The sequence below is a fragment of the Panacagrimonas sp. genome (assembly GCF_965216805.1).
Classification (GTDB): Bacteria; Pseudomonadota; Gammaproteobacteria; order Nevskiales; family Nevskiaceae; genus Panacagrimonas.
In genome coordinates, this window is sequence record NZ_CBDCGN010000002.1 from 513,875 (window position 1) to 737,195 (window position 223,321).

General features: G+C 65.4%; 214 protein-coding genes, 6 tRNA genes and 3 pseudogenes (2 of these 223 cut by a window edge). 122 read left to right on the top strand and 101 right to left on the bottom strand.

All coding sequences use genetic code 11. The features are described from left to right. The 3 genes from glnK to ACOOHP_RS02470 form a co-directional block, all read left to right on the top strand. A protein-coding gene (gene glnK / locus ACOOHP_RS02460) for a P-II family nitrogen regulator (RefSeq protein ID WP_420464879.1) crosses the window boundary here: on the top strand, nt 1-260 show its 3' portion. 79 nt of this gene lie to the left of the window's left edge; the window shows 260 of its 339 coding nt (coding positions 80-339); its start codon lies off the left edge, out of view; its stop codon occupies nt 258-260. A gap of 209 nt (nt 261-469) precedes the next feature. Then, nucleotides 470-1,687: an ammonium transporter gene (locus tag ACOOHP_RS02465; RefSeq protein ID WP_420466935.1), complete on the top strand. Its 1,218-nt coding sequence runs from the start codon at nt 470-472 to the stop codon at nt 1,685-1,687. 238 nt (nt 1,688-1,925) lie between these two features. After that, entirely contained in the window at nt 1,926-3,227 is a 1,302-nt protein-coding gene (locus ACOOHP_RS02470; protein ID WP_420466936.1) for an ammonium transporter, read from the top strand. 177 nt (nt 3,228-3,404) lie between these two features. Here ACOOHP_RS02470 and ACOOHP_RS02475 read toward each other — a convergent pair whose 3' ends face one another. The 3 genes from ACOOHP_RS02475 to dapF form a co-directional block, all read right to left on the bottom strand. Beyond that, nucleotides 3,405-3,590 (bottom strand): hypothetical protein, encoded by a 186-nt coding sequence (locus ACOOHP_RS02475; protein ID WP_420464880.1) that lies wholly within the window; start codon nt 3,588-3,590, stop codon nt 3,405-3,407. Nucleotides 3,591-3,759: 169 nt separating this feature from the next. Next, nucleotides 3,760-4,473 carry a DUF484 family protein gene (locus tag ACOOHP_RS02480; RefSeq protein ID WP_420464881.1) on the bottom strand — a complete coding sequence of 238 codons (714 nt, stop codon included), beginning with the start codon at nt 4,471-4,473 and terminating at the stop codon, nt 3,760-3,762. Nucleotides 4,474-4,498: 25 nt separating this feature from the next. Beyond that, nucleotides 4,499-5,329: a diaminopimelate epimerase gene (dapF, locus tag ACOOHP_RS02485; protein ID WP_420464882.1), complete on the bottom strand. Its 831-nt coding sequence runs from the start codon at nt 5,327-5,329 to the stop codon at nt 4,499-4,501. Between the two features lie 76 nt (nt 5,330-5,405). Here dapF and ACOOHP_RS02490 point away from each other — a divergent pair, with 76 nt between their 5' ends. After that, nucleotides 5,406-5,879: a GFA family protein gene (locus ACOOHP_RS02490; RefSeq protein WP_420464883.1), complete on the top strand. Its 474-nt coding sequence runs from the start codon at nt 5,406-5,408 to the stop codon at nt 5,877-5,879. Nucleotides 5,880-5,881: 2 nt separating this feature from the next. Then, nucleotides 5,882-6,589, top strand: a complete 708-nt coding sequence (locus ACOOHP_RS02495) for a hypothetical protein (RefSeq protein WP_420464884.1) — start codon at nt 5,882-5,884, stop codon at nt 6,587-6,589. A 94-nt stretch (nt 6,590-6,683) separates the two neighbouring features. On the opposite strand, the gene ACOOHP_RS02500 is transcribed toward ACOOHP_RS02495, so the two are convergent. After that, entirely contained in the window at nt 6,684-7,280 is a 597-nt protein-coding gene (locus tag ACOOHP_RS02500) for a glutathione S-transferase family protein (protein WP_420464885.1), read from the bottom strand. 76 nt (nt 7,281-7,356) lie between these two features. Between ACOOHP_RS02500 and ACOOHP_RS02505 the strand changes: the two genes are divergently transcribed. Both ACOOHP_RS02505 and ACOOHP_RS02510 read left to right on the top strand, forming a co-directional pair. After that, nucleotides 7,357-8,097 carry a sulfite exporter TauE/SafE family protein gene (locus tag ACOOHP_RS02505; RefSeq protein ID WP_420464886.1) on the top strand — a complete coding sequence of 247 codons (741 nt, stop codon included), beginning with the start codon at nt 7,357-7,359 and terminating at the stop codon, nt 8,095-8,097. Continuing rightward, nucleotides 8,088-8,510 carry a PaaI family thioesterase gene (locus ACOOHP_RS02510; protein WP_420464887.1) on the top strand — a complete coding sequence of 141 codons (423 nt, stop codon included), beginning with the start codon at nt 8,088-8,090 and terminating at the stop codon, nt 8,508-8,510. Before ACOOHP_RS02505 ends, ACOOHP_RS02510 begins: the two co-directional genes overlap by 10 nt. 12 nt (nt 8,511-8,522) lie before the next feature. On the opposite strand, the gene ACOOHP_RS02515 is transcribed toward ACOOHP_RS02510, so the two are convergent. From ACOOHP_RS02515 to ACOOHP_RS02525, 3 genes are all read right to left on the bottom strand, one after another. Further along, nucleotides 8,523-9,389: an alpha/beta hydrolase fold domain-containing protein gene (locus ACOOHP_RS02515; protein WP_420464888.1), complete on the bottom strand. Its 867-nt coding sequence runs from the start codon at nt 9,387-9,389 to the stop codon at nt 8,523-8,525. Between the two features lie 268 nt (nt 9,390-9,657). Then, complete coding sequence (locus tag ACOOHP_RS02520; protein WP_420464889.1) at nt 9,658-10,428, bottom strand: glutathione S-transferase family protein; 771 nt, start codon at nt 10,426-10,428, stop codon at nt 9,658-9,660. A gap of 239 nt (nt 10,429-10,667) precedes the next feature. Continuing rightward, entirely contained in the window at nt 10,668-11,699 is a 1,032-nt protein-coding gene (locus ACOOHP_RS02525; RefSeq protein WP_420464890.1) for an AraC family transcriptional regulator ligand-binding domain-containing protein, read from the bottom strand. A gap of 122 nt (nt 11,700-11,821) precedes the next feature. On the opposite strand from ACOOHP_RS02525, the gene ACOOHP_RS02530 reads away from it, so the two are divergent. From ACOOHP_RS02530 to ACOOHP_RS02560, 7 genes are all read left to right on the top strand, one after another. Beyond that, nucleotides 11,822-13,006, top strand: a complete 1,185-nt coding sequence (locus ACOOHP_RS02530; RefSeq protein WP_420464891.1) for a lipid-transfer protein — start codon at nt 11,822-11,824, stop codon at nt 13,004-13,006. 152 nt (nt 13,007-13,158) lie between these two features. After that, nucleotides 13,159-13,599, top strand: coding sequence for a MaoC family dehydratase N-terminal domain-containing protein (locus ACOOHP_RS02535; protein ID WP_420464892.1), 441 nt, complete (start codon nt 13,159-13,161; stop codon nt 13,597-13,599). Between the two features lie 14 nt (nt 13,600-13,613). Beyond that, complete coding sequence (locus tag ACOOHP_RS02540) at nt 13,614-14,027, top strand: MaoC/PaaZ C-terminal domain-containing protein (RefSeq protein WP_420464893.1); 414 nt, start codon at nt 13,614-13,616, stop codon at nt 14,025-14,027. A 36-nt stretch (nt 14,028-14,063) separates the two neighbouring features. Then, on the top strand, nt 14,064-14,891 hold the full coding sequence (locus tag ACOOHP_RS02545) for an SDR family NAD(P)-dependent oxidoreductase (protein WP_420464894.1): 828 nt from the start codon (nt 14,064-14,066) through the stop codon (nt 14,889-14,891). 216 nt (nt 14,892-15,107) lie between these two features. After that, on the top strand, nt 15,108-16,667 hold the full coding sequence (locus tag ACOOHP_RS02550; RefSeq protein ID WP_420464895.1) for an acyl-CoA synthetase: 1,560 nt from the start codon (nt 15,108-15,110) through the stop codon (nt 16,665-16,667). 167 nt (nt 16,668-16,834) lie between these two features. Further along, nucleotides 16,835-17,767 carry a metallophosphoesterase gene (locus ACOOHP_RS02555; RefSeq protein WP_420464896.1) on the top strand — a complete coding sequence of 311 codons (933 nt, stop codon included), beginning with the start codon at nt 16,835-16,837 and terminating at the stop codon, nt 17,765-17,767. A gap of 203 nt (nt 17,768-17,970) precedes the next feature. After that, on the top strand, nt 17,971-18,864 hold the full coding sequence (locus ACOOHP_RS02560; protein ID WP_420464897.1) for an alpha/beta hydrolase: 894 nt from the start codon (nt 17,971-17,973) through the stop codon (nt 18,862-18,864). 45 nt (nt 18,865-18,909) lie between these two features. Here ACOOHP_RS02560 and ACOOHP_RS02565 read toward each other — a convergent pair whose 3' ends face one another. From ACOOHP_RS02565 to hemE, 3 genes are all read right to left on the bottom strand, one after another. Then, nucleotides 18,910-20,220, bottom strand: a complete 1,311-nt coding sequence (locus ACOOHP_RS02565) for an MFS transporter (RefSeq protein WP_420464898.1) — start codon at nt 20,218-20,220, stop codon at nt 18,910-18,912. 66 nt (nt 20,221-20,286) lie between these two features. Further along, nucleotides 20,287-21,228 carry an acetyltransferase gene (locus ACOOHP_RS02570; RefSeq protein ID WP_420464899.1) on the bottom strand — a complete coding sequence of 314 codons (942 nt, stop codon included), beginning with the start codon at nt 21,226-21,228 and terminating at the stop codon, nt 20,287-20,289. A 21-nt stretch (nt 21,229-21,249) separates the two neighbouring features. Then, on the bottom strand, nt 21,250-22,308 hold the full coding sequence (gene hemE, locus ACOOHP_RS02575; protein ID WP_420464900.1) for a uroporphyrinogen decarboxylase: 1,059 nt from the start codon (nt 22,306-22,308) through the stop codon (nt 21,250-21,252). Nucleotides 22,309-22,512: 204 nt separating this feature from the next. Between hemE and ACOOHP_RS02580 the strand changes: the two genes are divergently transcribed. Beyond that, nucleotides 22,513-24,687, top strand: coding sequence for a TonB-dependent receptor family protein (locus tag ACOOHP_RS02580; protein ID WP_420464901.1), 2,175 nt, complete (start codon nt 22,513-22,515; stop codon nt 24,685-24,687). A 123-nt stretch (nt 24,688-24,810) separates the two neighbouring features. Here ACOOHP_RS02580 and fghA read toward each other — a convergent pair whose 3' ends face one another. After that, complete coding sequence (fghA, locus tag ACOOHP_RS02585; protein ID WP_420464902.1) at nt 24,811-25,653, bottom strand: S-formylglutathione hydrolase; 843 nt, start codon at nt 25,651-25,653, stop codon at nt 24,811-24,813. 187 nt (nt 25,654-25,840) lie between these two features. Between fghA and ACOOHP_RS02590 the strand changes: the two genes are divergently transcribed. Then, nucleotides 25,841-26,302 (top strand): DUF3293 domain-containing protein, encoded by a 462-nt coding sequence (locus ACOOHP_RS02590; RefSeq protein ID WP_420464903.1) that lies wholly within the window; start codon nt 25,841-25,843, stop codon nt 26,300-26,302. Nucleotides 26,303-26,328: 26 nt separating this feature from the next. Here the strand turns inward: ACOOHP_RS02590 and ACOOHP_RS02595 are convergent, their stop codons facing one another. Both ACOOHP_RS02595 and ACOOHP_RS02600 read right to left on the bottom strand, forming a co-directional pair. After that, nucleotides 26,329-27,498 carry an acyl-CoA dehydrogenase family protein gene (locus tag ACOOHP_RS02595; RefSeq protein ID WP_420464904.1) on the bottom strand — a complete coding sequence of 390 codons (1,170 nt, stop codon included), beginning with the start codon at nt 27,496-27,498 and terminating at the stop codon, nt 26,329-26,331. A gap of 101 nt (nt 27,499-27,599) precedes the next feature. Next, complete coding sequence (locus tag ACOOHP_RS02600; protein WP_420464905.1) at nt 27,600-28,319, bottom strand: glutaminyl-peptide cyclotransferase; 720 nt, start codon at nt 28,317-28,319, stop codon at nt 27,600-27,602. Here ACOOHP_RS02600 and ACOOHP_RS02605 point away from each other — a divergent pair. The 5 genes from ACOOHP_RS02605 to ahpF all read left to right on the top strand — a co-directional run bounded on the left by ACOOHP_RS02605 (nt 28,285) and on the right by ahpF (nt 32,700). Then, nucleotides 28,285-28,974 (top strand): hypothetical protein, encoded by a 690-nt coding sequence (locus tag ACOOHP_RS02605; RefSeq protein WP_420464906.1) that lies wholly within the window; start codon nt 28,285-28,287, stop codon nt 28,972-28,974. The genes ACOOHP_RS02600 and ACOOHP_RS02605 overlap by 35 nt on opposite strands. Nucleotides 28,975-29,138: 164 nt before the next feature. Then, complete coding sequence (locus tag ACOOHP_RS02610) at nt 29,139-30,005, top strand: YicC/YloC family endoribonuclease (RefSeq protein WP_420464907.1); 867 nt, start codon at nt 29,139-29,141, stop codon at nt 30,003-30,005. Between the two features lie 67 nt (nt 30,006-30,072). Beyond that, nucleotides 30,073-30,234, top strand: a complete 162-nt coding sequence (locus ACOOHP_RS02615; protein ID WP_420464908.1) for a hypothetical protein — start codon at nt 30,073-30,075, stop codon at nt 30,232-30,234. A 143-nt stretch (nt 30,235-30,377) separates the two neighbouring features. Beyond that, complete coding sequence (gene ahpC, locus ACOOHP_RS02620) at nt 30,378-30,941, top strand: alkyl hydroperoxide reductase subunit C (protein WP_420464909.1); 564 nt, start codon at nt 30,378-30,380, stop codon at nt 30,939-30,941. 175 nt (nt 30,942-31,116) lie between these two features. Next, the gene (ahpF, locus tag ACOOHP_RS02625) at nt 31,117-32,700 is read left to right on the top strand and encodes an alkyl hydroperoxide reductase subunit F (protein ID WP_420466937.1); all 1,584 of its coding nucleotides are present in this window, start codon (nt 31,117-31,119) and stop codon (nt 32,698-32,700) included. A 325-nt stretch (nt 32,701-33,025) separates the two neighbouring features. On the opposite strand, the gene ACOOHP_RS02630 is transcribed toward ahpF, so the two are convergent. After that, nucleotides 33,026-33,964, bottom strand: a complete 939-nt coding sequence (locus tag ACOOHP_RS02630; RefSeq protein ID WP_420464910.1) for a LysR family transcriptional regulator — start codon at nt 33,962-33,964, stop codon at nt 33,026-33,028. Between the two features lie 18 nt (nt 33,965-33,982). Between ACOOHP_RS02630 and ACOOHP_RS02635 the strand changes: the two genes are divergently transcribed. Both ACOOHP_RS02635 and ACOOHP_RS02640 read left to right on the top strand, forming a co-directional pair. After that, a complete protein-coding gene (locus ACOOHP_RS02635; protein WP_420464911.1) occupies nt 33,983-34,321 on the top strand; it encodes a c-type cytochrome in 339 nt (112 codons plus the stop codon). A gap of 144 nt (nt 34,322-34,465) precedes the next feature. Further along, entirely contained in the window at nt 34,466-34,711 is a 246-nt protein-coding gene (locus ACOOHP_RS02640) for a DUF2798 domain-containing protein (protein WP_420466938.1), read from the top strand. Between the two features lie 142 nt (nt 34,712-34,853). Here ACOOHP_RS02640 and ACOOHP_RS02645 read toward each other — a convergent pair whose 3' ends face one another. After that, nucleotides 34,854-36,230: an OmpP1/FadL family transporter gene (locus ACOOHP_RS02645; protein WP_420464912.1), complete on the bottom strand. Its 1,377-nt coding sequence runs from the start codon at nt 36,228-36,230 to the stop codon at nt 34,854-34,856. A gap of 47 nt (nt 36,231-36,277) precedes the next feature. Beyond that, the gene (locus ACOOHP_RS02650) at nt 36,278-37,111 is read right to left on the bottom strand and encodes an SDR family NAD(P)-dependent oxidoreductase (protein ID WP_420464913.1); all 834 of its coding nucleotides are present in this window, start codon (nt 37,109-37,111) and stop codon (nt 36,278-36,280) included. 206 nt (nt 37,112-37,317) lie between these two features. Between ACOOHP_RS02650 and ACOOHP_RS02655 the strand changes: the two genes are divergently transcribed. After that, the gene (locus tag ACOOHP_RS02655) at nt 37,318-38,211 is read left to right on the top strand and encodes a LysR family transcriptional regulator (RefSeq protein ID WP_420464914.1); all 894 of its coding nucleotides are present in this window, start codon (nt 37,318-37,320) and stop codon (nt 38,209-38,211) included. 455 nt (nt 38,212-38,666) lie between these two features. On the opposite strand, the gene ACOOHP_RS02660 is transcribed toward ACOOHP_RS02655, so the two are convergent. Further along, on the bottom strand, nt 38,667-39,173 hold the full coding sequence (locus ACOOHP_RS02660) for a cytochrome C (protein ID WP_420464915.1): 507 nt from the start codon (nt 39,171-39,173) through the stop codon (nt 38,667-38,669). A gap of 120 nt (nt 39,174-39,293) precedes the next feature. Between ACOOHP_RS02660 and ACOOHP_RS02665 the strand changes: the two genes are divergently transcribed. The 15 genes from ACOOHP_RS02665 (at nt 39,294) to ACOOHP_RS02735 (ending at nt 52,714) form a co-directional block, all read left to right on the top strand. Further along, nucleotides 39,294-40,223, top strand: coding sequence for a LysR family transcriptional regulator (locus ACOOHP_RS02665; protein WP_420464916.1), 930 nt, complete (start codon nt 39,294-39,296; stop codon nt 40,221-40,223). Further along, entirely contained in the window at nt 40,220-41,122 is a 903-nt protein-coding gene (locus tag ACOOHP_RS02670; RefSeq protein ID WP_420464917.1) for a LysR family transcriptional regulator, read from the top strand. Before ACOOHP_RS02665 ends, ACOOHP_RS02670 begins: the two co-directional genes overlap by 4 nt. A gap of 30 nt (nt 41,123-41,152) precedes the next feature. Continuing rightward, the gene (gmk, locus tag ACOOHP_RS02675) at nt 41,153-41,785 is read left to right on the top strand and encodes a guanylate kinase (protein ID WP_420464918.1); all 633 of its coding nucleotides are present in this window, start codon (nt 41,153-41,155) and stop codon (nt 41,783-41,785) included. Between the two features lie 56 nt (nt 41,786-41,841). Further along, on the top strand, nt 41,842-42,105 hold the full coding sequence (rpoZ, locus tag ACOOHP_RS02680) for a DNA-directed RNA polymerase subunit omega (protein ID WP_420464919.1): 264 nt from the start codon (nt 41,842-41,844) through the stop codon (nt 42,103-42,105). Between the two features lie 122 nt (nt 42,106-42,227). After that, the gene (tkt, locus tag ACOOHP_RS02685; protein ID WP_420464920.1) at nt 42,228-44,222 is read left to right on the top strand and encodes a transketolase; all 1,995 of its coding nucleotides are present in this window, start codon (nt 42,228-42,230) and stop codon (nt 44,220-44,222) included. Nucleotides 44,223-44,345: 123 nt separating this feature from the next. Further along, nucleotides 44,346-45,350, top strand: coding sequence for a type I glyceraldehyde-3-phosphate dehydrogenase (gene gap / locus ACOOHP_RS02690; RefSeq protein WP_420464921.1), 1,005 nt, complete (start codon nt 44,346-44,348; stop codon nt 45,348-45,350). Between the two features lie 138 nt (nt 45,351-45,488). Then, nucleotides 45,489-46,073: a Uma2 family endonuclease gene (locus ACOOHP_RS02695; RefSeq protein WP_420464922.1), complete on the top strand. Its 585-nt coding sequence runs from the start codon at nt 45,489-45,491 to the stop codon at nt 46,071-46,073. 94 nt (nt 46,074-46,167) lie between these two features. Continuing rightward, nucleotides 46,168-47,352, top strand: coding sequence for a phosphoglycerate kinase (locus ACOOHP_RS02700; RefSeq protein WP_420464923.1), 1,185 nt, complete (start codon nt 46,168-46,170; stop codon nt 47,350-47,352). 95 nt (nt 47,353-47,447) lie between these two features. Beyond that, entirely contained in the window at nt 47,448-48,089 is a 642-nt protein-coding gene (locus tag ACOOHP_RS02705; RefSeq protein ID WP_420464924.1) for an NADPH-dependent F420 reductase, read from the top strand. A gap of 13 nt (nt 48,090-48,102) precedes the next feature. After that, the gene (locus ACOOHP_RS02710) at nt 48,103-49,131 is read left to right on the top strand and encodes an esterase/lipase family protein (protein ID WP_420464925.1); all 1,029 of its coding nucleotides are present in this window, start codon (nt 48,103-48,105) and stop codon (nt 49,129-49,131) included. A 106-nt stretch (nt 49,132-49,237) separates the two neighbouring features. Further along, nucleotides 49,238-49,828 carry a LemA family protein gene (locus ACOOHP_RS02715; protein WP_420464926.1) on the top strand — a complete coding sequence of 197 codons (591 nt, stop codon included), beginning with the start codon at nt 49,238-49,240 and terminating at the stop codon, nt 49,826-49,828. Then, the gene (locus tag ACOOHP_RS02720; RefSeq protein WP_420464927.1) at nt 49,825-50,679 is read left to right on the top strand and encodes a TPM domain-containing protein; all 855 of its coding nucleotides are present in this window, start codon (nt 49,825-49,827) and stop codon (nt 50,677-50,679) included. Before ACOOHP_RS02715 ends, ACOOHP_RS02720 begins: the two co-directional genes overlap by 4 nt. Then, nucleotides 50,676-51,179 carry a TPM domain-containing protein gene (locus ACOOHP_RS02725; RefSeq protein ID WP_420464928.1) on the top strand — a complete coding sequence of 168 codons (504 nt, stop codon included), beginning with the start codon at nt 50,676-50,678 and terminating at the stop codon, nt 51,177-51,179. Before ACOOHP_RS02720 ends, ACOOHP_RS02725 begins: the two co-directional genes overlap by 4 nt. Before the next feature lie 237 nt (nt 51,180-51,416). Next, on the top strand, nt 51,417-52,160 hold the full coding sequence (locus ACOOHP_RS02730) for a queuosine precursor transporter (RefSeq protein ID WP_420464929.1): 744 nt from the start codon (nt 51,417-51,419) through the stop codon (nt 52,158-52,160). Beyond that, on the top strand, nt 52,157-52,714 hold the full coding sequence (locus tag ACOOHP_RS02735) for an NADPH-dependent FMN reductase (protein WP_420464930.1): 558 nt from the start codon (nt 52,157-52,159) through the stop codon (nt 52,712-52,714). Before ACOOHP_RS02730 ends, ACOOHP_RS02735 begins: the two co-directional genes overlap by 4 nt. Before the next feature lie 215 nt (nt 52,715-52,929). On the opposite strand, the gene ACOOHP_RS02740 is transcribed toward ACOOHP_RS02735, so the two are convergent. From ACOOHP_RS02740 to ACOOHP_RS02760, 5 genes are all read right to left on the bottom strand, one after another. Further along, nucleotides 52,930-53,496: a DUF3228 family protein gene (locus ACOOHP_RS02740; RefSeq protein ID WP_420464931.1), complete on the bottom strand. Its 567-nt coding sequence runs from the start codon at nt 53,494-53,496 to the stop codon at nt 52,930-52,932. Between the two features lie 301 nt (nt 53,497-53,797). Then, complete coding sequence (locus tag ACOOHP_RS02745) at nt 53,798-55,147, bottom strand: type VI secretion system contractile sheath domain-containing protein (protein WP_420464932.1); 1,350 nt, start codon at nt 55,145-55,147, stop codon at nt 53,798-53,800. Between the two features lie 269 nt (nt 55,148-55,416). Then, nucleotides 55,417-55,683, bottom strand: coding sequence for a DUF2442 domain-containing protein (locus ACOOHP_RS02750; protein ID WP_420464933.1), 267 nt, complete (start codon nt 55,681-55,683; stop codon nt 55,417-55,419). Then, nucleotides 55,676-55,903: a DUF4160 domain-containing protein gene (locus tag ACOOHP_RS02755; protein WP_420464934.1), complete on the bottom strand. Its 228-nt coding sequence runs from the start codon at nt 55,901-55,903 to the stop codon at nt 55,676-55,678. Before ACOOHP_RS02755 ends, ACOOHP_RS02750 begins: the two co-directional genes overlap by 8 nt. A gap of 256 nt (nt 55,904-56,159) precedes the next feature. Beyond that, the gene (locus ACOOHP_RS02760; protein WP_420464935.1) at nt 56,160-57,275 is read right to left on the bottom strand and encodes an IS110 family transposase; all 1,116 of its coding nucleotides are present in this window, start codon (nt 57,273-57,275) and stop codon (nt 56,160-56,162) included. 601 nt (nt 57,276-57,876) lie between these two features. On the opposite strand from ACOOHP_RS02760, the pseudogene ACOOHP_RS02765 reads away from it, so the two are divergent. Then, nucleotides 57,877-58,098: pseudogene (locus ACOOHP_RS02765) on the top strand (adhesin); the annotation flags it as partial. A gap of 87 nt (nt 58,099-58,185) precedes the next feature. After that, nucleotides 58,186-60,597: a YadA family autotransporter adhesin gene (locus tag ACOOHP_RS02770; protein ID WP_420466939.1), complete on the top strand. Its 2,412-nt coding sequence runs from the start codon at nt 58,186-58,188 to the stop codon at nt 60,595-60,597. Nucleotides 60,598-60,701: 104 nt separating this feature from the next. Here the strand turns inward: ACOOHP_RS02770 and ACOOHP_RS02775 are convergent, their stop codons facing one another. From ACOOHP_RS02775 to ACOOHP_RS02785, 3 genes are all read right to left on the bottom strand, one after another. Next, on the bottom strand, nt 60,702-61,421 hold the full coding sequence (locus ACOOHP_RS02775; protein WP_420464936.1) for a LuxR C-terminal-related transcriptional regulator: 720 nt from the start codon (nt 61,419-61,421) through the stop codon (nt 60,702-60,704). Between the two features lie 487 nt (nt 61,422-61,908). After that, the gene (locus tag ACOOHP_RS02780; protein ID WP_420464937.1) at nt 61,909-64,866 is read right to left on the bottom strand and encodes a response regulator; all 2,958 of its coding nucleotides are present in this window, start codon (nt 64,864-64,866) and stop codon (nt 61,909-61,911) included. Next, nucleotides 64,856-65,527 (bottom strand): hypothetical protein, encoded by a 672-nt coding sequence (locus ACOOHP_RS02785; protein WP_420464938.1) that lies wholly within the window; start codon nt 65,525-65,527, stop codon nt 64,856-64,858. The genes ACOOHP_RS02780 and ACOOHP_RS02785 overlap by 11 nt, the downstream gene beginning before the upstream one ends. A gap of 377 nt (nt 65,528-65,904) precedes the next feature. Between ACOOHP_RS02785 and ACOOHP_RS02790 the strand changes: the two genes are divergently transcribed. Next, entirely contained in the window at nt 65,905-66,456 is a 552-nt protein-coding gene (locus ACOOHP_RS02790) for a hypothetical protein (RefSeq protein ID WP_420464939.1), read from the top strand. Between the two features lie 148 nt (nt 66,457-66,604). Here the strand turns inward: ACOOHP_RS02790 and ACOOHP_RS02795 are convergent, their stop codons facing one another. The 3 genes from ACOOHP_RS02795 to ACOOHP_RS02805 are packed head-to-tail and all read right to left on the bottom strand — an operon-like array spanning nt 66,605 to nt 67,885. Further along, entirely contained in the window at nt 66,605-66,964 is a 360-nt protein-coding gene (locus tag ACOOHP_RS02795; RefSeq protein ID WP_420464940.1) for a DUF1428 domain-containing protein, read from the bottom strand. A gap of 46 nt (nt 66,965-67,010) precedes the next feature. Next, the gene (locus tag ACOOHP_RS02800) at nt 67,011-67,445 is read right to left on the bottom strand and encodes a VOC family protein (RefSeq protein ID WP_420464941.1); all 435 of its coding nucleotides are present in this window, start codon (nt 67,443-67,445) and stop codon (nt 67,011-67,013) included. A gap of 14 nt (nt 67,446-67,459) precedes the next feature. After that, nucleotides 67,460-67,885 carry a YciI family protein gene (locus tag ACOOHP_RS02805; RefSeq protein WP_420464942.1) on the bottom strand — a complete coding sequence of 142 codons (426 nt, stop codon included), beginning with the start codon at nt 67,883-67,885 and terminating at the stop codon, nt 67,460-67,462. 238 nt (nt 67,886-68,123) lie between these two features. On the opposite strand from ACOOHP_RS02805, the gene ACOOHP_RS02810 reads away from it, so the two are divergent. Beyond that, nucleotides 68,124-70,097 (top strand): B12-binding domain-containing radical SAM protein, encoded by a 1,974-nt coding sequence (locus ACOOHP_RS02810; protein ID WP_420464943.1) that lies wholly within the window; start codon nt 68,124-68,126, stop codon nt 70,095-70,097. Between the two features lie 111 nt (nt 70,098-70,208). Next, entirely contained in the window at nt 70,209-71,447 is a 1,239-nt protein-coding gene (locus ACOOHP_RS02815; protein WP_420464944.1) for an aminotransferase class V-fold PLP-dependent enzyme, read from the top strand. Between the two features lie 47 nt (nt 71,448-71,494). Here the strand turns inward: ACOOHP_RS02815 and ACOOHP_RS02820 are convergent, their stop codons facing one another. Both ACOOHP_RS02820 and ACOOHP_RS02825 read right to left on the bottom strand, forming a co-directional pair. After that, a complete protein-coding gene (locus ACOOHP_RS02820; RefSeq protein ID WP_420464945.1) occupies nt 71,495-72,361 on the bottom strand; it encodes a hypothetical protein in 867 nt (288 codons plus the stop codon). After that, the gene (locus ACOOHP_RS02825; protein ID WP_420464946.1) at nt 72,361-73,392 is read right to left on the bottom strand and encodes an AraC family transcriptional regulator ligand-binding domain-containing protein; all 1,032 of its coding nucleotides are present in this window, start codon (nt 73,390-73,392) and stop codon (nt 72,361-72,363) included. The genes ACOOHP_RS02820 and ACOOHP_RS02825 overlap by 1 nt, the downstream gene beginning before the upstream one ends. A 164-nt stretch (nt 73,393-73,556) precedes the next feature. On the opposite strand from ACOOHP_RS02825, the gene ACOOHP_RS02830 reads away from it, so the two are divergent. Beyond that, nucleotides 73,557-75,167, top strand: coding sequence for a flavin-containing monooxygenase (locus tag ACOOHP_RS02830; RefSeq protein ID WP_420464947.1), 1,611 nt, complete (start codon nt 73,557-73,559; stop codon nt 75,165-75,167). 178 nt (nt 75,168-75,345) lie between these two features. Then, entirely contained in the window at nt 75,346-75,696 is a 351-nt protein-coding gene (locus ACOOHP_RS02835) for a DUF2200 domain-containing protein (RefSeq protein WP_420464948.1), read from the top strand. 140 nt (nt 75,697-75,836) lie between these two features. On the opposite strand, the gene ACOOHP_RS02840 is transcribed toward ACOOHP_RS02835, so the two are convergent. Continuing rightward, nucleotides 75,837-76,670 (bottom strand): putative RNA methyltransferase, encoded by an 834-nt coding sequence (locus tag ACOOHP_RS02840; RefSeq protein WP_420464949.1) that lies wholly within the window; start codon nt 76,668-76,670, stop codon nt 75,837-75,839. Nucleotides 76,671-76,749: 79 nt separating this feature from the next. Between ACOOHP_RS02840 and ACOOHP_RS02845 the strand changes: the two genes are divergently transcribed. Continuing rightward, a complete protein-coding gene (locus ACOOHP_RS02845; protein WP_420464950.1) occupies nt 76,750-77,526 on the top strand; it encodes a hypothetical protein in 777 nt (258 codons plus the stop codon). On the opposite strand, the gene ACOOHP_RS02850 is transcribed toward ACOOHP_RS02845, so the two are convergent. The 10 genes and pseudogenes from ACOOHP_RS02850 to ACOOHP_RS02895 form a co-directional block, all read right to left on the bottom strand. Next, on the bottom strand, nt 77,502-78,407 hold the full coding sequence (locus ACOOHP_RS02850) for a DMT family transporter (protein WP_420464951.1): 906 nt from the start codon (nt 78,405-78,407) through the stop codon (nt 77,502-77,504). The two genes, ACOOHP_RS02845 and ACOOHP_RS02850, sit on opposite strands and share 25 nt — an antisense overlap. Then, nucleotides 78,377-78,694: a hypothetical protein gene (locus ACOOHP_RS02855; protein WP_420464952.1), complete on the bottom strand. Its 318-nt coding sequence runs from the start codon at nt 78,692-78,694 to the stop codon at nt 78,377-78,379. The genes ACOOHP_RS02850 and ACOOHP_RS02855 overlap by 31 nt, the downstream gene beginning before the upstream one ends. A gap of 97 nt (nt 78,695-78,791) precedes the next feature. Beyond that, nucleotides 78,792-79,349 carry a hypothetical protein gene (locus ACOOHP_RS02860; protein ID WP_420464953.1) on the bottom strand — a complete coding sequence of 186 codons (558 nt, stop codon included), beginning with the start codon at nt 79,347-79,349 and terminating at the stop codon, nt 78,792-78,794. A 56-nt stretch (nt 79,350-79,405) separates the two neighbouring features. After that, nucleotides 79,406-79,873 (bottom strand): hypothetical protein, encoded by a 468-nt coding sequence (locus tag ACOOHP_RS02865; RefSeq protein ID WP_420464954.1) that lies wholly within the window; start codon nt 79,871-79,873, stop codon nt 79,406-79,408. Between the two features lie 37 nt (nt 79,874-79,910). Beyond that, nucleotides 79,911-80,612: an orotidine-5'-phosphate decarboxylase gene (gene pyrF, locus ACOOHP_RS02870; protein WP_420464955.1), complete on the bottom strand. Its 702-nt coding sequence runs from the start codon at nt 80,610-80,612 to the stop codon at nt 79,911-79,913. Nucleotides 80,613-80,614: 2 nt separating this feature from the next. After that, nucleotides 80,615-80,860, bottom strand: a pseudogene (locus ACOOHP_RS02875) (CcdB family protein); the annotation flags it as partial. Nucleotides 80,861-80,885: 25 nt separating this feature from the next. Next, nucleotides 80,886-81,167: a type II toxin-antitoxin system CcdA family antitoxin gene (locus tag ACOOHP_RS02880; RefSeq protein WP_420464956.1), complete on the bottom strand. Its 282-nt coding sequence runs from the start codon at nt 81,165-81,167 to the stop codon at nt 80,886-80,888. Between the two features lie 52 nt (nt 81,168-81,219). Then, nucleotides 81,220-85,080 carry an ATP-dependent RNA helicase HrpA gene (gene hrpA, locus ACOOHP_RS02885; protein WP_420464957.1) on the bottom strand — a complete coding sequence of 1,287 codons (3,861 nt, stop codon included), beginning with the start codon at nt 85,078-85,080 and terminating at the stop codon, nt 81,220-81,222. Nucleotides 85,081-85,174: 94 nt separating this feature from the next. After that, complete coding sequence (locus ACOOHP_RS02890) at nt 85,175-85,822, bottom strand: YceH family protein (protein ID WP_420464958.1); 648 nt, start codon at nt 85,820-85,822, stop codon at nt 85,175-85,177. Nucleotides 85,823-85,912: 90 nt separating this feature from the next. Then, nucleotides 85,913-87,103 carry an outer membrane protein assembly factor BamD gene (locus tag ACOOHP_RS02895; protein ID WP_420464959.1) on the bottom strand — a complete coding sequence of 397 codons (1,191 nt, stop codon included), beginning with the start codon at nt 87,101-87,103 and terminating at the stop codon, nt 85,913-85,915. Between the two features lie 47 nt (nt 87,104-87,150). On the opposite strand from ACOOHP_RS02895, the gene rluD reads away from it, so the two are divergent. Beyond that, complete coding sequence (rluD, locus tag ACOOHP_RS02900; protein ID WP_420464960.1) at nt 87,151-88,191, top strand: 23S rRNA pseudouridine(1911/1915/1917) synthase RluD; 1,041 nt, start codon at nt 87,151-87,153, stop codon at nt 88,189-88,191. Nucleotides 88,192-88,375: 184 nt separating this feature from the next. Here the strand turns inward: rluD and ACOOHP_RS02905 are convergent, their stop codons facing one another. From ACOOHP_RS02905 to ACOOHP_RS02930, 6 genes are all read right to left on the bottom strand, one after another. After that, a complete protein-coding gene (locus ACOOHP_RS02905) occupies nt 88,376-89,233 on the bottom strand; it encodes an alpha/beta hydrolase (protein ID WP_420464961.1) in 858 nt (285 codons plus the stop codon). After that, on the bottom strand, nt 89,230-90,096 hold the full coding sequence (gene ubiA, locus ACOOHP_RS02910) for a 4-hydroxybenzoate octaprenyltransferase (protein ID WP_420464962.1): 867 nt from the start codon (nt 90,094-90,096) through the stop codon (nt 89,230-89,232). The genes ACOOHP_RS02905 and ubiA overlap by 4 nt, the downstream gene beginning before the upstream one ends. 165 nt (nt 90,097-90,261) lie before the next feature. Further along, nucleotides 90,262-92,370, bottom strand: a complete 2,109-nt coding sequence (recG, locus tag ACOOHP_RS02915; RefSeq protein WP_420464963.1) for an ATP-dependent DNA helicase RecG — start codon at nt 92,368-92,370, stop codon at nt 90,262-90,264. A gap of 83 nt (nt 92,371-92,453) precedes the next feature. Continuing rightward, the gene (locus tag ACOOHP_RS02920) at nt 92,454-94,118 is read right to left on the bottom strand and encodes a hypothetical protein (RefSeq protein WP_420464964.1); all 1,665 of its coding nucleotides are present in this window, start codon (nt 94,116-94,118) and stop codon (nt 92,454-92,456) included. Between the two features lie 82 nt (nt 94,119-94,200). Next, the gene (locus ACOOHP_RS02925; RefSeq protein WP_420464965.1) at nt 94,201-94,584 is read right to left on the bottom strand and encodes a RidA family protein; all 384 of its coding nucleotides are present in this window, start codon (nt 94,582-94,584) and stop codon (nt 94,201-94,203) included. Continuing rightward, nucleotides 94,581-95,345: a TerC family protein gene (locus ACOOHP_RS02930; RefSeq protein ID WP_420464966.1), complete on the bottom strand. Its 765-nt coding sequence runs from the start codon at nt 95,343-95,345 to the stop codon at nt 94,581-94,583. The genes ACOOHP_RS02925 and ACOOHP_RS02930 overlap by 4 nt, the downstream gene beginning before the upstream one ends. A gap of 167 nt (nt 95,346-95,512) precedes the next feature. Here ACOOHP_RS02930 and ACOOHP_RS02935 point away from each other — a divergent pair, with 167 nt between their 5' ends. Beyond that, the gene (locus ACOOHP_RS02935; RefSeq protein WP_420464967.1) at nt 95,513-96,634 is read left to right on the top strand and encodes a glycosyltransferase family protein; all 1,122 of its coding nucleotides are present in this window, start codon (nt 95,513-95,515) and stop codon (nt 96,632-96,634) included. Nucleotides 96,635-96,695: 61 nt separating this feature from the next. Here ACOOHP_RS02935 and ACOOHP_RS02940 read toward each other — a convergent pair whose 3' ends face one another. Next, complete coding sequence (locus ACOOHP_RS02940) at nt 96,696-97,379, bottom strand: type 1 glutamine amidotransferase (RefSeq protein WP_420464968.1); 684 nt, start codon at nt 97,377-97,379, stop codon at nt 96,696-96,698. 153 nt (nt 97,380-97,532) lie between these two features. Between ACOOHP_RS02940 and ACOOHP_RS02945 the strand changes: the two genes are divergently transcribed. Beyond that, nucleotides 97,533-98,189 carry a lysoplasmalogenase gene (locus ACOOHP_RS02945; RefSeq protein WP_420464969.1) on the top strand — a complete coding sequence of 219 codons (657 nt, stop codon included), beginning with the start codon at nt 97,533-97,535 and terminating at the stop codon, nt 98,187-98,189. 202 nt (nt 98,190-98,391) lie between these two features. Here the strand turns inward: ACOOHP_RS02945 and ACOOHP_RS02950 are convergent, their stop codons facing one another. From ACOOHP_RS02950 to ACOOHP_RS02960, 3 genes are read right to left on the bottom strand one after another with little or no spacing between them, the layout of a single operon-like run. Further along, on the bottom strand, nt 98,392-98,895 hold the full coding sequence (locus tag ACOOHP_RS02950; protein ID WP_420464970.1) for a hypothetical protein: 504 nt from the start codon (nt 98,893-98,895) through the stop codon (nt 98,392-98,394). Continuing rightward, nucleotides 98,885-99,787 (bottom strand): PhzF family phenazine biosynthesis protein, encoded by a 903-nt coding sequence (locus ACOOHP_RS02955; protein ID WP_420464971.1) that lies wholly within the window; start codon nt 99,785-99,787, stop codon nt 98,885-98,887. The genes ACOOHP_RS02950 and ACOOHP_RS02955 overlap by 11 nt, the downstream gene beginning before the upstream one ends. Before the next feature lie 7 nt (nt 99,788-99,794). Then, complete coding sequence (locus ACOOHP_RS02960) at nt 99,795-100,142, bottom strand: hypothetical protein (protein ID WP_420464972.1); 348 nt, start codon at nt 100,140-100,142, stop codon at nt 99,795-99,797. A 97-nt stretch (nt 100,143-100,239) separates the two neighbouring features. On the opposite strand from ACOOHP_RS02960, the gene mnmG reads away from it, so the two are divergent. Next, nucleotides 100,240-102,129 (top strand): tRNA uridine-5-carboxymethylaminomethyl(34) synthesis enzyme MnmG, encoded by a 1,890-nt coding sequence (gene mnmG / locus ACOOHP_RS02965; RefSeq protein WP_420464973.1) that lies wholly within the window; start codon nt 100,240-100,242, stop codon nt 102,127-102,129. A gap of 56 nt (nt 102,130-102,185) precedes the next feature. Here the strand turns inward: mnmG and ACOOHP_RS02970 are convergent, their stop codons facing one another. From ACOOHP_RS02970 to ACOOHP_RS02980, 3 genes are all read right to left on the bottom strand, one after another. After that, entirely contained in the window at nt 102,186-102,941 is a 756-nt protein-coding gene (locus ACOOHP_RS02970) for a M48 family metallopeptidase (RefSeq protein ID WP_420464974.1), read from the bottom strand. Nucleotides 102,942-103,073: 132 nt separating this feature from the next. Continuing rightward, nucleotides 103,074-103,946, bottom strand: coding sequence for a WYL domain-containing protein (locus ACOOHP_RS02975; protein WP_420464975.1), 873 nt, complete (start codon nt 103,944-103,946; stop codon nt 103,074-103,076). A 212-nt stretch (nt 103,947-104,158) separates the two neighbouring features. Continuing rightward, nucleotides 104,159-104,959: a ParB/RepB/Spo0J family partition protein gene (locus ACOOHP_RS02980; RefSeq protein ID WP_420464976.1), complete on the bottom strand. Its 801-nt coding sequence runs from the start codon at nt 104,957-104,959 to the stop codon at nt 104,159-104,161. Between the two features lie 92 nt (nt 104,960-105,051). Here ACOOHP_RS02980 and folE point away from each other — a divergent pair, with 92 nt between their 5' ends. From folE to ACOOHP_RS02995, 3 genes are all read left to right on the top strand, one after another. Beyond that, complete coding sequence (folE, locus tag ACOOHP_RS02985; protein ID WP_420464977.1) at nt 105,052-105,600, top strand: GTP cyclohydrolase I FolE; 549 nt, start codon at nt 105,052-105,054, stop codon at nt 105,598-105,600. A gap of 134 nt (nt 105,601-105,734) precedes the next feature. Next, nucleotides 105,735-106,697, top strand: coding sequence for an acyl-ACP desaturase (locus tag ACOOHP_RS02990; protein ID WP_420464978.1), 963 nt, complete (start codon nt 105,735-105,737; stop codon nt 106,695-106,697). A 71-nt stretch (nt 106,698-106,768) separates the two neighbouring features. After that, entirely contained in the window at nt 106,769-107,605 is an 837-nt protein-coding gene (locus tag ACOOHP_RS02995) for an SDR family NAD(P)-dependent oxidoreductase (protein WP_420464979.1), read from the top strand. A 492-nt stretch (nt 107,606-108,097) separates the two neighbouring features. Here ACOOHP_RS02995 and ACOOHP_RS03000 read toward each other — a convergent pair whose 3' ends face one another. Together ACOOHP_RS03000 and ACOOHP_RS03005 are read right to left on the bottom strand one after the other, a co-directional pair. Then, nucleotides 108,098-108,562 (bottom strand): helix-turn-helix domain-containing protein, encoded by a 465-nt coding sequence (locus tag ACOOHP_RS03000; protein WP_420464980.1) that lies wholly within the window; start codon nt 108,560-108,562, stop codon nt 108,098-108,100. Nucleotides 108,563-108,577: 15 nt separating this feature from the next. Beyond that, nucleotides 108,578-108,928: a hypothetical protein gene (locus ACOOHP_RS03005; protein WP_420464981.1), complete on the bottom strand. Its 351-nt coding sequence runs from the start codon at nt 108,926-108,928 to the stop codon at nt 108,578-108,580. On the opposite strand from ACOOHP_RS03005, the pseudogene ACOOHP_RS03010 reads away from it, so the two are divergent. From ACOOHP_RS03010 to ACOOHP_RS03030, 5 genes and pseudogenes are all read left to right on the top strand, one after another. Further along, a pseudogene (locus tag ACOOHP_RS03010) lies at nt 108,909-109,064 on the top strand (helix-turn-helix domain-containing protein); the annotation flags it as partial. The gene ACOOHP_RS03005 and the pseudogene ACOOHP_RS03010 sit on opposite strands and share 20 nt — an antisense overlap. A gap of 297 nt (nt 109,065-109,361) precedes the next feature. Further along, on the top strand, nt 109,362-109,547 hold the full coding sequence (locus ACOOHP_RS03015) for a hypothetical protein (RefSeq protein ID WP_420466991.1): 186 nt from the start codon (nt 109,362-109,364) through the stop codon (nt 109,545-109,547). Then, a complete protein-coding gene (locus ACOOHP_RS03020; RefSeq protein WP_420464982.1) occupies nt 109,544-110,914 on the top strand; it encodes a conjugal transfer protein TraH in 1,371 nt (456 codons plus the stop codon). Before ACOOHP_RS03015 ends, ACOOHP_RS03020 begins: the two co-directional genes overlap by 4 nt. 9 nt (nt 110,915-110,923) lie before the next feature. Then, nucleotides 110,924-111,175, top strand: a complete 252-nt coding sequence (locus tag ACOOHP_RS03025) for a hypothetical protein (protein WP_420464983.1) — start codon at nt 110,924-110,926, stop codon at nt 111,173-111,175. Further along, entirely contained in the window at nt 111,172-114,432 is a 3,261-nt protein-coding gene (locus tag ACOOHP_RS03030; protein ID WP_420464984.1) for a conjugal transfer protein TraG N-terminal domain-containing protein, read from the top strand. The genes ACOOHP_RS03025 and ACOOHP_RS03030 overlap by 4 nt, the downstream gene beginning before the upstream one ends. Nucleotides 114,433-114,467: 35 nt before the next feature. On the opposite strand, the gene ACOOHP_RS03035 is transcribed toward ACOOHP_RS03030, so the two are convergent. Beyond that, complete coding sequence (locus ACOOHP_RS03035) at nt 114,468-114,803, bottom strand: hypothetical protein (RefSeq protein WP_420464985.1); 336 nt, start codon at nt 114,801-114,803, stop codon at nt 114,468-114,470. A 253-nt stretch (nt 114,804-115,056) separates the two neighbouring features. Here ACOOHP_RS03035 and ACOOHP_RS03040 point away from each other — a divergent pair, with 253 nt between their 5' ends. The 6 genes from ACOOHP_RS03040 to ACOOHP_RS03065 all read left to right on the top strand — a co-directional run bounded on the left by ACOOHP_RS03040 (nt 115,057) and on the right by ACOOHP_RS03065 (nt 118,870). Further along, nucleotides 115,057-115,752 (top strand): response regulator transcription factor, encoded by a 696-nt coding sequence (locus tag ACOOHP_RS03040; protein ID WP_420464986.1) that lies wholly within the window; start codon nt 115,057-115,059, stop codon nt 115,750-115,752. Between the two features lie 575 nt (nt 115,753-116,327). Continuing rightward, nucleotides 116,328-116,570, top strand: a complete 243-nt coding sequence (locus tag ACOOHP_RS03045; RefSeq protein WP_420464987.1) for a hypothetical protein — start codon at nt 116,328-116,330, stop codon at nt 116,568-116,570. Further along, nucleotides 116,570-117,028: a DUF7673 family protein gene (locus ACOOHP_RS03050; protein ID WP_420464988.1), complete on the top strand. Its 459-nt coding sequence runs from the start codon at nt 116,570-116,572 to the stop codon at nt 117,026-117,028. Before ACOOHP_RS03045 ends, ACOOHP_RS03050 begins: the two co-directional genes overlap by 1 nt. A 332-nt stretch (nt 117,029-117,360) precedes the next feature. Then, nucleotides 117,361-117,747, top strand: coding sequence for a helix-turn-helix domain-containing protein (locus tag ACOOHP_RS03055; RefSeq protein ID WP_420464989.1), 387 nt, complete (start codon nt 117,361-117,363; stop codon nt 117,745-117,747). Beyond that, nucleotides 117,744-118,277 carry an ImmA/IrrE family metallo-endopeptidase gene (locus tag ACOOHP_RS03060; RefSeq protein ID WP_420464990.1) on the top strand — a complete coding sequence of 178 codons (534 nt, stop codon included), beginning with the start codon at nt 117,744-117,746 and terminating at the stop codon, nt 118,275-118,277. Before ACOOHP_RS03055 ends, ACOOHP_RS03060 begins: the two co-directional genes overlap by 4 nt. Before the next feature lie 362 nt (nt 118,278-118,639). Continuing rightward, the gene (locus ACOOHP_RS03065) at nt 118,640-118,870 is read left to right on the top strand and encodes a DUF2188 domain-containing protein (RefSeq protein ID WP_420464991.1); all 231 of its coding nucleotides are present in this window, start codon (nt 118,640-118,642) and stop codon (nt 118,868-118,870) included. 279 nt (nt 118,871-119,149) lie between these two features. Here the strand turns inward: ACOOHP_RS03065 and ACOOHP_RS03070 are convergent, their stop codons facing one another. Both ACOOHP_RS03070 and ACOOHP_RS03075 read right to left on the bottom strand, forming a co-directional pair. After that, nucleotides 119,150-119,461: an XRE family transcriptional regulator gene (locus tag ACOOHP_RS03070; RefSeq protein WP_420464992.1), complete on the bottom strand. Its 312-nt coding sequence runs from the start codon at nt 119,459-119,461 to the stop codon at nt 119,150-119,152. Nucleotides 119,462-119,565: 104 nt separating this feature from the next. Continuing rightward, entirely contained in the window at nt 119,566-120,579 is a 1,014-nt protein-coding gene (locus ACOOHP_RS03075) for a DNA-methyltransferase (RefSeq protein ID WP_420466940.1), read from the bottom strand. 337 nt (nt 120,580-120,916) lie between these two features. On the opposite strand from ACOOHP_RS03075, the gene ACOOHP_RS03080 reads away from it, so the two are divergent. Continuing rightward, nucleotides 120,917-121,582 carry a hypothetical protein gene (locus tag ACOOHP_RS03080; RefSeq protein ID WP_420464993.1) on the top strand — a complete coding sequence of 222 codons (666 nt, stop codon included), beginning with the start codon at nt 120,917-120,919 and terminating at the stop codon, nt 121,580-121,582. Nucleotides 121,583-122,119: 537 nt separating this feature from the next. Here the strand turns inward: ACOOHP_RS03080 and ACOOHP_RS03085 are convergent. Together ACOOHP_RS03085 and ACOOHP_RS03090 are read right to left on the bottom strand one after the other, a co-directional pair. Further along, entirely contained in the window at nt 122,120-123,217 is a 1,098-nt protein-coding gene (locus ACOOHP_RS03085) for a tyrosine-type recombinase/integrase (protein ID WP_420464994.1), read from the bottom strand. A 69-nt stretch (nt 123,218-123,286) separates the two neighbouring features. Continuing rightward, a tRNA-Ile gene (locus ACOOHP_RS03090) sits at nt 123,287-123,363 on the bottom strand. Nucleotides 123,364-123,745: 382 nt separating this feature from the next. Here ACOOHP_RS03090 and ACOOHP_RS03095 point away from each other — a divergent pair. Beyond that, nucleotides 123,746-125,929 (top strand): DUF1302 domain-containing protein, encoded by a 2,184-nt coding sequence (locus tag ACOOHP_RS03095; protein WP_420464995.1) that lies wholly within the window; start codon nt 123,746-123,748, stop codon nt 125,927-125,929. 166 nt (nt 125,930-126,095) lie between these two features. Here ACOOHP_RS03095 and ACOOHP_RS03100 read toward each other — a convergent pair whose 3' ends face one another. Beyond that, on the bottom strand, nt 126,096-127,313 hold the full coding sequence (locus tag ACOOHP_RS03100) for an oxygenase MpaB family protein (protein ID WP_420464996.1): 1,218 nt from the start codon (nt 127,311-127,313) through the stop codon (nt 126,096-126,098). A 78-nt stretch (nt 127,314-127,391) separates the two neighbouring features. Between ACOOHP_RS03100 and ACOOHP_RS03105 the strand changes: the two genes are divergently transcribed. After that, the gene (locus ACOOHP_RS03105; protein WP_420464997.1) at nt 127,392-128,039 is read left to right on the top strand and encodes a TetR/AcrR family transcriptional regulator; all 648 of its coding nucleotides are present in this window, start codon (nt 127,392-127,394) and stop codon (nt 128,037-128,039) included. A gap of 6 nt (nt 128,040-128,045) precedes the next feature. On the opposite strand, the gene ACOOHP_RS03110 is transcribed toward ACOOHP_RS03105, so the two are convergent. Then, nucleotides 128,046-129,065, bottom strand: a complete 1,020-nt coding sequence (locus ACOOHP_RS03110; protein ID WP_420464998.1) for an AraC family transcriptional regulator — start codon at nt 129,063-129,065, stop codon at nt 128,046-128,048. A gap of 167 nt (nt 129,066-129,232) precedes the next feature. On the opposite strand from ACOOHP_RS03110, the gene ACOOHP_RS03115 reads away from it, so the two are divergent. Genes ACOOHP_RS03115 through ACOOHP_RS03125 form a run of 3 tightly spaced genes read left to right on the top strand, consistent with a single transcriptional unit; the run spans nt 129,233 to nt 134,672 of the window. Beyond that, nucleotides 129,233-131,062: a DUF1329 domain-containing protein gene (locus ACOOHP_RS03115; RefSeq protein WP_420464999.1), complete on the top strand. Its 1,830-nt coding sequence runs from the start codon at nt 129,233-129,235 to the stop codon at nt 131,060-131,062. Further along, on the top strand, nt 131,059-132,138 hold the full coding sequence (locus ACOOHP_RS03120; RefSeq protein WP_420465000.1) for a WD40/YVTN/BNR-like repeat-containing protein: 1,080 nt from the start codon (nt 131,059-131,061) through the stop codon (nt 132,136-132,138). The genes ACOOHP_RS03115 and ACOOHP_RS03120 overlap by 4 nt, the downstream gene beginning before the upstream one ends. Beyond that, nucleotides 132,135-134,672 (top strand): efflux RND transporter permease subunit, encoded by a 2,538-nt coding sequence (locus ACOOHP_RS03125; RefSeq protein WP_420465001.1) that lies wholly within the window; start codon nt 132,135-132,137, stop codon nt 134,670-134,672. The genes ACOOHP_RS03120 and ACOOHP_RS03125 overlap by 4 nt, the downstream gene beginning before the upstream one ends. Nucleotides 134,673-134,696: 24 nt before the next feature. Here the strand turns inward: ACOOHP_RS03125 and ACOOHP_RS03130 are convergent, their stop codons facing one another. Then, nucleotides 134,697-135,569: an AraC family transcriptional regulator gene (locus ACOOHP_RS03130; RefSeq protein ID WP_420465002.1), complete on the bottom strand. Its 873-nt coding sequence runs from the start codon at nt 135,567-135,569 to the stop codon at nt 134,697-134,699. An 82-nt stretch (nt 135,570-135,651) separates the two neighbouring features. Here ACOOHP_RS03130 and ACOOHP_RS03135 point away from each other — a divergent pair, with 82 nt between their 5' ends. From ACOOHP_RS03135 to ACOOHP_RS03150, 4 genes are all read left to right on the top strand, one after another. Beyond that, complete coding sequence (locus ACOOHP_RS03135) at nt 135,652-136,290, top strand: DoxX family protein (protein ID WP_420465003.1); 639 nt, start codon at nt 135,652-135,654, stop codon at nt 136,288-136,290. Nucleotides 136,291-136,374: 84 nt separating this feature from the next. Then, nucleotides 136,375-136,647, top strand: a complete 273-nt coding sequence (locus ACOOHP_RS03140) for a hypothetical protein (RefSeq protein WP_420465004.1) — start codon at nt 136,375-136,377, stop codon at nt 136,645-136,647. Nucleotides 136,648-136,961: 314 nt separating this feature from the next. Next, nucleotides 136,962-137,846, top strand: a complete 885-nt coding sequence (locus ACOOHP_RS03145) for a DUF692 domain-containing protein (RefSeq protein ID WP_420465005.1) — start codon at nt 136,962-136,964, stop codon at nt 137,844-137,846. Beyond that, on the top strand, nt 137,821-138,597 hold the full coding sequence (locus ACOOHP_RS03150) for a DNA-binding domain-containing protein (RefSeq protein ID WP_420465006.1): 777 nt from the start codon (nt 137,821-137,823) through the stop codon (nt 138,595-138,597). Before ACOOHP_RS03145 ends, ACOOHP_RS03150 begins: the two co-directional genes overlap by 26 nt. A 10-nt stretch (nt 138,598-138,607) precedes the next feature. Here the strand turns inward: ACOOHP_RS03150 and ACOOHP_RS03155 are convergent, their stop codons facing one another. From ACOOHP_RS03155 to ACOOHP_RS03170, 4 genes are all read right to left on the bottom strand, one after another. Further along, complete coding sequence (locus tag ACOOHP_RS03155; protein ID WP_420465007.1) at nt 138,608-138,751, bottom strand: DUF2474 family protein; 144 nt, start codon at nt 138,749-138,751, stop codon at nt 138,608-138,610. After that, nucleotides 138,741-139,742, bottom strand: a complete 1,002-nt coding sequence (gene cydB / locus ACOOHP_RS03160) for a cytochrome d ubiquinol oxidase subunit II (protein WP_420465008.1) — start codon at nt 139,740-139,742, stop codon at nt 138,741-138,743. The genes ACOOHP_RS03155 and cydB overlap by 11 nt, the downstream gene beginning before the upstream one ends. A 1-nt stretch (nt 139,743) precedes the next feature. After that, nucleotides 139,744-141,132 carry a cytochrome ubiquinol oxidase subunit I gene (locus tag ACOOHP_RS03165; protein WP_420465009.1) on the bottom strand — a complete coding sequence of 463 codons (1,389 nt, stop codon included), beginning with the start codon at nt 141,130-141,132 and terminating at the stop codon, nt 139,744-139,746. Between the two features lie 150 nt (nt 141,133-141,282). Continuing rightward, nucleotides 141,283-144,021 (bottom strand): ATP-binding protein, encoded by a 2,739-nt coding sequence (locus tag ACOOHP_RS03170; RefSeq protein ID WP_420465010.1) that lies wholly within the window; start codon nt 144,019-144,021, stop codon nt 141,283-141,285. Nucleotides 144,022-144,081: 60 nt separating this feature from the next. On the opposite strand from ACOOHP_RS03170, the gene ACOOHP_RS03175 reads away from it, so the two are divergent. The 3 genes from ACOOHP_RS03175 (at nt 144,082) to ACOOHP_RS03185 (ending at nt 147,770) form a co-directional block, all read left to right on the top strand. After that, nucleotides 144,082-144,870 carry a DODA-type extradiol aromatic ring-opening family dioxygenase gene (locus ACOOHP_RS03175; protein WP_420465011.1) on the top strand — a complete coding sequence of 263 codons (789 nt, stop codon included), beginning with the start codon at nt 144,082-144,084 and terminating at the stop codon, nt 144,868-144,870. 38 nt (nt 144,871-144,908) lie between these two features. Continuing rightward, nucleotides 144,909-146,498 (top strand): peptide chain release factor 3, encoded by a 1,590-nt coding sequence (locus ACOOHP_RS03180; RefSeq protein WP_420465012.1) that lies wholly within the window; start codon nt 144,909-144,911, stop codon nt 146,496-146,498. A 132-nt stretch (nt 146,499-146,630) separates the two neighbouring features. Then, nucleotides 146,631-147,770, top strand: a complete 1,140-nt coding sequence (locus ACOOHP_RS03185; RefSeq protein ID WP_420465013.1) for an OmpA family protein — start codon at nt 146,631-146,633, stop codon at nt 147,768-147,770. A gap of 104 nt (nt 147,771-147,874) precedes the next feature. Here the strand turns inward: ACOOHP_RS03185 and ACOOHP_RS03190 are convergent, their stop codons facing one another. From ACOOHP_RS03190 to ACOOHP_RS03220, 7 genes are all read right to left on the bottom strand, one after another. Continuing rightward, complete coding sequence (locus tag ACOOHP_RS03190; RefSeq protein WP_420465014.1) at nt 147,875-148,891, bottom strand: agmatine deiminase family protein; 1,017 nt, start codon at nt 148,889-148,891, stop codon at nt 147,875-147,877. 72 nt (nt 148,892-148,963) lie between these two features. Then, nucleotides 148,964-149,341: a hypothetical protein gene (locus ACOOHP_RS03195; RefSeq protein ID WP_420465015.1), complete on the bottom strand. Its 378-nt coding sequence runs from the start codon at nt 149,339-149,341 to the stop codon at nt 148,964-148,966. A gap of 61 nt (nt 149,342-149,402) precedes the next feature. Then, the gene (locus tag ACOOHP_RS03200) at nt 149,403-150,554 is read right to left on the bottom strand and encodes a dihydrolipoamide acetyltransferase family protein (protein ID WP_420465016.1); all 1,152 of its coding nucleotides are present in this window, start codon (nt 150,552-150,554) and stop codon (nt 149,403-149,405) included. A gap of 110 nt (nt 150,555-150,664) precedes the next feature. Then, nucleotides 150,665-150,829, bottom strand: coding sequence for a DUF1328 domain-containing protein (locus tag ACOOHP_RS03205; RefSeq protein ID WP_420465017.1), 165 nt, complete (start codon nt 150,827-150,829; stop codon nt 150,665-150,667). Nucleotides 150,830-151,000: 171 nt separating this feature from the next. Then, complete coding sequence (locus ACOOHP_RS03210; protein ID WP_420465018.1) at nt 151,001-151,990, bottom strand: alpha-ketoacid dehydrogenase subunit beta; 990 nt, start codon at nt 151,988-151,990, stop codon at nt 151,001-151,003. 4 nt (nt 151,991-151,994) lie between these two features. Then, nucleotides 151,995-153,104: a pyruvate dehydrogenase (acetyl-transferring) E1 component subunit alpha gene (pdhA, locus tag ACOOHP_RS03215; RefSeq protein ID WP_420465019.1), complete on the bottom strand. Its 1,110-nt coding sequence runs from the start codon at nt 153,102-153,104 to the stop codon at nt 151,995-151,997. A gap of 85 nt (nt 153,105-153,189) precedes the next feature. Next, nucleotides 153,190-154,350 (bottom strand): hypothetical protein, encoded by a 1,161-nt coding sequence (locus ACOOHP_RS03220; RefSeq protein WP_420465020.1) that lies wholly within the window; start codon nt 154,348-154,350, stop codon nt 153,190-153,192. 153 nt (nt 154,351-154,503) lie between these two features. On the opposite strand from ACOOHP_RS03220, the gene ACOOHP_RS03225 reads away from it, so the two are divergent. From ACOOHP_RS03225 to ACOOHP_RS03235, 3 genes are all read left to right on the top strand, one after another. Further along, entirely contained in the window at nt 154,504-155,751 is a 1,248-nt protein-coding gene (locus ACOOHP_RS03225) for a lipoprotein-releasing ABC transporter permease subunit (protein ID WP_420465021.1), read from the top strand. Next, entirely contained in the window at nt 155,744-156,505 is a 762-nt protein-coding gene (gene lolD, locus ACOOHP_RS03230; protein WP_420465022.1) for a lipoprotein-releasing ABC transporter ATP-binding protein LolD, read from the top strand. The genes ACOOHP_RS03225 and lolD overlap by 8 nt, the downstream gene beginning before the upstream one ends. Nucleotides 156,506-156,624: 119 nt before the next feature. After that, entirely contained in the window at nt 156,625-158,928 is a 2,304-nt protein-coding gene (locus ACOOHP_RS03235; protein WP_420465023.1) for a DNA internalization-related competence protein ComEC/Rec2, read from the top strand. Nucleotides 158,929-158,936: 8 nt separating this feature from the next. Here the strand turns inward: ACOOHP_RS03235 and ACOOHP_RS03240 are convergent, their stop codons facing one another. Next, entirely contained in the window at nt 158,937-159,308 is a 372-nt protein-coding gene (locus tag ACOOHP_RS03240; RefSeq protein ID WP_420465024.1) for a hypothetical protein, read from the bottom strand. A gap of 447 nt (nt 159,309-159,755) precedes the next feature. Here ACOOHP_RS03240 and ACOOHP_RS03245 point away from each other — a divergent pair, with 447 nt between their 5' ends. The 11 genes from ACOOHP_RS03245 (at nt 159,756) to ACOOHP_RS03295 (ending at nt 172,832) form a co-directional block, all read left to right on the top strand. After that, nucleotides 159,756-161,048, top strand: a complete 1,293-nt coding sequence (locus tag ACOOHP_RS03245) for a tyrosine-type recombinase/integrase (RefSeq protein WP_420465025.1) — start codon at nt 159,756-159,758, stop codon at nt 161,046-161,048. Nucleotides 161,049-161,314: 266 nt separating this feature from the next. Next, the gene (locus tag ACOOHP_RS03250) at nt 161,315-161,995 is read left to right on the top strand and encodes a hypothetical protein (protein ID WP_420465026.1); all 681 of its coding nucleotides are present in this window, start codon (nt 161,315-161,317) and stop codon (nt 161,993-161,995) included. Between the two features lie 175 nt (nt 161,996-162,170). After that, nucleotides 162,171-162,398 (top strand): helix-turn-helix transcriptional regulator, encoded by a 228-nt coding sequence (locus ACOOHP_RS03255; RefSeq protein WP_420465027.1) that lies wholly within the window; start codon nt 162,171-162,173, stop codon nt 162,396-162,398. Nucleotides 162,399-162,433: 35 nt separating this feature from the next. Then, nucleotides 162,434-162,733, top strand: a complete 300-nt coding sequence (locus ACOOHP_RS03260; protein WP_420465028.1) for a hypothetical protein — start codon at nt 162,434-162,436, stop codon at nt 162,731-162,733. Next, the gene (locus ACOOHP_RS03265) at nt 162,730-164,997 is read left to right on the top strand and encodes a phage/plasmid primase, P4 family (RefSeq protein WP_420465029.1); all 2,268 of its coding nucleotides are present in this window, start codon (nt 162,730-162,732) and stop codon (nt 164,995-164,997) included. Before ACOOHP_RS03260 ends, ACOOHP_RS03265 begins: the two co-directional genes overlap by 4 nt. A 90-nt stretch (nt 164,998-165,087) precedes the next feature. Continuing rightward, nucleotides 165,088-166,646 (top strand): IS3 family transposase gene (locus tag ACOOHP_RS03270; protein WP_420465030.1). Its coding sequence is split into 2 segments (ribosomal slippage): nt 165,088-165,526 and nt 165,526-166,646, totalling 1,560 coding nucleotides; the frame shifts between segments, so codons are not numbered across the junction. 229 nt (nt 166,647-166,875) lie between these two features. Then, nucleotides 166,876-167,505, top strand: a complete 630-nt coding sequence (locus ACOOHP_RS03275) for a hypothetical protein (RefSeq protein ID WP_420465031.1) — start codon at nt 166,876-166,878, stop codon at nt 167,503-167,505. A 166-nt stretch (nt 167,506-167,671) separates the two neighbouring features. Then, the gene (locus ACOOHP_RS03280) at nt 167,672-168,160 is read left to right on the top strand and encodes a DUF1441 family protein (RefSeq protein WP_420465032.1); all 489 of its coding nucleotides are present in this window, start codon (nt 167,672-167,674) and stop codon (nt 168,158-168,160) included. 187 nt (nt 168,161-168,347) lie between these two features. After that, on the top strand, nt 168,348-169,139 hold the full coding sequence (locus ACOOHP_RS03285; protein WP_420465033.1) for a hypothetical protein: 792 nt from the start codon (nt 168,348-168,350) through the stop codon (nt 169,137-169,139). A gap of 63 nt (nt 169,140-169,202) precedes the next feature. Beyond that, nucleotides 169,203-170,165: an IS5 family transposase gene (locus ACOOHP_RS03290; RefSeq protein ID WP_420464632.1), complete on the top strand. Its 963-nt coding sequence runs from the start codon at nt 169,203-169,205 to the stop codon at nt 170,163-170,165. Nucleotides 170,166-170,405: 240 nt separating this feature from the next. Next, the gene (locus ACOOHP_RS03295; RefSeq protein WP_420465034.1) at nt 170,406-172,832 is read left to right on the top strand and encodes a tape measure protein; all 2,427 of its coding nucleotides are present in this window, start codon (nt 170,406-170,408) and stop codon (nt 172,830-172,832) included. A 224-nt stretch (nt 172,833-173,056) separates the two neighbouring features. Here ACOOHP_RS03295 and ACOOHP_RS03300 read toward each other — a convergent pair whose 3' ends face one another. The 7 genes from ACOOHP_RS03300 to hemP form a co-directional block, all read right to left on the bottom strand. Continuing rightward, nucleotides 173,057-173,377, bottom strand: coding sequence for a hypothetical protein (locus ACOOHP_RS03300; protein WP_420465035.1), 321 nt, complete (start codon nt 173,375-173,377; stop codon nt 173,057-173,059). A 79-nt stretch (nt 173,378-173,456) separates the two neighbouring features. Then, nucleotides 173,457-173,681 carry a hypothetical protein gene (locus ACOOHP_RS03305; RefSeq protein ID WP_420465036.1) on the bottom strand — a complete coding sequence of 75 codons (225 nt, stop codon included), beginning with the start codon at nt 173,679-173,681 and terminating at the stop codon, nt 173,457-173,459. A gap of 364 nt (nt 173,682-174,045) precedes the next feature. Next, nucleotides 174,046-174,121, bottom strand: a tRNA-Glu gene (locus ACOOHP_RS03310). Between the two features lie 75 nt (nt 174,122-174,196). After that, nucleotides 174,197-174,272: transfer RNA gene (locus ACOOHP_RS03315), tRNA-Ala, on the bottom strand. 84 nt (nt 174,273-174,356) lie between these two features. Then, complete coding sequence (locus tag ACOOHP_RS03320; RefSeq protein WP_420465037.1) at nt 174,357-175,160, bottom strand: heme ABC transporter ATP-binding protein; 804 nt, start codon at nt 175,158-175,160, stop codon at nt 174,357-174,359. Next, entirely contained in the window at nt 175,160-176,203 is a 1,044-nt protein-coding gene (locus tag ACOOHP_RS03325; protein ID WP_420465038.1) for a FecCD family ABC transporter permease, read from the bottom strand. The genes ACOOHP_RS03320 and ACOOHP_RS03325 overlap by 1 nt, the downstream gene beginning before the upstream one ends. A gap of 62 nt (nt 176,204-176,265) precedes the next feature. After that, on the bottom strand, nt 176,266-176,442 hold the full coding sequence (gene hemP / locus ACOOHP_RS03330) for a hemin uptake protein HemP (protein WP_420465039.1): 177 nt from the start codon (nt 176,440-176,442) through the stop codon (nt 176,266-176,268). 170 nt (nt 176,443-176,612) lie between these two features. On the opposite strand from hemP, the gene ACOOHP_RS03335 reads away from it, so the two are divergent. The 10 genes from ACOOHP_RS03335 to ACOOHP_RS03380 all read left to right on the top strand — a co-directional run bounded on the left by ACOOHP_RS03335 (nt 176,613) and on the right by ACOOHP_RS03380 (nt 186,764). After that, a tRNA-Leu gene (locus ACOOHP_RS03335) sits at nt 176,613-176,697 on the top strand. Between the two features lie 109 nt (nt 176,698-176,806). Beyond that, nucleotides 176,807-178,132 carry a trigger factor gene (gene tig / locus ACOOHP_RS03340; protein WP_420465040.1) on the top strand — a complete coding sequence of 442 codons (1,326 nt, stop codon included), beginning with the start codon at nt 176,807-176,809 and terminating at the stop codon, nt 178,130-178,132. Nucleotides 178,133-178,178: 46 nt separating this feature from the next. After that, a complete protein-coding gene (clpP, locus tag ACOOHP_RS03345; RefSeq protein ID WP_420465041.1) occupies nt 178,179-178,805 on the top strand; it encodes an ATP-dependent Clp endopeptidase proteolytic subunit ClpP in 627 nt (208 codons plus the stop codon). A gap of 88 nt (nt 178,806-178,893) precedes the next feature. Beyond that, entirely contained in the window at nt 178,894-180,168 is a 1,275-nt protein-coding gene (clpX, locus tag ACOOHP_RS03350; RefSeq protein ID WP_420465042.1) for an ATP-dependent Clp protease ATP-binding subunit ClpX, read from the top strand. 154 nt (nt 180,169-180,322) lie between these two features. Next, nucleotides 180,323-182,692, top strand: coding sequence for an endopeptidase La (gene lon / locus ACOOHP_RS03355; RefSeq protein WP_420466941.1), 2,370 nt, complete (start codon nt 180,323-180,325; stop codon nt 182,690-182,692). A 174-nt stretch (nt 182,693-182,866) separates the two neighbouring features. Beyond that, the gene (locus tag ACOOHP_RS03360) at nt 182,867-183,217 is read left to right on the top strand and encodes an HU family DNA-binding protein (RefSeq protein WP_420465043.1); all 351 of its coding nucleotides are present in this window, start codon (nt 182,867-182,869) and stop codon (nt 183,215-183,217) included. Nucleotides 183,218-183,260: 43 nt separating this feature from the next. After that, nucleotides 183,261-183,336, top strand: a tRNA-Val gene (locus tag ACOOHP_RS03365). Between the two features lie 9 nt (nt 183,337-183,345). Then, a tRNA-Asp gene (locus ACOOHP_RS03370) sits at nt 183,346-183,422 on the top strand. Between the two features lie 71 nt (nt 183,423-183,493). Beyond that, the gene (locus tag ACOOHP_RS03375; RefSeq protein ID WP_420465044.1) at nt 183,494-185,416 is read left to right on the top strand and encodes a SurA N-terminal domain-containing protein; all 1,923 of its coding nucleotides are present in this window, start codon (nt 183,494-183,496) and stop codon (nt 185,414-185,416) included. Between the two features lie 4 nt (nt 185,417-185,420). Then, a complete protein-coding gene (locus ACOOHP_RS03380) occupies nt 185,421-186,764 on the top strand; it encodes a dicarboxylate/amino acid:cation symporter (RefSeq protein WP_420465045.1) in 1,344 nt (447 codons plus the stop codon). Between the two features lie 4 nt (nt 186,765-186,768). Here ACOOHP_RS03380 and ACOOHP_RS03385 read toward each other — a convergent pair whose 3' ends face one another. From ACOOHP_RS03385 to gloB, 11 genes are all read right to left on the bottom strand, one after another. After that, the gene (locus ACOOHP_RS03385; RefSeq protein ID WP_420465046.1) at nt 186,769-187,557 is read right to left on the bottom strand and encodes an enoyl-ACP reductase FabI; all 789 of its coding nucleotides are present in this window, start codon (nt 187,555-187,557) and stop codon (nt 186,769-186,771) included. 117 nt (nt 187,558-187,674) lie between these two features. After that, a complete protein-coding gene (locus ACOOHP_RS03390; RefSeq protein WP_420465047.1) occupies nt 187,675-188,673 on the bottom strand; it encodes a TonB family protein in 999 nt (332 codons plus the stop codon). Further along, on the bottom strand, nt 188,670-189,179 hold the full coding sequence (locus tag ACOOHP_RS03395) for an ExbD/TolR family protein (RefSeq protein WP_420465048.1): 510 nt from the start codon (nt 189,177-189,179) through the stop codon (nt 188,670-188,672). Before ACOOHP_RS03395 ends, ACOOHP_RS03390 begins: the two co-directional genes overlap by 4 nt. Further along, nucleotides 189,176-189,718, bottom strand: a complete 543-nt coding sequence (locus ACOOHP_RS03400; protein WP_420465049.1) for an ExbD/TolR family protein — start codon at nt 189,716-189,718, stop codon at nt 189,176-189,178. Before ACOOHP_RS03400 ends, ACOOHP_RS03395 begins: the two co-directional genes overlap by 4 nt. A 63-nt stretch (nt 189,719-189,781) precedes the next feature. Continuing rightward, the gene (locus ACOOHP_RS03405; RefSeq protein ID WP_420465050.1) at nt 189,782-190,426 is read right to left on the bottom strand and encodes a MotA/TolQ/ExbB proton channel family protein; all 645 of its coding nucleotides are present in this window, start codon (nt 190,424-190,426) and stop codon (nt 189,782-189,784) included. A 57-nt stretch (nt 190,427-190,483) separates the two neighbouring features. Then, nucleotides 190,484-190,861 (bottom strand): hypothetical protein, encoded by a 378-nt coding sequence (locus ACOOHP_RS03410; protein ID WP_420465051.1) that lies wholly within the window; start codon nt 190,859-190,861, stop codon nt 190,484-190,486. Beyond that, nucleotides 190,858-191,523 carry a tetratricopeptide repeat protein gene (locus ACOOHP_RS03415; RefSeq protein WP_420465052.1) on the bottom strand — a complete coding sequence of 222 codons (666 nt, stop codon included), beginning with the start codon at nt 191,521-191,523 and terminating at the stop codon, nt 190,858-190,860. The genes ACOOHP_RS03410 and ACOOHP_RS03415 overlap by 4 nt, the downstream gene beginning before the upstream one ends. After that, nucleotides 191,507-194,341 carry a tetratricopeptide repeat protein gene (locus ACOOHP_RS03420; protein WP_420465053.1) on the bottom strand — a complete coding sequence of 945 codons (2,835 nt, stop codon included), beginning with the start codon at nt 194,339-194,341 and terminating at the stop codon, nt 191,507-191,509. Before ACOOHP_RS03420 ends, ACOOHP_RS03415 begins: the two co-directional genes overlap by 17 nt. After that, nucleotides 194,341-196,326, bottom strand: coding sequence for a tetratricopeptide repeat protein (locus ACOOHP_RS03425; RefSeq protein WP_420465054.1), 1,986 nt, complete (start codon nt 196,324-196,326; stop codon nt 194,341-194,343). Before ACOOHP_RS03425 ends, ACOOHP_RS03420 begins: the two co-directional genes overlap by 1 nt. Next, nucleotides 196,326-196,868 (bottom strand): hypothetical protein, encoded by a 543-nt coding sequence (locus ACOOHP_RS03430; protein WP_420465055.1) that lies wholly within the window; start codon nt 196,866-196,868, stop codon nt 196,326-196,328. The genes ACOOHP_RS03425 and ACOOHP_RS03430 overlap by 1 nt, the downstream gene beginning before the upstream one ends. A 202-nt stretch (nt 196,869-197,070) precedes the next feature. After that, a complete protein-coding gene (gloB, locus tag ACOOHP_RS03435) occupies nt 197,071-197,877 on the bottom strand; it encodes a hydroxyacylglutathione hydrolase (RefSeq protein WP_420465056.1) in 807 nt (268 codons plus the stop codon). 134 nt (nt 197,878-198,011) lie between these two features. Between gloB and ACOOHP_RS03440 the strand changes: the two genes are divergently transcribed. The 3 genes from ACOOHP_RS03440 (at nt 198,012) to dnaQ (ending at nt 200,067) form a co-directional block, all read left to right on the top strand. Beyond that, a complete protein-coding gene (locus tag ACOOHP_RS03440) occupies nt 198,012-198,809 on the top strand; it encodes a class I SAM-dependent methyltransferase (RefSeq protein WP_420465057.1) in 798 nt (265 codons plus the stop codon). Then, a complete protein-coding gene (gene rnhA / locus ACOOHP_RS03445) occupies nt 198,806-199,249 on the top strand; it encodes a ribonuclease HI (RefSeq protein ID WP_420465058.1) in 444 nt (147 codons plus the stop codon). Before ACOOHP_RS03440 ends, rnhA begins: the two co-directional genes overlap by 4 nt. A 92-nt stretch (nt 199,250-199,341) precedes the next feature. After that, nucleotides 199,342-200,067: a DNA polymerase III subunit epsilon gene (gene dnaQ, locus ACOOHP_RS03450; RefSeq protein ID WP_420465059.1), complete on the top strand. Its 726-nt coding sequence runs from the start codon at nt 199,342-199,344 to the stop codon at nt 200,065-200,067. A 32-nt stretch (nt 200,068-200,099) separates the two neighbouring features. Here dnaQ and ACOOHP_RS03455 read toward each other — a convergent pair whose 3' ends face one another. Together ACOOHP_RS03455 and ACOOHP_RS03460 are read right to left on the bottom strand one after the other, a co-directional pair. Next, nucleotides 200,100-201,044 carry a methyltransferase domain-containing protein gene (locus tag ACOOHP_RS03455; protein ID WP_420465060.1) on the bottom strand — a complete coding sequence of 315 codons (945 nt, stop codon included), beginning with the start codon at nt 201,042-201,044 and terminating at the stop codon, nt 200,100-200,102. Nucleotides 201,045-201,119: 75 nt separating this feature from the next. Further along, a complete protein-coding gene (locus ACOOHP_RS03460; RefSeq protein WP_420465061.1) occupies nt 201,120-201,854 on the bottom strand; it encodes a phasin family protein in 735 nt (244 codons plus the stop codon). A gap of 236 nt (nt 201,855-202,090) precedes the next feature. On the opposite strand from ACOOHP_RS03460, the gene fadB reads away from it, so the two are divergent. From fadB to ACOOHP_RS03475, 3 genes are all read left to right on the top strand, one after another. Then, nucleotides 202,091-204,244, top strand: coding sequence for a fatty acid oxidation complex subunit alpha FadB (fadB, locus tag ACOOHP_RS03465; protein ID WP_420465062.1), 2,154 nt, complete (start codon nt 202,091-202,093; stop codon nt 204,242-204,244). A 102-nt stretch (nt 204,245-204,346) separates the two neighbouring features. Beyond that, complete coding sequence (gene fadA / locus ACOOHP_RS03470; protein WP_420465063.1) at nt 204,347-205,507, top strand: acetyl-CoA C-acyltransferase FadA; 1,161 nt, start codon at nt 204,347-204,349, stop codon at nt 205,505-205,507. Between the two features lie 155 nt (nt 205,508-205,662). Continuing rightward, entirely contained in the window at nt 205,663-206,901 is a 1,239-nt protein-coding gene (locus ACOOHP_RS03475) for an acetylornithine/succinyldiaminopimelate transaminase (RefSeq protein WP_420465064.1), read from the top strand. 45 nt (nt 206,902-206,946) lie between these two features. On the opposite strand, the gene ACOOHP_RS03480 is transcribed toward ACOOHP_RS03475, so the two are convergent. Both ACOOHP_RS03480 and ACOOHP_RS03485 read right to left on the bottom strand, forming a co-directional pair. Next, the gene (locus ACOOHP_RS03480; protein WP_420465065.1) at nt 206,947-208,665 is read right to left on the bottom strand and encodes a potassium/proton antiporter; all 1,719 of its coding nucleotides are present in this window, start codon (nt 208,663-208,665) and stop codon (nt 206,947-206,949) included. 12 nt (nt 208,666-208,677) lie between these two features. Further along, the gene (locus tag ACOOHP_RS03485; protein WP_420465066.1) at nt 208,678-209,478 is read right to left on the bottom strand and encodes an inositol monophosphatase family protein; all 801 of its coding nucleotides are present in this window, start codon (nt 209,476-209,478) and stop codon (nt 208,678-208,680) included. A 108-nt stretch (nt 209,479-209,586) separates the two neighbouring features. Between ACOOHP_RS03485 and ACOOHP_RS03490 the strand changes: the two genes are divergently transcribed. From ACOOHP_RS03490 to ACOOHP_RS03555, 14 genes are all read left to right on the top strand, one after another. Further along, nucleotides 209,587-210,363: an RNA methyltransferase gene (locus ACOOHP_RS03490; RefSeq protein WP_420465067.1), complete on the top strand. Its 777-nt coding sequence runs from the start codon at nt 209,587-209,589 to the stop codon at nt 210,361-210,363. Next, on the top strand, nt 210,360-210,722 hold the full coding sequence (locus ACOOHP_RS03495; RefSeq protein WP_420465068.1) for a hypothetical protein: 363 nt from the start codon (nt 210,360-210,362) through the stop codon (nt 210,720-210,722). The genes ACOOHP_RS03490 and ACOOHP_RS03495 overlap by 4 nt, the downstream gene beginning before the upstream one ends. Beyond that, nucleotides 210,715-211,239, top strand: coding sequence for a hypothetical protein (locus ACOOHP_RS03500; RefSeq protein WP_420465069.1), 525 nt, complete (start codon nt 210,715-210,717; stop codon nt 211,237-211,239). The genes ACOOHP_RS03495 and ACOOHP_RS03500 overlap by 8 nt, the downstream gene beginning before the upstream one ends. A 31-nt stretch (nt 211,240-211,270) precedes the next feature. Further along, nucleotides 211,271-212,071 carry a serine O-acetyltransferase gene (cysE, locus tag ACOOHP_RS03505; RefSeq protein WP_420465070.1) on the top strand — a complete coding sequence of 267 codons (801 nt, stop codon included), beginning with the start codon at nt 211,271-211,273 and terminating at the stop codon, nt 212,069-212,071. Nucleotides 212,072-212,115: 44 nt separating this feature from the next. After that, on the top strand, nt 212,116-213,264 hold the full coding sequence (locus ACOOHP_RS03510; protein ID WP_420465071.1) for a cysteine desulfurase family protein: 1,149 nt from the start codon (nt 212,116-212,118) through the stop codon (nt 213,262-213,264). Beyond that, nucleotides 213,261-213,719 (top strand): alternative ribosome rescue aminoacyl-tRNA hydrolase ArfB, encoded by a 459-nt coding sequence (gene arfB / locus ACOOHP_RS03515; RefSeq protein ID WP_420465072.1) that lies wholly within the window; start codon nt 213,261-213,263, stop codon nt 213,717-213,719. Before ACOOHP_RS03510 ends, arfB begins: the two co-directional genes overlap by 4 nt. 62 nt (nt 213,720-213,781) lie before the next feature. Then, on the top strand, nt 213,782-214,288 hold the full coding sequence (locus ACOOHP_RS03520) for a DUF1993 domain-containing protein (RefSeq protein ID WP_420465073.1): 507 nt from the start codon (nt 213,782-213,784) through the stop codon (nt 214,286-214,288). Between the two features lie 29 nt (nt 214,289-214,317). After that, nucleotides 214,318-215,130, top strand: coding sequence for a dienelactone hydrolase family protein (locus ACOOHP_RS03525; protein ID WP_420465074.1), 813 nt, complete (start codon nt 214,318-214,320; stop codon nt 215,128-215,130). Then, entirely contained in the window at nt 215,127-216,107 is a 981-nt protein-coding gene (locus tag ACOOHP_RS03530; protein ID WP_420465075.1) for a restriction endonuclease, read from the top strand. The genes ACOOHP_RS03525 and ACOOHP_RS03530 overlap by 4 nt, the downstream gene beginning before the upstream one ends. 28 nt (nt 216,108-216,135) lie before the next feature. Then, entirely contained in the window at nt 216,136-217,131 is a 996-nt protein-coding gene (locus ACOOHP_RS03535; protein ID WP_420465076.1) for an LLM class flavin-dependent oxidoreductase, read from the top strand. Between the two features lie 255 nt (nt 217,132-217,386). Continuing rightward, entirely contained in the window at nt 217,387-218,277 is an 891-nt protein-coding gene (locus tag ACOOHP_RS03540) for a DUF3014 domain-containing protein (RefSeq protein ID WP_420465077.1), read from the top strand. A 115-nt stretch (nt 218,278-218,392) separates the two neighbouring features. Further along, entirely contained in the window at nt 218,393-219,715 is a 1,323-nt protein-coding gene (locus ACOOHP_RS03545) for a sigma 54-interacting transcriptional regulator (protein ID WP_420465078.1), read from the top strand. Between the two features lie 135 nt (nt 219,716-219,850). Beyond that, entirely contained in the window at nt 219,851-220,285 is a 435-nt protein-coding gene (locus tag ACOOHP_RS03550; RefSeq protein WP_420465079.1) for a VOC family protein, read from the top strand. Then, nucleotides 220,285-220,641, top strand: a complete 357-nt coding sequence (locus ACOOHP_RS03555; RefSeq protein ID WP_420465080.1) for a DUF1428 domain-containing protein — start codon at nt 220,285-220,287, stop codon at nt 220,639-220,641. The genes ACOOHP_RS03550 and ACOOHP_RS03555 overlap by 1 nt, the downstream gene beginning before the upstream one ends. Before the next feature lie 6 nt (nt 220,642-220,647). Here ACOOHP_RS03555 and ACOOHP_RS03560 read toward each other — a convergent pair whose 3' ends face one another. From ACOOHP_RS03560 to accB, 3 genes are all read right to left on the bottom strand, one after another. Beyond that, nucleotides 220,648-221,658, bottom strand: coding sequence for a class 1 fructose-bisphosphatase (locus ACOOHP_RS03560; RefSeq protein ID WP_420465081.1), 1,011 nt, complete (start codon nt 221,656-221,658; stop codon nt 220,648-220,650). 69 nt (nt 221,659-221,727) lie between these two features. Beyond that, nucleotides 221,728-223,086 (bottom strand): acetyl-CoA carboxylase biotin carboxylase subunit, encoded by a 1,359-nt coding sequence (gene accC / locus ACOOHP_RS03565; protein WP_420465082.1) that lies wholly within the window; start codon nt 223,084-223,086, stop codon nt 221,728-221,730. 16 nt (nt 223,087-223,102) lie between these two features. Continuing rightward, on the bottom strand, nt 223,103-223,321 hold the end of the coding sequence (gene accB / locus ACOOHP_RS03570) for an acetyl-CoA carboxylase biotin carboxyl carrier protein (protein ID WP_420465083.1). 264 nt of this gene lie beyond the right edge of the window; 219 of the gene's 483 nt are visible here — the last part of the coding sequence; its start codon lies off the right edge, out of view — the gene reads right to left on this strand; its stop codon occupies nt 223,103-223,105.

Sequence of the window (223,321 nt, forward strand, 5' to 3'; positions counted from 1 at the left end):
GCATTACGGTGACTGAAGTCAAAGGCTTCGGTCGCCAGAAAGGCCACACCGAGCTTTATCGGGGCGCCGAATACGTGGTGGATTTTCTGCCCAAAGTGAAGATCGAGGTGGCCCTCGACGACGACAAGGTCGACGCCGCCATCGACGCGATCAGCAAGGCAGCGCACACGGGAAAGATCGGAGACGGGAAGATTTTCGTTTTCAGTCTCGATCAGGCCGTTCGCATTCGCACCGGCGAGACCGGCAAAGACGCCCTCTAACGGAGCCATTCCCAATGATGCGTAACTTTCTGGCTGTAATGATGATGACCCTGGTCTGCGCGTTTGCGCCGGCCTGGGCCCAGGATGAAGCACCCGCAGAAGCAACGGTGGAGGCTGTGGAAGAGGTCGCCACGGAAGCTGCGGAAGTGGTGGAGGAAGCGGTGGTAGAAGTTGCTGCAGCGATCACCACCACCGAGTTGGCGTACGCGATGGATACGTTCTACTTCCTTATTGCCGGCGCATTCGTCATGTGGATGGCGGCGGGATTCGCGATGCTTGAGGCAGGCTTGGTCCGGTCCAAGAGCACGGTCGAAATCCTGACCAAAAACATCGCGCTGTTCGCGATTGCCTGCGTGATGTATCTCGTGATCGGTTACAACTTTATGTATACCGAAGCGGGCATGTATTTCCCGGGCATCGATTTCATCCTTTCGATGGATGACAACACTGCCGAAGCGGTGCTGGCAGGTGGGGAAGAGCCGCCTTACTACTCTTCGCTGTCTGACTTTTTCTTCCAGGTGGTGTTTGTAGCCACAGCGATGTCCATCGTTTCGGGTGCAGTGGCAGAGCGCATGAAGCTGTGGTCTTTCCTGGCCTTCGCTGTTGTGATGACTGCGGTGATCTACCCGATCCAGGGTATGTGGAGCTGGGGCGGCGGTTTCCTCGGTGAAACCTTCGGGTACTCCGACTATGCGGGTTCGGGCATCGTCCACATGTGCGGTGCTGCAGCGGCTCTTGCCTTGGTCATTCTGATTGGACCTCGCAAAGGCAAGTACGGGGCAGACGGCCGGATCAACCCGATTCCGGGCGCCAACCTGCCCCTGGCGACGCTGGGCACGTTCATCCTCTGGATGGGCTGGTTCGGCTTCAACGGCGGCTCTGAGCTCAAGCTGGCGGCAGTGGACTCGGCCAACAACGTGGCGCGTGTCTTCGTCAACACCAACATGGCAGCCGCCGGTGGCGTGATCGCAGCGTTGCTGATGGCCAAGATCCGGTTCGGCAAGGCTGACCTGACCATGGCGCTCAACGGCGCGCTGGCGGGCTTGGTATCGATCACTGCGGATCCGCTGTCGCCTTCGTCCTTGCTGGCCACGGGTATCGGTGCGGTCGGTGGCCTGATCGTGTTCATGTCCATTCTGATGCTCGACAAGCTCAAGCTCGATGATCCGGTCGGTGCCATCTCGGTGCACGGTACCGCCGGCATCTGGGGCGTGCTGGCGGTGCTGCTGGCCAACAGCGAGGCGACGTTCATGGGTCAGGCCACGGGCATCGTGGTGATCTTCGCCTGGACCTTCGCCACCACCATGATCGTGGGTTTGATCATTAAGGCGGTGATGGGTCTGCGCATCTCCGAGGAAGAGGAGCACGAAGGAGCGGACCTCGCCGAGTGCGGTATGGAAGCGTATCCAGAGTTCAAGCAGTCGTAAGTGAGTACCAAAGGCGGCGCCGGTGTTCGGCGCCGCTTTTTTGAGAGTTGATCCGGCCGCGCCCGGAGCGTCACACCGAATGAAATTCCAAGGAGCTGGGAAGATGATTCGCAAATGGGGGATCGCCTTGATGCTGGCAAGCGCGCTGGGAGTCGGCGCCACCGCATCCTGGGCACAGGATGAAATACCGGCGACACCAGCCGAGGTGATAGAAGGCGCAGCACCGGCCGAAGAATCGATGGCTGAACCCGTCGCACTGGCCGCTGAAGAAGAAGTCGAGGCCGCCCCCACGCTGGATACCGGCGACACCGCGTGGATGATTGTGGCGACGGTGCTGGTTCTGTTCATGACCATTCCCGGCTTGTCACTTTTCTATGCCGGCATGGTGCGATCCAAGAACGTGTTGTCGGTGATGATGCAGTGCTTCGCCATCTGCTCGCTGATGTCGGTGGTTTGGATGGTGTACGGCTACAGCATGTCGTTCGACACCACGGGGATGGAGTCCGGCGTGCTCAACGTCGCCAGTTTCGTCGGTGGCTTTGATCGCTTGTTTTTGTCGGGGCTGACCCTCGACGGCCTGGTTGGCACGATTCCCGAATCGGTCTTCATCACCTTCCAGATGACCTTCGCCATCATCACGCCGGCGCTGATCGTGGGCGCGTTTGCCGAGCGCATGAAGTTCTCTTCCATGCTCCTGTTCATGCTGCTCTGGGGCACGTTCTGCTACTTCCCGATGGTGCACATGGTGTGGAGTGGCGACGGCGCCCTGATGTGGGACTGGGGTGTGCTCGATTTTGCCGGCGGCACGGTGGTGCATATCAACGCCGGTATCGCGGGGCTGGTTGCTGCGCTGGTGCTGGGCAAGCGTCGTGGCTACGGCACCACGGCCATGCCTCCGAACAACCTCGGCTACACCATGATCGGTGCCAGCATGCTGTGGGTCGGCTGGTTTGGATTCAACGCCGGATCAGCGGTGTCGGCCGGCGCTGCGGCCGGCATGGCCATGCTCGTGACCCAGATTGCCACCGCGGGTGCGGCCCTGACCTGGATGTTCGCCGAATGGGTGCTGCACCGTAAGCCCTCCGTCCTAGGTGTTGCGTCCGGCGCCGTTGGTGGTCTGGTAGCCATCACGCCCGCTTCGGGAACGGTGGGTCCGAGTGGCGCGTTGATCATCGGTATCGCGGCTGGCCTGATCTGCTTCCTGGCCTCCACCCGACTCAAGAAAGCGCTGGGCTATGACGATTCGCTGGACGTGTTCGGTGTCCATGCGGTGGGCGGTATCGTCGGCGCCCTCCTGACGGGGGTGTTTGCTTTTCCCTCGATGGGTGGCGTTTGGACCCCGGGCGAGGGCGCCACTATTGGTGGTCAGGTCTGGATCCAGTTCAAGAGTGTGATCTTTACCGTGGTCTACACCGGAATTTTGAGCTTCATCCTGCTCAAGATCGTTGCGGTGGTCACCGGCGGGCTGCGCGTAACCGAAGAAGCCGAGAACGAGGGACTCGATCTCAATCAACACAACGAACGCGGTTACATCCTTTAAGTACAAGGTGGGTGCCGACGTTCGGCGCTCGCCTTTTCATGCCTCCCAGGGGTGTTGTGTTGGGGCGGATCCAAGGATCCGCCCATTTTTTTGCCGGTCGCGGGGGCTTGCTTCACCGAACCCGGGCACAAAAAAAGACCCCGTCCAGCGGGGTCTTTTTTATGCAGCGCCGGACGTTTACTCGGCGGCGGGTGCTTCGGCTTCCGGTGCCGCTTCTTCCATTGCAGGCGCCGCTTCTTCCGCTGCGGGCTCTTCCATCGCAGGGGCGGTGGGTTCGACGGGCGGAGCGGGTTCGTCCTTCTTGCCGCAGGCAGCGAGGAAGACCACGGAGGACAGGCCCAGGGCCAGAATCAGGTTACGCATGTGAGCAACTCCCATAATGACTTTCGAGATGTATCGCGCGAATCGGTCCAAACTCGCGGACCGCGCGCATTTATTCAGTTTTTTGCGCACTGCACAAGAGCGGTCGACGGTCCGACCGAATGGCGCTCAAGCCAGTGCGGAGGCAGCATAGAAACGCCCTGAGCAGGGCTCAGGTCAGCTTGGCCCGCGCCGCCGCAGCCACCAGTTCGGCGATCATTTCCAGGAACATCCGCCCCTGCCGCGGTTGGAAACGCTGCGGGTCGCGTGAGCCTAGCACCAGCATACCGAGCGTCTTTTCCTTTTCCAGCGGGACCACCGCGGCCGACTGCGGCAGCTCGACCGCTTTGGGAAACAGCAGCCGTGCCTGCGCCTCGGCCAGCGGCCCGCACTCGATCAGCTTGGTGCGGAAAAAGTTATCGAAGCTGCGGGCGATGGCCCCTTCCGGGTCCAATCGTGCCAGGCCCTCGATATCGCTGCGCTTGAGCACCCCCGACATCAGACCCACGAACACTTCGTCGATGCCGAAATCCTCGCGCATGCGGGTCTGCAGTCCGAGGATGGCGCTGGCCAGGGTCGGTGCGCGGATCAGGGTGCGGGCCAGCCGATGCACGCTGGTGGCACGCTTTTCGTTGTCCCGCGCAGCGTCCAGCAGGTTGCTGAGCCGATCTTCGAGGCGCTGACTGCGACCGCGCAGGATGTCTACCTGGCGTTCGATCAGCGATACCGCCGAGCCCGCGGCATGCGCCAGTTCCAGGGACTCCAGCAACTCCGGATAACGGCTCAGAAAGTCCGGATGCTCGCGCAGATAGCTCGCTACCTGTTCGTCGGTCAGCGCCGATGACACGGCCGGATTCTGCGCCGGTGCTTCCACGGATCGGCTCATGCGGCCCCGGCTCCTGCGATGCGATTCAACATGCCAACTCCCCCTTGAAGACGGTCAATGCCGGGCCGGTCAGCCGCAGCGGCTGCGCCTGTCCGGCCCATTCGATGCAAAGGCTGCCGCCACGCACGTTCACCTGCACGCGCTCGTCCACACGATCCCACAGCCGTGCCACGGCCACCGCCGCACAAGCGCCGCTGCCGCAAGCCAGGGTTTCGCCGGACCCGCGCTCGAACACGCGCAGGCGCACCTGCGTGCGCGACACGATCTGCACAAAGCCGACGTTGACCCGCTGCGGGAAATCCGCATGAACCTCCAGTCGCGGGCCTAACGTTTCCACCGGCGCGAGATCGATATCGGCAACTTCCATCACCAGATGTGGGTTGCCCATGCCGACCGCACCGAAGCTCAGGGTTTGGCCATCCACTGCGCGCTGATAACGCAAGGCGCGCGCGGGCTCCAGAAACGGAATCTGGTCGGGTTCGAAACGCGGCACGCCCATGTTCACCGTGACCTGGCCATCGTCGCGTAGCAGAAGCTCCAGCGCCGCCGTGCGTGTGCGCACGCGCAACGCCGACTTGTCCGACAGCCCCTGCTCGACCACGAAGCGGGCCAGGCAACGCGCGCCGTTGCCGCACTGACCCACTTCGGAGCCGTCGGCATTGAAGATGCGGTAGTCGAAATCCACGTCCGGCGATGACGGCGCTTCCACCACCAGAACCTGATCGCAGCCCACGCCGAAACGGCGGTCGGTGAGCCGCTGCAACAGCGCTGGCGTCGGCTCGAAGCGCGCGCGCGTGGCATCGATCACGACGAAGTCGTTGCCGGTACCGTGCATCTTGGTAAAGCGCAGGGTCATGGTGCGAAAACGCCCGCTGGGCGGGCATGAGGACTGTTATATTGTATTGACTTTCAGGTCAGCCGGCAGCGCCCCGATGTCGTCGAACCTTGACTCCGCCGCTTTCGCCGACGCCGCCCTTGCCACCCATCGCGGCGGCTGTCACTGCGGCGACGTGCGTTTCGAGTTTCGCGCGCCGCGCCGCGTGATGCTGCAGCGCTGCAACTGTTCGATCTGCAGCATGACCGGTTATCTGCACCTGATCGTACCCGCCGCGCATTTCAGGCTGTTGACCGATCCCGCAGGCCTGGCCAGCTACCGTTTCAACACCGGCGTGGCCGATCACCGCTACTGCCGCCGCTGTGGCATCAAGAGTTTCTACGTGCCGCGCTCCAACCCCGACGGGTTCTCCATTCACTTCGGCTGCGTGGACGCGAGCAGCTTCGAAGACGTGCAGATCGAAGATTTCGACGGCCGCAACTGGGAGCAGCACGCCGGTGCGCTCGCACACCTGTCGCAAACCGCGACCGCACCCGCGGCGCGACCGGGCCCGGATAACGAGCGCCGCTGAACTTGGCCACCTGCTTCTGCACGCTGGCCATTCACCCGCCCTACCGCCAGCGCGCACGTCTGTTGTGCGCAGATACCGGCTCGATACCCTGGGTTGTATTGACCGACGAGCCCGCCGACTTCGATGAACTGCCGCAGGTGCAGGCGGTCCGTCACGTGCCGACCGGACCCATGGCCATCGACTATCTGGCCCGGATGCCGGATATCCGCGGCCGCAAGGGCTCGGCCGCCTACCACGACAAGCGCCATGTACTGGCGTACAGCCTTGAGCGCTTTGACACCGCCATCTTCTTCGACGCCGATACCCGGCTGCGGGAACTGCCGGCGTTGCCGACGTTTCCGCCCGGGCTGTCGGTGCTGCCGGTGATACGGCACAGCGTGGACCAGCATCTTTCCAAGTGGGGTGCATGGCGGCGGCCAGCGTTCGAGGATCTGGCCCGAGAGTTGGCCGGGGACCCGGCGGTGCTGGCGCGTGCGCCCTGGTGCCTGGAGTCCGCCATGGCGATCACGCGGGATACCCGGCAGGCCCAGTTCTTCGATTACTGGGGCCGCGCGGCGGATTACCTGCAGTCGCGCGAAATGTATTCGGGCGAGGGCGGCGTCATCGGCCTGGCCGCGTATCTCGCGGGCTGGTCGGTCGACTACCGCGCATGGGCACCGCTCGCGAGCTGCATCAGCCACGAAGGTCGTGGCCCCAAGGGCGCGTCGTAGGCGGTCGCCAGGCAGGCGTTGGTTTCGCCTGCGCTACCTTGCGTGCCGCGGCGGCAACTCTCGAGCCGTCCACCGCTCTTCGGCGTTCCCAGGCTCACTGCATCGGAACCAGTCCCGGCTGCGACCACACCCGCTGCAGCCATGCGCGTACCAACGGGTAGTTGCCAAGGTCGTAGCCGCCCTGATGCGCGACCTGGGTGTAAGCGCACAGTGCGATGTCCGCCACCGTGTACCCGCATTCGCAGATGAACGGGCTGCGCGCCAACTGCGCCTCCATCACCCCGAGCGCGGCGTAACCGCGCGGCATGGCCTCATTGATGCGCTCGCGCCGCAGTTCGGCCTCGCCGAGCAGGTGCACCCAGAAGCGCACGGTGGCGATGTAGGGCTCGTGCGAATACTGCTCGAAGAACAGCCACTCCATCACCTTGGCGCGGGCGTAACGATCCTGCGGCAGCAGCGGCGTGCCTTCGGACAGGTACACCAGCATGGCGTTGGATTCAGCCAGAAATTGCCCGGATTCGAGTTCTAGCAAGGGCACGCGGCCGTTGGGATTGCGTACCAGGAATTCCGGCGTGCGGCTCTGGCCCTGCAGGATGTTCACCTCGACCCACTGGTAGGGCAGCGCCAGTTGATCCATCAGGGTGGCCACCTTCCAGCAGTTGCCGGAACCGGTCATGCCGTAGAGCTTCATCGCGGGCCTCGCAGAAAAGGATCTCTCGCTGCCAGCTTCGCCGCATCGCGAACCCGCGGCAACGGATAATGCGCCGGTGGACCCCCTCGTTCCGATCCTGACGCTGTTCGCCTTTCTGACCGCGGCGCTGTCGGCGTTCACCGGTCTGGGCGGCGGCACCGTCCTGATCGCGGCGTTCTTCGCGCTGGGCATGACGCCGGTGGAGGCGGTGCCGCTGTTTGCCGCGGTGCAGTTCGTCTCCAACGCCTCGCGCACGGTGGCCTACGTACGCCATGTGGAATGGCGCGGCGCCGGCTGGTTCGCGCTGATGGCGGTGGCGGCCACCGTGCTGGTGGCGCCGTATGCGGCGGGCGTCGACGTGGACGTGGTGCGCCTGATCCTGGCCGGCCTGATCCTGGTCTCGCTGCTGCCGACCCGGCATAACCTCGCGCCGCTGCCACCACGGGCATCGTTCATCGTGGCCGGACTGCTCAACGGTGGCCTGGGCATGTTCGTGGGCGCTACCGGTCCCTTCACCGGGCGCCTGTTTCTACGGCCGGAATGGACCAAGGAAACCACCATCGCCACCCTGGCCTTCACCCAGGTGCTGGGCCACGGGCTGCGGGTGCTGGCCTACGGCGCGATCGGCTACAGCGCGTTCGCGCGGCCCGAGCTGCTGTTGCCGCTGTGCGTGGCGGCGATCCTTGGCACCTGGGCAGGCAAGCATCTCAATCGGCGCATCAGCGGCGAGCAGTTCACCGGCCTGTTCAAGGCGGTCCTGCTGATACTGTCGGTCAAACTCGTTTACGACTCCTTGAGGGGATTTGGATGGATCTGAAGCTGGTGCTGAGCGCATCCGAAGTGGTGCAACTGATCACGGCCGGATTCAAGTCCGATACGCCGTTCTTTCATGTCGACGAACTGCAGCCCGGCTTCGCACGCGTGCACATGCCGTTTCGCAAGTGGATGCTGCGACCCGGCGGTGTCATTTCGGGGCCCGCGCTGTTCACCACCGCAGACCTGGCGATGTATGCGCTGGTGCTGTCGCATCTGGGGCCGCGGATGATGGCAGTCACCTCCAACCTCAATCTCAACTTTCTCAACAAAGGTCTGGCCGCGGACGTGCATGCCGAGGCCAGCCTGCTCAAGCTCGGTCGCAAGCTGGCGGTGATGGAGGTCAGGCTGTGCTGCGGCGACGATCCCACCCTGGTGGCACAGGCCACCGGCAGTTACAGCCTGCCTTCGGCCTAAGGCCTCGGGCACTCAGCGCAGGTAGCGGTCCAGAAAATCCAGCGCCGCCTGCACCGCCTTGCCGTCGGCGAAGAAGCCGCTGATGTGGCCGTGGCCGTGAATCACGAACAGTTCGTTGGGCACTCCGGCCGCGCTCAACGCCACGCGGTAGTTCTCGGCTTGTTCGAACGGCACGTAATCGTCGAGCGTGGCGTGGTACTGGAACACCGGCGGATGCCCGGGCCGGACGTAGGTGATGGGCGATGCGGCACGAAAGGTGTCGAAGATCTCGTCGCGTTCGCCGCCGAGGAAATTCGGCACCAGATAGCCACCTTCGTAAGCGGCCAGATCGCTCGGATTGCCGCCGGCCACCAGCGCTTTCATCTGCGTGTTGGCAGCCCCCAGCTCGGGGTCGTCCGCCACCGCCGCGGTCAGCGAGATCAGATGCGCGCCGGCGGAGTAACCGAAACCGCCGATGCGATCCGGATCGATGCCGTAGGCCGCAGCCTGTTCGCGCATCCAGCGGGCCGCCTGCTGCACGTCCTGCAACTGCGCAGGAAAGATGTGCTCCGGCACCAGCCGGTAGGTGCTGTTCACCACCAGATAGCCGCGCGTCGCGATGCGCTCGGCCAGGCCCTCCACCTGATCGCGATCACCGCGTTTCCAGGCGCCGCCATGCACCAGCAGCACCGAGGGATGCGGGCCCTTGGCTTCCGGCGTGTAGATGTCCGCCAGCAGCTCCTGCGGCCAGCCTGGCGGGCTCACCACTACGTCGCGAACCACGCTGTAGCCACCGACCACCGGCGCCGGCGGCGGTGAGGCCGGCTTGCCGATATGGGTGGTGCCGCAGGCGCTCAGCAGCAGCGCGATCAATGCCAGGACAAGAGCTGAAAGTTTCATGCCGACGCGGCCTCAAGATCAGTTGGACCTTACGCACCCCAGGCTTGGGCAGACGCAATGCCGGTGTCGGAGTGCGGACGCTGGGCGCAGCGGCCGCACTGCTACCGCTCCTGGCGCCGGTCAGGAAAGGTCTGCAATAGGGTCCGTGATCAGCGCCAACAAACAAACACCGCGAGTAGGGCGGCCCGTGGCCGCCGATTCATGCTCGGAATGCCTGACCAACAGGAACGGTTCTATCGCACCGGGACCTTGCATGGAAACCCGGGCGTTACGCCACAGCTCTGACAATCTCCGCGCTCCGCCCGCGATGCTGCCGATAGATGCCGGCCGCCCATTGCGCCGCAGGGTGCTCGATCAGCGCCGCGCGGTACGCTTGCAGATAGGACGGCAGCTCCACCTGCAGCGGGTATTGAAGTTCCGGCGGCTGCAGCGCCGGGGCCAGCAGCGCAGCCGCGGTCAGGTCCGCCACGCTGAAGGCCTCGCCAACCAGATATGCACGGCCATGACGTTGCTGCTCGATGCGGTCCAGCGCGGCTGCCACGATGGCGCGGTCCTTCTCCAGATTCGCCGCACTGATTTTGTGGCGCAGCCGGTAGAACGCCGGAAACACCCTCAGCAGGGGACGCAAACTGCGGTAGGCCTGCTCCGGCATGCCGGTGGTCAACACGCGCAGTGCAATGTCCGGATCATCGCGGAACAGCGGCGTGACAACGGCCGCACGCAGCGCCGGCCCCAGGGTTTCATCCAGATCCTCCTCCAGCGCCAGCGCGCGTTCACGCACGGAGGCATCCTGCGGATACAGCGGCGGATCCGGATAGCGCGTCTCCAGCCGGTCGATGATGCGCGTGGAGTCGGCTATCGCCGCGCCGTCCAGCCACAGGATCGGCAAATGACCCTGCCCGGTGGCCCGCCACGCACGGATCAAATAGTTTGGCCCCAGCACGCGACGGCGATGGGCGATGCCCTTGTAGTCCAGCGCCCAGCGCACCTTTTCGTTGAAGTGCGACAGCGGGATGTGCCAGAGCAGTGGGGTGTTCATGGTGGGCTCTAGTCGCGTTGACTGTTCTCTCAGCCAGCTTGGCCCGGATGAAATCCGGGATTTTTTCGATCTAAAGAATGAATCTTGAAGGATGGACTGCCCCGGATTTCATCCGGGCTACGACGACTGACCGGTCGAGCAGAGTGCACTCCCGCCGGCGACGCTTTGCGGGCAACGCCAGCCGCTGGATGGGGGCATATGCTGTTCCGCGGCGTGCAGCTCTGCCGCGCGCCTCCGGCTCAGTCTTGCGCCCGGCTTCGCCGCAACCGCCCCGGTGGATGCCCGGTCCAGCGCTTGAAGGCGCGCTGGAAGCTTGCCTCGTCGGCAAAGCCCAGTTCCTGTGCCAGCGCCAGGGTGGGCGTGGCGCTGGTCTGCAACCGGTAGATCGCCCAGTCACGACGCAGGTGGTCGCGAAGGGTCTGGAACGAGGTCTGGTCCTTGGCCAGATGACGCTGCAGTGAGCTGGGCGAGCAATGCAGTGCGTCTGCGGTCTGCTTCAGGTCCTGCCACTGGCCGTGGCGGGTGTGTTCGAGTTGCAGGTGCGCACGCACGCGGTCGGCGTAGCGGGTGGCGATGACCGGCACCACCATGTCGAGCACGGCTTTCTCCAGATAATCGGCCAGCGTGCTGGCGTCGCGGCGCACCGGACCCTGCATGCGAGCGGACTGGAACCAGATGGCGGAGTGCGCGGCGCCGAACACCAGCTCGGTCGGAAAGATGTTGAGGTAGAAGTCGCCATGCGCAGGCCGCGGGAACGCCAGCTCCACGCGCTCGGCGCGCAGCCTGCCGGTGTCCAGCCAGCTCATCAGGCGCCACATCAACCGCAGCAGCAGGCCATGCACGAACGGCCGCTCGGCGACCGCGGCGGTGACGAAGCGCAGGATCACGCGCACATGACGGCCATCGTCCTCCAGCACCGGCGTCAGATCGTCCTGCAGCAGGCTCAAGGTGCGCAGGTACTGATCGAGGGCTTCGACCAGGGTGGCGCCGCCGTGCAGTGCCGCCGAGGCCAGCAGCGCGTAGCTGCCCCGGCGCAGCTTGCGCGTGAACAGGCCCATCGTTTCGTCGTTGAGCGCCGCCATCGCGCGAAGCAGCAGCCGGGCGTACTGCGTGGCGCTGACGTAGTGGTCGCGATCCAGTGGCAGCAGCGGATCGATGCCGGCAGCTTCCAGCAGCGGCGCGGTGTCGATTCCCTGGTGGCGCACGCCGGCCAGCGCTTCGAATGCGAAGACGGCCGGAATGGCGACAGGGGCGTCTGCAGGCACGGACACGGATCGGGCTGATGGATAGTGCAAGTTGAATGCGGTCTGCCGCCATGGTGCACGCCGGGCGCGGCGCGGAACATCGCAGGGTCCCCGGGCAGTCTGCCCCATACCCTGAAGGTGGAACCAAGATGACTCAGAACGTGATGGTGGCCGGTGTCGGCCTGGTGCCGTTTTCCAAGCCTGGCGCCAGCGAACCCTATCCGAAGATGTCCGCGCAGGCGGTGCGCGCGGCGCTCGCCGATGCCGGCATCGAGTACGCGCACGTCGAGCAGGCCTATGTGGGCTATGTGTACGGCGATTCCACCGCCGGCCAGCGTGCGTTGTACGAGGTGGGCATGACCGGCATCCCGGTGGTCAACGTCAACAACAACTGCTCCACCGGCTCCACCGCGCTGTACCTGGCCAACCACGCGGTGGCCAGTGGCCAGGCCGAGTGCGTGCTGGCGCTGGGCTTCGAGCAGATGAATCGCGGTGCCATCGCCAGCCAGTTCGGTGACCGGCCGAGCCCGTTCGACCGCTTCGACGAGGCCACGCAGGCGCTGGTCGGCCACAGCGAGGTACCGCTGGCACTGCGCTACTTCGGCGGCGCCGGCCAGGCGCACATGCAGCAGTACGGCACGCGGCTCGAGACCTTCGCGAAGATTCGCGCCAAGGCCAGCCGCCACGCCGCGCGCAATCCGGTAGCGCTGTTCCGCGACGTGGTCACCGCCGAGGATGTGATGAACTCGCCGGCCGTGTGGCCCGGGGTGATGACGCGCCTGATGGCCTGCCCGCCCACCTGCGGCGCCGGTGCCGCGATTCTGTGCACGGAAGCCTTCGCCCAGCGTCACGGCATCGTCGCTGGAGTACGCATCCGCGCCCAGGCCATGACCACCGACACCGCAACCACGTTCGAGGCGCGCGACATGCGCGAGGTCGTGGGCTATTCGATGGCCAAGCGCGCGGCGCAGAAGGTCTACGAGGCGGCCGGCATCGGGCCGCAGGACATCGACGTGGTCGAGCTGCACGACTGCTTCGCGCAGAACGAGCTGATCAGCTACGAATCGCTGGGCCTGTGCCCCGAGGGCGGTGCCGAAAAGTTCGTGGAAGACGGCGACAACACCTACGGGGGCCGCTACGTGGTCAATCCCTCCGGCGGCCTGCTATCCAAGGGACACCCGCTGGGCGCCACCGGCCTTGCGCAGTGCAGCGAGCTGGTACAGCAACTGCGCGGGCAGGCCGGGCCGCGCCAGGTGGAAGGCGCGCGGCTGGCGCTGCAGCACAACCTGGGATTGGGCGGCGCCTGCGTCGTTACGCTGTACGAGGCGGTCTGAACCCGAACCGCGAAGTCCGGTAGCCCGGGTGTAACCCGGGGTTTCCGCCACACGTCGAGACCTCACCCCGGGGTGCACCCGGGCCACCCACTGCTGTCCGACGCGGCTTGAATCTAGACCGACTCATAAACTTGACGAGGAGCGCGAACAACATGATTGACCGCAGCTGGATCGGGCGCGAACTGGCGCCGGTGGACCTCACGCTGGAACGTGGCCGTCTGCGCTTCTTCGCGCGGGCCATCGGCGAGACCGATCCGGTCTACACCGACGTGCAGGCCGCGCAGCGCGCGGGCTATGCGGACCTGCCGGCGCCGCCGACGTTTCTGTTCGGTGCCGAGCTGGACGGCGGCACTTTGGACCGTCTGCTGGCCGACTTGGGCGTGCCCATCGCCAAGATCCTCCACGGCGAGCAGGGGTTCACCTATCACCGCCCCGCCTGTGCTGGCGAGACCATCACGGTGCAGTCGCGCATCGCCGACATCTTCGACAAGAAAAGCGGCGCTCTGGAATTCGTGGTGAAGACCAGCGAGGCACGCAATGCCGCCGGCGAGCTGGTGGCCGAGCTGCGCAGCGTCATCGTCGTGCGCCACTGACACGAAAGGACAACATGAACCCGAAGACTTCCGTCAACGTCGGCGACGCGCTGCCCGAGCTGCAGCTGCCCGCCATTGATCGCGCGACGCTGGCGCTGTTCGCCGGCGCCTCCGGCGATCACAACCCGATTCACATCGACCTCGACTTTGCGCGGCGTGCCGGCATGGCCGACGTGTTCGCCCACGGCATGCTCGGCATGGCCTGGCTCGGCCGGCTGCTGACCGGCTGGCGGCCGCAGGCACAACTGCGCCGATTCGATGTCCGCTTCGGCGCCATCACGCACCTGGGCAACGCGCCGGTGCTGAGCGGCAAGGTGCTGGAAGTGCTGGAGCAGGACGGTGAGACGTGCGCCCGCGTGCAGGTGGAGATGCGCAACCAGTTCGGACTATCCAAGATTCAGGGCGAAGCCCTGGTCGCGCTGGGCTGATCCGGACACCAACCAAAACCGACAAGGAGAACACAGATGGGCAAGCTGGACGGCAAGGTCGCAATCGTGACCGGATCGGGGCGCGGCATCGGGCAGGCGGTGGCGCTGAAACTGGTGGAGGAAGGCGCCAGCGTGGTGATCAACGATCTCGACGCCGGCCCGGCCGAGGAGACCGTTGCACGCATCACCGCTGCCGGCGGCAAGGCGGTGGCCTGCATCGGCAGCGTGACCGCGCCGGACTTTGCGGAGCGCTTCGTCGGGACCGCGGTGGAGCAGCTTGGCGGGCTGCATATCATCGTCAACAACGCCGGCTACACCTGGGACAACGTGCTGCAGAAGATGAGCGACGAGCAGTGGTACGGCATGGTCGACGTGCACATGACCGCACCCTTCCGCATCCTGCGCGCAGCCAGCGAATACATCCGCATCGCCTCGAAGAAGGAGGCCGAGAGCGGCCTGTCCGTGCACCGCAAGGTCGTCAATATCTCCTCGATCGCGGGTGTCGGCGGCAATGCGGGGCAGATCAACTACGCCGCCGCCAAGGCCGGCATCATCGGCCTGACGCGGGCGCTGGCCAAGGAGTGGGGGCGTTACAAGGTGAACGTCAACTGCGTGGCTTTCGGCCTGATCAACACGCGCCTGACCAATGCGCCCGCGGACGGGTCCTCGTCGGTGGAGATCGAAGGGCGCAAGATCAAGACCGGCGTGAACCCGGATCTGCTCAAGGCGATGGAAGCGCAGATTCCGCTCGGTCGCGGCGGTACGCCCGAGGAGGCTGCAGGCGCGGTGGCAATGCTCTGCTATCCGGAATCCAATTACGTGTCGGGCGAACTGCTGGTCTGCGGAGGCGGCTTCCGGATCTGAACGCTGGGGTTGCACCGCTGCGCCCGCGAGCTGCGTAGTCCTGTCGGCGGCGCTGCAGATGAGTAGTCCGGGTGCAACCCGGGGCCCCCGGTCCGCTGATGACCATCGGCCCCGGGTTGCACCCGGGCTATGGGAGCAGGGGGTGCTGCCCGACTTCCCACGCGCGCCGTCCCGACCAAGAATCGGGGCTATGAACTGACGAGGAGAGCCCCAGCGATGTACCTGACCCAGTCCCTGCACCGCGCCACGCGGGTACACCCGAACAAGCTCGCCACGGTTTTCGGCGCGCGCCGACACGACTACGCCACCGTCACCGACCGCGTGGCACGCCTGGCCGGTGCCCTGCGCGGGCTCGGGGTGGCGACCGGCGATCGTGTCGGCATCCTGTCGCTCAATTCCGATCGCTACTTCGAGTACTACTACGCCACCTGGTGGGCCGGTGCGGTTGTGAACCCCTGCAACACACGCTGGAGCGTGGCGGAGATCGCGTACTCACTGCAGGACTGCGATACGCGCGTGTTGCTGGTCGACGATGCGTTCCTGCCCAAGCTGCCCGAGCTGCGGGCGCAGGCGAGCTGCCTGAAGCTGCTGATCCACTGCGGCGACGAGCCGACCCCCGATGGCCTGCTGCGCTACGGCGATCTGGTTGCAAGCACCGCGCCGGCTGAAGAGCAATTGCGCTCCGGAGAAGATCTGGCGGGCATCTTTTACACCGGCGGCACCACCGGCTTTCCCAAGGGCGTCATGCTGCCTCACCGCGCGCTCTATGCGAACGCGCTTGCGCTGGGCTGTGCGTACCGCGGCGACATGAGCCAGCTCGTCGGCCTGCATGCCGCGCCGATGTTCCACCTCGCCGATGGCATGTACCTGCAGGCGCTGGCGTTCGCGGGTGCCACGCACGTGGTGTTGCCGGCATTCGCCCCCGACGCGGTGGCAGCAGCCATCGCTGGCGAGAAGATCAGCGCCGCGCTGCTGGTTCCAACCATGATCCAGATGCTCGTGGATTCGCCCGCCGCGCAGGAGCACGACCTCTCCAGCCTGCAACTTCTAATGTACGGCGGCTCACCCATCGCTGAGGCAGTGATCGACCGTGCGCTGACGCTGATGCCGAAGCTCAACATGTTGCAGGCCTACGGCATGACCGAGATGGCGCCGGTCGTCACGATCCTGACTGCCGCGTATCACGCCGGTGCCGGGCGCGCACAAGGCAAAGTGCGCTCTGCCGGCAAGCCCTGTTCGATCTGCGACGCGAAGATCGTCGACGAGGACGGCGTCGAGGTGCCGCGCGGAACGGTCGGCGAGATCGCGGTACGTGGGCCGGGCATGATGCTCGGTTACTGGAACAAGCCGGCCGAGACCGACAAGGCGATCCGCGACGGCTGGTATTTCACTGGCGACGGCGCCTACATGGACGCCGACGGCTTCATCTTCATCGCCGACCGTCTCAAGGACATGATCGTCACCGGCGGCGAGAACGTGTACTCGGTGGAAGTAGAGAACGCCATCGCGCAGCACCCGGCGGTGCTGCAGTGCGCGGTCATCGCCATCCCGGACGATCGCTGGGGCGAACTGGTGCACGCTTGCGTGGTGGTGCGGCCGGGCGCAAGCGTGACGCTCGAAGAACTGCAGGCGCACTGCAAGGCGCGCATCGCCAACTACAAGGTGCCGCGTTCGATACAGACGGTCGAGGCGCTGCCGATATCGGGCGCCGGCAAAATCCTCAAGAACAAGCTGCGCGAGCCTTACTGGTCGGGGCGTGAACGCCGGGTCGGGTAGCGCCCGTGTGGTCGCCGCCCGGCCGGGGCTTGGTCGGGACGGCCGCTGATCGCACTCCCTTGCGGGGGAGGTCGCGCGCACCTGGCAGTGTGCTGCCGGGCACAAAAACTGTGCGGGGACCGGCCACCACGCTGCTTGCGGGCGGTGCGATCCGTTACGCTGCAGACATGTCCTCGCCCGACGACGACCTTGACCGGACCATCGTGGTGCCCGCCGCGCCGCGGATGTTCGTGCGTTTCGGACCCAACCAGCTTGGGCGGGATTACGTGGTCGGCGATGTACACGGACAGTTCGAGCTGCTGGATCGCCTGTTACGCGCGGTCGCGTTCGACCAGGACTTCGACCGCCTGTTTTCGCTGGGCGACCTGATTGATCGCGGTCCGGACAGCGAGCGGCTGCTGCGGCTGTTTCACACCGAGCCTGCGCTGTATTGCATCCGCGGCAATCATGAGGCGCTGCTGCTGGCCTCGCGCTCCAACCCGGTCTATCGCCGCGTGTGGGAGCGCAACGGCGGCGACTGGGCCGACGACCTGCCCGAAGCGCAGCTTGCACAACTGGCCTGGATCATCGAGCAGATGCCCCTGGCGATGGAGCTGGAACTGGGCGATGGCCGCTGCGTCGGCCTGGTCCATGCCGAAGTGCCACCCGGCACGGACTGGGACACGGTCCGTCGCGTGCAGGCGGGCCCGGCCGACCAGATCGACGATCAGGATTCCACGCTGGAGTCCAGCCTGTTGTGGGGCCGTCGGCGCGTCAACGCGCTGATGCTGATGGCGCAGAACCCGGAGGCCGACGAGATCGACGACGACACGCGTACACGCGCAATTCGCGCGGTGACGCCGGTCGAGGGCATCGACCTGGTGATGGTGGGTCACACCATCATCCCCGCGCACCGGCCGGCGCGCGCGGGCAACGTGATGTTCCTGGATACCGGCGCGTACAAGGTCGACGGCCGCCTCACGCTTGCCGAGCCCGCCGCCAACCGCTACTGGCAGTGCGACCGCGAAGGCCACCTGCGCACCGAGCCCGACGGCATGCCGCTGCCCAACGCGGTGCCGCTGCGCGAAGCTTATCTGCGTGCGCCGGGCGTGATGGCGTAAGGCGCTCAGGCGCGTTGGTGGGGCGATCTCGCTCTGCATCGCACGGCCGTTTCGCCCGAAGAAGGGTGGGTGCAGACGGTCTCGGCGCCTTTCACCCCGCGGGCTTGCACCTATAGCTGCGAATCACAGAACGCGCTTAGCTGCCAACCCAGCTTCCGCGCCGGTGCCAGCGCCCGGTGCTGCACTCAATCAGGAGAAGTCCGATGCGTCGCAATGTCGAATTCAACGCCGATGGCGTCACCTTGCGTGGCTGGTTCTACGTGCCGGACCACCAGAGCGGCAAGTTCCCGACCGTCGTCATGGCCCACGGTTTCACCGCGCTCAAGGAGATGACGCTGGACCAGTATGCCGAGGTCTTCTGCAAGGGTGGCATGGCGGTGCTGGTCTACGACAACCGCTGCCTGGGAGAGAGCGATGGCACGCGGCGACACGACATCGATCCGGTCGCGCAGCGTCGCGACTATCGCTGCGCGATCACGTTCGCGCTGCAGCAGCCGGAGGCCGACCCCGAACGGATCGGCATCTGGGGAACCAGTTACACCGGCGGTGCGGTGCTTGGCGTGGCGGCGCTCGACAAGCGCGTGAAAGCGGTGGTCAGCCAGGTTCCGTTCGTGCACGGGCCGAAGAACATCCAGCAGTTCCTGCGGCTCGCCGAAATTCCCGACTTCATGAAGATGATCGACGACGACCGCGCACGTCGGATGAAGGGCGAGCCTTCGCAGTATTTGCCGGTGACCAGCGATAAGGAGGGTGAGCCCTGCGCATTTCCCGGCACGCGTACGCACGCCTATTTCCACAAGTACGTCAATGCAATTCCCGGCCTGAAATGGGAGAACAAGGTCACCATCCGTTCGCTTGAATACCTGCTCGACTACGACGTCACCGGATACATGGAGCTGATCGCGCCGACACCGCTGCTGATGATCGTGTCGAACAACGATTCGTCGACGCCGACCGATCTGGCGCTGGAGATGTTCCAGCGCGCCCGTGAACCCAAGGAGCTCTACGTCATCAAGGCCGACCACTACGCCTCGTATCTGGAAGGCTTCGACGGAACCAGCGCCGCAGCGCGCGATTTTCTGCTGAAGCACCTCTGATCCCGTCCGCGGCTGCGCGCCCGGCGGCGAGCAGCGCCAGCGTGGCTAATCCGCCAAGGCTTTCCCCCGCGTCTCCACCACCAGCGGCATCAGCAGCAGACCCGCCAGTGGAATGAAGCCGACGTAGAACAGCACGGCCATTGCGGTCGAGAAGGCATTGAGGCCCTGACTGGCGATATAGCCCACCAGGAAGGGGCCACCCGAGGCGAAGATGCGGCCGAAGTTGTAGCAGAAGCCACTGCCGGTGCCGCGCAGGCGGGTGGGGAACAACTCCGGCAGGTAGTAGGTGAAGCTGCCGAACACGCCAAACACGGTCAGGCCGATGAAGAAATACATCGCCAGCCTGAGTTGCGGGCTCAGATCCAGGCCATAGGTGGCGAAGATCGCCGCAGCCGAGCCGAGGAAATAGATCGCGAACATGGGCCGGCGACCGAGCAGCTTGGACGCGGGTATGGTCAGCAGGGTGCCGATCAGTCCACCAAGGTTGAAGTAGTTGGTGGCGGTGGCTTTCCAGCTTTCAATGAGCGCGAAGGTGGCGCTGCGGTCCAGGCCCAGCGCCAGTGCCTCGGTCTGCGCCAGGCCGGTGGAGATCAGCGGAATGAAGGCGTTGTTGCTCCACCACATCAGCAGGCACACGATGGACATCAGCAGGCCTGACAGTGTGGCAAAACGATAGGCCGGCCCGAACAGTTCCGACAGCTTCGGTGGCGTGGTGGTGGCGGCGACCTTCTGCCAGCGTTCCGGCTCCTTGATGAAGATGCGCACCAGAAACGCCACAAACGCGGGTAGCAGGCCAAACAGGAACACGTAGCGCCAGGAGACTTCGGGGTTGTCCGGAAACCATTTCCCTGCCACTTGCAGATTCACGAACGTGGCGAGGAACAAACCCATGGGCGCCGCGGTGTAGAGCAGGGCGCCGGCCTCCACGCGCTTATCCTCGGGGACGACTTCGGCGACCATCGCCGCACCGGCCGCCCACTCTCCGCCGATGCCCAGCGCGGTGATGATGCGGAACACCAGCAGCATCTCGATGCTGGTGGCAAAGGCGCAGGCAAAGGTGCCCAGCGAATACATCAGCATCGTGAGCATCAGCGTGCGCTTGCGCCCGATGCGATCGCACACCCAGCCGAAGGCAACGCCGCCCACCGCCCAGCCGATCAGCAGCACCGCGGTGAGTAGTCCGGTCCAGTAGATGGTCTGCTGCTTGGCTTCCGGCGAGCCGATCTCCAGGCCGAGCAGGGTGGGCACGGCATTGGGTGCCACGTAGTTGAACAGCAGGCTGTCGAATACATCGAAGCCCCAACCCAGCCAGGCGGCGAACAGCACGGTCCACTGATACCGATTCAGCCCCAGCATCGACGCTTGCTCCCCAATTCCTGTGTGCGATCGGCCCCGCCGTTCCCGGGTGGCGAAGCCCGACGATCATCCGGTCAGCCGCGGGCTTGCCTGCGATTGTTCGCTACCGCTGAGCATGCGGTCCAGCCGCAGGTCCTTGCGCGACCAGATGCTGTTGGCCCAGTGCTGGAAGCGTGCGCGGAATTCCTCGTCGCGGTCGTAATTGCCGTGCAACAGGTCGGCCGGGATGGGAAGACTGTCGACGTGGATCGTCATGCCGCTCTGTTCTCCGCACAGCCAACTCCATAGCAACGGCTTTCTGGAAACCTGCTGATACGCCAGGGTCACGTCGATGACGCCGCCGAATTGTTCGCCCATGGCGTTGAGCATGAAGCTCAGGCCGGCCGACTTGGGCCGCAGCAGATGCCGGTAGGGCGAACGTCGCGCCTGGCGTTTGGCTTCCGAAAAGCGCGTGCCTTCCAGAAAGTTGACCGCGGTGATCGGTCGGTTGCGGTAGTGCTCGCAGAAGCGTCGTGTGGTGGCCAGGTCCTCGTCGCGCAAGGCTGGGTTGGCGTCGATGGCTTCGCGCGAATGGCGTTTCATGAACGGCATGTCCAGCGCCCAGCAGATGACGCCGATCAGTGGAATCCAGATCAGTTCCTGTTTGAGGAAAAAGCGCAGGAAGGGCGTGCGCCCATGAAACAGGTCGAACAGGATCAGGATGTCGGCCCAGGACTGGTGGTTGCACACCAGCACGTAACTTTTGTGCGGGTCGAGTCGCGCGTGATAGTCCAGGTGCCAGGCCGGTGCGTGCATCACCCGGAACACCAACTGGTTGGAAGCCACCCACTGGCTGGCGATGCCGGCCAGCACTTGGGCGAACGGGCCTTGCAGGATCGGAAACGGTAGCAACAGCTTGAGCAACATCACCGGCAGGAAGAACAGCAGAGACCAGAACAACAGCACTGCAAGCATGACCAGAAAGGTCAGCACACCCACCAGCCATGCGGGGAGCAGAACCGAGATCATCGGGGTGCCTCTTCGAATCTCTTACCGGTGATAGGGGGGTGACAATTCGATCACGGCCTCGATCATGGCTGCCGCATGTTCCGGCGGCGTCTGCGGCACGATGCCATGGCCGAGGTTGAAGATATGTCCGGGGCCGTGTCCGTAGTCTGCCAATACTCGCGCCGTCTCTTCGCGGATGCGGTCCGGGTGTGCGAACAGGGTGATCGGGTCCAGGTTGCCCTGCAGCGCCACCCGGTCGCCGACCCGACGGCGGGCATCGGCCAGCGACGTGGTCCAGTCCAGGCCCAGTGCAGCGCAGCCGGTGGCCGCCATCTTTTCCAGATGCTGGCCGCCGTTCTTGGTGAACAGGATCACCGGCACCCCGGGCGCCAGTTCGGCCAGGCGCTCGACGATGTGGGCCATCGGCGCCAGCGAAAACCGCGCGTAGGCCGGGGGCGACAGCACGCCGCCCCAGGTGTCGAACACCATCAGGGCGTCGGCCCCCGCGGCATGCTGCGCGGCCAGGTACTGCACCACAGTGTCGGCAAGGTGTCGTGCCAGCTGATCGAAAGCCTCGGGCTCTTCCAGCGCCATCCGTTTGACCCGGGCAAAATCATGGCCGCCGCAGCCCTCGATCATGTAGGTCGCCAGGGTCCAGGGGCTGCCGGAAAAACCGATCAGCGGCAGGCGGTCGCCCAGCGCGGCGCGAATGGTGCGCACCGCGTCCATCACGTAACGCAGCTCGCCTTCCGGGTCGGGCGAGGACAGCTTGCGGATGGCGTCGACCGTGCGCAGGGGCTTGTCGAAGATCGGTCCTTCGCCTTCCACGAAGCGCAGGCCCAGGCCCATCGCGTCCGGAATGGTGAGGATGTCGGAGAACAGGATCGCGGTATCCAGCGGGTAGCGGTCCAGCGGCTGCAGGGTGACCTCGCAGCACAGCTCCGGGTTGCGGCACAGGGACATGAAGTCGCCGGCCTTGGCGCGGCTGGCGCGGTACTCCGGCAGGTAGCGCCCGGCCTGGCGCATCATCCAGATCGGGGTGCGGTCCACGCTCTGGCGAAGCAGCGCGCGCAGGAACCGGTCGTTGCGCAGTGTTTTCATGATTTTCCGTATGGACGGCAAGGTCGGCAGCCGTCAGTTTAGCGCCCGGGTGCATGAGTTTCGGACCGTGTCCACGTGCGGGCGCATGTTCGGCGGCATCCAATACACGGCATCGAGAAAAACGACGGCGAACCCGTCGACGGCGTGGCCAGTCCGTCGCGGCGACCGCAACCCCCTTCCGGGCACAGACCCGACGGAGCACACATGGACAAGAGTTGGCAAAGCGCCCGCCCGGGCGTCGCAGGCGGTGCGTTCGGGCTGGGCTTGGCCCTGGCTGCGGTGGTGCCGGTCGCGCTGTCCCAGACGGACGCGGCAGAGCTGGATGTCCAGGTCGCGCCGACCACCGAAACGGTGACGGTCACCGCCACGCGGGTGTCCGAGTCGGCCTTCGAGATTCCGGCGTCCATCGATGTCATCGGCGGCGAAGCCTTCAACGACGGCACCCTGGGGGTGAACCTGTCGGAAGGCCTGGGCGCGGTGCCCGGCATGCTGGCACGCGACCGGCAGAACTATGCGCAGGACACGCAGATTTCCATCCGCGGCTTCGGGTCGCGCGCCACCTTCGGCATCCGCGGCGTGCGCCTCTATCTGGACGGCATTCCCGCCACCCAGCCGGACGGGTCCGGGCAGGTGTCCCACTTCAACCTGGCCACTGCCGATCGCGTGGAGATTCTGCGCGGGCCGTTCTCCACCCTGTACGGGAATTCCTCCGGCGGCGTCATCCAGATGTTCACCGCCGACGGCACCGATTTACCGCGCGTCAGCGGCGGCCTGGCCGCCGGCAGTTTCGGCACGCTGCGCGCCAACATCGGCACCCGCGGCAAGCTCGGCATCGCCGACTACAACCTCGACTACACCCATTTCGAGACCGACGGCTTTCGCGATCACAGCGAGGCCGAGCGCGAGTCTTTCAACAGCAAGGTGAACTTTGCCGTCGGTGGCAGCGGGCGCCTGTCGCTGGTGCTCAACTACTTCGACTCGCCGGACGTGCTGGACCCGCAGGGCCTGACCCGCGAGCAGTTCGAGCAGGATCCCAGTTCGGTGGCGCCGCAACCGGTGCAGTTCAACACGCGCAAGAGCGTCGAGCAGAGCCAGGTCGGCGCGGTGTACTCGCACGATCTGGGCGCCGGCCACGAGCTGCGGGTGGCCGCCTACGGCGGCAATCGCCGGGTGGAACAGTTTCTGTCGGTGCCGCCGGGCGCGCAGGCCAGCCCGTTCTCGCAGGGCGGCGTGATCGATCTGGACAGCGACTACGTCGGCACCGATGCGCGCTGGAGCTGGCGCGACACGGTCCGCGGCCGCCCGTTCACCGTGGTAGCCGGACTGACCTACGACGATCTGTCGCAGGACCGGCTGGCCTACGAGAACTTCATCGGCGACACCCTGGGCGTACGCGGTGCCCTGCGTCGCGACGAAGTCAACGACATCGACAATTTCGACCAGTACCTGCAGGTCAGCCTCGATCCGCATCCGCGCTGGAACACCATGGTCGGCGTGCGCCGCAGCAAGGTGAAATTCGACTCTGCCGACCGCTACATCGTGGGCCCCAACGGCGACGACAGCGGCAAGGCGGATTTCTCGGAGACCACGCCGGTGGCCGGGGCGCTGTTCCGCCTCAGTCCGCAGGTGCATCTGTACGGCGCTTACGGTCGCGGCTTCGAGACCCCCACGTTCGTCGAGCTGGCCTACCGGCCCGATGGTTCGCCCGGCCTGAATTTCGACCTCGATGCTGCGGTGACCGACAACACCGAACTGGGCGCCAAGTTCCGCATAGGGCCGAATACCCGCTCGCAGATCGCGGTGTTCCATGCCGACACCGAGGACGAACTGGTGGTGGCCACCAACAGCGGCGGCCGCTCCACCTTCCAGAACGCCGGCAAGACGCGGCGCCAGGGCGTCGAGCTGCTGACCCGGACTGTGGTGGTGCCGAACCTGTCGGCGCAGGTCGCAATGACCTGGCTGGAGGCCGAGGTGCGCGAAGGCTATCTGGCCTGCACCGGCACGCCGTGTACCGAGCCGGCGACGCCGGTGGAGAAGGGCAACCGTCTGCCGGGCATTCCCGAGTGGCATCTGTTTGCCGCGCTCAACTGGGGCGCCGCTGTCGGTTGGCAGGCGGGCGTGGAAGCCCGCTATTTGGACGCGGTGCCGGTCAACGACGTCAACGCCGAGTCGGCGCCGTCCTACCACCTGGTGACGCTCGACGGCGGATACGTCTTTCGCCCGTCGTGGGGACGGCTGCACGGGTTTGTGCGGGTCGAAAACCTGTTCGACGAGGAGTACGTCGGTTCGGTCATCGTCAATGACGGCAACGGCCGCTTCTACGAGCCCGGCCCCGAGCGCAACGTGCTGGTCGGTGTGCGCATGGACTGGGATTACTGAACGTCATCCATCGCGGGTCCGGCACCGCGATGGGGGGCGCGACCGACCCAAGGGCTGCGGCGGGCGCGGCCCCGCCTCACACCACCTGCATCGCGCCCACGGCCCCAGGCGGGGCGACCCGATTCAACCCAGCAACTGGCGCGCGTGATGCTGCAGGTGATCGGCCATGAAACTCTGGATGAACCAGTAGGAGTGGTCGTAGCCGGGCTGGCGGCGCAGCGTCAGTTGCTGTCCCGAAGCCTGCGCCGCGGCCTCCAGCGCCTGCGGGCGTAACTGGTTTTCCAGGAACTGGTCGGCCAGGCCCTGGTCGACCAGCAGTTCGCGCGGGTAGGGGCGGGCGCGCAGCAGCAGGCTGGCATCGTAGGCCTCCCAGGTTTTGCGGTCGGGGCCCAGATAATTGCCGAAGGCCTTTTCGCCCCAGGGCACCGCCACCGGATTGGCGATCGGCGCGAACGCCGAAGCCGAATGCCATCGCTGCGGGTCGCGCAGCGCCAGGGTCAGCGCGCCGTGACCGCCCATGGAGTGGCCGAAGATGCCGCGGCGATCGCTGCGCGCCGGAAAATTCGCCTCGATCAGCGCCGGCAGTTCCAGATTCACGTAGCTGCCCATGCGGTAGTGCTTCGCCCAGGGCTCGGCGACGGCATCCAGATAGAAGCCGGCGGCCACGCCGAAATCCCAGGCGTCGGAATCGCCGGGCAGGTTGAGATCGCGCGGGCTGGTGTCGCAGGCCACCAGCATCAGGCCCAGCTCGGCGGCCAGGCGTTGCGCGCCGGCCTTGATGACGAAAGTCTCCTCGGTGCAGGTCAGCCCGGCCAGGTAGTACAGCGCCGGGACCTTGCCCGTGCGCGCCTGCGGCGGTTGGTACACCGCGAAGCGCATCGGCGTGCCGGTCTGCTGCGAGGCATGCGTGTAGAACCCCTGGGTGCCGCCGAAGCAGGCGTGTTCGCTGCGCTTCTCCACATTCATCGGGTCGTGCTCCTCTGGGTGATGGGCGTGGCGGCGGACGCTACCCTCAGCCGCCGGTCGCGACAAGGCGATGCAGACTTCGCGCCGGACGTGGCACCCTGCAAACGTCGTCGGAACCCGCGGCCGCTGTGTCGGTGGCGTCACAGCCGGCGCCACGATGTGGGTCACCACAAAGGACCGATCGCAGATGGAAACCGAACCGTCACCGCCCTTGCCGCGAGCCGCGCCAACCAGCGTGCTGGACCCGCAGTTGATCCTCACCTACCGCACCGCACGCTATCGCGTGTTCGACCCGCCGGCCGGCTTCGCGCTCGGCGTGGATGCCTTCAGCAGCCGACTGGCGGCGCTGGTGAGCGCACTGCCGGTGCGCGCGGCGGCCCTGATTACCGCGTGCAACCCCGGCGGCGAGTTGCGGACGGTGGCCGAGAACCGGGTGGCGATGATGCAGTTGCGCGGCGAGCTGCGCGGACGCTGCGCCCGCCTGCTCGACGCCGAAAACAGCGGTGCGGGCGGCGACTGGGTCGAGCCCAGCGTGCTGGTGCTGGGCATCGCACGCATCGCCGCACTGGAACTGGGGCGTCGCTGGGGTCAGAACGCCATTCTGTATGCGGGCGCCGACGCGGTGCCGCGTCTGGAACTGCTGCGCTGATCCGGTTGCGCTGAACGGCGCGCCGCTCAGGCGGCGGCGGGCTTGCGCTTGGACGGCAAGGTGCCGGTGAGCTTGCAGATGATGCCGAGCATGATCTCGTCGGCGCCGCCGCCGATGGAGACCAGGCGCGTATCGCGGTAGGCACGCGCGACGTTGTTGTCCCACATGAAACCCTGACCGCCCCAGAACTGCAGGCAGGCGTCGGTGACCTCGCGCGCCACGCGGCCGATCTTGAGCTTGGCCATGGACGCCAGCAGGGTGGCGTCCTGACCAGCCACGTAGTCCTCGGTGGCCTGATACACCAGCGCCTTGAGCGCGGTGACCTCGGTGCGCAACTCCGCCAGCCGGAAATGCACGTACTGGTTGTCCAGCACGTTCTGCCCGAAAGCCTGGCGCTGGCGGGTGTATTCGGTGGTCTCGTCGATCAGATTGAACAGGCCGTCGATGCCGCTGGCGGCGCCGAACAGGCGCTCTTCCTGGAATTGCATCATCTGGTAGACGAAACCCATGCCTTCCTGGCCGATCAGATTGCGCTGCGGCACGCGCACCTCGTCGAGGAAGATCATCGCGGTGTCCGACGAGCGCATGCCCAGCTTGTCCAGCTTGGTCTTGCGGTCGATGCCCTTGGCGTCCAGCGGCACCACGATCAGGCTCTTGTTCTGATGCACCCTGCCTTCCGAGGTGTTCGCCAGCAGGCAGGCCCAGTCCGACTGGGTGCCATTGGTGATCCACATCTTGGAGCCGGTGATGACGTAGTCGCCGCCGTCCTTGCGCGCGGTGGTCTTGATGCTGGCCACGTCAGAGCCGGCGCCGGCTTCGGACACCGCGATCGAACAGCACTGCTCGCCGGCGATCACCGGGGCCAGATACTCGCGCTGCAGTTCGATCGATCCGAAACGCGCCAGCGCTGGCGTGGCCATGTCGGTCACCACGCCGATGCCCATCGGCACCCCGCCGCAAAGGCAGTTGCCCAGCGCCTGGGCGAGCATCAACTGGTAGCTGTAGTCCAGACCCTGGCCGCCGACCGCTTCCGGCTTGTTGATGCCCAGCAGGCCCAGTGTCGCCATCTTCTTCAACACCTCGTGGGCCGGCCAGATACCGTCCTTCTCCCACTGGGCGACATGCGGGTTGAGCTCGTCCGTCACGAATTTCCTGACCGTGCGATACAGCTCTTTGTGTTCGTGGGAAAGAATCATTTCCGCGATGCTCCTGTGCGTATAACCTAGATATTTTGGGTTTCCAGGCAGAGTTTATACGGAACGTTCAAGCGCGTTTAAAGACATTTCGGAACGTACGATTACTTATCCCCGTGAGCCTGCACGCAGCCGCCCAGCTCCACTTCGAACAGGCGCGGCCAGCGCTTGCCGGTGATCAGTACACGGCCGCTGCGCTCGTCGAAGGCCACGCCGTTTAGATCGGTTTCCGGCGGCACCACTTGCGGCCAGCGCAGCTCGCGCCGCAGCGGCGCAAAGTCGTAGCGACCGCGCACCGCGCCCGACTGCGGATCGATGGCGATCACCTCGTCGAGGTGCCAGACATTGGCCAGAATCTCGCCGCGTACGAATTCGAGCTCGTTCAGCCGAGGCACTGCGCGACCGCCGTCGCGGACCTCGATCTGCCGCAGCCGCTGCAGGCTGTCGTGATGCAGCAGTTGCAGACGGTGGCTGCCGTCGCTCATCACCAGGGTCGGCGTGGGCTTGTCCGCGGTCGGCGGCAGGGTGGTCAGGCCCCAGCCTTCGCCCGCGTACTTCACCGTCCCCAGCGGGTTCAGGTCCAGGTCGTAAACCCAGGCGCGTTGTTCGCGCCAGGTCAGTTGCAGCAGCCGATCGCCAACGCGGGTCAGGCCTTCGCCGAAATCGCTGCGCGGTAATCGGTACCGGCGCAGCCGCGTGCCGCTGGCACGATCCACCTCCTGCACCGCCGAACTGCCGTACAGGCCGGTGCTCTCGTAGAGCCGGCCGTCGGTGACCAACAGGCCCTGGGTGAAGTGCGAAGGATCGTGCGGATGCTGTGCCACCACGCGCCAGCTTCGCTCGCACGCAGCGGGCTGTGACGAGGCCGCCGGCAGCGTCGTCGCAAGCGCCGGCGACAGTGCAAAAAAAAGCCACGCACACAGCCATGCAACACGATTGACTTTTGGCCGCAACAGCCTAGAGTCGCGGGCACGCGAAGAAGAAAAAATTTCTTCGCTATTTTTTTTCTGGGGTTGGTCTGACATTCGAGTGGAGGATAGGGAAATGGCGGTGAAGTCCAAAGCAGCGAAGAAGGGAGCGGCCAAGTCCAAGGCCGCAGCCAAACCGGCCAAGAAGGCCGTGAAGAAAGCGGCCAAGAAGGCCACGACAAAGGCGGCAAAGGTGAGCGGCAAGGCCAAGACGGCGGCCAAGTCGGTCGCCAAGAAGGTGTCGGCCAAGAAAGCATCGGCCAAGAAGACGATCAAGAAAGTCGTCTCCAAGGCAGCAGGCCAGAAGGCGGCAGCCAAGAAGTCGGTGGGCAAGGCCAAGGCAGCAGTGAAGAAGTCGGTCGACAAGGCCAAGACCAAGGTCGAATCGCTGGTGAAGAGAGCCAAGAAGGCCGCACGCAAGGTTGCTCCGGCGCTGGTGGCGGCAGTGGAAGCGCCTGCGGCGACCAACGACACGCCACCGGCACCCGAAGCGGCGCCGGCGCAGGCCTGAGCACGCTGGCGACATCGCCGCCCCCGCCACGACATCGTGGCGGCTAGCGGGTCACAATGGGCACGGGGCGGATTTCCGCCCCGTGTTTTTTTGTGTCCGGGGCGGGCGCCCCCCCGGTCGCCTAAGACCCGAAACCGTCCACCCACGTCAATGCAACCATCGCCATGATCCGAAGCATGACGGGCTATGCCCGTGTCGAAACCCACGGCGCCTACGGCCGGCTGAGCTGGGAATTGCGCGCGGTCAATCACCGCTATCTGGACTTCGGGTTTCGCATGCCGGAGGACTTTCGCGCGCTGGAAGGCGAGCTGCGCCAGTACGCCGCGGCGCACGTGTCGCGCGGCAAGCTCGAGGCCTCGCTGCGTCTGGTCGCCGATGCCTCGGCACAGAGCGCGATCGAGCCGGACCTGGATCGGGTGCGGATGCTGCGCGAGGTGCTCGACAAGGTGGCGCAGCAGTGGGGCACGCTGGGCGATGCCGATCCGCTGCGCCTGCTGGCATTTCCCGGTGTGCTGCGCGAGGCGGCTGCCGATCCCGCGCCGATGCTCGAAGCCGCGCGACAGTCGTTCAAACGGCTGTTGAGCGAATTCAACGACAGCCGCGGCAGCGAGGGCGAACGGCTGACCGGATTCCTGACCGAGCGCTGCGACACGGTCGAGCGGCTGGTGGCCGCGGTGCGAGCCCGCTACGCCGAGATACCGGCGCTGGGGATGGAGCGCCTGCGCCTGCGTGCACGCGAGCTGGGGGTCGAACTCGACCCCGGCCGCCTGGAGCAGGAAATGGTGGTGGCGCTGCAGCGGCTGGACGTGGAAGAGGAGATGTCGCGCCTGCTGTCGCACCTGATCGAGGTGCGGTCCGCCCTGGGCCGTGACGAGGCGGTGGGACGCCGGCTGGATTTTCTGATGCAGGAGCTCAACCGCGAGGCCAACACCCTGTCGTCGAAATCGCAGGATGCCGAGATGACGCGTCTGGCGGTGGACATGAAGGTGCTGATCGAGCAGATGCGCGAGCAGGTGCAGAACATCGAATAAGGGACGCGCATCGCGCGAAGGGGGGCTTGCTCCGCTCGCGCAGGAGGGCCATCGTTAGGGTATGCCGGTGGCTCGTTGCCAGGTCTGCGGTCTTTCCATCAGCGCCCGTTGCGTGCGCTGCCCGCGCTGCCTGTCCCGCAGTCCCACGGTACGGCGGGTGTCCGTGGCCGGGGCCTTGGTGGTGTTGCTGATCTCGCTCTACTTCCTGCTGCTTTACAAGTTCGCCTGAGCGCCTGCCGCAGGCGTAGGGTCGGAGTCTTGTCGATTGCATATATCAATCGAACATATTCTGTTAATCAATTTCAAATATGTTGAACGCGTCCGTAGGATAGAGGGTGTTCCCTTACCCCATCCATCCAAACGGAGCTTCTGATGTCGTTGATCAACACGGTTGTCCAACCTTTCAAAGCCACTGCTTTCCAGCAGGGCGAGTTCATCCAGGTCACCGAGGCCAGCCTCAAGGGCAAATGGTCGGTGCTCGTCTTCATGCCGGCGGCATTCACCTTCAACTGCCCCACCGAGGTCGAGGACGCGGCGGATCACTACGCCGAATTCCAGAAGCTCGGCGCCGAGGTCTACATCGTCACCACCGACACGCATTTTTCGCACAAGGTGTGGCATGCCACGTCGCCGGCCGTGGGCAAGGCCAGGTTTCCGCTGGTTGGTGACCCCACCCACGCCCTGACCCGCGCCTTTGGCGTACACATCGACGAGGAAGGTCTGGCCTTGCGCGGCACCTTCGTGATCAACCCGGAAGGCGTCATCAAGACCATGGAAGTGCATGACAACGCCATCGCCCGCGACATGAAGGAAACCCTGCGCAAGCTCAAGGCCGCCCAGTTCATCGCCGCCAATCCCGGCCAGGTCTGCCCCGCCAAGTGGCAGGAAGGCGCCAAGACCCTGAAGCCGTCGCTGGATTTGGTCGGGAAGATCTGACCCCGAGCCACCCGTCGAGGGCGCCGGGGTCGGCTTCATCGACCCCGGGATCGACCGCAAGGCGGTCGGGTCATTTCCTCGCCCGAGCGTAGCCGTTACGAACACCTCCCACCCGGCAGCCTACCGCCGGGCCGGGAGACTCTTGCCCCAAAATTCGAAACTCAGGATGCATACCATGTTGGACGCCGATCTCAAGGAACAACTCAAGGCCTATCTCGAACGGGTGACGCGGCCGATCGAGATCACCGCTTACCCGGACGATTCCGCCGCCTCGCCTGAAATGCTGGGCCTGCTGACAGACCTCACCGCCCTGAGCCCGCGGATCACCGTCACCGAGCGGCACGATGGCGAGCAGCGCCGGCCTTCGTTCGCGCTGAATTCGCCGGGGCAGGACATCTCGCTGTGCTTCGCCGGCATTCCGCTGGGTCACGAGTTCACCTCGCTGGTACTGGCACTGCTGCAGGTGGGCGGTCATCCGTCCAGGCTCGCGGCCGAGGTCATCGAGCAGATCAGGAATCTCGATGGCGACTACACGTTCGAAACGTATTTCTCGCTGTCATGCCACAACTGCCCGGACGTGGTGCAGGCGCTGAATCTGATGGCGGTGCTCAACCCGCGCGTCAAGCATGTGGCGATCGACGGCGCCCTGTTCCAGGATGAGGTCGAGCAGCGCCAGGTGGGTTCGGTGCCGATGGTGTTTCTCAACGGTCAGAGCTTCGGCGCCGGTCGCATGAGTGCCGAAGAGATTCTGGCCAAGCTCGACACCGGCGCGGCCATGCGCGAGGCGGAGAAGCTCAAGACCAAGCGCCCCTTCGACGTGCTGATTGTCGGCGGCGGGCCGGCCGGCGCAGCCGCGGCAATCTATTCGGCGCGCAAGGGCATCCGCACCGGTGTCGCTGCAGAGCGCTTCGGCGGTCAGGTGCTGGACACCCTGGGCATCGAGAATTTCATATCGGTGAAGGAGACTGAGGGGCCTAAGATGGTCGCGGCGCTGGAACAGCACGTGCGCCACTACGACGTCGACATCATGAACCTGCAGCGCGCCGAGAAGCTGATCCCGGCGGGCGCCGATGGTCTGATCGAAGTGCAGCTCGCCAGCGGCGCCTCGCTCAAGTCCAGGACCGTGATCCTGTCCACCGGCGCGCGCTGGCGCCAGATGAACGTGCCCGGCGAGAATGAATACCGGAACCGCGGCGTGGCCTACTGCCCGCATTGCGACGGCCCGCTGTTCAAGGGCAAGCGCGTGGCGGTGATCGGCGGCGGCAATTCGGGCGTCGAAGCGGCGATCGATCTGGCCGGCATCGTCAGCCACGTCACCCTGATCGAGTTCGATGCCCAGCTGCGCGCCGACGCGGTGCTGCAGAGCAAGCTTTACAGCCTGCCCAACGTGCGCGTGATCGTGTCGGCGCAGAGCACCGAGGTCACCGGCGACGGCCACAAGGTCAATGGCCTGAGCTACCGGGATCGCGGCACCGGCGAGCTGCATCACCTGGAGCTGGAAGGCGTCTTCGTGCAGATCGGCCTGCTGCCAAACAGCGACTGGCTCAGGGGCACGCTGGAGCTGTCGGCGCGCGGCGAGATCATCGTCGACGAGCGCGGGCAGACCTCGCTGCCCGGCGTGTTTGCCGCCGGCGACGTCACCACGGTGCCGTACAAGCAGATCGTCATTGCGATGGGCGACGGCTCCAAGGCGGCGCTCGGCGCCTTCGATCATCTGATCCGCGACTCGGCGCCGATGGAGAACGCGAAAGCGGCCTGAGGCCGGCAGCGCGCAGCAACTGCACCGCCACGGTCGCGGTCAGTCTGTGGCGTGCTGAGCCGGCCTTGCCGGCATTATCTTTTCCTTCTGACGGCTAAACCCCAAAAGTGGGATTTCATACAGCTATACGACCGGGAAGTTCGGGCTCAGAGGTATGGCTCGGTCACTGGCGAAAGCCTACGCGAGCAACGGCATTCATGTGGCGCACATCCGCCTCGAATGTGTCGCGACTTATTAATGCGGACCAAGGATCGCTTTCAATCGCCGCGGTGCTGATCAGCAGAACACGAGAAACGCCGTGGGTCCGAAGTTGATGTCTACCGATTCAAGCGACGACGCGGGCAGGCTTTCGCACGCGTGGACTGGCAGCCTGGTCCTTTAACGCGACGCCCAGGATGCGGTCGCGCTCGTCGAGCAAGCGCTCTCCAAAGAACTTAAGGAAAGCACGAACTCGTGCGCTACGGCGAAGATCAGGGTGCGCGAGTACCCAAAGATGCATGTTGGTGGGCGCATAGGAACCCGGGACGCGCTCGAGCCGCATGTCCGAGTCGCCGATAAAGCAGGGCAGTACGCCGACCCCGACCCCTTCAGCTACCGCTGCACGCATAGCCTCCACGCTGTCGAAGCGGAGCTTCACCCTGGACGTCGACGCGCGGCGCAATTGCGATTTCACCTCGGGGAGACGCGCGAAGCCGCACTCCAGCGACAGCCAAGGGAGAGCATCCAAAGGGCTGTCTGTTCCCCAACGTTCTAATACCTTGGTCGTGGCGTACGCGGCCATCCCAAGTCGAGCAACCTTCCGACCTACCAGATGCTCGGGTGCGCGCGGCGAGTCGCGGATCACGACGTCCACATCCCGCCGAGCGAGATCGACAATTTCGTCGGTGACCCCGACCTCAAGCGAGATGCCGGGATACTGGGCAGTGAATGCTGCGAGGTGGCGCGGAAGGAGATGAAAGGCCACACCGCCGCCGGTGCTCAGACGCAGAGGTCCTTCCAACCGCTCATCTGCGCCGCGTACCCGGCGCGCCGCTTCCTTCGCCTCCGCGTCCATCCTTTCGGCTGCTGCGGCGAGTGCCTGGCCTGCCGAAGTCAGTCGATAGCGGTCGCGCAAGCGATCGAAGAGCTTTACGCCCAAGGACTGCTCAAGTCCTTCGAGACGCCGATAGACGCTCGAAATATTCACGTCCAGGTTGCGAGCGGCCGCGGCGAGACTTCCACCTTGGGTGATCGCCAATACAAATCGAAGATCGTTCCAATCCATGAAAGGAGGCTGCCCAAGGTGGGCGATCCCGTCGTGCCCAGGCCCATCGTGCCCCACGACTTCAAGAGCGACCCGACACTCGCCAACAAGGGGCGCGACCTCTACGTGGGCAGGTGCGTGTGGTGCCATGGCTCCGGGGCCGTATCTGGAGGCTACGCACCCGATCTCCGCGCCTCTCCAATTCCACTGTCATTCGATGCCTTCAAGGCGGTGGTTGTCGGCGGTGCCAAGGTTCAGCCATACGGAATGCCGAAGTTCTCAGACCTTCAAGCCGAGGATCTCAAGGCTCTTCAGCATTTTATTCGTCAGCAGGCGGCAGTCGGGACGAAAGCGGCCGCGAAGGCAGCGACGGAATAAGTTGGTGTCGAACCGCTGGGAGCACCACGCAGAAATGAATAGCCCATCGGTCGAAGGCGGTCCGCCTTTTGGTTATGAGGAGACGTGCCATTTCGGCCCGTCGTCGCTCAGGCAGCCAATGTGCCAATCGTGCGCGCGGCCGGAATGACTGACGGCCCGCGCGGCCGGGTACCTGCTCGATGGGGGCCTCATCTTTTCGGGACTATTCAATCCGGACTGACGACTCTGATCGCGACCGGGATTGCATCCATCCCCGCATGGGGCCACGGGACTTTCTTTCGCGCATGGATCTCGGCATGGTTGCTGGCTTGGTGCGCCATGCTGCCAATCGTGCTGCTCGCGGCCCCATTGATCAGAAGAGCTGTCGACCGACTGACGAGCGCGACCTAATCCCCTGAGAAGATGGTTCTTTGCCGCGCGATAGAGGTTCCCTCTGACCGCGCGCCCGGATACGCCTCATCAGTTCATCGGCAATGGGGCTGAATCCAGATTGCCATCTTGGGACATCCGGATTCACGTCGACATACGGCACTCACCACCGACGGCTCCACGCCAGATAGATCGTATCCACACGGGGCTCGACCTTTTCGGTCGCGCCGGGGAAGACGGCCGAGTCACCCGAGTACTCTCCTCGACGGTAGGCACCGTAAGCGAAATGAATCTCGTCAGTTCCGGATGGCCGAAACGAGAATCCTGCAGTGAGATTCAAAGCGGGTGTCGGTGCCAAAACGGCGAAGCTCGCAGTGTTGATTGTGCTGTCGGCTTGAGGGACTCGGCCATAGGCGAATCCGGCCCGGACGTCCAAATTGGGTGTGGCGGCCCACGTCAGTCCGACGCGATAATTGGTCTGGTGAGTCCAATGAAAACCACTGCCGTCCCGGCTGCCCAGCGGCTTCTCCTCAGGGGCCTCGAGTGTGTTGAGCACGCCGTTTGCGAGCGCTGGAATGTGCCCGAAGAAAATCCGCTGGATATCGAGCGCGAGAGTCATCTCTTGTTTCGTGACGGCGACTCCCACACTAAAGTTGTCGGGTATGTCGAAGGAGCCACCGGCCAGGAGCCCGCGATACTCCTTGAAATCCTGCATATGGACTCGCGTTGCGTACGTTGCCCCGACATTCATCCAAGGCCAAATCGTGCCGAGCCATCCGAATCGCACGCCGGCTCCGGTCGCTCCCTCGACACCCTTGTTCGTTACGCGATCCGGCTCACGAGAAAGCGCTTCAAAAGCTTGCAGGCCGTAGACGCGAAACTGCTGGTAGGCCAACAGAGGAGCTATCCCGAAGGTGTGTCTCTCTATCGGCCGATAGGACAATGTTGGGGCGACGATGATCTGGAGAAGATCGAATCCCAATTCGCCGCAGCCCCCGAAATAGTTGCCCGGTTTATTGCCGCAGCGAGACGGATTGTTGTTTGAACCCGGGATACCAGTGGTCTCGTGATACTCGGTATTGAGGCCACCGTTGCCGTAGAACGTGATGCCCCACGCCCAAATATCGTTGAGATGATGAGCATAGGCACCATCCGGGATCAGAAAAACATCGTTGCGGCTCTTGGTTTTGAAGTCGAACGCGGTACCAGACCCGGTCCTCGTCATCCGCCGTGACGGCAAGAAGGTGAGCATTCCGAGATCCAGACGCGTCCCGGCGGCCGCCAGCTTGCCGGGGTTGGATGAGCCCGCGAATGCATCGAATCCCGTGGCCGTAGATGCTCCCGCCGATTGATGGGCGTACGGACCATAGCCGAGGACAAAGTATCCGCCCGCCGCGTGAGCGCCGCTCGTCAGCGCTCCTCCGAGCAGGAATGCCACGGCGCAGCGGCGAAGGCGGCGAGTAAGTGTCCGTTTCATTTCACGCTCGATCTCATGCTTTTGAAAGGGGCCAGGGAGACCGCCGATGTCACCGGAAATCATTCCTCGAACGGCTCGGGGACCTCACCGGACCCGGTGAGGTCCCGCTATCACATCGGACGGAGCGCGCCCGATGCCGAAGGTCGAAGCGCCTTTTTCAGCAGAGCGCCCCAAAGTCCGACCGAGGCGCGACGAGACAGGATGCGTCGTCCCACCAGGTTTCCCATGAATCGGTTCAAGCGACCGACAACGTGGTGAGGTTCGTTTCGCATCAGCGCTTTTAACGCTTCATCAGCCACCGCACCCACTGCCATGGGCTTGATAGGCAGGGACATGAGATCTGCGTCTGGATTCTGAACAACCAACGGGGTTGCAGTCGGACCAGGGGAGACGACGGTGACGTAGACACCTGCATCTTTGAGTTCCGCGTTGACCGCTTCCCCTAGCGCGATTACCGCAGCTTTGGCTGCCGAGTACGTCGCCCCGTAAGGAATTCCATGCAGGCCCATCGTCGACCCAAACAGCATGATTGCGCCGCGATTCGACCTGCCCTGAAAGCGGCGCGCGAAGTGATGGAGCAGCACGACACTCGCCGTCGCATTCAACTGAAGAACGGCGACATGATTTGCGAGCGGCCGATCGGTAAACGCGTCGAGATCTCCGCCACCGGCACAAGCGATGACGACCCCGATATCGAGGGTATCGGTAAGCGACGTCAGTTCCGAAAGGAAGTCGGCCTGCGTAACGTCCAGCGCTCGCGTGCGTACCTCGACCGCGTGCTGCGCGCGGAGCGCAGTCGCGCATCGCTCAAGTTCCGCCGCACGCCGCGCGACCAGCACCAGGTTGAACCCCCTAGCCGCCAAGCGTTCTGCTACCGCTTCGCCGATTCCGGAAGTGCCTCCGGTGATGAGTGCCCACTCTCCGAAGCGTCTCAGGTCAGTCATTGCTTGATCTCATTTCAGGTGTCCACTCGACTTGTCCTTGCTCGCCTCCCCTGCGATGCCTAGATGCCACGAGATGTCGCTCTGCGAGGAGGTATTGCATTACCCAGTTGCTTCCCTGCACTGTGAATGCAGAAAGCAGCCTTGCACAGTCTCGATTGATGCAAGCACAGGCATGCATTTCTGCAATTAACGTCAGGAGACCGAATGTGGACTGGAACGACCTTCGCTTTCTTTTGGCAGTAAACCGCGCGTCGGGGCTAAAGGGGGCGGCACGCGCGCTGGGGACCAATCCATCGACGGTCTATCGCCGACTGGAGGCGCTGGAAGGTCAGCTCGGCGTGCAACTGTTCGAACGCCGTCGCGGCGGATACCGCCCGACCACCATTGGAGCTCTTATCGCTGAACGCGCGCAACGAATCGAGGGTGAAACGCTGGCGATCGAGCGGCAGGTTATAGGCGCGGATCGCCGTCTCGAAGGACAGATCCGGGTCTCCACCAACGAAGCATTCGGCTCATACCTGCTGCCGCCGTTGCTGGCGGAGTTCCGCAAGCTCCATCCTCGATTGCATATCACCCTTTCGGTCAATAATCAGAACGTCGACTTGACCAGGCGCGACGCCGATATCGTCGTCCGCGCGTCCGATACGAAGCCGGTCGATCTCGTCGGCAAGCCCGTGGGGTCTGTCGGGTATGCAAGCTACGCGGCTCGGTCTTACCTTGATCGAGTGGGCCGTGGGCGCCCTTTAGGAGACTATGAATGGTTGGTGCATGACCTATCGAAGGCCCGCCCCGTACTCGCGGACTGGATGGGAAAACACGTTCCCGAGTCGCGCAATATCTTCGCTTGCGATTCACTGACAGCACTGATCGAGGCAGCTTCGCAGGAAATGGGCTGCTGCATACTCCCATGCTTCACCGCCGCTCGGTTCCCCGTTCTGGAGCAATTGCCGGGAACCTATCTGCTCACGGACATCGCCGCTTGGGTGCTCACTCATTCCGACATGCGGAAGAGCGCGCGTGTACGCGCTTTCATACAATTCTTCAGTGCTCGACTCGCTGCCGACTCGGATCGCTTGTCAGGACGCGCTTGGCACACTTGATAAATTGCTCGGCGCAATGGTCTGCCGTTAGCAGCTTGCTGAAATAGCTCTTTGGGCATCACCGCGAGACGCCGAAGCTGTCTTCATTGCCTGTGTGGAGCGACTGAACGCCGCCTTGAAATCGTTCAAAGACCTACCAAGCAATGTCGCGCGGTTCGGTAAGCACTCCACGGGAGGTCGAATAGTTTTTTTCAGCACGCTTTTGGCTCGCGGGCTGATCAAATCCGTCATACGACGGAAAAGCAGCTGTCTCTATTTGTCGCTGATTTCACAGATAAACACGGATCAAGACGTAAACCTGCTGTGAAAGTTAGCTTCCTCGACCGAGTGCCGTGATCGGCGCTGGCAAGTCGCCGGGTTTCAATCTGTGTCATCCGTGAAATCCGTGGCAAATGCTTTCTCCTGGCTAAAGCAAGTTCAGCGCCTTCCGCTGTGCGGCCGAGCGATCACCCCGCTCAATCCGGCGAGCGGTGCGTGAACTGGATCGTCGGTCCGATCCAGGTGTCGCCCGGCGCCAGCGCGGGCGGGGCCGGCTCGCCCTTGGGGCCCAGCCACTGGACGAAGGTGAGAATCGACAACAGATCGTGGTCGCTCATCGCGGCCAGGTTGAACCAGGGCATCGGCGGCGCGGTGCGCAGGCTGCGGGCGTAGTCCAGCCACTGTTCGTCGTTGAAGCGCAGCAGGGTCAGGCGCAGGTTGCTGGCGAACGTGGTGCCCCAGGGTCCTTCCCAAGCGGTGGTGTCGCCGGTCAGCCATGCGTCGTGCGGCACCTGTCCTGCCGACTGGCTGTAGCCGGGTGTGTGGCAGTCGTGGCAGCCGCTCACCCGGGTCAGGTACTCGCCGCGCGCCAACCGTTCCGGGTCGGGCGGCACGCTGCCGGCAATGACCGGCTCGACGGCCACCGCCGACATGGCCGGGGTCAGGCTCAACAGTGCGACGGCAGTGGATCGGCGCAAGTTCATGGCGGGGCTCCTGCAGCGGGTGAGTGGGCGTGGATGCACTGTAGGAATTCGCTCGCTGCAGATCAGCGCAGGCGTCGGAATAAGATTGCTTCCATTCCGGCAACCGGTGACAGGCAGGACATGGACGATCCGACGCACATGGTCACCTTCGCCCGCGTGGTCGAGGCCAAGGGTTTTGCCGAAGGCGCGCGGCGCCTGGGGTTGAGCACCTCGGTGGCAAGCAAGCACGTGGCCAAGCTGGAGCAGAGCCTGGGCGCGCGCCTGCTCAATCGCAGCACCCGCAAGCTGTCGCTGACCGAAGCCGGCCAGGCGTTCTACGCACACTGTGTCCGCCTGGTGGAAGAACTGGAGGCGGCCGAGCAGTCCATCGCCAATCTAGGTGTGGATCCGCAGGGTCTGCTCCGGGTCAGTGCGCCACCGTCGATCACTGCGCTGCACATTGCTCCGGCACTGACGGAATTCCGCCGACGCTATCCGCGACTCGATCTGGAGTTCGATCTCAGTGGTCGGGTGGTGGATTTTTCCGAAGAAGGCTACGACCTGGCCCTGCGCATCGGCATGTCGCCCGGCGCCGGACTCAACGGTCGCCCGCTGGCGCCGCTCAAGATCGGCGTGGTGGCGGCGCCAACCTATCTGCAGCAGCGGGGTACGCCGCAGCAGCCGGAGGAGCTGTCCTCGCACGAGTGCCTGCTGCTGTCGCTGGAGGCCGATCCCACGCGCTGGACGCTGGAAAGCATGGCGCGCCGGGTGGCGGTCGATGTGCAGGGAGCGCTGCGCTGCAATGTGATGGAGCCCTTGCACCAGATGGCCCTGCATGGCCTGGGAGTGGCGCGCCTGCCCAGCTTCATGACCGGCCAGGACGTGCGCGAAGGGCGACTGGTGCACCTGCTGCGCGGGTGGCGCCAGGCGCACGACGCGCGCCTGTGGGCGGTGTGGCCGGCGCGCCGCGATACGCTGCCCAAGGTGCGGCTGTTCGTGGATTTCCTGGCCGCACAGTTCGGCGAAGAGCCTTACTGGGATCGCGCCCAGCGTGAAGGTCCGCGCTCGTGAAACACCTGGCGCAGATGCTGACGTTTGCGCGGGTGGTGGACGCCGGCAGTTTCGCCGGTGCCGCCCGCGAGCTCGGGGTGAACACTTCGGTCACCAGCAAGCACGTCTCTGCGCTGGAACAGCATCTGGGCATGCGCCTGCTGGTTCGCGGATCGCGCCGGCTGCAATTGACTGCCGCCGGCCGTACTTACGCGGAGCATTGCCGGCGCATCGCCGTGGAGATCGCGCAGGCGCGCGACACGGTGACGCAGATGCAGTCGGCCCCGCGTGGGCGTCTGCGTGTGAGCGGACCGCCAGGGATGATGGCGGAGCTGGTGGTGCCGTGGCTGGCGGAGTTCCGCCGCCGCTATCCGGCGGTGGAGCTGGACCTGTCCGCCGACGAACGCATGATCGATCTCGCCGACGAGGGCTACGACCTGGCGCTGCGGGTGACCGATCAACTGCCCGCGCAGGCGGTGGCGCGCAAGCTGGCCGATATGCGCCTGGCGGTGTGCGCGTCGCCGGACTACGTGGAGCGCCACGGTGCGCCGGTCGAGCCGATGGACTTGCTGGCGCACGACTGCCTGCAGTTCACGCCGCCGGGCCTGATGTCCGGTGCCGTCTTCGAAAAGGACGGCGTGCGGGTGGACGTGCCGGTCCACGGCATCATCCGATTCAATCACGTCGAGCCCCTGCATCTGCTGGCCCGCGCCGGGCTCGGCGTGGCTTTGCTGCCGCGCCACCTCCTGCAGCGGGATCTGGTGGAAGGTCGTCTGGTGCGACTCCTGCCCGACTGGCGTCCCGTGGTAGATGCCGCGCTTTACGCGGTGTACCTGCCCAATCGTTACGGACTGCCCAAGCTACGCGTGTTCGTCGATTTTCTGCTGGAGAAGTTCGAGCCGGCGCGGCGGCCTCGCTAAACTGCGGCCTCTCTCGACGCCACCCCTCGCATGACCGACCCACGCGGCCGCCTGTTCATCGTCTCGGCTCCCTCCGGCGGCGGCAAGACCAGCCTGACCCGGGCACTGTTGCCGCGGCTGGCGCAGCGCCGGCATGCGGCGGCGATCTCGGTGTCGTACACCACCCGTGCGCCGCGCGCCGGTGAAACCGACGGCGAGCATTACCACTTCGTCGACGAAGCGCGCTTTGTGCAGATGATCCAGGCCGGCGAGTTCCTGGAGCACGCCCAGGTCTTCGGCCGTCGCTACGGCACCGGTCGGCGGCGTACCGTCGAGCTGCTCGAGCAGGGCGTGGATCTGATTCTGGACATCGACTGGCAGGGCGCGCAGCAGGTGCGTCAGGCCATGCCGGAGGCGCGTTCGGTGTTCATCCTGCCGCCGTCGCTGCAGGAGCTGGAACGGCGCCTGAGCGGACGTGGCCAGGACGATGCCGCCACCGTCGCGGCGCGCATGGCACTGGCGCGGGCGGAGATGTCGCACTACGCCGAATACGAGGCGCTGATCGTCAACCAGGACTTTGCCGGCGCGCTGGAGGACCTGTGCGCCCTGTTCCTGGCGCCACGGCTGGCATTGGCCGCGCAGCAGGCCCGTCACGCTGCCCTGATCCGGGCCTTGCTGGATTAGAAGGGGGGATTTCCGCTACACTTCGCGCCCTTTTTTGTGAGCAATGAGCGCACAACATGGCTCGTGTCACTGTTGAAGATTGCCTGGACAAGATTCCCAACCAGTTCGAGTTGACCCTGGTCGCCGCCAAGCGCGCCCGCCAACTGGCTCGCGGCGCCGACGCCAAGCTGCCCTGGGGCAACCACAAGTCCACCGTCCTGAGCCTGCGCGAAATCGCCGACGGCTTCGTGGGCAAGGAAGTGCTGGAAGAGCAGGACCTGCCGGCCATCCAGCAGCCCAAGGTCGACCTTGAGCCGCTCGATCCCAGTTACGACCTGTAAGTAAAAGCGTTTCCGGGCCCGCACTGGCGGGCCTCTGCGTTTGCTGCGACCGCCGCTGCTCGGCCGCGAGCGGGGGCACTTCGAGCGATACCGCTCACCCTTCGCCTTGTCCGGACCCGACGATGACCACCCGCCTTGATCTTGCCAACGCCATCCGCGCGCTTGCCATGGATGCGGTGCAAAAGGCGAACTCCGGGCACCCGGGCATGCCGATGGGCATGGCTGACATCGCCGAAGTGCTGTGGAACGACTTCCTCCAGCACGATCCGAAAGACCCGCACTGGTTCAACCGCGACCGCTTCGTGGTCAGTAATGGCCACGGCTCGATGCTGCTGTACGCGCTGCTGCACCTGACCGGCTACGACCTGCCGATCGAAGAGCTGAAGAATTTTCGGCAGCTGCACTCGAAGACGCCGGGTCACCCCGAGAACGGCCTGACGCCGGGCGTGGAAACCACCACCGGCCCGCTCGGCCAGGGTTTCGCGAACGCGGTCGGCATGGCCATCGCCGAGGAACTGCTCGCCGCGCGCTTCAACCGCGACGGGTTCCCGCTGATCGATCACCGCACCTACGTGTTCGTCGGCGACGGCTGCCTGATGGAGGGCATCTCGCACGAAGCTGCCTCGCTGGCCGGCGTGATGGGCCTGGGCAAGCTCGTGGTGCTGTACGACGACAACAACATCTCCATCGACGGTGAGGTCCACGACTGGTTCGCCGACGACACGCCGATGCGCTTCGAGGCCTACGGCTGGCAGGTGGTGCGCAATGTCAACGGCCACGATCCCAACGAGGTCCAGATCGCGCTGGAGACCGCCCGGGCGTCTGCCGACAAGCCCACCCTGATCTGTTGCAAGACCGTCATCGGCTTTGGGGCGCCCAACAAGCAGGGCAAGGAATCCAGCCACGGCTCGCCGTTGGGCGAGGCCGAGATCGCGCTGGCCCGCGAGCAGCTCAAGTGGCCGCACGCGCCGTTCGAGATTCCGGCCGAGATCCGCGCCGGTTGGGATGCGACCTCCAAGGGCTCCGAGCGCAGCACGGCGTGGAAGCAGATGCTCGATCGCTATGCCGCGGAGTTCGCCGCCGAGGGTGCAGAGCTGAAGCGTCGCATCGCGGGCGAGCTGCCGGCGGACTGGGAGCAGATTGCATCCGCGGCCGTCGCCAAGCTTGCAGCCGCGGACAAGCCGCTGGCGACGCGCAAATGCTCGCAGATGGCGCTCGAAGCCATCGCGCCGCAGCTGCCCGAACTGATTGGTGGCTCGGCTGACCTCACCGAATCCAACCTCACGCTTTGGAAGGGTGCGACCGCCTCGCGTGCGGGCAATCCCACTGGCAATCACTTCAGCTGGGGCGTGCGCGAGTTCGGCATGGCCGCGGCCATGAACGGCATGGCGCTGCACGGCGGCATCATTCCCTACGGCGGCACCTTCCTGGTGTTCTCCGACTACGCGCGCAACGCGGTGCGCATGTCGGCGCTGATGAAGATCGGTTCGATCTTCGTGTTCACCCACGACTCCATCGGCCTGGGCGAAGACGGCCCGACGCACCAAGCGGTCGAGCACGTGTCGAGCCTGCGGCTGATTCCGAACATGGAAACCTGGCGGCCGGCGGATGCGTTCGAGACCGCGGTCGCGTGGCGTGCGGCCATCGAGCGGCGCAACGGCCCGAGCGTGCTCGCGCTGTCGCGCCAGAACCTGCCGCCGCAGGCGCACGGTGCGGATCACGAGGCCGGTGCGCTGCGTGGCGGCTATGTCCTGCTGGAGCCCTTGAGCCCGCCGGACGCGCTGATCATCGCGACCGGGTCCGAGGTGAGCCTCGCGGTGGACGCTGCGAAAAAAATGCATGCAGAAGGCCGCGCGGTGCGGGTGGTCTCCATGCCCTGCGCCGAGCGCTTCCTCAAGCAGGACGCCGCGTATCGCGACGCCGTGCTGCCCAAGTCGATCCGTGCGCGTGTCTCAGTCGAGGCCGGCATCACGCATTACTGGCGCGCCTTTGTCGGCGATGAGGGCATCGCGATGGGTGTGGATACCTTCGGCGAGTCTGCGCCCGCGCCGGCGGTGTTCAAGCACTTCGGTCTGACGGTGGACAACGTGGTTGCCGCGGTACAAGGACTTCTGTAGCCCGGTTTCGCTATAGCGAAGCCGGGACGCTTCCCGGGCGACGATCCCGGCTCCGCCCGCGGCGGAACCGGGCTACACATTTCGCGGCGCGGTGTGCGTGCCGCATTTGACGAGGACAGTGAAATGGCAGTGAAGGTTGGCATCAATGGTTTCGGTCGCATCGGTCGCAACGTGCTGCGCGCCGCCGTGCAGAACTTCGGCAAGGACATCGAGATCGTCGGCATCAACGATCTGCTGGAGCCGGACTACCTCGCCTACATGCTGCAGTACGACTCGGTGCACGGCCGCTTCAAGGGCGAGATCGCAGTCAAGGACGGCGCGCTGTTCGTCAACGGATCGAGGATTCGTCTCACGCAGGAGCGCGATCCCGCGAACCTGAAGTGGGCCGAAATCGGCGCCGAGGTGGTTATCGAATCCACCGGCCTGTTCCTCGACAAGGTCACCGCGCAGAAGCATCTCGATGCGGGCGCCAAGAAGGTCGTGTTGTCGGCACCGAGCAAGGACGACACCCCCATGTTCGTCTACGGCGTGAACCACAAGACCTACGCCGGCCAGGCCATCGTGTCGAATGCGTCGTGCACCACCAACTGCCTCGCGCCGCTGGCCAAGGTCATCCACGACAAGTGGGGCATCAAGCGCGGCCTGATGACCACCGTGCACGCGGCAACCGCGACGCAGAAGACCGTGGACGGCCCGAGCAACAAGGACTGGCGCGGCGGTCGCGGCATCCTCGAGAACATCATCCCGTCGAGCACCGGCGCTGCGAAGGCCGTTGGCGTCGTGATTCCCGAGCTCAACAAGAAGCTCACCGGCATGAGCTTCCGCGTGCCGACCTCCGACGTGTCGGTGGTGGACCTGACCTGCGAACTCGAAAAGCCCGCGACCTATGCCGAGATCTGCGCCGAGATGAAGGCGCAGTCCGAGGGCGCGCTCAAGGGCGTGCTCGGCTACACCGAGGACAAGGTCGTCGCCACGGATTTTGTCGGCGAGACGCGCACCTCGGTGTTCGACGCCGAGGCCGGCATCGCGCTCGACTCCACGTTCGTGAAGTTGGTGAGCTGGTACGACAACGAGTGGGGCTACTCGAACAAGTGCCTGGAGATGGTTCGCGTGGTGGCGGAAAAATAAGGCTCGCGCGCTGCAACAGAAACCCCGCCGATGGCGGGGTTTCTGCGTTATGGGGGTATGCAAAGCCCTGCGCCTTGCCGACAATCATCGAGCGTCCGGGATAGGAAGATCGTCGCCCGGAAATCGGAGGAATCCCCCATGTCCATTCCAGCCACCAAGACGGACCGCCACTACACCTACGCGGACTATCTGAAATTTCCCGAGGATGAATGCTGGGAGATCATCGATGGCGTGGCGTACAGCATGTCGCCCGCGCCGTCGTCGAACCATCAGGACATAAGCGGCGAGTTGCTCGCTCAGGTCCACACCCAACTGCGCGGTAAGCCCTGCAAGGTCTTCGCCGCACCCTTCGATGTACGCTTCGAGGATTCCGACAAGACCGACAAGGTGGTGCAGCCCGATCTGCTGGTGGTCTGCGACCGCAGCAAGATCACGCCGCGCGGCCTGATCGGGGCGCCGGACTGGATCGTGGAAATCCTGTCGGCGATCACCGCAGGCAAGGACCAGATTTTGAAGCGTGCCCTCTACGAGAAGCGCGGCGTGCGCGAGTACTGGCTGGTGCATCCGATTGATCGCGTCGTGACGATCCATCGCTTGGGTGCTGAGGGGCGTTACGGAGTGGCGGACGCGGCCTTGCTGCAAGGTCGGCTGCCGGTGTCCGCCGTGCCCGGTGTGGAGATCGACTGGGACCTGTGGCAGCCGCTGGAACAGGACGCGCTCTGACTCTCCGCCGCGAGCGCGCGGCCGTTTTGACCTTGGTTTTTCAGGCGCGTCCCGTCGAAAATGTGACTTCAGCTCCGAACCGCCGTGCCCTGCCATGAACTTTCTCCGCCTTGCCGATCTCGATCTGACCAACAAGCGCGTCTTCATCCGCGCCGATCTCAACGTGCCGCAGGATGACGCGGGTCGCGTGACCGACGACACACGCATCCGTGCGTCGATTCCCGGCATCCAGCTCGCGCTTCAGCGCGGCGCAGCGGTGATGGTGACCTCGCATCTCGGCCGTCCGACCGAGGGCGAGCTGAAACCTGCGGACTCGCTTGCGCCGATCGCGCTGCGCATGAGCGAGCTGCTCGGGCAGAAGGTCGAGCTGATCCAGAACTGGGTCGACGGCGGCTTCAGCGTGAAGCCCGGCCAGGTCGTGCTGCTCGAGAACTGCCGCTGCAACAAGGGCGAGAAGAAGAACAGCGAAGAACTCGCCACGAAGATGGCCAAGCTCTGCGACGTGTATGCGAACGATGCCTTCGGCACCGCGCACCGCGCCGAGGCGACGACGCACGCGCTTGCGCTGAAGGCCACGGTGGCTTGCGCGGGCCCGCTGGTCGCCGCCGAACTCGAAGCGCTCGGCAAGGCGCTGCACGCGCCGGCGCGGCCGCTGGTCGCCATCGTCGGCGGCAGCAAGGTTTCGACCAAGCTGACGATTCTCGATTCACTCGCCGACAAGGTCGACCAGCTCGTGGTCGGCGGTGGCATCGCAAACACCTTCCTGCTCGCCATGGGCCTGCCCATCGGCAAGTCACTGGCCGAACCGGACCTGGTCAACGAGGCCAAGCGCATCATCGACAAGATGGCCAAGCGTGGTGCCTCGGTGCCGATTCCAACCGACGTGGTCACCGCCAAGGAATTCAGCGCAACTGCGGTCGCAACGGTGAAAGCCGCGAAGGATGTGGCGCCGGATGACCTGATTCTCGACGTGGGTCCCGAGACCGCGGCGTTGTTGGCAGCGGCGATGGAGCAGGCCGGCACCATCGTCTGGAACGGTCCGCTCGGTGTGTTCGAGTTCGAATCCTTCGCCAACGGCACCAAGCTGCTGGCCGAGGCGATCGCGAAGTCCAAGGCCATGTCGATCGCTGGCGGCGGCGACACCGTGGCCGCGATCACCAAGTTCGGCATCGAGAAAGACGTGGGCTACATCTCCACGGCCGGCGGTGCGTTCCTGGAATTCCTGGAGGGCAAGCAACTGCCGGCCGTCGCCGCGCTGGAAGCCCGCGCGGGCGCCTGACCGGGCGCCTGATCCCGGCAGAATTTGCGCTAAGGTGAAGGCGGGCGCGAGCCCGCCTTTTTTCTGGGGGACGTGTTGATGAGCCAGCACACATCATGAGGATCGGCATCCTCGGTAGCGGCGACGTCGGCAAGACGCTGGCCGCGGGGTTTCTGCAAGCCGGTCACGAGGTCCTGATCGGCACGCGCGAGACCGCCAAGCTGCGCGACTGGCTCAAGGCGCATCCGCGCAGCAGCGCCGGCAGCTTTACCGACGCCGCCAAGTTCGGCGATGTCATCGTGCTGGCGGTGCGCGGCTCGGTGGCCAACCGGGCGTTGCGGCTGGCCGGCACTAGCCACCTGCTGGGCAAGATCGTCATCGACGCCAGCAATCCCGTTGCCGATCAGCCGCCGGTCAATGGCGTGCTGCGTTTCTTCACTTCGCTGGACGATTCCTTGATGGAGCGTCTGCAGAAGGAGTTTTCCGTTGCGCGCTTCGTCAAGGCCTTCAACAGCGTGGGTCATGCGCAGATGGTGAAGCCGCAGTTCGCGGGCGGGCCGCCCAGCATGTTCATCTGCGGCAACGACGCCGAGGCCAAGCGCACCGTGGGCGAGCTATTGGCCGAACTTGGCTGGGAGGCGGCCGACATGGGCATGATGGAGGCCGCGCGCGCCATCGAGCCGCTGTGCATGCTGTGGTGTATCCCGGCGTTGCGCGACGCCAGCACCGGGCACGCCTTCAAACTGCTGCGTAACTGAGTCGGAGAGACCGATGAAAAACCTGCCCCTCGGCAGCCTGGTTGCGCTGAGCCTGATGCTCGCTGCCTGCGGCGGCTCCGACCCGGTCGACCCGCCACTGAGCGTCGAAATCGCCAAGCTCGACGCCGCGCTCAAATGCACGCCGTTCGAACACCCGGAGCGCAACCCGGTGCTGCTGGTCCACGGCACCATCACCACCGGCTTCGAGCAATGGGAGCTCACCTACATCCCGCTGCTGGTGGCGCGCGGCTTCGATGTCTGCGCGGTGACCTATCCGGACCGCGGTAGCATCGATCAGCAGATCTCGGCGGAATACGTGGCCCACGCCCTGCGCTCCATCGCGGCGCAGACCGGGCGCCAGGTGGACATGATCGGCCACAGTCAGGGCGCGTCGATGCCGCGCTGGGCGCTCAAGTTCTGGCCCACCGCGCGCGAGGTGGTGGACGACTTCGTGCTGCTGGCTGGCCCCAATCACGGCACCAGCGTGTCGCTGCCGTTTGCCATCGCGGCCGAGGCGCTGGACGTGCTCGGCCTGGCCGAGTTTCCGGTCGGCCTGCTGCCGGAGGCCTTCTACCAGTTCGCGCCGGGCTCGCAGTTCACCGCCGCAGTCAACCGCGGTGACGAAACCCCCGGCGACATCGACTACACCAGCCTCTACACCGTGTTCGACGAGCTGGTGCAGCCGGTGTTTCCGGTGCCGACCGCGGCGCTGGATTTCGGCCAGGACAATCCGCGGGTCACCAACCTGCTGCTGCAGGACTTGTGTCCGGGTCGCTTCGTCGATCACTTCACCATCGGCCTGACCGATCGCCTCACCTTCGAGCTGGCGCTGGATGCCATCGACAACCCCGGCCCGGCCAATATCGAGCGCGCCGGCGGTGCGGCGGAGCTGTGCGGCCTGCTGCCCATCATTCCCGACCAGATCATCGCCCCGCAGGCCGCGCTGAATCTGATCAGCGTGCTGCGTCAGGAGCTGGAGAACGGCCTGCCCGCACCCAACCTGGCCAATGCCGAGCCACCGCTGCGGGATTACGCGCGGTAGCGGGCGGCAGGATTAGCCTGTAGGTCGGCATTCATGCCGACATCCGACCTTGGCATGTCGGGTTGAAACCCGACCTACAATGCGCTGCCGATGCCGGAGCCCTGTAATGCGATCCCTGCGCCTGTTGCTGCTGCCGCTTCTACTACCACTGCTGTCTGCCTGCGGCTACAACGCCATTCAGCAGCAGGACGAGGGCGTCAAGTCCGCCTGGGCCGAGGTGCTCAACCAGTACCAGCGTCGCGCCGACCTGGTGCCCAACCTGGTGTCCACGGTCAAGGGGTTTGCCGAGCAGGAAAAGGACGTGCTGCTGGGCGTGACCGAGGCGCGCTCGCGCGTGGGTGGCATCAACGCCACGCCGGAGATGGTCAACGACCCGGCCGCGATGGAACGCTTTTCGCAGGCGCAGGGCGAACTCACTTCCGCGTTGTCGCGTCTGCTGGTGGTGGTGGAAAACTATCCCCAGCTCAAGTCCGACGCCTTGTTCCGCGATCTTCAGGCGCAGCTCGAAGGCACCGAGAATCGCATCAGCGTGGCGCGCAACCGCTATATCGAAGCGGTGCAGGTCTACAACATCACCGTGCGCTCGTTTCCTACTAACCTGACTGCCATGATCTTCGGGCATGAGGTGAAACCCAGCTTCACGGTGGAAGACGAAGACGCCATCGCCAAGCCGCCTCAGGTGGATTTCGGCGGGTGATCCACGCTGCGTTCAGGCGCTGGGCGGCGCTGACGGGAGTTTTCCTGTTCGCGCTGGCGACCGGACCGACGTGGGCGCAGGTTCCGGTCCCCGAGCTGAATTCGCGGGTGACCGATCAGACCGACACGCTGAGCATCACCCAGCGCGGCGCACTGGAATCCAGGCTCGCCGCGTTCGAGCGCGAACACGGCAGCCAGGTCGCGCTGCTGCTGGTGCCGACCACGCAGCCCGAATCCATCGAGCAGTATTCGATCCGCGTGGTCGACGCCTGGAAGCTCGGTCGCGCCGAGCAGGACGACGGCGTGCTGCTGCTGATTGCCAAGAACGATCGTGCGCTGCGCATCGAGGTGGGGCGCGGGCTGGAAGGGGTGATTCCGGACGCGGTCGCCAATCGGGTGATCGACGAGATCATCGTGCCGCGCTTTCGGGAGGATGATTTCGTCGGCGGCATCGAGGCTGGCGTCGAGCAGATCCTGGACCTGATCCGCGGCGAGTCGCTGCCGCCGCCGCAGGCCACCAGCGCCGGCAGCGGCACTGACGGGCTGGGTCAGGCCTTCCCGCTGGTCTTTGGGCTCATCATCTTCCTCGGCCAGTTCCTGCGTCGCAGCCTGGGGGCACTGCCGGGCGCGGCCTTGGTGGGCGGCGGCGCATTCGTCCTGGGCTGGTGGCTCACCGGCTTTCTGGTCGCCGCGATCTTTCTGGCCATTCTCGGTTTCGTGTTGACCCTGGTCGGCATGAACACTGGCGGTGGTTACGGCTATGGCGGTGGCCGCGGCGGGTTCGGCGGTGGTGGTGGATTCGGCGGCGGTGGCGGCAGCTTTGGCGGCGGGGGCGCATCGGGACGATGGTGAACCGGGTTCAACGTTGGTGGCGACACCTGACCACCGGCACGCTGGCGCGTCGCGCGGCGTTTCCGGCGCATGTGCTCAATGCCGTCGAACAGGCGATCCGCGACTGCGAGTCGCGTCATGCCGGCGAGATCCGCTTCGCGGTGGACGCGGCCCTGTCGCTGTCCGACCTCTGGCATGGCGTGACGCCGCGCGAGGCTGCGCAAGAAGCCTTCGCAAGACTGGGCGTGTGGGACACCGCCCACAACAACGGCGTGCTGATCTACGTGCTGCTGGCCGATCGCGATGTGGAGATCGTGGCAGATCGCGCGGTCGGCAGCGGACGGGTGGCGCAGACCGAATGGGAAGCCTGCTGCCGGGTGATGGAAAAGCACTTCGCGCAAGGACGTTTCCGCGACGGCGCGATCGCCGGTATCCAGGCGGTGGCGGAAGTCCTGGCGCGACATCCGCCGGGCGCCGCAGACGCCGGCAACGAATTGCCGGATGCACCCGCGCTGATCTGATCCTGCAGAAAGCGGTGGAACGCAAAGGACGCAAAGAAGAGCAGGCGAGGCGCAAAGCAAGTCATCGCGGACTGTGCATACCCATTCTGGTGAATGACGCTGTTCGGAAAAATCCCTGGCGTCCTCTCCGTTCCCTTTGCACCTTTGCGCTAAAACGTTTTCTAGATTGATTGACAACCCCCGGGCCGCTCCCTGGTGCGCGGCATACTGCCAATATCCCATTTCGGCGCCACTGGCATGAAGAGCTATCGCTACTACGACTTCCTGGTCGCCGGCCTGGTGGCGGTGTTGCTGTGCTCCAATCTGATCGGACCGGGCAAGGTCTGCACCCTGCATCTGCCGTGGATCGGCGAACTCAACTTCGGTGCCGGCAACCTGTTCTTTCCCATCGGCTACATCTTTGCCGACGTGCTCACCGAGGTGTACGGCTACGCCCGTGCGCGGCGCGCGATCTGGGCCGGCTTCGGCGCCATGATCTTCGCCAGCTTCATGTCGTTCGTGGTGGTGAGCATGCCGCCGGCCACCAACGAGCCCTGGAACAAAACTTTGCAGCCGGCGCTGGAAGTGGTGTTCGGCAACACCTGGCGCATTGTCGCCGCCAGCATCCTGGCCTACTGGGTGGGCGACTTCATCAACTCCTACGTGATGGCGCGGATGAAGGTGTGGACCCAAGGCCGGCACCTGTGGACGCGCACCATCGGCTCCACCGCGGTCGGCCAGGCGGCGGACTCGATGATCTTCTACCCGCTGGCGTTCTACGGTATCTGGAGCAACAACGCGCTGGTGGCGGTGATCGTGTTCAACTTCGCGTTCAAGGTGATGGTGGAGGTGTTGTTCACGCCGGTGACCTACGCGGTGGTGGGCTGGCTCAAGCGCGCCGAGAACGTCGACACCTTTGATACCGACACCCGCTTCAATCCCTTTTCGCTGCGTGACGAGGGGCACAATCGTCGACAGCGCCAACCGGAGAACCAACCGTGACCAAACTTCTGGGCATCTCGGGCAGCCTGCGCAAGGCCTCGTACAACACCGCACTGCTGCGCGCCGCGCAGGGGCTGGTGCCGCCCGATGTGGAACTGGAGCTCGTCACCCTGCACGGCATTCCGCTCTACGACGGCGATCTGGAACAGGCCGAAGGCATCCCCGAGGCGGTCACCGCACTCAAGCAGAAAGTGCTGGCCTGCCACGGGCTGCTGATCGCCACGCCGGAGTACAACAACGGCATGCCCGGCGTGCTCAAGAACGCGCTGGACTGGTTGTCGCGGCCGCCGAAGGAGTCGGCATCGGTGTTCGGCGACCGTGCGGTGGCGCTGCTCGGTGCCACGCCGGGCGGCATGGGCACGGTCTCGGCCCAAGCGGCGTGGCTGCCGGTGCTCAAGGCGCTGGGCGTGCGTACCTGGAGCGGAGGGCGATTGCTCGCGTCGCGTGCCGGTCAGTTGTTCGACGATCAGGGCGCGCTCTCCGACGAGACGATGCGCAAGCAGTTGCAGGTGTTCGTGGCAGGGTTTGCCGCTTTCGCGGTAAGACCCGCGTAGCCCGCGTACAACCCGGGAGCTATTGCCACACGTCGAGACCTGAGACGCGAAGCGGTGTGATGTGCGGCCAGCGGAGCACTGGATTCCGGGTTCGCCTGCGGCGCCCCGGAATGACGGGTTCACGCAATGTGAAACCCCGTACCGTCATTCCGGGGCGCCGCAGGCGAACCCGGAATCCAGTTCAGACTCATCCATGGGGCGGTCCGTGTCGGTCCTCATCCGCGCCAGTTGGCATGCCGGTCCCAGTACTCGACGCTGCGCTGATAGGCGGCACGATCCAGCCTCACGCCGGAGCCACCCTCGTCCACGCCCAGCGCATTGCGCATCATCGTGATCGGGGCCATCGGGATTTCCTCCGGCTCGGCGGTGGCCAGGCAGCCGACCACGCCCCAGTCGCCCTTGATCTTGTCGTTCTCGCGCCGCAGTTGCTCGCGGGTGTAGAGAATCGCGATCAGGTACTCGGCCACCGGCGCCTCCAGCCCTTCGAACCAGCGGTTGAGCACCGGCAGTTCCTTCGGCGTGCGTGTCTCGTAGCCGCTGCGCAACAGGTGACGGTTGTCATCGGTGACAGGAATCGTCAGGCAGCGTGTCGGCGTCCAGTTGCGATGCACGTGCAGCACGCAGAAGTCCGCATAACCGGGCAGGACCTGCAGCGGCGCGTGTTCGTTGAGATGGCGCGCGAAGCCTTCCGGCGTTTCCCCCTGGATGGTGTTGCGCCGGCTGGCCTTGGGAAACAGCCGGCCGCGGGCGAAGTCGGTGAGGACGATGCGGGGTGTGCTCATGGGTGATGGATCAAGAATCTGCGTAGCCCGGTTTGCCAGCGGTAAGCCGGGGTTCTGGACGTAAACCTGGAAGCAGCGGTTTAACGCAAAGGCGCAAAGCGAACAGAAAGGACGCCAGGATGTTTTGGGGCACCAACTTTCGCCGGATGGATGGATGAACGCCGTCCACGGTGTTTTTCTTGGCGCCTTGCTCGCTGTTCTTTGCGTCCTTTGCGTTAAACCGCTGCTTGCAGGTGGATGCATTCCCCGGCTTCGCTGCGCGAAACCGGGCTACGGGATTGGCCTCAATCCCCGACTTCCCTCAGGCCGGCAGCCCGGCCAGCGGCACCGCGGGCTCGGCCAGCGACTGCACGCGCATCAGCATGGCGACGTTGCGATGGCGATGGCTCAGCAGCGGCATCAGGCCGCGGCCGAGCAGCTTTTCGGCCTGCGCATCGGTGAGAAAGACTTCGGCGCAGGGCAGCAATTCGGGTTCGCCGTCGCGGTCCGGGCGGGTGAAGGAGGGCAGGTCGTCGACCTCGCGTTCGTCGCCAGGTGAGAACGACCAGCCCTCGTTGAGGGTATAGCTGCGGCCCAGCAGCAGCGGCAGCACCAGCGAGCCCGGCGCCCACAAATAGTGTTCGTGGGTGCCGGTGTCGGCCAGCTCCTCGAACGCGAAGCGCTCGATCTTCTCGCTGCGCGCACCGTAGGGCAGGCGCAGTAGCAGGCGCGGCGACACCAGGCCCAGCCAGCGCGCGGCGGGGGACTGGCGCAGCGCGGTCCACGCGGGCGAAGGGGCAGCGTCGGCGTCCGGCCGCGCCGCACTGCCGATGAAGGCCGCGCCGAGTTGCGAGCCCAGCGCGCCCAGCGCGGTCAGCAGTGTGGTGTCGTCGTCGGTGTCAGCGAAGCCGTACAGGCCGGCCAGCAGCGAGAATCCTGCCTCGCCGCTGTGACGTCGCGCGGCGGCCGACAGTGCGGTGCAACTGGCACTGTCCTGCAGCGGCCGTTCTGCTGCCAGCAGGTCTTCTGCCAGTTCCTCACGCGTGACATCGAACAGCCACAGCTGCAGGTTCTCCTCCAGCTCCAGGCGCGACACCAGCCACTGCACGCCACGCCAGTTCGCCTCCATGGCCTGGAACGCCGGCGCGTGCAGCAACTGGCGCATCTGCTCGGCGATGGCCGCGTCCACCGCACGCAGGTAGGCCTGCGTCTGCGCGCTGGTATCCGGCACGATGTGCGGCGCCACCACGCGCTCGATCAAGCCCTCCAGGCCCGACTTCGGCGTGCTGCTGCCCGTCGTCGCGGACGCCGGCTTGCCGCCGAGCAATGCCGCCAGCGGTGAATCCTCCCCCTGCGGTGCCGGGCGCGCGCGCGCCTCGCGCAGGGCGCCGAACAGCTCCAGCCGGTCGTACAGCGCATCGGGATGAAAGTCGTCCAGCGTGGCAAAGGTCACCGGCCCGGCGGGCGTCTGTACCCGCGGCGCCAGCTTGGCCAGCACGCGCTCGAGACTGTCGATATCCACCCGCAGCGGCGGGCGCTGCGCCAGCGGCGTGCGCTCGGCCGCGGTCTGCCCGGAGAAATCGCCCAGCAGCAGCAGGCGCATCGGCGCGTCGGGTTCGCGCGGCGTCGCATCGCCGGAACCGAAGTTGAACTGGAAGCTGGCGGCGGGCATGGCAGGGCACTCCGTGGGCGGCGGGCACCCATTATGGCGGGCTGGGTTGTCGGCTGATCAAGCGCTGCGGTGGTGGAATGGGGCGTTCGACCCGGCCCGGTAGAAACCGCCAAACCGAGTAGTCGTTCTGTCGGCATCGCGAAGTTGCTACTCGACGGGAAACTATGGCGGCGGCTGGTTCCGCTTCTGCAGGATGACGATCCCGAATCAAGCCAGGTTGCACCGTTGAATCTGGAGCAATCGAGCGATGCTGCAATCCGCGAAGCGCGCTATGCCACCTGGGCGGCCTGCAGCGTCCCCGCTTCAAGCAGCCGACGATGAACGGATGCGGCGCTCAGTTCCAAGCCATTGGGCCAACACAAGGCGCCGAGTTCAAGAAAGAAACGGCTGCGGAACGTTTCGTCCGCCAGTGGCAAGGTCAGCTCGGCGCCTCGTGCGATCAGGGATGCGAGATCGAATTCGCCGACCGTACCGTCCGAAAACAGCAGGCCGATCCGTGTGCCGCCCGCCGGGTTGGCTTGAACGACCTTAATCATTGTCCGCTCCCGGAATTCGCTTCAATGGCAATAGTTCCTGCGCAAGCCGCCAGTCTTCCTGCAACTCATCCTGATAATCAAGGCACCACTCCCAGACGAGCTTCGCCGCACGCCGCGGCAGCGAACCTCGCATGATCTCGCCGGTGCCAATGGAACCCAGCGCTTCGTGGCCTTGGTACTCCACGTGGAAATGCGGCGGCGCATGATCGTCGTGATACATGCGGATGTAGATACCGAAAAGTATGAAATGACGGGCATGCGGCGAGTATAGGTCCGGGTGCTCTGCAGCAACGTAACCTGGCTGAAGCCCCCGGACGGCCCGCGCCATACTCCGGGATCGCACCCGCGCCACGAGTTCGAGACGGCAATCCGGCGACCGACTCCGAACAAAGTGCTGGTCCTGCCCAGGCATACCGCCACCCCCCGATCCATCGGATTCTTGGGTCGGCGCAGCAACATAGATACCGTGTTTCCCGTCAAGCGGTTTTGGCGAGGATATTGGGGTTGAAGGGTTGATTGGATTTGAGGACGCCGAAGGCGATGTGGAGGAGTTTTCGCATTGCGGCGGCGAGGATGAGTTTTGGTGGTTTGCCGCTGTGACGTAGGCGTTCGGCAAAGGCTTTGAGCAGGGGGTTGTATCGGATTGCGCTCATGGCGGGGAAGTAGAGCAGCTTGCGCAGATCGGCATGGCCGATCTTCGACAGCCGGGTCTTGCTCCGCACGGAGCTACCGGACTCATGGCGTTTTGGCGTCAGTCCGGCGAAGGCGGCCAACTGGCGAGCACGGTCGAAGGTTTCGATACGGCTGATGAAGCTCAGCAGGGTGTGGCTGACCACCGTGCCGATGCCTGGGATGGTTTCCAGCAGCTGCTGTTTCTGCGGTAGGTCGGGGTCCTGGTCGATGTGATCCTCGATGCGCTGGCGCAGTGCGGCGATTTCCTGATCCAGATAGGCCAAGTGACGCTGGATGGAGTCCTGTACGCCCGCATCGGCCACCATCAGGCGGTTGTGCTCCTGCTGGCGGGTCTGCTGGAGTGCGGCAAGGCGCCGCACCAGGGCACGCAGCAGACGCACCGCCGGGGGTGGCGGGCGCCAGGCCGGTGGACTCATCGCCACGCCAAACCGCGCCAACACCGCTGCATCGACCGTGTCGGTCTTGTTGCGGGTCAGCAGGCTCTTGGCAAAGTCCTTGACCTGCGCGGGGTTGAGCACGCTGACGATATGGCCTGCATCGAACAGCCATTCCGACAGCGCCTCGCCATAAGGGCCGGTGGCCTCCAGACAGGCCTGCACCTGCGCCACGCCCAAGTCCTGCAACCACTGCCGTAGCTGCTCGAACCCGGCTGGCTGGTTGTCGAAGGTCTTGAACTTGAGCTTGCCCTCCCGCCAGAGCGCCACATCAAACTTGGCCTTGGCGACATCAATTCCCAGCACGTGCATCAAACCGCTTCCTTGAGACAAAGATTTCGAGGCTTCGGCAAGACGACGGGCGATCCAGCTTGTGAGTGCGGGCTTCAATGCCCCAGATACCGTTCGATCTGTTCGTCGCAAAAACTTAAGGCGGAAGGAGGCTGATCTACGCAACAGGTTCAATGACCACAGCCCGGGTACAGCCTGCCCTCCCGCCCGCCAAAGTCTCCTTCAGCCGTCAGATTGCTCCGACTCGTCCAACATACAAGCCCGGGTGCAACCCGGGTTTTGCCTTCGCCGGCACGTAAAACCCCGGGTTTCACCCGGGCTAGGGGGCTGCTCCTTCCGCCTGCGGCAGAGAGGTTCCCGCGAAGCGCGGCCGGCGGGCTCCGCCGTTCGCACTAGTCCCAAAGGACTAGCACTACTGACCGATGTTGACGCGCGCGGAATTCGGGCGAAATCCATACCGCTCGGGCCTCTGGAATCGGCGTCTGTTTTTCAAGCGGTGCCCTTTCCAATTCCGGCGGTGTCCCGCGATTCGCGAGGCCGTCGGACAGCGATTCCAGTGACGAGCAACCGGCGTGCAGCGCCCAAGGGCGACGGGCCGGTACCGGTTCCCGGCGGCCCAGGGTGCTGCACCGGCGGGATTCGAAATCCCTCGTTCAACACTGGAGAGTCAAACATGTCTGCCAAGAACACACACTGCAAAGTCCCGTCCCAGACCACCGCCGCGCGGTGCTCTGTCTCCCCCTTCCGGCGCAACCTGATTTCGGCCGCGTTGCTGATGGCGCTGGCCCCGCCGGCCTGGTCGGTGAACTGTGAGCTGTCTGACGGTACCGAGGGTGGAAGTACCTCGACCGGGACGCCTTCCCTGGCCTGCGGCAATTCGAACACCGCAAGCGGCAACGGCTCCACCGCGGTGGGGACGGACAACCAAGCCATCGGTGTCAACTCGACCGCGGTCGGTTTCGAATCCATCGCACAGGGGGGTGGCTCGCTCGCCATCGGGGCGGGAGCTCAAGCAATCGGGGGGCTCAGCACGGCGGTCGGCACGAATGCCGTATCGACGAGTCAGGGCGGGAGCAGCTTTGGCGTGAACAGCCTGGCCTCCGGTACCAACGCGACCGCGCTCGGTGTCAACACGGATGCGCTGGCAGGGGGCTCGGTCGCAATCGGCAACAGTGCCCAGGTCGAAGCCGCGGCGTCCTCATCGGTGGCCCTGGGCGCCGGTTCGGTGGCGACCGAGGTCAACACGGTTTCCGTGGGTAACTCGGGCACCCAGCGCCGCATCGTGAACCTGGCTGCGGGCACGGTCGGCACCGATGCGGTAAATGTCAATCAACTCACTGCGGTGGAGACGCTCGCGCAGCAGGGTGTGGATGATGCCGCCGCTGCACAGGCCAGCGCGGACGCTGCACAGACCACCGCTAACCAGGGTGTGGCTGACGCTGCCGCTGCACAGGCCAGCGCGGACGCTGCACAGACCACCGCCAACCAGGGTGTGGCTGACGCTGCAGCGGCACAGACCAGTGCCGACAACGCACAGACGACCGCTGACCAGGGTGTGGCTGACGCTGCTGCGGCACAGGCCAGCGCGGACGCTGCACAGACCACCGCCAACCAGGGTGTGGCTGACGCTGCAGCGGCACAGACCAGTGCCGACAACGCACAGACGACCGCTGACCAGGGTGTGGCTGACGCCGCTGCTGCGCAGACCAGTGCCGACAACGCACAGACCACCGCTGACCAGGGCGTGGCCGACGCGGCTGCGGCACAGGGCACCGCCAACACGGCGCTTTCCGATGCCGCCGCTGCCCAGGCGGATGTCGACGCGCTCGAAACTCGGGTGACGACGGCCGAAGGTGACATAAATGCGCTGGATACGCGGGTCACGACCAACGAGACCGACATCGCGACCAATGCCGATGGTATCGCCCAGAACGCCACCGACATCGACGGCCTCGATACCCGTCTGACCACCGCCGAAGGCGAGATCGACACCCTGCAAACCGACGTGGGTGCGCTGCAAACCGAGGTCGATAACCAGGGTGCCGGCCTTGCGGCCGCGTTGGGCGGCGGTGCGGCGGTCGACCCGGTGGACGGCACCGTCACCGCCCCCGACTACGCCGTGCAGGCTGGCAACTTCGACAATGTCGGTGATGCACTGGGTGCGCTGGACACCGGGGTGAACAACGCCCAGGCCAGCGCCGACAATGCGCAGGCCAGCGCCGATGCCGCGCAGGGCACGGCCAACACCGCCCTGGCCGCTGCCGGTGCGGCGCAGACCACCGCCAACACCGCCCTGTCGCGTGCCAACTCCAACAGCAGCCGCATCACGGTGCTGGACGAACGCGTCACCACCAACGAAGGCGACATCGTGGTGCTCGACAACCGGCTGGACGACGCCGAAGACGTCATCCAGGCGCTTGACGGCCGCGTGGGTCTGAACAGCCTCAACATCGCCCAGAACGCCGGGGACATCTCCGACCTCGACGGTCGCGTCACCAGCAACGCCGCCGGGATCGCGCAGAACAGTGCCGGACTCGACACGCTGGGGGGCCGCGTCAGCGTCAGCGAGGGCGCCATCGAGACCAACCAGGGCAACATCTCGATGAACTCGCTGCGCATCGACCAGAACCTGTCGTCGATCAACGACCTCGAAGGCCGCGTCGCCACCAACGAAGACGGCATCGACCAGCTCGACACCCGCGTTGGCAACGCGCAAACCGTCGCCGACATGGCAATGAGCACGGCCCAGTCGAATGCCGCCTTCTGCGGCCGCGGCAGCGCCAGCGGAACCGTGGAATGTGGCGACAACGCGCAGTCCGGAGATGAGGCCGTCAACAGCCTGGCGATCGGCACCGACGCCCGGGCCCAGGCCGCGGGCGGCATCGCGGTGGGCTTCGGCGCCAACGCGGTGCAGGCCAACTCGGTGGCCATCGGCAGCGGGGCGATTGCGCAGTCCTCGGTGGCGGTGGGCACCGGCGCGCAGGCGCTGGGCACCAACACCACCGCGGTCGGTGACAACGCGCAGGCCGGTGGCGAGTTTGCGGTGGCGGTCGGCAACGAGGCCAATGCCAGTGCCGCCAACAGCGTCGCGCTGGGCAATGGCTCGGTGGCCGATCAGGCCAACACCGTCTCCGTCGGCGCGGTCGGCAACGAACGTCGCGTCACCAACGTGGCGGCGGGTATGGAAGCTACCGATGCGGTCAACCTCGGTCAGCTCGATGCGTTTCGAGGCGACGTGGGCTTCGCGCTGGATCGCCAGGACGGGCGTATCGATCGCATCTCGGCGATGGCGGTGGCGATGGCGACGATGACCGGCAGCGCGGCCGGCAGCCAGCAGAAGAACCGCCTGGCTATGGGTGTCGGCAACCACGGCGGCGCCAATGCACTGTCGGTGGGTTACCAGCACGCCCTGCGCGAGAACGTCACCGTCACCTTCGGCGGCTCGTTCAGCGGCAGCGAAAGCGCGGCCGGCGGCGGTATCAGCATCGGTTGGTGAGTGGGGCCAGGCCGGGGGCGGTGGATACCGTCCCCGGCCTTTGCGCGTCTGCCCGCAGGTGCTGGTCCGCATTCTTCGACCTCGTGGCAGACCGGGGTCGCTTTTTATTGCGTAGTGGCAGATTGGCCTGGATTACGCGCATCGTCCGGCACGATCTGCGGCCCCGCCAGCAGCCGCTGCGCCAGCACCGCGGCCTGGGTGCGGGTGTGCAGATCCAGCTTGCGCAGCAGGGTGCTGATGTGGGTCTTGACGGTGGATTCGCTGATGCCCAGGTCCCAGGCGATCTGCTTGTTGAGCTGGCCGTCGCGAATCTGCAGCAGGATGCGCAGTTCCTGCCGGGTCAGACGTTCCAGCTTGCCTTCCAGGGTCAGGGTCTGCGGGGCGTGTCGTGAAGCGGGTGAGGCCACGGTGACGGGTTCTGATTCCGGTTGTGGCCACCAGCACCCCCCCGCCAACAGAAGCCCGATCACTTCCAGGGTGGTTTCCAGCGGCGTGGCCTTGGGAATGAAGGCCACCGCGCCCAGGGCCTCGGCCGAGCGCACCCAGTGACGTTCGCCGGCCGCCGACACCAGCGCCACCGGCACCTGCGGGAACTGCTCGCGCAGAAACTGCAGGGCGGATAAGCCTTCGACGTCCGGCATCATCAGGTCCAGCAGTACCAGGGCGGCGTCGGGATGCGCCGTGATCGCCTCGCGCAGACCCGCAAAGGATTCCACCGCCACGACCTGCGCATCCGGCGCGGCGCGCTGTACGCCCAGGCGCAGGGCAACTCCGAACAGCGGGTGGTCGTCGGCAACGATGACGGTGGGTGCGGCCTTGGACATGGACGATGAGGGATCGGCGGTGCGCGGAGTCTAGTGCAGGGCTGCGCTCCGGATGGAGCTTGGCTTGCGCCGCGCAAACGGACTTTGTGCCTGGCGCAGAGGCCCTCACCCCGGCCCTCTCCCGCTTGCGGGAGAGGGGGGTCTGGTTCCTTCGCCCGCGAGCGGGAGAGCAGCCGTCGTTCCTTCTCCCGCAGGCGGGAGAAGGTGCCCCGAAGGGGCGGATGAGGGGCTTGGCGGCGCGCGCGCACGTTGCCTTGGGTGCGGTCGTCGACGCACTCGCGGTATCCGGCGGCCGAGGTTGGCGCGGCGCTGGCAGACCCTCACCCCGGCCCTCTCCCGCTTGCGGGAGAGGGGGTCTGGTTCCTTCGCCCGCGAGCCGGAGGGCAGCCGTCATTCCTTCTCCCGCAGGCGGGAGAAGGTGCCCCGAAGGGGCGGATGAGGGGCTGGGACCCGCGCGGACCCGTTCAGGATCCAACGAGCGGCAGCGTCAGATTTTCCGGTCCGCGGCGAGCGCCTCGATCAGCGCGCGGTAACGCTTCGCGACCCCAGCGCAGTCCGCGGCCGGCGGCATCGGCGTCAGAGCGGCCAGACGTTCGATCTCCTGCGCCAGTGTCGCAGCGCCCACGAGACCCGCGTTGGCGGCGAGCTGGCGCAGGCGCTTGCGGCGGGCGTCATCGTCGCCCTGGACCAGCTCTTCGCAGGCCGCTTCGGCGTCTTCGATCATCGCGTCGAGCACCGCGTTTGCGCCGTCGTCGCCAAGTTGTTCGCACAGTGCAGCAAGATCGGGCACGTCACCGGGCACATCACCGGCGGCGACCACCTTGGCGTCGACCTGCGCGAGCTCGTCGAGAATCTCCTCCAGTTCCCGGCGCCGCAGCGGCTTGGCCAGATGGCGGTCCATGCCGGCGTCCAGGCAGGCCTGGCGTTCGCGGTCGAGCACGCTGGCGCTCATGGCGTAGATGCGCGGCTGACGCGGCAGCGGTAGCGCGCGGATGCGACGCGTGGCTTCCAGGCCGTCCATCACCGGCATCTGCATGTCCATCAGCAGCAGGTCGTACTCGCTGGCATTGACCGCATCCAGCGCCACCTGGCCGTTTTCCGCGAGGTCGGCGCCATAACCCAGCGACTCGATCATGCGCAGACCGACCTGCTGGTTGAGCGGGTTGTCTTCCACCAGCAGGATGCGCAGTGCGCGCTTGGGTGCGCGCGGTTGGCGTGCATCGGTCGCCACCACGGCGGTGCCGACCCCCAGCAGTTGCAGCAGTGCCTCCCCCAGCGCGGCGCGTCGCAAGGGCTTGAGGCGCACCAGCCTGAAATCAGACAGGTCGCGACCGGCCTGGCGCGCGCTGCTGAGCAGCAGCAGGGGCAGGTCCACGGCAGCGACATGCCGGCGGATACGCGCGGCCAGGGTCACGCCGTCCAGCTCCGGCATCTGGTCGTCGAGAATGGCGAGGTCGTAGCGCTCGCCCTGCTCGATCCAGGCCAGGGCCTGCAGCGGCGAGGCGGTGTCGCGCACCTGCAGACCCCAGTCCTGGGTGGCGGCGCGCAGGATGCGGCGGTTGGTGTCGTTGTCGTCCACGATCAGCAGCCGGCGCCCGGCGAGCGCCGACAGGTCGGTTGGTGCAACGACCGTCCAGGCCGGATCGGTGGCGGCCACGAACGTGAACGAGAACACCGAGCCGCGACCCGGGTGGCTTTCCACCGCCACTTCGCCGCCGAGCAGCTCGGCCAGGCGCTTGGTGATGGCCAGCCCCAGACCGCTGCCGCCGTAACGGCGCGTGGTGGAGGCGTCGACCTGGCTGAAGCTCTTGAACAGCCGGTCCAGCCGTTCGGGCGGAATGCCGATGCCGGTGTCGCGTACCGCGATGCGGAAGCGATGCCGGCCGGGCTCGAGTTCGCGAGCGGAGACTTCCACTGCCACGTCGCCCGACTCGGTGAACTTGATCGCGTTGGACAGGTAATTCACCAGCATCTGGCGCACCCGCGCCGCATCGCTGCACGCGGTCTCCGGCGTGCCCGGCGCAAAGTCGCAGGACAGTTCCAGCCCCTTCTGCGCGGCGCGATGCGAGACCAGCTCCAGCGCCTCTTCCACGGTGCGGCGCAGATCGAACACCTGCGGGTCCAGCTCCAGCAGACCGGCCTCGACCTTGCTGAAGTCGAGGATGTCGTTGATCACGCCCAGCAGGTGATCGCCGCTCTGGGAGATGGTGCTCAGGCTCTCGCGTTGATCGGTGTCGAGCCGGGTGTCGCCGAGCAACTCGGCGGTGCCGAGAATGGCGTTGAGCGGCGTGCGGATCTCGTGGCTCATGTTGGCCAGGAAGTTGCTCTTGGCCAGATTCGCGGAATCGGCAGCGGCGCGCGCCTCGCGCAGCGAGTTCGCCTGTTCGGCCAGCAGCCGCGCCTGCGACTGCCAGCGGCTGCCGGCGCGACCGATGACGTACAGCAGCAGCGCCGCCATCAGGCCGCCGAAGGTGACCAGCCAGGGCACGATCCGCTCGGTCGGGGTGGCGAATCCCGGTCGGCTGCGCAGATGCGCGGTCCACGCGCGTCCGGGCATCCGCAGTGGCTGCACGGCTTCGTAGTCCGAGCGCCGTGCGGACGGCAGCGGCAGCGGCTCGCCGTCCGCGGTCACGCCGGCCGTCGAATACAGCAGCGTATCGGCCTCGGCCGTCGGGCCGTCATGGATTTCGAAGACGAGCGGATCATCGGCATCGCCGAGCAGTCCGCGCATGAATTGCTCGGCGTGGAAGACCGCGGTGAGCCAGCCTAGGTGGCGGGCGTCGCGATAGACCGGCACGTAGGCGATGAAACCGACCTGCGTGCCGCTGGGACGCAGGATGCGCAGGCGCGGACTGAGCACGGCATGATCGGTGGCCACCGCGGCTTCCATCGACAGCCTGCGCCCCAGGTCCCGCATCATGTCGATGCCCAGTGCGCGTTCGTTGTCCGCGTTCAGCGGCTCGGTGTAGTACACCGGCACGTGCACGGTCGGGTCGCTTGGAACGATCGGTGGCGGCGGCGCGCGCAGGGTGAATTCGGTCAGGACTTTCGGGTTGGTGAAGCGGGCAGGCGATTCGCTGCGCACCGTCGCAATGAAGTCCGCGAGTTCGTGCGGTGCGACCTTCGGCGCGAAGGTCATCGCCCGGATGCCAGGGTAGTTGTCGGCCAGCCGCAATTGCTCGACGTAGATCCGCCAGTCGTCGCGGCTGACGAAGCTGGATGCTTCGAACATGCCGCGCCCACCGCGCAGGATCTGCACGTAGGCGCTCATGCGCTGCTGGATGGCGGACGTCAGTCGCCGCACCTCGTAGTCGAAGCGGGATTGCTGATGGGCCTGGATCAGGCGGTGGGTCTGCCAGCCGGCGGCGAGGCTGACCAGCACGATCAGCGCGACCGCGATATGCGACCACGCTGACGTGCCGCCGACCCGCGGTTCAGGATTCAAGCTGCCGCTCCAGATAGCGGACCAGGGCCTCGAAGCGGCCGAGCACGCGCAGCAGCCGCGACAACGTCTGCGCGGCGTCCGCATCGGTATCCGACGCGGCGAGTTGTTCAGCCCTGGCGCCGTGCAGGGCCAGGTTGCCCGCTCCGAGCTGCAGCGCCGCGCCGCGCAGTCGGTGGGCGATCCCGCGCAGCTGTGTCCGGTCCGCCGGGTTTTGCGCCAGAACTTCGCGTTGGGCCCGCAGGTCGCGTTGCAGCGCGGCCAGCATTTCGCGCGCGCCAGCCGGGCCGAACAGGCGCAGCAGTTCGGCCCAGGTTTCGGCGTGATGATCGAGCGCATCCAGCGCGGCTTGAAGGGCGTCGCGCTGCAGGGGTTTGCGCAGTGCAAGTGGCAGCTCCGCTGCCGCGCTGTCCTGCAACTCGATCCAGATCGGCGGCGCCGCGGCAGGGTCTTCGGTAGCGTTGCGCGGCGCTGTCAGTGCCGATACATCCAGACTTGGCAGCCGCAGGTTGATCAGCAGCACGTCCAGGTCGCCACCGGCCAGCGCGTGGTGCAGCGCGGCGGCGTCGCGTGCGATCCGCGCTCCGGGAAGGCCGAGGCGCTGCAGCAGGGCGCCGGCCAGCGCAGCGGACACCGCATCGTCGTCGGCAATCAGGATGTTCACTCGGGTCGCTGGCGCTGCTGCGGCAGGGCGCACCGCAAGGGGTCGGTCGTTACGGCCGACAAGCTGCAGCCGTTGGGCCCATGGCTTGGGAGCGCAATCCTTCTCCCGGTCGTCCCCATGCTCTTGCAGCCTGCTTGCCGCTGTCGGATGTATTGATCCGAGCTTAGCATTCGGCCTGCGATTCGCGGTTCGGCAAGGGAGCTGCGCGACGATGGGAGATCGCCGCAAGGGGTGAGTGCCCGCTGCGACGATGGCGCTGGTCGCCTTGAGCTGCGGCACGGCGTCGGCGACGGACACTCTTTTGATGAATTACGGCGATTGCCTCCCAGCTTCTGCGAAACTGCCGTCAGTTTCACCGAACGCGAGGAGCCCGACCCATGCTGGAGCGCCTGATGACGCCGCTGCGCCGCCTGGCCGGCATCCGCGTGGTGGCCGATCTCGGCGAGGTCCACCAGGGCAAGCTCGGCCAGGTCGATTGCGAGGTCCGGCTGTGGCTGGAGCAGTGGCGTGGCCGTTACTTCGTCGCCATCCAGGTGGCGCATCGGCGCGGCAGCAATTTCAGTCGCACGCGCGTGCTCAAGTGGCCTTACAGCAAGGGTCAGCCGCAGGACCTGCAGGCGGTGATCGACGATCTGCAGGTGGTGGAGCGCGCCGCGCAGGGCCAGGGTCTGAAGGAGGGGCGCGGCTGGGTCGGCCGCGCGGTGGACCGCGTGTTTCGCCGCGACTACCTCGGCGAGTACCGCTTCGCCTCGCCGCTGGCGGGCAGGCCAGCGTCGCGGGTCGAGGCGACGGTAGAGAATGCCTCGCGCCAGACCTGGGTCAGTCTGGTCGAACGCCGTGGCCGCAAGGGCAGCATCATGGTGCAGTTTCCGCACGCGGCGGTGCGGGCTTTGCGCGAGGCGCTGGAGACTTACGCGACGCGGGGTTGAGCCCGAGCGCCAGCTGCCGCGGCCAGACCAGTAGCCCGGGTGCGACCCGGGGGTTCCACGTGCCGGCGCAGGCAAGCCCCGGGTTGCACTCGGGCTACCAAGGCGGATGGTCGATCCGCGCGCTCTGTGCTTCGAGCGGTTGCAAGGTTCAAACGTCCACGGCCACCTTGAAGCCGCCGAAGATCAGCCGCTGCCCGTCGAAGGGCATGGACTCGGGACTCATCATCTCCTTCATGCGCGGGTCGGCCATGACCTTGGCATTGACCTCGTCGCGATGCTCGCGCGAGGTGTAGACGATCCAGGCGAACACCACGGTCTCGTCGTCCTTGAGTTGCACGCTCTGGGGGAACGAGGTGTGCACGCCGGGTTTGACGTCATCGGCGACGCACTCGCGATACTCCAGCGCGCCGTGTTCGCGCCATATCGCGCCGCAGGTGCGCGACATCTGGTAGTAGGCCTCCAGCTTGGCCTTGGGAACCGGCACCACAAATCCGTCGACGTAGTTCATGACTGCTCCTTGCAAAGTAGGGTAAGCAATCCAATGTGCATCGATCTCAAGGCATCACGTTGATCATCCAGGCGACGCCGAAGCGGTCCACCACCATGCCGAAGCAGGGCGACCAGAAAGTCTTGCCCAGCGGCATGCGCACCTGACCACCCTCGGAGAGCGCGGCGAAGCGCGTCGCCGCCTCGGCTTCGTCGCTGAGCGCGATGGACAGCGAAAAGCCGTGAAAGCCGGTGTGAGGCTGGCCCCCGCAGGCTTCCGCACACACACCGCCGTCGTCGACCATGATCATGGTTTCGCCGACATGAAAACTTGCGTGCATGACCTTGTCGTCGCTGCCCGGCGGCAGCATCCCGGGCGGCATCGGTTCGGGGCTGTCCTTGAAGCGCAGCAGCATGTCCAGCTTGGCGCCGAGGGCCTGGGTGTAGAACTCGATGGCCTCTTCGCAGCGGCCGTTGAAGCTCAGATAGGCTTGTACGAGCATGGGCTGTTACTCCTTCAGTTTTGACGGTTGATCTGTGCCCGCAGGCGCGCTTCCTGCTCGCGCAGCTCGGGGGTGAATTCGGCGCCGAAATCCTCCTCCTCGAACACCTGGCGGATCTCGATCTCGCTGTCGCCCGGCATCGGATTGGGGCAGCGCTTGACCCACTCGATGGCCTCGTCCAGCGAGCGCAGCTGCCACAGCCAGAAGCCCGCGATCAGCTCCTTGGTCTCGGCGAACGGCCCGTCCATCACGGTGCGCTGCTTGCCGGAAAAACGTACGCGCACGCCCTTCGAACTGGGATGCAGTCCTTCGCCCGCCAGCATCACACCGGCCTTGACCAGTTCCTCGTTGTAGCGGCCCATGGCGGCGAGCAGTTGCTCGTCGGGCATGTGTCCGGCCTCGGAATCGGCAGTGGCTTTCACAATCACCATGAATCGCATCGTCGTCTCTCCACTATTCGGATCGGGGAGCCTGCAGATAGTGCCGGCTCTTGATGACACGACGAACGATGTGCGCCCGAATCGACCGCGATTCGGCTGCTTTTTGAGCGGGGCGCGTAAATGATTATCAGGAAAAGGATTTATGTTTTGATCAGAGTCCCAATTGGAGCCGCCTGCGCCGATCCGAATGGCAACCGATGGCATAAAGTAGTGCGCTCGAACCGGGGTGCGCGTGCGTATGGCAGCTGAACCAGGAGCAGGGAAAGGCGAGTCGGTGCGCGTGCTGTCGCTCACCCCGCCGATGACGCAGCTCAACACGCCGTATCCGTCCACGGCCTACCTCACCGGCTTTCTGCGCTCGCGCGGAGTGAACGCCGTGCAGGAGGACATGGCGCTCGCGCTGGTGCTGGAACTGTTTTCGGCGACGGGCTTGCGCTGTGTCATCGAGCGCATCGCGGCAGTGCCGGAACCAGAGCGCTCGTCGCGCGTGCGGAGTTTCCTCGCGCAGGCGGATCGCTACCTGTCCAGCATTACTCCCACCATCGCCTTCCTGCAGGGGCGCGACGCCACCCTGGCCCATCGCATCTGCGGCCGTCAGTTCTTGCCGGAAGGTTCGCGTTTTGAGTCGCTGGCCGTTTACGTGGACGAGGACGGCGGCGATGCCCTGGCCTGGGCCTTTGGCGCGCTGGGCCTTCAGGACCGCGCGCGCCACCTGGCGACGCTGTATCTCAACGACATCGCCGACGTGCTGCGCGAAGCGGTGGATGCGCGTTTCGAGTTTGTGCGCTATGCCGAATCCCTGGCACAGAGCCAGCCGAGTTTCGATCCGCTGGCCGCGGCGCTCGCCGCCGAGCCGAATCTGGTCGACCAGACGCTGCAACGGCTCGCGCAGGACGCGATCGGCCGCCACGCGCCGGACGTGGTGCTGATCTCGGTGCCGTTTCCGGGTGCGGTCTATGCGGCATTTCGCATCGCCCAGCGCATCAAGGCCGACGCTCCGCACATCATCACCGTACTCGGCGGCGGCTACGTCAACACCGAGTTGCGCGAACTGGCCGAGCCGCGCGTGTTCGACTACTTCGATTACGTCACGCTCGATTCCGGCGAACGTCCGCTGCTGTCGCTGCTGGAGCATCTGCGCGGCGAGCGCACGCAGGACCGGCTGGTGCGAACTTACTTGCGCGATGCCGAGTCGCCCGCGGTGCGCTACATCGACAGCGGCGAGCGCGACATCCCCTTCAACGAGGTCGGCACCCCGACCTGGGATGGCCTGCCGCTGGATCGTTATCTATCCCTGCTGGACATGCTCAATCCCATGCACCGCCTGTGGTCGGACGGGCGCTGGAACAAGCTCACCGCCGCGCATGGTTGTTACTGGAAGCAATGCAGCTTCTGCGACGTGAGCCTGGATTACATCTCGCGCTACGACGCCGCCAGCGCCACCACTTTGGTGGATCGCATCGAGCAGATTGTGCGCGAGACCGGCCAGACCGGGTTTCATTTCGTTGATGAAGCCGCACCGCCCAAGGTGCTCAAGGCGATGGCGCAGGAGCTGATCCGCCGCGGCGTGTCGATTTCCTGGTGGGGCAATATCCGCTTCGAAAAATCCTTCTCGCCTGCGCTGTGCGAGTTGCTGGCGCAGAGCGGATGCATCGCCATTTCCGGCGGTCTTGAAGTGGCGTCGGATCGTCTGCTCAAGCTGATGAAGAAGGGCGTGTCGGTGGAGCAGGTGGCCAGAGTCACGCGCGCCTTCAGCGATGCCGGTGTGCTGGTCCATGCCTATCTGATGTACGGCTTTCCGACCCAGACCGTGCAGGATACGGTGGACGCGCTGGAATACGTGCGCCAGCTGTTCGAGCAGGGCTGCCTGCAATCCGGATATTTCCACCGCTTCAGCTGCACCGTGCATTCGCCGGTCGGAAAAAACCCACAGGATTACGGGGTCGAGTTGCTTGCATCGGCGCCGGGCACGTTCGCCAACAACGACATCGGCTTCATCGACCCCTGCGGGGTGGATCACGACGCGCTTGGCGCTGCCTTGAGCAAGGCGATCTACAACTACATGCACGGCATCGGCCTGGAACGGGACGTGCGCAGTTGGTTCGACCTGCGGGTGCCGCGGAGCAAGGTGGCCAAGAACTTCATCGCCCGCGCGCTGCTGGCCGCAGGCGAGCCGGGCAGGGCGAGCCCCAGCAAGCCGGCAAGGGCCTGAGCGAGAACGAACCCAGCGGGTGTTCCTGATCCGCGCCATCACGTTGGCACACTTGCCTGCGTTGCGCGGGCCTGAAACGCTGGCGGTGCCGGCCCCTCCATCGACCCACTCATGACGACGACGGCTCTCGACCTCGATTTCGTGCGCGCGCAGTTCCCTGCCTTTGGCGAGCCCAGCTTGCGCGACCAGGCGTTCTTCGAGAATGCCGGCGGCTCCTATGCGTGCCGACAGGTGATCGCGCGCCTGGGCGAGTACTACACGCGCCTCAAGCTGCAGCCCTACTACGCCTACGCCGCCTCCAGCGAGGCCGGGCGGTGGATGGACGCGGCGCATGCGCGCCTGGCCGCCTATCTGGGCGTGGCCGCAGATGCGATCCACTTCGGTCCGTCGACCTCGCAGAACACCTATGTGCTGGCGCAGGCCTTGCGCCCAAGCCTGCGTCCGGGCGACGAGATTGTCGTCACCAATCAGGATCACGAGGCCAATGTCGGCGTCTGGCGCCGACTCGCCAGCGACCGTGGCGCGGTGCTGCGTGTATGGCAGGTGGATCCGGAAAGCGGCGTGCTGGACCCTGCCGATCTCGACCGGCTGTTGTCGACGCGGACGCGCCTGCTGGCGTTTTCACATTGCTCCAACATCGTCGCCCATCTCAACCCGGTGGCGGCGATCACCGCCCGCGCGCGCGCGGTCGGGGCGATCAGCGTGGTCGACGGTGTCAACTACGCGCCGCACGGCTTTCCCGACGTCGACCGTCTGGGCGCCGATATCTACCTGTTCTCGCTGTACAAGACTTTCGGTCCGCACCAGGGCCTGATGGTGCTGCGGCCCGAGCTGCTGGACCTGCTGGGCAATCAGGGCCACGAGTTCAACGCGGCCTATCCGCGCAAGCGCCTGGTGCCGGCCGGCCCGGACCACGCACAGATCGCCGCCGCGGCCGGCATTGCCGATTATTTCGATGCACTGGACGCGCATCACCATGCCGACCGCTCCGACACCGCCAGGCGCCCGCAGCGGATCCGCGAACTGCTGCACACAGCGGAACGGCCGCTGCTCGCACGCCTGCTCGGATATCTGGCGGCGCATCCGCGGGTGCGCCTGCTGGGTCCCGCCGATGCGGCGCATCGCGCGGCGACGGTGGCGCTGGTGCCCTTGCTGCGCCCGCCGGCGGAGGTGGCGGTGCGCCTGGCTGCGGCGGGTATCATGGCCGCTGCCGGCAATTTCTATGCGGTGCGACTGCTGCAGGCCCTGGGCGTGGATGTCGCGCGCGGCGTGCTGCGGCTGTCCTTCGTCCACTACAACACGGCGGCGGAGGTGGAGCGCCTGATCGAAGCGCTGGACGCGGCGCTATAACTGCTCTGCACGTCCGCTGCGGGTCGAGTCAGCCGGCGTGACCTGGCTCAGGACGTCGGCGGATCGCGAAAGCGCATCGTCTGCACGCCGTGATCCTCGCCCAGCTTCAGCACCACGTCGGCACGCTCCGCCATCACCTCCAGGGCGTGTGCCGTGAGCCGTTCGTAATGCTGGATAAAGCGCTCGATCCGACTTTGCGATAGCAGACCGCTGGCCGCAGGCTGCGCGCCGAGCGCGGTGTCCTGCTCCTGCTGCCAGCGCCAGCGCCGTACGCAGGCCAAGTCGGGAACGCGCAGGAACACCAGGGCATCGAGCAGCGCGAACCAAGCCGCGTAGGACGAGCCAAGCTGCTCGTTCACCGCGCGGCGCCAGCGGCCGTCGGCATCCTCGCGGGCCTCCAGCTCATTGACTGGTGTCTGCAGCAAGGCCTGCGGCTGCGCCGGCAGGCCGACGCACCAGCCTTCCAGCAGGATCAGATCGACCGGTCCTTCGACCCGCTGCCAATCGGCGGCGGGCATGCGCTCGTCGTCGGCTTTCGAGAAGCGGGGCAGCGCCAGAGTCTTGCCGACGGTCAGGGCGCGCAACTGTGTCAGCGTACGCGTTCCCAACGCGGGGTCGTGGGTGCCGGGCACGCCGCGCGTCGCGAACAGCGGGTGGACTTGGGCCGCAAGGGCGTGGCGCGCTGCGCGCGGCAGATAGAAATCGTCCAGCGACAAGGCCACCGCCCTGAGGCCATGGACGGCGGAGAGTTCGCCCTGCAGGAAGCGCGCGGCGGTGCTCTTGCCGGAGCCCTGGGCGCCGTTGATGCCAAAGATCGGGCAGCGCTGCGCACCGCGGCGCTGCGCCATCCAGGCGGCCAGGTCGCGGTAGAAGCTTTGCGTGCGCGGGGCGAGCGGACCGCTGTCGGTCGGCATTACAAGCGTGTCCCGACGGCGTTGCGCATGGTGCCACGGCGCGACTCGCGCAGGCTCCGGCCGTTCCAGCGCCGGAACGAGCGGCTGAACGAGGTGGGGTCGGCGTAGCCCAGAATCTCGGCGATGTCGGCGGCACTGAGTTCGGAATGGCGCAGGTACTTGGCCGCCAGGTCGGCGCGTACCGCATCGCGAATGTGGACGAAGCTGGTGCCCTGCCGCTGCAAGCGGACCTGCAGGGTGCGCGGCGCCAGGTCCAGCGCGCGGCTGACCTCGCCGACGGTGCAGGGCGCATACGGCATCAGCGAGCGCACCACCGACTCGACGCTGCGCGCCAGGTCCTTCTCCAGCCGGTCCTCCTCCAAGCGCACCACCCGGCTGGCCAGGGCCCGCGCCGCCGAGCCGCGTGCCCGCAGCGGCGCTTCGAGCGTCTCGGCGTCGAGCATCAACGCATTGCGATCCTGGTTGAAGCGCAGATCGGCGCCGAAGCTGGCGTGGTAGGGCGCCAGCGCCTCGGTCGGGCGCGCGTGACGAAACAGCACTGCGGCCGGCATCCAGTCGCGGTGCAGGTGGCTGCGAATCTCGCCGGCCAGCACACTCAGGGAGAATCCGGCCATCTGTATTTCGCTGTCATGCTGGCCAGCGGTGGTGGTCCAGCTCAGCAGTGCACCGCCCTTGATCCGCTCCACGCCGACCAGTGCCGCATCGCTGTAAAGATCGAAGTTGTCGGCCAGTTCCTCGCACATCCGACCCACCGTGCGGGCATTGCGCAGCAAAATCCACAGCGGCCCGATCAGGGCAGCCAGGCGCGCGCCTCGCGCCATCGCCAGGCCCCAGGTCGGCATCCGGCAAGCGGCGGCCGCGGCCTCGAAGAAGCGCAGCACCGCAACCGCGTGTACCAGCAGATCCGGGTCATGCAGCGCTGCTGCGGGCAGGCCGCAAGCGCGCGCGATCTGCGCCGGGCGGGCACCGTGGGCGCGGATCAGGTCCGCGGCGCCGTCGAGGATTGCACTGCGTATCAGCGGACCCGCCATCGCGTTGATCTCCTGGACTTACTGCGCATGATGCCAAGTCTGCTGCGCAGAATGCCAAGTCTACAAGCGCCGGCAGGCGCATCCTCGAATCCCGAAGGCAGCGGTCGGGCGAGGTGCCGGCCGCGGGCACGACACAACCGAAGAATCGAATGAGGAGATCTGCGATGACTGCTTTGCCAAACGAGCCGCTGGACGCCGTGATCATCGGCGCCGGCTTCACCGGCCTGTACCAATTGTGGGCGCTGCGCCGGCTGGGCCTGCGCGTACGCGTGCTCGATGCCGCTTCCGGCGTCGGCGGCACCTGGTACTGGAACTGCTATCCGGGGGCGCGAACCGACTCGCCTTCCAACATCTACCAGTACTGGTTCTCCGACGAACTGCTGGAGGAGTGGGACTGGAAGGAGCGCTACCCCGGACAGGCCGAATCCGAGCGCTACTTCAACCACGTGGCCGACCGTTTCGACCTGCGGCGCGACATCAGCTTCAACACCCGCGTCGACGCCGCTACCTGGGACGATGCCACCCAGCGCTGGAACCTTGCGACCGACACCGGCGAGACCGTGAACGCGCAGTTCGTGATCACCGCCCTGGGGCCGCTGAGCGCGCCGGTGGTGCCGCCGTTCGAAGGCCATGAAAAATTCCGTGGCCGGCTCGTGCACACCGCACGCTGGCCGCGCGAAGGGGTGGATCTCAAGGGCAAGCGGGTCGGCGTGATCGGTACCGGCGCCACCGGCATCCAGGTGATTCAGACCATCGCGGCCGAGGTGGCCCATCTGAGCGTGTTCCAGCGCACCGCCAACTACGCGGTGCCGATGACCAACACGCGTTATACCGATGCCGATCGCGCCGCCATCCGCGCGCGCTATCCGCACACGCGTGAAGCGATCTGGACCACCTTCGTCGGATTCGACGAGCAAGGCGAGACGCGCCCCTATTTCAGCCTGCCGCCGGAAGAACGACGCGCCACCCTGGAACGGCTGTGGGCAGACGGCTCCTTGCGGATCTGGGTGGCGGGTTTCATGGAGATTTTCTTCGACCCGGCCGCCAGCGAGGAAATCTCCGACTTCGTGCGCGAGAAGATCCGCGCGCGGATCCATGATCCGAAGATCGCCGAAAAGCTGGTGCCTCGCGACCACGGCTTCGGCACCCGTCGCGTGCCGCTGGAGAACGGCTATTTCGATGTCTACAACCGCGACAACGTCGATCTGATCGATCTGCGCGAAACGCCGATCGAATGTCTGACGGCCGACGGCATTCGCACCTCGGTGGGCGAAGTTTCGCTCGACGTGATCGTTCTTGCCACCGGCTTCGATGCCGGCACTGGTGCACTGACCGCAATCGACATCCGCGGGCGCGGCGGCCGCTCCTTGCGCGACGAGTGGAAGCGGGAGGTCCGCACCACCATGGGCCTGCAGATTCATGGTTATCCGAACCTGTTCACCACCAGCGCTCCGTACGCGCCCGCGGCGGCATTCTGCAACGCGCCCACCTGCCTGCAGCACCAGGTGCAGTGGATCACCGAATGTATCGGCTATCTGCGTGCCAACGGCCGCAAATGCATCGAGCCGTCGGCGCAGGCCGAGCAGAGCTGGCTGACTCACCACGATGAACTCGCCGACCAGACGCTGGTGGCCAAGACCAAGTCCTGGTACACCGGTGCCAACATCGAGGGCAAGCACAACCGGCTGCTCAGCTACATCGGCGGTGTGCCGGCCTACCGGGAAGCCTGCGAGAAAGTGAAGCAACAGCACTACGAAGGTTTTGAACTGGCCTGATCATCGGACACCCGCCGGCTTGCTGGCGGGTGTCGGCCTCGCCGCAGACCACTTGAACGCATACTGCACGACAGTGCAGCGGGCCTGGCTCGCACACTCACGCTTCGTCAGGGCCAGTCGCGAACGTTGATTCGGTCACAACCCCCTTGCCAGGACTCGATCGGATGGAGACAAGGCTATGGATCCAGAGCGGATCTATCGGATGAAATTTTCGAGCGTCTATCCGATGTATGTTCAGAAGGCCGAGCGCAAGGATCGCACGAAGGAAGAGGTCGATCGCGTCATCTGCTGGTTGACCGGCTACAGCCCGAAGGAACTGCAACGGCAGATCGAACGCGAAACCGACATGGAGACCTTCTTTTCCCAGGCGTCCTCGTTCAATCCGAATGCCTCGCTGATCAAGGGCGTGGTGTGCGGGGTGCGGGTGGAAAACGTCGAGGACCCGCTCATGCGAAAGATCCGCTACCTGGACAAGCTCGTCGACGAGTTGGCAAAGGGAAAGGCGCTGGACAAGATCCTGCGGCAATAGCCGGTGGCGGCCGGTAGCGAGGGGCGTCGACCCGTGCAGGTCCCGACGTTCCCTCCTTCGGTCGATCCGTATCCCGACACCGACGATTGCGGACACCGGTCGTATTTCGGCATCCGGGGCGGTCAGCGTCGAACCCCCGGTCATGCCTTGCGCTCGAACTCCAGGATGACGAACGCGGCGGCGGTCTGCAGCGCGGTCCGGCCTGCCATCGCCTCGCGTCGCTCGGGCCGCGCCTTCCAGGCGTACGGGGTCATGCACAGAAGATTGGACACGTCGGCGTGGTTCAGGAGCAGATCGAAATTCAGTGTCTGTGTGCTCTGCAGGGCGAAGCCGGTACCGAGCGTCTCCACGAACTTGTCGGGCTCGTGTGGCTGCACGGTTTCGAACAGACCCTCGCGCAGCTGCTGCAGATGATCGGCCGCGGGGGTGACCACCAGCAGCAGGCCGCCCGGTTTGAGCACCCGCTGCATCTCGCGCAGGTGGAGCTGGGTGAACAGGCAGGTGATGGCGTCCAGCGAGGCGTCGGCGAACGGCAGTTGTGCGCCGCTGGCGATCAGCCAGGTCGCGACTTCTCGATGGCGCTTGGCAGCGAGCTGGATGGCAGGCTTGGCGATGTCCAGGCCGATGACTTCGGGCGCGGCTCCGGTAGCCGTGGCGCCCGTCGCCGCGCCCATGGCCGCCGTGTAATAGCCCTCGCCGCAGCCGATGTCGAGCACGCTCTGCGGCGCGTGCGCGCGCAGCTGTTCGACCACCGCACGGCGCAACGGCGCGTAGTGGCCGGCATCGAGAAACGCGCGGCGCGCCTGCAGGGAATCGCTGCGATCGCCGGGGTCCAGGCTGTGCTTGTACTGCACCAGCAACAGGTTGACGTAACCGGCGCGCGCCACGTCGAAGCTGTGCCGTTGTGCGCACTGCCAGGTGCGCGGCGCGCGCTGCAGGGGTTGTGTGCAGGCCGGACAAAGGATGTCGATCATGCGTAAGGGTAGCCGCAGCTCCGGCAGCGAACCGAATCGCTGAAGACGGGGTCCCTCCAGCGTGAAGCCCTCTTTCCGCATGTCGATGCTGCGCACATTGCTGCTGGCTGGCAGTGTGTTGGCCCTGCCGTGGACGGCCTCGGCGCAGGCCGACCTGGAGGTGCGGGTGCGCGACGAGCTGGGTCTGTCGACCGCGCAGCGGGAGGCGCTACTGCAGCGCTTGCGGCCGTGGTCGCGACGGGTCTACGCCTACCTTGGCGACCCGCGTCCGCAACCGGTCAACCTGATCCTCACGCAGCGCATCCGTATCGGCTATTACGCCTCGCCCAATCTCTATCTGCCGCCGGCGGATGACGGCGAGATGCTCGAAACCTGGATCCACGAGCTGGCGCATCACGTCACCGGCCACCAGTCCAATTTCTTGTTCAAGGAAGGCATCGCCACCCACGTGCTGGAGGCATTGTTGGTCGAGACCGGCAGGGTGCCGCAGGGTTTTCCGCAGTACGGTCAGTCCAACGACGCCTGGGTCGCCCTGTTCGACCGCAGCGGCACCCTGCCGACGCTCGACGATCTGATGCCCCTGCAACGCTACGACGGACGCACGCCGCAATCGGATTTCCGTTCCTGGCAGGTGTATGTGATCGGCGCCTCGTTCGTGGGCTGGCTGATCCGCAACCAGGGGCTGCAGACCTTCCACGACGTGTTCGGGGCGGAGTCGCTGGGTCCGCGCGGCGCCGATTGGGAGCGTCGCTGGCGGGCCGACATCCGCGCCGCGAATCACCCGCCGTTCGACCCCATGCGGCACCTGCCGGACCGCACGCGCTATCGGCGCTACGCCGCCAGGCTGGGTTTCTGAGACGCCGGGCGCGAGGCGCTGCGACACAGCAAGATGCCCGCCAGGATCACCGCACCGCCGACGAGTTGCGCCAGGCCGAAACCCTCGGCCAGCAACCACCACGCGAACAGCGCAGCCGCCAATGGCTGCAGCAGCAGACCCACCGCCGACAGCGCAGCCGGCAGCGATGCCATGGACTGTGCGATCAGGCCTTGCCCGCCGACGTGGGACAGCAATGCCAGTCCGGCCAGCACCCACCAACCCTGGGCGGACGCCGGCCAGATGCGCTCGCCGAGCAGCCATGCCGTCGGCAGCAGCACGGCGGCCACCGTGGCGCTGCTCCAGGTCATCACGCGCAGGGCGCCGACGTCGCGGCGCAGGCGGGTGACGGCAAGGATGTAGGCGGCGTAGAACAGCGCTGCGGCGATCGCCAGGCTGTCGCCTACCAGGCCCTGCACATCCAGTTGTGCGCTACGGCCCACCAGCACCACGGTGCCGGCCAGTGCCAGCGCCATACCCAGCGCGAAGCGTCGGCTCACCGCTTCGCGCCACAGCAGCCAGGCTGCCGGCGCCACGAACAATGGCGCCAGATTGGCCAGCAGGGTGGCGTTGGCCACCGAAGTGCGCTGGATCGCGTAATGCCACAGAGCCAGATCGGCGGCGAAGAACAGGCCCGCCAGAATCAGCCAGGCGTAGGGCAGGCGTGTCGCGGGAGCATCCGCCACGGGGGTGAACGAGGCATCGCTCCAGCGCAGCGCCAGCGCGAATATCGGCCAGGCCAGGAAGCAGCGCCAGAACGCCGCCGCCGCCGGACCTACATCGGCCAGCCGCACAAAGATCGGCGCCAGGCCGATCAGCATGGCACCCAGGCTCAGGGCAATGAAGGCGCGATGGGCAGGCACGTGGTGGTCACTCGGGTGTGGAGCTTTCTTGCCGCGGTGGTTTCGAAAACCAGGTGCAACAGGTTGATCAACCAGTTCGAGGAAGTTGAAAGAGTCTGGCAGGAACAGGTCTGCAGGGCACTTCCAAGCGACGCTTTTTCAGGTGGCATGGGATCTATCCACCAGGCGATCCGATCAAGCTCGTTTTTGCTGAAGGCGTACGGATCGGCGCCCTCGGGCAGGTACTGACGGAGCAAGCTGTTGGTGTTGTCGTTGACCGCGCTGCCCGGCGCAATGCGGATCCGCAAAATTGAGCTTGATGCCGACGATGGCAGCGCCGCCAGCTTGTCGCAGGTTGGGGCGTCACGCCGCCAGCGGTCGACTTTGCCGCCGACGGGAAGCTGATCAGCGCCCGAGGCGCCACAGCCGGTAGTGGCGCCAGGCCTGCTTCATCAGCGCGTCGCGGCGTTGCGCGTGCGGCAGTTCGGGGTGGTCGTAGCGATAGTGTGCGACCAGCGTCGACGCCTCGCCGGCGCCGTCGTCCGGGCCGTCGATGCCCGGGATCATGAGCACGTAGGTGTGTTCGCCGTCCTCGAAGATGTAGGCGGCCTCGCCGGGATATTGCAGCTTCTCGTCGTGCGGCTCGCCGCCGGTCGCGAAGCCGGCGTTGAAATCGAGCTGCTCGGCCGGCAGGGCCTTGGCGTCGAACATCTCCTTGACCATGAACTTGAAGGCGACGCTGATCATGTACCCGCCGCGTTCCAAGCCGGTGAAGGCGCATTGGCTGTGCAGCGTCGGGATGTGCTCGTTGGAGGCCACCGGCTTGACCGGCTGGCCGAGAAGTTCGATGGCGAGCGTCTCGGTCAGCAGCGAGCAGGCATTGGTGACCTCGTCGAGGCGCCGATCCTCGGCCTGCAGCGGCGCCGCGAAAAACAGCGCCGCGGCCGCCAGCAGGGCGGTCATGCCGCTGCGGCGGATCACGCTGTCCGCGCAGGCGATGCCTCTGTCCAGGCGGCGCATCAGCGCTTCGCCGTGATTGCGGCCTCGAAGTCGACCGTCTTGCCGCCGTCACACGCGAGGGCGCCTGACAGCTCGGCGCGGAAGCTCTCGCGATCGCCGTCGATGATCCGGGCCGTCGACTCGTCGCTGCTGCGGCATTTCGTGCCGTCCGCGAGGGTCAGCTTGACCGTTGCCGTGGGCGAACTGCCCGAGGTGACAATGGTGGCGCTCAGCTGCTCGGTGGCCTTGGACTTCCGGTCCGGCGAGATTGCCCCGCCGGCAAGCACGACGTTACCCGGAATCATCGTCTGCACATTCAGGATCGAGCCCTGCACGGAGCCTTCGAAGCCGCCGGTGTAGTCGACTTTCCACTTCGGCGTGCGCGTGCCCGACGGCTCCGCACCCCCGCCGGGCGCTGTCGCTGCAGACGGCTGGCCGTCGCAGGCGCTGATCAGGCCAAGCACCAGCATTGCAATCAAGGTTCTCATGTCAGTCTCCTTGTGTGTTCGTGCCAAAGATCATGCTTCATGACTGGGCCGCGGCGATCTCGGCCTGAAGGCTCAGCGCCATCGCGCGCGGGTCGGCGGCGTCACGAATCGGGCGGCCCACCACCAGGTAATCCGCACCGGCCTTGATCGCCTCGGCCGGTGACATCACGCGCTTCTGGTCGGCCTCCACGCGGTTCTCCACCGGCCGGATGCCCGGGGTGACGCAGATCAGTTCCCGCGGCGCCTCGCGGCGCAGGCGCGCCACCTCGAGGCCGGACGACACCACGCCGTCGCAGCCCGCGGCCAGCGCGCGGCGCGCGCGTGACAGCACCAGTTCGGCGATGTCGCACTGAAAACCCAGATCGTCGAGATCGCCCTGATCCAGGCTGGTGAGCGCCGTCACCGCCAGGACCTTGAGACGGCCCGACTTCGCGCCGGCCGCCGCCTGCATGATCGACTGGTTGCCGTGCACGGTGCAGAAGTCAGCGCCGCGCGCCGCCAGGTTGCCGACCGCGCGCGCGACAGTTTCCGGGATGTCAAAGAACTTGAGGTCCACGAACACCTGCTTGTCCTGTGCCTTGAGCCAGGCCAGCAGTTCGAAGAAGCCGGGCGCCATGCACAGCTCCATGCCGATCTTGTAGAAGCCGACCGCATCGCCGATGCGGGTGACCAGCGCGCGCGCGGCCTCCGCGTCGGGAACATCGAGGGCGGCGATCAGGCGGTCGTGCGGGCGGGGCATGGTCAGAATCCGGTCAGCAGAAAGTCGATGACATGGAGGGTGAGGCTGGCCAGTGCCGACAGGCCTGCCGTCGACATGACGACTTTCAGATCGAGCACGGCGAACCTAGAGTGCAGGGACTCGATTTTCGCATCGAAGCGTTCGGCTTTCACCAACGGGATCACCCTGCGTATTTCCAGATCCAGGGAATCCGTCTGCACGTCGAGCGGGAACGGTACGCTCGGCTTGCCGGGACGGGGGTTGCAATAGACCTGGTAACGGGCCGCGGTGACCTCAGAAAGAGATCAGGTCCTTGTTCCAGGGGCCGTCACGGCGCACCCGCGCGTTGTAGGTCTTGATCGCCGGCTGCTTGGCTTGTAGCCAGCATCGTGCCTGTTGCTCGCGGATCGCCTCGGCGATCTTGGCGTCGGCCAGCCGCGACAGGTTCAGGCCCATTGCGCGAGCCTGCGCCACAGCACTCGCCTGCAGGGTGAGGTCGGTGCGCGTGCGGCCAGCAGGTGTCTTGGCCGCCGCGGCACGGCGTTGAGAGGCTGCAGTGTGGACAGTTCGTGCCATCGTGATGCTCAGTAATGATGTGTAGGCACCATGCGCATCGGATGCCGGGGCGTCAATCGCGCAGAGCGTCCTGTACCTTGGCGGCGCTTGGCGACCCCAGCGCGCGCAGCTCCTGCGCGAACAGCGCCACGCGCCATTCCTCGATCACCCAGCGCGCCGCATGCCAGGGGCCGGGCAGGCGTTCGATCCAGGGCTGCAATTGAGCGCTCAGTTCCAGGTCGCGCTGCGGCTTGTTGGGCAGGCGATCCAGACGCACGCCCATCGCCTTCAGATAGGTGCCGATGCGCGGCCATTGCGCGGCCGGGATGGCGGCGACGAAGTCCGGCATCAGCAGGGACTCAAGTTGGGTTTGCAGGTCGGCCTGCGCCTGCGGCCAGGCCTCACCGAGGGTGCGCAGGCGCTTGCGCAATTCGGCGGCGGCGATCAGCCACTCGCAAGCCTCGTCGAGCAGCTTGACGACGATGCGCCCGAACTCGCCACGGTGCTGCTGCGCGGTCTGGAACGCGTCCTGGCTGCGGATGGCATCCAGTGCCCAGGCCTGTCCGGCGGCACGCTCGGCAATGGCGCGCGCCAGGGTCTCGGGCGTGATCGATGAACCGATCAGCGCCAGGCCCAGGCGGGTGCGCGCGCTGCGCACCAGGTCCTTGACGCGATCATTGAGACGCTTGAGCAGCAGCTCGCGCACGCCCAGCTGATGCGCCTGTGCAGCCGCGTCGGCGGACTCGACCAGACCGAGGAACAGTCGCCCCTCGGCGGCCTGCAGCGCCGGCCAGGCACGCGCGCCGCTGGCCAGCACCACGTACTCGGGCAGATCGCCGAAATCCCAGTCCAGCACCGGGTCGCGCATCCAGCGCCGGATGGCATCGTCGCGCTGCGCTGCCGCGGCCAGCGCCTGGCGCACGCTGCCGGCCTGGGACACCAGCAGGTCCTCAAGGCTCTGCGCCTGCGCCACTGCGCGTCCGCGCGCATCTTCCAGCACCAGGCGTGGACGCAGATGGGCTTCGAGCTTGTCGGGCGCGAAGTCGTCGGGCTCGAGCTTCACGCCGGTCATGACCTGGAAGTGCGCGCAGATCGCCGTCAGCAGCGCGCCCTTTGTTGGCGACATGCGGTTGGCGAGCGCGGTGGCGTACTCGGCCACCGGCGTGCACTGGCGCCGCAGGTGATGCGGCAGCGAGCGGATCAGGCCCTCGATGCGTGCCGGCAGCAGGCCCGGCACTAGCCAGTCGAAGCGTTCCGCCGGCAGGCCGTAGAGATGCTCGATGGGGATGTGGAAGCTCACGCCGTCCTGCTCGGCGCCGGGTTCGTGCGCATAACTCAGGCGCAGACGCTGGCCGCCGATGTCCAGGTGATCGGGAAACAGGCTGTGCACGTCGCTGTCAGCGCCCGGACGCAGCAGTTCGGGCTCGCCCATGCGCAGCGCTTCGTTGCGCCGCTTTCCCGGCACCGCCAGCCAACGCTTGAGCGCGGCCACGGTGCACAGGCCCGGTGGGATGCGCTGGTCGTACCAGGCCAGTAGCTGGTCTTCGTCGGCGAGCAGGTCGGGCCGGCGCAGGCGCGCTTCCTTGTCGCGCACCGACTCGGCGAGTTCGAGGTTGTGCTTGAGAAAAGCCGGCTTGTGCGGGATATCGCCGCGCACCAGTCCGTCCAGCAGGAAGATCCGACGGGCACCTTCGGCGTCGATGCTGCCGTAGTGACGCTGCTGCGTCATCAGCGGCATGCCGAAGATATGGAAGTGCTCGGTGCAGCTCACTTCACCCCGTTCGGCGCTCCACTCGGGCTGCAGCGCAGTGCGTTTGACCAGATGCGGCGCCACCGTGAGTAGCCATTCGGGTTCGATGGCGGCGCAGGTGCGCGCGAACACCTGGCTGGTATGCACGATAGCGGCGCACATCAACCATTGCGGCGATTTCCTGGCGATCTTCGAACCCGGGAAAATCTTGAAGCGCCGCCCGCGCGGGCCTTGATACTCAGGCCTTTCCGGTAGTTTGAGACCGATGTGATCCACCAGCCCGGCGAGCAGCGCCTGGTGCAGCGGCGTGTACAGTTTTTCGATGGCCTCGGGGGTGGCTGCAAATGCGCCCTTGCGGTCCTCGCGCTCGCCGAGCAGGTCGACGATCTGGCGATACACCAGTTCCCATTCCTCCATGCGCAGGTAGGACACGTAGTGGGATTTGCACAGCTTGCGCAACTGGCGGTTGGAGGCGCCCTCTCCCCACTGCTGCCAACGGTTCCACAACTGCAGCAGGGTGAGGAAGTCCGAGCGCGGGTGGCGCCACTCGGCATGCTTCTGGCGCGCCTGTTCCTGCGCGTCGGGCGGCACTTCGTGAGGGTCCTGCACCGACAACGCCGCCGCCAGCACCCAGGTTTCGCGCGCACAGCCGCTACCCCGCCCGGCCAGGGCGATGCGCGCGACGCGCGGGTCCAGCGGCAGGCGCGACAGCTCGCGGCCCAGCGGCGCGAGCGCGCGTTCCTCATCGAGCGCGCCCAGGGTCTGCAGCAGCCGATAGCCTTCCGAGATCTGGCGTGAGTCCGGTGCTTCGATCCAGGGGAATTCCTCCACATCGCCCAGGCCGAGCATCGCCATCTGCAGAATCACGCCGGCGAGGTTGGCGCGCAGCACCTCGGGGTCGGTGAAGGCTGGCCGCGCGGAGAACTGGTCTTCCGCGTACAGCCGCACGCAGGTGCCGGGGCCGATACGCCCGCAGCGTCCGGCACGCTGGTTGGCCGCAGCCTGGCTGACCGCTTCAATGTGCAGTTGCTGAATGCCCAGGCGGGTGGACCAGCGGCTCATGCGCGCGGTGCCGGTGTCCACCACATAACGAATGCCGGGCACCGTGATCGAGGTCTCGGCCACGTTGGTGGTCAGCACGATGCGCGGCGGGCCGCCACTGGAAAACACCTTGTCCTGCTGTGCGACCGGCAGTCGCGAATACAGCGGCAACACCTGCGCACGTGGAAAGCGGCCACTGAGCATGCGGGAGAGTTCGTTGATCTCGCGCTCGCCGGGCAGGAACACCAGGACGTCGCCGAGCTTGCCACCGGACCAGAGATGTTCGATCGCCTCGGCCACCGCGTCCTCGGTGTCGATCTCTTCGGCGTCGGCGCGGTACTGCACCGTCACCGGGTAGGTGCGGCCTTCCACGGTGATGATGGGCGCGCCGTTGAAATGCCGGGACAGGCGCTCCGGATCGAGCGTGGCGGAGGTCACGATGATCTTCAGATCCGGCCGTCGTGGTGCCAGGCGCTTGAGCCAGCCCAGCAAGAAATCGATGTTGAGACTGCGCTCGTGGGCCTCGTCGATGATGATCGTGTCATAGGCCAACAACTCGCGGTCGCGCTGCAGCTCGGCCAGCAGGATGCCGTCGGTCATCAGCTTGATGAGGCTGGTTTCCGACACGCGGCGATCAAATCGCGTCTCGAAACCGACCAGTCCACCCACCGGGCTGTTCAGCTCGCTGGCGATGCGTGCCGCGACGCTGCGCGCCGCCAACCGGCGCGGCTGGGTGTGGCCGATCAGGCCGCGCGTGCCGCGACCCAGCTCCAGGCACAGCTTGGGCAACTGGGTGGTCTTGCCCGACCCGGTTTCGCCACACACGATCAGCACCTGATGGTCGCGCAGGGCTTCCAGCAAGGTTTCGCGGGCCTGCGCAACCGGCAGTTCCTCGGGGTAGGCGATGTGAGCGGGCCGTGCCGCGTCGCGCGCGCGCTTACGCTGCAGACCGGCGGCCAGATCGCGCAGGAAACGCTCGGCATCAAAACGCTTGGCGTCGGCACGCCGCAGTTGCTGCGACAGTCGGGTGGCGTCGCGCAGGCTCAGGGTGGTCTCGGCATGCGCCAGGCGCTGGCGCAGGTCGCTGAGGTTGATGTGGCTGGGAGACGTTTCGGCTGAGGCGGTGCCGGGCGATTGGCGCACCCTCGTCCGGCCGCCTGCAGTCTTTCGCTTATCCGTGTTCATCCGCGTCCAGAACTGTCGGCACCGCCCGCGCCTGCGACCGATGGATGCGGCTTCAACCCGCTGCAGGCGGTGCCGGCTCGACGCCGAGCTGGCGTTCGAGTTCGGCCAGGCGCTGTTCCAGATAGGCTACTCGCTGCGTCAGCGAGGGCACGCCCGCTTCCGGCGCCGGTGCCGCTTCAAAGGCGCCGGTCTGCAGGCCTTCGGCTGCGTCCGGGCAGATTAACTGCGTGTAGCGCTGCGCAGACTGGCCGGGCTGGCGCGCCAGCCCGGCAACCAGGGGCTGCGCGCGGTCGGCCAGGTCTTCCAGCGCGGCGTGGACGCCCGCGGTGTCGGCCGGGCCGTTGATGGGCGCGGCGCTGGCACGCAGTTCGGCCAAGGTCAGCGGGCCGCGCAGCATCAGGGTGACCAGCACCGCCATCGGCGCATCCTTGAGCAGCAGTTCGTGCTGAAAGCGATGGCGCCACTTCGGCACACGGCTGATCTGGTCCTCGCGCTTGGCCAGACGCAGCTCCTCAAGCTGGTTGAGGGTGGCGCCGACCTCGCCCTCGCTGAGGTTCATGATCGGCTGGCGCGAGGATTTCTGATTGCAGGCGGTGACCACCGCGTTGACGCTGAGCGGGTAGTACTGCGGCGTGGTGATGGATTTTTCCACCAGGCAGGCGATGACTCTGGCCTGGACTGCCGTCAGGGTTGGGTTCATGGGGATCGCGGCGGGGGATGCGGCAGGGACACCGTTCGCAACGGCAGGACGGCAGCAGCTGGCGGCGGACCGGCCGCGGCGTGGCGGCGATCAGGGCTGCGCGGCCGGGGTCTCGGCATCGTCGTCTGCGGCCGCTTCGTCGTCGTCTTCATAGGGCTCGTAGAACACTTCGAGCTGTTTGCCGGGCTCGGACGCCTGCGCGGTCGGATCGGGGTTGACGGGTTCGATCGCACTGTCGGCGGTCGCCGGGTCTGCGCTGGCCGGGTCCGCGTCGCTACGCTCCTCGGCCGGTGCGGGCAGCACCATCTCCAGCCCGTCCGACTCGCTGCTGTCGAACGGCGAGAACAGCCCGGCCAGCTTGGCCAGAAAGCCGGTATCCGAATCCTGGACCGGCGCCGCTGCCTCGGCGGCTGCGAGTGCGCCGCTCGACGAGATTTCCGACACCATCACCGGCCGCTTCTGCGCCTCCAGCAAGGCCCGGGCGTCCTGTGCCTGCAGCTCCAGCCCGGCCAGTTCGTAGCACCTGACCAGCAACTGCAGCGCGCGATAACTGGCGGGCGTGCCCGGGTACTGGCCGATGATCTGCTCGGCGCGCTTGGCCGCCGCCACGTAGGCGCCGCGACGGACGTAGAAGTCGACCACGTGCAATTCGTGCGCCGCGATGCGGTTGCGGATGAAGACCATGCGGTCGTAGGAATCGCCCGCATAAGGGCTGTCGGGGAAGCGCTGGATCAGCAGCGAGAAATCGTCGAACGCGCGTCGCTGGCTGGTGACGTCGGACTTGGTCTCGTCCACCGGCAGGATCGCCAGGCCGCCCTCTTCGCGGTGATAGTTCACCAGGCCCTTGAGGTAGTAGATGTAGTCCACTTCCGGGTGGCGAGGGTGTTCGCGCAGGAAACGATCGGCGGCGGACAGCGCCAGATCGGGTTCGAAATTGCGATATAGCGAATAGATGCGCTCGAGCTCGCCCTGGGTGGCAAAGGGCGAAAACGGATGCTGGGTCGACAGGCGGTCGTAGCTCTCGATTGCGCTGGTGAAGTCGGAACTGTCCAGCGCAACGCGAGCACGTCGGTACAATTGCTCGGCACTCAAGGCCGCCAGCCGCGCTTCTTCGCGCCGCTTCGCCAACGGGTTGTCGCTCTCCGAAAACACGCTGGGGCGGTCGGCCTCCGTGCGTTCGGATCGCTCGCGATCGGTTTCGTCCCCTTCCTTCTTGGGGCTGGAACTGCACGCAGTTACGGAAACGGCGAGGATCGCCACCAGTAGCGACAGATTCTTCATTTGTTGAGGCAGGAACACTGGGCAAAAAACGTGCACGAGTATAGCCGATGACCACTCACGGGCCGGGCGAGCCCGACGGCAATGCGCCGGACCATGGCGCGTTGGAAGCGGACCTGGAACCGGATTCGGGACCGGACGAGAACTCTGCAGACTGCCCCGACCCGGTGCGGGTTCCCGAGCGCCTTGCCGGTCAGCGGCTGGACGCGGTGGCCGCCAAGCTGTTTCCCGACTGGTCGCGCTCGCGCTTGCAGGTATGGATCGAGCAGGGCCGCTTGCGACTTAACGGGGCTGCGGCCGAGCGCGCGCGGGTCGCCGTTGCCGTTGGCGACTTGCTGGAACTGGAGCCGGTGGCGGAACCCGATTTTCGCGTGCTGCCGCAGGCCATCGCCTTCGACGTGCTGTACGCCGACGAGCATCTGGCGATCGTGCACAAGCCGGCCGGCCTTACCACGCATCCGGGGGCCGGTCAGGCGGACGGTACCCTGCAGAATGGCCTGCTGCATCGCTTTGCGCAGACCGCCTTGGTGCCGCGCGCCGGCATCGTGCACCGGCTCGACAAGGACACCTCGGGACTACTGGCGGTGGCATTGAGCCTGCCGGCGCACACGCGTCTGGTGGCGATGCTGGCGCGCCGCGAGATTCGTCGCGAATACGATGCGGTGATCAACGGCACGCCGGTGAGCGGCACCACCATCGACGAGCCGATCGGCCGCAGCCCGCGCGACCGGCTCAAGATGGCGGTGGTCGAAGGCGGCCGCGATGCGGTCACGCATTTTCGCATCCACGAACGCTTTACCCATCACACCCATTTGCGGGTGCGCCTGGAAACCGGCCGCACCCACCAGATTCGCGTGCATCTGGCGTATCAGCGCATGCCGCTGGTGGGCGATGCGCTCTATGGCGGCGGCGGCGCGCGCGGCGCCGGATTATCCGAGCCGACTCGAGCCGTGCTGCAGGGCTTCCGAAGGCAGGCTCTGCATGCGCGCGAACTGGCTTTCGATCACCCCATCACCGGCGAAGCCCTGTGCGCGGCGGCCGAGATGCCGGAGGACATGCAGGCGCTGATCGCGGCGCTGCGGGCGGGCTGATTTTTCGGCCACGGATGCAAACGGATCCACACCGATGAAAGCGGACGCACGGACCACGGATGACGTGGATGAACACGGATAAAGCTACGGTGATTCGCGTGGATCGGCGTTCGTCTGCGCAATCCGCGGCATAAACCTTTTCGGCTTCAACCCGTGTCGATCGGTGTGCATCCGTGGCAAGAAGTCACCGCAGCTCGCGGTCCAGGAACGCCGCCCCTGCCTCGAACGCCGGACCGTCGGTCAGGAACGCGGTGATGTGCCCGCGGCCGCGCAGGATGAACAGCTCGCTGCGCACCCCGGCGGTGACCAGCGCTGCGTGGTAGTCCTCGGCATGGTCGACCGAGACCAGCAGGTCCGAGCCGCCGTGATAAATGAAGTGCGGTGAGTCGTCGGGGCTGACGTGGTGAAACGGCGAGGCCCGGCGAAACAGCTCCGGATTCTCCTGCAGGCTGGTGCCCAGCAGTTGCGGCACCAGCTTGCCGCCGGGGAACTTGGTCAGGTCGCTGGGAATGCCGCCGGCGACGACGGCAGCCGGGCGCGATTGTCCGTCAGCCGTCACCGTGCCCAGCAGAGCGGCCAGATGCGCACCGGCGGAATAACCCCAGGTGCCGATGCGATCCGCCTTCAGGCGGTACTCGTCGGCATGTGTGCGCATCCAGTCGTAGGCCAGGCGCACATCCTCGAACTGTGCCGGGTAACGATACTGCGGCGCAAAGCGATAGCTGGCACTGAACACCACGAAGCCGCGCCGGGCCAGGCGCTCGGCGATGGATTCCACCTGCTCGCGGTCGCCGCCTTCCCAGCCGCCGCCGTAGATCAGCAGCACACCCGGCCAGGGGCCGTCGCCGCGCGGAATGTAGACGTCCGCCAGCAGGCGCTGCGGCCAGCCCTCGGGTGAAAACGCCACGTCGCGAGTGAGATCGTATTGGGTGGATACCGGCGTCGGCGCGGGGGCGTCGGGTTTGCCGACGTGGCTGCTGCAGCCCACCAGCAGAAAGCCCAGACCCGACAGCAGCGAATGTAAACGCGAGAAAGTGCTCACAGCATCAGGTCCAGGGACAGGCCCACGAAGATCGCGGCGCCGAAATAGTGGTTGGCCAGAAAGGCTTTGAAGCAAGCGGCGGGATCGCGCTCGCGAATCTGCCACTGTTGATGCAGCGCCAGGGTGCTTGCCACCAGCAGGCCCAGCCACCACGCCGGGCCGAGCCCGACACCGGCGAGCGCCAGCAGGCTCAGTGCCGCCAGCTGCAGCGCAGCGGTGATGATGCGGTCGTGGTCGCCAAAAAAGATGGCGGAGGATTTCACCCCGATCTTCACGTCATCGTCGCGATCCGCCATGGCGTAGAACGTGTCGTAGGCCACCACCCAGCAAACATTGGCGATCATCAGCAGTAAGACGGTATTCCAGGGGACGCTATCCAATACGGCTGCGAAGGCCATCGGGATGCCCCAGGAGAATGCCAGCCCCAACACCGCCTGCGGCATCGCGATCCAGCGCTTGGTGAATGGATACAAGGCCGCCAGCACCACCGCCGGTACGCTCAGCAGCACCACGTGCAGATTTTGCAGGCTCAGCACCAGAGCCAACGCGAGGCTGCACAGCAGCGCAAACAGGATCATGGCCTCGCGCACGCTCACCAGACCGGCGGCGATGGGGCGGTCGCGGGTGCGTACGACATGCGGGTCGAAATTGCGATCCGCCACGTCGTTGATCACGCACCCGGCGGCGCGCATCAGCACCGTGCCCAGTACGAAGACCACGAACACGTGCAGCGACGGCGGGCCGTTGGCCGCAAGCCACAACGCCCACAGCGTCGGCCACAGCAACAGCCAGATGCCGATCGGCCGATGCATACGCATCAGGCGCCAGTAGTGGGGGAGTCGGGCGTTCAGGGTTCGAGCCATTCGCAAAAATTTTCAAGAATCACGCAAAGGCGCGAAGAGAAGCGCAAGGGCGCAAAGTATCGGTGGATGCTTCTTTACTTTGTGTTTTGCGGTGTTTTGCGTCTCTGCGTTTTTCTCTGCGTCTCTGCGTTTTTCTCTGCGCCTTTGCGTGATGCTTTCGAATCGTCACACCCGCGCATAACGCTCCACATCCCCGACCCAGCGCCGGATCAGGCTTTGCGCTTCGCCAGCGTGATGCTCCAGCCAGTCGTCGGCCAGGGTCTGCAGCGGCGGGATCAGTGCGGCGTCGCGCACCGGGTCGGCGATCTTCAGGCCGATCAGGCCGGTCTGGCGCCGGCCCAGCAGCTCGCCAGGGCCGCGCAATTCGAGATCGGCCTGGGCGATGCGAAAGCCGTCGGTAGTGGTGCGCATGGTTTCCAGGCGCGCACGCGCGGCCTGCGACAGCGGTGGCTGGTACAGCAGCACGCACTGGCTGGCGCGACTGCCGCGACCGACCCGCCCGCGCAACTGGTGCAACTGCGACAAGCCCAGGCGCTCGGCGTTGTCGATGACCATGATGCTGGCATTGGGCACGTCTACGCCCACCTCGATCACGGTGGTGGCCACCAGCAACTGCGTGCGGTTGTCCTTGAAGTCGCGCATCTCGGCTTCTTTCTGCTCGGCCTTGAGCCGGCCATGGACCAGGCCGATGCGCAGGTCGGGCAGCGCCTCGCGCAGTTTTTCGGCGGTGATGGCAGCGGCCTGCGCTTCGATCTCGTCGTTCTCTTCGATCAGGGTGCACACCCAGTACACCTGTCGTCCTTCGCGGCAGGCCGCACCGATGCGGGCCAGCACCTCGTCACGCCTGGAGTGGCCGATCACGGCGGTGGTGATCGGCGTACGGCCAGGTGGTAGTTCGTCGATCACCGAGACATCGAGATCGGCGTACAGCGTCTGCGCCAGCGTGCGCGGAATCGGGGTGGCCGACATCACCAACTGGTGCGGGGTCAGGCCGGCAGGGCCCTTGTCGCGTAGTGCAATGCGCTGCTGCACGCCAAAGCGGTGCTGCTCGTCCACCACCGCCAGCGCCAAGCGCGCGAACGTCATCCCGACCTGGAACACCGCGTGGGTGCCCACCACCACCGCCGCCTCGCCGGAGGTGACAAGCTGGCTGCGTGTTTCGCGCTCGCGCTTGCGCAGCTTGCCGGTGATCAGCACCGGCTCGATGCCCAGCGGTGCCAGCCAGCGTTGCAGGTTGGCGTGGTGCTGTTCGGCCAGCAGTTCGGTTGGTGCCACCAGAGCCGACTGCAAGCCGGCACGCGCGGCGGCCAGCATCGCGATGGCGGCGACCACCGTCTTGCCCGAGCCGACATCGCCCTGCACCAGGCGCAGCATCGGGCGCGGGCCGGCCAGGTCTTGCGCCAGTTCCTGCAGCACCCGCTGCTGCGCCTCGGTGAGCGCGAACGGCAGTTGCGCGCACAGCGCGTCGCGGGCGCCGTCGAGGTCGGCCAGCCCCGGCGCGGGACGTTCGCGGATCTGCCTGCGCAGCAGGCGCATGCACAACTGGTGCGCCAGCAGTTCCTCGCGGATCAGGTGTACCTGGGCGGGGTGGCGCAGTGCCTGCAGGGCCTGCGCATCTGCGTCGCCCTCCGGTCGATGGATGGCGTTCAGTGCGTGCAGGGTCTGCTGCGGGCCCAGGCCGGGCAGGGCACGGCTGAGGCTGCTGTCCCTGGCCGCAGTGTCCAGCGCCTGCGCGATCAGGCGACGCAGGCGCGGCTGGGTCATGCCGGCGGTGAGGGGGTAGACCGGCGTGAGCCGGGTGTCGAGAACGGGCGCATCGTCACCGTCCACCCACTGGTACTCCGGGTGCACCATTTCCAGTCCGTTGCGACCGGCGCGAACGCTGCCGAAGACCTGGATCTGCCGGCCCCGGACAAAGCCCGAGCGCTGCGCCTCGTTGAAATGGAAGAAGCGCAGCAGCAGGCCGTGGCCGCCGTCGTCTACGGCCACCAGCAGCATGCGGCGCGGCGAGAAACGCACCTCCGCCACTTCCACTCTGCCGCGCGCCAGGGCTTCCATGCCCTCGCGCAGATCGGCCAGCGGCGTGACATGGCGCCGGTCTTCGTAGCGCAGCGGCAGGTGGAACAGCAGGTCGCCCACCGTGTGCAGGTCCAGCGCGCGCAGGGCGGAGGCCGCCTGCGGCCCGGCGCCCTTGAGATAGGTGAGTTCGGTCGACAGCGCCAGCGCTGGTGGCAGCCCGGATCGGGTGTCGCGGGAGTTGCTGGAGCGGGTCATGCCGGGAGTATTGGCGGCCTCGTGGCGGCGCGCTTGGTCACGTGGGTGCGCCGCACGCTGCGCTGTTGCCTTCGGTGCTTGGCTCAACCCGGCGCCTTGGGTTCTTCGGGTCGCTCCTGTCCCTGCGCGTTCTGCTCCAGCACCGCAGCGGCGCGGGTGTCGTCGTTGCTGCGGGTCAGCGCGGCGCCGGACACCGAGGCACGGTTGAGGGCGCCCATCTGGTTGAGCGCGGCAGCGTCGCGGTTGGAGGTCGGTGCCACGAAGATGCGCTGGTCGGCGGCAAACTCGACTAGCAGGTTGCCGATGCGCTCGGCCTCGTCGGGAACGCCGGCCATGGAGATCAGATCGCGCGGATCGTTGACGTCGAAGCACACCGAGAACAGATCCGCCACCCACAGGCGCACGGTCATGTCCTCGATGTTGATCACGTGCTTGGTGGTCTTGATGGTGTCTTCCAGGGTGCGTCCATAGTCGACCTGCGACTTCTGGTAGTTGCCGTCGATCTCCAGCCAGTAGGCGCGCGAGCTGAACTCGAAGCGTCGCCACAGAAAATTGCTGATCGAAAACGCATACAGGCTGATCACCACCATCTGGATCGACACCAGCAGGCCGGTGTAACTCATCGGGCCATCGCGGTGGGCGTTGACGGCCAGATAGATGGCGCCGGCACTGCCGATCCCCAGCGCCAGCAGATCCAGCAGCGTCAGAAACCGGTACTCGCGCAGGCGCAGCGCATCGGCAAAGCGCAGCAGTCCGGAATCGCGCGGCACCGGCTGGGTTTCCTCCACCACGTCGGCGCGGAATTTTCCGGCGTCGGCGTCCACCACCGGCTCTTCGCGGACGATCTCGCGGTTGGGAATCCGTTCGACCCAGTGCTCCTGCATGATGCGGTAGAACTCCACCACGAGTTGCCTCGGGTGGGCGTTCATCGACGCCCGGGTCAGGGAATTCGCACTGTTGATTCGTTCCGGCACCATCACCATGCTGAGCAGCGCTGCGATGATCATGCCGTTGATCAACAGCGCCAGGCTCAATGCCACGGCGTTGAGCACCGCGAAATTGAGGACGGTCGGCGCGGCGGGCAGATTGGCACCCAGCAGCCCTAGGGCGGTGGGCCCCAGGATCGACAACGCCAGCAGCACGATCAGGTGCAGTGGCGTGAATACGAGCTTGCGCCCGCGCTCGGCGATCGGCAACAGAATGAACGCCGAGATCAGCACGAAGAACAGCAGATTCACCCAGCCCGAAATATTCACCGCGACGCCGCCGACGGTGGCCACCAGATAGCACAGGCCGATGCCCGCCAGTACCAGCATGTTGTTGAACTGCTGGCGCGCCCGGAACTGCACCGGCCGTGGCGAAAACACCAGGTTGGGCACCATGCGGTACAGCAACTGGTCCGACGCGCTGGTCGGCGTGGGGAAAGCGATGGCGTTCTGGCGGATGGTCTGGCGCAGGTCCTGGTCGTCGCGAAAGCCGCCGGGCTGGTCGCGGCCGAACCAGAACGTGAACTGCCTCAAAATGCGCGCCACCGCCCACACGCCGTAGCCCAGCAGCGACAGCCCCAGCAGCAGCGCCAGCAGGGTGGTCGCAGTGTCCTTTGCCGCCAGCGCGGTCTTGGCCGCATACAGCGAGCTGATGCCGCCAATCACCAGCACCGCGGCCAGCGTGCCGAGCACCGCGTTCTCGATGCGGTGCGGATTCGGCAGGTTGAAGCGGCTGGATTCGGGGTTGTACTCGTACGACATGCGAAGGGTTCCCCCTGGTATCGATCGACCTCAATCGGTGTCTGCGGCGGCTCGCAGCAGCAGCTCACTGCACGCGTGGATGTCAGTCGAGCACCATGACGGCATCGGCTTCGACCCGTGCGCCCTTGGGCAGCGCTGCCACACCTACCGCGGCACGCGCGGGGTAGGGCTGCTGGAAATACTGTCCCATGATCTCGTTGACCTTGGCGAAGTGCGCCAGGTCGGTCAGGAAAATGCCGAGCTTGGCGATCTGAGCCAGCGACCCGCCCGCGGCTTCGGCCACCGCGCGCAGATTGGCGAAGACTTGGTGAATCTCGTCCTCGATGCTGGTGTTACGCATCTCCATGGTCTTGGGGTCCAGCGGAATCTGGCCGGACAGGAACACCGTCTGGCCGCAGCGCACCGCCTGCGAGTAGGTGCCGATGGCGGCGGGTGCTCGATCGGTGTGGATGATCTGTCGGCTCATGTCGGGCTCCGGCTTTCTGGTGGTTCGGTGCTGCGCGGCCGGCGTCGGTCGACGCTCTTGCGCATCTTGAGATTGACCATCTCCACGCCGACCGAGAACGCCATGGCGAAGTACAGATAGCCCTTGGGAATGTGGAAGTGCAGGCTTTCCGCCACCAGTGCGCCGCCGACCATGATCAGGAAGGCCAGCGCCAGCACCTTCACCGTCGGATGCGCATCGACAAAACGCGACAGCGGTCCGGCAAAGAACATCATGGTGATGATGGCGATGGTGATGGCGGTGACCATGATCGGCAGGTTGTCGGTCATGCCCACCGCGGTGATCACCGAGTCCAGCGAGAACACGATGTCCAGGATCATGATCTGCACGATCGCGCCCAGATAAGTGATACCGCGTCGCGGTACTTTGACCATGCCTTCGTCGTCGCCGCCTTCCAGCGATTCGTGAATCTCGGTGGTGGCTTTCCACAGCAGGAACAGGCCGCCGAAGAACAGCACCAGGTCGCGGCCGGAGACGGCGAACTCCATCAGGCTGAACAGTGGTTTCACCAGGCTGGCCATCCACGCCAGCGAGAACAGCAGGCCCACGCGGGTGAACAGCGCACCGGCCAGGCCCAGGGTGCGCGCCCGCGCCTGCTGATGCGCCGGCAGCTTGGAGACGATGATGGAGATGAAGATGATGTTGTCGATGCCCAGGACGATTTCCAGGGCGGTCAGGGTCAACAGCGCAGCCCAGAGTTCGGGCTGCAGAAGAGCGTCCATGGGAGTTCGCAGGTTGGCTGAGCGGCGACCATGATAGCGGTGCCGCGGTCTTGCGCGGGCGGCTTGGCTGGCGGCGCTGTCACGGAAGCTTCACCGCGTCGTCACGGGGTTTTTATCGCTTCGCCCTAGCCTGCGGGAGGTATGAAAGGTATCGGCGGAGGTCAGCCATGAGAATCGCCTGGGGCGTGATGGGCTACGGACGCGGACACGCCATGCGCACGATGAGTGTGCTGCCCGAATTGATGAAGGAACACCAAGTCACCGTGTTCACCGCTGGCGACGCCTACGAGGTGCTGGCGCCGAAGTTCCCGACCGTACGCATTCCCATGATCGGGTATCGCTACAACGACCGCGGAGGTCACAGTCTGCCGCGCACGGTCAGCGACAATCTGGGGCCGATGGCCGATCTGCTGCTGGGCGGGCCGGGCATGGATCAGGTCGAGCGCGAGTTTAAGGATCGTGGCATCCAGTTGGTGATCTCGGACTCCGAGGCCTGGACGCACCGCGTGGCGCAGCGGTTGAAGCTGCCGCGAATCAGCTTCGATCACGTCGGCATTCTGGCCTATTGCAAGCCGCACTTCCCGCCCGACTTGTGGGCGCTGGGCATGCGCGATGCGTTCGGCTATCGCGCGCTGATGGGCGTACCCGAACGCATTCTCATCTCCAGCTTCTACCAGGCCGAGCCGGCGTATCCGGGCGTGCGCATCGTCGGGCCCATGCTGCGCGACGAGGTGCTGCGGGCCAGGGCGACCACCGGCGAACACCTGCTGTGCTACTTCAACAAGGGCGAGCATCAGTACCGGCCGCACATCGACCGCGCGCTGCGCCTGCTGGACCTGCCGGTGGTGATCTACGGAACCCCCTACCGCGGCAAGGTCGAGAACCTGGATTTTCGCGCGCCCAGCAACGAGTGGTTCGTGCACGATCTGGCGTCGTGCCGTGCGGTGATCAGCACCGCCGGCAACCAGACCATCGGCGAGGCGATCCACTTCGGCAAGCCGATCCTGGCGCTCCCTGAAGACGCTTTCGAGCAGCGCCTCAACGCGCACCTGATCGAGCGCATGGGTGTCGGCATGCGCGCCGAACTCAATCGCCTGACGCCCAGCGATGTCGATCGCTTCCTGGGCCACGACGACAGCTATCGCGCCCACATGAGCGAACACGCGCGCGACGGTCGCGCCGAGGCGGTCGAAACCCTGCACCGTTTCATCGGCGAATTGATGCAGCAGAAACCAGCGCGTCGGCGTACCGGCAAACGTCTGGGCCAGCCGCAGACCGTGCGCGCCTGAGCGGGCGCGGCGTTCGCCAGCGGCACGCGGTGCAGCCCGTCGTGCGGGCCGAACGACACGCTCAGCCCAGAAAGCGTTCCAGCAGCCGGCACATCAGGCGATTGTTGAGCGCAAAGGCATCCAGACGCGGCAGCACCCGATCGGGCGCCTGCACGTAGGTTTCGGGCGCCGGGGTATTCACCTGGTACCAGCGCCGCGCGTCGGCCGCGGTGACCTCCAGGTGGAACTGCAGACCCAGCACGTGGTGGCCGTAGACGAAGGCCTGGTGCGCGCAGGCATCGCTGCAGGCCAAGTTCTGCGCACCGGGTGGAATGGCGAAAGTATCTCCATGCCAGTGAAAAGCCTCGAAGGTCTGCGGCCAGTCGGCGAACAGCGGATGGGCTTGGCCCTGAGTGTTGAGCCTGACGTCGAACCAGCCGATCTCGGGGTGGGGGTTGCGCGTCACCGGCGCGCCCAGCACGTCGGCGATCAGCTGCGAGCCCAGGCAGATGCCCAGCACCCTGCGCTGCGCCTCGATGGCGGCGCGGATGAAGCGCTTCTCCGGCGCCAGCCAGGGATGCTCGGCATGCTCGTAGATGTTCATCGGCCCACCCATGACGATCAGGGCGTCGAAGGCGTCGACCGACGGCAGCGTATCGCCCGCCGGCAGGCAGGTCTTGCCGACTTTGGCATCGCGTTGCGCCAGCCAGGGCGTGATGCAGCCGGGGTCTTCGTGGTCGGCGTGTTGCAGCCAGTGGATGCGCATGATCGGCCGGCGGGCAGGGGTGCGGCGTAGTGTGCCGGGTCCCGCCGCCGGCCACCGCTTTCGTTGCCGCCAGGCGCCGCCGGCGCGCCGGCCCTGTCGCTGCGGTCCGCCTTGCGGCGCAATAAGCGTCGGTAAATGGGCGGCGGCGGTGACATGGAGATTTTCCTGATGGCGGCAGCGCTCGGCGCGGCCCTGGCGGTGTGGTGCGAGGAGCGCGCAGCTGGGCGTCATCGCGCGTTCTACCTGCTCAAGCCGGCGACCACGCTGCTCATTCTGGGGGCGGTGCTGACGGCGCCCGGTGCCGACCCCGACTATCGCCTGTGGGTAGCGGTGGCGGTGCTGCTGTCTACTTGCGGCGACATTGCCCTGATGCGCCACGACGACGCCGGCTTTCTGGTCGGCCTGGGCAGTTTTCTGCTGGCGCACAGCGTGTTTGTGGCCGCGTTTCTGCTCGACGGCGTGCAGGCGCCACCCGGGTGGACGGCGGTTCCGGTCACGGCCGGGCTGGTGTTCCTGTTGTGGTTGTTGCCGCGCACCGGGCGCCTGCGGCTGCCGGTGGCAGTCTACGCGGCGGCGCTGGTGGCGATGAGTGTGGCGGCGGCGGTCAGGATGGAGATTCGGGACGACCGCGGGGCGATGCTGGCGGCCATCGGCACGCTGGTTTTCCTGCTGTCGGATGCGGCCCTGGCCATCCGCCGCTTCCACCGCCCTTATCCCCATGCCCAGGCGGTTATTCTGTCTACTTATTGGTCAGCGCTAGGCCTGATCGCGCTATCGGTGGCTGGCGGTACGGCCCTTGCGCCGGCCTGAGCCCAGCGGCAACATGGCTGCCGTGGCGGTTTTGTTCAGCTTCCGTTCGAGAAGCATGGCCCCCGCCCGCCGCGCCCCCTGAGCCTGGGCGCGTTTGGTCCTGTAACGCAGTCCCCCCACTCTCCCCAACTGCGTTGCAGCGGGGCGGTCGGACCCTACCGACCGCCCCGATTTTTTGCCCGCCGGGGCTGGCGGTTCCGGCTCAGGGGGCCGCGTGACCCGCACGATCGCCGAGACTGATCGCGCGGCAGCGTTGCGTCCGCACTTGCAGCACTTCGCGCTCCAGCACGGTGTCGTCGAGCAGCACGTCAAAGCTCAGGCGGCCGTCGGCCAGGGCGTCCGCCGGGATGCGATAACGCACCCCGTCATCCAGCGGATTGGCGCGTGGGGCCGCAGCCAGATCGACGAAGCGGGCGCCGAGGTCGTTGTCGCCCAGCAGGCTCAGGGCCAGGGAAGCGCTGTTCTCGCCGTTGCCGAAACCGACGTCCACGTGCAGGGCGTAGTCGGGCCGTTGCAGCCGGTACGACACCGGCACCTCGCGGCTGAGCAGGCAGCCGTCCATGGGGGCGTAGCGAATCTCGAAGCGCTCGAACTCGCGGTGGTCGATCTGCAGGGTCTCGCGTTGGTAAAGCTGCGGCGCGCAAGCGCTCAGTCCGGCCAGGCAGCCCAGCGACAGCAGCAGGCGCCGGGTGCGCTCAATCGACATGCAGCGACCCCGACATCGTCACCACCGCATGACCGCCGACGCTGATCGCGGCCACCGCGCCGTCATGCACACGGGCGCCGATCTCGATGCGGCTGGGGCGTCCCATCTCCAGGCCCTGCGCCACCGTCCAGCGCCAACCGTCCGGGCTCGCCCGACCCTGGTCGATCCGGTCCTGCGCCAGGCGTGCGCCCAGGGCGGCGGCGGCCGAACCGGTGGCGGGGTCTTCGCCGATGTCGGGTGCAAACATGCGACAGCGCAGTTCGCCCTCGTAACCCAGCGCATAGACGTATAGGCCATAAGCGGCGCAGGACCGCAGCAGTTGCGGCAGTGCGCCCCAATCCACCTCAATGCCGGCCAGGCATTCCGGGCCGCGCAGCGCCAGCAGCAGGAACGGCAGGCCGCAGCCGGCCACCCGCGCCGGCTCCGCGTTGCCGAGATCGGTGACAGCGAGCCCGAGCACGGCGGCCAGGTGCTGGCGATCATCGAGTGAGGGCCCGAACTGAGGAGGCTGCGCAGTGAGCAGCTCCGCGCAGAGCCCGTCGGCACCGTTGCGGATCGTCACCGGCACCGCGCCGACGCCGGTCTGCAGGTGCAGCCGCGCTTGGCTGCCGGGCGGCACCAGACCAAGTTCGGCCAGCGCGCAGGCGGCGCCGACGATGGGGTGGCCGGCGAACGGCAGTTCCGCGCGCGGCGTGAAGATGCGCAGGCGCATCGCACAGTCGTCTTGCGTGGCGGCGACCGGAAACACCGTTTCGGACAGGTTGAACTCTTGCGCCACGCGCTGCAGCTGCGCCGGTGCGAGCGCGTCGGCACCCATCACCACCGCCAGCGGATTGCCGTGGTAGCGGCGCCGGCTGAACACGTCCAGGATGAGAAAGCTCAGTTCGCTCACGCACGACTCACTGGAAGCGGCCGCCGATGACGCGGCCGTCGCTGTCGAGTTCGGCGGAGTAGCGGCTGTTGTCGGTGCGAAACTCCTTGGTGGCGATCTCGCCCGGCAGAACCACGGTCAGGCCGGGGAAACGCGCGCGCAGCGCCGCCGGAGTCGGCCGCGTGGCGATGAATTCGGAAAACGCACCCAGGTCCTTGATGCCGCTACGCCCGGGGGTAAGGGTTTCGACCGGTTGCACGCGCAGTGGCTCCTCAGGTGCGGGCGGGGGCTTGGGTGTACAGGCGCCGGCCAATAATGCGCCGACCAGCAGCCAGGCGCAGGTGGGTTTGGACAGTGGGGTCGGGGTATCAGGCATGTTGAGCGCCGCAGGACAGTCCAAGTGTGAGCCTAGCATCGCCCCACCACCACGGTCGCCACGGCGTAAAATCGGCGGTCGGATTTCGGAGGGCCGGGTGGCGGACGTGAACAGGTTTGCGGTGATCGTAGTGGGCGGCGGCCATGCCGGCACCGAGAGTGCGTTGGCGGCGGCGCGCATGGGCGCGTCGACCTTGCTGGTCACGCAGTCCATCGAAACCCTGGGCCAGATGTCCTGCAATCCCGCGATCGGCGGCATCGGCAAGGGCCATCTGGTACGCGAGATCGACGCGCTCGGCGGCCTGATGGCGCGTGCTGCCGACCGCGCCGGCATCCAGTTCCGCACGCTCAATGCTTCCAAGGGTCCGGCGGTGCGTGCCACCCGCGCTCAGGCCGACCGCATGCTCTACAAGTGGGTCGTGCGCGAAGCGCTGGAGAACCAGCCCAACCTGACCCTGTTCCAGCAGGAGGTCGAAGACCTGATCGTTGAAGGCAATCGCGTGGGTGGCGTGATCACGCGCATGGGGCTGAAGTTCTTTGCCGATGCGGTGGTGCTCACCACCGGGACCTTCCTGGGCGGCCGCATCCATGTCGGGCTCGAACAGCAATCCGGCGGACGCGCCGGCGATCCGCCGTCGATCGCGCTGGCACAGCGTCTGCGCGAACGCATGCCGCGCATCGGCCGACTCAAGACCGGTACGCCGCCGCGGCTCGACGGCCGCAGCATCGACTGGTCGGTGCTGGTCGAACAACCCGGCGATACGCCGGTGCCAGTGTTTTCCTTCATGGGCAGCGCAGCCGATCACCCGCGCCAGGTGTGCTGTCACATCACCCACACCAACGCTCGCACGCACGACATCATTCGCGAAGGTTTCTCGCGCTCGCCCATGTTTACCGGTGCGATCGAAGGCACCGGCCCGCGCTACTGCCCCAGCGTGGAAGACAAGGTCAACCGGTTTGCGGACAAGACTTCGCACCAGATCTTCCTGGAACCCGAAGGCCTGAATACCCGCGAGGTGTACCCCAACGGCATCTCCACCTCGCTGCCCTACGATATTCAGGAACGCTTCGTGCGCAGCATCCGCGGGCTGGAACAGGCGCGCATCACCCGACCGGGATACGCGATCGAGTACGACTACTTCGACCCGCGCGACCTCAAGACCACGCTGGAAACCAAGACCTTCAGCGGCCTGTTCTTCGCCGGTCAGATCAACGGCACTACCGGGTACGAGGAGGCCGCCGCGCAGGGCCTGCTCGCCGGTATCAACGCCGCCCGCCACGCCCAGCATCTGGAAGCCTGGGCGCCGCTGCGGCATCAGGCCTACATCGGCGTGCTGGCGGACGACCTGGTTACGCGCGGCACCGCCGAGCCTTACCGCATGTTCACCTCGCGTGCCGAGCATCGGTTGTCCCTGCGCGAAGACAACGCGGATGCGCGGCTCACGCCGGTGGGTCGCGAGCTCGGACTGGTCGACGACAGGCGTTGGGCGGCGTTCTGCGCCAAGCGCGAAGCGGTGAGCGCCGAACGCACGCGGCTGCAAAATCTGTGGCTGAAGCCCGCGCAGTTGTCGACACCTGCGTTCGTCGAGGTGTTCGGCGATCCGCCGGCGTCCACCGGATTTTCGGCGCTGGACCTGCTGCGACGTCCGCAGGCGAGCATGAGCCTGCTGCGCAGTCTGGGACTGGTGGACGATTCGCTCGACGCCACAGTGGCCGAGCAGGTGGAGATCGGGTGTAAGTACGCGGGCTATCTGGCGCGCGCACAGGTGGAGATCGATCGCAATCTGCGTTACGAAGGCGCTGCGATTCCGGCGGGGTTCGATTACGGCGAGATTCGCGGGCTCTCCACCGAAGTACGCGCCAAGCTGGTGGCACATCGGCCGCAGAGCGTGGGTCAAGCCGCGCGCATCTCGGGCGTGACGCCGGCGGCGGTGTCGCTGCTGCTGGTGCATCTGAAGAAGCTGGGGCAGTTGCGACTCAGCGCCTGACCGCGGGTGCGGTTATCGCCGACGGCCCGCCCCTTCAGAGCGCGTCGACACCTCGATCAATTCTGCAGGCACCAGTGCAGTTGCGGGCCGTGCTCGCGCAACCAGCGTCGATGCGTTTCGAAGCCGGGCATCTGGCGCGCCACCAGTTTCCAGAAGCGCTCGCTGTGATCGTGGTAGCGCACGTGGCAGAGCTCGTGCACCGCCACGTAACGCAACACTGCCGGAGGTGCCATCACCAGGCGCCACGACAGACTGATCAGACCTTGCGCGGTGCAACTGCCCCACAGGGTTTTCTGATCGGCGATGCGCGGGCCGCTGTAGCGCACGGCCAGACGTTGAGCCTCTTCGTTCAGTATGCGCTGCGCATCGTCCAGCGCGGCATGCTTGAGACTGTCCTTGAGCAGTTTATGCAGGCGCGCGGGTTGCGCCAGCCAAGCGGGCGGCACGAACAGGTCGATGCCCGATTCGTTGAGTCGCGCCGCCGGCTTGCGCAGGCGCGAGGCCAGCAGCCGCAGCGGCACTTCGCGGCCGCGCAGCATCAGGCGGTCGCTGCCGTCCCACTTCAACTGCGGCGATGCGCGCTCGGGCTGTTCGGACAGGCGCAGTTCGAGTTCCGCGATCTTCTCGCGGATCCACGCTTCGCGACTGAGCAGAAACGCGCGGCCTTCGCTCTTGGGCACGAAGCGGGGAATGGTCAGACGCACTTCCGAAGGCGAACGCACTTCGATGCGGATACAACGTGCGCGCGCGCTGATCCGTTCGTCAACACGGTAGGCGTCGAACAGCAGATCCAGTTGTTTCGATGCGGTCATCGGCTCACGTCTAACCAATGGGCCGGCAGCTTAGACCTGACCGTATCGGTGCGCCAGCGTTGACGGCGTGCGCCGAACCTGATCGTGATCGCGTACGACGCAGACGCTCGCAGGCAACCGCGCATCGAGACCTCACGACAGGCGATTCAAGGCATCGAGATCGTCGCTGTTGAGCAATACGATCTGTTGCTCCTGCGGCGAGCGTCGACGATCGTCGCGACCGATTCCCAGCATGCGCAGGTAATAGGGCGCAAGCGCCACGCGCACGCGCGCTTCGCGCTGTCCGTGCAGCATGCCGTAGTCCTGTTCCACCACGCGCTTTTGTGCCGGCGTCAGATCGGGATGCGCACCGATACGGATCGGCACGAAGTGCTGCCAGTCCCAATCGCCGTCGGCGCTGCGCGTGCAAGGCTCCAGCAGCTCCGGCAGTCCGCAGATGCGCGACAGCAGGAAATCGCGATAGCTCTCGTGCGTCGCCGACCATGCCCGCGCATGCCAGCGTCCGGCATGTGCAAGCACGTGCGGGGCGATCTTCAGGCGACGCGGCTCCGGGTGGGTCATCGACTGATAGTCGATGGCCAGCCAGCGGCGCTCGCGGATGGCGGTGTTGAGACGCGCGAGCACGCGCACGTCAAATTCGCGGCCGGGCGCTTCGAGCATCTCCGCAGCAACGTCGCCGCTGCTGGCCATCGCCAGCGGCAGATCCTGCGGGGTGTCGCGATGCGCCAGCACCTGCAGGTACTCGCCAGCGGAGCCGCGCAACAGACAGGGCACGAAAGTATCGCTGGGATGAAAGAGGCCGGTGAGTCGGTCGGCCACCAGATTGTCGGGGGCGAGACGACGATAGCGGGCGAGATCGCGCTCGGCCTTGCCGGTGGAGACGTCGAAGGTGTCGCGAATGTCGCCGACACTCACCGCGCCGCGCCATATCAGCAACGCCTCGGCAAAGCGCAGACGCTGACGCTGATCCCAGGGCAAGCGCGGGTCGTTGGCAATGGGACTCATGGCATCGCTCGATCGAAAGGGGGCGGGAAGTGAGACCGCGACGGCGATGGCGGCATCAGACATCGATGCAGCGCGCAGAGGCGAGAGGAAAAAAATCGTCACATCGCTGAAAAAGTCCTGTGCTCGGGCGCTGGCGGGTTCCATTCACGCGCTTATCCACAAGCTTATCCAGCCGATCTGTCGATAACTTTCCGGACACCGACTCGACCCCGTCACGAGTTGGCGGTGTAGCCGAGGCGTTCGAGCACGCCGTCGAGTTCGTCGAGCGAGTGGAAGCTCACGCGCAGCTCGCCGCGCCCGCTCTTTTCGTGGCTGATCGCCACCGGACAGCCGACCAGGTCCGACAACTGCCGCTCCAGGCGTTCCCAGTCGCCGGGTTTGCCGGGGCTGAACACCGGTACCGGATGACGATGCTGCGACACCCTGCGTTCGAGTTGCCGCACGGTGAGCTTGTGCCGAACGATCTCGTCGGCGAAGCGCAGCTGGTCGCGCGCAGGCAGCGCGGCAAGGACTTTGGCATGGCCGAGCAGGATGTGCCCCTCGTTGACCAGCGCGGCGACACGTTCTTCCAGATTGAGCAGGCGCAGATAGTTGCTGACGTACTCGCGCGACTTGCCGATGCGTTCGCCGATCTGATCGTGGGTGAGTTCGAAGGTCTCGCCCAGACGCTTGAGACCGGCTGCGGTTTCGATCGGCGACAGCGACTCGCGCTGCAGATTTTCGATCAGCCCGAGCACGAAGGCCTCGTCTTCGGACAGATCGTCGCGCAGCACCGCGGGAATATCGTGCAGGCCGGCCAGCTGCGCCGCCCGCCAGCGGCGTTCGCCGGCCAGCAGCTCGTAGCCCCACACGCGCGTGCGCAGCACGATGGGCTGCACCACGCCGGACTCGCCGATGGACCGTGCCAGTTCCTGCAGGCTGGCAGCGTCGAAATGCCGGCGCGCCTGGGTGCTGCCGGGACGGATCAGGTCGACCGGCACGACGCGAATCTGGGGGGCGACGCTATTCGACATGAGTGAGTCATTCTCGGCGCGGCGGGCAGGTGGGGCTTGCAAGGAACGGCCGTGCCACAATCCTGTCGGATTCGTCCCTGCCGAGCATTATCGTGGAAGACCAGTTCCGAGCCATCATCGAAGCCATCGGCGAGAACCCCGAGCGCGAAGGCCTGATCAAGACGCCGCAGCGTGCCGCCAAGGCGATGGAGTTTCTCACTCAGGGCTACGAGCAGGACCTCGACGAGATCGTCAACGGCGCCATCTTCCAGTCCAGCAACGACGAGATGGTGATCGTGCGCGACATCGAGATGTATTCGCTGTGCGAGCATCATCTGCTGCCCTTCATCGGCAAGTGCCATGTGGCCTACCTGCCGGCCGGCAAGGTCCTGGGACTCTCCAAGATTCCGCGTATCGTCGACATGTTCTCCCGCCGCCTGCAGATCCAGGAAAACCTGACCCAGCAGATCGGCAACTCCATCCAGCAGGTGACCGAGGCGCATGGCGTGGGGGTTGTCATCGAGGCGAAACACCTGTGCGCGATGATGCGTGGCGTCGAGAAGCAGAACTCCTCGATGATCACCTCGATGATGCTCGGTCGTTTTCGCGAAGATCCCCGTACCCGGCAGGAATTGCTCTCGCTCCTGCGGACCTGTGGCTAGAATGGCGCAGTCGGCGCCCGCATCTGCGCGCTACCGACGCCCGTAAGACCCACGACCGTGCCCGCAGCCCCACGACTATGGACGATACCGGCCCGCCTTCGCAGACCCGCCCGACAAGGGCGCCGCTGAGTCCCATGCGCCTCGGCACTCCCGAACAGGTGGAGGTGCTGACGGCGCTGGAACCGGCCGTGCGTGGCGAGATCGAGCTGCACGTCGAGCGCCGTCGGCTGTGGTTCCCCAACGACCTGATGCCGGCGGACGCCGCCGACCAGGATCAGCGCCTGGCCGAGGAGCAGCAGGTGCGCGACGCCGCCCGCGGTCTGCCCGACGAGGTGCGCATCGCGCTGGCGCTGAATCTGCTGACCGAAGAAGGCCTGCCGCACTTCCATCGCCTGATCGCGGTGTATTTCGGTCCGGCGTCGCCCTGGAGCGACTGGAACAATCTGTGGACCGCCGAGGAAGACCGCCACGGCTGCGTCATGCGCGATTACGTGCGCGACGCCCGCGTGTTCGACATGCGCGCGGTCGAGCAGATGCAGTTTCTCTACATCAAGGCCGGCTTCGAGCCCGAGTGGCAGCAGGATCCCTACCGGCTGCTGGCGTATACCTCGCTGCAGGAAAAGGCCACGCAGATTTCGCATGCCAACACCGGACGCATGGCTGCCGGTATCGAGCCGCGCCTGCAGCGGGTGCTGGCGCACGTGGCCGGCGACGAGTCGCGGCATTACCAGTTCTATCGCGCGGTGTTCGGCGAGATTCTGCGCGCCGACCCCGAACGGGCGATCGAGTCGCTGCTCAAGGTGACGCTCAATTTCGCCATGCCCGGCCACAACATCGCCGGCTTTTCGGACATGAGCGAGGTGCTGGGCCGCGCCGGCATCTTCGGCACCCGCCACTACCGGAGCATCGTGGAGGAACTGCTGGAGTACTGGCAGATCGGTGCGATGACAGGGCTGTCGGCCCATGCGCAGCACAATCAGGAACGGTTGATGAAGATCCCGGCGCGCTTGTCGCGCATGGCCGACTACGCCGACGCCAAGCTGCAGCGTCGCCGCTTCAGCTTTGACGTCATCTACGGGCGCAGTATCGAGCTGTGACGCCGCCCCCGCGGCAGCGCGGCAACGCACCTGGGTAGACTCCGGGTCTGCATCGATCGGCCGGAGCCTGGATGAAATCCTTGAAGGACAAACGCGTTCTGATCACGGGCGCGGGCAGCGGCCTGGGCCGCGCCTGTGCGCTCGAATTTGCCGCGCGCGGTGCGCGCGTGGCGGCCAGCGACAATCGCCTGGAAGCGGCCGAGCAAACCGCGCGGACGGTCGCGCAGCGCGGACCCGCCGGCATCGCGCTGACCCTGGATGTCACCTCCGAAGACGACTTCGCCGCCGCCGTCGCGGCGATGCAAAGGGCCTGGGGCGGCGTGGACGTGCTGGTCAACAATGCCGGTGTGGCCACCGCCGGCACCGTGGCCGACAGCCCGATCAAGCAGTGGCAGTGGGTGCTGGACATCAATCTGCTGGGCTGCGTGCGCGGCGCGCGCGCGGCGATCCCGGCGATGCAGGCGCAGAAATCGGGTCATATCGTCAACATCGCCAGCTTTGCCGGCATCGCCAACCCGCCTGCGGTGGCCAGCTACAACGCCGCCAAGGCGGCGGTGATCTCGTTGTCGGAGACCCTGCGCTTCGAGCTGTATCCCGACATCGGCGTCAGCGTGGCCTGCCCCTCGTTCTTCAAGACCGACCTGCTGGAGACCAGCCGCAGCGGCCAGCTCAGCGAAGCCGAGCAGGCCAGCTCGCCGCAGGTGGTACGTATCATGGACCGGCTGATGGCCAAGGCCAGCGTCACCGCCGAGGACGTCGCGCGCGATGTGGTGGATTCGGTGCAGTCCGGCCGCTTCCTGGTCATGAGCCATCCGGACGCACGTTCGCGCACGCGACTCAAACGACTTTCGCCCGAGCTCTACTTTCGCTTCGCGCAGAAAGCGACTGCTGCGTTCCTGCGCAAGTGATGCGATGCCGAGTCGGGAAATGGTGGGCCGTGCAGGGCTCGAACCTGCGACCTAAGGATTATGAGTTGCACGCTAAGGCAATAAGCCTTTGATAAATAATCGTTTATTGCCGTAAAATGCCGTAAGGCAAAGTATTGTCAAATCAGTAGCTTGGCGTAGTTTTGCGCAGACTGTCAGTCATTACATTTGTACCGCCAGTGTTACCGCACAGCTACTTCTTCGACCTGACTAGCCCGCTGCGGCGACTAAGCGAAATGATCGCAGCGAAGGGGGCGGCAAGACCAACGACTATCGGGACAAGCGTCCAGCCCTTGCCGGCCACCAGAAGAGCGTCTGCCGCGAAGTAGATCCCGATCAATCCGAGCGAAAGCGCCGCGGCCAAGAACACTCGGAGCCTCGCGAAAGTCCCGTCCGCACCTTGGCGGGTCTGGCCCGCGACCATGCTCGCGCGAGCTCTAGCTTGGTCAATCTGACTCTGGTGTTCGTTCACGATCACTCCTTCGGTGCAACTCTCTCAATCAGCTCAGCAGCAGCCTGCTCCATTTGAATTTGAGGCACTTCCCCCGTGCGGATTGCGATGTCCACGAAGACATCGAACAACAGGACTCTGGCTTCTACCGGAATTGGCAGCGCAGCCCGGCAAAGCAGGCTCTCCCAGAGTTTGTAGGTTCGGCGCGCCAGATCAGACGCTTTGTGCGTCCTATCGCCAGTCGTCGGTGACGCTGACGGGCCGAAAAGAATCCAATCGGCGTTTACGTCGAAAAGCTCGCGAAGCCCAACGAGGACCTCGCTTGAGACTTCCTGCGTTCCAGCTTCATAGCCCTGAATCGAACGGTGCGAGACGCCGAGCGCTGTCGCGAGTTCCGCCTGGGTCATCCCGAGGCGCGCTCTCAGTTCTGCCAGGCGACGGCCGGCTTCTAGCCGACGTACGGAGGCCTCTTGTTCCTTTCTCGCCATTACGGTATAACGCAATCAGATGCGCAAATACGCAAAATAATGCGTACATCTGATGTCGAAGCGTAGCCTCCTGTGTTTACACGCAAGGGGCAGGATACCACCTGACGAGATATGCAAATGCCCACTGATGAGTCCCGGCAGCTTCTGACCATCGATTGCCTGGCCAAGCTTCTGCATAGAAGTCCTGAGGGTCTTCGGGTCAGCCTCTATTGCGACAATGACTTCTCGATGCGGCTGCGATCGGCGAGAGTCAAGCTCGGCCGACGGGTGTACTTCCGGCGAGACCTCGTTGACCAGATGATTATCCAGGCCACCGGCCAATAACTCGGCCGTGTCCGTTCGTGCGATGAACTGGGTCTGGTCCATAGAGCTTGAGCCATCGCGCAAGCTCTTGCTTCTGGCGCTGGCAGATATAGCCGACGACAGAGGGTTCGCTTGGCCCAGCGTCTCGACGCTCGCGAGAAAGTCCTGTGTCTCAGTTCGGACTGCGCAACGAGTCCTGCGCCAGCTCGCCTCAGGTCCGGTCCCGCTGTTGGAAGTGAGTTCTCAGCGGTCTGCGAACGGGCGCCAGCGTACCAACGCGTACCAACTTCTGATGGACGGCGGGGAGGGTGACAAATTGACACCCTCTCCCCCGAATGGGAACGGGGAGGGTGACACGCGTGACGAGGGGAGGGTGACAGGGCCGTGTCGGGGGGAGGGCGTCACTGCTGACACCCCCGAGGGTGACAAAGCTCTGTCACCCGAACCACCACAACCACCACATGAACCGTCAAAAAGAACCACCAACCGGCGGCGTGTGGATAAACCGCTAACCGCCGATGAACAGCGCGAGCTTTTTGTTCTCGCACGGCGCGTGCCGGAAGACACGGCCGAAAAACTCTTTAGCCAGCTCGCCGAGAAAAAACGACTCGGCCAGATCACATCGGCGGTCGCTTGGATGAAAGCTGCGGTCGCGCGAATCAACGCGGAGGCGGCGATATGAAAAAGTTAGGTATCCCAGCGGTGTTCATCGCCGCGACGATGTTGTTCAGTGGTGCGGCGTTCGCCGATTGGGTTGGGGAGTGGTTCGACCAGTCCACGACGACCAGCGCAGGCGGCTACCAGAACCAGCAGCGCGGTTTCTACAGCGCTGGCGGCTTCCAAGGCCGCTACCGCATGAACAACGATTATCTCGTGACCGCAAGCCCGCCTCGCTTGAATGTCGGGTGCGGAGGCATCGACCTTTTCCTCGGCGGGTTCTCGTACCTCGATCCTGAGTACCTGGTCGAGAAGTTCCAGCGCATCATCCAGGCGGCGCCCGCTTTCGCATTCGATCTGGCCATGACGCAGTATTGCCAGCCGTGCAAGGACGCGATGAACACGCTGACGGCGATCACGGACGCGGTCAACGGCATTCAGATGAACGACTGTCAGATGGCCAAAGGCCTCGCAAAAGCGACCGTCGATCAGCTCTCTGCGGTCGCAGCAAGCTCGTACAGCCTCGGAGAAGGTCTGCGCAAGAACTCGCAGGACTTCCAGGACACCGTTCGGGCCGGAAACGGCGCTGCGCCCGATGACACGCAACCGACGCTGGAAGACTGCCCCGATCTGTTCCGCCGCATCTTCGTCAACGGATCGGTGATCCAGAACGCTGCGGCCGAAGTCGGAATGAACGACTTCGCAGGCGTCATGCGCGGCATCATCGGCGATGCGCGCGTGACCTATTCGACGACGCAGCGTCTCTACCAGGTCGAGACATTCAGCTATTGCCCTGGCAATGCACAGATCGACCCCGACAGCTTCGTGACGGGCACCGTGGACGCCATGAGCACGACTGGATCGTGCAGCGCGTCGGGCATGTCGCCGGTCGTGAGTGAAACGCGGGACCGGCTACTGGCGATTGCCAACAAGCTGTCCACACCAGGCGGCGCGACTGCGCTGACCGCCGACGAAATCGCCTTCATCGACGCAAGCACCTTCCCGCTGCTGACGCTGCTGTCGAATGGGAGCGCGCAAGGCAGTACGGATGCGATCGTGGACATCCTTGCCGAGCCGCTGGCATTCCAGATCAGCCATCGGATGATGAATGACCTCTGGCAAGTGCTTCGTTTCGTCATCGTCAAAGCGAACCAGGTCCAGTCCAATCAGCGACAGCCTGCCGCCGGAGGGCGGTACTGCTCCGTGGACGTGATCGACAAGGCGCTTGACCACCTCAAGGTGATGGAGCCGAGGGCAGCTCAGCTCAGCATCGCGGCGCGGACGGCGTGGCAGACGCGGGTTAGCGAAATGTCCACGACGCTTGAGGTGACGCGCGCAATGGCGGAGGACTATCGCCGGCAGATGAACCGCACGTCGCTCGGTCAGCAGTAGGACTTTCTCATGAGAAAGTTTCTGCAGCGGATGTGTGGCCCCTACTCACTACGTCAGACAGTGGCGAAGAACATGCCTCTGGCGTGCTGCTTCGCGGCCCCTTTGATCGCCGTATCGCTCCTGCAAGAAGACTGGTTCAGCGCCGGCTATTTCACCTGCCTGCTCGTCGCCTTCGTATGCGTCCAGGTATTCGCTCGCAATGAGCCCCTGTGGAACCGCTACATGACCTGGCTCCCCGACTCGCTGAAGGACAGCAAATGAGAATCCGAGATAAGGCGATCACAGCGATCGTGTTGATGCTGATCGCAGGGCCGGCGGCGGCGCTGGACATGGACTTTTACACCTACAACGGCTTCTCGGAGACGGTCGCGGCCTTCCGCCGTCTGTCGCTGATGCTGTCAGACAGCAGCTTTACGGTTTTCGCAGCGATCTTCGCCATTGCCGGAGTCACGTTCGGAACGGTAGCGCAAGCCTACAAGGGGATGACTGGCGAACAGATCAATCCTCTCCAGGCCGCCATTCAGGTCGCGATCGGGCTCGCGCTGTTCAAGGGCGCGGTCATGCCGACCGGCACCGTTCACGTCTACGATCCGGTGCGCAACGCCTATGAAGCCGTGGGCGACGTGCCCAATCTGATCGTCTTGATTGCCGGCGGACTGAACAAGGTCGAGCGCGGCATCATCGAGATTGCCGACACGGCATCCGCGAACCCGTACTCCGACAATGCCGGCGCGATCAATTTCGCGCTGATCAAGGCGGCGACCAGCGCAGAGGTCAAGGACTGGTATCTGCAGCAGTCGTTGGTCAACTACTACCTCAACTGCGGCGCTCCCTATATGGGGAACAGCGATACGGGCGCGCGGCAGCGGCTCATGCACGCTTCGACGGACTTGATGAACGAGTTCGCGCAATGGACGAATGCGGCACTTTCCACCGTGTATCACCCGCCGAACGATGATCGCGGCGAAGCGCGGAGCTGCACCGACGCTTGGTCCGGTTCCGGCGGCTTAGCGAGCCGCATTGTCGATCCGCTGACGTTTGCCGATGTCACGGCGTCGATCTGCCGGCAGGCCGGTTTCAATGTGGCTGACGGCAACCAGGACGCGAAGTGCAAGTCGCTGCTACAGGAGTCCTCGGAGCTGTACAACGTGACGCCCGGCAGCGAGCTGCCGTTCTTGCGATCGGTGCTGCTGGCCGGCGCGGTGAGCCGCGCAATGAATTCGGCCGACGTGGACCGCTCGATGCGGTCGCTGGTCAGTCGTCAGGTGATGGCCGAAGGGCTCGGCAACGCGGAAGCCATGAATCAATGGATTCCGAAGGTGCGCGCGTTCATGCTCGCCGTCGTTCTCGGTGTGGTGCCGTTGACCTTGCTGTTCATGGTGACGCCGCTCATCAAGCCGGCTTTCATGCTGACGATCGGCTTGTTCGCCTGGCTGGCGCTGTGGGGAATCGGTGACGGCATCGCAGTGCAGATGGCTTATGACGCAGCCTTTGAGGCGTTCAACGAAATTCGGCGGCAGCAGCTCGGCGTCGAGGCGATCATGATGTCGCCGGAGGGCTCGGTCCAGGCGCTCGGCATTTTCGGCAAGAGCCGTAGCACGGCGCTCGCGATGGCCAGCGTCCTTGCTTTCGGTCTGTTCAAGTTCGGTGGCTACGCGCTGACCGGCCTGGGTCAGCAGTGGCAGAACAACATCGAGCAGGCTGGCGACCAAGCCGGCCGGCAGCAGCTTTTGCCGGAGCAGAACGCTCAGATGCAGCAGTCGATGATGGGCGTCGCCGGCACGATGGGTCAGGCCGGGTCAGGCTTCCAGCAGGGTTCGCTGGCCAGCGGCATGGGGCAGATTCGGCAGACGGCGGAAGCGGGCGCGTATATCGACCCCTCTATTTCCGGCGGTCGGGCTGCGGGCGAAGTTCTGGGTGATACCGGCCGCTACACCGCGTCTGACACGCTGGGAAGCGTCTCAGGCACGCAGGCCGGCGCCGGGCAGGCTGGCGTATCCCCCGAGCTGTTCCGCGCGACAAACGCGGAATCTCAGGCCGCAATGGGCGGCATGGAGACATTCAGCCGCAGAGTCGAAGCGGATCAGACCTTCGGCCGCGCGAACTTCGCAGAGGGCGCGGCGGCGCGCGGCGTCCAAACGAACGCAAGCGACGTGGCCTTGAGCCGCGAAGACAAGTCCGACCTCTACACGACGGCCGGCGTCGATACGCGATCGCGTGTGGAGGCGGCCACGACGCTGACCGAGAAATTCGGCGACAACGCGGCGACGCGCGCCGGCCAGGCCGAAGGCCTGTTCCGGGGCGCGCAGTCCGAAGGCACGCTGCGGGCTGTGGATGCGTTCGGCGGCGGCGTGCAGCCGCTCATCACCGCTGAGGAAGTGGCGCGCAGCCAGCACCTTTCGCGCGGTGACGCGATCGAGAGCTTGAACCCCGGCAACATCCGCGCAACGACGGATGCGGTCGCGGCGCACCAGGAAACCGATGCGCTGGCTCGCGCGAACGTCAGCTCGCAGCTCGCCAGGCAGTTGGGCCTCGATCCCGCCGACGTGCGCCAGCGCCTCGACATGGCCGAGTACCAGAACGGCCAGGTCGGACTTGCCGTCACCGATCAGAACCGCAGTTCCATCGCGGATTTCATGGAGCGCAGCGGCGCGATGGGGCCGCGCGAGCTGGCCGAGCTGCGCGAGTCTGGTGGCGGCTTCCTGCGGATGACGCTCGATCCCAATACCGGCCGCGCCGATGCGGCGCAGGCTGACTTTGTGTCCAGTGTCTCCAAGGGCAACGTCACGACGGAGACGGATGGCCGCACGACGCGGTTCGGAGACAGCACCCACGTCGGCGACGTGAATCGTCGCGGCAATGAGCAAATCTTCTCCGAGTCGCTGCAGATCAGCGATCCGAACAGCATGCGGCCGGAGCATGCAGTGCCGACACTGCTCGGCATCATGCGAGGGGACATGACGGCCCCTATGGAAGATCGAGATCGGTTTGCTATCGCAGGCGCTCTCACCGCGCGTATGGGTCTCGAAGGGTTCGGAAACGAAGCGTATGTGGGGCAAGAATCGTCGGTGTCCGCTGGACTAAACCTTCCGTTCAACATGGGCCGGGGTGCGAAGCACGGCGGCGGTGTAACGGGCGGCTATGGCGGCGGCGGTAGTACCGGCGGTCAAGTGGGATCGTCGGAGTCCAGCCGAGCCAGCCAGAACCTGGTCATGACGCGATTGGCTGATGAGGTCGGCGAAAACTACAGCGACGCGCAACGAGCTGTGTACATGCGATACGGCAGACCGGAGACCTGGAGTGATGAGACCAGAAGCCAAGCCAACACGGAGATTGCCGAGCAGTTGGTACTGCGTAACGAGGCTTCAATCGTCACTGCGCAAGCGGGTATCGCTGGAAAAACTGCAGTCGCGGCCTCTAACGCGGACGAACAAACGGCCGTGGAAAAGGGGCGCGAACTGGTTGCCGGAACACCAGTTGATCGCGCCATTCAGTTCGTCGACGGGTTATTCCGATGATCGCGCCGAAATCCAACGGCCGTACTCGGGCAGCACTACGACCATTGATGCGGATTCATTTGTGCGCTCAGCGAAACACGAGCGTCATGGTGAGCCCAATCGCGACCGCTGCGCGGGTTCACATCATTGATCGCGAAGAACTGATCAGACTGCGCAGTGGCATCAGCGAACTCGCTGCCAACCGGCATCTGGGTAGAGCGATCCAGCATACCCATGCCGAGCGCGAGCGCCGGCACGCCTGCGAAAAGAGCGAAGACTCCCAAAAGCGCAGAAGCCTGCGTCATTGCTGTGATAGCCAAAGCGGCCGAGGGTGTCGCCACAACGGCCACGAGAAGCACCTTGATGGCTCGGACGAAGGTCGTTCTGTTCATTTCACCCTCCCGACCGGGCGTCCCACGGATGCCCGGACTTTCTCATGCGAAACTTTTCGCACCCTTGAATTATACCATCCCTATAGGGGTATTTCGAGAAAATCTGTCTATTCATCAATCGGTTGTGACTTTCTCATGAGAAAGTCGGGCGGTGCGTCATGGTGAGCGTAGCCCTCAGACTTTCTCATGAGAAAGTCCCGAACGAGCTGCAGCGTGTAGCAGGCGCGCTGGCGCAGCGATTCGAGGATCACGCATGAGCGTGGTGGCAGTCAGGCTGAACGCTGAAGCCCTTCGTCACTCGATGGATCGAGCCTGCGTCGAGCTGCCAAAGCATGGCAGCGCACTCGCCGCACTGGGCTATCCCATGAGCTGGCTGGTAGTCTGCGAAGGCCTGCAGCTCCGCGTCGTTTATGAAAGTGGCCTTGGTCGGCTGCGGCATGCCGTAGAGACAGCGATGCCGACCATTGCCGATGCCGCTCGGCGAACGACTCGGTCCATCGTCTGGGCGTCTTTCATCCGAGGCCCAGTCATGGCAGCGGCAAGCGGAGACCTCCGGCATGCACTGACATTGCCCGTCCACGGGCCCGGAAGCCTGATGGCGTTGGTATCTGTTTCCGGGCGGGTGCCGATCGGCCGTGGTGCAGCTAGCCAAACGCTGTCGGTGATGCGTCAGGTCGGGTTCGATGCCTTGGATGACCTGGCAGCCGTCGCTGAGCGCCTTGGCCCTACCTTGACTGCGCGCCAAGCGGAGACGCTGCGGCTGTTGGCGGAAGGGATGGCGCAGAGGGACGTGGCACGGCAGCTCGGGATTTCGCTCACGGCCGTTGGCTACCTGGTGAGTCGCGCGATGGATCGTCTCGGTGCGTCGAATCAGACCGAGGCCGTAGCCAGGGCGATGCTGACGGGTCAGATTCAGTCGGTTGTTCGGTGGGGCGCGCGAGCTCGATGATGAATTACCCCCCTCTACAGATCAGCAGGCTTCAGAAAATCATGGAGTTGCAGCGTGCGGGGGTGGTCAGTGCTGAATCACCCCCCCCTTGTGTCGGTTTGTAGTGCGATGCGCTACGGGGGAGGAAAAGTTTCTCATGAGAAAGTCGGGAGGCCGCGCGCAGTGCGCGCCGGGCTTTCGTGCTTTGCATCGAGCCGCCTTCGGCGTCTCGCCCCTTCGGGCTTCAATCCCTCGTCCGAACAGCACGGCAAGACCAAGCCTGCGGCTTCGTCACGCCGCCAAGCCGGGGACACCGTGACGGCTGCGCCGACACCGTGTCCTCGTAGCGCCGCGCGCTACTACGCGACCCAAAAGTTTCTCATGAGAAAGTCGGCCGCTCCGCGGGTTGGTTGGGTGGCACTTGCTCCGCGCGCGTCAATCGATCCGTTCGACGGCCGCTATGCGGCCGACGAATCTCGCTGCGCTCGCCCTTCGGCGGCAATTGACCCGTGCTCGACGGCGTGCCGATCGGTCCCCGATCACAAGCGCGGCGGAGGCCTGCCGCGCTTGCGACCAGGGCAACAGGAGATGCGGGTATGAGCGGAATTCGAGCGGAGCAGTTGCGAGCGCACCGGATCGAGGTGAGGACGCAGCGGCACAAGACGGGCTGGACCTATGTGCTCGACGTGGACAACGCGGGCGCGTTCGAGACGGACAGGACGTACATCACGCGGCAGGCGGCCATCGAGGCGGCGGCGCTGCGGCTGGTTCGCGAGCTGCCGGCGCTGTTCGAGCAGGACTTGATCGAGAGAGTGCCGTGTCAGTTGAGGGGTGCGTGATGGCGACCATCGGCACGCGGAACCGGGATGAGGTCGTGGATGATTTTGTTGCGAAGCTGGCGGCGGTCACTCGGACAAAGGAAGCGGCGCGAGGACCGGCCATAAAGGGCCTACAGCGCATTGTGGGAGCGATCCGTGGGAATCCAGGGGCCGGACAGGTACGGCGGCTTGTGGCGTTCCTGGGTGGCCTTTACAACGGCCCTCGGTTTCCGTTCGATCTGACGGATCTTCGCTCGCTCGATCCCGACCTGGCTGATGCATGCCTGGATGTGTTGCGCTTCGACCACTTCGGCCAGGCCGAAGTCCATACCTGGGGCGTCATCGACGGCGCCCAGCTGAATGGCTGGCTGGAGTCCTACGGGCTCTATTACGCCGCACAGCGGCGGCGGATCGGCGACGAGCTATATCGGGATCGCTACGGCGAAGACGGGCACCCCGATGAGGGGTGCTGCGGCTGACCTCGACTTTCTCATGAGAAAGTCTGACGCGATGGACCTCGGGGTGCCGGTGGGCAACCTCTGTGCAGCAGCGAAGCGGCAGGGGCTCCCCAACAGAGCCCCAGCGGAGCGGCCGCTGTGCAGGGGTTGTCCACGGGCGCGCTGGATTCGGACCTCTTGTCCACTCGGAAGACTTTCGCTGAACTTTCCACCGTTTTCATGGTCTTAAGTGATAGGGCGCAAATTACTGGCGCCCTCTATTTGGTTCCAGTGTTAAACCGCGTGGTTGACAAATAACACCTTCCATGAGACAATTAAGGTATGAGTAATAGTCTGACGACGGGGTGGCTGCGATGACGACAGAGTTCGGCAAAGTGTTGAGGAAGATCCGGGTTGACCGCGATATGACCCTCGCTGACTTGGCCGAGGTCCTTGGCGTGTCGGCTGCTTTCTTGTCGGCGTTGGAGACGGGGCGGAAACCCGTCCCGCCGATGTTCGTGAGCAAAGTGATCGCGGCGATCGACCTGACGGGAGAAGTTGCTGAGAGCTTGAGGGTGACGGCTGCCCAGAGTAGGAGTAAGGCGGTCGTGATTCCGTTGGACGGAAAAGATGCTTTCTCCAAACGGCTTGCTGTCGCATTCGCTCGCCGCCTTGATGATATGCCTTCGCGTGAAGTGCAGGAGCTGCTGAAGCTGCTTGAGTCTGACAAAAAGATCAAAAAGAAACGGGAGGACTCATGAGCGGAGTCTGTATCGAAGTTCCACCAAAAAGTACGAAGTCGATTCGTGAACTTGCAACCCTCTTCAGGGATTCAACGGCGCTGAACGATCCCTGGTTCCCGATCGTCTGGTTCATGGACACGTTCTTGGTCCGTGAATGGAAGGGCTACGATTTCTCCATCGGGACGATGGAAGAGATGGGCGGTGATGCCGGGCGGGCATACCCTGACCAGAGGTTGGTCGAGATCCGCGAGGATGCCTATGAGAACGCGGCGCGTGGCGACGGATTCGGCCGGTTTACGATGGCTCACGAGCTTGGCCACCTTTTCATGCACCAGGGCCTCCCAATGGCCCGGCATGTTGCCAAGAACGACATCAAGCCCTATCGGAGCAGCGAGTGGCAAGCCAACCAGTTTGCGGCGGAGCTGCTTATGCCGATCAGCGCCGTTCAGATCGCCAAACTTCCAACGATGCTTGAGCAGATGTGTGGGGTTTCCGCCCCTGCTGCGCGAGTTCGATTCGATGCGCTGCGGAGGGAAAGGCTGATCTAAAAAAATTTAGGGCGCCTAGCTGTCACTAGTCGCCCTGTCGAAAAGGACGTGCACCCGGAGGCGCGTCGCCTTGTGAGACTTCTAAACGCGGCCTGCATAGTACAGGCATCAATCGAGTCTGACAAGGAGCACCAATCCTCTCCGGGAAAGGAGGTGCTTTGTGAATGTCAGGTGAAAAAAAGCCTGCACCACCAGGGTTCCGTTGGGTGTTTTGCCGGTTTCGCCGTGTGAAGAATAGCGATCGCTATTTGGATGCGCGCGAATACGGGTACGACAGCTGGCGCTTTCTGGTTCGGTGCAAGTAAGGACGGGGCGGCGGAGCGATCCGCCGTCCTCTTCAGAACTCGATTTAGGAGATTTTTATGAGCAATCATCAGCATGTGGTGAAGCGTGAGGACGGCACTTGGGCCGTGCTCGGCGAAGGAAATACGCGAGACACGTCCCGACACGATACTCAGGCGCAGGCGATCGACCGTGCACGTGAAATCGCGAAGAACCAAGGAGGGGATGTAATTACCCACGGCCGCGATGGACGAATCCGTCATCGCGATAGCTATGGAAATGATCCATTCCCGCCTCGCGACAAGCGTTGACCAGAGAAGGGGCGGCATTGCCGCCCCTTCTTTTTCTGTCTAGCTACACGGAGGGCTTAGCCGAGCGCCGTGTTGATCCTGTCGATCGCATGCGAAAGTTCTAGCGGGAGACGCTGGCGTTGACGCGATGGTGATCCGAAAGAGTATTGATCGCCTCAGACCACGTCAGGCGCCCCTCGGCAATATCGTTGTCAAGCGAGCACGCCTTCGGACTCGGCGGGGGCAGGCCCTCAAGATCGCAGTGCCGGTCCGCTTGATCCAGGGCTTCTTGTAGGGCTGTCATGCAATTCGACGCCGACGACCGCCCGCCTCTATGACGACGCTTGTTCGCAACCCCGCTCGCGCAGCGAGAAGTACCAAGTTGTCGAGCGAGACGGCAGATTCCTCGCCACGCAGTATCCGGTTCAAACGTGGCTGCTTGATGCCGAGCTGTGCTGCGACCTCTTGTTGGGTGCCGGGGAGTTCCAGGAGCAACTGACGAAGTGCGCGCAGCGCATGAGCTCTCACGCGCTTTACTTGCGCGACATCAGGAGGGTTCAGTGCGTCGAATGCGTCTTCATAGGGGACGCTCAGCGCCAAATCGTCAGGCATGTTTCATCAACTGCGAGGCTATCAGTGCGCAAATTATAACTCAGCAGTTATAAGCAGTCGAAGCGCTGTAGTGTTCTGTAGCGCTACAGAACACTACACAGAATCTATTCCACCGCCGCTGTTCGGCGGCGGCTGCCTTTGCGCATCGCGGTTTCCGGCCGTACTGAGTCACTTTGTTGGGGCGGTGGCGATAGATTCGCAACCTGCGGTTCCGGCTCGAATCGAAACGCGCTGGCGCGAAGGTACTCGGGCATCTGGTCGATTGCCATCCATCGACGGCCAAGCTGCTCTGCGACGAAGCCAGTCGTGTTGGAGCCGGCGAAGGGATCGAGCACAAGATCGCCGACATCAGTCGTCAGCTTCAGGAAGAACTCGGGAAGAGCAGCCGGGAAACGCGCCGGATGTATCTTGATGCCGGCCGCCTTGCAGCGTTCCGTGTAACGATCATTCGCTGCATTGTTCCCAAAGCGAAGCAGGTCGCTGGCGACATCATCCTCTACCACATTGGCTGGGATGGCCCCGCCGGCATCCGCACTGGCGAACGAGGCCTTGATGGCGTGGCCGGATGGTCGTGTTGTTGCCCTGACCCCGCGCTTGGCTAGGCGAAGCATGTCAGGACTGTAGGCCTTCAGGACATTGCGGTTATTTGCTTTCGGCCACTCGGTCTTGGAGAGCCACCACACATACTCGACGCTGTCCTTCACCCGCATTCGCCGAACATTCACCCATTCAGCGGGGGTCGGCATCTTTGCAGGGTTGTACCAGAAGCACTCCTGTGCGAGATGAAAGCCGAGGTCCTCGACGAGAGCGATCAGCAGTTTGAAATGATACAGCGACCTGGTGGGGCTTCCCTTGTTGTAGCTCCCTCCGATGTTGAGGACGAAACTTCCGTCGTCCGCCAGTACGCGCTTGACCTGTTCGGCGAACGGAAGGAACCACTCTACGTAGGCATCCTTGTCCGCATTGCCGTAAGCCTTCTTGAAATGAAGGGCGTAAGGAGGCGATGTGACGACAGCGTTTATTGAGCCTGTCGGCAGCGATCGGAGGAGCGGCAGCGCGTCGGCGCAGTAAGCTGCGCCGAGCGCCGTTTCGTAAACGAAATCGCGACCACTCGCCATAAGCTTCGAGGGGTGCTCGAAGCCACCGGGCAATCTTGATGCGTCGTCGCGAAGTGGTGCTGAGGTGGGGGCGGGCATTTACGATCCGTTTACAATTGGCTCATCTTACATGCTGGCATAAATAGGTTTCGCTTGTCAACCAATTTCGTCACTGTCGATCCGAGCGAATGGATCAGCCAATCCGAAGCCGCCCGCATTCGCGGAACGACTCGGCAGGCTATCGCGCGCCTGGTCGAGCGTGGACGATTGCCGACGATTGAGGTCGGAGGGCGAAAGCTCGTTCGGCGAGCTGATGTTTACTCGTTCGAGGCAATGCCGGCCGGCCGGAAGAAATCGTATGTCGATTGATCAGGTGACGGCGCTGCTTCGCGCAATGTCGAGCGATGCAAGGGCGCAGGTACTGAAGTTCCTTCGTGAGGAGCTGCGCATTCCTATTCATCCACTGGAGGATGAATGGAACACCACGGCTGAAGCGATCCTTGAGGCGATACACGCTTCGCCGGACCTCACTCAGCGTGGAGTGCGGGGAATCTTGGCCGAGGCGACATTTCGGACCGTTGTGGTTCCGACATTGAACGGCTGGACGGACATCCCTTTCTTCGGCGATCAGGCGCACGACCTTTTGCTGCGTAGGGGAAATGTGAGTGTTCGTGTCCAGGTGAAGCAACAACGACGCGAGAGGGGTGTTCCCAAGCTCTACGCGGAGAAGGGTTACAGAAATCCCGGAAATGTATACACCGTCGAAACTCAGCGCACCCGCACGGGAAAGGCAAAAGACGGTGGCGCGACGCGGCCCTACAAGCGAAACGAGTTCGACGTTCTCGCGGTATGCATGCAGGCCGTGGACGGCGATTGGCGATCATTTGTCTACTGCCCTGCTCAGTTATTGCTGCCACGGGCGGACGACGAGAGCTTGTTGAAGGTCATGCAGCCGGTGTATTTGGATGGCCAGTCCGGATGGACGAGGGCGTTCGACGAAGCCGTAACGGGCGCTGGCTTGTAGACGTTGCCAAATGCGTGGCGCGCCGTTCAGCGTAAACGCGGCCCCCGATTTTGCGTAAACAGTTTTGCTTCCTATCGGTCAAAAGCTCCCTCCGCACTATGCGGAGGGAGAAAGCATCACACCTGATGCACCCCTTGGTGGCAGGGAAGCGTCTATCAATCAGATACTTAGCGTCGTGCAAATCGTACACGTAGCGTGTACGTCTTTATACATCAGTGAGTTACGAAGGGGTGTCGAAGGTGACTTTTCGTCGGCTTCCCCCATGACGCGGACTCAAGATTGTTCCGCAATAACCGGCTGGCTGGGACTCAATTTTCTGGTCCATCCACGGTAGCTGTCGGGTTTTGCCAGCCATTTTGTGGCGACGCTTGGGGTCAATGCGGGCTCGTCGTCCACGGTGACTGTTGTCAGATGGGAGGGAGCTTCGAGAGCCGCATAGGATCGAAGCCGAAACGGCCGCCCTGTTGCCAGCCCAGGGGACAAGATCCCGAACTTACAGGGCCTTCACCCGCCGCACGCGGTGACCTTTTGCTTGGCCTAGGCCGCGAAGGTTCGGGCACGTCGGCGAGCGAGTGCCTGGTTGACCTCATCCACCAGATCGCGGCCGTAAAGGTTCACGTACACCATCGCCATGTTCATGTCCTTATGGCCGAGAATCGCGGCGATCTTGCGGGCATCCATCCCTCCTTCGGCGAGACGACTGCCGCATTCATGGCGCAGATCATGGAAGTGATAGTCGGCGATTCCAGCGCGTCTTTTCGCCTGATCCCAGACCTTATGGAAGGTGTAAGACGACCGCTTTCCGTGGCGGCCTGGCTCGCCAAAAAAGATCAGATCGGTGTCTATCGGGCGCACCGGATTGGCGAGGGCTTCCCGGAATATCTCCACCGCTGTGTCGCTGAGTGGCACCTCGCGAGGCTCGGAATTCTTTGTGTCGTACAGGCGGACGATACGGCGGCGCAGGTCAACCTGTGAGCGCGTAAGCGTCGTGATTTCCGATGATCGCATGCCAGTTTCGAGCGCGATCCGAGCGAGCCAGGCGAGCATCGGATTGCTGTGCGCATCCAGCTCGGCGAACAGGCGCTTTTCCTCCGCTGCTGTGAGCCGCCGATGTCGGTGAGGGGCCGGTGTGGGCTTCCGAATGATCTTGACGGGGTTGTAGACCAGACCCATTCCCCATTCACGGATCGCGACCGTGTAGAGGTTGCTGAGCAACGCCAACTCGATGCGGATGGTGTTGGCCGCGCGCGGAATGCGGTTGCCTGATTTGGGGTCAATATCGCCGGCAAGGCGCTGGTCACGGTAGGTTGCGACCAGGTCGGGAGTAACGGCCGCCAGCGAGTACTTGCCGAAGAATTTCTTGACGATTTCGATCCGCTGTCGTTCCGTCTTCTGTGTGATCGGCCGCTTGGTCGGCGTCACCTCTTTGAAGTAACGGTCCAGCGCAGAAGCAACGCTTGTGCGTTCTGACGGTGCTCGCTGGATATAGATCCCACGCACCATTTCGTCTTCGGTGCGGCGTGCCCAATCTTCGGCGTCACGCTTGAGGCGAAACGTCTTGATCGTCGGTGGCCATCCACTCTTGCGGATGATCGCCTTCCACTTGCCAGAATCGGTCGCAACGATCGTCGCCAAAGCCGTCACCCCTCACGCGGCGCGCCGGCACTGTACCGAAATTGTACCGACGCAAGAATCCTATGGTGATGGTGGGCCCTCCGGGACTTGAACCCGGAACCAACAGATTATGAGTCTGCTGCTCTAACCGATTGAGCTAAAGGCCCTTTCTAAAAATCACCGTGACGAGAGGAATCGTCGCATCGAGAGGTGGGGGCGTCAACGGGAAAAGAATTATGAGTCCTCAGCTCTAACCAACTGAGCTAACGGCCCTTGGATGTCGGGCCGCGAGTCTAGCAACTCCGCGGCCGGCTCCGACGCCGCGGTGGACCGGTCCAGCGACCATGGCGCCATACCCCGGCGTCGGCCCGGTCATACCTGCGCGGCGCAGTGTCCTTGAGTCTCGCGATCCTGCCGGAAATGCTTGGCCGCCGCGGGTGTCCGCCCTAACATGACTGCGCAGGGATTCAGCAGAGCAAACGACGGCCGCAGGCCGCACTTAAACGCAAGGAAGGCGGGGCCGCTCCGGTGCCCGGGAGGAAAAGCGTCATGGCGAACACAGGGCTCCGTCTGCTCGCGACCGGCATGCTGGCGGCTGCGGCCATGCCTGCATCGGCGATCAATTTCGAGTTCGCTGGCGCCGACGTGTCCTGGGTGAGCAAGTTCACCGCCGGCGCAGCCTGGCGCGTGGAGGAGCGCGACGACGGCAAGATCGGCAAGCTGAACATTCCGGGCCAGGAGTTTCTGTGCAGCAATCGCGGTGGCGATTACAGCCTGGGTCCGAACGACGACGACTGCATCTCGCTGTTCGGCAACCCGGAGCCCAATCAGCGCCTGGTCGATGCTAGGGGTGGCTACTTTGCCGCACTGATGGATGACGGCAACCTCAATTACGACAACGGCGATCTGGTCTCCGCGCTGTTCAAGATCAACACCCAGTTGAGTGCCAGCTGGGAGGACTGGGTGGTCAAGCTCAACTACGTCGGCTTCTACGACGAGGTCAACTACAACCTCGACGTCACCCACGTCAACACGCAGTATCAGCCGGCGTCGGAGCGGCGCAGCGACAGCGTGCGAACGCGCGCCGGACTCAAGGGCGAGCTCCGCGAGGCGTTCGTGCTCTACAATTTCGAAGTCGGCGAGCGCTTCTTCGGTATTTCGGTAGGCCAGCAGCGGGTGCGCTGGGGCGAGGCCAACCTGCATCTGTTCAACACGATGGATACGCTCAATCCGCTGGACGCGGTGCTCGCCTTGCAGCCCGGCTTCAATCTCAACGAGCTGGCGGTGCCGACCGGCATGGTGCTGTTCTCCGCCGACATCGTGGCCAATGTGACCGCTGAACTGGTCTACATGTACGACTGGGACACCACCCGCGTGCAGCCCAGCGGCACTTTCTTTTCCAGTGCCGATCCCGCCGGCATCGACGAATACAACCCGGTGCTGAGCCTGGGTCAGTTTCCGGAAGACCCCAACAACGAGTTCCGCCCCGGCCTGCCGTTCCGCCTGCTGTCGTCGAGCACGCGCAACTCGCGCGTGGGCGAGAACGACCGTCCCGCCAGCGACGACGGCCAGTTCGGTCTGCGCGTGAACTGGTATGCGGAGAACTTCAACGACGGCACCGAGTTCGGCTTCTATTTCCTGAACTACCACAGCCGTCTGCCGTACTTCTCCATCATCGAGGCGCAGCAGACCTGTCTGCGCGGGGGCCTGGGCGATCCGATCACCGCACTGGCCAATTGCGTGCCGTTCAATCCGCTGGCGTTGGGCAATGCGCTGCCGGCGAAGGACCCGCTGCCGATCAATTCGGCCGAGTTGCTGCTGGATTATCCCGAGGACATCCAGATGTACGGCGTCAGCTTCAACACCACCGCGTTCGGGTGGTCGGTGTCGGGCGAATACTCCTACCGGCCCAACCTGCCGGCTCAGGTCCTGATCTCGGATGTGTTCTATGCCGGCTTTCAGCAGGCGTTCGCCAGCCAGGACATCGGCCTGTCCACCTCAACCCTGGCGGCATTGGGCCTGGACCTGGACGCGCTGGGCTTGAATCTGCCGGGCAGCGCGGGTCCCATCCTGCCCGGCGCGCGCACCTTCATCCCGGATTTCCTGTCGGTCTACCGCGGTCGCACGGCGGAGAACAACAACGAATATCAGCCCGGCGAATACGTGCAGGGTTTCGAAGACCTCAAGACCGGCCAGTTCGTGATCAACGCGCTCAAGCTGTTCCCGAGCATGTTCGGCGCCGACGATGTCACCGTGCTGGGCGAGCTGGGCATCACTCACATCATCGACATGCCCGAGGAAGGCGATCTGTATTTCCAGGGCACGCTGGAACACACCCACCCCAGCCCGGGCGCCGATTGCACCGGCTTCGCACCGGGCACTGCCTGCAACACCGCTGCGGTTACCGCCCGCGTCAATCCCACGCAGCAGACGCGCGGCTTTGCCGACGACTTCTCCATGGGCCTGCGCCTGCTGGTGCAGTTCAAGTACAGCAACTTCCTCAACTCCGGCGTCAACGTCAATCCGACCCTGCTGTGGTTCGAGGACATCGAGGGCATCGCGCCGTTCCCCGCGCAGAACTACGTGGAAGGCAACCGCTGGATGATCCCCGGCATCCAGTTCGAGATCGGCCAGGCCTTCAACGGCACCGTGCTGTACCAATATTTCGACGGCGCCGACAACGTTCTCCAGGATCGCGACAACCTGTCGGTGAGCCTGACCTACAATTTCTGAGAGCCTGTCCGAAAGCCGTCGGGAGCATCGGTGAGTTCGCGCTCGGCGGCGCTTCGATCCCGGAGCTTGCATAGCAGTAAGTGAGCATTTCGAGCACCGTTCGGACGCGAGATGCCGAGCGCAGTAGGTTTTTGGACTGGTTCCGAGGGCAGCGCCCGCGCCGCGATCAGACTTCCTGCAACGGCCGTAACTGCTCGCGGCCGCCTGCGAAGTGCAGGCGCAACAGATCCTCGTGCGCTTGTCGGCCGATGCGCTGTGCGCGGGCGCGGCCGCCCGGGACCAGTCGATGTGCCAGGTGCCAGGACAACGTGAACGGTGCGCTCAGCAACGGATACCAGGGCAGGATGCCGGCCGGCAGCCCCAGCGCGGCCATGCCGGCACTGCCGGTGAAATAACGCGTGACGCTGAGGTGCCGCATGCGCTCGAAGCGCGCGCGTAGGCGCTGGAATCGCGGGTAGGGCACCGATAGCGTCTCGTTCATCAGTGCGCGGCCGAGCTGCGCGCTGCTGCGGTCGGGCGGTGTCTGCGCCAGCAGCATGTGATAGAGCAGCCGGCGCGCTTCGGTCTCGTCGTCGGTCAGCCAGCGCTCGTCGACGCCCATCAGACCGCAGATGAACTTCCACAGGTGCATCACCGCATGCCCTTCGGCGCGCGTCACCGGCACGCCCATCGCGCGCACGCCGATCAGCAACAGCGCGCTGAATCCCAGCCAGGTCGCTGCCATGTCGGTCTGGTTGATCGGCAGCCCCAGCTCCTCGATCCGCCATTCGGGCAGGCGCGACACGCGACGCCGGATCATGGCGTGGATCAGGCGCACGTGCAGGGTGGAACGAAACCCTTCTGCGCCGACGTCCATGCCGCCGGTAGCGGTCGCCGCCACCACCCATTTCATGGTTTCCGCCACCCGCCGCGCGGCGCCGCCGTTCAGCGCCCCGGTGAGGATCAGGGTCTTGTTGAAGGCCGAGGCCTGATAGCCGCCCATCAGCGCCACGTCGCGCAACACGTAGTGCGAAGTCATGCCCATGCGCTGGAACACGCGTGCGCCCTGCGCGAGCTTGGCATCGTCGACCCAGAGCGGATGCTGCTCGCACTGCGTGAAGAACGCCGTCAGCGGTGGCGGCGCCTGCGGTAGCGCGCCGATGCCCTGATCCAGCGCGCGCTGGAACAACGGCATCGCCTGCTGCATGCCCTGCTCGTACATCCATTCCAGCAAGCGGTCGGCGGGCGGGTCGCCCTGCATCAGGCCCAGGCCGAGCGCGCGCCAGCGCTCCGGGTCGGGTTCGGCGTCGCCGCGGATCATCCAGCGCAAGCGCCGACCGGTGCGGCGTCCGGCCTCGACGTCGGCACCGTGACGGGACGGAACGAAGGGGACCTTAGGTGACATGGCGGCCTTCCGATTTGACGAGGAGGCCACCCTAATGCGATTTATTACTCGTATTCAATTCGCGTATCCAGAGCCCTCATGCGCAAGAAGCCGCGCCAGGCGCGCTCCCGGCAGATGGTCGATGCCCTGGTGCAGGCGACCATGGAAACCATCGCCGAGCGCGGCTTGCAGGACACCACGACCAATCACGTCGCGGCCCGGGCCGGGGTCAGCGTGGGTTCGCTGTATCAGTACTTCGACGGCAAGAACGCGCTGATCGACGCGGTGATGGAGCGCCTGCAGGCGGACCTGACGCAGGTCATCGGCAGGCAGTTTGCCGGGCTGCTGGATGCGGACATCCCGAAGCTGACCCGCGCCGCGCTTTACGCGGTATTCGATCTGTTCGAGACCAACCGCGGCCTGTATCTGGAGCTGGCGCGCGGTTGGTATCACGCGCGCACCATGCGCTCGGTCGATGCACTGGAACGATTCTTCACCGAATCCTTCCGGCTCTACGTGCTGCGCCACCACCAACGCCTGCGCTTCGCACAGCTTCCGGCGACCCTGTACGTGACCTTCAACGCGGCGGTATTCGTGGGTATCCGCTACCTGAGCGATCCGCCGGTCCACCTGCGCCGCGAAGACGTGATCGATCAGCTCACCGATATGGTGGCCGGACAGCTGTTGCGCGCCGGCGCGCCCACCGGCCGCGCGCGCCGGTTGCGGAGAAGCAAAGCGGCGGCTTGATCATGCTCAGCCGTCGACGTTCGCCCGGTGCGCGCGCAGCCGCCATGCGCTGGGCGTATTGCCGGTCCATTTGCGAAAGGCGCGGGTGAAGCTGGCGGGATCGTTGTAGCCCAGTTGTCCGGCCACATCCTTGACGTCCATCGCGGTGGTGGCGAGCAGGCGCTGGCCGTCGCGCTGGCGTGCTTCGTCCAGCAAATGCAGAAAGCTCAGATCCTCCTGCTGCAGCTTGCGCTTGAGCGTGCGCTCGGACATATGCAGCCCGGTGGCGACAGCCGCCAGCTTGGGATAGCCGCCAGGCCGCCGACTCAGCATGGCGCGCACGCGCTCCGCCACCGTGGCAACGTCGCCGATCAGTGCCAGCTCGCGCTCGCATTGATCGGCCAGACCCTGTGCCGATATCGCATCGCCGGTCGCCAGCGGCCGTTGCAGATATTCGGCCGGAAAGCGCAGCTGGTTGACGCCGGCATTGAAGATCGTCGGCGGCAGCCGGTGGCGGTAGCGCTCGAAATGGGCTGGCCGGTCGCAGTCGAAGCGCAGTTCCATCTGGGGCTTGAAGGTGCCGCTGATCTGGCGGCCGATACGGGTCATCGACACCAGCACCGCGTCGATGGCGTACTGCCGCATCGGCCCCAGCGGCAGCGCTTCGCGCGTATCCACCACCGCGTGGTCGCCCTCGATGCGCAGGCTCAATCGCAGTACCGGGTTGCGCAGACGACCGTACTTGAGACCGAACTCAAGGGCCTGGCCCACCGTGGTCTGGCTCATGAGGCCGTAGCCCAGGGAGCCGTGTGCCGCCAGACTGCTGCGCAGGCCGAACTCGTACCCCAGGCTGGCGTCGCCGGTGGCGCGCCACACTCGTGCAATCAGCCTGGCGCAGGTGCTCAGCGGCACCCGAGCGTCGGTGCAATCCAGCGCGGACAGTTCGATGCTCAGTCCGCGCAGCAAGGTGTCGCGCGACAGGCCGCGTGCGGCCGCGACGTCCAGCCCCAACCGAACGTAGGCGATCGGAATCGAGGCTCGCGCCAAGGTGATGACTCTGGAAAGCGGATTCCCCATCGGTCCAACGTGGCCTAATCTGCCAAGCATTCTGGCACAGGCACCGCTCACCGCTGCGCTGCGACCGCGCGAATAATGGAGTGTCGTGCATGCCCGTCGCGGTTGCCGCTTGCGGACAGCGAACCATGGAGAAGATTTTGAACAAGCTCGTAGCATTGGCGCTGATGTCGATTCTGGGGTGCAGCGTTGCTGTCGCCGCCGCCGACCAGACCGCTCGCCTGGGCAAGGACCTGACCGAGGTCGGCGCCGAACGCGCCGGCAATGCCGAAGGCAGCATCCCGGCCTACGCGGGCAGGGCGGCTTTCGCGCCGGACATGCTCAAGCTCACCCGCGCGCAACTCGAAGATCTGCGCACGCGCCTGGTGAAAGACATCCAGAGCATGATCGGCGACCCGGCCGTGGTCGGAGACATCCTGACCCAGGCGCAGGCGATCATGGATGCCGAGCCGGCCAAGGCTGATCGGGTGATCGCGGTGGTGAAGTCGATGCTGTCGGCGGACCCTGCGCTCAAGGCCGACTTCGACCAGGCACTTGCAGCGCGTGGGGGCAAGTCGGTCGACGGGCTGATCGCGCAGGTGCAGGCGCGCAAGCTCAAGCTGCCGGAGATTCGCGACGACATCGTGGCGGTGATCGCGCAGCTGAAGTCCCGGGAAGGCGAGGCGTTCCTGTCGCGCATGGTGGCGAGCTTCGATATCGGCAAGGTGCTGGAGATTGTGAGCCTGATCGACGACCCCAAGACGCGGGTGCAGGCCAACGAGCTGGTGATGAAATACATGCCCTCGTACGTGAAGGGCTTTCTGCAATACCGCACACCGGAAGCCAAGACCGCGCTGGACTCCATCGAGCCGCTGTACGTGATCACCCAGGCCAATCTGGCGCAGCACCAGGACAAGTTGAGCGAGGGCCACAAGGGCCTGTTCAAAACCTACCCCGATTACAAGATGGTGGTGTATCCCAGTTTCCGGAATGCCTTTTTCCCGGACGAGATCCTGCAGGCGACCGTGGCCAACGCCAGCCGAGCGACGCTTACGGGGACCGACGAAATCAAGGGCGCCGAGCTGGGCTTTCCGTTTCCGATTCCAGGTTCCGGCGCGGAAGCGATCTGGAACCACAAACTCAAGTTCCGCGGCAGCGCGGTCAAGCGCTACAACAACCAGGCTATCGTCAAGCCGGACGGCACCTACAAGATCAGCAAGCTGGTCGAGGACGTGAAGTTCAAATACGCCAACCTCAAGGAAAGTGCGGAGATTCGCGCCGGCGGTCTGTTCGCCTATTACCTGCAGGAAGTATTAGAGCCGCCGCGCCAGGCCGGCCAGGTGATTCTGGTGCACGAGACCGCCGGCAACGCCGGTCTGACCCGCAATGCGTGGATCTACTCACCGGGCATCGCGCGCGTGAACCGCGCGCCGGATGTGGGTTACGACAATCCGTCCATCGGCTCCGACGGCGAACAGTTCAACGACCAGATCGACATCTTCAACGGCGCGCTTGACCGCTACGACTGGAAGCTGGTCGGCAAGAAAGAGGTGCTGATTCCCTACAACTCCTGGATGCTCAACAGCCCCACGTTCAAGTACGCAGACCTGATCCGGCCGGGCCATCTCAACCAGGATCTGGCGCGTTACGAGCTGCACCGCGTGTGGGTGGTGGAGGCCACGCTCAAGTCAGGGCAGCGCCATCGCTTCGGCAAGCGGACGTTCTATCTGGACGAAGACTCCTGGTCGATCGCGCTGGTGGATTGCTACGACAACCGCGGCGAACTGTGGAAAGTGCAGGAAGCACACCTGCTGACCATTCCCTTCATCCCCACCGTCAGTGGTGTGCCGGAAACCATCTACGACCTGCAGTCCAAGCGTTACTTCGTCACCACGCTGACCAACGAAGACGCCATCTCCGATTTCGAGGTGGAGTACCAGGACTCCATGTTCACGCCCGGCGCGTTGCAGAAGAAGGCCAGGACGAAGTGAAATCCACGCTGCGCGTCGCCCGCATCGGCCGAGGCGACGGTGGGCGGTGGTACTGGCTCTGCGGGTGCATGGCGGCGATGTTCCTGCACTGCGCGACGGCGCAGGATTCGCCGTCGCTGCCGGATGGCGATGCGCGGCCCGCGCTGATCGCGCCCAAGGCCGCGCAGACCCGGCTGCTGGACATCGCACGGGCCGGTGCCCACCTGGTGGCCGTAGGCCAGCACGGCGTGATACTGCGCTCGGAAGACGGCGCACAGTGGCGGCAGGTCGAATCGCCGGTCGGGGTGATGCTGACGCGGGTGCGTTTCACCGATCCGCTGTCGGGCTGGGCGCTGGGTTACGACGCCAGCATTCTGCAGACCGTCGATGGCGGTCGCACCTGGGCGCTGCGCCATCGCGATACGGACGGGCACGCCTTGTACGACCTGCTGTTCTTCGACCCACGGCATGGCCTGGCGGTGGGTGCCTACGGCAGCATGCTGAGCACCCGCGACGGCGGCGCCAGCTGGACTGCGATGGACCCTCCGCTCGCCGAACTGGGCATGCACCTCAACGCGGTGATCGCGCTGGGCGACGCTTCCCTGCTGGTGGTGGGCGAGCGCGGCCTGATGGCGCGCTCGGTGGACCAGGCCAGGACCTGGACCTTGATCGACGGGCCTTACGCGGGTTCGTTGTTTGGCGGCATGGCGATGGGCGCCGGCGCGGCACTGGTTCACGGCATGCGCGGCAACGTCTACGTCGCAGACGACTTGGCGCACTGTCCACCGATCGCTGCGGACGCCTGGGACCCTTATGCGCGAAGCACCGTGACCGACCGCGAGGCGCTGGCTGCGCTGGGTTGGCGCCGCCTGGACAGCCCGGTGCAGGAGAGCCTGTTCGGCGCTCTGCGGTTGAATGGTCAGGGCGTGTTGCTGGTGGGTGTGAACGGCACGGCGCTGAGTTGGGACGGTGCAGGCACCGCGCTGCAGATCGTGAAGACTGCCGCCGCCGAGACACTGACCCGAGCGCTGAGCTTCAACGGCCGTTTGATCGCGGTCGGCCGCCGCGGCGTCGAAGATCTGGGGCCGCTCCAATGACCGCAAGCACCACGTCCACCGGTTTCACCCGAGCCGTTCTGCGCGCGGTGGAGCCGGTGATCTTCGGACATCGCGCGGCCAGCCTGACGGTGCTGGCGCTGCTGACGGTGTTCCTGGCCTGGAACGCGGCGCAGCTCAGGCCCAACGCCGGCTGGCTGAAGATGGTGCCGCAGTCGCATCCGTACATGCAGACGTTCATGCAGTACTACCGCGACTTCGGTGGCGCCAATACCGTCCTGATCGCGCTCAAGCACCACCGCGGCGACATCTACCAGCCCATCTTCATGGAGACGCTGCGCCGGGCGGAGGCCGACGTCTTCAATGTCCCCGGCGTGGATCGGGCGCGGGTCAATTCCATCTTCTCGCCCAGCATCCTCTACATCGAGGTGGTGGAAGGCGGGTTGGCGGGCGAGAACGTCATCCCGTCCGATTACACGCCGACGCCGGAGATGATGGCGCGCATCCGCGGCAACGTGGCCAAGGCCAATGTCATCGGTCGGCTGGTATCGGAAGACCAGACCACCGCGCTGATTCAGCTCGAACTGCTGGAGGCCGATCCGCAGGCCGGCACCATGCAGGCACAGGCCGAAGCGGCCAAGCCCCTGCACCAGCGTCTGCGCCAGGCCTGGGCGCAGCAGGACACCATGGCGGCCAGGCTCGAGGCCGTCGGCGAATTGCTGATGCGCAACCAGGATCCGCACGCCGGCCTGGACTACGTGAAAGTCGGCGCGGCGCTGGAGGCGATCCGCGCTCGCTACGAAACCGACGACATCAGTGTGCACATCGTCGGTTTCGCCAAGGTGGTCGACGACATGACCCGCGCCAGCCTGCAGGTGGCAGGCTTCTTTCTGGTGGCATTGCTGGCGATGGGCCTGCTGTTGTGGTTTTACGTCGGCTCGCTGCCGCTGGCGCTGCTGGTGGTGGGCACCTCGCTGGTGGCCTGCATCTGGGAGCTGGGTCTGCTCAGGCTGGTCGGTTACGGATTGGACCCGTTTGCCTTGCTGGTGCCGTTTCTGATCATGTCGGTATCGGTGAGCCACGGCGTGCAGTACGTGAGCGCCTGGGCCGGCGAAATTTCGGAGCGCGGCGCCAGTAATCGACAGGCGGCACTGGCGACGTTCCGCTCGCTGGCCATCCCGGGCGTGGTGGCGCTGCTCACCGACATCGCCGGGTTTGGCACGATCTACCTGATCGACATCCAGATCATTCGCGAGATGTCGATCAATGCGGTGTTCGGCATGCTCGGCGTGATCGTGGTCAACAAGATGTTGTTGCCGATCGTGCTGTCCTATGTGCGCCTGCCGGACGTGGAAGGATTTCGCCAGGCGCAGGCCAAGCGCGACCGTTTCGGCGAGTCGCTGTTCAGACGCATGGCGGCACTCACGCGTCGGGGTCCCGCCACCGCAGTGCTGCTGGTGTGCGCGGCATTGGCAGTGTACGGCCTGGTGCAGTACCCCAAGGTGCGCATCGGCGATACCACCGAGGGGGTGCCGGAATTGCGGCCGGACTCGCGGTTCAACCAGGACGCGCGCGCGATCGCTGCGAATTTCGCGATGGGGGTGGACCATCTCAAGGTGATCGGCGAATCCTTCGAAGACGGCTGTATCGATTACGCGGTGATGAGCGAGATGGATCGCTTCTCCTGGTACCTGAAAAACCAGGAGGGCGTGCGCGACGTGCTGTCGTTGATCGAACTGGCCAAGCTGGCCAATTCGGGCCTGAACGAAGGGCGCCTGGACGCCGAGCGTCTGCCGCGCGCACCGCAGGCGCTGGCGCAGATCACCGCGCTGGTGCCGACCACCACCGGGTTTCTCACCGATACCTGCGACGCCCTGGCGCTGTTCGTCTTCACCACCGATCACAAGGCCGAGACCATCACCGCACTGACCGATGCGGTGCAACGCTACGTCGCCGAACTGCAGGTCGACCGACGGGTCGATCTGCGTCTGGCCTCGGGCAACATCGGGGTGATGGCCGCCACCAACGAGGAGGTGCGGCGCAATGAGATTCCGGTGATCGCCTGGGTCTACGCGGCGATCGCGTTGTTCCTGTGGGCGAGCTTTCGCACCCGTTCGGGGGTGCTGTGCGTGATCCTGCCGCTGTCGCTGGTGACCTTGCTGGGCTATTCACTGATGGTGGCGCTGGACATCGGCCAGAAAGTGGCAACCTTGCCGGTGCTGGCGCTGGCCACCGGTATCGGTGTCGACTACGGCATCTACAGCTACTCGGTCATCGCCGCCGGGCTGCGGCGTGGCTTGAGCTTGGAAGAAGCGTATTTCCAGAAGATGCGCACCACCGGCAAAGCCACCCTGTTCACCGGTGCGGGTCTCAGCATAGGGGTGGCCATGTGGACATTCTCCGAGCTGCAGTTTCAGCGCGATATGGGCGTACTGCTGGTGTTTGCATTCATCGCCAACATGATCGGCGCCATCGTGGTGATTCCGGCGCTGGCCCACTTTCTGGGACACGAGGAGCGCAGGCACGCCAACCGCGATCTCACGGCCGGGGCCGACGACGCGGTGCCGGGTCCTTAGTCCCGGGGAGTGTTAGGGAGTGGCCTAAGCCGACTTCCTGCGCACGCTGCCGGGCCCGTAGCCGTGCACCCGCTTGAAACTGCGGCGAAACGCCGCTTCGGTCTGATAGCCCAGACGTTCTGCGGCGTGGGCCACCGACAGGCGCGGGTCGCGCAGCAGCTTGAGCGCCTGCGCCATCCGCCAGCGCGTCAGGTACTGATAAGGCGTTTCCTCCATCACCTCGGCAAAGCGCTCCGCAAAGGCGGTGCGCGACATCAGCGCCACTGCCGCCAGCGATGCCACGGTCCACGGTTTGCCGGGTGCGCGATGCATGGCGTCGAGCACGCGGCGCAGGCGTGCATCGGCCATCGCGGCGAACAGGCCCCGGCGCGAATCGGCGCCCACCAGATGCTGGCGCAAGGCCATCACGAACAGCGCGTCGGCCAGCTTGTCCATCACCGCCTGGCTGCCAAAGCCGCCGCGATTGGCCTCTTGCACCAACAGCTCGGCCAGACGTCTGAAGGTGTCGCCCGAATCGACGCCGCGCACGTGCATCAGATCGGGCAGGCCGGCCAGCACCGGGTTGCCGCTGGCGGATTCGAATTCGAGTTCGCCGCACAACATGGTGGTGTAGCCACCGTCGCCGAGCGCTTCATCGGTCGGCGTGAGCACGTGCGCGGTGCCGCGCGGCAACACCACCAGATCGCCGGCTTCCAGGCGCACCGGCCGATCCACCCCCTCGATCCTCATCCAGCAGCTGCCCTGATCCATCAGGTGCAGCCAGGCGGTCCCCGTCGGAGCCTGCCCGTCCCAGTCGCGCCAGCGGCCGCAATAACGCATGTTGTCGGTGATGCGCGAGCGCAGCTGATAGGCCGCGAGCACGGTATCGAGCAGGGCGTCGTCTGTACGTTCCGTCATGGAGCGCGAACCCGAGGGCACAGGCTGAAAGGCCGCGCGAGGCTAGCATGACGCTTGTCGAATCACGCCAAGGGTTGCGCGCATGAGGGCCGTCTCCGTACTGCAACAAACTTACGAAACAGTGCTGTCTCGCGCTGCCCCAGCGGATTTTCTGCCCGCCCTGCTGCTGCGCTTGTACCTGGCGCCGGTGTTCTGGATGGCGGGCTGGAACAAGTTCAACAGTTTCGATGCCACTGTGGAGTGGTTCGGCAACGCGCAATGGGGTCTGGGACTGCCGCTGCCCTGGCTGATGGCAGCGCTGGCCACTGCAGCGGAGCTCGGCGGCGCGGTGCTGCTGCTGCTGGGTCTGGGTGTGCGCCTGATCGCGTTACCGCTGATGGTCACCATGCTGGTCGCGATGTTTGCCGTGCACTGGGAAAACGGCTGGCTGGCGATTGCCGAAGCACGGGGACTGTTCGCCACCGAGCGGACCATGGCCGCGTCCGAACAGCTGGCCGCGGCCAAGGATCTGTTGCGGGAACACGGCGATTACGCTGAGATCACAAGCAGTGGCAGTCTGGTCATGCTGAACAACGGGATCGAATTCGGGGCAACCTATTTCGTGATGTTGCTGTCCCTCTTCTTCACCGGTGCCGGGCGCTGGTTCAGCCTGGATTACTGGCTGGCCCGCAGAATGGGATCTTCCGTTGCGTCCAGAGCTGGCGTGCCGGCGTACAGTTAAGCGCGCTGTATTCTGCAGTATCGAGTTGTTTTTATCCTGCTTTACCGAAACGGCCCGTCCGGGCCTCTACCCAGGAGATTTACGATGAGCAAGCTTTCTTCCAAGAGTTCGATGGCGGTGGTGCTCGGCGCCGCGTTCGCGCTGACCGGTCTGGCTGCGCAGGCTTCGGTGTTCCAGGCCACCGATCTCGGTGCCGGCTACATGGTTGCGGATGCCGGTGAAGGCAAGTGCGGCGAAGGCAAGTGCGGCGAAGGCAAGAAGGAAGGCGAGGCCAAGTGCGGCGAAGGCAAGTGCGGCGAAGGCAAGAAGGAAGGCGAAGCCAAGTGCGGTGAGGGCAAGTGCGGCGAGAGCAAGTAAGACCCCCGAGCCACACGGCCGCGAAGCAGCCGTCAAGGCGAGTGGGGTCTTCTCCACGAGCTTGAGCGGGCTTTGTTGCCACACGGCCGCGAAGCAGCCGTCAAGGCGAGTGGGGTCTTCTCTACGCGCCTAGGCACTGTGCTGCTGTTGCGGAAGTAAATTGCTGAAGTAAAGCCGCCAAGGTACGGGGTTCGTTCCTGCTATCTTGGCGGCTGTTTCAGTTCTGGTCCCGGTGGAGACGAGTGCAGCAGCGCGCTGCCAGGACTTTCGATGCGCAGAGGCGGCGAACGAAATATCACGACAGGAACTTAGACATGAATCCCGGTGTTGGACCCAGTCAGCGCTCCCCCAGCATGAGCCCGCATGTACGCGGTGCCGGCCTGGGCCTGCGCCGCGAGTTGCTGGAGCCGCTCGCGACCGTCGAGCCCGATCATGACGGCATCGGATTCCTGGAAGTGGCTCCGGAGAACTGGATGGGGATCGGTGGTCGTCTCGGTCGCCAGTTCCGCGCCTACACCGAGCGATTCCCGTTCGTCACCCATGGATTGTCGCTGTCGATCGGCAGTCCTTCCGGACTGGATGAGGCGTTCGTCCGCGGCGTCAAAACCTTTCTGGACCGTCACGGCATCGCCGACTACACCGAACACCTGACGTACTGTTCCGACGACGGTCATCTGTACGATCTGATGCCTATCCCGTTCACGATCGAGGCGGTCGAGCATGTGGCGGCGCGGGTGCGGCGCGTACAGGACATCCTGGAGCGACGCATTGCGCTGGAGAATGCAAGCTACTACGCGGCGCCGGGTCAGCGCATGAGCGAGCTCGCCTTCGTGTGCGCGGTGGTCGAACGCGCCGATTGCGACCTGCTGCTGGACGTCAACAATATCTGGGTCAACAGCATCAACCATCGCTACGACCCCTATCAGTTTCTCGACGGGCTGCCGCTGCAGCGCGTGCGTTACATTCATATCGCCGGCCATTACGTCGAGGCCGAGGATTTGCGCGTGGATACCCACGGAACCAGCGTGATCGACCCAGTGTGGGCGCTGCTGGACCACGCCTACGCAAGGCTGGGTCCGGTACCCACGCTGCTGGAGCGCGACTTCAACATTCCGCCGCTGCCGCGTTTGATGGACGAGATCCGGCACATCCACCAGATCCAGGCCCCGCACCGTGAGCGCACCATCCGAGCTGCCTGAGTTTCAGGTCATCCAGTATCGCTTCGCGGCACACCTGCGCGACCCGCTGGTACAACCGCCACTGCCGGATCTGGAGGCGCGGCGTCTGCAGATTTATCGCGACCTGTTCTACAACAACGTGGAGAGTTTCCTGCGCAATGCCTTCCCGGTGTTGCGCAAGCTGTCGTCGGACGACGCCTGGCACGCGCGGGTGCGCGACTTCTACTCGCGGCATCGCTGCACCGCGCCGCAGTTCTACGGTCTGGCCGAAGAATTTCTGCACTTCCTCGAAAGCGAACGAGGCGAACACCCGGACGATCCGCCTTTCATGACCGAACTGGCGCATTACGAGTGGGTGGAAATGGTGCTGTCGATCTCCGAAGACGACCCCACGCCGGATCGCGCCGATCCCAACGGCGATCTGCTCGACGGTGCGCCGGTGCTGTCGCCAGTGGCTTGGCCACTGGCCTACGCCTATCCGGTGCATCGCATTGGCCCCGAGCTGCAACCCCAACAGCCGCCGCCGGAGCCGACCTATCTGGTGGTCTATCGCAACCGCCAGGACGCAGTGAAATTTCTGGAGGTCAATGCGGTCACCGCGCGCCTGCTGCAACTGATCGAGGAACAGCCCGGAGTGAGCGGTCGCGAACTGTTGTTGCAGATCGCGGCCGACCTGCAGCATCCGCAACCGGAACAGATCGTCGCCTCTGGCAGCGACATGCTGGTCGGGCTGCGTCAGCGCGATATCGTGCTGGGCACGCTGCGCGGTTGAGACATAGTGCTCACAGCCACAACGACAGTACACGCTTGAGCAGCCAGGTGGCGGCGCCCAACGCAGCGACGCTGCCGGCCCAGATGGCGACGAACCACAGCCATTGCCGCAACCGCGGGTGACGGACGGACCACGTCGCCGACTCAGTGCGCATAGCCGGTGCCCGCCCTGACCTTGCCGCGGAACACCCAGTAGGCGTAGCCGGTGTAGATCATCACCATCGGCAGCGAGAAGATCAGCGCCACCAGCACGAAGCGCTGCGAGGTGTCCGGTGCGGCGGCCTCGTAGACGCTGAGCCCGGGCGGCACGACATGCGGCCACAGACTGATGCCGATGCCGATGTACCCCAGTGCGAACAGCGCGATCGCGTAGAAGAACGGCGCGTACGTGGCGCCGCGTTGCAACTCGCGGAGCAGCGATATGGCGACCACGACGGTGGCGATAGGCACCGGCGACAGGCTCAGCCAGTTCATGTCGCCGAACCAGCGTTGCGCGATATCGGGGAACTTCCACGGCGTGTAGATCGACACCGCCGCCAGGCCAAACAGCGACACCAGCAGCGCATAGCGGGCGGCGCGGCGGGCGAACCGTTGCAGGTCGTTCTCGGTCTTGAGATTGAGCCAGGTGGCGCCCAGCAGGGCATAGCCGCCGACCACGCCCAGCCCGACCAGGACCGAGAACGGCGTGAGCCAGTCGAAGGCACCGCCGGCAAAGTTGCGACCCTCCACGCGCACGCCCTCCAGCAGACCGCCCAGCAACAGGCCCTGACTGAAAGCGGCAACGGTGGAGCCGGCCGCGAACGAACGATTCCACCAGTGCCGGGTGGCTTTCGCTTTGACCCGGAACTCGAACGCCACGCCGCGAAAGATCAACGCAAACAGCAGCGCCATGATCGGAATGTAGAACGCCGGCAACGCCACCGCGTAAGCGAGGGGAAAGGCGCCGAACAGCACGGCGCCGCCCAGGATCAACCAGGTCTCGTTGCCGTCCCACACCGGCGCGATGCTGGCGATGGCGGTATCGCGCGCCTCCTCGTCCGGCAGCAGCGGAAACAGGATGCCGACGCCCAGATCGAAGCCGTCGAGGATCACGTAGGCGCCGACGCCGAACACGATGACGCCGGCGAGGATCAGGGTGAGGTCCATGTCAGCGCCCCTCCACGCCGACCGAGGGCGGGTCCCGAGTCAGTTCGCCCGGCCGCGCGCCGCGGATCGCCTGCGGGTGTGTCGAGGGCAGACTGGGCCCGGTCCGCACCAGCACGAACACGTAGTACAGGTAGGTCAGCAGCAGCAGGCTGTAAACGACCACGAAAAGTGCCAGCGATGTCGCCACCGTGGCGGCAGCGACGTCGGATACGCCCTCTCGTGTGCGGATCAGGCCGTGGACCAGCCACGGCTGGCGCCCGGTTTCGGCCACGATCCAGCCGGCGAGGGTGGCGACAAAGCCCAGCGGGGTGCAGACCATGAAGGTGCGCAGCATCCAGGCGTCGGTCTCCAGCCTGCCGCCGATCCAGCGCCACACGCCCCAGGCGCCCAGCAGCAGGAACAGGAAGCCCAGTCCCACCATGATGCGAAAGCCGAAGAACACCGGCAGCACAGGCGGTTGCTCTTCCGGCGCCACTGATTTGAGGCCCAGCACCTCGCCGTCCGGATCGTGCGTGAGGATCAGGCTGGCGAGCTTGGGCACACCGATCTCCAACCGGTTTTCCTGCGCATCCTGGTCGGGAACGGCGAACAGCAGCAGCGGCGCGCCGCGGGTGGTCTCCCACAGTCCCTCCATCGCCGCGACCTTGAGCGGCTGATGCTCGCGCACGTTCAGGCCGTGCAGGTCGCCGACGAAGATCTGCAGGGGCGCCGCCACCGCCAGCACGCTGATGGCCACCCGCAGACCCGCCAGCCCGGCGCCGCGGTAGACGTTTTTCCATAGGCACCACGCCGAGCCTCCGGCCACCACCAGCGACGTGGTGAGCGCCGACGCCAGCAGCATGTGCGACAGGCGGTACGGGAACGAAGGGTTGAACACCACCGCCCACCAGTCCTGCGGTACCAGCTGGCCGTCGATCCACTCCGCACCCTGCGGGGTGTGCATGAAGCTATTGGCCGACAGGATCCAGAACGCCGAGTTGGTCGTGCCCAATGCCACCAGCAGAGTCGCCATGAAATGCAGGCGCGGACCCACCTCGTCCCAGCCGAACAGCATGATGCCGAGAAAACCGGCTTCGACAAAAAACGCGGTCAGCACTTCCACCGACAGCAGCGGTCCCATGACCGGCCCGGCCATGTCGGAAAAGCGGCTGAAGTTGGTGCCGAACTGGTACGACAACACCAGCCCGGAGACCACGCCCATGCCGAAGGTGAGCGCGAAGATCTTCACCCAGAAACGGTAGAGCTCCAGCCAGTAGGCGCGTTGCGTACGCCGCCACGCCGCCTCGAAATACACCAGAAACCAGGCCAGGCCGATCGTCAGCGTCGGAAACAGGATATGGAAGCCCACGGTGAACCCGAACTGGATGCGCGCCAACAACAATGCGTCCACGACTACCTCGCTGTCGGACCCGGTGACCGGACGTGCATGGCGAACGGTCGTGGACGGGTGGTGTAGGTGCTCCTCCGCGTGCGCATTATCGCGCGGCGGCGTCCTGCGGTGCAGCGATATCCCGCCTGACGGTGCCGATGCCGACCGCCGTCAGGTCGGACTGGCACCGATCGCCTGCGCCAGGATGTGGCGCGCCTGCAGCATCGACTCGGCCTGCAGCCGGCCCAGAGTCTGCGCATCCAGCTCCGCGCGCAGCCGGCGGCCGATGTCGGTACGCAAGGTCAGATCGACACCGCTGCGTACATGACCCGCGGCGTGGCGCAGGCTGTCAGCGGCGTACACATAGTGGGCAGCAGGCTCGATGCGGCCGGCCGCGGCATCCAGCGCCGCCAGCCCTTCCAGCGCACGCGGTGCCGCCGCATCCGCGCCGGCCTCCAGGGCGAGGCGGCCCACCTCGACAAAGTAACGGCGTGCCTGTGTGGCCTCGCCCTGGCACAGCAGCGCCAGCGCGGCGGCGCACAGCAGCCGGGCCACTTCTTCGAGGCTGCCCAAGCGGCGCAACTCGGCGGCACCGCGTTCCGCCAGTGGCAGGGCCTCGCGGTAACTGCCCAGCCCGATCAGGGCCAGGGCCAGGGGTTCGGCCAACAGCGCGGCATCGCGTTGCCAGCCCTGAGCTCCGGCTTCCTGCAGTTGCTCACGCAGATGGTCGATCCCCTGCTCCTGGCGGTTCTGTTCCAGCATCAGGGTTCCCAGTTCGACCTGGGCGCGAAAGCGCGCGAGCGGATCGTGATGCACTTCGAGCAGCCCGATGCGCTGCATCAACAAAGCCTCCACCATCGAGGATTCGTTGCGTTTACGCGCCGCGACGGTCAGCTGCTGCAGTGCGTCCAGTTGCAACGGCGCATCTGCGCAGCGCGCCGCCAGCGCCAACCCTTCACGCAACCCGTCCTCGGCACGTTGCGGTTGCGCGTCGCGCAGCAGGTGGCCGAGTTCGATCAGCACGCGGGCGCGCAGATGCGGATCGGCAGCGGTCATCGGTTCGGCGCGTTCGCCCCAGCGGAGTGCCTCGCGGCGCGCGTTGAGTGTGGTCGATACGGTCATCATCGCAGCCGCCAGCGGCGCGACCAGCGGGTGGCCGGCGCGGCAGGCGAATTCGGCCGCAGCACGCAGATTGTCGTACTCCAGACGCCAGCCAGTTCGGCGATTCGCGCATTGCTCGGGAGTCGGCGCGGGCGCCTGTGCGCATTCCACAGCCCATCGCACCAGCCGCTCGTACAGAGCTTCACGCTGTGCCGGGCGTAGACTGGCGAGCAGGCGTTCGCGCAGAGCCGGTGCGAGGCTGTCGCGCTCGACGCCATGGAGCTGGGTGCGCACGACCAGGCCCAGCTCGATAAGGCTCGACAGATCCCGCGCGACCCGATCCGGTGTGGCGTCCGGATCGGCGGCTACCGCAAGGGCGCCGGTGCCATCCCAGTCCCGGGCAAAGACCGCCAGGCCCTGCAGCAGTCGCTGCTCTTCAGGCGACAGCCGCGCGAAGGTCCACTGGAATACCGCGGACAGGTCGCGACGTTGGGCGCCGTCGATGCGGGCCGCCGGGTCGGCGGCGTCAGTCCTGCCGCAAAGCGCTTGACTCAGTTCGGCCAAAGAACTGCGAGCGCCCTGGCCGGCAACCCACTCCAGCGCCAGTGGCAAGCCGGCTAGCTGACTCGCCAACCGGTTGACGTCGTAGCCGCGGATCTGCTGGGCGACACTGCCGTGCCGTTGGAGGCGCTCGATCAGCAGCTGCGCGGCCGGCGACACTTCGCCGCTGTGCCCGTGGCAGGCTAGGGCGTCCAGCGATAGCCGCCGTTCTCCGGCGCCGTGCAAGGGCGTCCGCGTAACCGTCAGCACCCGTAGCTCCGGCGCGGTTGCCAGCCGCGCAGCCAGCCGTGACGTCGCTGCGGGTAGTGCATCGCCATGGTCCAGGATCACCACGGCGTGCCACGACTCCAGTTGCGAAGGCAGGGTGTCGTCGGAGGCACCCGGCAGAGTGTCCGCAAGACCCAGCACCGTGGCGCAGCTCTCGGTTACCGACTCGGCGTCGATGGCGTGCGCAAGATCGACGTACCAGACGCCGTCGGCGTACTCCCGCAGCAGGGCTTCACCGGCTTCCAGGGTCAGGCGGGTCTTGCCGACCCCGGCGGCGCCGACCAGATTGACGCGCCGATGTTGTTGCAGCGCCATCGTCAGGCTGGCGAGCTCGCTGCCGCGGCCGACGAATGACGTCGGCGGTGGGGTCAGCCGATAGCGCGCGGCGGGGGCGGCTCGCGGCGGCGGAAAATGCGAGCGCAGACCCGGGTAGCACAGCTGGTACAGGTGTATCGATGTGGCGAATTCGCGCAGGCTCAAAGCGCCGAGATCGCGAAAGCTGCAGCCGCGCATCGGCGGTGTGCCGGCTTCGGCCATGGCCTCCGAGGACAGCAGAACCTGGCCGCCATGGGCGGTGCGCGCAATGCGGATCGCCTGCCGTACCGCTGGCGCTATGTATCGGTCGCCCAGACGCTGCACCATGCCCAGGTGGATGCCGATGCTGGCGGCGTATCCAGCCGGCTCTGGCCAGCGTTCCGCGTCCATGGCGAACTGCAGGTCCAGCGCCGCGCCGATCGCCGCGGCCGCCTGCGTGAACGTCGCCAGCTCACGGGGCCCCTCGCAAGCCATGGCGTGACCGCCATGACGGCTTGCCGCCGCCCGCATCAGTTCGCGATGGCGCTGGGCAATCCGGGTGTCCGGGCGATCCAATCGCAGCGATCGGCCCGGCCCGGCGTCGAGCTCAGAGACCAGCAGGCAGACCGCCGCGTCGGCCGGATCGACGATGGTGTTCTCGGGCTTCGGGTTGACCTGCGGATTCATGCCGGGAATGTAGCCGATGGCCTTGCCTGCGCCGGGGCGCCTCGCGCTACATTGATGCCCATGAACGCTCCGGTCAGTCTGTTCCTGGGTCATGGTGCACCCAGCCTCGCACTCAGCGCGCATCCCGCTGCCGGGTTCCTGCGCGGCCTGGGCACACAACTGGAGCGCCCGCGCGCCGTCATCGTGGTGTCGCCGCACCGCATGGGCCGAGGATTCGATGTCGGTTGCTCGCCGCGATTCGAGGCCTGGCACGACTTTTCGGGCTTTCAGCCCGCGCTGTACGAGCTGCAATACAGCCCGCCGGGCGCACCGGAGCTGGCGGCACAGGCGCAACGTCTGATCGCGGAGGCCGGGCTGCCGGGCACGGGCTCGCCCGACCCGCGTATCGATCACGGCGTCTGGGTGCCGTTGCGGCTGATCTGGCCGGACGCGTCCGTGCCGGTGATTCCCGTTGCCACCACGCGCCGCGACGCGCGCGCACATCTGGCGCTGGGCCGTGCGCTGCGGCCGCTGGCCGACGCCGGTTGTCTGATCGTGGGCAGCGGCAGCATTACGCACAATCTTGGCGACCTGGATCGATCGGACGAATTCGCCGCGCCGGTTCAATGGGCGCAGGCTTTCGACGCCTGGATCGCGCATCACGTCGCGACCGCCGATTTCGATGCCCTGTGCGATTATCGCCAGCGCGCGCCGCACGCCGCGCAGGCTCACCCCACCGACGAGCACCTGCTGCCGCTGTTCGTGGCGCTGGGTGCGGGTGGCGCCGGGCGTCTGCTCTACCAGGGTTTCGGCTTTGGCAGCCTGAGCCTGGCCTCGTACGCCTTCGACCGGCAGCCCGACCTGCGGTAGCGGCTACAATCCGCGCCCCGTTCAGGCCGACGCCACCCATGTCTCATGTCGCCCGGCAGGCGGCGCTGCGGCGCACCTTTGCCATCATCTCCCACCCCGACGCGGGCAAGACCACGCTGACCGAGAAACTGCTTTTGTTCGGCGGTGCGATCCAGCTCGCCGGCACCGTCAAGGGACGCAAGGCCGATCGCCACGCCACCTCCGACTGGATGGCGCTGGAACAGCAGCGCGGCATTTCCATCACCACCTCGGTGATGCAGTTTCCTTACCGCGACCGCATCGTCAATCTGCTGGACACGCCCGGTCACGAGGACTTCTCGGAGGACACCTATCGCACCCTCACCGCGGTGGATTCGGCGCTGATGGTGATCGACGCCGCCAAGGGCGTGGAGACCCGCACGATCAAGCTGATGGAGGTCTGTCGCCTGCGCGACACGCCCATCGTCAGCTTCGTCAACAAGCTGGATCGCGAGGGCCGCCCGCCGCTGGAGCTGCTGGACGAGATCGAGAAGGTGTTGGGCCTGCACTGCGCGCCGATCACCTGGCCGCTGGGCATGGGCCGCGATTTCAAGGGCGTGTATCACCTGCTGGAGGATCGCTTTTATCTGTACTCCGGCGACAAGCACCGCGTCAGCGAAATCGAGACGGTCGACGGCTTGCTGACGCCAGGTCTGGCAGAACGCTTTGGCCAGCCCTACCAGACCCTGCGCGACGAGATCGAACTGTTGCAGATGGCCGGCACCGAGTTCGACCTGGAGCAATACCGGGCGGCCAAGCTCACCCCGGTGTTCTTCGGCTCCGCGATCAGCAATTTCGGCGTGCGCGAGCTGTTGAACGGCTTTGTGGAATGGTCGCCCGGTCCGTTGCCGCGCGTGGCCGAGCAGCGTGAGGTCAAACCGGACGAGGAAAAATTTTCGGGCTTCGTGTTCAAGATCCAGGCCAACATGGACCCAAAGCATCGCGACCGAGTGGCCTTCCTGCGCGTGTGCTCGGGCAGTTATCGCCGCGGCATGGCCTTGCATAGCGTGCGTCTGGGCGGACCGGTACGCATCTCCAGCGCGCTGACCTTCATGGCGTCGGACCGCGAGAACGTGGAGCAGGCTTGGCCGGGTGACATCATCGGCCTGCACAACCACGGCAATATCGCCATCGGCGATGCGCTGACCGAAGGCGAATCGCTGCGCTTTCTGGGCATTCCCAACTTCGCGCCCGAACTGTTTCGCCGCGTCATCCTGCGCGATCCGCTCAAGGCCAAGCAGCTCAACAAGGGGCTCGACCAATTGTGCGAAGAAGGCGCCACCCAGGTGTATCGGCCGTTGACCAACAACGACATCATTCTGGGCGCGGTCGGTACGCTGCAGTTCGACGTGGTGCAGTTCCGACTACGCGACGAGTACAACGTCGAATCCGCGTTCGAACCGGTGTCCATCCACTGCGCGCGCTGGATCGAATGTCGCGATGACAAAGCCTTGCGCGGCTTTCTGGACAAGAACGAAACCCGCGTCGCGCGCGATCATTACGGTGATCTGGTGTACCTGGCCTCGAGCTCGGTGAACCTGTCGATGACACGCGAGCGCCATCCCGAAGTAGTATTTCTGGACACCAAGGAACATGGTGCCCCAGGGTGAACGCCCTGGCTGCAGTTCAGGCCAAATTCATCGCTGACGGTCAAAAAGACAGCCCAAGTCATATATCGGTGTTCGGCCTCGAGGCCGGATGTCGGACCGGCTTGCCACCACAGAGGACTCGGGAGGGTTCGCGTGACATACCTCAGAAAAACCACATTTGCCGCCTCGGCCCTGGCCCTGATGGCCACCTCGGCACATGCCCTGGACGAGCCGAAATATCTCAGCGCCATGGGCTTGGGCTATTTCCCGGATTCGGTGCTCGAGTTGGACGACGGTTACGGCGCCCGCGCGCTGGTCGGGTTGCCGCTGGGTTCCAACCTCAATCTGGAACTGGGCATCGTCGGCTATGCCGCCGACCCCGAAGCCGGCGGGCCAGACCTGGAGCAGTATGGCGCTGGCGCCGACCTGATGATTCCATTCGCCAAAGGCAATGTGACACCGTTCATGGTGTTGGGCGGCGGTTATCTGCGGGCGGAAGCCGGAAATATCGAACGTCTGGACAATGGTTACGCCAACGCGGGCTTGGGTCTGTTGTTCGATCTGGGCCGTGGCTGGGGTATCCGCGCCGAGGGTCGCTACGTCGCGCTGTTCCCCGACAGCAAGGCGGACATCGACGAAGGTCATCTGGATGACGCGGTTGCCGGGCTCGGCCTGCAATACACCTTCCAGCGGCCCGAACCGCCGGCACCGCCTCCGCCACCGCCACCGCCGGTCGTGGTTGCGCCGCCCGCGGACTCCGACGGGGATGGCGTCATCGACAGCGCCGATCAGTGCCCGAACACGCCGGTGGGCGTACAGGTCGACGTGCGCGGCTGCCCGCTGGACGGCGACGGCGACGGCGTGCCGGACTATCTGGACAAATGTCCCAACACCACACGCGGGCTCAAGGTCGATGCCGACGGCTGCGTGCGCGAGGCGCAGACCATCGTGCTGCAGAACGTCAATTTCGAGTTCGACAAGGACACGCTGACCGTCGATGCCCGCACCGTGTTGTCAGGCGTGGCGCAGGGTTTGATGAGTCAGAAGGATCTCAAGGTCGAGATCGCCGGTCACACCGACGCGCTGGGTAGCGACGGATACAACCAGCGCCTGTCGGATCGTCGTGCGGCCTCGGTCAAGTCCTACCTGATCTCGCAGGGCGTGCATCCCACGCAGTTGATCTCGCGCGGTTACGGCGAGAGCCAGCCGGTGGCCAGCAACGAGACCGTGGAAGGTCAGGCGCAGAACCGCCGTGTCGAGTTCCGCGTGTTGAGTCAGCCGCGCGCGCGGTGATCGCCGTCGCCTAGAAGTCGGTCTCATCGGCCCGGGTACGCAAGCGCCCGGGCCTTTTCTTTTTCAGCGGCGGTCGAGACCGATTGCCGTCTGCGGGGGGCGGCTCAGGCGCGCGGAATTTGCATCGTCACGCAGTGCAGGCTGCCGTACTGACGGATCAGCCAGCGGCAGTCCACCGCAACCACCTCGCGGCCCGGAAAGCATGGGCGTAGTGCCGCCAGCGCCACCGGGTCCTGCGGCAGGCCATAGACGGGCACCAGCACGGCACCGTTGGTGATGAGGAAATTGGCGTAGCCGGCCGGCAGACGCCGCCCGTCGTCGTCATGAACCGCTTGCGGCATCGGCAGCGGCACCAGTCGATAGGGCTCGCCGCCGAGCTGCCGGAAGGCACGCAACTCGTCCTGCATCGCGGCGAGGTCCTCGAAGTGGGCGTCGCTGCGGTCTTCGCAGACCTGGTAGGCGATGGTGCGGGCGTCGCAGTAGCGCGCGATCGTATCGATATGGCCGTCGGTGTCGTCGCCGATCAGGTCGCCATGTTTGAGCCACAACACGCGCTCGCAACCGAAGCGTGGTTTGAGATAGGCCTCGATACCGGCCTTGTCCAGATGCGGGTTGCGCGTCGGCGCCAGCAGGCAGCGCTCGGTGGTGAGCAGGGTGCCGTGGCCGTCAACTTCGATCGCCCCACCCTCGAGCACGAAGTCCTGCGCCTCCACCGGCGCATCCCAGGCCCTCTGCGCTGCCAGGGTTTGCGTCAGGGCATCGTCCAGTTGCGCGTCGAACTTGCCGCCCCAACCGTTAAACCGGAAGTCCAGATGCAACGCTGCGCCGTTGCGCATGACGGTGATGGGGCCGTGATCGCGCGCCCAAACGTCGTTGGACGGCACCTGAAAAATGCGCACGCGCCCAGTCGATGCCCCGGCCTGCTGCAGCCGCGCACGCAATGCCGCCGGGTCCAGCCCGTAGTTGATGTGCAAGGGCACCCAGCGGCTGATGGCGCAGGCGATGTCGATGAAATTCCGTTCCACCGCATCGAAGTGACGGGCGAAGTCGCCGTCGGCGCGCGGCCAGGTCAGCATCACCGAGGATTGGGGTGCCCACTCGGGCGGTAGGAAGTTGGTCATGGGGGTGTTGTCGAAAAAAAGCCCCGGCAGTGTTTGACATTGCCGGGGCCGGAGAACGAAAGGGACAGCCGTTCAGGGCGTGGGCTCGCCCTGCAAGCCATCACGTACCTGGACCGGGGCGGGGTTGTCGCGCTGGACCACGTCGACGACGTGGCTGTATTCGAAGAACACCGAATAGCCGTCGTAGTCCCATCGCGTGATGGGAGGCTGTTGGGCCGAGCCGCCGCCGACCGCGGGATGCTTGACCCCCGGCGGGCCGAACTGGCGACTGACGGCGGTCTTGTCCATGCCCTTGTTGGGCAGCGGCACTACCGGCTGGGCCTGTCCGGTGATGACAATCACCTCGGGCTCGACCACTTCTTCGGGTTCGACCATTTCTTCGACCTGGGCCTGCGCCGCGATGGCGGCCAGACTCAGACAGGTTGCGAGCAGAGGCAGTGGAATGCGCATGGGAAACGACCTCTCGAAAGCCGAACGCAGAATAGCATCGGGGATGGATCGGCCGCTGGGCTCATGCCGCGGCCTGCAGGTCGGCGATCAGGGCGGCCATAAAGCGGGCAGCTTCGCCGCCGGTGACCGCGCGGTGGTCGAAGCTCAACGACACCGGCAGCACCTTGCTCACCTCAGCCCTGCCTTTGACCGGCACCACGGCGTCGCGAATGGCGCCCGCCGCCAGGATGGCCACGGTCGGGGGCACGATCACCGGCGTGGCGTAGCGGCCGCCGTAGCGACCGAAATTGGACAGGGTGAAAGTGTAGCCGCGCAGTTCTTCCAGGGGCACGCTGCGGTTGCGCGCGTCGTCCTTCATCTTGTCCAGGCCCAGCCGCAGCGACTGCTCATCGCGGTTGCCGACGTCCTGCATCACACAGACAAACAGACCTTCCGGCGTGTCGACCGCCACGCCCAGGTGCACCTTGTCCAGCACCCTGCGCCCGACTTCGGCGTGGTCGAACCAGGCGTTGAGCGCAGGTTCAACCTTGACGGCGGTGACAATGGCGCGGATCAGGCGAAAGCTGACATCCTGCTGCGGCGATTTCCACCCGCTCAACACCGCATCGTCCATCAAGGTGGTCGGCATGACTTCGTCGCGGGCCTGACTCATGGTGCGGGCCATGGCCCGGCGCGGACCGCGCAGCTTTTCCAGCGGACCGACCTCGGTGAGAATCTTGTGTACGCGCTGCACGTCGGTGGCGGTCACCACGCCGTCGGGCCCGGTCGGCGTGATGATGGTCAGATCCACATTGAGCCGATGCGCCAGTGCCCGCACCGCCGGCGCCACCTTGAGGCCGGCGGCGCCGCCCACTGCCGTCGCGTTGTCGGTGAGCACTTCGCTGCCCTGGGTCATGGCGCCGACCACCACCCCGGTGTCGCGGATCGCCTCCGCCGCGGCAACGGTTCGATCGGTATCGGCGGGTGGCGGATCGGTCGCCGTGCCGGCAAAGGTCACCAGCGGTTGACCGACCTCGACGGTGTCACCCACCGCGCCGTGCAGCTTGGCAATGGTGCCGGCCTGCGGGCTGGGCACCTCCACCACCGCCTTGGCGGTCTCCACCGATACCAGGGGCTGGTCGGCCTTGACCGCATCGCCCTCGGCCACCAGCCAATCGCGAATCTCTGCGTCCTGCAGACCTTCGCCCAGATCGGGAAGCTTGAACACTTTCATCGGAACGGCTCCACGCGGCCGGATGCGAATCGCAGGGAGCAAGCCCTTTGTTCGCGTCGCGAACCTTCGACGCCGAGCCTGCTCCGACCGCGGCCCGGCTTCAAGACGGATCAGACCCGCGGTTTGCGTCCCATGATGAACGAGATCACCCACACCACCAGAAACGCCACGAACAGCGCCTTGGCGATCCAGGCGGCGTCGCCCGCGATGCCGCCGAAGCCGAGTACGCCGGCAATGATGGCCACGACCAGAAAGATCAGCGAGTAATGCAGCATGAGCGGACTCCTTGAGCGGGCGAAAGCGCCCTGACGCACCTCGACGGTGCCGACGCGCGGCGGTCGCATACGGCGATCGCTGCACAGGTTTCGAGCTGGCAGGGTCCCTGACGCGCCTGAATGGGGGCGGAACGTTGTCGGTCTTGGTGCCGAGGCGGTGCGCGCGACCGCTCAGCTTAGCGGCGCCATCTCCAGCACCTTGCCGACCGCCGCGACGATGCGGGAACGATCTGGAATGTAGGCACTTTCCAGCCTCGACAACGGCATCACGGTGTCGTAACCGGAGACGCGCAATACGGGTGCGAACAGGCTCAACAGGCCGTGTTCGGCCAGATTGGCGGCGATCTCACTGGCCGGACCGTAGGCGCGCGGCGCCTCCTGCACGATCACGCAGCGTCCGGTTTTGGCCACGCTGTTAAGAATGCTGTCCATGTCCAGAGGCTTGAGGCTGGCGACGTCGATGAGCTCGCAGTGAACACCTTGCAAGGCCAGCTGGTCGGCCGCCAGGCGGGCGTCATGCATCATCGCGCCCCAGCTCACCAGGGTGACGTGCGTGCCTTCGCGTTCGACGAAAGCGGTGTCGAGAGGCAGCGCCTCGCCATCGTCCTCCACGCTCTGTTTGAACAGCCGATAGCAGCGAGTGGGCTCCAGGAACACCACCGGATCGGGATCGCGGATGGCGGCCAGGAGCAGGCCGTACGCGCGCGCCGGATTGGACGGGCACAGCACGCGCAGGCCCGGGACGTGCGCGAAGAAAGTCTCCATCGACTCGGAGTGATGCTCCGGCGCATGAATGCCGCCACCGTTGGGTGCGCGGATGACCAGCGGACAGGACAGCCGTCCGCGCGTGCGATTGCGCATTCGGCTGGCGTGGTTGGCGATCTGGTCGATGCACGGATACATGAAGCCGCTGAACTGAATTTCCGCCACCGGCCGCAAGCCTTGGGTGGACAGGCCCACGCTCATCGCCGCGATGAGGTTCTCCGCCAGCGGCGTGTCGATCACACGATCCTCGCCAAAGGCATCGAGCAATCCGACGGTGGCGCGAAAAACGCCGCCGTTGCGGCCGATGTCCTCGCCCAGCACCACCACATTGGAGTCGCGGGCCATCTCCGATTTCAGCGCCAGATTGACCGCTTCGATCAGGTTGAGCTCGGGCATCGCTTCAGTGCTCGTTCGACGCGCGCGACAGCAGTTCGTCGCGCTGCGCGTGCAACGTCGCGGGCAGTTCGGCGTAGAGCGAATCGAACATCGCCTGCGGCGGTTCCGGGGTCATCGCCAGATAGGCCTGCGCCACCGCGTCGGCTTTGGCCGCGGCCTGTGCATCGAGTTGTTCTTCGTCGCTGGCGGTCCACAGACCTTGCGTCGTCAGGTAGGTACGCAGGCGCAGGATGGGGCAGCGCTTCCACGCGGCGCTCAGCTCTTCTTCGGAACGGTAGCGCCGTGCGTCGTCGGCGGTGGTGTGATCGTGCAGGCGATAGGTCTGGGCCTCGACCAGTCTGGGGCCCTGTCCCAGCCGCGCGGCGTCCAGCGCCGTGTGCAGAACCTGTCGCGCAGCAACCACGTCGTTGCCGTCGACCTGCTCGCCTGGCATGCCGGCGGCGATGGCTTTCTGGGCCAGAGTTTCAGCGTGGGTCTGGCGCGATCGCGGCACCGAGATCGCCCACTGGTTGTTCACTGCCACGAAGACCAAGGGCAGCTTCCACACCTGTGCGGCGTTGAGAGCCTCGTAGAAATCCCCGCGCGAAGTGGCGCCGTCGCCGCAGCTTGCGAGCACCGCGCCCGGGCGCTTTTGCAGCTTCATCGCATAGGCGACACCCACCGCCTGCGGAATCTGGGTAGAGATCGGCACGCAGAACGGGAAATCGCGATGCGCGGGCGTATCCGCCGGAAAGTCCATGGAGCGCTCGTCGCCAGCCCAGTACAGGAACGTGGATTCCGGCGGCACGCCGCGCAGGAACTGCGCCGCGTAATCGCGGTAGGACGGAATCAGCACGTCTTCGTCGCGCAAGGCCAGACCGATGGCGGTGCCTACCGCCTCCTGGCCCAGACCGGAGGCGTAGGTGCCGAGCTGACCGGTGCGCTGCAGGCTCACTGCCTTGCGGTCGATGGCGCGCGTTTCCACCATCACGGTGTACATCCGCCGCAGTTGATCGGCGTCCTGAGCAAACGCCGGCAGCGGTGCGAGTGCACGTCCTTCGGCATCGAGGTAGCGCGTGAGCCGGACCTCGAACGTCGCGACGATCTGGTCGGCCAAGGGAGAGGGGCGGTTCATCGAATTCACCTTGCGCTTCGCGTGGGCCGAAGATAGCACCGGTGTTTCCCAGCGGCGGCCTTCAGCTGGCGGTTGGCGATCCGCCCTACCACTTCAAGGAAAAATTCCAGTGCAGCGAGCTTTCCGGCGATTGCGACTGCAGCAGGGGCTCGGTCCAGCTCAGGTTCAGGCCCATGTCGGCCCGCGACGTGGCCAGGGTGTTTTCGATCCAGCGTTTGAAACCCAGGCCCAGGCCGATCTGGTTGCGGTGCGTGTCGAAGCCATCTGCGACCAGGAACCACAACGGGTCCGGTGCATGTGCGACGGATGCCGACAGACTCATCTGACGCAACTGCCGGGTCACCCGGGTTTCGGCCGACCATTGCGTGTGCGGGGTTATCGCGCCGGCGTCGCCAAGGCGGCGCAGCCGCAGGATGGCAGTGGCCTGGTAGGCACCGACGGGCCGCGCGTGGGACAGGTTCAGTTCGTAGGCCAGGGGCAATGCGGCCGCGACTGCCAAGGGGTCGTCGGCTTCGGGTTCCAGCATCGTCACTTGCAGGGCGCTCAGGTTGGCGCGCCCCTGTCGGTTCCAGGCCGCGCTCCAGGCGTTTACCGGCAACTCGGCGAAACCACGATCCGGCGCGACGACGGCGCATTCGCGTGCGGAGACTTCCAGGGTCTGCGGCTTGCGCGCCCCTTGCTCGGTTAGCGGCAGGCGCATCACCCCGTCGAGATTGCACACCAAAGTATGGGTCAGCACGGTGCCGCTCTGCTGCCAGTTGAGGCCGAACGCGAGTTTGGACGGCGCCCACGACAGTTTGGCGACGCGGCTTTCGCTGGGCACGGTGCCTTGAGGGGTGACCTGACCCAGGTAGCGGTCCTCCAGGTCGATCTGCAGTGGGGTGGCCGAAAAAAACAGCGGCAGGCGCGCGCCCAGCCCGTGACCGATGGTTTCCTGGCCCAGGGCCACGCCGGGCGGGGCTTCGGCGCCCGGCTCGATCGGCGTGAATGCGGTGCTGCGGTTCAGTGCGTAGCGCGCGTGGTAGCCGAACAGTTGCTGCGGACCATCGAAACGCAGTGCCCCGTGCACCAGCGAGATGCCGCCGTCCTCCCGCCATAGCGCGCTGTCCATCTCCAGCCGCAGAGCTTGTCCCAGTCCGCTCCAGGCCGCCGGATTGGAAGAGGTTGGCGTGCGCAGGGTCGCGCAGCCTGCGCAGACCAGGCTCGATAACAGTGCACCTGCGATCGCGCCTGCGCTTTGGTTCATCACTCCCTTTCTGCAGGTGAATGTTGGCGAACGCAGGATCGGACCTGCGCTGCGCCGAAAAAGTGCCCGACGATGGCGTCCTTCGTGCGGAACAAATTTCGTGCCGGTGAAGGGCCCGCCGGGAAGGTCGCTGGCAGCAGGTAGAATGCCGCGATGCGGAATCCCTACGAGTTGTTTGCCGGCCTGCGCTACACCCGGGCCAAGCGGCGCAATCACTTCATTTCCTTCATCTCCGGGGCCTCGATGGTCGGCATTGCCATCGGCGTGACGGCGCTGATCACGGTGCTGTCGGTGATGAACGGGTTCGAACAAGAACTTCGCGAACGCATCCTGGGGATGGCCAGTCACGCCACCATCTCGGCCTACCGCGGGCAGCTTGCGGACTGGCGCCACGTGGCCGACCAGGCACGCATCAACCCGGAGATCGAGGCGGTGGCGCCCTACATCGAGGGCGAAGGCATGCTGCGCATCGGCCAGGACCTTTCCGGGACCCTGCTGCGCGGCATCCTGCCGGAGCAGGAGATTGCGGTGTCGGACATCGGCGATCACATCAAGAGCGGTTCGCTGGAATCGCTGCGGCCCGGTACCTACAACATCGTGCTCGGTTGGGAGTTGGCGCAGACCCTGGGTGTGGCGCCGGGCGACAAGATCGATCTGATGATCCCTGTAGCCAGCATCACGCCCGCCGGCGTGTTGCCGCGTTTCCGCAGATTCACGGTGTCCGGCGTGTTCCGCGTGGGCATGTACGAATTCGATCGCGGGCTGGTACTGATTCACCTGGCCGATGCCCAGGCGCTGTACCGCATGGGCGACGGCGTGACCGGCGTGCGTCTCAAGCTCGACGACATGTTTCGCGCACCGTTGGTGGCGCGCGAACTGGCCGAGACGCTCGACGGCGTCTACTACGTCAACGACTGGACGCGCAGCCATGCCAATTTCTTCCGCGCAGTGGCGACCGAGAAGATCGTGATGTTCATCATCCTGTCGCTGATCGTGGCGGTGGCGGCATTCAACATCGTGTCGACCCTGGTGATGGTGGTGCAGGACAAGCAGGCGGACATCGCCATTCTGCGCACCCTGGGTGCGCGACCGAGGTCGATCATGGCGATCTTCATGGTGCAAGGCTCCATCATCGGCATCATCGGTACGCTGCTTGGCGTGATCGGCGGTGTGGCCCTGGCGCTGAACGTGGAAACCCTGGTGCCGCTGATCGAAGCTGCGACCGGGCAGCAGTTCTTGTCGCCGGACGTCTACTACATCACCGATCTGCCGTCGGAGTTGAAGGCGGCCGATGTGGTCCGCATCGCCGCCCTGTCGTTGGCGCTGGGACTCCTGTCCACGTTGTATCCCGCATGGCGCGCGTCGCGGCTGCAACCCGCGGAAGCGCTTCGCTATGAGTGAGGCCAACATGGAGCGGCCGCTGGCCGTCGGTAGCGGTGCAGAAACCGAGGTGACGGGCACGGCCCGCCCCACGGTCGTCCGCGCCTCCGGGCTGTCGAAAACCTTCGACGATGGCCGCCTGAATCTCACCGTGTTTCAAGGCGTCAGCCTGGAGGTGTGCAAGGGCGAGCGGATCGCCATCGTCGGCGCCTCGGGCTCCGGCAAATCCACCTTACTGCACCTGCTAGGCGGGCTGGACTCGCCCACCAGCGGCGAGATCTGGGTGCAGGGTGCGCAGATGTCGAAGCTGTCGGACGCCGCGCGCGGCGATCTGCGCAACCGCGCGCTGGGCTTCATCTACCAGTTCCATCACCTGCTGCCGGAGTTCACCGCGTTGGAGAACGTGGCCATGCCGCTGCTGATCCGCCGGGTTGCGCGGGCAGAGGCCTACGAGCGTTCGCGCGCGCTGCTCGATCGCGTCGGGCTGGGTGCACGCCTGCGGCACAAGCCGGGCGAGCTCTCCGGCGGCGAACGTCAGCGTGCGGCGGTCGCGCGGGCACTGGTCACGCGCCCGGCCTGCGTGCTGGCCGACGAACCCACCGGTAATCTCGACGGCCACACTGCTGCGCGGGTGTTCGAGTTGATGCTGGAGCTCAACCGTGAACTCGGGACCAGCCTGGTCGTGGTCACACACGACCTGAATCTGGCGGCGCGCATGGAGCGCGTGATGAGCTTGCAGGAAGGGCATCTGGTCGAGGGGGCTGCAGCGGGCTGAGTCGTTTGCCTGCGCAGGCGAGCCGTTGTGGCGCGCTTGCCGGGTGCAGGGCGATCTTGCATTCGACCGGTCGGGTTGCGACGCATAGCAACGGCGGTGGGATCGGCGGAGCGGGCGTGATGGAAAACGAGATCCCGGCACGGCAGACCGGGCTGCACCGCGCAGGCCAGGATTTGCGCGTGCTCGCTGCTGCACTGGCAACGGGGGTGCTCGGGGTTCACGCGATGCCCGCGTTGCCGCCGCCGAGTGCGCTGCTGTTGCTGGCGCTGCCGGCACTGCTGCCCTGGCGCGGGCGGTCGATCTGGGGTGCGGCGACGCTCGGGGTGCTGTGCGCGACGTGGACCGGTCAGCGCTACCTGGAACAACGCTGGCCAGCGCCCATGCACGGCAGCCAGATGACCGTGCCGGGGCATATCGTCAGCCTGCCGGAGCGTGTTCCCGGCGGCATCGCGGGCGAACCATCGGCGCAGCGTTTCGAGTTCCGGCCGCTTGACGAAAGCCTGCCGCAGAAAATTCGTGCGTCCTGGTACCGGGGCGCGCAAGCCGTGCGCGGCGGCGAATGCTGGACCTTGCAGCTGCGTTTGCGCACGCCGCGCGGTTCGTTCAATCCCGGTACTTTCGACTACGAGGGCTGGCTGTACCGCAACGGCGTCACCGCGGTTGCCACCGTGCGGTCCGGACGTCGCTGCGAACAGTTGCGTTGGTTGCCGATCCTGCGAGCGCGTCAGGCCTTGATGGACCGCTACGATTTGTGGCTCGCCGATCATCCCGGCAAGGCCATGGTGGCGGCGCTGAGCGTGGGTGAGGACGCGGGTTTTTCCGACCGCGATTGGGAAGTCTTCCGCCGCACCGGCACCAGTCATCTGGTCGCCATCTCCGGCTTCAACGTGGCGATTCTCGCCGGCCTGGCTTTTCTCGTGCTGCGCTGGACCTGGCCGTTGTCGCGACGGCTGAGCGCACGGCTGCCGGCGCAGAAGGCGGCCATGATTGGCGCGGCGCTGGCCGGGTTGGCGTATGGCTTGCTAGCGGGTTGGGAGTCGCCGGCGCAACGTGCGGCGTTGATGCTGGCGCTGTTGCTGCTGGCCGCGATGCCGGATCGTCGCGGCGCGCCTTCGCGCGTGCTGGCGCTGGCCCTGATGCTCATGCTGTTGGCGGCGCCGGCCGCGGTGCTGAGTCCAGGACTGTGGTTGTCGTTTGGTGCCGTCGCCGCGATCTTCTACTGCGTGACCGGACGTCTGGCAACGGCGCCGGTGTGGCGCTCCGCGCTGTCGCTGCAGCTGATGTTGAGTGTGCTGCTGGCGCCGCTGACCCTGTATTTTTTCCAGGGCGCGGCCTGGCTAGGCCTGCCGGTGAATCTGGTGGCGGTCCCGGTGATGACCGTGCTCACCCCACTGGTGATCGCGGCCATCGGCGTCGCCTTGGCGATCCCGGACCTTGGCGTGCCATTGCTGGGCTGGATCGCCGAGCTGCTGCATTGGCTGCAGCTTGGTCTGGCCTGGATCGCGCAGCACGCGCCGGCAGCGTGGATTCCGGCCAGTCCGCCGGCGAGCGCGCTGCTGTTGGCCTTGTTCGGCGGGCTGCTGATCTTCGCGCCGCGCGGGGTGCCGCTGCGGGCCTTGGGCGCGCTCTGTCTGGTTCCCCTGTTGTGGCCGCCCCGCGTCGACGTCCGACCGCCTTTCGAACTGGTCGCGCTGGACGTGGGGCAGGGACTGTCGGTGTTGGTGCGCACGTCGAATCACGCCCTGCTGTACGACGCCGGCCCGGCTTTTCCGGGTGGCTTCGACGCCGGCGCGTCGGTGGTTGTGCCGTACGTGCTCAGGCAGGGCCTGGGGCGCATCGATCAGCTGTTGCTTTCACACGGCGACCGCGATCATGCCGGTGGCGTCGCGGCAGTGCGCGCCAAACTGCCCATCGGCGCCGAACGCGGCACTGTGCCGGACAATGCCTGCTCCGATGGCCAGGCCTGGGAATGGGACGGCGTCGCGTTCGAAGTGCTGCACCCGAACGAGCAGCAGTGGTCCAGCAATAACCGCTCCTGCGTGCTGCGCATCATGGCGCCGGGCATGACGGTCCTGCTGGCGGGAGACATCGAGCGCGCCGCGGAGGCGCGGCTGCTGCGCGATCACGGTGATCGCCTCAAGGCCGATATATTGGTAGTGCCTCATCACGGTAGCCGCACTTCATCGACGCCGGCATTCGTAAACGCCGTAGCCCCGGCGGTGGCGATCTTCGGTGCCGCCTGGCGCAGCCATTACGGTCACCCTCATCCGCAGGTGCATTCGCGCTATCGGGCCCTGAATGCGGATCTGCGTGTGACCGGGGTCGACGGCGCGGTGAGCGTCTGGCGCGAGCCGCAAGGCTTGCGTCTGCGGTCCTGGCGCCTGCAAGCGCCGCGCTTCTGGAGCGCGCCGGCGCAGCCATAAATGTGCGATCAGCCCGCAGCCCGAATCGTGCGCAATACGTTGTCCACGAACCGCTCGGCGTCGCGCATGCTGCTACCCATCAAGTCATGGCGCAGGCGTTCCTTGCCTTGAACGGTTTTGACCACGACCTCTTCGGTGGTGCCCAGGCCCGAGAAGTTCACCGTCACGTCGCTGGGCGTGGGGCGGGCAAGGTTCTCGCGCAGGCGCGCGCTCGCCGGTGACTGGCCCAGCCCAGCCTCTCGCCGACGCGCATCGTTGGTGTTGTGAGAACGATCGAACACCGTCGCGTTGGGGAAGTAAGCCTTGGCTTCGGTGCAGAACATGCTCAGCAGTTGCCCGCTTCCTTGGACTTCCAGGGTGAACTTGCGGCGTCGGTTCATGGCAAGCCTGCGAGGTGGCGGCAGTGACGGTCAAGTATAGAGTCCGGCGGCTGCGCTTCTGCGGGAGGAGTAGACGGCGATGGTGATGTCGGTCACGTCGGCACCGGCAGGTGGACCACCCGGTCGCCGATCGGACGCCCACTTCGCAGCCGGTCGTCATCACCGACGCGAGAGGAACGAAGTGGGAGGTTTTGCCGAAGGTGGCAAACGTAACGCCCGCCGGAGGGGCGGGCTTCACGTTGCAAAGGATTGGCGTTCCCACGGGGATTCGAACCCCGGTCGCCTCCGTGAAAGGGATAATTTTAGGGGTCCTCTGGACATCTTCGGACGTTGCTAAACTGTTGATGCGAAAAGGTGTGATAGGCTTTTTGTACGGAGACGACCGAGGCTGTCCAGCCCGGTTTATTCCGGAAAACTCCGGAAGTTCCGGAAAACGGAAGCCTGCAGATGCCACGCGCCCCCCGAAATTCTCGCCTCGCGACTGCTGAAGCGCGGTCGAATCTGTCGACTCAGAAAGAGCCCTACTGGCACCAGATCATAGAAGGCACATTCCTAGGCCTGGCCAAAGGCAAGCGCGGCAGTGCCTGGGTTGTGCGGCAGCGAGTGGGGACCGGCTACAAGTCCCGCAAGGTCGGTCACCCCGACGACAAGCTTGCTGCGGACGGCGACGTGGTGCTGAGCCACAAGCAGGCGGTCGCGGTCGCGCACAAGATCGCGCAGGGTGCGGAGCCGGCCACCCGGGGGCACTACGGCGACGGACTGACGCTTAACGAAATAGTCGACCAGTACCTGCAACACCGGATGCTGCACCCCGGTGGACGAACAGGCCGCGTCATGAGCAAGGCATCGGCCGACATGACGCGCGGTCTTTGGGCGCGTAACGGGGCGGGGTCCGTCGGCCAAGTCCCCGCGGCCCGTCTGAACGCGGCAGCGCTTCGAAAATGGCACGCCGGCATCGTGGCCAGTCCGCCCACTAAGCGCGGGCGCGTCACTCAATATGACGGCGCAGACCCCACGCAAAGAGCGTCGCGACAAGCGTCCGCCAATCGAATCCTGACCATCTGCAAAGCAGCGCTGGAACACGCGCGGGTGTCTGGCCTCACCCCCGAAACCGCGCCCGATTTTTGGCGCCGGGTGAAGCCGTTCAAGATCGATGAAGGCGCCGAACAAGCCCCGAGGATGCTAGAGCCGGGCGAAATTACGCGGCTGTTGAACGCGGCCGCACCGGACATACGCGAGCTGCTGAAGGCCGGGCTGATGACCGGTGCAAGGTACGGCGAGCTTGTCAGCATGCGGGTTGCTGACTACTCGGACGAATCTGGAACGGTCCGAATTGCGCAGAGCAAGACGGGCAAAGTGCTGCGCCAGCCGCTGACCGACGAAGGCCGCGCGTACTTTGACCGAATGACCGCGGGGCGGGACCCGCGCGAACTTATTTTGCAGCGCTCGGACGGGCGCCCGTGGGGAAAATCTGACGCCCGGCGCCCCGTGATGCTTGCGGCAAAAACGGCGGCCCTGGCTGACGTAAGTTTCAAAGCTACACGCGCCACGTACGGGAAGCTGTTGCTACTGGCGACACTGAATATCGAGCTGGTCGCGAAAGCCCTAGGGCACTCAGATTCCCGCATCACCCGGAAGCATTACGCACAGTTCCTGCCGAGCGAACTAGCCAGCGGGATCGCCAACATGCGCGCGCTCGGTATCGAGGCCAAGACTGCCAAGGTCAGCAATCTGCGATAGACCGCGAAAGCCGGCGCGCGGACCTTTCGCCGGCAGCTTTGGGGGCAATACCGATGGAAGCTTCACCAGACCAGCAAACCGTCCTGGACATGGCCGACAGCGCGATAAAGGCGTTAATGTGTGCCGTCGATAGTCCGCAATCCGAAAGCTTGGCAGCGGCAGATGTTTACGGCGCCCTGGCCGCAGTGCGGGCCTTGCTCGCCAGCGCCCGGCAGTAAACAGTGAAGGGCTCGCCTAAAGGGCACCAACCGGAGCACCCCTTTTTCGTGCTGACGCAGACCGCGGGCCTGCCAGAAAAATCCGGCACCTGGGATGCCGCGGTTCGCTCCCGCGGTGGCGATCCAAAGTCAGCGCAGCAGAAATTTTTCGACCGTATGCAGGCAAACCCGCTGCAAATGGAAAACTTGCGTCGCGCGGCGGAACAACGCAGAAAGCACAAGGCCGCGCGGGCCAAGGGCGTCTGCGATTCTCGGGAGCTGCAAAAACTACGACGCGACAGCGCACTGCGCGATAGCGCAATCGCAATCGTGGACGCGCTGGCCGGCGGGCTCGCAGTTCCGGCGGCCCTGCTCGCCGACTTCGAATATGTCGTGAGGCTTGCCCTAGAGTCGCCAGACGAATACGCGGCCGCCGCGAAGCTTGGCCCCGCAAACGGGCGCCCGCGCAAAGGCGGACCATTTGATCCCGATGCAATCAAGGCCGCCATCGTCGACGAAATGCCCTCGACTCTCACGCGCGCCTTCGAGGTCCACCTCCGCGCTGATGAAAAGATTCCTTGGGAGAACGGCCAACGGGCTGATGGCACCGCCCCGCGAAACGCATTCGAGGCGGCGGCCGCGCTTTGGAGCGACCGTCACCTTGGCGCGCCGATCACCGCGGGGGCCATGCGGGGCGCATGGCAGCGCATGAAGGCTTTGCGCAAAAGCAGCCAAAGAAAGGGCGAATAGCCGCGCGAGGCACGGGAACAAAAGCGATCCGACTTTCTGTGCCCGCGAGCAGCCACGGGGCTTTGCACTGAGGCAAGCGGACCGGCGGCAGCGGTTGAGGTTCGCGGTGCGCTGGGTCGCTTGATATTCCTGGTCTAGCTGCAACACGCAGTGACATTCCACAGGACGGCCCAGCATGCAGTTCGACCAGCTTCCCGCCGACGCCCGAGTCCGCATTCCAGATGCCCTCGCGGTCACCGGCTTCAGTCGCAGCACTTTCTATAGCCTCGCGAAAGCCGGCCGGGTGCCCCCCGTGGTCAAGCTGGCCGGCGGCCGATCAAGCGGCGTGATTGTGGGCGAATTACGCAAGTACCTAACCGATTCAGAGGGTTACCGCGCGCCAAGTCCAACCGGCGCAGCCTGATGTTTTATCGCGATTGCCTGGCAGATTCCGAAACCATGGCCCGCGCACTGTTCGCGGCCGCCAACGACTGCCGCAAGGCGTCGGCATCGCATCAACCTTTCCAGTGCATCGCAGACGACCTGCGGGCGCTCGGTTCCCGCATGGCCGGGCTACGCGCCGAACGGCCACCCGCGCCGGCCAGCTTGTTCGCGGCGCTCCAGACCGCATTGCGAACCGCGCCCCCGGATACAGCCCAAGGGCTGCGCGACGTTACCGAGCTGCTCCGCCGGTTGGCCGCCGAAGCCCACATGCTGGCCGAAGCCCAAGGTGCCAAAGCGCCAGCGGGGGGCGCGTGAGTTTTTGCCAAGCGGCGCTCGCGCTCGCCGACCGCGGCTTTTATGTGTTCCCGTTGTTGCCCGGATCGAAGCTGCCGGCAATCGACAATTTCGCCGACCGCGCCACCCGCGACCACGGGCAGATTCAAGCCTGGTGGGTGGATGATGTCCTGGGTTGGGAGCACGACTACAACGTCGGCATATCCACGTCGACCTTCGGCGACGATGGCGAAAGCCTTTGCGTGGTCGACGAAGACAATAAAAACGGCAAGTGCGGGGCCGAATCGCTATTGCGCTTAGAGCTTGAAGGCCTGGAGCTGCCCGCGACGACCGAACAGCGCACGCCGACGGGTGGCGCGCATCACGTCATGCGCACGTCGACGCCGGTTGCGAATTCTGTAGGCAAGCTCGGCAGTGGCCTGGACGTGCGAGGCCGCGGCGGTTTCATTGTGGGCGCAGGATCGGTAGTGCCCGCCGGCCGCTACACCATCAACGAACTACCCCCGGCGCCAGCGCCCGCAGAACTGATTCTGCGGTGCGGCATTTCGAAGGAACGCGCAGAGCTGCCCGACGGTGCGGCGCCCACGGTCGACGAAGACCGCGCCGGTGAGCGCTTCGCGGAGTGGCTGAAGACGGCGCCGCGCAGCGTCAAGGGCGATGGCGGTGACGCCTGCGCGTTCAACACCGCGTGCAAAGGCCGCGACTTCGGTTGCAGCGCGTCTACCGCGCTCGACCTCATGCTCAGTGAGGCTTGGGACGACGGTTGCGGTTGGACCGCGGACCGCCTGCAGGAAAAGGTCGCGCACGCTTTCAAGTACGCCAAGGGCGCGGCTGGAAACGCTTCGGCCGAAGTGCAGTTCGGCAACGTAACGCCAAGCGTCCCGGAGCCGATAGCACCCGCCACGCTCACCCGCGAGCCGGGCGCGGTTTCCGACTTTGGTTTGGCCTGCATCGCAACCGCGAAGATCGGCGCCGCCGCGCGCTATTGCGACCAGCGGGCGGCCTGGTTCTTGTGGGATGGTCAGCGCTACGCCCTCGACACGACCCGCGCGGTTTCCGACCTGGTGCGCGGCATCTGCCACCTCGAGGCCGCCCGCCAGCGCGATGCGATGCTTCGCGCCGATCCGAACCGACCAGCCCGCGCAGACGGCGCTGCAGCGCGTATCCGATCACGCCGGACAGTGGCCGACGTGGAAACACTGCTTAAAGCGGATCGCACGCACGCGGTAAGCCTGGCCGCGTTCGACGCAGACCCTTGGACACTGAACACGCGCGCCGGCCTGGTCGACCTACAGACCGGCGCGGTGCGGCCACACGACCCGTCGGCGCTGTGCAGCAAGATCGCCGCGGCGGGCATCGGCGATAGATGCCCAACGTGGCTCGCGTTCCTATACGACGCCACTGGCGGAGATGCGGAGCTGATCGGCTACCTGCAGAAGCTCGCCGGCTACGCCACGACCGGGTCGACCCGCGAGCATCTCGTTCACTTCATCTATGGGACTGGAGGCACCGGGAAAACCACGTTTCTGGAAACCATCGCGGAAGTATTCGGCGACTACGCGCAGACGGCCGACATGGCGCTGTTCACGTTGTCCGCCAACGACCAGCACCCTACCGGGCTCGCCTCGCTGATGGGCGCCCGCCTGGTGATTGCCAGCGAAACTGAGCAAGGCGCGCGCTGGCATGAGTCCCGCATCAAGGCGGTGTCGGGGGGCGACCGCATCGCAGCGCGATACATGCGGGGCGACTTCTTTGAATTCGTCCCAACGTGCAAGCTGGTATTCGCCGGCAACCATCGCCCGCACGTCCGAAACGTCGAGGATGGTTTGCGTCGTCGATTACGCCTAATTCCCTTCGAGCGGAAGCCCGCCAAGCCTGACCCGGAACTGCGCTTGAAGCTGCGGGCCGAATCCGACGGGATACTCGGATGGGTTCTCGAAGGCGCGGCGATGTGGCAGCGCGACGGCCTGCAGGCGATGCCCGCGGCGATCCGTGAAGCCACGAAGGACTATTTTGCCGACGAAGACGATATAGGCCGATGGCTGGATCAGGAATGCGCGAGCGCTACCCGGGACGCCTTCACAGAGTCGAACCTGATGTTCCACGCCTATTCCGGATGGGCGCAGGCGAACGGCGGATATGTTGGGTCGCTGAAGAGGTTCGCCGCGGACCTCGCCCGGCGCGGATTTGAAAAAGCACTGCATCCGACCACGCGCCGCAGCGGCTTTCGCGGACTGACGCTGCGGAATGACCACGGCGCAGGCTTCCCGGCGGGTGTCTCATGACCACGGGCGAAGCTTTCCGAAGGCCCCCCCGCGTCAGAATAGTTGCCGCCTTGATAGGACCATCCCTGGGGGCGTCAATGAAGGTAGAACGTGGCTCGATACGGACAAGGATTCAAGGACCGCGCGGTAGCGCGGCTGTTGCCGCCTGAAAGCGCGGCGGTGGAAGACGTGGCGTTAGCAGTGGGAGTGGGTGCCCAGACCTTGCAGCGTTGGCGAGAGCAGACGCAGTCCGGGCCGGTGAAGGCTCGGACGTGGACCGCGGGATCGCGTCTGGAGGCGGTGATTGCAACAGCACCGATGGCCGAAGCGGATCGGAGTGTGTGGTGCCGGGAACAGGGTGTATTTCCGACGGAGTTGGAGAAGTGGCGGGCCAGCGCAACGGCCGCACTGGCGGAACCCGAAGAAGCCCGTGCCAGTCCGCAGGCGACGCGACAGGACCGCAAGCGCATCAAGGAGCTGGAGCGCGACCTGCTGCGCAAGGACCGGGCGCTGGCGGAGACGGCGGCTCTGCTGGTCCTTTCAAAAAAACTCGCGGCGATCTTCAACAAGGCAGAGGACGAATGATCGACCTCGAAGATCGCCAACGCCTGGCCCACAACATTCAAATCGCCCAGGGTGCCGGTGCCCGGCTGCACGCCGCGTGCGACACCGCGGGCATCGACACCCGCACCCTGCAGCGCTGGAGAGCGTGCGGGGGGCTCGTGGACGGCGATGGAAGGCCCCAGGCCGTCCGACCCACACCGGCGCATGCCCTGAGCCTGGCCGAGCGTGCCGAGCTCTTGCGCGTGGCTAATGAGCCGCGCTTTGAGGCCGTGCCGCCAGCGCGCATCGTGCCGATGCTGGCCGACGAAGGCGTGTACCTAGCCAGCGAGTCCAGCTTCGCGCGTGTGCTGCGAGCACATGGCCAAGCCACTCACCGTGGACGCGCCCGCGAGCCGCACACGGTACGCCCACCGACCACCCACATCGCCACTGCACCGCGCCAGGTGTGGTGCTGGGACATGACCTATCTGCCGGCCACGGTGCTGGGACGCTGGTATCACCTCTACCTGATTCTCGACCTCTACAGCCGCAAGATCGTCGGCTGGGAGGTCCATGACCGCGACCATGCCGATCACGCAGCGCATCTGGTGCGGCGCACCGCCCTGGCAGAGGGCATTGCGGCCCTGGTGAACAAGCCCGTGCTGCACGGCGACAACGGCGCCACGCTCAAGGCCACCACGGTGCTGGCGATGCTGCACTGGCTCGGAGTGAAGCCCTCCTACTCGCGGCCGCGGGTGAGCGACGACAACGCCTACGCGGAATCGCTCTTCCGCACCGCCAAGTACCGGCCCGAGTTTCCGGCCAGAGGATTCGAAGACCTGGCGGCAGCGCGCGCCTGGGCAGCCGGCTTCGTGCGCTGGTACAACATCGATCATCGCCACAGCGGCATCCGCTACGTCAGCCCGGCACAGCGCCACGACGGCAGCGATGGTCCGATCCTGGCGGCGCGCCACGCGCTCTACGCCCAAGCCCGCGAACGAAACCCTGCACGATGGTCAGGCGCAACGCGAAACTGGTCGCCGGTACTCGCCGTCACCCTCAACCCCGAACGCGACTGCGTCATCAACACCCACGTCGCCGAAACCTTTAAGCAACTCGCTGCATGAATGAGGCGGCAACTACCTTGACGCGCGCCGAGGCATCGAAGGCTTTTAGGCCATTCTCCTATAGCGCTCCCATGTGCGCGCGCGCGTAAAGACTTAATAGGGAAACGGGGTAAATCCCTTCGATGCCTTCGGAGACCTTCGACAAGGCCGTGCGCGTGGTCATCAAGCCGCGGGCCACCACGCGCAGCGCCTGCCCCGTTGACCCTGACCCCTATCGAGAACCCCCCGCATGAACCTACTACCGAAAAAAGCCCGAACCGTCGCAGAGCTGGCTGCGGCACTCGCGACCCTAGACGCGGAGATTGCCTCCGCGGATTCGGCATTGCCTGCACTGGAACACGCGCTAGATGAAGCGATGCTGGCCGGCGCTGGCGAGACTGCAGCGCTGACCGCAGTGCAAGACGCCAAAGCATCTCTGGCCGCCCTGCACACTCGCCGCGCAGCCTTGGAGCGCGCGCAAGCCGTCGCCGCGAGCCTGGAACATGCCGATACGTTGCAGGCTCGCGTGGACGCAGCCCGCGAGCTGGCCGCCACGCACGCGAAAGCCCTGGTCGCATACGACAAAGCAGCGCGCAACGTAGTGAGCGCAAGCGCAGAGATCACGCGCCTGGAAGCGGCCTTGCGGTCCGCTCAGAAGGCAATCGAAAACATGGGCGGCGAACCTGTCGGTTGGAAAAGCGCCGAGCACGTCGCCCAAGACTTGCACCTACCTTCATCTGATGCCGGTGAACTGCCCCACCTACAAGCCACCCCGCGTTTCGATGGACGCCTGCACGCCCTCGCAGATCAGTTAGCAGTGAGCCGCGGCCAAAGCGTGCGTGTCGCCGCCGCAGCGCTTGGCCTGTTTCGAAAGCAGTAGGCCGCGACCCTTACCCGTTGTTCCTATTCGCCCGACAAAAACGAATAGGTAAATCGGGCTTGGGTCCTCCCCTGGTGCTCCGAAAGGCGCGAGGACGGAGACCCCCGGTTTCGTGTGTTTTTCGGCGGGCGCAAATATCCGCCGGCCATGGAGAGAGAGAGTTGAGATGAGAGCCAAGAAAGCAAAAGAGCTGCCGGCAGAACCAACCGAAGACGTATTCATCAGTTTGCGCACTGCCGCAACCATCACCGGCCATGACCGCGATTACATTCGAAAGCGCTTGCGCGAAACCGACACCGGCCCGACCTGGCGCGGGCGCAATCGCGTCTGGTCCCTGCGCGAGATATGGCTAGCAGTTGGACCGCCTTCGCACGCTGCGGCAGCGGGCAACCCGGACGACCTCAAGCCCACTGACCGTTCCGCGTGGTATCACGGGGAAAACGTCCGGCTCGCGGTAGCGCGTCGCGAAGCTGGTCTGATTCCCGCGGCGGAGTTCGCAGCGGTGAACGCGCGGGTCGCTTCACTCATGAACCGCATGATCGACACCGCGCTGGCGGGCATGCCGGACTGCGGCTGCACTCCGCAGATGGTCGAAACAGCGCGCCGATATTTGGCGCCCGCACGCAAGACCCTGGAGGAATTCGCCCGTGGCTGATCGTGTCGTAGCACTCAAGATCACGGCGGACTCGAAAGAGGCCAGCCGCGCCGGCCAGTCGCTGGTCAATACGTTCTCGAAAGTCGCGCAGGACGTAAGCCGCGACATCGCGCGTATCAACAAGCTAGGCGGCCTGCGCGAAAGCGCCGTATCCGCTGGCGCGCAGCTTGATCGCCTACGCACGAAGATGCGCGACGTGGCTGGTTCAATCGTCAGCGCCAATCAGGCCGGCGGCCAGCTAGCGACGCTGCGCCAGTTGCTGACACTCCGCGAGAAGATCGCGGCCGCCGAACAGAAAGCCGCAGCTTCGCGGTTCGTACCCGCGGCCGGTGGATCGGACGTGCTGTCGGCGGCGCCGACCAGACGCCAAGCCGCAGAGCTGCAGAAACTCACCACGGCCGCGCAGAAATCCGAAGCGAGCCTGGCAGCGCTCGCGGCCCGGGAGCGTGAGCTATCAGCCACGCTGCGCGATGCGGGCGTCGACTTGGGCAATGTCAACGCAGAGCAGCAGCGCTTGGCCATGGGCGCCGCGCAGATTCGCCCGCTGTCTGGCGCCTACAAGGAACTGACCTCACAAGTACGCGGCGCAGAGAGCGCATTGCGTAGTAGCGTTACCCAAGCCGGACGCCTGCAGGCCGCTTTGCGTGCCGACGGCGTGTCTACTGCACCCGGTGCCGCCGCGAGCCTGACAGCCGTCAGCAGGGCGACCGCTGCGGCCCGTGCGCAGTCAGCCGCGCAGGCGCAGGCCTTGTTCTCGGGTATCGCCGAAGCGGCGCGCGCTCAGGCATCCGCGCCGGGCGCCTTGGGCGTGCGGTCATTCCGCGAGATACAAGGCGAGATCGCGACCGTTCGGCAAGCGCTGGCGGTCTATCGCCGACTACGCGCCGAAGGTGCCATAACCTTCAACGAAATGGCCGGGGCGTCGTCCGCAGCCCGCGCCCGGATCAGCGCACTGAAAGCCGAACTAGGGATTCTCTGATTTACCTCTCGAAGTTGCACGCTGTTTGCGTTTCAATCTGGAACGGACAGACGGATGACTTTGATGAAGCAACAGAGCCTGGGCAGTGGATTTGAGAAGTACGCGCGCACGACCAAGCGGGCGCGCTTCCTGGAGCAGATGGACTCGGTGATGCCGTGGTCCTCGCTGTGCGAGGTGATCGAGCCGTATTACTTCAAGGATACCGGCAGCGGCGGACGGCCACCGATAGCACTGGAGCGGATGCTGCGGATCTACTTTCTGCAGCAGTGGTTCGATCTGTCGGACCCGGCGGCCGAGGAGGCCTTGTACGACTCGGCGTCGATGCGCCGTTTTGCGGGGATTGACCTGGGCCTGGAGGCGCCGCCGGACGAAACCACGATCTGCAAGTTCCGCCACCTGCTGGAGCGCAACACCCTGGGCAAGCCGCTGTTTGACCAGGTCCAGCGCTACCTTCAGGAGCAGGGCTTCAAGATCAGCAAAGGGACGATCGTGGATGCCACGATCATTGGCGCGCCGAGTTCGACCAAGAATCAGCAACAGCAGCGCGATCCCGAGATGCACCAGACCAAGAAAGGCAACCAGTGGTACTTCGGCATGAAGGCGCACGTGGGTGTCGACAGCCGGACCCGGCTGATTCATTCGGTACAAGCCACGGCGGCGAACGTGGCCGACTGCCGGGTATTGCCGGAACTGCTGCACGGCCAGGAGACGCGGGTGTGGGGTGATCAGGCGTATCGCGGTCAGGGCAGCGTCATTCGTGAGAAGGCCCCGCAGGCGCTGGATTTCACCAACCGGCGCTACCGTCTCAAGGGCGTCATCGACGAATCAGAGCGGGCGAAGAACCGGACCAAGTCCAAGGTGCGCGCCAAGGTCGAGCACGTCTTTGCGGTGATCAAGCTGCGCTTCGGTTTTACCAAGGTCCGCTACCGCGGTCTGGCGAAGAACCTGCACCGGCTGCAGGTGACCTGCGCGCTGGCCAACCTGTACCTGGCGCGCGCTCAATTGATGAAGCTGCAGCAGGCGTAATCCGCCTGCTGCACAGCGATTGAGGCCGAAAGGCCAAGAAACGAGGCATCCGAGGCGATCCAAGCACCCATAATTCGGATTTCTTATCGGCTTGGGGCGCCAGTCACCAGGTAAATCAGAGAATCCCTAGGCGGCGTGCTGACGCGGCTGAATTCGATCAGGGCGGCCGCTGGTGGCTTGGGCGGCATGGGCGCTGGCATCACGGGCGGAATTGGACTGCCGGGGCTGGCGGGTGGTGCCGTGGCCGCCTACGCGGGCGCCGACTTTCTCCGCGGCTCAGTGGATACCGCGCTGCAGTTCGAAGCGATCGAGCGCGCACTAAAAGCCGTCACCGGATCGTCCACCGGTGCCGAGGAAGCCTTGCGCTTCATCCGCGCCGAAGCCGAGCGCTTGGGCTTGCCGCTGCTGACATCCGCCGACGGGTTCAAGCGCCTGGCCGCATCCGCCAAGGACAGCGGGACGGATTTTCAGACGGTCAAGAACCTTTACACCGCGCTGTCTGAGTCGGCCGCGGCGCTGGCGCTCGATCAGAACCAATTGCAGCGCATTTTCCTGGCCTTCGGACAGATGATGTCCAAGGGCAAGGTGCAAGCCGAAGAACTGCGCGGTCAGTTGGGCGAATCGCTACCCGGCGCGTTCTCCCTGGCGGCGAAAGCCATGGACGTGACGACTGGCGAACTGGACAAGATGTTGGAGCGCGGCGAGCTGACCGCAGAGATGCTCATCACGCGCTTGATTCCGGTACTACGGCAAGAGTTCGGCGCCGCGGCAAGCGAGGCCACCGGCAGCGCGCTGGCGAGCTTCAACCGCCTGCAGACGGCGCTGACGGAATTGAAATTGGAATTCGCGGAGTCCGGTCTACTCGACGACCTGTCGGATTCGGCCGGCCTGCTGACGGAGAAATTCAAGGACCCGGAGTTCGTCAATTCAATTCGCACGCTGGGTCAGACCGTGGGGAGCCTGGCGGCATTCATGGCAGAGCACGGCGGCACCCTGTTGCGCATCGTGGTTGGCCTGCAGACGGCGAAGCTCGGGGCCGGCATCGGGACCGCACTAGGCGCACTCGGTGGCCCCGGTGGCGCGGTGATAGGCCGGGTGGCGGGTGCGGCCATCGGGGGTATCGGTGGATACGCGGCGGCTGGCCAGTTCGGCAGCGGCGACGGCGACACTGGCGAGCGTGCGATGCCGCCGCGCGAACGCATCGCCCTACTGCAGCAGGAAGCCGCAAAGCTCGCTGAACATTTCGCGTACCTCAAAGCCATAGGGCAAGAGCAAACCGTTTACGGGCAACAGGCCTTGGCCGGCATCAAGCAGCGCGCCGACGAAATGCGCAAGCTACTCGGCATCCGCGAAGAACTGGACGCGCCAACGAAACCGGGCGCGGCCAGTGGCAGCGGCAGCGAGACCGGCGCGCAAGCCGCGATCAAGCATCAGCAGGACGCAGCGGCGCACTTCGCGCAGATGGTCGACGCTGAAGACCAGCGGCTGCGCGAGCAAGCCGAATTGCGCAGACGCCTGCACCTGGACAACCTGCGCGCCGAACAGGGCGACTCCGCGGCCGCGCTGGCCGAACTGCGCGACGAATACGACGCCCATATCGCCAAGCTCGGAGACAGTGCCGACGGCGCCGACCTAGTCAACCGATGGTTCGACCGCAGCGAGGCGGCCATTGCGCTGGCCGACATCCGCAGCAATGCCGAGCGCGAACTACAGGCGATCCAAGACCGCATCGCGGCCCGTGATCGCCGCAGCGAGTTTGCCGACCCGGCAGAACGGCGCCGACTGCAGGACGCCAACGCCCTGGACGCCATGGCGTCGTCCGGCATCATCGGCGCGGCATCGGCGCAGGGTGCGCCCTTCGGCGGGAGCAACGACGCAGCTTTTGGCGACTTCATACGGCGCAGCGGTGCCGCGGTGGACGACCTGGCGCGGTCAATCGAGCGGGCGACCGAAGGGCCGATGGATCAGATGTTCAGGGCCTGGCGGGATGGCACGCTGCAGATGGAACAGGCCGGCGCGCGCTGGGTTGAAGCGACTGTCGGCGGGATTGCGCAGATGGCCACGAAAGGGAAATTCGACTTTCGCAGCCTGGCCGACGCGATTATCGAAGACATCATCCGCGTGCAACTGCAGTCAATAGCCGCAAACCTGGCCGGTGGCGCAGCGGGGCAATTCATCGGCGGCCTGTTCGGGGGGCGCGCTGGCGCGGTCGACTTCGCCAACCAAGACCCGTTCGGGCCGGTGCAGTACAAGGCCGCTGGCGGGTATATCGCCGGCCCCGGTGGTCCGACCAGCGATTCAATCCTGGCGCGGCTGTCCAATGGTGAGTTCGTCATCAATGCCAAGGCGGTAAAGGCGTTCGGGCGCGACACCTTCGAGGCCTTGAACAAGGGGTTTACGCCGGGCGGCAGCGGCGCGCCGAAGTTCTCAAGCGGTGGCTATGTCGGCGGCGGGAGCGGCACGCGCACGACCTCAGCCGGGACCGTGGTTCAGATCATCAACCAATCCGGCGGACCGGTGCGGGAGGAAAGCCGACGCGCACCCGATGGGACAGAGCTGCGGCGCATCGTGATCGGTGCGGTACGCGAAGACGTGGCGCAGAACGGCCCGCTAAGTCGCACCCTGCAAAGGGCCTACGGGTTGCACAACAAGCCCGGGGTCCGCTGACAGTTCATGTAGCCCTGGCTTGCGCCGGGAGGGGATAAGGCGTGAGTGCCCCGATGGGATAAAACCACGTCAGCAGCGGGCTTGCCCAAAAACAGTTTTTTCTCCGGGGGGCTGACACTGTGCAACGCGGGGCGGGTCATTCCGCCCCGTTTTTGCGTTTGAGCGCTGCTGATTCGAGCGGGGGGACTATGACTCGATGGGGACAGTAAACACCCGGCAAACGGTCAGTTCAAGTCTGCCCGAGGTTCTTCTTTTGCCCGATTCTTGCCCATATAAAAACCGCCGTATCCTGCCAGCAGCGTGACGCCTAGGTGGCTGGCAATCTGCTTAGCTAGATCAACGTGGCCCATAACGATCAGCGTGAGGAACACCGCGATACTCGCCGCCACAGCTAGGACCCAACGCAGAGTTCCCCACTTGATTAAATCTAGCTCGTGGGTCCTTCCCGCAGTAGCATCCTCTTGCTGGGCTGCAATCGACTGCTTCGCTATCTCAAAGCTGTATTCGTCCTGTTTGGCCCCGCGGTTGAGTTCGCTGGAACGCAAGTCCATCTCTCGACCTTGAACGTCGAGAAACTTTTCGACCAGCGCGTCCCGGTTCTCCCTCCTAGCGGGAGTCCGGCCTTCAGCGCCGCTGCTGTCGGACAATGGGTGCTACCTCAAAAAGACGCCGATGACCGCGCAGCACGAATGTGCCAAAGCCCTTCTGGCCAAACCTGGGCGGCTGGAATAGAGCACCGCGGACGCTCATGGCATCCTCGGAGTGTCGCCGCATGTATTCGGAAGGGCTGATGGTTTCTTCATCAGACGGGAAGGCGTCCAGTACGACGCCGTAGCTGGATTCGCTCATATCAACCTCGCAGATCATGGATGGAACGCTTTGGGGAGCGCGACTTATCCAAGTCCTCCGAAGTCTTCGACCTTGTGCTTTGCCATTTGTTTTATCCCCTATGGATAAGTGAGTTCAACGGTTTACAGCGCATGATGGTCCTCATGCAGTTCCGATTATCAGGGCGACTAATCCCGCGTACAAGACCGCGGCGACACCTAAATGACGCCGCACGGCGGCTCGCGGGCGTCACAGTTTCGTCGCGAGGCGGCCGCTATCGCCTCGTGCGTGCTGTAGGGAGACGCTGCCGGCACGACATATTCCGGAGAAACTCCGGAAGTATTGGCTTCGAGGAGCGGAGAGTTTTCTAACTCTCTGAAAAATATGGCGTTCCCACGGGGATTCGAACCCCGGTCGCCTCCGTGAAAGGGAGGTGTCCTAGGCCTCTAGACGATGGGAACGAGGCGAACTCTCAACACTGCGCAGAAGCGTTCTGCGCGTGCCGGACGCCGTAGGATCGGCATCTCGGTAAACTTTGGTGGAGCTAGTCGGGATCGAACCGACGACCTCTTGCATGCCATGCAAGCGCTCTCCCAGCTGAGCTATAGCCCCTCGAAAGGCCGCGCAGTATAGCCAAGCGCTTTTCGCCTCACAACGGGCAGTGGCGAAATTTTCCTGCACTTTCCGATGTGGCGATCAGGGCGTCGTCGGACGGGTCCCCGAGGACTGCGGAACGATCCAGGCGCTGGCATCGCCAGGTCGCCACAGCAATTCGACGGCGATGCCGTATACCGATTCGATGTGCGGTGCGGTCAGCACGTCGGCCACTGCGCCGAAATGCGCCGGTTTCCCGTTGGCCAGCATCAGCACGGTATCGGCGTAGCGCATGGCCAGATTCAGATCGTGTACCACCATCACCACGCCGACATTCTGCTGCGCGAGTCTTCGCACGGCGCCGAGCACCTCATGCTGGTGCGCCAGATCCAGACTGGCGGTCGGTTCGTCCAGCAATAGCAGGCGTGCGCCTGCGATCAGCGGGTTCCAGATCTGCGCCACCACCCGAGCCAGCTGGACCCGAGCGCGTTCGCCGGCAGAGAGCTGGGTATAGATGCGATGGCGCAAGTTGGCGATGCCGGCAAGTTCCAGGGCTGCGCTGATCGCGGTAACCGTCGCGGCCGGCGCGTCGCCTGTCCATGGCATGCGCCCCAAGGCGACGACTTGTTCGACCCCGAAGCCGAAGCGCAGCGATTCGGTCTGGGGCAAGACCGCACGGGTCCTGGCCAGTTCGCGCGCAGGCCATTGCGACATCGGTCTGCCGAATAGCAGAACCTGGCCACCGCACGGCTGAATTTCCCCGGACAGGACTTTCAGCAAGGTGCTCTTGCCGGCGCCGTTGGGGCCCAGCACTGCCAGCACCTGGCCCGGTTGAAGTTGAAGATCCACGCTGGTCAGAACGGACCGGGCGCCCAGCATCACGCTTACGTCGCTGGCGAGCAGCATCACCAGGCCTCTATGCGGCCGCGCAGGCGGACCAGCAGGGCCAGGAAGAACGGCCCGCCGATCAAGGCGGTGAGTATGCCGACCGGGATCTCCGCCGGACTCAATACCGTTCGGGAGGCCAGGTCGGCGAGTACCAGCAGGGTGGCGCCGCCGAAGGCGGAGGCGGGCAGAATCAAGCGGTGATCCGGGCCCAGCAGCAGTCTCAGCAGGTGCGGAACGATCAAGCCCACGAAGCCGATGAGACCGGCCAGCGCCACGCACAGCGCCACGGCGAGCACGACCAGGAGCAGTATCCGGCGTTTGAAATTTTCCACCTCCACGCCGAGGTGGCCGGCCTCGGATTCGCCGAGCAGCAGGGCATTGAGTGCCGGGGCCTCGCGCGGTAGCCACAGCACGATCGCCAGCAGGATGGGTCCGCAGATCACCAGTTCGGTCCAGCCCGCCTTGCCCAGTGAGCCGAACAACCAGAACCAGGCGTTGCGCAGCGCCGCCTCGTCCGCCCAAAGAACGAGCAGACCGATCCCGGCCCCGGCCACCGCATTGATCGCCAGCCCGGCCAGCAGCAGGGTCGCGGTGCGGGTTTCTCCGCGTTCGGAGGCCAAGCGTGCGGCGAGCCACGCGGCCAGTAGCCCGCCGCAAAACGCAGCAACGGGAACGGCGTAGGGAACGACGACTGCGGGCAGGGTCAGCATCGCGCCGGCAACCATCATCGTGACCGCGGCGAGCGCGCTGCCGCTGGCGACACCGACCAGGCCGGGGTCGGCGAGGGGGTTGCGAAACAGGCCCTGCATAGCGGCGCCGGCGGTGGCGAGTGCCGCCCCCACGATCAGCGCGAGCAAAGCCCGGGGAGCGCGCAAGTCCCAGACCAGGCTGGCCGTCAGGCTGTCTTGGTCGTCGCGCCAAGGCAGTAACAGGGCGCGAAATACGTCGACGACTTGCAGCGGGATCGGCCCGAATACGAGCGCGATCAGCGCCGCGCTCAAAGCGGCCAGCGCGAGCGCAAGCAGGATGGTGGTGTTGCGGGTGAGCAGGGGCGACGGCATCCGGTCATTGTGCCGTCAGGCGTCCGCCGGCTGCAGGCCGGACGGACCGGAACATCGCAGTGCTACTTGTTGAGGATGAGCTTGTCGTTGCGGGTCAGGCGCAGCCGGTATTCCTGTCCGTGGTGCTCGATGATGAGTTCGTGAGAGTCGCGGAACAGATCCTCGCTGCGCAGGCGCGGCTGTTGCACGCGCATCGGTGCGACTTTGGGACGGACCAGGCACAGGGTGGCGGTTTGCATCGGAATCTCCATCAGGGGCGGACGATTAGATGCAGATGTTAATTATTAGCAAATGAGAGTCAAGTGCATTTGAGTCTTGGAGGTGGTCGGTCGCAGGCGGATCTCCTGACCGGAGACTGCAGACGGCGCGGCGAATGGCTGCTGATATACTCCGCGGCCCGTTGCCCTTCGCGAAAGTGGCGGAATTGGTAGACGCCCGGGATTTAGGTTCCCGTGCCGCAAGGCGTGCGAGTTCGAGTCTCGCCTTTCGCACCAGCGCCGCCTGGCCCAGGGAGCAACAGATTCATCTTCTTCGACAGTTCACGACGCGGATGCCCGGCTGTCCGGACAACCGACGGCGCATCGCCAACGAGACACAGATTTCATGGAAACCAATATCCAAACCCCCGGAGACGCTGCCGGCGGTCTGCTGCGCGAACTTCACGTCAAAGTGCCGGCGGATCGGGTGGCGCAGGCGATCGACGAGCGCCTGCGCTCGATGGCGCATCGCGCCAAGATTCCGGGCTTCAGGCCGGGCAAGGCGCCGTTCAAAGTCATTCAGCAGCAATATGGACCCGGCGCTCGCGTGGACGCGGTCAGCGAGCTGGTGCAGCGCACGTTCCCCGAGGCGGTGATGAAGACCGGCGCACGCCCCGCCGGCCAGCCCAACATCAGCATCATCGCCGAGCAACCCGGTCAGGACCTGGAGTACACCGCCACCTTCGAGGTTTATCCCGAGGTGCAGTTGAGCGGTCTGGACACTTTGGAAATCGAGCAGCCGGTGGTCGAGGTGACCGAGGCCGACGTGGACCGACTGATCGAGAATCTGCGCAAGGGTCGTCGCAGTCTGGCCCCTGCCGGACGCGCCGCGGCGCCAGGCGACGTTGTCAAGGTCGACTTCGACGGCAGGCTGGACGGCGAGACCTTCGCTGGCGGTCAGGGCAAGGACGTGGAAATCGAACTGGGCACCGGGCAGTTCCTACCGGACCTGGAGAGCGGCATCGCGGGTCATGCGGTCGACGAAACCTTCGAAGTGCCGGTCAGTTTTCCGGAGGACTATCGCGCCGAGGCGCTGCGCGGAAAAGTCGCGCAGTTCAGCGTGACGGTCAAAGAGGTTCAGGCCGTGACCCTGCCGGAGTTGGACGATGCCGAATTCCTCAAGGCGCACAGTGTGGAGTCGCCCGACGCCCTGCGTGCCAAGGCGCGCGAAGCGCTGGAGAACGAGCGCGGCAAGGCCATCCAACGTCGTCAGAAAGCCCAGGTAATGGAGCAGCTGGCAACCCGGAACCCGCTCGAAGTGCCCAAGGCGCTGGTCGAATCCGAGATCCCGCAGTTGCGCCAGCAGGCGGCGGGTCGCATGAACATGCAGAACGTGCCGCCCGAAAAGCTGGCCGAGATGCTTCCTGCGCAGCTGTTCCAGGGCGCGGCGGCGCGCAAGGTGCAGCTTGGCCTGCTGCTGGGCGAGGTCGTCAAGCTCAAGCAGATCAAGCTCGACGACGCCCGCGTGGAGGCGGCCCTGGATTCGCTGGCCGCCGACTTCGAGCAGCCCGACCAGGTCAAGGCGTACTACTTGACCAAGCCGGAGATGATGACTGGCCTGCGTGCCATGGTGCTGGAAGACCAGGTGGTGGACGCTCTTCTGTCCGAAGCCCGCCGCACCGAGACCCCCATGAGCCTGGAACAGCTCTTGAATCCGAAGCCGGCGGCCTGACGACCTTCTCCGTTGTCCCCGGATCCACTCTTCGAGAACCGCTTCCATGACCGCCTTTCGCAGCCCAGCTTCCCAGCTCGTTCCCATGGTCGTCGAACAAACGGCGCGCGGCGAGCGAGCCTTCGACATCTATTCGCGCCTGCTCAAGGAGCGCGTGATCTTCATCGTTGGTCCGATCGAGGACCACATGGCCAATCTGGTGGTGGCGCAGTTGCTGTTCCTGGAATCGGAGAACCCGGACAAGGACATTCATCTGTACATCAATTCGCCGGGTGGGGTCATCACCTCCGGCCTGTCGATTTACGACACCATGCGCTTCATCAAGCCCGACGTCGCCACCATGTGCATCGGCCAGGCCGCCAGCATGGGGGCTTTCCTGCTGTCGGCCGGCGCCAAGGGCAAGCGCTTCTCGCTGCCGCATTCGCGCGTGATGATTCACCAGCCCTCCGGTGGCGCCCAGGGGCAGGCGACCGACATCGAGATTCAGGCCCGCGAAATCCTGTTTCTGCGCGAACGACTGAACAAGCTGATGGCCGAGCATACCGGTCAGCCGCTGGAGAAGATCGAGCGCGACGTCGAGCGCGACTACTTTATGAGCGCAGAGATGGCGAAGGACTATGGCTTGATCGATCAGATCATCGACAAGCGGGCCACCAGCCCGGTCGCGACCTGATTGCAGTGGTGGCTGATTTTGCGAATCTGCGAGCCGGTGATATACAAGCTCGAACGAGGTGCAACAAATTGGGCGGAGGACCCACTCGATGAGCGCTGATCCGCGCAGCGGTTCCCAGAACGGGCGAGTGCTGTATTGCTCGTTCTGCGGCAAGTCAGAACACGAGGTGCGCAAGCTCATCGCCGGACCTTCGGTGTACATCTGCGACGAATGCGTCGATTTGTGCAACGACATCATCCGTGAGGAAGTCCACGCCAAGCCGCAGACCAAGGGACTGCCCAAGCCGCAGGAAATTCGCGCGGTTCTGGACGAGTACGTCATCGGTCAGGATCAGGCCAAAAAGGTGCTGTCGGTCGCGGTCTACAACCATTACAAGCGCCTGTCGGTCAAGGGTGCACAGGACGGTGTGGAGCTGTCCAAGTCCAACATCCTGCTGATCGGCCCCACTGGTTCGGGCAAGACCCTCCTGGCCGAAACCCTGGCGCGCCTACTGGACGTGCCGTTCGCGATCGCCGATGCGACCACCCTGACCGAAGCCGGGTATGTTGGCGAGGACGTGGAGAACATCATCCAGCGGCTGCTGCAGAAGTGCGAGTACGACATCGAAAAGGCGCAACGCGGCATCGTCTATATCGACGAGATCGACAAGATCGCGCGCAAGTCGGAGAACCCGTCCATCACCCGCGATGTGTCTGGCGAAGGCGTGCAGCAAGCGCTGCTCAAGCTGATCGAAGGCACCATGGCGCAGGTACCGCCGCAGGGCGGGCGCAAGCATCCGCAGCAGGAGTTTCTTCAGGTCAACACCGCCGGCATCCTGTTCATCTGCGGTGGCGCATTCGCGGGTCTCGACCGCGTTATCCAGAATCGCACCGAGAAAGCCGGTATCGGCTTTTCGGCGGACGTCAAGTCGCCCACCGACTCGCAGCAGATCAACAAACTGCTGTCGCGCATCGAGCCGGATGATCTGGTGCGCTTTGGGCTGATCCCGGAATTCGTCGGCCGCCTGCCGGTGGCCGCGGTGCTGGAGGAACTGGACGAAGCGGCGCTGATGCAGATTCTGCGCGAGCCGAAAAATGCCTTGGTCAAACAGTACGCCAAGCTTTTCCAGATGGAAGGCGTGCAGCTCGAGTTTCGCGAGGATGCGCTGCACGCAGTGGCGCGCAAGGCCAAGGACCGCAAGACCGGGGCGCGTGGTCTGCGAACCATTCTCGAGAATATTCTGCTCGACGTGATGTACGACCTGCCTTCCATGCAGAACGTCAGCAAGGTGGTGATCGATGAAGCTGTGGTGCTGGGGGAGTCGAAGCCGTTTATCGTGTACGAGAACGTGGAGAACCGGCGCGAGGCCAAGAATTCGGCCTGACCGCCTATTGCGCTCAGCAGCGAAGGCCCCGCTCTGCGGGGCCTTTTTTGTTGCCTCTTGGTTGAATCCCGGGCAAAGAGCCGCATCTGCGATAATCAGGACTCGCGCCTAGCGAACCGGACAGGAAAATACCGTGGCCACTGCTCCAGAGAAGATGACTCCCATTCTGCCGCTGCGCGACGTGGTGGTTTACCCGCACATGGCGATTCCGCTCTTTGTCGGTCGGGAAAAATCCATCAAGGCACTGGCCGCCAGCATGCAGGACGACAAGCGCATCCTGCTGGTAGCGCAGCGCACCGCGGACACCGATGATCCGGGCTCCGGCGATCTGTATGCGGTGGGCACGTTGGCCAGCATCCTGCAGATGCTCAAGTTGCCCGACGGCACGGTAAAGGTCCTGGTGGAAGGCCAGCAGCGCGCCGCAGTGATGCGGGTGGACATGGCGGGTCCTTATGGCGTGGCGGAAGCCACCGCGCTGCCTGCAGACGAAGCCGGCGAGGGCAAGGAGATCGAGGCATTGACGCGCTCGACCCTGTCGTTGTTCGAGCAGTACGTGAAGCTCAACAAGAAGGTGCCGGCCGAACTGCTGCCCTCGCTGGCAAGCATGGACAACCCCGGACGTCTGGCCGATTCCATCGCTGCACACTTGAATCTGAAACTGGAAGACAAGCAGCAGGTGTTGGAAATTGCCGATCCCAAGGCACGCCTGGAGCATGTCTACGCGCAACTGGAAAGCGAGATCGACGTGCTGCAGATCGAGAAGAAGATCCGCGGTCGCGTCAAACAGCAGATGGAGAAGAACCAGCGCGAGTACTACCTCAACGAGCAGATGAAGGCGATCCAGAAGGAGCTCGGCGAAGGCGAGGAAGCACCCAACGAACAGGAAGAGTACGCCCGCAAGATCGTCAAGAGCGGCATGCCCAAGGAGGCCAAGGGCAAGGCACAGTCCGAGCTCAACAAGCTCAAGATGATGCCGCCGATGTCGGCCGAGGCCACGGTAGTGCGCAACTACCTCGACTGGCTCACCAATGTGCCGTGGAAGAAGGCGACCAAGGCGCACATCGATCTGGCTGCGGCGCAGAAGAAGCTGGACGAGGACCACTACGGGCTGGAGAAGATCAAGGAGCGCATCCTTGAGTATCTTGCGGTGCAGTCGCGAGTGAAGAAGCTCAAGGGGCCGATCCTGTGTCTGGTTGGCCCGCCGGGCGTCGGCAAGACTTCGCTAGGCCGCTCCATCGCCGAGGCGGTGAACCGCAAGTTCGTGCGCATGTCGCTGGGTGGCGTGCGCGATGAAGCCGAAATTCGCGGGCACCGGCGCACCTACATCGGCGCCATGCCAGGCAAGATCGTGCAGAACATGAGCAAGGTTGGCGTGCGCAATCCGCTGTTTCTGCTCGACGAGATCGACAAGATGTCGATGGATTTTCGTGGCGACCCGTCGTCGGCCCTGCTGGAAGTGCTGGATCCGGAACAGAACGTCAGCTTCAACGATCACTATCTGGACGTGGACTTCGATCTGTCCGACGTCATGTTCGTGGCGACGGCCAATACACTCAATATTCCGGGCCCCCTGCTGGATCGCATGGAAGTGATCCGTCTGCCGGGCTACACCGAGCCGGAGAAAATGGCCATCGCCAGTCAGTACCTGGTGCCCAAGCAACTCAAGAACAACGGGGTCAGACCCAGCGAACTGGAAATCAAGCCTGGTGCCCTGCAGGGGATCGTGCGGCACTACACCCGCGAGGCCGGCGTGCGCAACCTGGAGCGGGAGATCAGCAAGATCGCGCGCAAGGTGGTCAAGGAAATCCTGCTGCAGCCCGAGCGCAAATCGGTCACGGTGGATCAGGAGAACCTGGACCAGTATCTCGGCGTGCAGAAATTCCGCTTTGGTCGTGCCGAAGAAAAAAATCAGGTGGGGCAGGTCACCGGTCTGGCCTGGACTGAAGTGGGCGGCGAGCTGTTGTCGATCGAAACGGCGCTGGCGCCGGGCAAGGGCAAGCTCACCCAGACCGGTTCGCTCGGTAATGTCATGCAGGAGTCCATCCAGGCTGCGCTTACGGTCGTGCGCGCACGCGCCGCCACGCTGGGGATCGATCCGGAGTTTTATGCCACCAACGATCTGCACGTTCACGTTCCCGAAGGTGCCACGCCCAAGGACGGACCTTCGGCAGGCATCGCCATGGGAACCGCGCTGGTATCGGCGTTGACCGGCATCCCGGTACGTGCGGACGTGGCGATGACAGGCGAGATCACCTTGCGCGGGGAGGTGCTTCCCATCGGCGGGCTGAAGGAAAAGCTGCTTGCAGCCAGTCGCGGGGGTATCAAGACGGTGTTGATCCCTCAAGAAAACGTGAAAGATCTTGCGGACATCCCGCAGAACGTTAAAGACGAGCTGAAGATCGAACCTGTGCGCTGGATCGAGGACGTGCTGCGTCATGCGCTTGAACGTCTGCCCGAGCCGAGGCCGGCGGATCGGCCGGCGCCAGTGGGCACATCTGCCACCGAGGCGACGCGGCCGCACTGAAGTCTGTCCGGCGGCCTGCACAAAGCCTGTAGTGTTCAGGCTTTGAGGGCTGCTGCACAGGCTGCGAATTCGTTTGACGCTGTCGAGAGACGCTTGATATAAAGCCCGCGTTTGCAGGCTATTTGGCAAGCTGCCTGATTACTACCTGTAACCGAATCGCACTGTTTCCGCCACGTGCTGGGGAAGGCCGATTCGAGTTCTCCAGGGCCGTTTCATTTCCACGCTGCTTCACAATCGAGGGGATTCCTTTACATGAACAAATCTGAACTGATCGATGCGATCGCCGGTAAGGCTGACATTTCCAAGGCCGATGCCGGACGGGCGCTTGATGCCATGGTCGAGGTGATCGGCAAGGCGCTCAAGAAGAAGGACAAGGTGGCGTTGGTCGGCTTCGGTACTTTCATGGTTCGCGAACGTGCAGCACGCAAGGGCCGCAATCCCAAAACCGGCGCCGAGCTGAAAATCAAGGCGAGCAAAACGCCTGCGTTCAAGGCTGGCAAAGCACTCAAGGACGCGATAAAGTAGCGGACTCTGCAGGGCGCTGGGTATCGATCCCAAGCTTCGCAAAGGGTGCTTAGCTCAGTTGGTAGAGCGTCGCCCTTACAAGGCGAATGTCGGCGGTTCGAACCCGTCAGCACCCACCAGAAACAAGTGGAGCGGTAGTTCAGTTGGTTAGAATATCGGCCTGTCACGCCGAGGGTCGCGGGTTCGAGTCCCGTCCGCTCCGCCACTATCAGCGATAGACGTCTGGGGCACCGCAAGGTGCCTCAGTCGTTTCCAGCGATCGGAATACGCAAAGCCATGCTTCAGTCCATCCGCGATCGCCTGACCGGACCCATTGTCTGGTTTGTCGTCGGCCTTATCGCCATCCCGTTCGCATTCTGGGGCATCGACAGCTTCAACACCGGTGGCGGCGATCCGGTGCTGGTCGAAGTCGGCGACCAGGACATTACGCAGAACCAGTTTCGCCAAGCCTACGAGCAGCGCTACCAGCAATACCGATCGTTGCTCGGTGAAAACTTCCGCGCCGATCTTTTCGACGAAAACCAGTTTCGTCAGCTGACGCTTGACGACATGGTCCAGGAGTCTGCCCTGCGGCAGTTTGCGCGGGATTCCGGCTACCGGGCCACCGACGCGACCTTGCGCGACTACCTGGTAACCATTCCGGCGTTCCAGAAGGACGGCAAATTTTCCGCCGACGCCTATCGCGAACTTCTGGCGCGACAGAATCTTCCGGTGGACCGGTACGAGTCGCAATTGCGCGAATCGCTGGTGATCGACCAGTTGCGCGGCGCTGTGCAGGACACCAGCTTTGCAACTCCCGAAGATGCCTGGAACGCATTCCGCCTGCAGAAACAGACCCGCGATGTGGCCGTGGTCACCGTGCCGGCGAGTCGTTACGCCGACGATGTCGAGATCACCGACGCGGAGATGGCGGATTACTTCGAAGCCAATCGCGATCGGTTTCGCGCACCGGAGCGGGTCCGCCTTGCCTACGTAGAACTGGATCGCAACGATCTGCCGGAGGCCGAAGCGCCGGAGCAGGAGTTGCTGCAGGCGATCTACGATGCTGAGAAAGATGCGCGCTTTTCTTCATCCGAAGAACGCAAGGCGCGTCACATTCTGATCGGCTTCGACGCCGACAAGGATCGCGCGCGCGCGCAGGCCGAAAGTGCGTTGCAGAAGCTGCGCGACGGCGTGGCATTCGAGCAACTCGCGATCGAGCTTTCCGACGACCCGGGCTCCAAGGACAAAGGTGGCGACCTTGGCTGGATCCGTAAGGGCATGATGGTGCCGGCGTTCGAGCAGGCGTTGTTTGCCGCCACCGCGGGCGAACTCGTGGGCCCGGTGGAAACCGAATTCGGCTGGCACGTGATCCGGGTCGACGAGGTGCGGGCGGCGGACGTTCGCGCGTTCGACGATCCGGAGGTTCAGGCCGAACTGCTGGAGGTGTACCAGAATCGCGAACGCGAGGAGCGCTTCCAGGAGTTGTCCGAAAAGTTGGAACAGATGGCGTTCGAGAACACCACGCTTGAACCGGTAGCCGAAGCCATCGACGCCGAAATCCAGACCACCGACTGGTTCACCCGTGCCGGCGGCGCCGGAATCGCGGCCTCGCGCGACGTGTTGGCCGCAGCGTTCTCGCCGGAAGTTCTGGATGCCGGCGAGAACAGCCGGCCGATCGCCAACGGGCCGGACGCTCTGGTGGTGGTGCGCAAGGACGCATACGAGCCGGCGCGTCAGCAGGAACTGGCCGACGTACGCGACCAAGTTCGGGCCGCACTGGTGGAGCGTGCGGCCGCGCAAAAAGCGCGTGAGGTCGCCGATGCGGCGGCCGCCGATCTGCGTGCAGGCAAGTCCGCGGCAGAAGTGGCCGAGGCGCTGGACCTGAAGATCGATTTCGAAGGTCTGGCCGCGCGCGGTCAGGCGCAGCTCGATGGAGTTGTCGCGGACCATGTGTTCGCCCTGCCGCATCCCGAGTCCGCGGCGCGCGTGGAAACCGTGACCGATTCGCGTGGCGATCCGGTCGTGGTGGTCCTCAAGTCGGTCAATGAGCTGCCACGCGACACTGTCGAACCCGAGCTACTCGCGCAACAGCGCGTGCAGATCGGCGAGAGCATGGCGGGTGCCGAATTCGCTGCCTATCGCAAGGCGGTCGAGGAAGTGGTGTCGGTCAAGGTGCGTCGGACGCCCGACAGTGCCGCCGAGGCCGTGGAGCCCTAGCGTCATGAATTCCGCCCCCGCCCAGGATCAGCCAGCCGCGACGGGGGAAAAACGCAAGGCGCGATGGCGAGCCTTGCACTGGCAAATTGCCATCGCCCTGCTGGCCGCCGCCGCGTTCGGAGCGCTGCTGGGGCCCCAACCAGCGTTCGTCGCGGCCTGCGAGTTTGTTGGAACGTTGTTCCTCAACGCCTTGAAGATGCTCATCGTGCCGCTGATTCTGGCCTCGATGATCTCGGCGATGCTGGGGCTGGGCGATCAGGGCGTGCTGGGCAAGCTCGGGTTGCGCACCGCCACGTTTTTTGTGCTGACCACCGCTGTCTCGGTGCTGACCGGCCTGCTGCTGGTCAATCTGGTGGCTCCCGGGCTGGTCGATGGAGAAGCCGCCGGCGCCCAGTTGGGTTTGTCCGCAGACACCGATGACGTTATGGGCCGCATCGAAGATCGAGGCAGCGGCGATCTGCTGGCGGTGATCTTGCGCATGGTGCCGCCAAATCTGATCGCCGCTGCGGCCCAGGGCGAGATGCTGGCGCTGATCTTCTTCGGCATCCTGTTCGGATACTTCGCGTCGCGGCTGCCGGCCGCCAGGGCTGAGCAGCAGCGCGAGTTCTGGGGCGGTCTGTACGAAATCATGATTGCCATCACCGGCTGGGTGATGCGCTTTGCACCGCTGGGCGTCTTCGCCCTGGTCGCCAAGACCGTGGCAACCACCGGCTGGAGCGCGGTGGGGCCGTTGATGAAATTCTTTCTGGTGGTTCTGATCGGATTGCTGATCCAGCTCTTGGTGTGGCTACCGCTGATCCTCAGATTCGTCGCCGGGGTGTCGCCGCTGCGACATCTGCGAGTGACGGTGCCGGCGCTGCTGACGGCGTTCTCCACCAGCTCTTCGGCGGCAACCCTGCCGGTGAGCTTCGACTGCCTGCGCCGCGGGGCCGGGGTGTCGCCGCAGGTGTCGGGTTTCGTGCTGCCGCTGGGCTGCACGGTAAACATGAACGGCACCGCCCTGTATGAATGCGTAGCGGCGATGTTTATCGCCCAGGCTTACGGGCTGGAGATGTCCTTCGTCACCCAGGTGTTGGTGGTGGCGCTGGCGATCGTCACGTCTGTGGGTGTCGCCGGCATTCCATCTGCCAGCCTCGTGGCGATTGCGGTGATCCTCGGCACCATTGGCCTGCCGCTGGAAGGCGTGGGCCTGATCCTGGCGGTCGACCGGGTGCTGGATATGGCGCGCACCGCGATCAACGTCTACGGCGACACCGTTTGCGCCGTGGTGGTGGCGCGTTTCGAGGGCGAAGACGGCGTGCTGGGTGAGCCAGCCATCGCTCGCTTCAACAGGCCCGAGGCGGGTTAGCTCTTCAAGCGTCGTCGAAGCTCATGCCCATGATGTTGTAGCCGGCATCGACGTACAGGATTTCGCCGGTCACGCCCGCGGCGAGGTCGGAAGACAGGAACGCTGCCGCGTTGCCGACATCCTCGATGCTTACGTTGCGTTTCAGTGGCGATGCCTTGGCGGCGCGCGACAGCATGTCGCGAAAGCCGCTGATGCCGGCGGCGGCCAGCGTCTTGATCGGACCCGCGGAGATGCCGTTGACGCGAATGCCGAGTTCGCCGAGTTCTGCCGCCATGAAGCGCACGTTGGCTTCCAGACTCGCCTTGGCCGGACCCATGACGTTGTACATCGGCACTGCGCGCACCGCGCCCAGATAGGTCAACGTGAGCATGCTGGCATTGCGACCACTCATCAGCGGACGCGCCGCCTTGCCCATGGCCGCGAACGAATACGCGCTGATGTCGTGCGAGATGCGATAGCCCTCGCGGGTGACCGAGTCCAGGTACTTGCCCGCCAGTTGTTCGCGCGGGGCGAAGCCGATGGAGTGGACCATCACGTCCAATCCGCCCCACTGGGTTTTCAGCTCGGCAAACACCTCCTCGATCTGCCGATCCTCCGCGACGTCCAGCGGTAGCACGATCCTGGATCCGCACTCGGCCGCGAACTCCTCGACCCGGCGCTTGAGCCGTTCTCCCTGATAGGTGAAGGCCAGTTCCGCGCCTTCGCGCTTGAACGCTTCGGCGATGCCGGTGGCGATGGAGCGGTCGCTGGCGACGCCGGTGATCAACGCTTTCTTGCCGGCCATGAAACCCATGCGGGTAATCCTCTCGTCGTGCGGATGGGCGTGCAGTTTCCCACACGGAAACGGGGTCGTCAGGCCCCGTTTTCAAGATGTTGATGACGGCCCACCGGATACCGGCACCACCAGGTGTCAGGTGGGCAGGAACACGATCGGGTAGTTCGGATAGGTGTATTCCGGCACGTTCTTCGCCCCGAAATTGAGCAGCTTCACGCGCTGGATCACCTTGCGCTCCAGGTCTGGATCGCCCAGTTCGCTCGAGACCAGCTCGCACGCGGTGACGCTGCCATTGGGTGCAATGGTGAGCTTGACCACGACCTTGCCGCGCAGGTTGGGGTTGTCGCGCAGAGCACGGTTGAACATCGAGTAGAACGCCGCCTTGTTGCGGTCGAACACCAACTGGATTTCTTCCAGCGTGCGACCCGCCAGGCGGGCCTTGCCATCCTGTCCGGGCTTGGTCAGATCGGGTCCGACGCCCTTCGGGGCCTGCACCACGGTTGTGCGGCGCTGGCCGAGGCCCGCTCCGCTTTGCGTGCGGGGTGCGCGTGGCGCGGCGGTGCCGATGCCGCCGCTGCCACTGGCTGCGGAGGCGGCGATGGACGAGGAGTTGCCGCCGCCCGCACCGGCCTGGGCCGACACCACTTCGTCGCTCAAGGGGCGTGCGGCGTCCAGTCCGGACAGCGAGTTGTCGCGCAGCGAGGCCAGCTGGTCGGCCAGGGCGTTGATGCCGCTCTGCTGGGCCACCTCACGCGCGGCCTGTTCGCGCTGCTCCTGAGTCGGCTCCGGTTTGGGCTTGGGCGGCGCCTCGGTTTTCGGCGCAGGCGGCTGTTCGACCGGTTCGGGCTCCTCCACCGGTTCGGGCTCAGGTTCGGGATCCGGCTCGGGCTGTTCCTCTTCAGCCGGTTTGGGTTCTTCCAGCTGCTCGGCGATCTCGGCATCGGGAAGGATGTTGACGTACGTGGTATCCACGGTTTCGCCGCCACCTTCCTGCACGCCGACCAGTTTCAGGAACGGGATCAGGATCGCCAGAATCAGAAACGGGATGCCCAGCGCCAGGAGGGTTCGGCGGAAGCGCTGGTCAGCGCGTTCGCTGAATTCCCAGCCCTCGGTGGAGATGACGAACAGGCTCACTGTTCGCCTCCCTGCTTTTCGACCACGGCCAGGGAGATGCGCGCGAAACGCGTGTCGCTGGCGGTGGCCATCACCTTCTTGAGCACATGGAACGGGATGGCCTTGTCGGCCATGATGTTGACGTCGCCGCGGGTGATCTCGCCGGCACCGCCACCTTCGATCTGCATCAGGCTCTCTTCGTTGAGCCGGTACTTGAGATCGGGCAGCACCGAAGCGTTGGCCGCCGCCGCATCGGCGGTACGCATCACTTTCTCGTTGTCGACCAGGATGTCTTCGGTGGTGACCATGATCAGCACGGTTTGCTTCGGCTGGGTCTGGGCGATCGACTCCGGCAGGGTCAGCGCCTTGGGGCTCGGCAGAATCTGTACCACCAGCGCGTTGACCAGCAGGTACAACACCAGGATGGCGAAGATATCGATCAGCGAAACGACGTTGAGTTCACCCTCGCGCGCCTCGCGGCGGAGTTCGTGAACGATCTTGCGGGCGCGACGCGGTCCGATGTTCATGGCGCGGCGGCCCCGGAGGCGTCATCCAGCTTGCGTACTTCGCCGATCGACACCTGCGGGAACAGCTCCCCCGGCAGGCCCGCCGCACGGGCTTCGGCCGGCGTCAGGCGAATCACGTCCATGATCTTGACGACATCGTCGTAAATCACGTCGGCTTCCATGAGCAGGGTGATCGACTGTTCGCTGGGCTGCGCTTTCTTGACCTCCACCAGCAGATCGGACAGCGCCGCGAGGTTATAGCCAGCCGGAGTGCTGACGATGTTGCGTACCGCCCCGCGGGCATCGGAGATCTCGATGACGCCCTTGCGCACGGTGGCGGTAAGACGCATCTCGGCGGAGTCCTCGCTCACGGTGCGATCGGGCGAGGGCAGGTTGAGATCGATCACATTCAAACGTGCCGCCGCCAGCGATGCGCTGGCGAGCAAAAAAAACACCAGCACGGCGAACACGTCGATCAACGGGACGATATTCAGGCGCACGGTACGTGCCCCGAACTTGTGCTCCCGCTGCATCCTGCGGACGCGACGCGACATCTTCATGGCTTGGGTCCGGGTCTGAAGGTCCTGGGTGGCGATCTGCTCGGCTGGGGCGAACGGCCGCGATCAGACGCTGCGCCGGGTGCGACCGCACACGATGCTGACGAACTTGGCGCACACCGCTTCCAGTCCGTCCACCAGCGCGGTGGTGCGACTCTGCAGGTAGGCGTGAAGGATCAGGCTGGGGATCGCCACCATCAGGCCGAAGGCGGTGCAGTGCATGGCCTCGGAGATACCCTCGGACAGCAGATCCGCCTTGGTCGCCGGATCGGCACTGCCCAACGCGGAGAATGCGGTGATCAGGCCGACCACGGTGCCCAACAGGCCCAGCAGCACCGACAGATTCGAGAACGTAGCCAGGTAATGGGTGCGCTTCTCGATGGCGGGCAGCACTTCCATCAGGCCCTCTTCGGTAGCGACTTCGACTTCGCTACGCTTGTTCTCGGCCCGCGATTGCGCGATGCCGTTGGCCAGGATGCGGCCGATGGCCGTGTCGGAATCCGTCACCATGCGCTCGGACTGCTCCAGATCGCCGCGCACCAGCACCGGCTGCACTTCGTTCCACAGCACGCGGTTTTCCTTTTCGACGCGCCCCAGGAATATCCAGCGTTCAAGCGCGATGGCCAGTGCCAGTACCAGCACCACGGCAATCGGATACATGAACAGCCCGCCGAGCTGGAAGAAATTGACGATGGCGGAAAAGATGTCCATGGGTGTCCTCGGTGGAAGATCGAATGATTGAAAGTGAAGAAACGGGTGAGCCGCAGCTCAGGGGTTAGCGGGTAGTGCCGGCGCCGACCGGCCGGGCTGCCTGCGTCCGGTCTCGGTCAAGGCTTTGTGGTATTCGATCTGGCGGGCGAACACCTCGCGATCAATGGGCGACATATCCACCTGCAACAGTCGGGCCGGGCGGTCGATGTCCTGCTCCGAATACGCGTCCCGCCACGGCGTGATGTAGAGGCCGATGGGCGATTCGCGTTCGCCGACGATAGTGGTTCCGCCATCCTCGCGAAGATCTTCGCGATCAGCGGGCGACAAGGCCGGTTGTTCGGCGGTTACATCTTCATTCTGGGCCCAGGTCGGTGCCGACAGGCCCAGAATCGCGATCAGCCAGACGATCTGGCGCAGGCGGAATGTCGGTTTCACTTGACCTCCTCTTCGGCTGGCATCGCCGCCGGCTTCGCAGCCAGGCTGGCCTCAATCTCGCCGATCCACGGCAGCACGCGCAGATCTTCGCCGTTGGTGACGCGCAGGTATTCGCGGTAATGCACCAGCGCCTGTTCGGGTTGCCCCAAGTGGTCTTCGTACAACAGGCCCAGGTTGAGATGCGCCGCCGCGTAGTCGGGATTGACGCTCAGGGCCTTTTCATAGGCCTGGCGCGCGCGTTCGAAGTCGCCGGCCTGACGATTGAGGACGCCCAGCCAGTTGAACGCCGAGGCGTTGTCCGGATTGGCGGTGGCAGCGCGGGTGAAGGCAGCGACGGCGGCGTCGCGGCGGTTGGACTGGGCATACAGGATGCCGAGATTGGTCTGGGGGCCGGAGAATTCGGGGAAATCTTCGGCAAGCGCCGTAAAGGCAGCCTCGGCCTCGGTGGTCTGGCGCGTGCGCATCAGCTCCAGGGCCTGGGCGAAACGTGCTTCCGGGTCGCCCAGGTCCGCCACGGGCTCGGCGGTCTCGGTGCCAGGAGCAACCGCTTCGCCCGGGCGGTCAGGCTGCGCCTGCCGGCTGGCGCAGCCGCTGAGCAGGCTCGCGGCGAGCAGCAAGGACGCCACATGACGCCAGGCGGACGACTCAGCGCAGCGATTCATAGATGTCCTCGCTCTGTTCGCGCTTGGCGTAACGGCCCGGCACCATCTGCACCAGCGATGCTGCGCTGGCCTTGACCCATTCGTCGTAGCGGCCTTGCAGCACGCGCTTGAGATTGGATTCGTGGGCCTGGATGGCGCGCTCCTCGAACGGGAAGGCCTGCTCTTCCAGCAGCAGTTCGTACTGTTCCAGTTCCAGGTCCTGCAGATTGGGCGGTCGCTGCGATTCCATCAGCGATTTTCCGAAATCCTGGTACAGCACACCGATTTCGTATGTGGCAGCCGTAGTGGAATCGGCAAAGCCGTACGCCGCGGTCTGGTTGAGCGCCGCGATCGCGGCTTCCATCGCAGTTTTCTTGCTTGCCAGCGTCTGTTCCAGCGGCAAGGTCAGGCGGATGCGTTTGGCGTCGGCAGCACTCATGCGACCGAGTTCCAGGCTCGAACTGGCGGCCAGCGTGCGAGTGGCGTCGCTGCGCTCGGTGCCGGCGCTCTGGTCGGCGCGCACGATGTCACGGTGCCAGAATATCTCGTTCTCGCGATCGCCGCGGGACTTGGCCAGTTCCACCAGGCGCGTGCGCGCTTCCATGGAGCGCTCCAGCGGTCGCGGATAACTGCTGACGTACGCCGTGTAGGTGCGCGCGGTATCCACCGGTTGCCCGGCTTGGTCGAACAGTTTGGCCGCCTGCCAGGCCGCCTCGCGGCGGATGTCCGGCGCCTCGCCATTGCGCCCGGCAATACGCTCGAACACCGCGGCCGCCTGCGCCGGCTTGCCATCGGACTCGTAGGCCAGAGCCAGATTCTTGTCGACGTCCGATTCCAGCGGATGCGCGGGGAAGCGGCTGCGGAAAGACTCCAGAACCTGTGTGGCGGCAGGCCAGTCCTCCAGCTCGATCAGGCTGGTGGCGGCGTCGTAGTCGGCATTGGCGCGGATCTTCGAGGTGGGCGTAACCTGGCCCACGCGCAGGAAGTCATCCACCGCCTTGCGCAGATCGTTGCTGGCGCGCGCCGCCTCGCCTTGTTTGTAGATGCTGGCGGCCAGCTGCTCGGTGATCTCCGCGCGCTCCGGCGCCTGCGGCGCGGTCAGCGCCAGCTCTTCGGTGAACGCGGTCTCCGCAGCAGGAAAATCTTCCAGCGAGAACTGCGCATTGGCGGTGACGCTCCAGGCGCTGCGACGCAGTTCCGGCGCGGCCGGCGTTTCACTCTGCAGCACGCGACCGGCGACGGCGACGGATTCGTCGAGCGACTTCATCTCGAACAGGTCCTGCGCAGACTGGGTCAGCACCGTGAGCTTGGACGCGTGCTCCGGGAAGCTGTCGGCGAGCCGTATGCCCGAATCCACCGCCTCGCGCAGCGCGGCGGGACGCTGGTCGGGGGCGACTTCACGCGCGTGCTTCTGATACGCCTGATAGGCCGCCAGTGCGGCCTCTTGCGACTGTGCATGCGGCTCGTACTTGTAAGCCGTCTCGGTGTATTCCTGTGCCGCCTCCAGCGTGCGGCCACCGTCGAGCAGCGCGTCGCCGAGCAGGAAGTTGACTTCCGCCACCGCCGGGTCCTGCGGATAGATGTCCAGGATTCTGCGATACCAGCCGGCAGCGACCAGGAACAGATTCTGGCGGTTGGCCTTGTCTGCCTGCGCCTGCGCGTGGTTGAACTTGGCCAGATCTTCCAGGTGCCCGCGCAGCGCTGTCAGCACTTCCTGGCTGGGCGGCTTGCCAGCCCAGTAAGGGGCGTCGGGATCGTAGGTGGTGGCGTAGCGTTCTTTTTCGCGAATCACCAGCTCGCCGAAGCCGCCGGCGGTGTAAGACTCGATCACGCGCGACTGGAAGGTTGGTGCCAGCGCATGCGTCGGATAGCGCTGCGTAAACGCAGTGAACGCCTCGGCCGAATCGGTGTAGCGCTGCTTTTCGAGCAGCATGGCACCGAGCGCGTTGTAGACCAGCGGGTAGAAGCGCGGGTCGCCGTCCTTGGCAAATTTTTCGTTGACCGCGATGCCGCCGCCCAGCGCGGCAAACGACAGCGACACCACACGCAGGGAGTCGCGTGCCAGGTCGGTCTTGCCGCGCGACACACCTTCTATGGCCTCATCCACTTCCAGCGGCACCGGCTCGGGCAGTTCGCGATCCAGGATGTCGAAGAACGTGGCGATCGCGGCGTCGAACTTGGACTGGCGGTATTGCGACCATCCCATCATGTACTGCGCAGGTTCGAAGAACGGCGTGCGGTCCTCGTAACCCATGACGGTGGCGTACTCGGCTTCGGACTCTGCATACCGGTCCAGTCGATACAGCAGATCGGCGCGCCGAAAATGACCGTCGCCGCTTAACGGCGAGTCCGGGAAGTCGGTCGTCAGACGCTGCAAGGTGGCAATCGCCGCATCGCTGTCACCGCTGTTCTGCTGTGCGCGTGCCAGCTGGTAGAGCACGCGGTCGTTCTTGGCGTCCTGCGGACGGTCCTTCAGCAGCGCCTGGTAGGTATCGATGGCTTCCCGCAGCTGTTGCGGACTGTCTTCTGCGGTGCCGCCCTGCAGATCATCGCGTTGCACCTGGAGGTCGGCCAGACGGCGCTGGGCCTCGGCGCGGGTCTCTTCGTCCGGCGCCATTTCCAGCAGCTTGCGGTAGTTGTTCAGCGCCTTGTCGGGGTCCGGGGCCACCGGCTCCGACTCGATCACCGGCAAGCGTTCTTCCTCGTTCTTGATCTTTTCCTTGACCAGGGTGCGGATCGACGGGGACGGTGCCTCGCCGCCGCTGCTGGCGCAGCCGACCAGATAGGCCGCCAGGCAGGTCGCGCCGAAGGTCAGGACAATGCGGGACGACCCTGCCATCACTTGACCTCGTACTCTTCCGGAGACGCCGCGTCGGTCGCCGCTGCGGGCTCGGCAGATTGCAGCTGCTCTGCCAGCGGCTTGTTCTTGTCGACTTCGAACTCGCCGCGGATCAGTTGCGGCTCGCGAATGGGGTTGCCCTCTTCGTCGAGTTCGAACTCGTCCTGGTCCGGCTCTGGCAGCGCGCCGTCGTAGATACGCGCCAGGGCAAAACGGGTCTCCACCAGGTACTTGTCGATCTGGCGCTTCTGCGCGTTGAGCTCTTCCAGTGCCAGTGCCTGCAGCCGCTTGGCGCTGGCGCGCGCGGCGGCGTCCAGCGCGGGCAACAGGCTTTCGCTGCGCGTCTTGACCCGCTGTACGCGCTCGAACGGGCCGTCGAACCTGACCGGCACCGCGCTGAGTTTCAACGGTGGCAGCTTGGGCCGGTTGAACGACGGCCGTGCCAGAAACTGTCCCGGTGCCGACAGCTGGGTGGCCTCATCCAGTTCCAACTGCAGGTCGCGGTAGGGCAGCTTCCAGTTCTGTTTGGCGCGCGCGAACTGGACGGTGGGTTCCACCGTGGGACGCTGCCCGCCCCGAAAGGCCACGTCGACCCGCTGGATGCCGGTCTGCCAGCCCTTGACGTTCTTGAGCAGCAGACGCACGTCGCGATAATTCTTGAGCGTCTCGGCGTAGCGATGCTCAGCGATCAGGGTCTGCAGGAAATAGGTTTCCTCGGCGTCCGGCAGATCGCGCAGCTCCCACATCCAGCCGGCTTCGGAGTCGGCATCTCGCGCCAGCATGGTCTCGACCATGCGACCGCCGCGCAGCGAGTTCATCGCATCCATGGTGCGCTTGCGCGCAGCGTCCAGACGCTCGGCGGCCTGTTCGTAGTAGGTCAGTGCCTGCGTGTGTGCGCCCAGGCGGTCAAGTGCGAAAGGCACGGCCAGCCAGGCTTCCTGCACCGCCGGATCCTGCGGGTTGCGGTCGATCACCTCCGACCAGATGGCGATGGCGCGGCGCAGCCCCTCGTCTTCTTCATCGGCCACACCGGCGCGGCGGAAACTGCGGATGCCGGCCCGCTCGTAAGGGTCCTCCAGGTAGCCGCGCCGCAGCAGCCCCCCCAGCGCGGAGAAGGTGCCGAACGGATCGTTGAGATCGCGCAAGGCCCGGTCTTCACTCAACTCCGAACGGGTCTGGCGGCGACCGCGCGGTGCCAGCTCGGCCCAGCCCAGCCCGAGCAAGGCTCGATTGGAATACGGACCTTCGCTGCGCACGCGTCCCAGCACCGGCTTGGCCGATCCGCCAAGCTGGTTCTGCAGGAAGTGCCAGCCCAGGGTGACGTTGGCCTTGTCGCGCAGCGCACGCGTGTTCTCGTCGTTCCCAAGCTGCCGGCCGACGCGATCCAGCGCGGTACGGCCCTCGTCGAGACGCCCATCGCTGATCAGTGCCACACCCAGGTTGTAGCGCAGGTAGGCGGTGCGCAGATCGTCGCCGAGCTGGTCTTCGAGGACTTCGATGGCTTCGTTGTAGCGGCCCAGCGACAGCAGTACGCGGGAATACAGGTCCTGCCAATCGAGCTCCAGCTCGCGCGGCAGTTTCTCGCGTGCGCGCAGCAGGCTGGCGCGCGCCTGATCGAAATAGCCGCGCTCGTACTCGAACTCCGCCAGGCGCATGCGCGCGCGGCCGATCTCCAGCGGATCGCTGGCGGTGGCGGCGACGGTGCGGTAGATGTGCTCGGCGCGGTCGCGCATGCCGAACGACAGGTAGTAGTCGGCCAGCGACTCCCAGTAGTCGCGCCCGGCCTCGAAGGTTTCGTCGGGGCCGCGCTGCAACTTGAGCAGTTCGGTGACGGCGGAAAAATAGCGCTGGTCTTCGCCCAGGAAGCGCGCACTGCGGATACTGGGGTCCTCGGCCGAGCCCGTGAAATAGGTTTGCGCTGCCGCGACGGACAGCGTCCAGGCCGACAGCGCGGCGGCCGCAAGGGTCAGCGCACAGCGTTTCATCACTCCACTGCCTTCCATTGCCGAAGCCGGACATCGGGCTCGTTCCTGCGCGCGCCGGCAACGATCTGCACTTCCACCTCGGCCGGCTCGATGCCTTTCTCGAAGGTGCCGACGAACTCGCCGGCAACCGCGACCGGTTCTTTCTTCTCTTCCACGAACTGGCCGGCGAAGACCACCTTGATGCCGTGGTTGCCGCGTTCCACGTTCAGGCGAGCCAGGCGTTGCAGCGCATCGGTTGCCAGCAGCGCGCGCGCATCGCGATCATCGTAGCGGTACACGATGGGCGCTCCGTTATCCACACTCAGGCTGACTTCCTGCAACAGCAGGTTCGGCAACCGCGTGCTCACGTACACCGACAGCCGCGTCTCGGGGGGATACAGGTGGGTTTCCTCCGCGAGCTGCGCGTCGCGGTTGAGCTCGATGACCTCGTCCTTGAGCGCCTGGATCGCCAGGTCAAGCTCGATGGCGCCCTCGTCCGGCGAGGCCGGCCCGACCGCCAGCGCGTGACCGGCAAAAGCCAGGGTCAGGACGCAGGCGGTCACGGGTCTGAAGGCCCGCAGGCCACAGAGAGAAGGCATCAGAGGAGGAGGTGAGCCAAGCAAGGCCGGCGAGTTTAACAAATGATTTACACGGTAGAAGTGCGGCCCGCGGCCGGCCCGAACAGCGAGGTCTGGCGTCCGACAGCCGGCATCCGATGCAGTTCCGGAACCGGGCTGCGACGACGCGCGGTTCAGGTAAGGCGATTCAGGTGGGCGCGGGCGGACGGAAGTTGTCCTTCCACCTGCGCAGCTCGGCGAACACGGCCGCCTCGTCTTGCAGCGATCGCCCGGCGTGGGCGGCAGCGGCCTCGCGCACCGCCGGATGCGCGGTGCGCAGGAAGGGGTTGATGCGCATTTCCTGCTCGACGCTGGACGGGACTGTCGGTGAGTCGGCGGCGCGCAGCGAACGCACCCGGTCCCAGTAGTCGGACAGCTCGGCATTGTCCGGTTCCACCGTGCGCGCAAACAACAGGTTGGAGGTGGTGTACTCGTGCGTGCAGTACACCTGGGTGGCGCCGGGCAGCGCGGCCAGCCGACTCAGCGAGGTGTGCATCTGTTGCGGCGTGCCTTCGAACAAGCGGCCGCAGCCGCCGGAGAACAAGGTGTCGCCGCACAGCAGCAGCGGACCTTGCAGATCGCTCGCGGGGGTGAAATAGGCAATGTGGCCCAGCGTATGGCCGGGTACTTCCATCACTTCGAAACGCCGGCCGAGCACGGTGACGTGATCGCCTTCGACCAGCGGATGGGTCAGCAGACGGATCGTTTGCTCCTCCTTGCGCGGGCCGTAGACCGGGACTGCGCGATGTTGCAGCAGGGCGCCGAGCCCGCCGATGTGATCGGGATGGTGATGGGTGATCAGGATCGCTTCCAGGGTCAGGCCGCGCGCGGACAGGGCTGCTTCCACGGGCGCGGCGTCGCCCGGATCGACTACCACGGCGCGATCCTGCTGCACCAGCAGCCAAAGATAGTTGTCGGCAAAGGCGGGGATCGGGATCAGCTCTAGGGCAGTCATGGCGGCGGGCTCGCGGGCGGCTGGCGCGGAAGACCCGATGATACCCATCCCGGATGCCAGGGCCCCGCTGCGCGGCGATCCCGATCAGCGCGGCGGCGTAGAATCCGGGCTGTGCATTCCCGGGACCAACGACGATGAGCGTGTGGCGTCCATCTCGCGGCGGGCGACCGCTGTCACGACAGGCGCTTGGCCAGTGGCAGCAGTGTCCGCGTGGCCGGCAGTTGATCGAGGTCGAGCAGCGCGAGCTGGGCCGACTGCTGCCGGACGTATTCGGACGACACGTGCTGCAGATCGGCTCCTGGGGCAACGGCGAGGCGCTGCTGCAGTCCGCGGAAACCCTGCACCGGGCCGTGCTGGGCACGGTGGCGGACTTTGGCGCCAGCGCGCTGATCGAGTCCGAGCGTCTGCCCATTGCGTCCAGCACCGTCGACGCGGTGGTGTTGCCGCACACCCTGGAGTTTTCGGCTTCGCCGCATCATCTGTTGCGCGAGGTCAATCGCATCCTTACCGATCGCGGGCGGGTGTTCGTGATGGGCTTCAACCCCTGGGGCGTCTGGGGAGTCCGCCAGCGTCTGGGTCTGCGCGATCCGGCGTTTCCCGGCGGCGCCCGTTTCTACAGCGCCGGGCGTCTGTGCGACTGGCTCGAATTGCTGGATCTGGAAGTGGTGGAAGTGCGTCGCTTCAGCCTGGGCTTCCCCTGGGCCGCGGCTCGCTCCGACGGCGAGTCCTGGAGTCTGGCCGCGCTGATCGCGCCGTTTTCCGAAGCCTATCTGCTGGCCGCCAGAAAACGCGTCGTTCCCATCCGGCTGGTGGGCCGACCGGTGCGCGCTCAGGTACGTCCCCTGGTCGGGATTGCGGCGCCAGCGGCACGGCGCGACGACGGCAGCGTCTGCCGCGACGGCGAAGCCGGGCCGCCACCGCGACTGACGTGAAGTCCGTAACCGCCCACACCGACGGGGCCTGCAAGGGCAATCCCGGCCCCGGCGGCTGGGGCGTGCTGCTGCGCTGCAACGGTGTCGAGAAGCGCTTGTTCGGGGGCGAGGCACTGACCACCAACAACCGCATGGAATTGTTGGCGGCAATCCAGGCCCTGGAGACGCTCAGGGAAGCCTGTTCCGTGCGTCTGCACACCGACTCCACTTATGTGCTCAAGGGCATCACCGAATGGATGCCGGGCTGGAAGCGCAAACAGTGGCGCACCGCCGACGGCAAACCGGTCAAGAATGTGGACCTGTGGCAACGCCTGGACGCGGCGCGCGCGCGCCATCAGGTCGATTGGCAGTGGGTCAAGGGCCACGCCGGTGACGAGGGCAACGAACTGGCCGATCAGCTCGCCAACCAGGGGATTGCGACGCTACGCCAGCAGGCTTGATGCGCGTCGCGGTTGCGCGCAGCCTTTCCCGATTCCCGATTCCCGATTCCCGATTCCCGATTCCCGATTCCCGATTCCCGATTCCCGTGCCCATGCGCCAACTCGTTCTCGATACCGAAACCACCGGCCTGTCGGTCGAGCAGGGCCACCGCGTGATCGAGATCGGCGTGCTGGAATTGGTCAATCGACGCCCCAGCGGCCATCACTTCCATCGTTTCGTCAATCCGCAACGCGCGGTGGACGAGGGCGCGATGCAGGTCCACGGCATCAGCAACGAGTTCCTGGCCGACAAGCCCTGCTTTGCAGAGGTGGCGCAGGAGCTGTGGGACTGGCTGGCCGGCGACGAGCTGATCATTCACAACGCACCTTTCGACGTCGGCTTTCTCGATCTCGAATTCGGTCTGGCGGGCGTCGGTCGTCCACTGGCCGAGGCCTGCGCCATCACCGATACCGTGCTCATGGCCCGACGCCTGCACCCGGGCCAGAAAGCCAGCCTGGATGCGCTGTGTCGCCGCTACGAGGTGGACAATTCGCATCGCGATCTGCACGGCGCTTTGCTCGACGCTCGGCTGCTGGCAGACGTGTATCTGGCCATGACGGGCGGGCAGTCCACCCTGTCGCTGGACGTGGGCAGCGGCGCTGCTGCCGGCCGAATGTCGTGGGCGCGCCTGCTGGGGGTTGAGGGGCGGCCCCTACCGGTCGTGCAAGCCACGGACGAAGAATGGGCCGCGCATCGCGAGCGGCTCAGAACCATCGCCAAGAAGGGCGACCTGATGTGGAAGACCGATCTGGAAACGCTGCCGCCGTCTTCGTCCTGAGGCGCAAGGCCGAGCTGCGCCGGCCGCGGCTGTCATTTGACTCCCAGCGCCCCGATCACCTCGAAATAAGGTGGCCGCGTTTCACGCGAGCTGACCGCGCATTCGGCCACGTTCAATCCAGCCTTGTTCATCAGGTTGCGCAAGTGGTCCAGTTCGATGCCCAGGTTGAGATGATCGAAAGCGCGCTGGGTCTCCGCGTGCTCATGGCGCTTGAGGGCGGCGATGACCAGCCGCCCGCCCGGACGCAGCACCCGCGTCGCCTCGCGGATCGCACGTTGCGGTTCATGGCTGTAGCTCAGCGCGTGAAGGGCGAATACGTGGTCGAAGCTGGCGTCTTCGAACGGCAGCTGGTGCATGTCGCCCTGATGGAAGGACACATTGGTGCGCTGCGCCAGCCTTCGCTGGGCGGCGGACAGCACCGCCGCGCTGACGTCCACGCAGGTTACGCGCCGCGCATGCGGCGACAGCAGCTCGGCGACCACGCCATCGCCGGACGCCAGGTCGAGCACATCGCCCAGTTCGAGCAGCATCATCAATGCCCGTGCGGTGGCCTCCCAGCTGCGACCGGGGGAATAGTGCAGCTCCATCCGTCCGGCCACCGATTCGGCCCAGGTCTGGTCCCGATGGCGCTGCCGAATCACTTCGCCCGCGCGTTCACGGTCCAGCCGCGCCTGGGCGTCGTCCAGCTGCGGCCGCAGCAGGTTCCAGATGGCGCCGGCGGCGCCCTGGGCAGCGGCAGTGGCGGAATACAGGGCGGCGCCGTTGGTGCGTTCGTCGGCCACCAGGCCAGCGTTCTTCAGCCGCGACAGGTGCGTGGAGACGCGGCTTTGGGCCAGTCCGGTGATTTCGGTCAGCTCCGCGGCCGACAGGCTGAGCGACTCCAGCAGCAGCAACAGGCGCACGCGGCTGGCGTCGGACAGCAGGCGACAGGCCTCGGTACCCAGGCCGATCGACAGCGGTGCGTTGGGGGCAGCCACGCGGTGCGAACGCCAACGGCGGCTATAAACAAAACCGCCGGCCCGGGGCCGGCGGCGGGGAACGAGGGACGCGGATCACTTCTTGGCGGGTCGTTTGGCTGCCTTGGGCGCCGTTTTCGCGGCAGTCTTGGTCGTCGCCGGCTTCTTCGCCTTGCTGGCGGCTCGGGCGGCGCGGGACTCCGGTGACGGTCGTGCCTGCACCGCCTTCTTGGCGGGCGTCGGCGGCGGCGCGATGTCCAGCACCGATTCGATCTTTCTGCGCACCGCCTTGCCGACTTCGCGCGCCCTGGTTTCGCCCTGTTTGACCGCGGCTTTGCCCTTTTTTTCGGCGCTGGCCAACTCCTTGTCCAGCGTCTTCTTGATGTCGGCGGCGGTCCTGACTGCGGATTGCTGAGCCTTGGCCGCCGCTTTGCGCACATCTTCCATCGCTTTTTGCGCCGGCTCCGTCACCCTGCTCAAGGCCTTGCCGTCGAGACTGGCGCCGTTGCCGATCAGCCGGGTCAGCTCTGCGCGGGTGTCGGCAATGATGGAGAGCGATTCGCGCGCATGGCCGATCACGGTCTGGACGGTTTCCTGCAGCAGGTCGAGCTGCTGCGCCGCCATATCCTGGTAACTGTTGCCGCTGCGGGGAGATTTCAGCGCGCCGGTGGCGCTTTTGAAGTAGTCGTTGAGCGCGCGCAACTCTTGTTCGGCCAGCTTCTGCACCCCTTCGAGCACGATGCGACTGGCGTTGGAAACCACGTCCAGCGATTCCTTGCGCATATGCTCGATCTGCGCTTTCAGCTGGTCGATCTTGTCCTTGGCTGCCATTTCCCCTGCTCCCGAGTTGGTTGGAAACCTCGGCGTCGAGCATAGGCATCGCTATAAGTGCCTGTCAAACGTAGGATTTCGGGGTGCGTCGTGGCGCCGGCGCAGTTTACGAGGCGCCCGCTGCGCCGTTATGATTCCGAGTCTTATCTCTCCCAGGCGCAGCGGCTCGATGTTTCGATGCTCGCCTTCTTCGCCTGCACCCCCTTTCCACTCGATTCCGGAGGCAGTTCGCGCCCATGTATCAAGGTAAATCCATCCAGGTCACGGTCCACCAGGAGGACCGTATCGCCGAGCTGTGCTTCGACCGCGAGGGCGAATCGATCAACAAGTTCGACGCCCGCACCGTGCGTGAGCTGGGCGAGGCCGCTGCTGCGCTGGCCGCTGCCAAAGACTTGCAGGGCCTGATCGTGACCTCGGCCAAGGACGTGTTCATCGTCGGCGCCGACATCACCGAGTTCGGCGCGGTCTTCCAGCGCACCGAAGAAGAGATCGCCGCCTGGTGCTGGGAGGCCAATCAGGTCTTCAACGCGATCGAGGACCTGCCGTTGCCGAGCGTCACCGCCATCAACGGCGTGGCCCTGGGCGGCGGCTTCGAGATGTGCCTGTCGACCGACTTCCGGGTGATGTCCACCGCCGCGCAGATCGGTTTTCCGGAAGTGAAGCTCGGCATCATTCCCGGTTTCGGCGGCACCGTGCGCTGTCCGCGCCTGATCGGCGCCGACAACGCCATCGAATGGATCGCCGGCGGCAACCCGGTCAAGCCGGATGTGGCGCTGAAGATGCACGCGGTGGACGCGGTTGTGGCGCCGGACAAGGTCAAGGCCGCTGCGCTGTCGCTGCTGCAGCAGGCCATCGGCGGGCAGCGCGACTGGAAGGCACGTCGTGCACAGAAGATGGGTCCGCTCAAGCTCAATCCGATGGAAGCCTCGATGGTGTTCGAAACCGCCAAGGGCTTCATCGCCGGCCAGGCCGGCAAGCACTACCCGGCGCCGATGGAAGCGGTGAAAGGCATCCAGAAGGGCGCCAGTAAGTCGCGCGACGAGGCGATCAGGATCGAGGGTCAGGGCTTTGCCCGGGTCGCCAAGACCTGGCAGGCCGACGCGCTGGTGACGTTGTTCCTGAACGATCAGATCGTCAAGAAGAAGGCCAAGGGTTACGCCAAGATCGGCAAGCCGATCAAGCAGGCCGCGGTGCTCGGCGCCGGCATCATGGGCGGGGGCATCGCCTATCAGAGTTCGGTGAAGGGCACGCCGATCATTATGAAGGACATCGCCGACAAGCAGCTCGAACTGGGCGTCAACGAGGCCAACAAGCTGCTGGCCAAGGAAGTGGAGCGCAAGAAGATGACCGCGGCCAAGGCCGGAGAAGTGCTCGGCCACATCCGCCCGACGCTGAACTACGGCGACTTCGGCACCGTTGATGTGGTGGTCGAGGCGGTGGTCGAGAATCCCAAGATCAAGAAGGCGGTGCTGGCCGAAGTCGAGGCTGCGGTCAGGCCGGGCACGATCATCGCGTCCAACACCTCGTCGATCTCGATCGACGATCTGTCCCCGGCGATGAAGCATCCCGAGAATTTCCTGGGCATGCACTTCTTCAACCCGGTGCATCGCATGCCGCTGGTCGAGGTGATCTACGGCGAAAAGACCAGCAAGGAGGCGATTGCCACCATCGCGACCTACGCCGCCAGCATGGGCAAGACGCCGATCGTGGTGAAGAACTGCCCCGGCTTTCTGGTCAACCGCATCCTGTTCCCGTATTTCGCCGGCTGGGAATTCGCGATCAACGACGGCGCCGACTTCGTCAAGATGGACAAGGTGCTGGAGGAGTTCGGCTGGCCGATGGGCCCGGCCTACCTGGAGGATGTCGTTGGCATCGACACCTCGCACCATGTCGGCGAAGTACTGGCCGCCGGCTACCCGGATCGCATGGGACGCACCAGGCGCACCATCATCGACGTCATGTACGAGGCCAAGCGCTACGGCCAGAAGAACGGTATCGGCTTCTACAAGTACGAGACCGACCCCAAGGGCAAACCCAAGAAAGTCATCGACCAGAGCACCTACGAGCTGATCGCGCCGCTGCAGCCGAATGGCCAGGTCGACATGCCGGACCTCGAGATTCTTGAGCGGCTGATGATCCCTATGATCATCGAGACCGCGCGCTGCGTGGAGGAAGGCATCGTGGGTTCGGCGGCCGAGGCCGACATGGGCCTGATCATGGGCATCGGCTTTCCGCCGTTTCGCGGTGGCGCGCTGAAGTACTGCGATCGCCTGGGCATGAAGGAAGTCATTGCCCGCTGCGCACCCTACGCGCATCACGGCAAGCTCTACGAACCCACCGAGCGGATGAAGGAAATGGCCGCGAAGGGCGAAACCTACTACCAGAAGTGATGAAGCCGGGAATCGGGAGTGGGGAGTCGGGAATCGTGAAAAACGAGCCCGCCCCGCTTTGGACGATTCCCGACTCCCGATTCCCGATTCCCGGAGATTCCAATGACTGACGTCGTCATCGTCGATGCCATCCGCACCCCCATGGGCCGCTCCAAAGGCGGCGCCTTCCGCAATGTGCGCGCCGAAGTGCTGTCGGCGCGGCTGATGCAGGAAATGCTCAAACGCAACGCGGCACTCAAGCCCGCCGAGATCGAAGACGTGATCTGGGGCTGCGTGATCCAGACCCTGGAGCAGGGGTTCAACATCGCCCGCAACGCCGCACTGTTGGCCGGCCTGCCGATCACCGTGCCCGGCCAGACGGTGAATCGTCTGTGCGGCTCGTCGATGACCGCCATCCACATTGCCTACGCCAACATCAAGGCCGGCATGGGCGATGCGTATCTCTGCGGCGGCGTCGAACACATGGGCCACGTGCCGATGACGCATGGTTTCGACGGCCCCCCGGAGTTGTCGATCAACACCGCCAAGGCCTCGGCCATGATGGGCCTGACCGCGGAGATGCTGACCCAGACCCACCAGATCAGTCGCGAACAGCAGGACCAGTTTGCGCTGGCATCGCACCAGAAAGCCGCCGCCGCGTTCAAGAACGGCGAGTACGCCGGGCAGGTGGTGTCGGTGGAAGGTCACGATGCGGACGGCATCCCGGTCGTGGTGAACTCAGACGAAGTGGTGCGCGCCGACACCAACCTGGCCGACCTGGCCAAGCTCAGGCCCGCGTTCAATCCCAAGGGTTCGGTCACCGCCGGCAACAGCTCGGCGATTTCGGACGGCGCGTCCTGCGTGCTGGTGATGAGCGCCGACAAGGCCAAGGCCCTCGGCCTGAAGCCGCTGGCCCGCATCGTGTCCACCGCGGCGTCGGGCTGCAATCCGGCCATCATGGGCATCGGCCCGGTGCCGGCCACGCAAAAGGCGCTCAAGGCGGCGGGCCTGAGCATCGACAATATCGACTACTTCGAATTGAACGAGGCGTTCGCCGCGCAGTCGCTGGCGGTGATCAAGGACCTCAAGCTCACCGAGCGCATGGACCGCATCAACACCAAAGGCGGCGCCATCGCGCTGGGTCACCCGCTGGGATGTTCCGGCGCCCGCATCACCGGCGCGCTGGCCCATGTGCTCAACGAGAAGAATGCGCAGTTCGGGGTGGCCACCATGTGCATCGGCATGGGCCAGGGCGTGGCCACCGTGCTGGAGCGTATGCACTGACGACCCGACCGGCCGTTATCAGCGGGGCCGGCGGTACGCGGCCCCGCTTTTTTGTGGACGCCGCCGCCGCGTTGTCCGGCTTGGCCGCACAGTTTCGCTAACATTTGAAAACTGAGTGGGGCGCCACCTCGGGCGCCCACATTACGAGGTGTGTCATGTCTGCTTTGCCGATGTCGGTCACCCGCAAGACCTTCGATCAGGTCATGGTTCCCAACTACGCGCCCAACGAGATCGTCCCGGTGCGCGGCGAGGGTGTACGCCTGTGGGACCAGCAGGGTCGCGAGTACCTGGATTTCGCCTGTGGCATCGCGGTGACCGGCCTGGGCCACTGCCATCCCAAATTGGTCGCCGCGCTGACTGCGCAGGCCAACAGGCTGTGGCACGTGTCCAACGTCATGACCAATGAGCCGGCCTTGCGCCTGGCCCAGCGCCTGACCGAGCTGAGCTTTGCCAGCAAGGTGTTCTTCGCCAACAGCGGTTCGGAAGCCAACGAAGCGGCGTTCAAACTGGCGCGCAAGCATGCGTCGCTGCATCACGCACCGGACAAGCGCGAGATCATCGCCTTCCACAACGCCTTTCACGGTCGCACCCTGTTCGCGGTTAGCGTCGGTGGACAGGCCAAGTACACGCAGGGTTTCGAGCCGTTGCCCGGCGGCATTACCCATCTGCCGTTCAACGATCTGTCCGCGCTGGAGCAGGCCATATCGGCCAAGACCTGCGCGGTGGTGATGGAGCCGGTGCAAGGCGAAGGTGGCGTGACGCCGGCCACCCGAGAATTCGCGCTCGGCGTGCGCCGCTTGTGCACCCAACACCAGGCTTTGCTGATCTACGACGAAGTACAGACCGGCAACGGGCGCAGCGGCACCTTCTTCGCCCATGAGCAGTACGGCGTGGTGCCGGACGTGCTGACCACCGCCAAGGGCCTGGGCGGCGGATTTCCGGTGGCGGCGATGCTGACCACCGACGATCTGGCGGCCAGCCTGGGTTTCGGCACCCATGGGTCCACTTATGGCGGCAACCCGCTGGCCACCGCGGTGGCGCTGGCGGCGGTCGAGGAAATCGCCAGGCCCGAGACTCTGGCCAACGTCGCTGCGCGTGGCGAGCAACTGCGTCGCGGGGTGTCGGAACTGGCCGGGCGGTACGGCCTGTTCGAAGAGCTGCGCGGGCTTGGGCTGCTGTTGGGCGCGCCGATGAGCGCGGCCTGGCGCGGCCGTGCCAAGGACGTGGTCACGGCCTGCCTGCGCCACGGGCTGTGGACGCTGGTTGCCGGCCCCGAGGTGGTGCGCATGGCGCCGTCGCTGCTGATAACCGAAGCGGAAATGGCCGAGGGTCTGCGCCGCATGGATGCCGCCTGTGCGGAGTTGGCGGCGCTGCCGCGTGTGTCGAACGGCTGAAACGCGATCACGCGCTGCGCCGCGTGCGAGGCGCGATCGAAAGCGCTAATGCGGCAGTCGCAGCCAGATCTCGGCGACGTGATCGCTGTCCAGGCGCTTGACCACCAGCTCCACCTCGCCGAGCCGCAGACGGTCGCCGATCACGGGGCGCGGGATCACGGTCTCGAAGAAGGCGGCGACGCTGCGACCCTTGGCCGCTTCGGGCACCGGCACACCGTAGGCCTCGGCCAGGGCGTCGGCGGGTGCGGACGGGTCGATCCTGAACTCGCCGTAGAAGCGTTGCTCCTCGGCAGCCGACTGCGGCCTGACCTGCGCCTGGAACAACTTGTCGAGCTTGGGCAGTTCTTCCTGCGAGGCGAGCAGCGAGATGTAGTCGCCGGCGCGCAGATTGCCCCAGTCGCGATAGCTGATGATCTTGCCGCGACGTGCCAGACAGACGATGCGGGAAATGTCGTCCAGCGGTAGCTGGCGCGACTTCATGCCGATCAGGGGCGACGAATCGCCGATGCGATAGCTGACGATCTCGTAGCCACGCGTGCCGGGCAGATCGAAGTCCACGCGGCGCACCAGCGCCGCCGAATCGGGAATGTTCAGACCCAGCAGTTTGGCCGCCGGCGCGATGGTCCAGCCCTGCACCACCAGCGACACCAGCACGATGAAGAACGCCACGTTGAAGAACAAACCGGCGTTCTCCACGCCGGCAAGCAGCGGATAGGTGGCGAGCAGAATCGGCACCGAACCGCGCAGACCCACCCAGGAGATGAACACCTGTTCGCGCATCGGAAAGCGGAACGGCAGCAGGCACAGCAACACCGCCAGTGGGCGCGCCGCCAGCATCAGCACCAGCGCGATCAGCATCGCCGGCACCGCGACCTGCAGCAGATCCCGTGGCGAGGCCAACAGACCCAGAATCACGAACATGCCGATCTGCGCCATCCAGGCAACGCCGTCGTGAAAGCGCTTGATGCCGGCGATGCCGCGCACCCGGCGATTGCCCAGTTCCATGCCGGCCAGGTAGGCGGCCAGGAAGCCGCTGCCGCCGAGCAGGCCGGTGAAGCCGAAGATGAGAAAGCCGCTGAACAAGGCCATCAGCGGGTACAGCGAATCGCTCAGTTCCAGCCGGTTGAGCGCGAACGTCGCACCGCGGCCGCCCGCGATGCCGATCAGCGCGCCCAGGCCCATCTGCTGCACCAGCAGCAACAGCGAGTCGGCGAAGGAGTAGTCGGTCGGCGCCAACAGGTATTGCAGCAGCGCGATGGTGAGAAACACCGCCATCGGGTCGTTGGTGCCGGACTCGATCTCCAGCGCTGCAGTCACCCGCTCGTTGAGCTTGACCGCGCTGGTATGCAGCAGCGAGAACACCGCCGCTGCGTCGGTCGATCCCACGATGGCGCCGATCAGCATGCCCTCGGCCAGGGACAGATCGAACATCCACGCGGAGAACCCGCCGACCAACAAGGTGGTCAGCATGACGCCGACTGTGGCTAGCGTTGCCGCGGGAGCGACCGCCAGGCGGAACGAGGCATGAGAGGTGCGCATGCCGCCGTCGAACAGCACCACCGCCAGCGCGGCAGTGCCGGCCAGACTGGCCAGACCGTAGTCGTCGAACTGCACGCCGCCGGGGCCGTCCTCGCCGGCCAGCATGCCCACGATCAGGAAGATCAGCAGCAAGGGGACGCCCAGCCGCGGCGTGATCACCGTCGCCAGGATGCTGGTGATGAACAGCGAGCCAGCGAGGAAGATCAGTTGATTGCTGAGTTCCATGCGCCCCCGCGATCAGTCGGTCGCAGGGGTGTAACCGCCCGACGCCTGGCCCAGCAGCTCGACGAAGATCGGGTGCAGTTTGGGAGTGGCCACCAGGATATTGCCGGTGCTCAGCGGATCGGGCTGGCCGTAGATTTCCGACGTGAAACCGCCGGCCTCCTGCACCAGCACCATGCCGGCCGCGATGTCCCAGGGTTTCAGGTTCAACTCCCAGAACGCGTCGAGCCGACCCGCCGCCACGTAGGCCAGGTCCAAAGCGGCCGAACCGGCGCGGCGCACGCCGGCGGTGTTGGCGACCACGCTGCGCAGCATCGGGATGTAGGCGTCCAGGTTCACCGCGCGGATCGGCACGCCGGTGCCGATCAGCGCCTGGTCCATGTCCTTGGCGCCACTGACGCGAATCTTGCGGTTGTTCAGAGTGGCGCCCGAACCGCGGCTGGCGATGTACAGGTCCTGGGTACAGGGCGCGTAGATCACCCCGTGTTCCAGACGCCCCTTGACCTGGATGCCGATGGACACCGCGTAGTGCGGAAAGCCGTGCAGGAAATTGGTAGTGCCGTCGAGCGGATCGACGATCCACACCACTTCGTTATCGCCGATCTTGCCGCCTTCCTCGCCCAGAATGGCATGCTGCGGATAGGCCTTGTGTACCGTATTGATGATCTCGCGCTCGGCTCCGCGATCGACCATGGTGACGAAGTCGTTGCGGCCCTTGCGCTCGATCTGCAGTTGGGGCACGCGGTCCTGGTGGCGCATGATGAAGTTGCCCGCGCTGCGCGCGGCCGAAACGGCAATGTTGATCAAGGGATGCATGACGTTAGTTTAAGGCACGCACCGTGCCTTCATTCTGAGAAGCTATCCGACCCGTCCCGCTGACGACCGCCAGGCGGCCGTCCCTTTCAGAAATTTCACCAGTCCCGAATGTCCGCCGCATCTCCGCTTTCAAGCGTCCGTATCGTGCTGGTGCAGCCGCAACACCCCGGCAACATCGGCGCCGCCGCGCGCGCCATGTTCACCATGGGTCTGGAGCAGCTGGTGCTGGTAAAGCCACGCCAGTTTCCCGACATTGAGGCCACCCGCCGGGCCGTCGGGGCGGAGCGCGTGCTGGAAAGCGCGCGGGTCGTCGACGACCTCGCCGAGGCACTCAAGGATTGCCACTGGTCGGTCGCCAGCTCCGCTCGGCCGCGGCACCTGGGTGACGAACCGCTGCCGCCCGCTGCCGCTGCCGAACAACTGCTGCACGCCAGCACGGCTGGCCAGGTGGCGCTGGTGTTCGGTGCCGAGCGCACCGGGCTGAGCAACGAAGAGATCGAGTTGTGCCAGGCCCAGACCCTGGTGCCCACAAATCCCGAGTATGGCTCGCTCAACCTGGCCGCCGCGGTGCAGATCTACGCCTGGGAGCTGCGCAAGGCGGCGGTGGCGCCGCCGCAGTTCTCGCTCAAGAAGGACCATCCCTGGTATCTGCCGGCCACCCACGAGCAACTGGAGCTGTTCTTCGAACATCTGGAGCGCGTGGCCCTGGCGACCGGGTTTCTGGACCCTGCCAATCCACGCCTGCTGATGCGCCGCCTGCGCCAACTGTTCAACCGCGCGCGGCCCGATCGCAACGAACTCAACCTGCTTCGCGGCCTGCTGACCACGGTGGAAACACCGAAGCGCCGCGGTCCACGTCCTCCGCCCCCGAGCGACTCCGCATGAACATCCTTGTCCTGTCGCTGCTTGCCTCGAACCTGGTCCTGGCGGTCCTGCTGCTGCTGGGGTGGCACCGGTTGCGCAAGGCTTTGACGACGCTGGAAGCCCGGCAGGCGCAGCTCGATGGCGCCGCCGAACCCGCATTGATGCAAATGGCGCAGGACGCCTGCCCGACCCTGAGCATCCGCATCCTCAACCCGGTGGAGCTGGCGGTGCAGAAGCACTGGGCTGCCGGGGCGCTGGGTCGGCTCACCCCCGGCCTGCTGCGCCAGATCGTGGGCCGCGAGGCCGCCAGAATTGTCGCGCTGGAGCTGCCCAGGTACGGTGCCCAGGCCGAGATTCGCGTGGTCGACGCGCGTGGCTGAGCTGCTCGCCAGTCTGCTGCTGACGATGGCTCTGGCGGGGCTGGGAGCGGGGCTGTGGTCGCTGCATCGGCGCGCGCAGAGACTGCTGGCCGCGGTACGCCGTCGCCGGTTTCAGGCGGCCGAGGCGCGGCGGCTGTCGCGCGCGCAGGAACAGCTCGCGCAGGCGCAGCGCCTGTCGGAAACAGCGGTGTCCGGTAGCGCCCACCTGGTGCGTGCGGTGCATCACGGCATCGCCGCGATCCCCTTCGGCATACTCGAAGCGATCCCGGTCACGCGCGACACCACCCGCATCGTGCACAAGACGCACGATCTGATCGCCGGCGCGGTGTACGACACGATCCAGGCAATCAATCGCGGAGTGGGCTCGGGCTTGCGCCATGGACTGCACCACAAGCCGCAGGCCTCGTCGCCTGATGCCCATGCCCCCGCCTCGGACATGCGCGTCGGTCGTGCGCCGGGCATCAGGCCCGATCCGCCAAAATCCCCGCCGGGTCTGCCGGGGCCGGGTCGGCGGTAGAATCGGTGTCCGTTTCTATCGGCGAAGCGCCATGCTGTCCCGCATCCGAGAAGACATCCGCAGCGTTTTCGCGCGCGACCCCGCCGCGCGCAGCGTTTGGGAAGTCCTGACCTGTTATCCCGGGCTGCACGCGGTGTGGGGTCACCGGGTCAGTCATTGGCTGTGGTTGCGCGGCCTGCGCTGGCTGGCGCGACTCAACTCGCACATCGCGCGATGGCTGACCGGCATCGAGATCCATCCCGGCGCGCGCATCGGCCATCGCCTGTTCATCGACCATGGCATGGGCGTGGTGATCGGCGAAACCGCAGAGATCGGCGACGACGTCACCCTCTACCACGGCGTCACCCTGGGTGGCGTGAGCTGGAACAAGGGCAAGCGCCATCCTACCCTGGGCAACAACGTGGTGGTGGGCGCCGGCGCCAAGATTCTCGGTCCCTTCACCGTGGGCGAAGGCGCGCGCGTCGGTTCCAACTCGGTCGTGGTCAAGGAAGTGCCGCCCGGGGCGACCGTGGTCGGGATCCCGGCGCGCATCGTCGCGGAGAACCGCGAGCCGTCGCAGGCCTTTGCTGCCGCCGCCAAAAAACTCGGCTTCGACGCCTACGGCCTGACCCGCGATATGACCGACCCGGTGGCCAATGCCTTCGCCGGCCTCGCCGAACATATCGACCAGCTCGACGAACGGTTGGTACAGGTGTGCAAGTTCCTGCACCAGATGGACGCCCGCATGCCGGAGATGGAGCTTTCGAAATACGAGCTCCCCGACTTCTGTCGGGAGGGCAAGGTGCTGGACTCGCTGGCTTCGGGCGAATCGCGGCCGCCGCCCAAGTCCTGACCTGAAGGTTGCCGCGGCGATCCGCCCTGAGGCGCACTACGACGATGCCGGTGTATCTCGACCACAACGCCACCACTCACCTCGATCCGCGGGTGCTGGAGGCGATGGAGCCCTATCTGTCCGGGCCGGCCGCCAACGCTTCCAGCCTGCACCGCTATGGCCGCATTGCGCGCGACGCGGTGGAGCAGGCGCGGGTGCAGGTGGCGCGCCTGGTGGGCTGCGAAGCCAAGGAGATTGTGTGGACCTCCGGCGGCACCGAGGCCAACAATCTCGCGCTCAAGGGCATGCTCGCCGGCAATCCCCGCGGCCGGGTCCTGCACCGGGTCCTGTACGGGGCGACCGATCATCCGGCCGTGATGGAAGCGGCCGAAGCGCTGGCGTGTCGCGGTTGCGAGATCGACGCCATCGCGGTCGACGGCGACGGCCTGATCGATTTCGACGCGTTCGAAGCGCAGCTCCGTTGCGCTCCGGTGAGCCTGGTGTCGGCGATGCGCGCCAACAATGAGACCGGCGTGATCCAGGACATCCCGCGGCTGGCTGCGCTGACGCAGGCCGGCGGCGTGCCGCTGCACGTGGACGCCGTACAGGCTGCCGGCAAGATCGCGGTGGATGTTGCCGAGCTGGGCTGCGATCTGCTCAGCCTGTCCAGCCACAAGATCTACGGTCCCAAGGGGGCAGCGGCGCTGGTGGTGCGCAGTCATGTGGATCTGCAGCCGGTGCAGCACGGCGGCGCGCAGGAGCGCGGCCTGCGCGGCGGTACCGAAAACGTCGCTGCCATCGTCGGCTTCGGCGCTGCCGCGGAACTGGCGCTGGCCGAACTCGATGCGCGCGCGCGCCACCTGCTGGCCTTGCGCGAACCGCTGGAAGCCGGCCTGCGTGCGCGCGGCGACACCCTGATCTTCGGCGGCGATGCGCCGCAACGCCTGCCCAACACCGTGCAGTTCGCGGTGCGCGGATGGGACGGCGAGGCCTTGCTGATGGCGCTGGACCGGCAGGGCTACGCGGTGTCGTCGGGCTCGGCCTGCGCCTCGGGCTCGGGCGAACCCAGTCACGTGCTGCTCGCCATGGGATACGAGCCCGCCGTCGCCAAGGGCGCGATTCGCGCCAGCCTGGGCAAGGACAACAGGCTGGACGACGTTCAGGGTTTTCTGCATGCCCTGGGCCGTATCGTGGACGCGGCAGCATCGTCGTGACCGCCGAGGACGAACCCTCCGGCGCGGCGACGGACGTGCTGCGCGTCGGCGCCGTGTTGGTCGTGCCGCTGAGCCAGATCGAGATGCGCGCGGTGCGCTCGCAGGGCGCCGGCGGTCAGAACGTCAACAAGACTTCGACGGCCATTCACCTGCGATTCGATGTGAAGTCATCCAGCCTGCCCGACGACATCAAGACGCGCCTGCTGGCCCGCCGCGATCAGCGCCTCAGCGACGACGGCGTGGTGGTGATCAAGGCGCAGCAGTTCCGCAGCCAGGAGCAGAACCGCGATGCCGCGCTGGCGCGGCTGGCGGCGATGATCGAGGCGGTGTCGCAACCGCCGCGTCCGCGCAAGGCCACGCGGGTGCCGCGGTCCGCGCAGCGTCGCCGCGTGGACGACAAGACGCGCCGCGGCACCGTCAAGCGCTTGCGACGCAAAGAGGGCCCGACCGAATAACCGGCCCGACTCGTCATGTTCGGCGGGTAGAATCGTGGCGTCCGATCCAACAGGAGTCGCCCGTGGCATTGAGCATGTATCAGCAGTCGGTTCCCAACTTCGTGCGCGCGCTGAGCGCCCTGCGTGGCGTGCTGGCCAAGGGCGCGCAGCATTGCGAGGCGCGCAAGATCGACCCGGTGGTGCTGACCTCGGCACGCCTGTATCCCGATATGTTCCCGCTGACCCGCCAGGTGCAGATTGCCTGCGACATGGCCAAGAACTGCGTCACGCGCCTCGGCGATCTGGAGCCCGTGCGGATCGAGGACAACGAGCAAAGCTTTGCCGACCTGCAGGTGCGCATCGACCGCACCTTGGACGTCCTGCGCGCGCTGACGCCGGCGCAGCTCGACGGCAGCGAGGACAAGGCGATCGTCCTGAAGACGCCGCGTGGCGAGCTGAGTTTTGCCGGCGAGGCTTACGTGCAGACCTTTGTGCTGCCCAATATCTATTTTCACTGCACCACGGCCTACGACATCCTGCGTCACAACGGCGTGGAGCTGAGCAAGTTCGATTTTCTGGGTCGGTCGTGAGCGACCGTTCCCCTCACCGGAGTCCGATCATGAATAAGACGACGCTGCGAGCAGCCGGCCTGCTGGCCGCTCTGCTGGGATTGAGTGCAGCCGCGCAAGCCGCCATGGTGGAGCAAGCGGTCGATTACCGTATCGACCAACGCCAGCATCGCGGCTATGTGTATTACGACGACGCCAGCACCGCGCCGAGGCCGCTGCTGATGCTGGTACCGAATTGGCTGGGCGCCACCAAGGCCAATCGCGCCCAGGCCGCCGAGATTGCCGGCGAGGACTACGTGGTGTTCGTGGCCGACATGTACGGCGTCAACGAGCAGCCAGCGGACCAGAAGGCGGCCGGCGCTGCAGTGGGAGCGCTCTACGGCGATCGCGCCGAGTTGCGCAAGCGCGCTGCGGCGGCACAGCGCACCGCGGTGGATTACGCCGCCAGCGCCAAGCTGCCGGTGGTGCCGGACCAGGTCGCGGCCATTGGTTTCTGCTTCGGCGGGGCCACCGTGCTGGAAATGGCCCGCGATGGCGCCGATCTGGCCGCGGTGGTGTCCTTGCACGGCAATCTGGCGCTCGAAGCACCAGCGCAGGACAAGCCCATCCGCACCCGCATCCTGGCGCTGCATGGCGATGCCGACCCTTACGTGCCGCCGGAGCAGGTGCAGGCCTTCGTCGACGAGATGCGCCGGGTCAAGCCCGATTGGCAGCTGGTGAGCTATGGTGGCGCGGTGCATTCGTTCACCGATCCGCATGCCGACCAGCCCGGCGCGGCGATGTACGACAAGAAGATCGCGCGGCGCGCGTTTGCCACCATGCACGATTTTCTGGCCGAATCGTTCGCCGCCTCGGGGCCGTGAAACCGGCGCTGCTGCTGATCGCGGGTTGGCTGATCGGTGGCGTGACCGGCGCCGTCCAGGCGCAGCAACCGTACTGGAACTGTGTCGACGAGGGCGGCGCGCGTGCGGTGCAGGATCAGCCGTGTGCGGACGCGCCCGACGCCCCGCCCAGCGGCATCGGCACGTTGCCGATGACGGTGCCCGCGCTCGCGGCCGAAGCCGATGTCGATACTGCGGACACGCGTCCGCGCGAGGATGGGATCGATTCGCTGGGGTACTGGAAACGGCGCGCGCAACGTGTCGGCTCGGTGATCGGCGATGTCGAACGCTGGCGCATCTGGCTGGCGCAGCGGTGGGTGTGGATGGCGGCCGGCGTCTTGCTGGGCTTGCTGCTCATCCGCGCCTTGTGGCGCCGTGCCTGGCCGGCATGGCAGCAGCGGCGAATCGAGCGCGCCGCGTTGGGGCGTCCCGATCCGTATCGTCGCGTGCTGCGCGAGCGTGTGCGCAGCGCGCAGACCCTGGTGCAGGAACCGAGCATGCAAGCGCGGGCACCGCGCCCGCAGCAGTGGTCCATGCAGGTGATCCGGGCGCTGGACAACGCGCAGTTCGAATCGCTGTGCCGGCAGTTGTGGCGCTGGCGCGGCCTGCGGGTGGAACTCGATCAGCGCACGGACAGCGCGGTGTGCCTGACCTTGCGTCGTGGCGTGCAGGCGGATCGCCTTCATGGTCTGGTGTGGTGCCATCTGGGTGCGGAATCGACGCTCGGTGCGGCACCGGTGCGCGAGTTGTTCGGCCTCATGCATCATCTCGGCAGTCCGCACGGCGCGATCGCCACGCGCGGCGATTTCGATGCGCAGGCACGCGACTTTGCGCGCGGCAAGGCGATCGAGTTCAAGGGCGCGCTGACCCTGGTCACCGAGATCGAAGCCCTCACCGAAGGCCAGCGCAGCAATCTGCTCGACGCGGTGTTCGGCGAGGGGGCCGTTGCGGCTGTCTGATCGCGATTGAGTCCGCTAGGCTTCGGCCATGACCCCCATCCTTTCCGTACTCGACTTGGCACCCGTTCCCGACGGCACGCCGCCTTCGGAGGCCGTGCGTCGCACCGTGGATCTGGCGCGGTTGGCCGAAGAGCTCGGTTTCGCCCGCTATTGGTTTGCCGAGCATCACAGCATGCCCAGCGTTGCCAGCAGCGCCCCGGAGATTCTGATCGGCCACGTGGCGGCGGCCACGCGGCGCATCCGCGTCGGCTCCGGCGGCATGATGCTGCCCAATCACGCGCCGCTGCGCCTGGCGGAGGCCTTTCACACCTTGGCGGCGCTGCATCCCGGACGTATCGATCTGGGCATCGGCCGCGCGCCGGGGTCCGAGCCGGCGGCCAGCCGTGCCTTGCGCGCGTTTGGCGGTGAACAGTTCTCGCCTCTGATGTCGGAGCTATTGTTCCTGTCGCAGGCGCGATTCTCGCCCGGACACCTGTTGCACAAGGTGCGCGTGATGCCCGACGACGTGGCGCTGCCGCCGGTGTGGATCCTGGGCTCCAGTGGTGCGAGCGCCGCCGCCGCGGGGCAGTCGGGGTTCGGCTACAGCTTTGCCACTCACTTCAGCCCCGAGCCGGCCGCGCCGGCGGTGCGGGCATACCGCGACAATTTTCGTCCATCCGATTCGTTTCCGGCGCCGCACGCGATCCTGGCCGTGGCAGTGACCTGCGCAGAATCCGAAGAGGAAGCCCAGACCCTGGATTCCACCATGCAACTGGCGTGGCTGCGCATCGCACGCGGCGAGTACCTGCCGCTGCCCAGTCCCGAAGAGGCGCAGGCCTATCCCTGGAGCGAGGCCGATCGCGAGCTGCTGCGGCGCAGCCGCGGACCCAGCATCGTCGGCTCGCCGCAGCAGGTGCGCGAGCAGTTGCTGGCGCTGCAGGCCGACGCCGCGGCCGACGAGCTGATGGTGGTGACCAACATCTGGAGTCACGAAAAGCGTTTGGATTCCTACCGTTTGCTGGCGCGGGCGTGCGCGTCGGGCTGAACCGATGAGCACATGCTCGAACAGCTGCGCGCGGATGGGCGCTGAACTGGCGGAGTCGGACGAGGTCCGAGCCCGCGTGCACAGAATGCATCGCGCAGGTCGCCGGACGACACACCGTGTCGCGTTCGGCGCGGCGCGCCACGACCTGAGCCCCGCGTGGCGCGTCGCGGCGACGGTGGCGGGACGCTGGCGCGATCCTGGCATCTCGCAAGGCGCAGCCAACGTATCGCGCGGTCCAGCCAAGGAGAACCGACGATGAACCGTTCAGCCTGGGTGGGGGTGGTAGTGGGGCTGGCCGTGCTGGCCGGCATCTATTACTACTACTTTCGCCCCGATACCGCGCCGGAGCCGCAGTGGATGCCGCCACCGTCTGCGGACGACGACACCGTGCTGCCGGATCCGGAGGAGGCGGCGTCGGACCCGCCCATCGTTCATCCCATGCCCGATCCGCTGCCGGAAGCCGGCGAGATCGGCGAAGCGGGCGACGATGCTGCGCAAGGCGAGGTGACCGCTCCCAGCCAGGGGCGGCTGCCGGAACTGGAAGCGAGCGACGAGCCCGCGGTCGCCACCCTGCGCGAGCTGTTCGGCGCCGAGCCGGTCGAGACTTTTCTGATTCCGCGCGATCTTATCCGTCGCATCGTGTTGACGGTGGATTCCCTGGATCGCGAGCCATTGCCGCTGTGGCTGCGACCGGTGCGCCGTGTGCCAGGGCCGCTGGCCGCTCAAACCCAAGGGCAGGGCGAGGAGCAGACCCTGTACTTGGCGGACTCCAACGCCGCACGCTATGCACCGCTGGTCGACGCGTTCACCGCGGTCGATGCGCAGGCCTTCGCGGCCGCCTATCGACGCTACTACCCGCTGTTCCAGGATGCCTACGACCGTATCGGCAATCCGCGCAAGCGCTACTTCAATGATCGCCTGATCGAGATTCTCGATCATCTGCTCGCCACGCCCGCGGTGCCCGAGCCGGTGGCGCTGGTGCGGCCCAAGGTCTTGTACCTGTACGCCGATCCCGCGCTGGAAGAGCGCTCGTCCGGCCAGAAGCTGCTGCTGCGCCTGGGGCGCGACCACGCCGCTCAGGTTCAGGCCAAGCTGCGCGAGATTCGCAGCGCGATCCTGGCGCTGTCGCCCCAGTCCGCAAACTGAGCCGGTTGCCGCCGGCGCGCCCGCCGATCGGCAGCGCGCGGCGCTTCGTCGGGCCCGCTATCGTCGGCGGGCGGTGCGGGCGCTAGCGTCGACGCATCGAATTTCTGGAGACTTCATGTTCGGGCTCGGCAATCGCAATCAACGCAACGCAGCCGGTACGGATCGTGCCGCTGCGCCCGACCTGATCGTCTACACCGGCGACGCGCTGCTGCGCGACAACGAGCGTGTCGGGGCGTTTCACCATCACCTCGCGGTCGGGCGTCGCTTCGAATTTCGCGCGGTGCCGGCGAGCTATCAGGGCGAGCCGATGAACAGCGATTTCGTGCTGGCGCTGTTTCTGGACGTGGCGGCGCTGGACGCGCTGGCCGATGCGGTGCTGGCCATCCGCCGCGGCGGGCGGCCCCTGACCCTGATCGTGGCGGTGCGCCCCTCGCAGCTGGTGAGCCTGGGCCGCTGGCTGGACCGCCGCGCCTCCGAACAGCGCCTGGCCGGCACCCGCCTGTTGCTGGCGCCCGATCTGGATGGGGTCTCGGCAGCGCTGGGCGAACGCATGCAGACGGTCATCGAAGACAACGTCATCCGAATGCCCGTGACTACCGAGGTGGAGAACCCCGGTTATCGCAATTTCTTCGTCTTCAGCAGCAAGCTGCAGTCACTGGTGGGGCGCGTGCGCGCGTTCGCGCAGAACGGCATCCATCGTGCCTACCTGTTGGGCGGGCCGGGTGCCGGCAAGACCTCGCTGGCCTATTACTACTTTCTGGTGCGCTCCAAAGGCCGCTTTGTATCGGTGAACCTGGCGGCGGAAAACACCGGTGACAAGTCGGCGGTGAAGTCGCTGCTCTGCGGTCACGTCGCCGGCGCCTTCCCCGGCGCTGGCGCGCGCATCGGCGCTTTCACTCAAGCGCGCGACGGGGTGTGCTTTCTGGACGAATCCCACGGTGTGGTCGGCCCGGTGATGGAAGTGCTGATGGAAGCGCTGGACAACGGGCAGTATCTGCCCTTCGGTGCAGCGGCCAAGCAGAAGCTGGACTGCGCGTTGTTGTTCGCCACCAACCGCTCCTGGCAGCATCTGATGGACTCGGTGAACATCGATGAATTCACCCGCCTCGGCGCCGCCACCCTGCAGGTTCCGGAACTGGCACAGCGCGAAGAGGACATGATCGCGGTGACCGCCAGCGTGATGGCGCGCCTGGCCGAAGGCTGCACCACCTGGAAGGCACCGACCGGGCTGCGCGACGACGCCTGGGATGTGATCCGCAACTGCCGCTGGCACGGCAACGCCCGCGCGCTCACCCGCACCCTGGAAGCCGCCTTTGTCGACTGCGCCGGGCGCGCGGCTGGCGAGTTGCTGATTCCGGCCGAGGACATCGCCAACGGCATCGCGCTGTGGGAGCCCAAGGACCATCACAGTCACAAGATTTACGGCACCACCGCTTGACCCCGGCGAGAGAAAAAATCCCGACGGATTGTCGAATTCCGCGGGTCCGGTCCGTCGATATCAGTGATCCTGCTTACGGGCTGCAATCCGACTGATCGGAGATCACTGACGTCCGCTGAATGCCAAGCCCTGCAGGTGCAGGGTCTGTTCGTCAAGCTGCCCGTCGGGGATCCGGCGGCGTCAATGCGTTTTTTCGAATCTCTGGGTTTCGCGTTCAACCCCGCCTTCACCGACGTCAGCGCGGCCTGTCTGATCCTGGGGCCGCAATACCAGGCGATGCTGCTGACGCGTCGGCGTTTCGCGGATTTCACGCCGTACCGGCGCGTGGACGCGCACCGCGAAACCCAGGTCCTGGTCGCGCTGCAACTCGACAGCCGTGCAAGGGTCGAGGCGATGACCGCCAGGGCGCAGGCCGCCGGCGGACGTTTATTCCGTTCCGCAGAGGATCATGGCTGGATGTACAGTCATGTGTTCCAGGATCTGGATGGTCATATCTGGGAACCTTTCCATATGGACCCGGCCGCCCTGCAGGCGGCGCGGGCCAACAACCCCACCGCAGGAGCAGTGTGATGGCGCGTTACTTCGACGGTTTCGTGGTGCCGGTGCCGGGCGACAAGCTCGGCGAGTACAAGAAGATGGCCAGGCTGGCGTCCAAGGTCTGGCGCGAGCACGGCGCGCTGGAATACGTCGAGGCGGTGGCCGACGACGTCAAGCCCGGCAAGCGGACCTCGTTCCCACAGAGCGTGAAGCTCAAAGACGGCGAGGTGGTCGTGTTTGCCTACATCACCTACCCGTCGCGCAAGAGCCGTGACGCCGTGCTCAAGAAGGTGATGGCCGACCCGCGTCTGAAGATGGATCCCAAGTCGATGCCCTTCGACGGCAAGCGCATGTTCTGGGGCGGCTTCAAGAGTCTGATCGGAGCCTGAGCGGGTTCAGGCCTCGGCGTGGTGGTAGCGCGCCACGGTCTCAACTTCCTCGCGCGAGCCCAGCACCACCGGCACCCGCTGGTGCAGCTTGGTGGGCTGGATATCGAGTATGCGTTCGCGGCCGGTGCTGGCCGCGCCGCCGGCCTGTTCCACGATGAAGGCCATCGGGTTGGCCTCGTACATCAGGCGTAATTTGCCGCCCTGCGCCCGGGTCTTGCTGTCCAACGGATACATGAAGACCCCGCCGCGAGTCAGGATGCGATGCACGTCCGCCACCATGGACGCCACCCAGCGCATGTTGAAGTTCTTGCCGCGCGGGCCGTCAGTGCCGGACAGGCAGTCATCGATATAGCGCTTCACCGGGGGCTCCCAGTAATGCGCGTTGGACGCGTTGATGGAGAATTCCTGGGTCTGCTCGGGAATGCGCAGGTTGCGTTGGGTGAGTACGAAGCTGCCGATCTCGCGATCCAGGGTGAACTGGTGCACGCCGGTGCCGATAGTCAGAACCAGGATGGTGCTGGGTCCGTATACGGTGTAACCCGCCGCGACCTGTTTGACGCCGGGCTGCAGGAAAGCCTTTTCCGGGTCGCCGTGTTTCATGTCCTCCGGTACGCGCAACACCGAGAAGATGGTGCCCACCGAGATGTTGACGTCGATATTGCTGGAGCCGTCCAGCGGATCGAACAGCAGCAGATATCCGCCCTTGGGGTACTGCTCGGGGATCATCTGCGGGTGTTCCATCTCCTCCGACGCCAGCGCGGCCAGATGGCCGCCCCATTCGTTGGCCTGCATCAGGATGTCGTTGGACAGCACGTCGAGCTTCTTCTGCGCTTCGCCCTGGATGTTGCCGGTGCCGGCTTCGCCGAGCACGCCGCCAAGCGCGCCCTTGCCGATGGCGATGGAAATGCGCTTGCAGGCGCGGGTCACGACCTCGATCAACAGGCGCAGGTCCGGCGCGGCTCCGCCGTTGGCTCGCTGCTCCTCGATCAGGAACTGGGTCAGAAAAACGGGTTTCATGATTTGGGCGTTAGCGTTTGAATCTCATTGCGGGTTCCCTGACTTTTCCGACCGCTCGGACGCCCTTCATCATTCCTGTGCCCAGCGCTCGAGCATGCCGGCCAGGTAGTGGATGTTGTGCTCGCCTTTGACGAACGCGTCGTCGCGCATGATGCGTTGCTGCAGCGCGGCGTTGGTTTCGATGCCCTCGATGATCATCTCGGACAGCGCGCCCTTCATGCGGTTGATGGCGGATTCGCGCGTGTTGCCCCAGCAGATCAGCTTACCGATCATCGAGTCGTAATGCGGTGGCACCTTGTAGCCGGAGTAGATGTGCGTATCCATGCGCACGCCGGGACCGCCGGGGGCATGGTATTGCTGGATGGTCCCGGGCGAGGGGTTGAAGGTGCGTGCATTCTCGGCGTTGATGCGGCATTCGATGGCGTGCCCGCGCAGGCGGATGTTGCCCTGCTTCTTGGTCAGCTTCTTGCCGTCGGCGATGCGGATCATCTCGCGGATCAGGTCCACGCCCGTCACCATCTCGGTGACTGGATGCTCCACCTGGATGCGCGTGTTCATTTCGATGAAATAGAAACTGCCCTGCGCATAAAGAAATTCGAACGTGCCGGCGCCGCGATAGTTGATGCGCTTGCAGGCCTCCACGCACAGGTTGCCGATCTCGTCGCGCTGTTCCTCGCTGATGCCGGGCGCCGGAGATTCCTCCACCACCTTCTGGTTGCGCCGCTGCATCGAACAGTCGCGCTCGCCCAGATGGATGGCGTTGCCCTGGCCGTCTGAGAGAACCTGCACTTCGATGTGGCGCGGCGCCTCCAGGAATTTCTCCAGGAACACGCTGGCGTCCTTGAACGCGTTGAGCGCCTCGGTGCGAGCGATCTGGATCTTGCCCAGCAGTTCCTCGGGCTGGCGTACCACCTGCATGCCGCGGCCGCCGCCGCCCGCAGCCGCCTTGATCAGAACCGGATAGCCGACTCTTTCGGCGATTGCCACGCAGGCTGATTCGTCTTCCGGCAGCTCGCCTTCGGAACCGGGCACGCAAGGCACACCGGCAGCAATCATCTCGGCCTTGGCGTTGGTCTTGGAGCCCATCAGACGGATGGTTTCGGACCGCGGGCCGATGAAGATGAAACCCGAGCGCTCGACGCTTTCGGCGAAGTCGGCGTTCTCCGACAGGAAACCGTAGCCCGGGTGAATGGCGTCGGCCTGGGTGATCTCGGCCGCGCTGATCAGCGCGGCCATGTTGAGATAGCTTTTCTGTGCATTGGGGGGGCCAATGCACACGGCCTCGTCGGCCAGCAGCACGTGCTTGAGATCGCGATCCGCCTGCGAGTAGACGGCCACGGTCTTGATGCCCATCTCGCGGCACGCGCGCAGGATGCGCAGGGCGATCTCGCCGCGATTGGCGATCAGGATTTTCTTGATATCCCTCATGGAGTGGGCGCCTCGCTCACTCGATGACGAACATCGGCTGGTCGAATTCCACCGCCGTTTCGTTATCCACCAGGATCTCCGCTACCACGCCGGCACGGTCGGATTCGATCTGGTTGAGCATCTTCATCGCCTCGATGATGCACAAGGTCTGGCCGGACTTGACCGTCTGCCCCACTTCCACGAAGGGCTTGGCCCCCGGCGAGGCGGACCTATAAAAGGTGCCGACCATGGGAGC

Excerpts from the sequence above, each read along its gene's own strand:
- ACOOHP_RS02465 (WP_420466935.1), top strand. The coding sequence starts at position 470 with ATGGATACGTTCTACTTCCTTATTGCCGGCGCATTCGTCATGTGGATG.
- ACOOHP_RS02470 (WP_420466936.1), top strand. The coding sequence starts at position 1,926 with ATGGCTGAACCCGTCGCACTGGCCGCTGAAGAAGAAGTCGAGGCCGCC.
- ACOOHP_RS02475 (WP_420464880.1), bottom strand. The coding sequence starts at position 3,590 with ATGCGTAACCTGATTCTGGCCCTGGGCCTGTCCTCCGTGGTCTTCCTC.
- ACOOHP_RS02480 (WP_420464881.1), bottom strand. The coding sequence starts at position 4,473 with ATGAGCCGATCCGTGGAAGCACCGGCGCAGAATCCGGCCGTGTCATCG.
- dapF (WP_420464882.1), bottom strand. The coding sequence starts at position 5,329 with ATGACCCTGCGCTTTACCAAGATGCACGGTACCGGCAACGACTTCGTC.
- ACOOHP_RS02490 (WP_420464883.1), top strand. The coding sequence starts at position 5,406 with ATGTCGTCGAACCTTGACTCCGCCGCTTTCGCCGACGCCGCCCTTGCC.
- ACOOHP_RS02500 (WP_420464885.1), bottom strand. The coding sequence starts at position 7,280 with ATGAAGCTCTACGGCATGACCGGTTCCGGCAACTGCTGGAAGGTGGCC.
- ACOOHP_RS02510 (WP_420464887.1), top strand. The coding sequence starts at position 8,088 with ATGGATCTGAAGCTGGTGCTGAGCGCATCCGAAGTGGTGCAACTGATC.
- ACOOHP_RS02515 (WP_420464888.1), bottom strand. The coding sequence starts at position 9,389 with ATGAAACTTTCAGCTCTTGTCCTGGCATTGATCGCGCTGCTGCTGAGC.
- ACOOHP_RS02520 (WP_420464889.1), bottom strand. The coding sequence starts at position 10,428 with ATGAACACCCCACTGCTCTGGCACATCCCGCTGTCGCACTTCAACGAA.
- ACOOHP_RS02530 (WP_420464891.1), top strand. The coding sequence starts at position 11,822 with ATGACTCAGAACGTGATGGTGGCCGGTGTCGGCCTGGTGCCGTTTTCC.
- ACOOHP_RS02535 (WP_420464892.1), top strand. The coding sequence starts at position 13,159 with ATGATTGACCGCAGCTGGATCGGGCGCGAACTGGCGCCGGTGGACCTC.
- ACOOHP_RS02540 (WP_420464893.1), top strand. The coding sequence starts at position 13,614 with ATGAACCCGAAGACTTCCGTCAACGTCGGCGACGCGCTGCCCGAGCTG.
- ACOOHP_RS02545 (WP_420464894.1), top strand. The coding sequence starts at position 14,064 with ATGGGCAAGCTGGACGGCAAGGTCGCAATCGTGACCGGATCGGGGCGC.
- ACOOHP_RS02550 (WP_420464895.1), top strand. The coding sequence starts at position 15,108 with ATGTACCTGACCCAGTCCCTGCACCGCGCCACGCGGGTACACCCGAAC.
- ACOOHP_RS02555 (WP_420464896.1), top strand. The coding sequence starts at position 16,835 with ATGTCCTCGCCCGACGACGACCTTGACCGGACCATCGTGGTGCCCGCC.
- ACOOHP_RS02560 (WP_420464897.1), top strand. The coding sequence starts at position 17,971 with ATGCGTCGCAATGTCGAATTCAACGCCGATGGCGTCACCTTGCGTGGC.
- ACOOHP_RS02565 (WP_420464898.1), bottom strand. The coding sequence starts at position 20,220 with ATGCTGGGGCTGAATCGGTATCAGTGGACCGTGCTGTTCGCCGCCTGG.
- ACOOHP_RS02570 (WP_420464899.1), bottom strand. The coding sequence starts at position 21,228 with ATGATCTCGGTTCTGCTCCCCGCATGGCTGGTGGGTGTGCTGACCTTT.
- hemE (WP_420464900.1), bottom strand. The coding sequence starts at position 22,308 with ATGAAAACACTGCGCAACGACCGGTTCCTGCGCGCGCTGCTTCGCCAG.
- ACOOHP_RS02580 (WP_420464901.1), top strand. The coding sequence starts at position 22,513 with ATGGACAAGAGTTGGCAAAGCGCCCGCCCGGGCGTCGCAGGCGGTGCG.
- fghA (WP_420464902.1), bottom strand. The coding sequence starts at position 25,653 with ATGAATGTGGAGAAGCGCAGCGAACACGCCTGCTTCGGCGGCACCCAG.
- ACOOHP_RS02590 (WP_420464903.1), top strand. The coding sequence starts at position 25,841 with ATGGAAACCGAACCGTCACCGCCCTTGCCGCGAGCCGCGCCAACCAGC.
- ACOOHP_RS02595 (WP_420464904.1), bottom strand. The coding sequence starts at position 27,498 with ATGATTCTTTCCCACGAACACAAAGAGCTGTATCGCACGGTCAGGAAA.
- ACOOHP_RS02610 (WP_420464907.1), top strand. The coding sequence starts at position 29,139 with ATGATCCGAAGCATGACGGGCTATGCCCGTGTCGAAACCCACGGCGCC.
- ahpC (WP_420464909.1), top strand. The coding sequence starts at position 30,378 with ATGTCGTTGATCAACACGGTTGTCCAACCTTTCAAAGCCACTGCTTTC.
- ahpF (WP_420466937.1), top strand. The coding sequence starts at position 31,117 with ATGTTGGACGCCGATCTCAAGGAACAACTCAAGGCCTATCTCGAACGG.
- ACOOHP_RS02630 (WP_420464910.1), bottom strand. The coding sequence starts at position 33,964 with ATGGATTGGAACGATCTTCGATTTGTATTGGCGATCACCCAAGGTGGA.
- ACOOHP_RS02640 (WP_420466938.1), top strand. The coding sequence starts at position 34,466 with ATGACTGACGGCCCGCGCGGCCGGGTACCTGCTCGATGGGGGCCTCAT.
- ACOOHP_RS02645 (WP_420464912.1), bottom strand. The coding sequence starts at position 36,230 with ATGATTTCCGGTGACATCGGCGGTCTCCCTGGCCCCTTTCAAAAGCAT.
- ACOOHP_RS02650 (WP_420464913.1), bottom strand. The coding sequence starts at position 37,111 with ATGACTGACCTGAGACGCTTCGGAGAGTGGGCACTCATCACCGGAGGC.
- ACOOHP_RS02660 (WP_420464915.1), bottom strand. The coding sequence starts at position 39,173 with ATGAACTTGCGCCGATCCACTGCCGTCGCACTGTTGAGCCTGACCCCG.
- ACOOHP_RS02665 (WP_420464916.1), top strand. The coding sequence starts at position 39,294 with ATGGACGATCCGACGCACATGGTCACCTTCGCCCGCGTGGTCGAGGCC.
- gmk (WP_420464918.1), top strand. The coding sequence starts at position 41,153 with ATGACCGACCCACGCGGCCGCCTGTTCATCGTCTCGGCTCCCTCCGGC.
- rpoZ (WP_420464919.1), top strand. The coding sequence starts at position 41,842 with ATGGCTCGTGTCACTGTTGAAGATTGCCTGGACAAGATTCCCAACCAG.
- tkt (WP_420464920.1), top strand. The coding sequence starts at position 42,228 with ATGACCACCCGCCTTGATCTTGCCAACGCCATCCGCGCGCTTGCCATG.
- gap (WP_420464921.1), top strand. The coding sequence starts at position 44,346 with ATGGCAGTGAAGGTTGGCATCAATGGTTTCGGTCGCATCGGTCGCAAC.
- ACOOHP_RS02695 (WP_420464922.1), top strand. The coding sequence starts at position 45,489 with ATGTCCATTCCAGCCACCAAGACGGACCGCCACTACACCTACGCGGAC.
- ACOOHP_RS02700 (WP_420464923.1), top strand. The coding sequence starts at position 46,168 with ATGAACTTTCTCCGCCTTGCCGATCTCGATCTGACCAACAAGCGCGTC.
- ACOOHP_RS02705 (WP_420464924.1), top strand. The coding sequence starts at position 47,448 with ATGAGGATCGGCATCCTCGGTAGCGGCGACGTCGGCAAGACGCTGGCC.
- ACOOHP_RS02710 (WP_420464925.1), top strand. The coding sequence starts at position 48,103 with ATGAAAAACCTGCCCCTCGGCAGCCTGGTTGCGCTGAGCCTGATGCTC.
- ACOOHP_RS02715 (WP_420464926.1), top strand. The coding sequence starts at position 49,238 with ATGCGATCCCTGCGCCTGTTGCTGCTGCCGCTTCTACTACCACTGCTG.
- ACOOHP_RS02730 (WP_420464929.1), top strand. The coding sequence starts at position 51,417 with ATGAAGAGCTATCGCTACTACGACTTCCTGGTCGCCGGCCTGGTGGCG.
- ACOOHP_RS02740 (WP_420464931.1), bottom strand. The coding sequence starts at position 53,496 with ATGAGCACACCCCGCATCGTCCTCACCGACTTCGCCCGCGGCCGGCTG.
- ACOOHP_RS02745 (WP_420464932.1), bottom strand. The coding sequence starts at position 55,147 with ATGCCCGCCGCCAGCTTCCAGTTCAACTTCGGTTCCGGCGATGCGACG.
- ACOOHP_RS02750 (WP_420464933.1), bottom strand. The coding sequence starts at position 55,683 with ATGATTAAGGTCGTTCAAGCCAACCCGGCGGGCGGCACACGGATCGGC.
- ACOOHP_RS02755 (WP_420464934.1), bottom strand. The coding sequence starts at position 55,903 with ATGTATCACGACGATCATGCGCCGCCGCATTTCCACGTGGAGTACCAA.
- ACOOHP_RS02775 (WP_420464936.1), bottom strand. The coding sequence starts at position 61,421 with ATGTCCAAGGCCGCACCCACCGTCATCGTTGCCGACGACCACCCGCTG.
- ACOOHP_RS02790 (WP_420464939.1), top strand. The coding sequence starts at position 65,905 with ATGCTGGAGCGCCTGATGACGCCGCTGCGCCGCCTGGCCGGCATCCGC.
- ACOOHP_RS02795 (WP_420464940.1), bottom strand. The coding sequence starts at position 66,964 with ATGAACTACGTCGACGGATTTGTGGTGCCGGTTCCCAAGGCCAAGCTG.
- ACOOHP_RS02800 (WP_420464941.1), bottom strand. The coding sequence starts at position 67,445 with ATGCTCGTACAAGCCTATCTGAGCTTCAACGGCCGCTGCGAAGAGGCC.
- ACOOHP_RS02805 (WP_420464942.1), bottom strand. The coding sequence starts at position 67,885 with ATGCGATTCATGGTGATTGTGAAAGCCACTGCCGATTCCGAGGCCGGA.
- ACOOHP_RS02810 (WP_420464943.1), top strand. The coding sequence starts at position 68,124 with ATGGCAGCTGAACCAGGAGCAGGGAAAGGCGAGTCGGTGCGCGTGCTG.
- ACOOHP_RS02815 (WP_420464944.1), top strand. The coding sequence starts at position 70,209 with ATGACGACGACGGCTCTCGACCTCGATTTCGTGCGCGCGCAGTTCCCT.
- ACOOHP_RS02820 (WP_420464945.1), bottom strand. The coding sequence starts at position 72,361 with ATGCCGACCGACAGCGGTCCGCTCGCCCCGCGCACGCAAAGCTTCTAC.
- ACOOHP_RS02825 (WP_420464946.1), bottom strand. The coding sequence starts at position 73,392 with ATGGCGGGTCCGCTGATACGCAGTGCAATCCTCGACGGCGCCGCGGAC.
- ACOOHP_RS02830 (WP_420464947.1), top strand. The coding sequence starts at position 73,557 with ATGACTGCTTTGCCAAACGAGCCGCTGGACGCCGTGATCATCGGCGCC.
- ACOOHP_RS02835 (WP_420464948.1), top strand. The coding sequence starts at position 75,346 with ATGGATCCAGAGCGGATCTATCGGATGAAATTTTCGAGCGTCTATCCG.
- ACOOHP_RS02840 (WP_420464949.1), bottom strand. The coding sequence starts at position 76,670 with ATGATCGACATCCTTTGTCCGGCCTGCACACAACCCCTGCAGCGCGCG.
- ACOOHP_RS02845 (WP_420464950.1), top strand. The coding sequence starts at position 76,750 with ATGTCGATGCTGCGCACATTGCTGCTGGCTGGCAGTGTGTTGGCCCTG.
- ACOOHP_RS02860 (WP_420464953.1), bottom strand. The coding sequence starts at position 79,349 with ATGACCGCCCTGCTGGCGGCCGCGGCGCTGTTTTTCGCGGCGCCGCTG.
- ACOOHP_RS02865 (WP_420464954.1), bottom strand. The coding sequence starts at position 79,873 with ATGAGAACCTTGATTGCAATGCTGGTGCTTGGCCTGATCAGCGCCTGC.
- pyrF (WP_420464955.1), bottom strand. The coding sequence starts at position 80,612 with ATGCCCCGCCCGCACGACCGCCTGATCGCCGCCCTCGATGTTCCCGAC.
- ACOOHP_RS02880 (WP_420464956.1), bottom strand. The coding sequence starts at position 81,167 with ATGGCACGAACTGTCCACACTGCAGCCTCTCAACGCCGTGCCGCGGCG.
- ACOOHP_RS02890 (WP_420464958.1), bottom strand. The coding sequence starts at position 85,822 with ATGAACCCAACCCTGACGGCAGTCCAGGCCAGAGTCATCGCCTGCCTG.
- ACOOHP_RS02895 (WP_420464959.1), bottom strand. The coding sequence starts at position 87,103 with ATGAAGAATCTGTCGCTACTGGTGGCGATCCTCGCCGTTTCCGTAACT.
- rluD (WP_420464960.1), top strand. The coding sequence starts at position 87,151 with ATGACCACTCACGGGCCGGGCGAGCCCGACGGCAATGCGCCGGACCAT.
- ubiA (WP_420464962.1), bottom strand. The coding sequence starts at position 90,096 with ATGGCTCGAACCCTGAACGCCCGACTCCCCCACTACTGGCGCCTGATG.
- recG (WP_420464963.1), bottom strand. The coding sequence starts at position 92,370 with ATGACCCGCTCCAGCAACTCCCGCGACACCCGATCCGGGCTGCCACCA.
- ACOOHP_RS02920 (WP_420464964.1), bottom strand. The coding sequence starts at position 94,118 with ATGTCGTACGAGTACAACCCCGAATCCAGCCGCTTCAACCTGCCGAAT.
- ACOOHP_RS02925 (WP_420464965.1), bottom strand. The coding sequence starts at position 94,584 with ATGAGCCGACAGATCATCCACACCGATCGAGCACCCGCCGCCATCGGC.
- ACOOHP_RS02930 (WP_420464966.1), bottom strand. The coding sequence starts at position 95,345 with ATGGACGCTCTTCTGCAGCCCGAACTCTGGGCTGCGCTGTTGACCCTG.
- ACOOHP_RS02935 (WP_420464967.1), top strand. The coding sequence starts at position 95,513 with ATGAGAATCGCCTGGGGCGTGATGGGCTACGGACGCGGACACGCCATG.
- ACOOHP_RS02940 (WP_420464968.1), bottom strand. The coding sequence starts at position 97,379 with ATGCGCATCCACTGGCTGCAACACGCCGACCACGAAGACCCCGGCTGC.
- ACOOHP_RS02945 (WP_420464969.1), top strand. The coding sequence starts at position 97,533 with ATGGAGATTTTCCTGATGGCGGCAGCGCTCGGCGCGGCCCTGGCGGTG.
- ACOOHP_RS02950 (WP_420464970.1), bottom strand. The coding sequence starts at position 98,895 with ATGTCGATTGAGCGCACCCGGCGCCTGCTGCTGTCGCTGGGCTGCCTG.
- ACOOHP_RS02960 (WP_420464972.1), bottom strand. The coding sequence starts at position 100,142 with ATGCCTGATACCCCGACCCCACTGTCCAAACCCACCTGCGCCTGGCTG.
- ACOOHP_RS02970 (WP_420464974.1), bottom strand. The coding sequence starts at position 102,941 with ATGACCGCATCGAAACAACTGGATCTGCTGTTCGACGCCTACCGTGTT.
- ACOOHP_RS02975 (WP_420464975.1), bottom strand. The coding sequence starts at position 103,946 with ATGAGTCCCATTGCCAACGACCCGCGCTTGCCCTGGGATCAGCGTCAG.
- ACOOHP_RS02980 (WP_420464976.1), bottom strand. The coding sequence starts at position 104,959 with ATGTCGAATAGCGTCGCCCCCCAGATTCGCGTCGTGCCGGTCGACCTG.
- ACOOHP_RS02990 (WP_420464978.1), top strand. The coding sequence starts at position 105,735 with ATGCGCCTCGGCACTCCCGAACAGGTGGAGGTGCTGACGGCGCTGGAA.
- ACOOHP_RS02995 (WP_420464979.1), top strand. The coding sequence starts at position 106,769 with ATGAAATCCTTGAAGGACAAACGCGTTCTGATCACGGGCGCGGGCAGC.
- ACOOHP_RS03000 (WP_420464980.1), bottom strand. The coding sequence starts at position 108,562 with ATGGCGAGAAAGGAACAAGAGGCCTCCGTACGTCGGCTAGAAGCCGGC.
- ACOOHP_RS03005 (WP_420464981.1), bottom strand. The coding sequence starts at position 108,928 with ATGGACCAGACCCAGTTCATCGCACGAACGGACACGGCCGAGTTATTG.
- ACOOHP_RS03020 (WP_420464982.1), top strand. The coding sequence starts at position 109,544 with ATGAAAAAGTTAGGTATCCCAGCGGTGTTCATCGCCGCGACGATGTTG.
- ACOOHP_RS03025 (WP_420464983.1), top strand. The coding sequence starts at position 110,924 with ATGAGAAAGTTTCTGCAGCGGATGTGTGGCCCCTACTCACTACGTCAG.
- ACOOHP_RS03030 (WP_420464984.1), top strand. The coding sequence starts at position 111,172 with ATGAGAATCCGAGATAAGGCGATCACAGCGATCGTGTTGATGCTGATC.
- ACOOHP_RS03035 (WP_420464985.1), bottom strand. The coding sequence starts at position 114,803 with ATGAACAGAACGACCTTCGTCCGAGCCATCAAGGTGCTTCTCGTGGCC.
- ACOOHP_RS03040 (WP_420464986.1), top strand. The coding sequence starts at position 115,057 with ATGAGCGTGGTGGCAGTCAGGCTGAACGCTGAAGCCCTTCGTCACTCG.
- ACOOHP_RS03045 (WP_420464987.1), top strand. The coding sequence starts at position 116,328 with ATGAGCGGAATTCGAGCGGAGCAGTTGCGAGCGCACCGGATCGAGGTG.
- ACOOHP_RS03050 (WP_420464988.1), top strand. The coding sequence starts at position 116,570 with ATGGCGACCATCGGCACGCGGAACCGGGATGAGGTCGTGGATGATTTT.
- ACOOHP_RS03055 (WP_420464989.1), top strand. The coding sequence starts at position 117,361 with ATGACGACAGAGTTCGGCAAAGTGTTGAGGAAGATCCGGGTTGACCGC.
- ACOOHP_RS03060 (WP_420464990.1), top strand. The coding sequence starts at position 117,744 with ATGAGCGGAGTCTGTATCGAAGTTCCACCAAAAAGTACGAAGTCGATT.
- ACOOHP_RS03065 (WP_420464991.1), top strand. The coding sequence starts at position 118,640 with ATGAGCAATCATCAGCATGTGGTGAAGCGTGAGGACGGCACTTGGGCC.
- ACOOHP_RS03070 (WP_420464992.1), bottom strand. The coding sequence starts at position 119,461 with ATGCCTGACGATTTGGCGCTGAGCGTCCCCTATGAAGACGCATTCGAC.
- ACOOHP_RS03075 (WP_420466940.1), bottom strand. The coding sequence starts at position 120,579 with ATGGCGAGTGGTCGCGATTTCGTTTACGAAACGGCGCTCGGCGCAGCT.
- ACOOHP_RS03080 (WP_420464993.1), top strand. The coding sequence starts at position 120,917 with ATGTCGATTGATCAGGTGACGGCGCTGCTTCGCGCAATGTCGAGCGAT.
- ACOOHP_RS03095 (WP_420464995.1), top strand. The coding sequence starts at position 123,746 with ATGGCGAACACAGGGCTCCGTCTGCTCGCGACCGGCATGCTGGCGGCT.
- ACOOHP_RS03100 (WP_420464996.1), bottom strand. The coding sequence starts at position 127,313 with ATGTCACCTAAGGTCCCCTTCGTTCCGTCCCGTCACGGTGCCGACGTC.
- ACOOHP_RS03105 (WP_420464997.1), top strand. The coding sequence starts at position 127,392 with ATGCGCAAGAAGCCGCGCCAGGCGCGCTCCCGGCAGATGGTCGATGCC.
- ACOOHP_RS03125 (WP_420465001.1), top strand. The coding sequence starts at position 132,135 with ATGACCGCAAGCACCACGTCCACCGGTTTCACCCGAGCCGTTCTGCGC.
- ACOOHP_RS03130 (WP_420465002.1), bottom strand. The coding sequence starts at position 135,569 with ATGACGGAACGTACAGACGACGCCCTGCTCGATACCGTGCTCGCGGCC.
- ACOOHP_RS03135 (WP_420465003.1), top strand. The coding sequence starts at position 135,652 with ATGAGGGCCGTCTCCGTACTGCAACAAACTTACGAAACAGTGCTGTCT.
- ACOOHP_RS03140 (WP_420465004.1), top strand. The coding sequence starts at position 136,375 with ATGAGCAAGCTTTCTTCCAAGAGTTCGATGGCGGTGGTGCTCGGCGCC.
- ACOOHP_RS03145 (WP_420465005.1), top strand. The coding sequence starts at position 136,962 with ATGAATCCCGGTGTTGGACCCAGTCAGCGCTCCCCCAGCATGAGCCCG.
- ACOOHP_RS03155 (WP_420465007.1), bottom strand. The coding sequence starts at position 138,751 with ATGCGCACTGAGTCGGCGACGTGGTCCGTCCGTCACCCGCGGTTGCGG.
- cydB (WP_420465008.1), bottom strand. The coding sequence starts at position 139,742 with ATGGACCTCACCCTGATCCTCGCCGGCGTCATCGTGTTCGGCGTCGGC.
- ACOOHP_RS03170 (WP_420465010.1), bottom strand. The coding sequence starts at position 144,021 with ATGAATCCGCAGGTCAACCCGAAGCCCGAGAACACCATCGTCGATCCG.
- ACOOHP_RS03175 (WP_420465011.1), top strand. The coding sequence starts at position 144,082 with ATGAACGCTCCGGTCAGTCTGTTCCTGGGTCATGGTGCACCCAGCCTC.
- ACOOHP_RS03180 (WP_420465012.1), top strand. The coding sequence starts at position 144,909 with ATGTCTCATGTCGCCCGGCAGGCGGCGCTGCGGCGCACCTTTGCCATC.
- ACOOHP_RS03190 (WP_420465014.1), bottom strand. The coding sequence starts at position 148,891 with ATGACCAACTTCCTACCGCCCGAGTGGGCACCCCAATCCTCGGTGATG.
- ACOOHP_RS03195 (WP_420465015.1), bottom strand. The coding sequence starts at position 149,341 with ATGCGCATTCCACTGCCTCTGCTCGCAACCTGTCTGAGTCTGGCCGCC.
- ACOOHP_RS03200 (WP_420465016.1), bottom strand. The coding sequence starts at position 150,554 with ATGAAAGTGTTCAAGCTTCCCGATCTGGGCGAAGGTCTGCAGGACGCA.
- ACOOHP_RS03205 (WP_420465017.1), bottom strand. The coding sequence starts at position 150,829 with ATGCTGCATTACTCGCTGATCTTTCTGGTCGTGGCCATCATTGCCGGC.
- ACOOHP_RS03210 (WP_420465018.1), bottom strand. The coding sequence starts at position 151,990 with ATGCCCGAGCTCAACCTGATCGAAGCGGTCAATCTGGCGCTGAAATCG.
- pdhA (WP_420465019.1), bottom strand. The coding sequence starts at position 153,104 with ATGAACCGCCCCTCTCCCTTGGCCGACCAGATCGTCGCGACGTTCGAG.
- ACOOHP_RS03220 (WP_420465020.1), bottom strand. The coding sequence starts at position 154,350 with ATGAACCAAAGCGCAGGCGCGATCGCAGGTGCACTGTTATCGAGCCTG.
- ACOOHP_RS03225 (WP_420465021.1), top strand. The coding sequence starts at position 154,504 with ATGCGGAATCCCTACGAGTTGTTTGCCGGCCTGCGCTACACCCGGGCC.
- lolD (WP_420465022.1), top strand. The coding sequence starts at position 155,744 with ATGAGTGAGGCCAACATGGAGCGGCCGCTGGCCGTCGGTAGCGGTGCA.
- ACOOHP_RS03235 (WP_420465023.1), top strand. The coding sequence starts at position 156,625 with ATGGAAAACGAGATCCCGGCACGGCAGACCGGGCTGCACCGCGCAGGC.
- ACOOHP_RS03240 (WP_420465024.1), bottom strand. The coding sequence starts at position 159,308 with ATGAACCGACGCCGCAAGTTCACCCTGGAAGTCCAAGGAAGCGGGCAA.
- ACOOHP_RS03245 (WP_420465025.1), top strand. The coding sequence starts at position 159,756 with ATGCCACGCGCCCCCCGAAATTCTCGCCTCGCGACTGCTGAAGCGCGG.
- ACOOHP_RS03255 (WP_420465027.1), top strand. The coding sequence starts at position 162,171 with ATGCAGTTCGACCAGCTTCCCGCCGACGCCCGAGTCCGCATTCCAGAT.
- ACOOHP_RS03260 (WP_420465028.1), top strand. The coding sequence starts at position 162,434 with ATGGCCCGCGCACTGTTCGCGGCCGCCAACGACTGCCGCAAGGCGTCG.
- ACOOHP_RS03275 (WP_420465031.1), top strand. The coding sequence starts at position 166,876 with ATGAACCTACTACCGAAAAAAGCCCGAACCGTCGCAGAGCTGGCTGCG.
- ACOOHP_RS03280 (WP_420465032.1), top strand. The coding sequence starts at position 167,672 with ATGAGAGCCAAGAAAGCAAAAGAGCTGCCGGCAGAACCAACCGAAGAC.
- ACOOHP_RS03285 (WP_420465033.1), top strand. The coding sequence starts at position 168,348 with ATGCGCGACGTGGCTGGTTCAATCGTCAGCGCCAATCAGGCCGGCGGC.
- ACOOHP_RS03290 (WP_420464632.1), top strand. The coding sequence starts at position 169,203 with ATGAAGCAACAGAGCCTGGGCAGTGGATTTGAGAAGTACGCGCGCACG.
- ACOOHP_RS03305 (WP_420465036.1), bottom strand. The coding sequence starts at position 173,681 with ATGAGCGAATCCAGCTACGGCGTCGTACTGGACGCCTTCCCGTCTGAT.
- ACOOHP_RS03320 (WP_420465037.1), bottom strand. The coding sequence starts at position 175,160 with ATGCTGCTCGCCAGCGACGTAAGCGTGATGCTGGGCGCCCGGTCCGTT.
- ACOOHP_RS03325 (WP_420465038.1), bottom strand. The coding sequence starts at position 176,203 with ATGCCGTCGCCCCTGCTCACCCGCAACACCACCATCCTGCTTGCGCTC.
- hemP (WP_420465039.1), bottom strand. The coding sequence starts at position 176,442 with ATGCAAACCGCCACCCTGTGCCTGGTCCGTCCCAAAGTCGCACCGATG.
- tig (WP_420465040.1), top strand. The coding sequence starts at position 176,807 with ATGGAAACCAATATCCAAACCCCCGGAGACGCTGCCGGCGGTCTGCTG.
- clpP (WP_420465041.1), top strand. The coding sequence starts at position 178,179 with ATGACCGCCTTTCGCAGCCCAGCTTCCCAGCTCGTTCCCATGGTCGTC.
- clpX (WP_420465042.1), top strand. The coding sequence starts at position 178,894 with ATGAGCGCTGATCCGCGCAGCGGTTCCCAGAACGGGCGAGTGCTGTAT.
- lon (WP_420466941.1), top strand. The coding sequence starts at position 180,323 with ATGACTCCCATTCTGCCGCTGCGCGACGTGGTGGTTTACCCGCACATG.
- ACOOHP_RS03375 (WP_420465044.1), top strand. The coding sequence starts at position 183,494 with ATGCTTCAGTCCATCCGCGATCGCCTGACCGGACCCATTGTCTGGTTT.
- ACOOHP_RS03380 (WP_420465045.1), top strand. The coding sequence starts at position 185,421 with ATGAATTCCGCCCCCGCCCAGGATCAGCCAGCCGCGACGGGGGAAAAA.
- ACOOHP_RS03385 (WP_420465046.1), bottom strand. The coding sequence starts at position 187,557 with ATGGGTTTCATGGCCGGCAAGAAAGCGTTGATCACCGGCGTCGCCAGC.
- ACOOHP_RS03395 (WP_420465048.1), bottom strand. The coding sequence starts at position 189,179 with ATGAACATCGGACCGCGTCGCGCCCGCAAGATCGTTCACGAACTCCGC.
- ACOOHP_RS03400 (WP_420465049.1), bottom strand. The coding sequence starts at position 189,718 with ATGAAGATGTCGCGTCGCGTCCGCAGGATGCAGCGGGAGCACAAGTTC.
- ACOOHP_RS03405 (WP_420465050.1), bottom strand. The coding sequence starts at position 190,426 with ATGGACATCTTTTCCGCCATCGTCAATTTCTTCCAGCTCGGCGGGCTG.
- ACOOHP_RS03415 (WP_420465052.1), bottom strand. The coding sequence starts at position 191,523 with ATGAATCGCTGCGCTGAGTCGTCCGCCTGGCGTCATGTGGCGTCCTTG.
- ACOOHP_RS03420 (WP_420465053.1), bottom strand. The coding sequence starts at position 194,341 with ATGGCAGGGTCGTCCCGCATTGTCCTGACCTTCGGCGCGACCTGCCTG.
- ACOOHP_RS03425 (WP_420465054.1), bottom strand. The coding sequence starts at position 196,326 with ATGAAACGCTGTGCGCTGACCCTTGCGGCCGCCGCGCTGTCGGCCTGG.
- gloB (WP_420465056.1), bottom strand. The coding sequence starts at position 197,877 with ATGACTGCCCTAGAGCTGATCCCGATCCCCGCCTTTGCCGACAACTAT.
- ACOOHP_RS03440 (WP_420465057.1), top strand. The coding sequence starts at position 198,012 with ATGAGCGTGTGGCGTCCATCTCGCGGCGGGCGACCGCTGTCACGACAG.
- dnaQ (WP_420465059.1), top strand. The coding sequence starts at position 199,342 with ATGCGCCAACTCGTTCTCGATACCGAAACCACCGGCCTGTCGGTCGAG.
- ACOOHP_RS03460 (WP_420465061.1), bottom strand. The coding sequence starts at position 201,854 with ATGGCAGCCAAGGACAAGATCGACCAGCTGAAAGCGCAGATCGAGCAT.
- fadB (WP_420465062.1), top strand. The coding sequence starts at position 202,091 with ATGTATCAAGGTAAATCCATCCAGGTCACGGTCCACCAGGAGGACCGT.
- fadA (WP_420465063.1), top strand. The coding sequence starts at position 204,347 with ATGACTGACGTCGTCATCGTCGATGCCATCCGCACCCCCATGGGCCGC.
- ACOOHP_RS03475 (WP_420465064.1), top strand. The coding sequence starts at position 205,663 with ATGTCTGCTTTGCCGATGTCGGTCACCCGCAAGACCTTCGATCAGGTC.
- ACOOHP_RS03480 (WP_420465065.1), bottom strand. The coding sequence starts at position 208,665 with ATGGAACTCAGCAATCAACTGATCTTCCTCGCTGGCTCGCTGTTCATC.
- ACOOHP_RS03485 (WP_420465066.1), bottom strand. The coding sequence starts at position 209,478 with ATGCATCCCTTGATCAACATTGCCGTTTCGGCCGCGCGCAGCGCGGGC.
- ACOOHP_RS03490 (WP_420465067.1), top strand. The coding sequence starts at position 209,587 with ATGTCCGCCGCATCTCCGCTTTCAAGCGTCCGTATCGTGCTGGTGCAG.
- ACOOHP_RS03495 (WP_420465068.1), top strand. The coding sequence starts at position 210,360 with ATGAACATCCTTGTCCTGTCGCTGCTTGCCTCGAACCTGGTCCTGGCG.
- cysE (WP_420465070.1), top strand. The coding sequence starts at position 211,271 with ATGCTGTCCCGCATCCGAGAAGACATCCGCAGCGTTTTCGCGCGCGAC.
- ACOOHP_RS03510 (WP_420465071.1), top strand. The coding sequence starts at position 212,116 with ATGCCGGTGTATCTCGACCACAACGCCACCACTCACCTCGATCCGCGG.
- ACOOHP_RS03525 (WP_420465074.1), top strand. The coding sequence starts at position 214,318 with ATGAATAAGACGACGCTGCGAGCAGCCGGCCTGCTGGCCGCTCTGCTG.
- ACOOHP_RS03535 (WP_420465076.1), top strand. The coding sequence starts at position 216,136 with ATGACCCCCATCCTTTCCGTACTCGACTTGGCACCCGTTCCCGACGGC.
- ACOOHP_RS03540 (WP_420465077.1), top strand. The coding sequence starts at position 217,387 with ATGAACCGTTCAGCCTGGGTGGGGGTGGTAGTGGGGCTGGCCGTGCTG.
- ACOOHP_RS03545 (WP_420465078.1), top strand. The coding sequence starts at position 218,393 with ATGTTCGGGCTCGGCAATCGCAATCAACGCAACGCAGCCGGTACGGAT.
- ACOOHP_RS03555 (WP_420465080.1), top strand. The coding sequence starts at position 220,285 with ATGGCGCGTTACTTCGACGGTTTCGTGGTGCCGGTGCCGGGCGACAAG.
- ACOOHP_RS03560 (WP_420465081.1), bottom strand. The coding sequence starts at position 221,658 with ATGAAACCCGTTTTTCTGACCCAGTTCCTGATCGAGGAGCAGCGAGCC.
- accC (WP_420465082.1), bottom strand. The coding sequence starts at position 223,086 with ATGAGGGATATCAAGAAAATCCTGATCGCCAATCGCGGCGAGATCGCC.